This is a genomic window from Arthrobacter sp. zg-Y1219, assembly GCF_030125545.1.
GTDB lineage: Bacteria > Actinomycetota > Actinomycetes > Actinomycetales > Micrococcaceae > Arthrobacter_B.
In genome coordinates this window covers 1-186,241 of the sequence record NZ_JASKLY010000016.1, presented here as the reverse complement: position 1 = coordinate 186,241, position 186,241 = coordinate 1, and the positions used below count along the sequence as shown (strand labels likewise).

Annotated in this window: 162 protein-coding genes, 1 rRNA gene, 3 pseudogenes and 1 riboswitch; of the genes and pseudogenes, 85 read left to right on the top strand and 81 right to left on the bottom strand. The window is 65.7% G+C overall.

Features of this window, described 5'->3' with window-relative positions; all coding sequences use genetic code 11:
- A 5S ribosomal RNA gene (rrf, locus tag QNO00_RS14235) occupies window positions 1–78 on the top strand; the annotation flags it as partial.
- A gap of 144 nt (window positions 79–222) precedes the next feature.
- Here the strand turns inward: rrf and QNO00_RS14230 are convergent.
- From QNO00_RS14230 to QNO00_RS14195, 8 genes are all read right to left on the bottom strand, one after another.
- A complete protein-coding gene (locus QNO00_RS14230) occupies window positions 223–897 on the bottom strand; it encodes a TetR/AcrR family transcriptional regulator (RefSeq protein WP_284024975.1) in 675 nt (224 codons plus the stop codon).
- 1 nt (window position 898) lies between these two features.
- On the bottom strand, window positions 899–1,921 hold the full coding sequence (locus QNO00_RS14225) for a phosphotriesterase family protein (RefSeq protein WP_284024974.1): 1,023 nt from the start codon (window positions 1,919–1,921) through the stop codon (window positions 899–901).
- 5 nt (window positions 1,922–1,926) lie between these two features.
- Complete coding sequence (locus QNO00_RS14220) at window positions 1,927–2,952, bottom strand: DctP family TRAP transporter solute-binding subunit (RefSeq protein ID WP_229964384.1); 1,026 nt, start codon at window positions 2,950–2,952, stop codon at window positions 1,927–1,929.
- 121 nt (window positions 2,953–3,073) lie between these two features.
- Window positions 3,074–4,348, bottom strand: coding sequence for a TRAP transporter large permease (locus tag QNO00_RS14215; protein ID WP_229964385.1), 1,275 nt, complete (start codon window positions 4,346–4,348; stop codon window positions 3,074–3,076).
- Window positions 4,345–4,899, bottom strand: a complete 555-nt coding sequence (locus QNO00_RS14210; RefSeq protein ID WP_229964386.1) for a TRAP transporter small permease — start codon at window positions 4,897–4,899, stop codon at window positions 4,345–4,347. The genes QNO00_RS14215 and QNO00_RS14210 overlap by 4 nt, the downstream gene beginning before the upstream one ends.
- A gap of 124 nt (window positions 4,900–5,023) precedes the next feature.
- Entirely contained in the window at window positions 5,024–6,355 is a 1,332-nt protein-coding gene (locus tag QNO00_RS14205) for an N-acetylglucosamine-6-phosphate deacetylase (RefSeq protein ID WP_284024973.1), read from the bottom strand.
- Complete coding sequence (locus QNO00_RS14200) at window positions 6,352–7,086, bottom strand: glucosamine-6-phosphate deaminase (RefSeq protein WP_284024972.1); 735 nt, start codon at window positions 7,084–7,086, stop codon at window positions 6,352–6,354. The genes QNO00_RS14205 and QNO00_RS14200 overlap by 4 nt, the downstream gene beginning before the upstream one ends.
- A 20-nt stretch (window positions 7,087–7,106) precedes the next feature.
- Complete coding sequence (locus QNO00_RS14195) at window positions 7,107–7,811, bottom strand: FadR/GntR family transcriptional regulator (RefSeq protein ID WP_231712030.1); 705 nt, start codon at window positions 7,809–7,811, stop codon at window positions 7,107–7,109.
- Between the two features lie 284 nt (window positions 7,812–8,095).
- On the opposite strand from QNO00_RS14195, the gene QNO00_RS14190 reads away from it, so the two are divergent.
- The 8 genes from QNO00_RS14190 to tatA all read left to right on the top strand — a co-directional run bounded on the left by QNO00_RS14190 (window position 8,096) and on the right by tatA (window position 16,732).
- The gene (locus QNO00_RS14190; RefSeq protein ID WP_284024971.1) at window positions 8,096–9,700 is read left to right on the top strand and encodes an ABC transporter substrate-binding protein; all 1,605 of its coding nucleotides are present in this window, start codon (window positions 8,096–8,098) and stop codon (window positions 9,698–9,700) included.
- Between the two features lie 88 nt (window positions 9,701–9,788).
- Entirely contained in the window at window positions 9,789–10,748 is a 960-nt protein-coding gene (locus tag QNO00_RS14185; RefSeq protein ID WP_229964391.1) for an ABC transporter permease, read from the top strand.
- 3 nt (window positions 10,749–10,751) lie between these two features.
- Entirely contained in the window at window positions 10,752–12,905 is a 2,154-nt protein-coding gene (locus tag QNO00_RS14180; RefSeq protein WP_284024970.1) for a dipeptide/oligopeptide/nickel ABC transporter permease/ATP-binding protein, read from the top strand.
- Window positions 12,902–13,717, top strand: a complete 816-nt coding sequence (locus tag QNO00_RS14175; RefSeq protein ID WP_229964393.1) for an ATP-binding cassette domain-containing protein — start codon at window positions 12,902–12,904, stop codon at window positions 13,715–13,717. Before QNO00_RS14180 ends, QNO00_RS14175 begins: the two co-directional genes overlap by 4 nt.
- Before the next feature lie 71 nt (window positions 13,718–13,788).
- Window positions 13,789–14,721: a dihydrodipicolinate synthase family protein gene (locus QNO00_RS14170; RefSeq protein WP_229964394.1), complete on the top strand. Its 933-nt coding sequence runs from the start codon at window positions 13,789–13,791 to the stop codon at window positions 14,719–14,721.
- 2 nt (window positions 14,722–14,723) lie between these two features.
- Entirely contained in the window at window positions 14,724–15,773 is a 1,050-nt protein-coding gene (locus QNO00_RS14165) for an ROK family protein (protein WP_284024969.1), read from the top strand.
- Entirely contained in the window at window positions 15,766–16,440 is a 675-nt protein-coding gene (locus QNO00_RS14160) for an N-acetylmannosamine-6-phosphate 2-epimerase (RefSeq protein ID WP_284024968.1), read from the top strand. The genes QNO00_RS14165 and QNO00_RS14160 overlap by 8 nt, the downstream gene beginning before the upstream one ends.
- Window positions 16,441–16,513: 73 nt before the next feature.
- Window positions 16,514–16,732, top strand: a complete 219-nt coding sequence (tatA, locus tag QNO00_RS14155; protein WP_284024967.1) for a Sec-independent protein translocase subunit TatA — start codon at window positions 16,514–16,516, stop codon at window positions 16,730–16,732.
- Between the two features lie 61 nt (window positions 16,733–16,793).
- Here tatA and QNO00_RS14150 read toward each other — a convergent pair whose 3' ends face one another.
- From QNO00_RS14150 to QNO00_RS14130, 5 genes are all read right to left on the bottom strand, one after another.
- Entirely contained in the window at window positions 16,794–17,156 is a 363-nt protein-coding gene (locus QNO00_RS14150; protein ID WP_284024966.1) for a hypothetical protein, read from the bottom strand.
- Window positions 17,157–17,842: 686 nt separating this feature from the next.
- Entirely contained in the window at window positions 17,843–18,262 is a 420-nt protein-coding gene (locus QNO00_RS14145; protein ID WP_229964398.1) for a VOC family protein, read from the bottom strand.
- Window positions 18,263–18,298: 36 nt separating this feature from the next.
- The gene (locus QNO00_RS14140; RefSeq protein WP_229964399.1) at window positions 18,299–18,787 is read right to left on the bottom strand and encodes an SRPBCC family protein; all 489 of its coding nucleotides are present in this window, start codon (window positions 18,785–18,787) and stop codon (window positions 18,299–18,301) included.
- Complete coding sequence (locus QNO00_RS14135) at window positions 18,784–19,293, bottom strand: SRPBCC family protein (protein WP_229964400.1); 510 nt, start codon at window positions 19,291–19,293, stop codon at window positions 18,784–18,786. Before QNO00_RS14135 ends, QNO00_RS14140 begins: the two co-directional genes overlap by 4 nt.
- On the bottom strand, window positions 19,290–19,655 hold the full coding sequence (locus tag QNO00_RS14130) for an ArsR/SmtB family transcription factor (protein WP_229964401.1): 366 nt from the start codon (window positions 19,653–19,655) through the stop codon (window positions 19,290–19,292). The genes QNO00_RS14135 and QNO00_RS14130 overlap by 4 nt, the downstream gene beginning before the upstream one ends.
- A gap of 866 nt (window positions 19,656–20,521) precedes the next feature.
- Between QNO00_RS14130 and QNO00_RS14125 the strand changes: the two genes are divergently transcribed.
- Window positions 20,522–20,815, top strand: a complete 294-nt coding sequence (locus QNO00_RS14125; RefSeq protein ID WP_229964402.1) for a hypothetical protein — start codon at window positions 20,522–20,524, stop codon at window positions 20,813–20,815.
- Window positions 20,816–20,908: 93 nt separating this feature from the next.
- Here the strand turns inward: QNO00_RS14125 and gluQRS are convergent, their stop codons facing one another.
- A complete protein-coding gene (gluQRS, locus tag QNO00_RS14120) occupies window positions 20,909–21,853 on the bottom strand; it encodes a tRNA glutamyl-Q(34) synthetase GluQRS (protein ID WP_284024979.1) in 945 nt (314 codons plus the stop codon).
- 72 nt (window positions 21,854–21,925) lie between these two features.
- Window positions 21,926–22,345, bottom strand: a complete 420-nt coding sequence (locus QNO00_RS14115) for a VOC family protein (protein WP_284024965.1) — start codon at window positions 22,343–22,345, stop codon at window positions 21,926–21,928.
- Between the two features lie 135 nt (window positions 22,346–22,480).
- On the opposite strand from QNO00_RS14115, the gene QNO00_RS14110 reads away from it, so the two are divergent.
- From QNO00_RS14110 to QNO00_RS14095, 4 genes are all read left to right on the top strand, one after another.
- Complete coding sequence (locus QNO00_RS14110) at window positions 22,481–24,133, top strand: 3'-5' exonuclease (protein ID WP_284024964.1); 1,653 nt, start codon at window positions 22,481–22,483, stop codon at window positions 24,131–24,133.
- Window positions 24,134–24,191: 58 nt separating this feature from the next.
- Window positions 24,192–25,052, top strand: coding sequence for an MBL fold metallo-hydrolase (locus QNO00_RS14105; RefSeq protein WP_229964405.1), 861 nt, complete (start codon window positions 24,192–24,194; stop codon window positions 25,050–25,052).
- A 134-nt stretch (window positions 25,053–25,186) separates the two neighbouring features.
- Window positions 25,187–25,555 carry a DUF6507 family protein gene (locus QNO00_RS14100; RefSeq protein WP_229964406.1) on the top strand — a complete coding sequence of 123 codons (369 nt, stop codon included), beginning with the start codon at window positions 25,187–25,189 and terminating at the stop codon, window positions 25,553–25,555.
- Complete coding sequence (locus tag QNO00_RS14095) at window positions 25,552–27,402, top strand: alpha/beta hydrolase (protein ID WP_284024963.1); 1,851 nt, start codon at window positions 25,552–25,554, stop codon at window positions 27,400–27,402. The genes QNO00_RS14100 and QNO00_RS14095 overlap by 4 nt, the downstream gene beginning before the upstream one ends.
- Window positions 27,403–27,442: 40 nt before the next feature.
- Here the strand turns inward: QNO00_RS14095 and QNO00_RS14090 are convergent, their stop codons facing one another.
- The 5 genes from QNO00_RS14090 to QNO00_RS14070 form a co-directional block, all read right to left on the bottom strand.
- Window positions 27,443–28,108, bottom strand: a complete 666-nt coding sequence (locus QNO00_RS14090) for a GntR family transcriptional regulator (protein ID WP_284024962.1) — start codon at window positions 28,106–28,108, stop codon at window positions 27,443–27,445.
- Between the two features lie 73 nt (window positions 28,109–28,181).
- Window positions 28,182–29,921 carry an acetyl/propionyl/methylcrotonyl-CoA carboxylase subunit alpha gene (locus QNO00_RS14085; RefSeq protein WP_284024961.1) on the bottom strand — a complete coding sequence of 580 codons (1,740 nt, stop codon included), beginning with the start codon at window positions 29,919–29,921 and terminating at the stop codon, window positions 28,182–28,184.
- Entirely contained in the window at window positions 29,918–31,588 is a 1,671-nt protein-coding gene (locus tag QNO00_RS14080) for a 5-oxoprolinase subunit B/C family protein (protein WP_284024960.1), read from the bottom strand. The genes QNO00_RS14085 and QNO00_RS14080 overlap by 4 nt, the downstream gene beginning before the upstream one ends.
- The gene (locus tag QNO00_RS14075; protein ID WP_284024959.1) at window positions 31,585–32,343 is read right to left on the bottom strand and encodes a LamB/YcsF family protein; all 759 of its coding nucleotides are present in this window, start codon (window positions 32,341–32,343) and stop codon (window positions 31,585–31,587) included. The genes QNO00_RS14080 and QNO00_RS14075 overlap by 4 nt, the downstream gene beginning before the upstream one ends.
- A gap of 81 nt (window positions 32,344–32,424) precedes the next feature.
- Window positions 32,425–33,096: a TetR/AcrR family transcriptional regulator gene (locus QNO00_RS14070; RefSeq protein WP_284024958.1), complete on the bottom strand. Its 672-nt coding sequence runs from the start codon at window positions 33,094–33,096 to the stop codon at window positions 32,425–32,427.
- Between the two features lie 284 nt (window positions 33,097–33,380).
- Here QNO00_RS14070 and QNO00_RS14065 point away from each other — a divergent pair, with 284 nt between their 5' ends.
- Window positions 33,381–34,340: an NAD(P)-dependent alcohol dehydrogenase gene (locus tag QNO00_RS14065; RefSeq protein ID WP_284024957.1), complete on the top strand. Its 960-nt coding sequence runs from the start codon at window positions 33,381–33,383 to the stop codon at window positions 34,338–34,340.
- A gap of 137 nt (window positions 34,341–34,477) precedes the next feature.
- Here QNO00_RS14065 and QNO00_RS14060 read toward each other — a convergent pair whose 3' ends face one another.
- A complete protein-coding gene (locus QNO00_RS14060; protein WP_284024956.1) occupies window positions 34,478–34,915 on the bottom strand; it encodes a nitroreductase family deazaflavin-dependent oxidoreductase in 438 nt (145 codons plus the stop codon).
- A gap of 155 nt (window positions 34,916–35,070) precedes the next feature.
- On the opposite strand from QNO00_RS14060, the gene QNO00_RS14055 reads away from it, so the two are divergent.
- Window positions 35,071–35,889: a histidine phosphatase family protein gene (locus QNO00_RS14055; RefSeq protein ID WP_284024955.1), complete on the top strand. Its 819-nt coding sequence runs from the start codon at window positions 35,071–35,073 to the stop codon at window positions 35,887–35,889.
- A 42-nt stretch (window positions 35,890–35,931) separates the two neighbouring features.
- Here the strand turns inward: QNO00_RS14055 and QNO00_RS14050 are convergent, their stop codons facing one another.
- Window positions 35,932–37,032, bottom strand: a complete 1,101-nt coding sequence (locus tag QNO00_RS14050; protein WP_284024954.1) for a thermonuclease family protein — start codon at window positions 37,030–37,032, stop codon at window positions 35,932–35,934.
- Window positions 37,033–37,360: 328 nt separating this feature from the next.
- A complete protein-coding gene (locus tag QNO00_RS14045) occupies window positions 37,361–38,098 on the bottom strand; it encodes an SDR family oxidoreductase (protein ID WP_284024953.1) in 738 nt (245 codons plus the stop codon).
- 307 nt (window positions 38,099–38,405) lie between these two features.
- Here QNO00_RS14045 and QNO00_RS14040 point away from each other — a divergent pair, with 307 nt between their 5' ends.
- Both QNO00_RS14040 and QNO00_RS14035 read left to right on the top strand, forming a co-directional pair.
- Entirely contained in the window at window positions 38,406–38,798 is a 393-nt protein-coding gene (locus tag QNO00_RS14040) for a hypothetical protein (RefSeq protein ID WP_284024952.1), read from the top strand.
- Window positions 38,799–39,017: 219 nt separating this feature from the next.
- Entirely contained in the window at window positions 39,018–40,226 is a 1,209-nt protein-coding gene (locus QNO00_RS14035) for a globin domain-containing protein (RefSeq protein WP_284024951.1), read from the top strand.
- Window positions 40,227–40,404: 178 nt separating this feature from the next.
- Here QNO00_RS14035 and QNO00_RS14030 read toward each other — a convergent pair whose 3' ends face one another.
- Window positions 40,405–41,052: a hypothetical protein gene (locus QNO00_RS14030; protein WP_284024950.1), complete on the bottom strand. Its 648-nt coding sequence runs from the start codon at window positions 41,050–41,052 to the stop codon at window positions 40,405–40,407.
- 432 nt (window positions 41,053–41,484) lie between these two features.
- Between QNO00_RS14030 and chvE the strand changes: the two genes are divergently transcribed.
- From chvE to QNO00_RS14010, 4 genes are all read left to right on the top strand, one after another.
- Entirely contained in the window at window positions 41,485–42,603 is a 1,119-nt protein-coding gene (gene chvE / locus QNO00_RS14025) for a multiple monosaccharide ABC transporter substrate-binding protein (protein ID WP_284024949.1), read from the top strand.
- Window positions 42,604–42,704: 101 nt separating this feature from the next.
- Complete coding sequence (gene mmsA, locus QNO00_RS14020; protein ID WP_284024978.1) at window positions 42,705–44,252, top strand: multiple monosaccharide ABC transporter ATP-binding protein; 1,548 nt, start codon at window positions 42,705–42,707, stop codon at window positions 44,250–44,252.
- Window positions 44,249–45,454: a multiple monosaccharide ABC transporter permease gene (gene mmsB, locus QNO00_RS14015; protein WP_502863382.1), complete on the top strand. Its 1,206-nt coding sequence runs from the start codon at window positions 44,249–44,251 to the stop codon at window positions 45,452–45,454. The genes mmsA and mmsB overlap by 4 nt, the downstream gene beginning before the upstream one ends.
- Before the next feature lie 92 nt (window positions 45,455–45,546).
- Window positions 45,547–45,915 (top strand): SdpI family protein, encoded by a 369-nt coding sequence (locus tag QNO00_RS14010; RefSeq protein ID WP_284024948.1) that lies wholly within the window; start codon window positions 45,547–45,549, stop codon window positions 45,913–45,915.
- A gap of 84 nt (window positions 45,916–45,999) precedes the next feature.
- Here the strand turns inward: QNO00_RS14010 and QNO00_RS14005 are convergent, their stop codons facing one another.
- The 5 genes from QNO00_RS14005 to QNO00_RS13985 form a co-directional block, all read right to left on the bottom strand.
- Complete coding sequence (locus QNO00_RS14005) at window positions 46,000–47,313, bottom strand: MFS transporter (protein WP_284024947.1); 1,314 nt, start codon at window positions 47,311–47,313, stop codon at window positions 46,000–46,002.
- 97 nt (window positions 47,314–47,410) lie between these two features.
- Window positions 47,411–48,502 carry a phosphotransferase family protein gene (locus tag QNO00_RS14000; protein ID WP_284024946.1) on the bottom strand — a complete coding sequence of 364 codons (1,092 nt, stop codon included), beginning with the start codon at window positions 48,500–48,502 and terminating at the stop codon, window positions 47,411–47,413.
- Window positions 48,487–49,746 (bottom strand): acyl-CoA dehydrogenase family protein, encoded by a 1,260-nt coding sequence (locus QNO00_RS13995; protein WP_284024945.1) that lies wholly within the window; start codon window positions 49,744–49,746, stop codon window positions 48,487–48,489. The genes QNO00_RS14000 and QNO00_RS13995 overlap by 16 nt, the downstream gene beginning before the upstream one ends.
- Window positions 49,747–49,768: 22 nt before the next feature.
- The gene (locus tag QNO00_RS13990; protein ID WP_284024944.1) at window positions 49,769–50,536 is read right to left on the bottom strand and encodes an SDR family oxidoreductase; all 768 of its coding nucleotides are present in this window, start codon (window positions 50,534–50,536) and stop codon (window positions 49,769–49,771) included.
- Window positions 50,533–52,173: a class I adenylate-forming enzyme family protein gene (locus QNO00_RS13985; RefSeq protein ID WP_284024943.1), complete on the bottom strand. Its 1,641-nt coding sequence runs from the start codon at window positions 52,171–52,173 to the stop codon at window positions 50,533–50,535. The genes QNO00_RS13990 and QNO00_RS13985 overlap by 4 nt, the downstream gene beginning before the upstream one ends.
- A gap of 233 nt (window positions 52,174–52,406) precedes the next feature.
- Here QNO00_RS13985 and QNO00_RS13980 point away from each other — a divergent pair, with 233 nt between their 5' ends.
- Both QNO00_RS13980 and QNO00_RS13975 read left to right on the top strand, forming a co-directional pair.
- Window positions 52,407–53,015: a TetR/AcrR family transcriptional regulator gene (locus QNO00_RS13980; protein WP_502863380.1), complete on the top strand. Its 609-nt coding sequence runs from the start codon at window positions 52,407–52,409 to the stop codon at window positions 53,013–53,015.
- Between the two features lie 117 nt (window positions 53,016–53,132).
- Complete coding sequence (locus QNO00_RS13975; RefSeq protein WP_229964429.1) at window positions 53,133–53,555, top strand: VOC family protein; 423 nt, start codon at window positions 53,133–53,135, stop codon at window positions 53,553–53,555.
- Between the two features lie 80 nt (window positions 53,556–53,635).
- Here QNO00_RS13975 and QNO00_RS13970 read toward each other — a convergent pair whose 3' ends face one another.
- The gene (locus QNO00_RS13970; RefSeq protein ID WP_284024941.1) at window positions 53,636–54,337 is read right to left on the bottom strand and encodes a hypothetical protein; all 702 of its coding nucleotides are present in this window, start codon (window positions 54,335–54,337) and stop codon (window positions 53,636–53,638) included.
- 192 nt (window positions 54,338–54,529) lie between these two features.
- Between QNO00_RS13970 and QNO00_RS13965 the strand changes: the two genes are divergently transcribed.
- On the top strand, window positions 54,530–55,699 hold the full coding sequence (locus QNO00_RS13965) for a GDSL-type esterase/lipase family protein (protein ID WP_284024940.1): 1,170 nt from the start codon (window positions 54,530–54,532) through the stop codon (window positions 55,697–55,699).
- 138 nt (window positions 55,700–55,837) lie between these two features.
- On the opposite strand, the gene QNO00_RS13960 is transcribed toward QNO00_RS13965, so the two are convergent.
- Entirely contained in the window at window positions 55,838–56,101 is a 264-nt protein-coding gene (locus tag QNO00_RS13960; RefSeq protein WP_229964432.1) for a hypothetical protein, read from the bottom strand.
- A 74-nt stretch (window positions 56,102–56,175) separates the two neighbouring features.
- Window positions 56,176–57,327 (bottom strand): TRAFAC clade GTPase domain-containing protein, encoded by a 1,152-nt coding sequence (locus tag QNO00_RS13955; protein ID WP_229964433.1) that lies wholly within the window; start codon window positions 57,325–57,327, stop codon window positions 56,176–56,178.
- Window positions 57,328–57,741: 414 nt separating this feature from the next.
- Between QNO00_RS13955 and QNO00_RS13950 the strand changes: the two genes are divergently transcribed.
- The 4 genes from QNO00_RS13950 (at window position 57,742) to QNO00_RS13935 (ending at window position 65,624) form a co-directional block, all read left to right on the top strand.
- On the top strand, window positions 57,742–59,622 hold the full coding sequence (locus QNO00_RS13950) for a DUF262 domain-containing protein (RefSeq protein ID WP_229964434.1): 1,881 nt from the start codon (window positions 57,742–57,744) through the stop codon (window positions 59,620–59,622).
- A gap of 222 nt (window positions 59,623–59,844) precedes the next feature.
- Window positions 59,845–62,961 (top strand): DEAD/DEAH box helicase, encoded by a 3,117-nt coding sequence (locus tag QNO00_RS13945; protein ID WP_284024939.1) that lies wholly within the window; start codon window positions 59,845–59,847, stop codon window positions 62,959–62,961.
- Between the two features lie 487 nt (window positions 62,962–63,448).
- A complete protein-coding gene (locus QNO00_RS13940; protein ID WP_331461748.1) occupies window positions 63,449–64,708 on the top strand; it encodes an SPFH domain-containing protein in 1,260 nt (419 codons plus the stop codon).
- Window positions 64,709–65,006: 298 nt separating this feature from the next.
- Window positions 65,007–65,624, top strand: coding sequence for a heavy metal-binding domain-containing protein (locus tag QNO00_RS13935; RefSeq protein ID WP_229964435.1), 618 nt, complete (start codon window positions 65,007–65,009; stop codon window positions 65,622–65,624).
- Between the two features lie 87 nt (window positions 65,625–65,711).
- On the opposite strand, the gene QNO00_RS13930 is transcribed toward QNO00_RS13935, so the two are convergent.
- A complete protein-coding gene (locus QNO00_RS13930) occupies window positions 65,712–66,755 on the bottom strand; it encodes a DEAD/DEAH box helicase (RefSeq protein ID WP_284024938.1) in 1,044 nt (347 codons plus the stop codon).
- Between the two features lie 121 nt (window positions 66,756–66,876).
- Between QNO00_RS13930 and QNO00_RS13925 the strand changes: the two genes are divergently transcribed.
- The 6 genes from QNO00_RS13925 to QNO00_RS13900 all read left to right on the top strand — a co-directional run bounded on the left by QNO00_RS13925 (window position 66,877) and on the right by QNO00_RS13900 (window position 76,212).
- A complete protein-coding gene (locus tag QNO00_RS13925) occupies window positions 66,877–67,188 on the top strand; it encodes a hypothetical protein (protein ID WP_284024937.1) in 312 nt (103 codons plus the stop codon).
- Entirely contained in the window at window positions 67,185–67,589 is a 405-nt protein-coding gene (locus tag QNO00_RS13920; protein WP_284024936.1) for a hypothetical protein, read from the top strand. Before QNO00_RS13925 ends, QNO00_RS13920 begins: the two co-directional genes overlap by 4 nt.
- A gap of 633 nt (window positions 67,590–68,222) precedes the next feature.
- Complete coding sequence (locus tag QNO00_RS13915) at window positions 68,223–68,651, top strand: hypothetical protein (protein WP_284024935.1); 429 nt, start codon at window positions 68,223–68,225, stop codon at window positions 68,649–68,651.
- Window positions 68,652–68,681: 30 nt separating this feature from the next.
- Window positions 68,682–69,020, top strand: a complete 339-nt coding sequence (locus QNO00_RS13910; RefSeq protein WP_284024934.1) for a DUF3427 domain-containing protein — start codon at window positions 68,682–68,684, stop codon at window positions 69,018–69,020.
- Window positions 69,021–69,476: 456 nt separating this feature from the next.
- A complete protein-coding gene (locus tag QNO00_RS13905; protein ID WP_349643492.1) occupies window positions 69,477–73,019 on the top strand; it encodes a DEAD/DEAH box helicase in 3,543 nt (1,180 codons plus the stop codon).
- Entirely contained in the window at window positions 73,009–76,212 is a 3,204-nt protein-coding gene (locus tag QNO00_RS13900) for a sacsin N-terminal ATP-binding-like domain-containing protein (protein ID WP_284024932.1), read from the top strand. The genes QNO00_RS13905 and QNO00_RS13900 overlap by 11 nt, the downstream gene beginning before the upstream one ends.
- Before the next feature lie 239 nt (window positions 76,213–76,451).
- On the opposite strand, the gene QNO00_RS13895 is transcribed toward QNO00_RS13900, so the two are convergent.
- The gene (locus tag QNO00_RS13895; protein WP_284024931.1) at window positions 76,452–78,128 is read right to left on the bottom strand and encodes an NERD domain-containing protein; all 1,677 of its coding nucleotides are present in this window, start codon (window positions 78,126–78,128) and stop codon (window positions 76,452–76,454) included.
- A gap of 322 nt (window positions 78,129–78,450) precedes the next feature.
- On the opposite strand from QNO00_RS13895, the gene QNO00_RS17415 reads away from it, so the two are divergent.
- A complete protein-coding gene (locus QNO00_RS17415) occupies window positions 78,451–79,407 on the top strand; it encodes a J domain-containing protein (RefSeq protein ID WP_502863378.1) in 957 nt (318 codons plus the stop codon).
- Window positions 79,408–79,482: 75 nt separating this feature from the next.
- On the opposite strand, the gene QNO00_RS13890 is transcribed toward QNO00_RS17415, so the two are convergent.
- From QNO00_RS13890 to QNO00_RS13875, 4 genes are read right to left on the bottom strand one after another with little or no spacing between them, the layout of a single operon-like run.
- Entirely contained in the window at window positions 79,483–82,563 is a 3,081-nt protein-coding gene (locus tag QNO00_RS13890; protein WP_284024930.1) for a type I restriction endonuclease subunit R, read from the bottom strand.
- Between the two features lie 12 nt (window positions 82,564–82,575).
- Window positions 82,576–83,514, bottom strand: coding sequence for a restriction endonuclease (locus tag QNO00_RS13885; protein WP_284024929.1), 939 nt, complete (start codon window positions 83,512–83,514; stop codon window positions 82,576–82,578).
- Window positions 83,515–83,516: 2 nt separating this feature from the next.
- A complete protein-coding gene (locus QNO00_RS13880) occupies window positions 83,517–84,806 on the bottom strand; it encodes a restriction endonuclease subunit S (RefSeq protein WP_284024928.1) in 1,290 nt (429 codons plus the stop codon).
- Complete coding sequence (locus tag QNO00_RS13875) at window positions 84,803–86,773, bottom strand: type I restriction-modification system subunit M (protein ID WP_284024927.1); 1,971 nt, start codon at window positions 86,771–86,773, stop codon at window positions 84,803–84,805. The genes QNO00_RS13880 and QNO00_RS13875 overlap by 4 nt, the downstream gene beginning before the upstream one ends.
- Before the next feature lie 404 nt (window positions 86,774–87,177).
- Here QNO00_RS13875 and QNO00_RS13870 point away from each other — a divergent pair, with 404 nt between their 5' ends.
- Entirely contained in the window at window positions 87,178–87,807 is a 630-nt protein-coding gene (locus QNO00_RS13870; protein WP_284024926.1) for a hypothetical protein, read from the top strand.
- Window positions 87,808–87,961: 154 nt separating this feature from the next.
- On the opposite strand, the gene QNO00_RS13865 is transcribed toward QNO00_RS13870, so the two are convergent.
- Window positions 87,962–89,005 carry a DUF4236 domain-containing protein gene (locus QNO00_RS13865; RefSeq protein WP_284024925.1) on the bottom strand — a complete coding sequence of 348 codons (1,044 nt, stop codon included), beginning with the start codon at window positions 89,003–89,005 and terminating at the stop codon, window positions 87,962–87,964.
- Window positions 89,006–89,205: 200 nt separating this feature from the next.
- Here QNO00_RS13865 and QNO00_RS13860 point away from each other — a divergent pair, with 200 nt between their 5' ends.
- The 8 genes and pseudogenes from QNO00_RS13860 (at window position 89,206) to QNO00_RS13825 (ending at window position 96,428) form a co-directional block, all read left to right on the top strand.
- A complete protein-coding gene (locus QNO00_RS13860; protein ID WP_284024924.1) occupies window positions 89,206–89,562 on the top strand; it encodes a variant leucine-rich repeat-containing protein in 357 nt (118 codons plus the stop codon).
- A gap of 136 nt (window positions 89,563–89,698) precedes the next feature.
- The gene (locus QNO00_RS13855) at window positions 89,699–90,961 is read left to right on the top strand and encodes an arginine deiminase (protein ID WP_284024923.1); all 1,263 of its coding nucleotides are present in this window, start codon (window positions 89,699–89,701) and stop codon (window positions 90,959–90,961) included.
- 194 nt (window positions 90,962–91,155) lie between these two features.
- On the top strand, window positions 91,156–92,604 hold the full coding sequence (locus QNO00_RS13850; protein ID WP_284024922.1) for a basic amino acid/polyamine antiporter: 1,449 nt from the start codon (window positions 91,156–91,158) through the stop codon (window positions 92,602–92,604).
- 325 nt (window positions 92,605–92,929) lie between these two features.
- Window positions 92,930–93,139: pseudogene (locus QNO00_RS17320) on the top strand (arginine deiminase family protein); the annotation flags it as partial.
- Window positions 93,140–93,709: 570 nt separating this feature from the next.
- Window positions 93,710–94,288 carry a hypothetical protein gene (locus QNO00_RS13840; RefSeq protein ID WP_284024921.1) on the top strand — a complete coding sequence of 193 codons (579 nt, stop codon included), beginning with the start codon at window positions 93,710–93,712 and terminating at the stop codon, window positions 94,286–94,288.
- Window position 94,289: 1 nt separating this feature from the next.
- Window positions 94,290–94,547, top strand: a complete 258-nt coding sequence (locus tag QNO00_RS13835) for a hypothetical protein (RefSeq protein WP_284024920.1) — start codon at window positions 94,290–94,292, stop codon at window positions 94,545–94,547.
- A gap of 310 nt (window positions 94,548–94,857) precedes the next feature.
- Entirely contained in the window at window positions 94,858–95,088 is a 231-nt protein-coding gene (locus QNO00_RS13830; RefSeq protein WP_349643490.1) for a phosphatase PAP2 family protein, read from the top strand.
- Between the two features lie 194 nt (window positions 95,089–95,282).
- Entirely contained in the window at window positions 95,283–96,428 is a 1,146-nt protein-coding gene (locus tag QNO00_RS13825) for a YkvI family membrane protein (protein WP_284024918.1), read from the top strand.
- Window positions 96,429–96,455: 27 nt separating this feature from the next.
- Here QNO00_RS13825 and QNO00_RS13820 read toward each other — a convergent pair whose 3' ends face one another.
- A complete protein-coding gene (locus QNO00_RS13820; RefSeq protein WP_284024917.1) occupies window positions 96,456–97,127 on the bottom strand; it encodes a hypothetical protein in 672 nt (223 codons plus the stop codon).
- Between the two features lie 310 nt (window positions 97,128–97,437).
- Here QNO00_RS13820 and QNO00_RS13815 point away from each other — a divergent pair, with 310 nt between their 5' ends.
- The 8 genes from QNO00_RS13815 (at window position 97,438) to QNO00_RS13780 (ending at window position 105,701) form a co-directional block, all read left to right on the top strand.
- On the top strand, window positions 97,438–98,460 hold the full coding sequence (locus QNO00_RS13815) for an iron-siderophore ABC transporter substrate-binding protein (RefSeq protein ID WP_284024916.1): 1,023 nt from the start codon (window positions 97,438–97,440) through the stop codon (window positions 98,458–98,460).
- A gap of 32 nt (window positions 98,461–98,492) precedes the next feature.
- A complete protein-coding gene (locus QNO00_RS13810; RefSeq protein WP_284024915.1) occupies window positions 98,493–99,584 on the top strand; it encodes a FecCD family ABC transporter permease in 1,092 nt (363 codons plus the stop codon).
- Window positions 99,581–100,678 (top strand): FecCD family ABC transporter permease, encoded by a 1,098-nt coding sequence (locus QNO00_RS13805; RefSeq protein WP_284024914.1) that lies wholly within the window; start codon window positions 99,581–99,583, stop codon window positions 100,676–100,678. Before QNO00_RS13810 ends, QNO00_RS13805 begins: the two co-directional genes overlap by 4 nt.
- Complete coding sequence (locus tag QNO00_RS13800; RefSeq protein WP_284024913.1) at window positions 100,675–101,526, top strand: ABC transporter ATP-binding protein; 852 nt, start codon at window positions 100,675–100,677, stop codon at window positions 101,524–101,526. Before QNO00_RS13805 ends, QNO00_RS13800 begins: the two co-directional genes overlap by 4 nt.
- Before the next feature lie 81 nt (window positions 101,527–101,607).
- Window positions 101,608–102,024: a GlcG/HbpS family heme-binding protein gene (locus tag QNO00_RS13795; protein WP_284024912.1), complete on the top strand. Its 417-nt coding sequence runs from the start codon at window positions 101,608–101,610 to the stop codon at window positions 102,022–102,024.
- A 49-nt stretch (window positions 102,025–102,073) separates the two neighbouring features.
- Window positions 102,074–102,706: a phosphatase PAP2 family protein gene (locus QNO00_RS13790; RefSeq protein WP_284024911.1), complete on the top strand. Its 633-nt coding sequence runs from the start codon at window positions 102,074–102,076 to the stop codon at window positions 102,704–102,706.
- A 17-nt stretch (window positions 102,707–102,723) separates the two neighbouring features.
- On the top strand, window positions 102,724–103,302 hold the full coding sequence (locus tag QNO00_RS13785; protein WP_284024910.1) for a hypothetical protein: 579 nt from the start codon (window positions 102,724–102,726) through the stop codon (window positions 103,300–103,302).
- A 275-nt stretch (window positions 103,303–103,577) separates the two neighbouring features.
- Entirely contained in the window at window positions 103,578–105,701 is a 2,124-nt protein-coding gene (locus QNO00_RS13780; protein WP_284024909.1) for an FAD-dependent oxidoreductase, read from the top strand.
- Window positions 105,702–105,821: 120 nt separating this feature from the next.
- Here QNO00_RS13780 and QNO00_RS13775 read toward each other — a convergent pair whose 3' ends face one another.
- Together QNO00_RS13775 and QNO00_RS13770 are read right to left on the bottom strand one after the other, a co-directional pair.
- Window positions 105,822–106,682: a DUF4190 domain-containing protein gene (locus tag QNO00_RS13775; protein WP_284024908.1), complete on the bottom strand. Its 861-nt coding sequence runs from the start codon at window positions 106,680–106,682 to the stop codon at window positions 105,822–105,824.
- A 238-nt stretch (window positions 106,683–106,920) separates the two neighbouring features.
- Window positions 106,921–107,136 carry a hypothetical protein gene (locus QNO00_RS13770; RefSeq protein WP_284024907.1) on the bottom strand — a complete coding sequence of 72 codons (216 nt, stop codon included), beginning with the start codon at window positions 107,134–107,136 and terminating at the stop codon, window positions 106,921–106,923.
- 444 nt (window positions 107,137–107,580) lie between these two features.
- Between QNO00_RS13770 and QNO00_RS13765 the strand changes: the two genes are divergently transcribed.
- On the top strand, window positions 107,581–108,789 hold the full coding sequence (locus QNO00_RS13765; RefSeq protein WP_284024906.1) for an alpha-hydroxy acid oxidase: 1,209 nt from the start codon (window positions 107,581–107,583) through the stop codon (window positions 108,787–108,789).
- 139 nt (window positions 108,790–108,928) lie between these two features.
- Here the strand turns inward: QNO00_RS13765 and QNO00_RS13760 are convergent, their stop codons facing one another.
- The 7 genes from QNO00_RS13760 to QNO00_RS13730 all read right to left on the bottom strand — a co-directional run bounded on the left by QNO00_RS13760 (window position 108,929) and on the right by QNO00_RS13730 (window position 117,946).
- A complete protein-coding gene (locus tag QNO00_RS13760; protein ID WP_284024905.1) occupies window positions 108,929–110,323 on the bottom strand; it encodes an LLM class flavin-dependent oxidoreductase in 1,395 nt (464 codons plus the stop codon).
- On the bottom strand, window positions 110,323–111,720 hold the full coding sequence (locus tag QNO00_RS13755; RefSeq protein WP_284024904.1) for an acyl-CoA dehydrogenase family protein: 1,398 nt from the start codon (window positions 111,718–111,720) through the stop codon (window positions 110,323–110,325). Before QNO00_RS13755 ends, QNO00_RS13760 begins: the two co-directional genes overlap by 1 nt.
- Complete coding sequence (locus QNO00_RS13750; RefSeq protein ID WP_284024903.1) at window positions 111,717–113,507, bottom strand: dipeptide ABC transporter ATP-binding protein; 1,791 nt, start codon at window positions 113,505–113,507, stop codon at window positions 111,717–111,719. The genes QNO00_RS13755 and QNO00_RS13750 overlap by 4 nt, the downstream gene beginning before the upstream one ends.
- Before the next feature lie 14 nt (window positions 113,508–113,521).
- Window positions 113,522–114,418: an ABC transporter permease gene (locus QNO00_RS13745; RefSeq protein ID WP_284024902.1), complete on the bottom strand. Its 897-nt coding sequence runs from the start codon at window positions 114,416–114,418 to the stop codon at window positions 113,522–113,524.
- A 23-nt stretch (window positions 114,419–114,441) separates the two neighbouring features.
- On the bottom strand, window positions 114,442–115,398 hold the full coding sequence (locus QNO00_RS13740; RefSeq protein WP_284024901.1) for an ABC transporter permease: 957 nt from the start codon (window positions 115,396–115,398) through the stop codon (window positions 114,442–114,444).
- Between the two features lie 3 nt (window positions 115,399–115,401).
- Complete coding sequence (locus QNO00_RS13735) at window positions 115,402–117,087, bottom strand: ABC transporter substrate-binding protein (RefSeq protein WP_284024900.1); 1,686 nt, start codon at window positions 117,085–117,087, stop codon at window positions 115,402–115,404.
- Window positions 117,088–117,184: 97 nt separating this feature from the next.
- Window positions 117,185–117,273: riboswitch (SAM riboswitch) on the bottom strand.
- 175 nt (window positions 117,274–117,448) lie between these two features.
- Entirely contained in the window at window positions 117,449–117,946 is a 498-nt protein-coding gene (locus QNO00_RS13730; protein WP_229964476.1) for a DUF6650 family protein, read from the bottom strand.
- Between the two features lie 241 nt (window positions 117,947–118,187).
- On the opposite strand from QNO00_RS13730, the gene QNO00_RS13725 reads away from it, so the two are divergent.
- Window positions 118,188–118,415 (top strand): hypothetical protein, encoded by a 228-nt coding sequence (locus tag QNO00_RS13725; RefSeq protein ID WP_284024899.1) that lies wholly within the window; start codon window positions 118,188–118,190, stop codon window positions 118,413–118,415.
- A gap of 13 nt (window positions 118,416–118,428) precedes the next feature.
- On the opposite strand, the gene QNO00_RS13720 is transcribed toward QNO00_RS13725, so the two are convergent.
- A complete protein-coding gene (locus QNO00_RS13720; RefSeq protein WP_284024898.1) occupies window positions 118,429–119,043 on the bottom strand; it encodes a hypothetical protein in 615 nt (204 codons plus the stop codon).
- Here QNO00_RS13720 and QNO00_RS13715 point away from each other — a divergent pair.
- The gene (locus QNO00_RS13715) at window positions 119,024–119,389 is read left to right on the top strand and encodes an excalibur calcium-binding domain-containing protein (RefSeq protein ID WP_229964478.1); all 366 of its coding nucleotides are present in this window, start codon (window positions 119,024–119,026) and stop codon (window positions 119,387–119,389) included. The genes QNO00_RS13720 and QNO00_RS13715 overlap by 20 nt on opposite strands.
- A gap of 23 nt (window positions 119,390–119,412) precedes the next feature.
- On the opposite strand, the gene QNO00_RS13710 is transcribed toward QNO00_RS13715, so the two are convergent.
- Window positions 119,413–120,522 (bottom strand): alcohol dehydrogenase catalytic domain-containing protein, encoded by a 1,110-nt coding sequence (locus QNO00_RS13710; protein WP_229964479.1) that lies wholly within the window; start codon window positions 120,520–120,522, stop codon window positions 119,413–119,415.
- A 296-nt stretch (window positions 120,523–120,818) separates the two neighbouring features.
- Between QNO00_RS13710 and QNO00_RS17410 the strand changes: the two are divergent.
- The 6 genes and pseudogenes from QNO00_RS17410 to QNO00_RS13685 all read left to right on the top strand — a co-directional run.
- Window positions 120,819–120,884 (top strand): annotated as a pseudogene (locus tag QNO00_RS17410) (zinc-ribbon domain-containing protein); the annotation flags it as partial.
- Window positions 120,885–120,980: 96 nt separating this feature from the next.
- Window positions 120,981–122,753, top strand: coding sequence for a DUF7937 domain-containing protein (locus tag QNO00_RS13705; RefSeq protein ID WP_284024897.1), 1,773 nt, complete (start codon window positions 120,981–120,983; stop codon window positions 122,751–122,753).
- On the top strand, window positions 122,753–123,835 hold the full coding sequence (locus QNO00_RS13700) for an SGNH/GDSL hydrolase family protein (RefSeq protein ID WP_284024896.1): 1,083 nt from the start codon (window positions 122,753–122,755) through the stop codon (window positions 123,833–123,835). Before QNO00_RS13705 ends, QNO00_RS13700 begins: the two co-directional genes overlap by 1 nt.
- Before the next feature lie 18 nt (window positions 123,836–123,853).
- Entirely contained in the window at window positions 123,854–124,036 is a 183-nt protein-coding gene (locus QNO00_RS13695) for a hypothetical protein (protein ID WP_229964481.1), read from the top strand.
- Window positions 124,033–126,240, top strand: a complete 2,208-nt coding sequence (locus QNO00_RS13690) for a zinc ribbon domain-containing protein (protein WP_284024895.1) — start codon at window positions 124,033–124,035, stop codon at window positions 126,238–126,240. Before QNO00_RS13695 ends, QNO00_RS13690 begins: the two co-directional genes overlap by 4 nt.
- An 81-nt stretch (window positions 126,241–126,321) precedes the next feature.
- Window positions 126,322–127,287 carry a D-2-hydroxyacid dehydrogenase gene (locus QNO00_RS13685; protein ID WP_284024894.1) on the top strand — a complete coding sequence of 322 codons (966 nt, stop codon included), beginning with the start codon at window positions 126,322–126,324 and terminating at the stop codon, window positions 127,285–127,287.
- Window position 127,288: 1 nt separating this feature from the next.
- Here the strand turns inward: QNO00_RS13685 and QNO00_RS13680 are convergent, their stop codons facing one another.
- Window positions 127,289–127,876 (bottom strand): hypothetical protein, encoded by a 588-nt coding sequence (locus QNO00_RS13680; protein WP_284024893.1) that lies wholly within the window; start codon window positions 127,874–127,876, stop codon window positions 127,289–127,291.
- Between the two features lie 211 nt (window positions 127,877–128,087).
- Between QNO00_RS13680 and QNO00_RS13675 the strand changes: the two genes are divergently transcribed.
- Complete coding sequence (locus QNO00_RS13675; RefSeq protein ID WP_349643489.1) at window positions 128,088–129,314, top strand: NAD(P)/FAD-dependent oxidoreductase; 1,227 nt, start codon at window positions 128,088–128,090, stop codon at window positions 129,312–129,314.
- Between the two features lie 21 nt (window positions 129,315–129,335).
- Here QNO00_RS13675 and QNO00_RS13670 read toward each other — a convergent pair whose 3' ends face one another.
- Complete coding sequence (locus tag QNO00_RS13670) at window positions 129,336–130,214, bottom strand: helix-turn-helix domain-containing protein (protein WP_284024892.1); 879 nt, start codon at window positions 130,212–130,214, stop codon at window positions 129,336–129,338.
- A gap of 100 nt (window positions 130,215–130,314) precedes the next feature.
- Here QNO00_RS13670 and QNO00_RS13665 point away from each other — a divergent pair, with 100 nt between their 5' ends.
- Window positions 130,315–130,851: a TIGR03086 family metal-binding protein gene (locus tag QNO00_RS13665; RefSeq protein ID WP_284024891.1), complete on the top strand. Its 537-nt coding sequence runs from the start codon at window positions 130,315–130,317 to the stop codon at window positions 130,849–130,851.
- A gap of 71 nt (window positions 130,852–130,922) precedes the next feature.
- On the opposite strand, the gene QNO00_RS13660 is transcribed toward QNO00_RS13665, so the two are convergent.
- The gene (locus QNO00_RS13660) at window positions 130,923–132,119 is read right to left on the bottom strand and encodes an ROK family protein (protein WP_284024890.1); all 1,197 of its coding nucleotides are present in this window, start codon (window positions 132,117–132,119) and stop codon (window positions 130,923–130,925) included.
- A gap of 205 nt (window positions 132,120–132,324) precedes the next feature.
- Between QNO00_RS13660 and xylA the strand changes: the two genes are divergently transcribed.
- The 6 genes from xylA to QNO00_RS13630 all read left to right on the top strand — a co-directional run bounded on the left by xylA (window position 132,325) and on the right by QNO00_RS13630 (window position 137,759).
- A complete protein-coding gene (gene xylA / locus QNO00_RS13655) occupies window positions 132,325–133,506 on the top strand; it encodes a xylose isomerase (protein WP_502863373.1) in 1,182 nt (393 codons plus the stop codon).
- A gap of 116 nt (window positions 133,507–133,622) precedes the next feature.
- Window positions 133,623–135,026 carry a xylulokinase gene (locus QNO00_RS13650; protein ID WP_284024888.1) on the top strand — a complete coding sequence of 468 codons (1,404 nt, stop codon included), beginning with the start codon at window positions 133,623–133,625 and terminating at the stop codon, window positions 135,024–135,026.
- Window positions 135,027–135,055: 29 nt separating this feature from the next.
- Window positions 135,056–135,412: a cupin domain-containing protein gene (locus QNO00_RS13645; RefSeq protein ID WP_229964490.1), complete on the top strand. Its 357-nt coding sequence runs from the start codon at window positions 135,056–135,058 to the stop codon at window positions 135,410–135,412.
- 160 nt (window positions 135,413–135,572) lie between these two features.
- Window positions 135,573–136,109: an ArsR/SmtB family transcription factor gene (locus tag QNO00_RS13640; RefSeq protein ID WP_284024887.1), complete on the top strand. Its 537-nt coding sequence runs from the start codon at window positions 135,573–135,575 to the stop codon at window positions 136,107–136,109.
- A gap of 1 nt (window position 136,110) precedes the next feature.
- Window positions 136,111–137,205, top strand: coding sequence for a serine hydrolase domain-containing protein (locus tag QNO00_RS13635; RefSeq protein WP_229964492.1), 1,095 nt, complete (start codon window positions 136,111–136,113; stop codon window positions 137,203–137,205).
- Window positions 137,205–137,759: a hypothetical protein gene (locus QNO00_RS13630; RefSeq protein WP_229964493.1), complete on the top strand. Its 555-nt coding sequence runs from the start codon at window positions 137,205–137,207 to the stop codon at window positions 137,757–137,759. Before QNO00_RS13635 ends, QNO00_RS13630 begins: the two co-directional genes overlap by 1 nt.
- 107 nt (window positions 137,760–137,866) lie before the next feature.
- Here the strand turns inward: QNO00_RS13630 and QNO00_RS13625 are convergent, their stop codons facing one another.
- The 5 genes from QNO00_RS13625 to QNO00_RS13605 are packed head-to-tail and all read right to left on the bottom strand — an operon-like array spanning window position 137,867 to window position 144,411.
- Entirely contained in the window at window positions 137,867–138,883 is a 1,017-nt protein-coding gene (locus QNO00_RS13625; RefSeq protein WP_229964494.1) for an acetylxylan esterase, read from the bottom strand.
- A 9-nt stretch (window positions 138,884–138,892) separates the two neighbouring features.
- Window positions 138,893–141,328: a beta-xylosidase/alpha-l-arabinosidase gene (locus tag QNO00_RS13620; protein WP_284024886.1), complete on the bottom strand. Its 2,436-nt coding sequence runs from the start codon at window positions 141,326–141,328 to the stop codon at window positions 138,893–138,895.
- Window positions 141,328–142,146 (bottom strand): carbohydrate ABC transporter permease, encoded by an 819-nt coding sequence (locus tag QNO00_RS13615; RefSeq protein ID WP_229964496.1) that lies wholly within the window; start codon window positions 142,144–142,146, stop codon window positions 141,328–141,330. Before QNO00_RS13615 ends, QNO00_RS13620 begins: the two co-directional genes overlap by 1 nt.
- Window positions 142,147–143,094 (bottom strand): carbohydrate ABC transporter permease, encoded by a 948-nt coding sequence (locus tag QNO00_RS13610; protein WP_229964497.1) that lies wholly within the window; start codon window positions 143,092–143,094, stop codon window positions 142,147–142,149.
- A gap of 9 nt (window positions 143,095–143,103) precedes the next feature.
- Window positions 143,104–144,411 carry an ABC transporter substrate-binding protein gene (locus QNO00_RS13605; RefSeq protein WP_229964498.1) on the bottom strand — a complete coding sequence of 436 codons (1,308 nt, stop codon included), beginning with the start codon at window positions 144,409–144,411 and terminating at the stop codon, window positions 143,104–143,106.
- Between the two features lie 151 nt (window positions 144,412–144,562).
- Between QNO00_RS13605 and QNO00_RS13600 the strand changes: the two genes are divergently transcribed.
- Window positions 144,563–145,609 carry a LacI family DNA-binding transcriptional regulator gene (locus QNO00_RS13600; RefSeq protein ID WP_284024885.1) on the top strand — a complete coding sequence of 349 codons (1,047 nt, stop codon included), beginning with the start codon at window positions 144,563–144,565 and terminating at the stop codon, window positions 145,607–145,609.
- 99 nt (window positions 145,610–145,708) lie between these two features.
- Here the strand turns inward: QNO00_RS13600 and QNO00_RS13595 are convergent, their stop codons facing one another.
- The gene (locus QNO00_RS13595; protein WP_284024884.1) at window positions 145,709–146,989 is read right to left on the bottom strand and encodes a multidrug effflux MFS transporter; all 1,281 of its coding nucleotides are present in this window, start codon (window positions 146,987–146,989) and stop codon (window positions 145,709–145,711) included.
- A gap of 291 nt (window positions 146,990–147,280) precedes the next feature.
- On the opposite strand from QNO00_RS13595, the gene QNO00_RS13590 reads away from it, so the two are divergent.
- Window positions 147,281–148,189 (top strand): DUF5996 family protein, encoded by a 909-nt coding sequence (locus tag QNO00_RS13590; protein ID WP_284024883.1) that lies wholly within the window; start codon window positions 147,281–147,283, stop codon window positions 148,187–148,189.
- A gap of 10 nt (window positions 148,190–148,199) precedes the next feature.
- Here the strand turns inward: QNO00_RS13590 and QNO00_RS13585 are convergent, their stop codons facing one another.
- Window positions 148,200–148,562, bottom strand: a complete 363-nt coding sequence (locus tag QNO00_RS13585; protein WP_284024882.1) for a hypothetical protein — start codon at window positions 148,560–148,562, stop codon at window positions 148,200–148,202.
- A gap of 786 nt (window positions 148,563–149,348) precedes the next feature.
- Between QNO00_RS13585 and QNO00_RS13580 the strand changes: the two genes are divergently transcribed.
- Both QNO00_RS13580 and QNO00_RS13575 read left to right on the top strand, forming a co-directional pair.
- Window positions 149,349–149,804: a DUF3817 domain-containing protein gene (locus tag QNO00_RS13580; RefSeq protein ID WP_229964506.1), complete on the top strand. Its 456-nt coding sequence runs from the start codon at window positions 149,349–149,351 to the stop codon at window positions 149,802–149,804.
- Window positions 149,805–149,983: 179 nt separating this feature from the next.
- On the top strand, window positions 149,984–150,781 hold the full coding sequence (locus QNO00_RS13575; RefSeq protein WP_229964507.1) for a glycerophosphodiester phosphodiesterase: 798 nt from the start codon (window positions 149,984–149,986) through the stop codon (window positions 150,779–150,781).
- Between the two features lie 47 nt (window positions 150,782–150,828).
- On the opposite strand, the gene QNO00_RS13570 is transcribed toward QNO00_RS13575, so the two are convergent.
- The 3 genes from QNO00_RS13570 to QNO00_RS13560 all read right to left on the bottom strand — a co-directional run bounded on the left by QNO00_RS13570 (window position 150,829) and on the right by QNO00_RS13560 (window position 153,362).
- Window positions 150,829–151,686, bottom strand: coding sequence for an SDR family oxidoreductase (locus QNO00_RS13570; protein ID WP_284024881.1), 858 nt, complete (start codon window positions 151,684–151,686; stop codon window positions 150,829–150,831).
- Between the two features lie 9 nt (window positions 151,687–151,695).
- A complete protein-coding gene (locus QNO00_RS13565; RefSeq protein ID WP_284024880.1) occupies window positions 151,696–152,397 on the bottom strand; it encodes a type 1 glutamine amidotransferase domain-containing protein in 702 nt (233 codons plus the stop codon).
- 83 nt (window positions 152,398–152,480) lie between these two features.
- Complete coding sequence (locus QNO00_RS13560) at window positions 152,481–153,362, bottom strand: aldo/keto reductase (RefSeq protein ID WP_229964510.1); 882 nt, start codon at window positions 153,360–153,362, stop codon at window positions 152,481–152,483.
- Between the two features lie 156 nt (window positions 153,363–153,518).
- On the opposite strand from QNO00_RS13560, the gene QNO00_RS13555 reads away from it, so the two are divergent.
- On the top strand, window positions 153,519–153,911 hold the full coding sequence (locus QNO00_RS13555) for a VOC family protein (protein ID WP_284024879.1): 393 nt from the start codon (window positions 153,519–153,521) through the stop codon (window positions 153,909–153,911).
- 64 nt (window positions 153,912–153,975) lie between these two features.
- The gene (locus tag QNO00_RS13550) at window positions 153,976–154,647 is read left to right on the top strand and encodes a FadR/GntR family transcriptional regulator (RefSeq protein WP_284024878.1); all 672 of its coding nucleotides are present in this window, start codon (window positions 153,976–153,978) and stop codon (window positions 154,645–154,647) included.
- 96 nt (window positions 154,648–154,743) lie between these two features.
- Here QNO00_RS13550 and QNO00_RS13545 read toward each other — a convergent pair whose 3' ends face one another.
- The 11 genes from QNO00_RS13545 to QNO00_RS13495 form a co-directional block, all read right to left on the bottom strand.
- A complete protein-coding gene (locus QNO00_RS13545) occupies window positions 154,744–155,502 on the bottom strand; it encodes an SDR family NAD(P)-dependent oxidoreductase (RefSeq protein ID WP_284024877.1) in 759 nt (252 codons plus the stop codon).
- Window positions 155,502–156,356, bottom strand: coding sequence for a fumarylacetoacetate hydrolase family protein (locus tag QNO00_RS13540; protein WP_284024876.1), 855 nt, complete (start codon window positions 156,354–156,356; stop codon window positions 155,502–155,504). The genes QNO00_RS13545 and QNO00_RS13540 overlap by 1 nt, the downstream gene beginning before the upstream one ends.
- Before the next feature lie 60 nt (window positions 156,357–156,416).
- Window positions 156,417–157,382 carry an aldo/keto reductase gene (locus QNO00_RS13535; protein WP_284024875.1) on the bottom strand — a complete coding sequence of 322 codons (966 nt, stop codon included), beginning with the start codon at window positions 157,380–157,382 and terminating at the stop codon, window positions 156,417–156,419.
- Window positions 157,375–158,250: an amidohydrolase family protein gene (locus QNO00_RS13530; protein ID WP_284024874.1), complete on the bottom strand. Its 876-nt coding sequence runs from the start codon at window positions 158,248–158,250 to the stop codon at window positions 157,375–157,377. The genes QNO00_RS13535 and QNO00_RS13530 overlap by 8 nt, the downstream gene beginning before the upstream one ends.
- A gap of 1 nt (window position 158,251) precedes the next feature.
- On the bottom strand, window positions 158,252–158,692 hold the full coding sequence (locus QNO00_RS13525; protein WP_229964517.1) for an RbsD/FucU family protein: 441 nt from the start codon (window positions 158,690–158,692) through the stop codon (window positions 158,252–158,254).
- 42 nt (window positions 158,693–158,734) lie between these two features.
- Window positions 158,735–160,117, bottom strand: a complete 1,383-nt coding sequence (locus QNO00_RS13520) for a sugar porter family MFS transporter (RefSeq protein ID WP_284024873.1) — start codon at window positions 160,115–160,117, stop codon at window positions 158,735–158,737.
- Window positions 160,118–160,212: 95 nt separating this feature from the next.
- On the bottom strand, window positions 160,213–161,508 hold the full coding sequence (locus QNO00_RS13515; protein ID WP_229964519.1) for an enolase C-terminal domain-like protein: 1,296 nt from the start codon (window positions 161,506–161,508) through the stop codon (window positions 160,213–160,215).
- A 252-nt stretch (window positions 161,509–161,760) separates the two neighbouring features.
- The gene (locus QNO00_RS13510) at window positions 161,761–164,580 is read right to left on the bottom strand and encodes an FAD-binding and (Fe-S)-binding domain-containing protein (RefSeq protein WP_284024872.1); all 2,820 of its coding nucleotides are present in this window, start codon (window positions 164,578–164,580) and stop codon (window positions 161,761–161,763) included.
- 145 nt (window positions 164,581–164,725) lie between these two features.
- Window positions 164,726–165,238, bottom strand: coding sequence for a CinA family protein (locus QNO00_RS13505; protein WP_284024871.1), 513 nt, complete (start codon window positions 165,236–165,238; stop codon window positions 164,726–164,728).
- A gap of 135 nt (window positions 165,239–165,373) precedes the next feature.
- Window positions 165,374–166,123 (bottom strand): FadR/GntR family transcriptional regulator, encoded by a 750-nt coding sequence (locus QNO00_RS13500; protein WP_284024870.1) that lies wholly within the window; start codon window positions 166,121–166,123, stop codon window positions 165,374–165,376.
- A 527-nt stretch (window positions 166,124–166,650) separates the two neighbouring features.
- On the bottom strand, window positions 166,651–168,384 hold the full coding sequence (locus QNO00_RS13495; protein WP_284024869.1) for an L-lactate permease: 1,734 nt from the start codon (window positions 168,382–168,384) through the stop codon (window positions 166,651–166,653).
- A 189-nt stretch (window positions 168,385–168,573) separates the two neighbouring features.
- Between QNO00_RS13495 and QNO00_RS13490 the strand changes: the two genes are divergently transcribed.
- The 3 genes from QNO00_RS13490 to QNO00_RS13480 are packed head-to-tail and all read left to right on the top strand — an operon-like array spanning window position 168,574 to window position 171,541.
- Window positions 168,574–169,374: a (Fe-S)-binding protein gene (locus QNO00_RS13490; RefSeq protein WP_229964524.1), complete on the top strand. Its 801-nt coding sequence runs from the start codon at window positions 168,574–168,576 to the stop codon at window positions 169,372–169,374.
- Complete coding sequence (locus QNO00_RS13485; protein WP_229964525.1) at window positions 169,371–170,909, top strand: LutB/LldF family L-lactate oxidation iron-sulfur protein; 1,539 nt, start codon at window positions 169,371–169,373, stop codon at window positions 170,907–170,909. The genes QNO00_RS13490 and QNO00_RS13485 overlap by 4 nt, the downstream gene beginning before the upstream one ends.
- Entirely contained in the window at window positions 170,906–171,541 is a 636-nt protein-coding gene (locus QNO00_RS13480; RefSeq protein WP_229964526.1) for a LutC/YkgG family protein, read from the top strand. Before QNO00_RS13485 ends, QNO00_RS13480 begins: the two co-directional genes overlap by 4 nt.
- Before the next feature lie 131 nt (window positions 171,542–171,672).
- Here QNO00_RS13480 and QNO00_RS13475 read toward each other — a convergent pair.
- Window positions 171,673–172,461 (bottom strand): annotated as a pseudogene (locus QNO00_RS13475) (alpha/beta hydrolase); the annotation flags it as partial.
- Window positions 172,462–172,802: 341 nt separating this feature from the next.
- Between QNO00_RS13475 and QNO00_RS13470 the strand changes: the two are divergent.
- From QNO00_RS13470 to QNO00_RS13450, 5 genes are read left to right on the top strand one after another with little or no spacing between them, the layout of a single operon-like run.
- Window positions 172,803–174,323, top strand: a complete 1,521-nt coding sequence (locus tag QNO00_RS13470) for a sugar ABC transporter ATP-binding protein (RefSeq protein ID WP_284024868.1) — start codon at window positions 172,803–172,805, stop codon at window positions 174,321–174,323.
- On the top strand, window positions 174,320–175,372 hold the full coding sequence (locus tag QNO00_RS13465; protein ID WP_284024867.1) for an ABC transporter permease: 1,053 nt from the start codon (window positions 174,320–174,322) through the stop codon (window positions 175,370–175,372). Before QNO00_RS13470 ends, QNO00_RS13465 begins: the two co-directional genes overlap by 4 nt.
- A complete protein-coding gene (locus QNO00_RS13460) occupies window positions 175,365–176,456 on the top strand; it encodes an ABC transporter permease (protein WP_284024866.1) in 1,092 nt (363 codons plus the stop codon). Before QNO00_RS13465 ends, QNO00_RS13460 begins: the two co-directional genes overlap by 8 nt.
- A 15-nt stretch (window positions 176,457–176,471) precedes the next feature.
- Complete coding sequence (rhaS, locus tag QNO00_RS13455) at window positions 176,472–177,515, top strand: rhamnose ABC transporter substrate-binding protein (RefSeq protein WP_284024865.1); 1,044 nt, start codon at window positions 176,472–176,474, stop codon at window positions 177,513–177,515.
- A 5-nt stretch (window positions 177,516–177,520) separates the two neighbouring features.
- Entirely contained in the window at window positions 177,521–178,966 is a 1,446-nt protein-coding gene (locus QNO00_RS13450) for an L-fucose/L-arabinose isomerase family protein (protein WP_284024864.1), read from the top strand.
- A 32-nt stretch (window positions 178,967–178,998) separates the two neighbouring features.
- Here QNO00_RS13450 and QNO00_RS13445 read toward each other — a convergent pair whose 3' ends face one another.
- The 5 genes from QNO00_RS13445 to QNO00_RS13425 all read right to left on the bottom strand — a co-directional run bounded on the left by QNO00_RS13445 (window position 178,999) and on the right by QNO00_RS13425 (window position 185,014).
- The gene (locus tag QNO00_RS13445) at window positions 178,999–179,988 is read right to left on the bottom strand and encodes an AEC family transporter (protein WP_284024863.1); all 990 of its coding nucleotides are present in this window, start codon (window positions 179,986–179,988) and stop codon (window positions 178,999–179,001) included.
- 87 nt (window positions 179,989–180,075) lie between these two features.
- A complete protein-coding gene (locus QNO00_RS13440) occupies window positions 180,076–181,404 on the bottom strand; it encodes an enolase C-terminal domain-like protein (RefSeq protein WP_284024862.1) in 1,329 nt (442 codons plus the stop codon).
- Window positions 181,401–183,005, bottom strand: coding sequence for an aldehyde dehydrogenase (NADP(+)) (locus QNO00_RS13435; protein WP_284024860.1), 1,605 nt, complete (start codon window positions 183,003–183,005; stop codon window positions 181,401–181,403). Before QNO00_RS13435 ends, QNO00_RS13440 begins: the two co-directional genes overlap by 4 nt.
- Before the next feature lie 24 nt (window positions 183,006–183,029).
- Window positions 183,030–183,980 (bottom strand): 5-dehydro-4-deoxyglucarate dehydratase, encoded by a 951-nt coding sequence (gene kdgD, locus QNO00_RS13430; protein ID WP_284024859.1) that lies wholly within the window; start codon window positions 183,978–183,980, stop codon window positions 183,030–183,032.
- A gap of 149 nt (window positions 183,981–184,129) precedes the next feature.
- Window positions 184,130–185,014: a LysR family transcriptional regulator gene (locus QNO00_RS13425; protein ID WP_284024858.1), complete on the bottom strand. Its 885-nt coding sequence runs from the start codon at window positions 185,012–185,014 to the stop codon at window positions 184,130–184,132.
- A 139-nt stretch (window positions 185,015–185,153) separates the two neighbouring features.
- On the opposite strand from QNO00_RS13425, the gene QNO00_RS13420 reads away from it, so the two are divergent.
- The gene (locus QNO00_RS13420; RefSeq protein ID WP_284024857.1) at window positions 185,154–186,149 is read left to right on the top strand and encodes a tripartite tricarboxylate transporter substrate binding protein; all 996 of its coding nucleotides are present in this window, start codon (window positions 185,154–185,156) and stop codon (window positions 186,147–186,149) included.
- The last annotated feature ends 92 nt before the right edge of the window (window positions 186,150–186,241 follow it).

Genomic DNA, 186,241 nt, shown 5'->3' with positions numbered 1-186,241 from the left:
CCGAACCCGGAAGCTAAGACCCACAGCGCCGATGGTACTGCATCCGGGAGGATGTGGGAGAGTAGGTCACCGCCGGACAATATTTACGGTTGAAAGACACCGGTTGTTCAGAGAGTAAGGCCCCGCCCTTGGCGGGGCCTTACTTGTTTAACACCGCGCCGAGATGGCAGAACACGTCCCGGCCCCGGGAAGAGCACTTACTGCCATCTCGCGAGAGAATCCTCACTCTTTGGCCGCCAGCCAAGCCACCACCACATCTCCAAGCAGAGTTCGGAGATGGTCGCTGAGCGGCGGCGCGTGCAGGTCTCTTCCGAAGAGATGGCCAAAAGTGTATTGGTTCGCGACTTGGAAGACGCAGTAGGCGCTGATGACCAGATGCACGTCAAAGGCGTCCACATCGTGCCGGAAGACTCCCTCCTCACGGCCGCGCTCCAGAATCTCCTCCAGCAGGCCGACGGCCGGCGCAACGAGTCCGCGGATCGAATCTATTTGTCGGATGAACACGCCGCGGTGGATGTTCTCGATCATCACTAGCCGGATGAAATCGCTGTGCCGTACATGGTGGTCATAGGTCAGCTCCGCCAGGCGGCGCACTGCCTCGATGGGGCCCAGCGCCCCGACATGGATGGCACGTTCCGCAGCACGGATGCCGCCGTAGGCACTCTTCAGCACCTCGAGATAGAGCTGTTCCTTGCTGCCGAAGTAGTAGTAGATCATGCGCTTTGTCGTGCGGGTTCTCGCGGCAATCTCATCCACCCGTGCTCCCGAGTAGCCCTGCGCCGCAAACACTTCGGTGGAGACCTTCAGAATTTCGGCCCGCGTGCGTTCCGGATCCCGCTTCCGTTCCGTTGCGGGCGGCCCGGCGGAACCCTCGGCCAGTTCTCTAAGTTCCTCCACCTCAGGTGCCCTCCTCAATCTCAGCCGCTGGATCCGCGGCCACATCATTAGCCAGTAATCGCCGCGGATTCCCGATCATCAGCATCCTCAACACCGGCTCGGCGAAGCCCGCCGCCCGGAGCTGCGGCAACACCCGCCGATGCACCGTTTCCATGTGCCAGTGGGGGACGGTACGTGAACGCCAGGACGGCGGCGTCATCCTGCTGAAGAACGCGGCATCGTGCGACAGCAGGATCCGGTCCGCGTACCCACGGCTGAGCAGCGCGCACAGCGTCCGGAACCGCTGCGCATCGGGAACGACGTGCTCCATGCCGAAGCGGTCGAAACCGAGGAAAGACCCGGCGTCGGCCAGCGACATCAGGTAGTCCAAGTCCTCCGAATCACCCGCATGGCCAATAACCACGCGATCCAGCGGCACCCCGAGGCGGGCGAGCAGCTGCTGCTGCGCCGTCCCGCCGCGGGACTCCGCATGTGAGTGGGTGGTCAGTGGTACTCCCGTCTCGAGATGGGCGTGCGCTGCAGCGGCGAACACCCGTTCGCTGTCAGGCGTGATGCCGCCGGAGTCCGAAAAGACCTTCAGCATGCCGGCACGCACGCGCGTCCCGGCTATCCCTTCCCTGATGTCCCGCAGGAACATCTCGATGAGCGGATCAGGGCCGCCCACCAGCCCGCCCGGGCGATGGGTCCGGAAAAACTGGGGCAGGCCGTCCGCCGTGTAGTAGCCGGTCGCGGCGATCAGCCGCACCGGGGTCCGCTCGGCCACCCGCAGCACCCGCCTGACGTCGCGCCCCAGGCCGGGAACCGTGAGGTCGACGACGGTGCGCACCCCGAGCGCGTGCAGCCGCCCGAAACCAGCCACCGCCCGGTCGAGCGCTTCCTCCTCGTTCCATTCCGGATGCGGCCAGTTCAGGTCCAGTTCCGGATGGCCGACGAAGACATGCTCGTGGACCAGAGTGGTGCCGAGCTGGTCAGCCGGCACCTCGCCGGTGAACGTCGAAACGGTGCCCGCCCTCGGCGAGCCCACCCCGGTCAGTCCGCCGTTGCCCGGATTGATTCGAACACTGCCAGCGAGTCGCCGGAATACTCTCCCTCCAAATACTCAAGCGCCTCAGTCTTGAACGCCTCGGTGTCCACATCCTCGATGATTTCCCAGTCGCCCGCGGCCTTCCACTCCGCCAACGTCTCTTCCTCATCGGCTGCCACGCACTCCGTCACCTCGCTGACGGCTGTCTCGACGGCAGCATTGAGGACGCTTTGCTGCTCCTCCGAGAGCTCGTCCCACACGGGACCGGCAATGACCAGATTGGTGTTGAGCTGGTGATTGGTCATGCTCAGATAGTCCTGCACCTCGGCGAGGTTCTGTGCCTGGATGTTGGTGATCGGGTTCTCCTGGCCGTCAACAGTGCCCTGCTGCAGCGCCAGGTACAGCTCCTCATAGGCCACCTCGGTGGCGGAGGCGCCCAGGGCCTCAGCATTCATCAGGAACTGCGGTGAACCGGGGAACCGGATCCGCAGCCCTTCCAAGTCGGCAGGTTCGGCTATGGGGGCGTTGGCGGTGAACTGCCGCGCACCCGCCGACCACGCGCCGAGGGTTTGGATGCCGGCGGCCTCCGCGAATCCGTCGGTGACCGTCTGCGATTCCTCGCTGGCCATGAAAGCGGCCAGATGATCGGCGTCTTCGAAGACGTAGGCGGCGTCGAGCACGCTGATCGGTTCATACACGGCACCCAGGGCCGAGGCGCCCTGGATGTCGATGTCGATGTCCCCTGACTCGACGGATGAGATGCGGTCCGCATCGCCGCCGAGCTGGCTTGAGGGGAAAATCTCCACCGTCATCCCGGCGTCGGCCGCGGCGACCTCGTCCGCGATAACCTGTGCGCCGCAGCGGTGCTGCGGCTGATCCTCGTTGTAGCTGTGGGCGAGCGTCAGCTCGATTTCTTCCTCGCCGCCGCCGCCTTCCGACTCAGTTTCCCCGCCCGCGCAGCCGACCAGCAGCAGTGCTGGCAGCGCGGCCAGGGCGGTCCAGGCCGTGAGCCTGGTTCGTCGTTCTGTCATCGATTCTTCCTCTCAAAGGGTCCGCCGGGGATAGCCGGACAGGTGGTGGAACCGCGGGGAGGAAGCTCCTCCACCGCGTTTTTTTGCGCCCAGACCGCAAAGCTTCGTGGCGAACATGGCCTCACAGCCCCAGCCATCGCGGCAGCGTCTGCACCGCATCGGGGAAGAAGACGATGAGGATGACGATCACCAGGAACGGAATGATGAACGGCAGCGATCCGCGGAAGACCTCGCCGATCCGGGTCTTCGAGACCGCGGAGGTGACAAAGAGGACCGTTCCCACCGGAGGCGTCAGCAGGCCGATCATCAGGGAGATGATCAGCAGCACGCCGAAGGAGACGGGGTCGACGCCGTATTCAATGGCAATCGGCATCAGGATGGGCACAACGAGCACAAGGATCGCCGTCGCGTCGATCACGCAGCCCAGCACCAGTGCCAGCAGGACGACGAGCGCCAGGAACACCGTGGGATTGTCGGTGAGGCCGAACAGGGCTTCCGTGAGCATCTGGGGCAGCCGCTCGCGCGCCAGGATGTAGCCGAGCAGTGAGGCGCTGGCAACGATGAGCATGATGCCGGAGGTGGTGAGAACGGTTTCCTTGATGGCCGCGATCAGCCCGGTGAGGGTCAGGGAGCGCTGGACTATGCCCAGCAGCAGCATGTACACGACGCCAACGGCAGCAGCCTCGGTGGGCGTGAAGATGCCGCCGAGGATGCCGCCCAGAATGATGATCGGTGCCAGCAGCGGGAGAATGACGCCTTTGAGCGACTGGAGGAACTCGGTCCGGTCAAACCTGCCGCGCACGAGGTTCGGCTGGCGCCGCACCAGGAAAAACACGACGATGCACAGCCCCAGCGTCATCAGCAGCGCGGGAATGACCGACGCCGCGAAGAGGGCGCCGGTTGATACGGCGGCGAGGCCGGAGAAGATCACTGCCGGAATGCTCGGCGGCATGACCGGCGCGATCAGCGACGAGGAGGCCACGACGCCGGTGGCGAAGCGCCTGCTGTAGCCGTTGCGCAGCATGGCCGGGATCTCGACCTTTCCCAGCGCCGCGGCGTCGGCGACGGCCGACCCGCTCATCCAGGAGAACCCCAGGCTTACACCGACGCTCACATAGCCCAGGTTTCCGCGCACCGAGGCGAAGGCCGCCATTGCAAAGCGGAACAACCGGTCGGCGATGCCGGCGTGGTTGGCCAGGGCGCCGAGAAGGATGAACAGTGGAACAGCGAGCAACGGGAAACTGTCGGCGGCGTTGGCGACCTCCCGCAGGGCGCTGCCGGGGGAGCGGCCGTTGAGGCTCATGTAGACCAGAGATGGGCCGAGGAAGGCGATCGCGACGGGTACCCGCAGCACCAGCAGCACCGCGATCGCGATGCCGAGCAGCGTGAGCATCATGAGAGGACCCCCGGTCCGTCGTCGCCGTCGTATTCCGTGAGCATCGGCCCGTTCCGGGCAACGAGGACGGCAGCGACGAGGGCGCGGATGGTCATGCTGGCGACGCCGATGAGCACCGGGATGTAGACAACGGACATGGGGACGCGCAGCACCGGCGACTTGATGATCTGCTGCGAGTCGATCAGGGCAAGGGCCTCCACCGCCAGGCCCACGCCGGTGGCGGCCACGACGAGCAGGGCGAACACCTGCACCCACCGGACGACCATCTGGTTGGGCACCGCGTCCATGATTTCAAGAGCAATGTGGCCGTTTGTGCTCACGAGAACGCCCGCCGCGGCGAACGTCAGCCAGATGAGGGAGAAGCGGGCCAGTTCTCCGGTCCAGGCAAAGCCGTCGCCGGGAAAATACCGCTGCAGCGCCTGCAGGAACACCATGAGCAGGATGGTGATCAGCGACAGCGCACCGATGGTCACCTCGAGGCGGGTGATCCACACTTCGATGCTCCGCCATCGCCCCCGCGATGCCTGCGGTTCCCGCTGGCTGTTCGTCACGTGACTCCCTTGTCGACGATCCGGATCTCGGGAGTAACGTACTGGTTATTACATTGCGGCTCAAATCACAGTATGGTCACAAAATACTTGGGTGCCCGGCTCAGTTTTTGCCCTGCCGGCGGGGCTAAAGCCAGGTTCCGCCGCGCATCACGCCGGTCGGCTGGAGTTCGGCATCCAGCAGCAGCACATCGGCAGCGGCACCGGCGGCGAGGGTGCCGATCTGCCCGGATCGTCCCAGCACCCGGGCAGGAACCTCGGTGGCGGATTGCAGGGCAGCCTCCAGGGGCACCCCGGCAGCTACGGCATTTCGCACCAGATCCAGCATGCTGGCGGTGCCGCCGGCAATCGCGCCGGAGGCCAGCCGGGCCACGCCGTCGTGGACCTGAACCTCGGCCGGACCCAGGCGGTACCGTCCGTCAGCGAGTCCGGCGGCCGCCATCGCATCAGTGACGAGGGCGATGTTTCCAGCGCCCAGCAGTTCAAACATGGCGGCCACCAGAACCGGGTCCAGGTGCGTGTTGTCGGCGATCAGCTCGACGACGGCGTTGCCGGCCCGCGCTGCGCGCAGCGCCGCAGTGACCGCGCCGGGCGAGCGGTGGTGAATGGGATCCATGCCGTTGAACAGGTGCGTCACTGTCGGCACCGGTCCCGGGACGTGTCCCGGCACCAATTCCGCCAAGGATTCCGGCATGGAGTCCGGCAGGGGGGCCGCTCCGGCTCCGCCCGGATATTGCCGGCGGGACGCCAGTCCCGCCGCCGCCCGCGCGAGGGAAGCGCCGGCGTCGTGAGCGGTGGCCGCGGTGTGGCCGAGCGACGGAACCACCGCATGCGCCGTGAGCAGGTCCACGAGCTCATCCGAGCCGGGCAGTTCCGGAGCATAGGTCATGGTGCGCAGGTGCCCGCGGCCGGCGGTTATCAGGTCGGCGGCGAAGGCCTGGTCGGGGGAGCGCAGCCAGCGCGGATCCTGGGCGCCGCAGCGGGCCGCGGCCAGGAACGGACCTTCCAAATGGATGCCGGCCAGGTCGCCGGCCTCCGCCAGCCCGGCGAAGATGTCCAGGCCGGAGAGCAGATCGGCGGGCGCCGCGGTGACCAGGCTGGCCAGCACCGTGGTGGTGCCCGCGGCGTGCATGCGCTGCAGCGCGGAGCGGGCGGCACCGGCATCCGCGGACGGGAAGTCAACGCCGTAGCCGCCGTGGGTGTGCAGGTCTATCAGGCCGGGGACCGCCAGCTGCCCGGGTGGCAGGCGGACTTCGGCGATGCGGCCAGCGCCGGCAACGGCTCCGGCGTCGAGTTCTGCCAGCGCCGCGGGGAGTCCGGACTCGGGCCCGGCGTAGAGGATGCTGCCGCCGGCGACGGCAATCGCGCTGTTCTCCACGATGCGGGATTCCAGCAGGATCCGGCCGCGGATGACCGTCACGGACGGAAGGGCGGGTGAGGGATGTTCCGGCGGGTTCACGCCGGCGTCCCGGTGTCGGTGAGTTTGGCGGCAGCCGCGCGGTCCAGCACCACGGTGACGCGGGGGTGCAGCTGCAGTGCGGAGGCCGGGCAGTCCGGGGTGACCGGTCCCTGCAAGGCGCGCGCAACGATTTCGGCCTTGTCCGCGCCGTGGGCGATGAGCAGCAGGTGGCGGGCGTCGAGAATGGTGCCGAGGCCCTGGGTCAGGCAGCGGGTGGGAACCTCGTCCGGCGAGTCAAAAAAGCGGGCGTTGGCGCGCCGGGTCCGTTCGGCCAGCTCTTCCACGCGGGTGCGGGAATCCAGGGCAGAACCGGGCTCGTTGAAAGCGACGTGGCCGTTGTGGCCAATGCCGAGGATCTGCAGGTCGACGCCGCCGGCGTCGCGGATGGCCTGCTCATACTCCCGCGCCGCAGCGTCCAGATCGGCGGCGGCGGCGTCGGGCACGCGGACTGTACCCTGCGGCAGGCCCAGCCGCTCGACCACTTCACTGTTGATCACCGTCGCGTAGCTGCGGGGGTCGCCGGGCGGCAGCCCCACATACTCGTCCAGGGCAAACCCGCGAACACCGGAAAAGTCTTCACCGGATTCCGCCAGCGCGTTGTACAGCGGCAGCGGAGAGGAGCCGGTGGCAAAGCCGAGCACGGCGTCGGGCTTGTCCTGCACGCAGTCCCGGACGACGGCGGCGGCCGCGGCTCCGGCTGCTGCCGGACTGTCCAGAATTCGAACCGTCATGGTGTTGTCCTTTACCCCGGTCATCGGCTGACCATGTCGTGGATGGCTTCGCGGATGCCGTCGAAATGGTTGTTGATGCGCTCCGAGGCCAGCGTCCTGTCCCCGGCGCTTACGGCTTCGAAGATTTCACGGTGCATCTGCGCGGTGGCGTGCAGGCTGCCTGCCTTCATGCCGGCCTCGGCATGGATCCGGCTGTAGACATCCCAGAATACTGACAGCAGGTGGGTCAGGAGCTCATTGTCCAGCGGCTCAAACAGCTGCCGGTGGAACTCCGAGTCCACTGCGGCCAGTGCCTGCCCCTGATCGGCCAGCGATTCCATTTCCCGCACCGTTTCTTCAATGCGGGCCAGATGAGCAGGGGTCATCAGGCTCATTGCCTGTCCGATCAACCCGGATTCCAAGGTCTGCCGGACATCGACGAGTTCCAGCGCCTCCTTGCCCTGCTGCCGCAGCGAGAGCCGTCCCCGGAAGCTCAGTCCGGCAGTCAGGGCATCGAAGTTGGTCGGAGCGACAAACATGCCGTAGCCGTGGCGGATCTCGACCACGCCGAGGGCCTGCAGGACCTTGAGGGATTCCCTCAGCGTATTGCGGCCCACGCCCAGCGCGGAGCAGAGCTCGGCCTCGGTGGGCAGCGGGCTTCCGGCCTCGAGCTTGCTGTCCAGGATCAGTTCCATGATGTCGTTCTGCAGGGCCGCCAGTCTTGCCTGGGCGCTGAACCGCGGCAGCCGGGCCTGGGCGGGGAGCGCCGCCGCTGAGGTTCTGCCTGCCTCGCTGGACGTAGGCGTTGTGGTGTCGTTCACCAAAATCGGAACTCCTTCGGAAATGGTTCTTCGAGCAATATGCACAGAGCGGGTCCGCCGCGGTCGGGACAGCGCCCCGGCCGGAGTTCTGCGGTTCATAGGTGTGACGTGCTTGACCCACTGTTGTGATTCAGCCTACAGTCTAATCAACCCGCATGGGATGTCCTACGTCCGATATCCGCATCACACCCGAATGGTGAGGCACCTTGATGAGCACAACTTCTGAAAGCACCGGTTTCCTCCGGAACGCTAGCCGGCGCGATTTTCTACGCATTGCCGGTGTCCTGGGCACCGCTTCAGCTTTTGCCGGCTCCCTGGCTGCCTGCAGCCCGGGCGGCGCTCCCGCGGCCACCGGCACCGGCGCCGTTGCCGCAGACTCCATCGAGGCCGGAATCTCCTATTCCCTGTCCACCGGCTTTGACCCGATGGCTGCTACCGGCGCGACGCCGGTGGCAGCGAACCTGCACATCTTCGAAGGCCTGACCGAGCTGCACCCGGCCACCCGGGAGCCTTACCTGGCGCTGGCAGCAGCGGAGCCGGAGAAGCTCAACGAGACCACGTACCGGGTGACGCTCCGCGAAGGAGCGACCTTCCACAACGGCGCTCCCGTCACCGTCGACGACGTCGTTTTCTCCTTTGAACGCGTGCTCGATCCGGCCAACAAGTCCCTGTTTGCCGGCTTCATCCCCTTCATCGCCTCCGTCACCGCCGACGGCGACGCAGTGAAGTTCACGCTGAAGTACCCCTTCGCCGAATTCTCCCCGCGCATCTCCGTGGTCAAGATTGTTCCCAAGGCGCTGGCCTCGGACACGGCCACCTTCGACCTGGCACCGGTAGGCAGCGGCCCGTACAAGTTTGTCTCGGCGGTCAAGGAAGACCGCATTGTCTTCAAGAAGTTCGAGGAATACAACGGCTCCTATCCGGCCAAGGTCACCGACATGACCTGGCTGCTGCTGGCGGATCCGGCGGCCCGCGTGGCCTCGGTCCCGTCCCGGACCCAGGCCATCGAGGACATCCCCTACCTGGACGTGGACCAGCTGAAGGCCAAGCTCGACGTGGAGTCGGTGCAGTCCTTCGGGCTGCTCTTCCTCATGTTCAACTGCGTGTCGGAGAAGTTTGCCGACAAGCGGGTGCGGCAGGCCCTGCACTACGCCACGAACACCGAGGACATCATCAAGAAGGCGCTGCTGGGCAACGCCGCCGCCGCGACCTCCTACTTCCAGAAGGGCCATCCCTCCTACACCGAGGCCGGCACCGTCTACGGCTATGACCCGGAGAAGGCCAAGGCACTGCTGAAGGAAGCCGGCGTCGAAAACCTGACCCTGACGCTGACCTCCACCGACGCCGGCTGGGTCACCCGGGTGACCCCGCTGATCAAGGAAAACTGGGACGCCATCGGCATCACCACCACGCTGGAGCCGCTGCAGTCGGCAGCGGTCTACGCACCGGAAAAGGTGGGCGGATTGAACTTCGACGTTCTGATCGCCCCGGGCGACCCCTCGGTCTTCGGCAACGACGGCGACCTGCTGCTGAGCTGGTTCTTCCGCGGCGACACCTGGGCGAAGAACCGCATGGCCTGGTCCGGCACACCGGAGTTCGCTGACATCACGGCCAAGCTGGACGAAGCGGTGAAGCTGGATCCGGCCGAGGCGAAGAAGCTGCACGCAGCCGTCGTCGACATCGTTGCCGAAGAGGCGCCGCTGTACCCGCTGTTCCACCGGCAGCTTCCCACCGCCTGGGACAGCGGCACCCTCGACGGCTTCCAGCCGCTTCCGACCACCGGTCTTTCCTTCGTAGGCGTAGGCCGGAAGTAAGACCCCGGCCTGACGGAGGAGGGGAAAGCCCCCAAGACCGCACCCTCCTCCGTCAGGCCGGCCCCCGCACCACTTGGAGAAATAAAACATGGCAACACTATTGCGCCTGCTGGGCCGCAGGCTGGCAGCCCTGCCATTCATGCTGCTTGGCGTGACCATCATGGTCTTTATCGTCCTGTCGGTGATCCCGGCAGACCGTGCCACAGCCGTCCTCGGCGAAAACGCCAGTGAAGAGGCCAAGGAGGCGTTCCGCGAGGACCGCGGCCTGAATGACTCCCTGCTGGTGCAGTTCCTGCGCTACCTGGGCGGCGTGGTGCGGCTGGACTTCGGCTTCACCAACCCGCCGGAGGAATCGGTGGCCTCCAAAATTGCCTCCGCGTTCCCGGTCACCCTGCAGCTGACCCTGCTGGGCATCCTGCTGGCCGTGTTCCTGGCCCTGGTCCTCGGCGTCACCAGCGCCCTGTACCGGGACCGCTGGCCGGACCAGGCCATCCGCGTCTTCTCCATCGCCGCGATTGCCACGCCGTCCTTCTGGCTGGCCATCCTGCTCATTCAGTGGTTTGCACTGCCCGCCGGCTCCATCTTCCCCACCGGCGGCCTGGACTGGGCCGAACAATACGGCTTTGTCGGCTGGATGTACTCCATGGCGCTCCCAGCCCTCGCGCTGGGCCTGCCGGTCTCCGCCTCCCTGATCCGCGTGGTGCGCACCTCGATGGTCGAGGAGCTGGACCGCGACTATGTCCGCACCGCCATCGGCAACGGTGTTCCGTACCGGACCGTGGTCGCCCGGAACGTGCTGCGCAACGCCCTGGTGACCCCGGTGACCGTCCTGGGCCTGCGCATCGGCTACCTGCTCGGCGGCGCCGTGGTGATCGAGAAAATCTTCAACCTCAACGGCATGGGTGACCTGATCATCGTCGGGCTGAACACCTCGGACACCAACCTCGTCCAGGGCGCCGTGCTGACCATCGCCGTGGCCTTCGTCGTCGTCAACATCCTGGTGGATGTCCTCTACGTACTCATCAATCCCCGGATCCGGACGGTATAAGACATGCGCAACGGACTCGCTGAACGGCTCGCCACCTCGGGCGCCCGCTTCACCTCCCTGAACCTCAGCTCCAAACTCGCCCTGGGCTTCCTGGTCCTGGTGGCGTTCATCGCCGTAACCGGACCCTGGCTCGCCCCGTTCGGCGAAAACGAATCCTCCGCCCCGGTGCTTCCGCCCGGCGGCGAGCATCTGATGGGCACCGACGGTTCCAGCTACGACGTCTTCTCCCGGCTGCTCTACGGCGCCCGGGTTTCGGCCGCCATCGGCCTGGGCTCGGTGATCGTCGCCGTCGTCCTCGGAGCCATCCTCGGCGCCCTGGCCGCGACCTCCCGCAAATGGGTCAATGAGGGCATCATGCGGGTGCTGGACATCATGATGGCGTTTCCGGGCATCGCCCTGGCCGCCGCCCTGCTCTTCGCGCTCAAGGACCATTCGGTCGCGCTCTTCGGCTCCACCGTTCCGGTGATCATCTTCGCCATCGCGATCGTGTACACCCCGCAGCTGGCCCGGGTGGTCCGCGCCAACGTGCTGGCCCAGTACGGCGAAGACTACGTCCGCGCCGAACGCGTCATCGGCGCCGGCCGGCTGTTCATCCTCACCAAGCACGTGGTCCGCAACACCGCGGCCCCCGTGCTGGTCTTCGCCACCGTCATGGTGGCCGACGCGATCATCCTCGAAGCCTCGCTGTCCTTCCTCGGTGCCGGCGTCCAGCCGCCCTCCGCCTCGTGGGGCAACGTGATGGCCGACGGCCGCAACGTGGTCTTCAGCGGCGCCTGGTGGCCGACGACGTTTGGCGGCATCGCCATCCTGCTCACCGTCCTGGCGCTCAACATCCTGGCCGAAGGCCTCACCGACGCCATGGTCAATCCGCGCCCGCGCCGTGCTGCCCCGGTGAAGGAGGCCCTGGCGAAGGAAAGCACAGTCAAGGTTGCCGTTCCCGCACCGGCCGGCGCCGCCGTCGTTCCCGCCCCGCCGACAGCAGCCGCCGGTACGGTAGTGGACGACACCGTAATGGACGACGACGCCGCTCCCGCCGCCGTCGGCACCCGCATCAACCAGCCCGGTTCGCTGGCTGCCCTGGCCGCGGAGCTGCAGCTGCTGGCCGCCGTGGAGGAGCAGCGCACCGACCGGCTGCCCGCCGTGCCGGCCGAAGCGCCGGTGATCCTGGAGGTCCGCGACCTCTCCATCCGGTTCCCGGGCCGCTACGGCGACACCGCCATTGTGGACCGCGTCAGCTTCACCGTCCGCGAGGGCGAAACCATGGGCCTGGTGGGGGAGTCCGGCTGCGGAAAGTCCATCACCTCGCTGGCCATCATGGGCCTGCTGCCGCCCACGGCGGTGCTGTCCGGTTCCATCACCTTCCAGGGCAAGGAACTGCTGACCAACGACAAGCGCGAACGCGACCAGCGCTACCGCGGACTGCGCGGCGACCAGATTGCCATGGTCTACCAGGACGCGCTGAGCTCGCTCAACCCGTCCATGCTGATCAAGGACCAGCTGCTGCAGCTGACCCGCCGCAACGGGCGCAAGTCTCCGCGCGAGCTGCTGGAAATGGTCAAGCTGGATCCGGACCGCACGCTCAAGAGCTACCCGCACGAGCTCTCCGGCGGACAGCGCCAGCGTGTGCTCGTCGCCATGGCGCTCTCCCGCTCGCCGAAGATCATCGTCGCCGACGAACCCACCACCGCGCTGGACGTCACCGTCCAGAAACAGGTGGTGGACCTGCTCAACGAACTGCGCGAGGAACTCGGCTTTGCCATGGTCTTCGTCAGCCACGACCTGGCCCTGGTGGCCTCCCTGGCGCACCGGATCACCGTCATGTACGCCGGACAGGTGGTGGAATCGGCCGGCGCCTCCGAGCTGATGCGCAATCCGCAGCACGAATACACCCGCGGGCTGCTCGGCGCCGTGCTCTCGATCGAATCCGACGCCAACCGGCTGCACCAGATCCAGGGGACCGTGCCCTCGCCGCGCGAGTTCGCGGCCGGTGACCGCTTTGCCGAGCGGTCCCTGCGCCCGGACGCCGATCCGGACCAGATCCTGTCCTTTGTCCGGGTGGGCGCCGGGGAGCACTACTGGGCCAGCCACCTGACAGAGCGCCAAAACGACGACGGCGCCGCCTTGGCCTCCGTTAGCACCACCGAAGGACAAGCATGAGCACCGAGACGTCCACCGATAACACTCCGGTCCTGGAACTGCGCGGACTGAAGGTCCACCACCGCACCCGCACCGGCTCCATCTTCCGCCCCAACATCGTCAAGGCGGTCGACGGCGTGGACTTCACCGTCCGGCGCGGTGAGACCGTGGGCGTGGTGGGGGAGTCCGGCTGCGGCAAGTCCACCCTGGCCTCGGTCCTGGTGGGGCTGCAGGAACCCACCGCCGGGCAGGTCCTGTTCCACGGGAAACGGATCAGCATCCGCCGCGCCGCGGACCGCAAGCGCTTCGGCCAGGACGTCGCCGTCGTCTTCCAGGATCCGTCCACCGCACTGAACCCGCGGATGACCATCCAGGACATCCTCACCGATCCGCTGCAGGTCCACGGCATCGGCGACGCCCGCTCCCGGGCCGCCAAGGTCAAGGACCTGCTGGCCCTGGTGGGGCTGCCCTACACCGCCGCCGAAGTGACCCCGCACCAGGTCTCCGGCGGCCAGCGCCAGCGCGTGGCCATCGCCCGCGCCCTGGCCCTGGATCCCGCCGTCATCGTGGCCGACGAACCCACGTCGGCCCTCGACGTCTCGGTCCGGGCGCAGGTGCTGAACCTGCTCGCTGACCTGAAGCGGGAACTCAACCTGGGCATGGTCTTCATCTCGCACGACATCCAGACCGTCCGCTACGTCTCCGACCGCATCTGCGTCATGTACTACGGCCGGATCGTCGAAGAAGGACCGGCCGAGCAGATCTTCGCCAACCCGGCCGACGACTACACCCGCAAGCTCCTGGGCGCCGCGCCCAGCCTGCTGCACCCCTGATTTCCACCCGCTTCACCCGTCTCATGATTCGTTCCACCGCACCAACCACCACCAGCACTTTGGAGATATCTGTGGCCTCTCAGCCCATCCGCCAGTTCACCGGCGTCATTCCCCCCGTCGTCACCCCGCGTTCCGCCGACGGCAGCATCGACACCCACTCCCTGACCCGGGTGACCAAGCACCTGCTCGAAGGCGGCGTGCACGGCCTGTTCGTCCTCGGCTCCTCCGCCGAAGTGCCGTACCTGACCAATGACGAGCGCGACCTGGTGGTCACCACCATCGCCGGCGTCAACGCAGGACAGGTGCCGCTGATCGTCGGTGCCTCCGAGCAGACCACCAACCGCGTCATCGAGGAAGGCCGGAAGATGATCGGCCTCGGCGCCGACGCCCTCGTGGTCACCTCGCCGTTCTACGCGCTGACCGACGCGAAGGAAACGGACACCCACTTCCGCAGCATCCACGCCGCCCTGGACGTGCCGCTGTTCGCCTACGACGTGCCGGTCCGCACCAACTACAAGCTGCCGCTGGACCTGCTGATCCAGCTGGGCCGCGACCAGGTGATCGCCGGCGTCAAGGATTCCTCCGGTGACGACGTCTCCTTCCGCCAGCTCGTCCTGGCCGCCCGCGGCATCGACAACTTCTCCATCTTCACCGGCCACGAAGTGGTCGTCGACGGCGCCCTGCTCGGCGGCGCCGACGGCGTTGTCCCCGGACTGGGCAACGTGGATCCGGCCGGCTACCGCCGGCTGTTCGACGCCGCCGCCAGCGGCGACTTTGCCAAGGCTGCCGCCGAACAGGACCGCCTGGCCGACGTTTTCAACATCGTCTACACGCCCACTCCGGGCCGCGTCTCCGGCGGAGCAGCCGGCCTGGGCGCCTTCAAGACGGCGCTCATGCTCATGGGCGTCATCGACACCAACCTCATGTCCGCACCGATGGTGAGCCTGAACGACGCAGAAACAGCCGCCATCCGGACCATCCTTGAGCGCAACGGCCTGATGTAGCCATGCCCCTTGGCAAACCGATGCCTCCGGGCAGACGCTGCGTGATCGGAGTGGACCTGGGCGGCACCAAGACCGCCGCCGGCATTGTCGACGACACCGGCATGCTCCATGCCACCGAGTTCCGGCCCACCCCGGCCACCGCCGGAGCGGCGGCGATCCTGGCCACCGCCGTCGGGCTTGTCAGCTCCCTGCTGGCCGCGGCCCGCGCTGCGGGGCTGGATCCGGTGGCGGTGGGCATCGGTTCGGCCGGCGTCATTGATGCCCGGGACGGATCGGTGGCTTCGGCCACCGATTCACTCACCGGCTGGGCCGGCACGCCGCTGGCGGCCCACTTGAGCGAACAGGCCGGACTGCCCGCGTACGCGGTCAACGATGTGCACGCCCACAACCTGGGCGAGCACTGGAAAGGCGCGTCCGCCGGATCCGCCTCCAGCCTGCTGGTGGCGGTGGGCACCGGCGTCGGCGGCTCCCTGATCCTGGCCGGCGAACCGCACCTGGGTGCGCGGGCAGTGGCCGGCCATGTGGGGCACCTGGCCTCGCCCCGCGCGTACGACGACGGCGGCCGCGCGCTGCCGTGCAGCTGCGGCCGGGCCGGGCACGTGGAAGCGATTGCCTCCGGGCCGTCCATCGCGCTGCTGTACCAGCGGCTGACCGGCGCTGCTGTCTCGGCCGGAACTGTGCCGGCCGGAACCGTCTCGGCCGAAACTGTCTCGGGACGGGACGTGGCCTCCCGGGCCGCCGCCGGTGACGCCGTTGCCATGCGCGCGCTGGCGATCGGCGCCGCAGCGGCCGGGCAGGCGGTGGGCGGGCTCGCCAACGTGCTGGATCCGTCCATCGTGGTGATCGGCGGCGGCGTCACCGCAGCCGGGGACCTGTGGTGGACCCCGTTCCGGGCCGCACTGCGTGCCGAACTGATGGACCCGCTGGCCGGCCTGCCCGTGGTTCCTGCCGCCCTGGACTCCGGCGCCGCCCTGGTGGGCGCCGCCAAACTCGCCTTTGACCGCCTCGCCTCCGCTTCGACCGCACCACCACTGGAGAACTCCCATGCTTGACCTGAACAGCCTGAAGTCCCAGCTTGTCGTTTCCTGCCAGGCCTATCCGGGGGAGCCGCTGCGGGATCCGCGGACCATGGCGCAGATGGCGCAGGCCGCCGTCGCCGGCGGAGCCGTGGCGGTGCGCATCCAGGGCATCGAGGACCTGGAACGGACCCGCGTTGCGGTGGACGTGCCGGTGATCGGACTCTGGAAGGACGGTGCCGACGGCGTGTTCATCACCCCCACGCTGGAGCACGCACTGGCCTGCGCCGCCGCGGGTTCGGACATCGTGGCGATCGACGGCACCCGCCGGCCGCGCCCGGACGGGCGCAGCCTGGCGGAGACCATCGCTGCCCTGCACCAGCAGACCGATGCGCTGGTGATGGCCGACTGCGGCTCGGTCCCGGACGCGCAGGCCGCGGCCGACGCCGGAGCGGACCTGATCGGTACCACGCTGGCCGGCTACACCGGCGAGCGGCCGAAGACCGTGGGCCCGGACCTGGAGCTGATCGCCGAGATCGCCGCCCTAGACCTGGGCCGGCCGCTGATCGCCGAGGGCCGCATCCACTCGCCAGGACAGGCCCGCGCCTGCCTGGAGGCCGGAGCGTTCGCCGTCGTCGTCGGCACCGCCATCACGCATCCCACCACCATCACCGGCTGGTTTGCCGAGGCTCTGCAGTCCTGACTTTTGCAGTCCCGAACCCGATGCTGCCGGACCTATCCGGGATCCTCGCCAACCGTCCCGAAAGGACACCGTCATGAGACTTGAAGGCTGGCACCTGGTCATTTTGGTTCTTCTGGCCGTCTTGCTCTTCGGCGCGCCCAAACTGCCCGGGATGGCGCGGAGCGTGGGCCAATCGCTGCGGATTTTCCGCTCCGAGGTGCGGCAGCTGAAGGAGGAGAACCCGCCGGCGGAGAATCCGGCGGCTGCATCGGACCTTCCTCCGGTGGGTCCGGTAACGGCCGGCCGGCCGTAGCCGGCGGATCGGATCTCAGCGGTGGCCTCCTACGGAATCCGGTCCCCTGCGACGGCTGTCTTTATGGCTGTGAGACGTAGAAGACCGCGCCTCTTTCCCAGCTTCCCGATTCAGGAGTGAACTCGAAGACAAGATCGCCGAGGCCGACGTTGGGGATGGCATAGGCGGTGTTCACCGTTGCAGTGCGGCCGGGCAGGAGGGTGCTGGTGAAATAGCCGCCGGACCATCCATTCTCGTAACTGAACACTTCATCCGCTGTGACGCCCTCCGCACCGTAGGTCATTGTGCCGTCGGCCCCGGCGGGATCCCAGGCCTCGCCGGTGTTGTTCGTGATGGCGAGTTCGAGTACGACAACCTGCCCGCCGCTGCTTTCCGCACCAGAGTCGACGTAGTCGGTGCCGAGGTTGGTCACGTTGACGGTCACGCCGTCGCTGTAATCGAAAGGTTCGCCAAATCCGAGGACGGGAGGACCGTCCGGCCGGGGCGTAAGACTGCTGGTGGAGCTGGGGCTGTTGGTGGGGCGGGGGCTGGGACTGGGGCTGCTGGTGGGCGGTGGCGGTTCTGTGATTGTTGGCCCTGGGCTGGACGTGACGGTGATGGTTTCTGTGACGGTGGGTTGGGCTCCGTCTTGAGAGCCTGAACAACCGGCCAGATAGAAGGCAAGGATTCCGAATCCGGCGATTGTGGCGCTGCGGTTTTTCACGGTTGTTCCTCCGGTCCATCTATACCGGGGGATTCCTTTCCGCCCGGGCTAAAGAGGCGACGGCGCACTGGGCCCAGGTACGGGAGAGAACCACACATCCGGTAAGCGGAACGGCATCTCAGAGGAGTACGCACGGCTGCGGGATTGCGAAACCAACGCCGACGAAACCTGGCAGTTATGCGGGGTGAACTGGATCGGGAGTCCCTGACGGGCTGGTCAAGAAGCGCCCCGGTGCACAGTATCCAAGTCATCGATCTGGTCTTCGCCTTATGGAGCTTGCACTCCGAAAGTACGCTTGCTTCGCTCCCGGGGTCAACGATCGAAAAAAAGAGCCGGACCGGCGGAATGCCGGTCCGGTTCTGTTGTTTTCAGTTCTGCGTATTCGGTTCCGCAGCTCCAGCAGCCGGTCAGGGCGTCGGCGTGCTGTGCGGAATCAGCGGCTGCTCGGCGCGGACCTTCATCTCCTGCACCGCCCAGCTGTTGCCGTCCGGATCAGCGAAGCCGAAGAACGTGCCGCCGTCGCGCGGGTCAATGACGGTGACTTCGCTGGCCTCCACGCCCCGGCCGACCAGTTCCTCCCGGGCCGCCCGGGCATCGGACACCACCAGCTGCATGCCGTGCATCGACCCGGGGGCCATCTGCTGCTGGGACGGCAGGTCCCCGATGACGATGGAGCAGCCCGACCCCGGCGGAGTCAGCTGCGCGAATTCCATCTGCTCAGCGACGGTGTGGTGGTCCAGGGTGAATCCGACCTGGTCGCGGTAAAAGGCGATCGACCGGTTCAAATCGCTGACCGGCAGGACCACGACTTCCAAGGTCCAATCCATGATGCACCTGCTTTCTGCGTTGCGGTTGCTGTGTCGCTAGCCTGTGGACAGGCCCTTGCCGAGCAGCTCGTCGAGCTGGTCATAGCCTTCGGACATGCCGACCTCCATGCCGGCGGAAGCCATGCCATCGCGGGACTCCACGGATGGAAAGACGGACCGGCCCGTCAGCTTGCTCCGGCCGCCGGGGAGGTCCGTGAAGGTGGCATATTCGAGGGTCACCGAGTCCGGATACCCCTCGTACTCGAAGGTCTGGAGCACGAAGTCGTCCTCGCGCACGGTGTGGAACAGGCCGTGGAAGGCATAGTCCACGCCGTCGTCGCCCGATTGCACAAAGCGGTAGGCGCCGCCGGTTCGGGGCTCAAATGTATCGATCCGGGTGGTCATCTCCCGCGGTCCGATCCACTGGGCAAAGAGCTCCGGGTCGACGTGCGCCTGGAAGACCTGGTGCACGGCAAAATCGAACTCGCGCTCATAGTGCACATAGGGCTCGCCCTCTGGCATGTGGACCGTCAACGGATTGCTCATGGCGCACCTTCTCCCTGCAGCGCACCCTCCTGCAGCTGGGCGAGGAGTTCGTCGAGCCGGTCAAAGCCCTCGGACACGCCGCCTTCCATGCCGGACGAGGCCATGCCGTCGCGGGCCTCCATTGACGGATAAACGGCGTGGGCGCTAATCCGGGTCCGGTCGCCGTCGAGCTGCTCCAGCGTCATGAACTCAATGCTCACGACGTCGGGATAACCGGAGAATTCGAAGGTCTGGACGGCGAATTCGTTCTCCCGCACGGTGTGGAAGATGCCGCTGAACGTATACGGCACGCCGTCGGGGCCGGTGTGGATGTAGCGGTAGGAACCGCCGCTGCGGAAATCGTAGTGATCAATGTCCATCTTCATGCCCCGCGGACCGAGCCACTGGACGATGAGGTCCGGATCGGCATAGGCCTTGAAGACCTGGGAAACCGGGAAATCCAGCTCCCGGGAAAAGTTGATGAACGGGACGCCCTCGGGGACGTTGAGTTCCAGTGCGTTGGTCATGATGGATCCTTTGGCTGACGGCCGGCTGCTGCGGCCTGTCTGCGGAGCACGGCCTCAAGGCCGCGGAACTGCTGCTCGCGGATCAACCGGTACTGGTCAATCCAGGCGGTCAGCGCCTCCAACCGTGCGGGGTTCAGGTGGACGGGCCGGCGCTGCGCGTCACGGCTGCGCGTGACCAGTTGTGCCTGCTCGAGGACCTGGATGTGCTTCGAGACGGCCTGCTTGGACATCTCGAAGGGTTCCGCCAGCTCGTTGACCGTGGCCGGGCCCCGGGAAAGCCGGGCAATGATGCGGCGCCGGGCCGGATCGGCCAGAGCCTGGAAGGCCCGGTCGAGCTGTGCCTCATCGCCTGCAGTCTCCATGCCGCGGTCAACTTCTGTAGTTCGAATTCTCACGGTACTGACAACCAACGGAAGCAGACAATCCTTCAACCGTAATCAAGGTTGTGGTTGTTCAACCTGTTGGTTGATTACGAATCTACGCCCCGGTTTTGGGAGGGTCAAGGGTTCTCCGGGAATCTCTTACGGAAACTTTCCGACGACGACGGCGGGGGTGCGGCGGCGGGGGTTGGTGGGCGGGGTTGGGCCCCGCTGGGGGTGCGTTTGGGTGGCTTGGGTGGGTCGGTTGGCTGGCCCGACCAGTGTGCAGGTCTGGTGGGTTTGGCTTCGCGAAAGCGCAGGTCTGGTGGGTTTGGGTTCGCGAAAGTGCAGGTCTGGTGACCTGACGGCGCTGAAACTCGCCATATCTGCGCACTCGACGGGGCAGACCGATACGAACTCGCCAGATCTGCGCACTCGACGGGGCAGGCCGATACGAACTTGCCAGATCTGCGCACTCGACGGAGCCACCCGAAATTCCTCGTGCAGATAAGGGCCTCTAATCGTCCAAATCATCCGGTAGGAGAGCCTTATCTGCACGATAGATCCGCTCCGGGCCCCTTAGAGTTCGTTATCTGCACGAGAGAACTCGGCGCGGACCGTCGGGCCCGGTAGGAGGTGGACGCCGATCGCGGCGGGCCGCCCCCAGCCGGAAGGGCCGCTATTCACAGTCCCGCCCCGCCGCCGGACAATGGGAAGTGCAGGCTGCGGCCCCGGTTCAGGTACCGCAGCAGCCGCGCTCCGGCGGTTGCGCCCTTGCTGGGCTAAGGCTCCGGCGGCCGCAGCGCTTGCTGGGATAACGATCTGCGGGGACAAGGCTCTGGTTGAATAACGATCCGGTTGGGATGACCATGACTAGTTCGGCTTCACCTTCACATGTCCGCGGCGAACCCGCTTTCCACTGGGGCAGTTTCGTCTTTGGGCTCTTGATGCTGCTGCTGGTTATCGCCCAGGGAGTGGCCTCCGGGCTGCCGGGCTACGTGGGGATGGCCGGCTTGATTCTGCTGATCACTGGCCTCTACGCGTTTTTCAGCGGCCGACCTTCCTGGCTCTGGCTGCACCACCGGCGCGATGCCGCCATCGTGGGAGTTCTCGGGCTGGCGGCCTTCCTGCTGGCGCTGGGAATCCGGCTCGGCGGAGGCTGACCGGGCCGGATCTCCGCGGAACGGCCCACAGACGGCCCGGCTTCACCGCCGGACGCCTTTCACCGCCGGACGCCTTCTCCCTCCTACCCGCTTTCACCGCCGGACGAGCGGTGCGGTGAACACCCAGGGTTCGCGCGGCAGCCGTGCCGGGGAGAACTCCTCGAGTGCCTCCTCGAGCGTGCCGGGTGGCAGCCCGAGCGAGGCCAGGATCAGGTCCCGTACCTGCCCGGGGCCGGCTCCCGCGTCTCCCAGCGCACCCAGGGTGATGGCGCCGTCGCGCTTGGCCAGCCGCTGCCCTGCGGAATTCAGCACCAGCGGAACATGCGCGTACTCCACCGGCGGCAGGCCCAGCAGTGAAGCGAGATACGCCTGCCGGGGAGCGGAGCTGAGCAGGTCACCGCCGCGCACCACCTGGTCGATGCCCTGCGCTGCGTCGTCAATCACCACCGCGAGGTTGTAGGGCGGCACGCCGTCGTTGCGCAGCAGCACCAGATCGTCCACCGGTCCGGTGAAGGACCCGTGCAGCAGGTCGGTCACCGTGTACTGCTCCACCTCGCTGCGCAGCCGCAGGGCAGCGGGACGCAGCCGCCGCCGTCGGGCTCGCTGGGCGCTGCTGAGGTTGCGGCAGGTGCCGGGATAGGCGCCGGGCGGAGCATGCGGAGCCCGCGGTGCGTCGGCAATTTCGCTGCGGGTGCAGAAGCACTCGTAGACTTTGCCGGCTTCGTCCAGCCGATCGATGGCCTGCAGATAGAGCTCGGTGCGTTCGGACTGACGGATCGGCGCAGCGTCCCAGGAAAGCCCGACGGCGGTGAGGTCACGCAGCTGCGCGGCCTCGGTCCGGGAGCGCTCGGGATCCAAATCTTCCACCCGCAGCAGGAAACTGCGCCCCGTGAACCTGGCAAACAGCCACGCCAGGATGGCCGTGCGGAAATTGCCGATGTGGAGATCTCCCGTCGGGCTCGGGGCGAAGCGGCCGGCTCCTGCGAAGGGCGCGACGGAGATTAGGGCGGGGGCCGCAGCGGGGGATGCGGGCGGAATTTCGGACACCGCTTCAGCTTACAAACCCGGGGCCTGCCCGGAGGCAAACCCAACGGAAAACCCGCTGCGGGCCTAGTCCAGTTCCTCGAACAGGGTCAGCTGCACGCCTTCGGGGCCGTTGAGCCGGGAGTTCAACGACCGCCAGGGCGTTTCACGGGGCTCGGCCACCAGCTCGGCGCCGCCGTCGACCGCTGCCCGGGTGGCCCGCGCGCCGTCGTCGACCTCAAAGGCCACCCGCAGCTTCAGGCTGGGCTCGCCGCCCGCCTCGACCCGGTCGATGAACCGGACCTGTGCCGGATTCGAGATCTCCAGGGTGGCGCGGCCGGCGTCCAAAATGGTGACTTCGGCGCCGTCGCCGCCCGAGTAGGCCTCCAGCTCCGGAAGTCCCAGGGTGTCGCGGTAAAACGCGAGCGCCGCCGCATAATCCTCGGCAGCGATCACCAGCCGCAGCTGGCGGACGGACGGTGGAGGAGTGGCTGCAGAGGTATCCATACGGACACAACCGCAGCGGCCGCCCGGAGATTCCCGCGGCGCGCTGAGCCGCCGGCCGGTAGAGTGAGGGGCCGCCTGTCGCGGTTTTCGCCTGCCGGCCTTGCGTTCGGTCAGAACTCAAGGACTACACACCACATGACGCTGAACTTCACCGCGATCGACTTTGAAACGGCCAACGGATCGCGGGCTTCGGCCTGTGCCCTGGGCATGGTGAAGGTCCGGAACGGGCAGATTGTCGAGCGCGGCTACTGGCTCCTGCGGCCCACCGACGGCGGAGGCTTCCAGCGGCGCAACATCGACATCCACGGCATCACCGAGGCCATGGTGGCCGGCGCCCAGACCTGGGCGCAGGCCCATCCCGAGATCACGGCGTTCATCGCGGAGGACGCCATCCTCGCCCATAACGCCGCCTTCGATCTGGCCGTGTTCCGCGAAACCAGTGCCAACGCCGGCCTTGCAGGCCAGGCCTTCCGCTACGGGTGTTCCGTGAAAATGGCGCAGGCGCTGCTGGCGCTGGAGAATCACAAACTGCCCACCGTCAACGCCGCGCTGGGCTTCGGCGCGTTCCAGCACCACGACGGACTGGCCGACGCCGAGGCCTGCGCCAACATCACCATCGCCCTGGCCCAGCGGGAGGGGATGGCAGACATCGACGCCGTCCTGAAGTTCTGCGGGCCGAAGGGGGCAACGGGTTTCGCCCGGACCCCGGCCGCAGCGCGGGTGACCGGGCTGGCGCCGTCGCGGGCGCAGTCGCCGGCGCAGGCTGCCGGCCGGGCGCCGTCGACCGCCGCCGGGCGGACCCAGCGATTCACGCCCCGCCCCACCCTCACCCTGACCGAGCCGGTGGCTGCGGTCTCCGCGAAGATGAGCGGGCACATGGTCTCCTTCACCGGGGACTTCACCGTGGAACGCCCGGTCCTGCAGCAGCTGGTGCTGGAACACGGCGGGCAGCTGAACAACCACGCCCCCACCCGCGCCACCTCGCTGCTGGTGGTCGGCGACTGGAACGCCGACCTGCTGCGGGCCGGCGCCGTCGTCAGCCGGTCAGTCCTGAAGGCACAGGCCCTGCGGGCCAAGGGCCAGGCCCTGGACATCATCGGGGAAGCGGCCTTCCGGGAGCTGCTCGACGCCGATCCCGCCAATCCCGCCGGTCCCGCCGATTCCGCAGCCGGTGTTGCCTCCGCGGCCGCGGCGCTGCTGCCTTCCGCAGAGCCGATGTCCCTGGTCGACACTCCACCGGCCCTGCCCAAGCGCCGTGACGTCAAGGGCATGGGCGAAATCCTGGCACGGATGGGCCCGGCAGACCCCGCCGCGGCCACCTTCAAAAGCGAGCACTACGGAGTGTTCCGGGTTGCCGGCACCGCCTTCAAATCCCCGGTGCTCGGGGTACGGATGCTCGGGCACCGCAGCATCGAAAACAACGGCAAGCCCGAGCGCGACATCCATGCCCTGGCCCTCCTGCAGGATGAGGATGCGGCTTTTGTTTCCACTCTGCTCAGCCATGACCCGGACCGCGAATTCCTGGAGGTCCTGCTGGGCAGCGTCCGGCACGGGGACCTGGTGACGGCGGTGTTTGATGCCCTGGGCGGCCCTTTCCTGGTTCAGGGCGTGGCGGTCTACGCCCCGGTTGGCGACATGTTCATGCTCGGATCGATGGTCCTGGCGCACCGCGGCCGCCCCGGCACAAAGCTCAGCTGGCTGCAGGGGGTCATCCCGCGCGCCGAGCATGCCCTGGCGGTGCCCGAGGTTATCAGCGCCTGGGACTTCTACGAAACCTCAGCCGACTAGAAAACTCCGTTGCAGCCCGCCGGGCGGCAGGATATACCTCTCTAGAGGAGGTACGGGAATGGATGCTGGAGTTGGAACACCGAAGTACGCGATGACGGAACCGGCCGCGAACGTCTTTTTCGTGGAAGGCCCGGCGTCGAACTGGATTATCTTGCGCGACGGGGATGCTTTCACCCTGATAGACGGCGGCTATCCGGGGGACTTGCCGCTGGTGGTTGCCTCGATCCGGGACGCCGGCCTGGATCCCGCCGACGCGGCGGCGATCCTCGTCACGCACGCCCATGCTGACCACGCCGGGACCGCCGGCTACTTCGCCGCAGCCTACCGAATCCCGGTCCTGTGCAGCCTTCCCGAACTGCCCTATCTGCAGGGGGAGCAGCGGGAGCAGGTCTCGGTCGCGCACATCCTGAGCCGGGCCTGGAACCCCGCCGTCCTGCACTGGGCCTGGCACGCACTGGCTGCCGGCGGCGCCGGGCGGGTGGCGGTCCTGTCCGCGGCCACCTGGTACGACGACGCCGAGCTGGCCGCCCTGCCCGGCTCGCCGGTGGCAGTGCCCACCCCGGGGCACACACCGGGACACACCGCCTACTACCTGCCTGCCGCGCACGCGGTTGCCACCGGTGACGCCCTGGTGACGGGCCACAACATCAGCCGGATCCGGGGTCCGCAGATGCTCGATCCCATGTTCCACTCAGACGGCGACGGCGCACGGCGCTCGCTGGGACAGCTCAGCATACTGGACGCTTCGCTGTTGCTGCCCGGGCACGGCCCGGCCGCACGGTTGGAAGTGCGGCAGGCTGTCGGAACCGTCCGGTCACGCGTGGCGCCCCGGAAGCGCCGGATCGTGGCGCCCGGCCCCATCGGCGGAGTCGCCGAGCCGACCTACGGAAAGACCGTGCCGGACGGCGCCGAGGGGTAGGGAACTTCCGGCGGATTCCTGCACCTGACGGTTCCGAACTGATTGGTGTCGGGCCGTGTCCACAGGCTCCGGACCAGCGATTCCAGGCTCCGGCCTGCCCCCGTAGCGTTCCTGAAAACCCGAAGGGGGCGCACATGGAAATGGACATTCAGGTGGCGTCGGTGCAGGCTCTGCTGCGCGACGCCCGGTTCGACCTTGACGAGTTGGAAAACGCTCGGAGAGTGCTGGCGGAGCAGGAGCAGGGGCTGCCGGACCTTCTGGGCACGTGTACCCAGATAGCCGAGACGGCCCGCGGGATCTGCGCTGACGTGCTTGGCCGGGACGTCTCGGCCATCATGATCCGCTGCAACAATGCGGTCCAGGGGGTCGCCCAAGCTGTGGCCGAGTACGTCCAAGGTGATGAGCAGATGGTTCGGAATGCCCAGCGCCTCGCGGCGTCCGTTCCGGCCAACTACCGTCCACCCCGTTACGGCGGCAGCCTCAACCTGCGGGCAGTCGAATGACCCGCTACATCCACATCGAGCTGCATGAGCTTCGCATGCTGCCCGACGGCGAACCGATCCAGGCACGGGCTCGGGAAATCCTCGACGGAGCAGCGGTTTTCGCCGATGCCATCGAGTCCCTGCAAAACAAGTGGCAGGGTCTGGGCGGTCTTTACGCCGCTCCGGAACAGGACCTGGTTTTGCGGGCTTTCGATGCGCCGGCGGCCCACACCCGGGAATACACGGAAAGCAGCGCGCTGCTGCGGGCTGCCCTGGACCGGTTCGGCAGTGAACTCATCGCCATTGAAACGCAGCGCCGGATGCTGGAAACCGAAATCGAGGCGGCGTACCAGCGCCTCGACGACGAGCTCCGCGAGATGAAGAAGGACAACGCCTCCCAACGCACCATGGAGGCCGTCCGGGCCGCGGCTACCGAACCGCTCCAGGCCAAAGCGGACCTGCTGGCCGTGCACTTTGAGCAGGCATCCGAGGACTGCCTGGCCGCCTTGGCCGGAATCTCCCGCTCCACGCCGGACGTGGTCTCCAGCTATTCTTCGAGCCGCATGGATCTGTCCTCCGCGCTGCGCCGGGAGATGGACGCGGTATTCCGGAAGGCCGCCGCTCGGGACGCCACTCCGGCAGACATCAGGGCGTTGTATGCGCAGTTGACGCTGCTGGGTCCGGAGCTGCTGAGCGAGCTGGGACGGCGGCCGGAGGCCCGGCTTTTCGTGGCCGGCCTGAGCCCGCACGAAGAGGCCAACTTCTGGGCAAAGCTGAACGGCCCGCAGCAGGCCGCCCTCGCCGCAGCCCTTCCGGGGCTGGTCGGAAACCTGGAGGGCGCCCCGTACAAGGTTCGGGACACGGCCAACCGGCGCGTTCTGGCGGCCGTTCAGCAACGCCTGGGCCGGACACCCGCCGGCACCGCTGCCGGCGGCAGGAAGGCCCGCGGTGCTGCATGGCGGCCGGAAGACCTGCGGCCGATGGAACGCAGCCGGCATCTGGAACGCACCGAAGCGGTGAACGCGCTGACGAAAGCGCTGGGCGGCGCCGGGGAGAAGCGGCAGCTGATTTCCTTCGACCCCGGCACCAACGTGCCACTGGCCGCCATCAGTGTCGGAGAAGACCTCGATTCTGCCAGCAACGTTTCCTTCCTGGTGCCGGGGATGAATACCTCCACGAAGCAGGCGGCGTCGCTGGTGGACAACGCGCAGTCCCTCGGCCGGGAACAGCGCAGGATCGGAGTTCACGGCGGGTCCACCGCGGTGGTGGCGTACATGGGCTACGAACCCCCGACCGAGCTCACCGTGGGCGGTGCGGCCAGCGCGGAGAAGGGCGCACCGGCATTGGCCGCAGCGCTTGACGGCCTGTATCTGGGCCGGACCGCTGGCGGAGCTCCGCCTCCCGAGGTCAATGTGGTGGCCCACTCCTACGGCACCACCATGGCGGCGCTGGCGCTGGACCAGACCCAGTATCGGGTCACGGCAGCGGTGCTGCTGGCATCCGCCGGGGTTCAGTCGGACTCCGCCGACACCCTCAACGTGGATCTCGCCACGGACGGAGCGGTGGACGTCTACGTCACGCTCGCTTCGGCGGACCGCGTCGCGGAAATGGGGACAGCGGCCAGCGAAATCGTGGCCATTGTGACGCTCAATCCCGCTGCCGCGCGTCTGGATCCCCTCACCGAGGCCTGGGGCGGCAGAGTCTTCAGCTCGGACCGGGTCACGGTGGACGGAAAATCCTTTGCGGCTGTCGGCGGCCACGGGCTCGGCGGCTATCTTGGCCAGGACAGCTTCAGCCTGCACTTCACCGCCCTCGTGACCGGCGGCCGGGCGGAGGAGGCGCTGGCCATGGTGGCGGCGCAGAAATGAAGGACGAGCGCGGGACACCGCCGTAATCGCTCGGTTGCAGCTACGCGCCCAAATGCCCCAGCAGTTCAGCCTCGGCGGCATCGAGGTAGCCGCGCAGCGTGTCGGCGGCCTCGGCCCGGCGGCCGGCGCGCAGCAGGTCCACCAGGGCGGCGTTTTCCTCCACATACCGGGTGTGGAACTCCGGCTCGGCGCTCATGGCGTGGAACACCAGCCGCATCTCGGCCAGCACGCGGCCCATCATCTGCTGCAGCTGCAGGCTGCCGGACATGGCGATCAGCGCTTCATGGAAGGCCTGGTTGGCGGCGGCCATGTCCGGGACGGCCCCGCGGCGCTTGGCGTCACGGGCCTCCGCCACCACGGCGTCGAGCCGGTGCAGGTCCAGCTCCGGTCCCCAGAGCACCGCGGCGGGCTCCAGCATGCGGCGGACCCGGTAGATTTCCCGGACGGCGTCGGAGTCGGGCGCGGCCACAAACACGCCGCGGTTCGGAAAGCGGGTCACCACCGACTCGATGCTGAGCATGGTGAACGCCTCGCGCAGGGTGTTGCGGGAAACCTGCATGGACGCGGCGAGCTGCTGCTCGGAAAGCTTGGTGCCCGGCGCCAGCTCGCCGGCGGCAATCCGGCGGCGCAGCACATCGGCCACCCAGACGGTGGTGTTCGCATGGTCGGTGCGGTCCGTGGTGACGTCCGGCAGGTTCACAAGCATTCCCCTAATCTAGTGGGCGAAAGAGGGATCCGAAGCACCGGCCGGAGGGGGAGACGGCCGGTGCTCCGGACGTTTAGGAGCCGATCCGGCCCAGGGAATTCCCGCGTGCGACGGCGGCCCCGGGTTCCAGCTCGGCACGGCTCAGGGTTCCGGCCCGGTGGGCGCGGACGGTGGTTTCCATTTTCATGGCCTCCAGCACGGCGACCGGATCGCCCGCGGCCAGCCGGGCGCCGTCGTCGGCCACCCACTTCACCAGGTTCCCCGCCATCGGCGAGGCCAGTACGCCGCCTCCGCCGTCGGAGCTCCCGCCGTCGCCGGCGGCCGGGGCTCCGCTTCCGCCGGAGCGCAGCGCGTTCAGCAGGGCGGCGGGCACCCCGACGGCGACGGCGCGGCCGTCGACGTCGATGGTGATGGTCTCGCGCTCGGCGCCGGGCAGCGAGGCGGCGATCTCCGGAGACGCGGCCAGCGGTTCGGCGAACTCGGACTCGATCCAGGTGGTGTGCACCCCGAAGGTGTCTCCGCGGGTGAAGGCCTCGGAGCGGACCACGGCGCGGTGGAACGGCAGGACGGTGGGCAGCCCGCGGATTACGATCTCGTCCAGCGCGGCCCGGGCCCGGCGCAGCGCCTGCGGCCGGTCCTCGCCCCAGACAATCAGTTTGGCCATCAGCGAGTCGTACTCGGCGGGCACCACGGAACCGGAGCGGACGCCGGAATCGACCCGGATGCCGGGGCCGGTTGGCGGTTCGAACGCGTCCACTGGGCCGGGGCCGGGCAGAAATCCGCGGGCCGGATCCTCGGCGTTGAGCCGGAATTCGAACGCGTGTCCACGGGGCGCCGGATCCTCGGTAAAGGACAGCGGCAGGCCGTCGGCGATCCGGAACTGCTCGCGGACCAGATCGACGCCGGTGGTTTCCTCGGTCACCGGGTGCTCAACCTGCAGCCGGGTGTTGACCTCCAGGAAGCTGATCAGCCCGTCGGGGGAGACCAGATATTCCACCGTGCCGGCGCCGGTGTAGCCGGCCTCGCGGCAGATCGCCTTCGCCGATTCGTGGATGGTGGCGCGCTGCTCATCGGTCAGGAACGGCGCGGGAGCCTCCTCCACGAGCTTTTGGTTGCGGCGCTGCAGCGAGCAGTCGCGGGTGCCGACAACGACGACGTTGCCGTGCGTATCGGCCAGCACCTGCGCCTCCACATGCCGGGGCCGGTCCAGGAACCGTTCGGCGAAGCACTCGCCGCGGCCGAACGCTGACACGGCCTCGCGGACTGCTGACTCGAACGCATCCTCCACGTCTTCGAGCCTGCGCGCGATCTTCATGCCGCGGCCGCCGCCGCCGAAGGCCGCCTTGATCGCCACCGGCAAACCGTGTTCCTCGGCGAACGCGCGGACCTGTCCGGCGCTTTCGGCCGGCCCCGGGGTGCCGGGCACCAGCGGCGCGCCGGCCCGGACGGCGATGTCACGCGCGGTGACCTTGTTGCCCAGGTCGCGGATCGCCTGCGGTGAGGGGCCGATCCAGGTCAGTCCGGCGTCGAGCACTGCCTGCGCGAAGTCAGCGTTCTCGGACAGGAACCCGTAGCCGGGGTGCACGGCGTCGGCCCCGGCCAGCTGCGCGGCCTCGATCAGCTTGGGAATGTTCAGGTAGGTGTCGGCGCCGGCGGCGCCGTGCAGGGGCAGGGCCTCGTCGGCCTGGCGCACGTGCAGGGCATCGGCGTCGGGGTTCGAATAGACTGCCACCGACCCGATTCCGGCGTCGGCGCAGGCGCGGGCCACGCGCACGGCAATTTCGCCGCGGTTCGCGATCAGGACCTTCTTCATGGGGTTCCTTCCGGAAACAGTGCGGCGGCCGATCCGGGGGAGAGCGGCGCCAGGGTGTCGGGGTGCACGAAAACAAAGCGGACGGGGTGGCCGGGCGGCAGCTGCGCGGCCACCGGCAGGTCCTCGGGCACGACGGCGGCAATCACCGGATATCCGCCGGTCACCGGATGATCGGCCAGGAACAGGACGGGAAGGCCCGACGGCGGGACCTGCAGCGAGCCGGCGACCACGCCTTCACTGGGAAGTTCGCCGTTCCGGACGCGCTGCAACGGCTGCGCCTCCGGGTCTTCGGGGTCGGTTTCGAGCCGGACGCCGATCCGGTTGGACTCGTTGGTGGTGCGCCAGGTGTGCTCCGTCAGCGCGGCGGCGGCATCCGGTCCGAACCAGTCCTGCCGCGGGCCGGCGGTGATGCGCAGCAGGGTTGGGAAGTCGCCGTCGCCGAGGGTTCCCGGCTGGTCGCCGCTGAGCAGGGTGCCGGGCTCGGGGGAGCCGACGGGTGTGGTGCCGGTGATGTTGCCGATGGGCAGCCGGGTTCCGGATTCCAGCGAGGCGGGTCCAATGCGGCTCATTGAATCGGTGCTGCGGCTGCCCAGAACGGGTTCGACGGCGATGCCGCCGCGGACGGCCGCGTAGGCACGGACTCCGCGGAAGGGGGAGCCCAGGGTGAGGATCTCGCCGTCGAGCAGTGCGAACGGAGCGTTCAACGGAACCGGCCGGTCACGCTTGCCGTCGGGGGATACGACGGCGGCGGGCACCTCGGCGCCGGCCAGTGCCAGTACCGTGTCCCCGTGCGCGGTGAGCTCGAGGCCGCCGAAGAGGTTCTCGATCACCGCCGCGTCAGCGGGATTGCCGACGAGCCGGTTGGCCTGCCGGGCGGAGCGGGTGTCGGCGGCTCCCGAGGCGGAAACGCCGAGGTCCGCATAGCCGGGGCGGCCCAAATCCTGAATCAGGGACTGCAGGCCGGCGGCGCGGACTACCAACGAGGGACCGGCCGCTGATTCCTCGATGGCTGCGGGGGAGGGGTCTGTCGTCGTAACCAGCTCACGGACAGCCTGGAAGATGACGGTGTCACCGGGGCGGATGAGGGCGGGATCTTCGCGGTCCAGGTCCCACATGACGGCGCTGGTGCGGCCGATCAGCTGCCAGCCTCCCGGGGATTCGCGCGGATACACCGCCGAATATTCGCCCGCCAGCGCCACTGAACCGGCGGGCACGGCGGTGCGCGGAGTGTCGCGGCGGGGAACTTTCAGGACGGGATCCCCGCCGGTCAGGTATGTGAAACCGGGAGCGAACCCGCCAAACCCGCCCAGCCAGGAACTGCCGGTATGCGCCTTAATCACGGCCTCCTCCGAGAGGCCGGTGAGGCGGGACACCTCGGCGAGGTCGGCGCCGTCGTACACGGTGTCGATGGTGACCGTGCGCGCCTCCGGAGCCTCAGCACGGGTGAGGTCCAGGGCTTGAATCCGGCCAGCGGCGTCGACCGTTTCCCGCCGGCCGATGAAACGGACCAGCACGGTGCCGGCGGCCGCGAGAACATCGACCTGGCCGGGCAGCGGGTGTGCCTTGAGCTGGGTGTGCAGGGCGGTGACGTCGGCCAGCGATGCCAGCTCGACCAGCAGGGCGCGGGTGCCCGCGGGCCGGATGCCGGCGATCGGGGAGGACGTCATACGAAGCTCTGGATGGTGACGCCGGCGTTTTCCAATCCGCGCCGTACGGCCGCGGCCATCGCGACGGCGCCGGGGGTGTCGCCGTGGACGCAGATGGAGGCGGCGTTCATGGGGATGACGGTGCCGTCCACGGCCGTGATGGTGCCTTCGGTGGCGAGGCGGACCATGTTGGCGGTGACCTGCTCTGCATCGTGGATCACCGCATTGGATTCGCGCCGCGACACCAAGGTTCCGTCCGGGCTGTAGTTGCGGTCGGCAAAGGCTTCGGCAACACCGCGCAGGCCGGCGTCGGCGGCTTTGTCCAGGGCGACGGCGCCGGGCAGCAGCAGGACCGGCAGGTCCTTGTCGAAGGTGCGGACGGCGTCGATGACGGCCTGGGCATGGACCTCGTGATGAACGATCGTGTTGTAGAGGGCGCCGTGCGGTTTCACGTATTTGACCTCGCCGCCTGCGGCCCGGGCCATGGCCTGCAGCGCGCCCAGCTGATAGAGGATGTCGTCGTGCAATTCGGTGTAGGAGCAGTCCAGGAACCGGCGGCCGAAGCCGGCCAGGTCCCGGTACGCCACGTGGGCGCCGATGGTGACTCCGGCGGCGACGGCGTCGCGGCAGGTCTGTGCGATGGTGGACGGGTCTCCGGCGTGGAAGCCGCAGGCCACGTTGGCGCTGGAGACGGATTCGAAGACGGCGGCGTCGTCGCCCATCTTCCAGTTGCCGAAGGACTCTCCGACGTCGCTGTTCAAATCAATGACCGGCATGCTGGTCTCCGTACCTCTGGTGGGGGCTGGTGTCCCTACAGTGTGCGCGATCACGTTCGATTGTTCAACAATCCGGGGCGTTTATTGCGTCAGCAGGCCGGTCAGGCCGTCGAGAATGATGCGCAACCCCACCTCAAACTCGGCACCGAAGCTGTAGTCCGGCTGGGTGGCGCGGTCCATTGCCATCTCCGCCAGGTAGGGCAGCTCCCCGGCTGGGATGGAGCGGGCCATGGCCTCCACAATCTGCGGATCCGCATCGGGCACGCCGACCGGCAGCCCGGCCTCCTGCAGGGCGAAGCCGTAGATGTAGCTGTCCAGCAGGGCATAGGCGTGACCGGCGGCGTCCAGCGAGAAGCCCGACCGGCGCAGTACGCCCAGCGTGGAGTCGTGGTGGCGCAGATTGGCGGCGCCCGGCGTCGTGCGCGTTTCCATCAGTCCCACCGCCCACGGGTGGAGGGAGAGCGCCGCCCGCATGCCGTGGGCGCGGGCCTCCATGGCTGCACGCCATCCGCCAGGGGTTTCGGAGGGCACCTGCACCTCGTCAAAGACGAGGTCGACCAACCCGTCCAGGATGTCTTCCTTGTTGGCCACGTGGTGGTAGAGCGACATCGGCTGCACCGACAGATCCGAGGCCAGCGAGCGCATGGTCAGAGAGCCGAGCCCGCCGTCGTCGGCAAGGCGGGCGGCAGCCTGCAGCACGCGTTCGCGGGTCAGCGGCTGACGGAGGTGTGGGGAAGCGTTTGTGGTTGTCATTGCGGGCAGTCTACCGCTGCCTTACTTTGTAAGGTACGGTCGCGCTTACAGAGTAAGGCTGATGTGTTCCAGAAGGAACTTCCGCGAAAGGACCCGCCATGTCCCGCACGTCACGCACTTCCCAAAACGGGCCACCGTCTGCTCCGTCTGCCACCCCATCTGCTCCGACCCAGGCCCGAGCCGATTTGCCGCCAGCAGGTCAGTCGTCGGCCCCATCCGTTTCATCGCCAGCCGCTTCGCCCGCAGTTCCGTCGTCTGCCAGCTTGCCGGCTACAGTCCCCGCCGTGCTGCAGACCGGCTACGGCGGCCCGGAGGTCCTGCGTCTGGCCGAGCATCCGCTTCCTCAGCTGGGAGCCACCGAGGTGCTGGTGCAGGTACGCGCCGCCGGGCTGGCCCGCGCCGCCTGGCACATGATGACGGGTAAACCGTATCTGCTCCGCGCTGCCGTCGGGCTGCGCAGGCCCCGGCAGCCCGTGATGGGGCACAACCTCGCCGGCACCGTGGCCGCCGTCGGTGCCGGCGTCACTCGTTTCCGGATAGGGGATGAGGTGTATGGGATCGGCCGGGGCACCTTTGCTGGATTCTCTGCTGCCCCCGAGGAGAAGCTGGCCTTCAAGCCTGCCGGTCTGGACTTCGAGCAGGCGGCAGTGGTTCCACTGTCAGGACTGACTGCGCTGCAGGCCCTGGATGCCGCCCGGGTGGCCGCGGGGATGAAGGTCCTGGTGCTGGGAGCGGCCGGCGGCGTCGGCAGTTTTGCAGTGCAGATGGCCCGGGCGGCCGGGGCCGAGGTGACCGGGGCGTGCAGTGCCGGCAAGGCGGAGTTTGTCCGGTCGCTTGGTGCCGCGGGGATTATCGACTATGCGCGGGAGGATTTCGCCGCCGCCGGGCCCCGGTTCGACGCGATTATCGACGTCGGCGGCAATCCTTCCCCGGCCCGCCTGCGCCGCGCACTGGTGCCCGGCGGCACGGCGGTGCTTGCCGGCGGGGAGGGAGGCAACCGGCTGACCGGGGCCATCTTCGAGCGGCAGGTCGGCGGTGCGGTCCTGTCGCTTTTCGGCAACCGCCGGCTGAAGGGACTGATGTGCCGGGAGAACGGCAAAGACCTCGAGCGCATCTCCGCCATGACCGAGGCAGGCACGGTCGTGCCGCGCATCGACAGCCGGTATCGGCTGGCCGACGTCGCCGAAGCGATGCGGCGGCTGGAATCCGGCCAGGTGTGCGGCAGCGTCGTCCTGGTTCCGTGACCGTTTTGGGACGTTACTGCCACTGCGCAACGGCAGCAGAACCCCAAAACGGCAGCGAGATCCCACAACGGCAGCAGCACAACGACGACGGCGGAGCCCCAGAGGGTCCGCCGTCGTCGTTTCCGTTTGTTAAGGAGCTAGTCCATCCGCTCCAGCACAAACACGGGGATTTCGCGATCCGTCTTCGCCTGGTAATCGGCGTACGGGGGATAGGCTCCGACGGCGCGCTCCCACCAAGCGGCCTTCTCCTCGCCGGTGACTTCGCGGGCGCGCATGTCCCACTTCTGCGGTCCGTCCTGCAGCTCTACGTGCGGGTTGGGCACGATGTTGTGGTACCAGACGGGGTGCTTGGGTGCGCCGCCCATGGACGCGACGACGGCGTAGTCGCCGTCGCGCTCCACGCGCATCAGCGGCGTCTTGCGCAGCTTTCCCGACTTCGCGCCGACCGTGGTCAGCAGTACGACGGGGCGCCCGCCGAGGGTGGTTCCCTCGGTACCGCCGGAGCTTTCAATGAGCTCCGCCTGCTCGCGGGCGCGCTTGCTGGAACTGGGGGCGTATTCACCGGTAAGAATCATAAAGACAGTCAACCCCTTTTGCGGCGTCGAGGTCCAACTGCCGCCTGGCCGCCGGAGACAGCTATGCGCGCCGGAGACAGGGGAACGGGGCGGGCGTTTTTGCGCACCTAGAATGTAAAAGAACCAACGCAGACGCAAAGGAGGCCTCGATGGTCATGCCCCGGAACCTGTTTCTCGTCCGCCACGGACAGAGCGAAGCGAACGTTATGCAGCGGGCTTCCAAGGCCGGTGACCCGAGCCTCTACACCGAAGAGACAATGACCGTTCCGGACCGTTCCTGGCGCCTGACCGAACTCGGAGTACAGCAGGCAAAGGTCGCGGGCGCTTGGATCGCCGAGCAGAACATCGAGTTCGACCGCGCCATTGTCTCCACCTACACCCGGACCCGCGAGACTGCCGCGAACCTCGGGCTGGATGTGCGCTGGGAAGAGAACCGCGTCATCCGCGAACGGTCGTGGGGTGAGATCGGATCCATGTCGAAGCAGGATTTTGCGCGGAAGTATTCGCAGAACGCGGCGTACCGCGAGAACGATCCGTTGTACTGGGCTCCGCCCGCCGGCGAATCCATTGCCAATGTGGCCGAGAACCGGGTGCGGAACATCCTCAGCACTCTGCACCGCGAGAATGCCCGCGACAACGTTCTCATGGTCACCCACGGGGAATTCATGTGGGCGACGCGCCTCGTTCTGGAGCGGTGGAGTGACGAAGAATTCCTGAGGCGTGACGCCGACAAGGCGCAGATGATTCACAACTGCACCGTCCTGCAGTATTCCAGCACCGACCCGAACACCCGGAACAGCGTCCGCGAAAAACTCAATTGGGTGCGCCGCTGCTGGCCGGTTCAGGTTGACGGGGAATGGACCATGTTCGTCGGCGATTGGGAAGAGTTCAACCGGAAGTACTTCACCGACAACGATCTCCTGGAGCGGGCTGAAGCAAACCGGCACTTCCTGCAGGACTCGTTCGGCAGCTAAGGACGCAGGTGGCCCGCGCCTTTGAGCAGCGCGGGCCTCCGTTTAGCAGGGGCGCCAGGTCTTCCCGCCCGGCGCGTAACAGCGCGGACCGGTATAGCCCGGCGGGTTGCTGCTCGGTGCGGGCGGAACGTATTGCTGGGGCGGAGGGGTATAGGAAGCCTGGCGGTCGGCTTCGGCCTGCGCGGCGGCAATCCGCCGGGCTTCGGCTTCTGCGGCGATGCGGTGGGCCTCTGCCTGTTCTGCGGCAAGGCGGCCCGCTTCGGCCTGTGCCGCTGCGGCAACCTTGCGGGCTTCTTCTTCGGCAGCGATCCGTTCGGCTTCGGCAGCCTTGCGCTTCACCTCGTCTTCGGAGGCCTGCAGCTCCGCCTGCACAGTGACCAATTCATCGTGGCGGTCATGGACCTGGGTTTGCGCGGTGTTTGCCCTGGCCTGGAGGTCGGCCTTTTGGGGCGGGGTGAGTGCCGCCCAAATCAGGGACTCTCCTGCCTTTGCACTGGCTTCGAAAGCGTCGAACCCGGCGTCGACCGTCTTTGCAAGCGCGTAAACAGCGGTGACGGCGGCGCCGGCGGCCACCGCCGTCGTTCCCGTTCCTTCGGAAGCCGCTTGGCTCGCAGTCTCTTCCAGAGCCGCGACCATCGCCGGAACGGTGCATTCAACGTCCTCGGCGAAAAGCCCGGCGTGCTGTTCCTGAGCCTCCTGGTAGGCCTCATCGACGGGCGGCCGGAACTTGGTGTTCTTGCCGACCGTCACCGGGATTCCCAAACCCCGGCGGGCCACCTCGGCATTGATCAGGAGATCGTCGTCGTTATAGACGGCCGCGAGCGTGCGGCCGTAGCGGTCCTCGCGCTCGACGTCGAACGCCAGCGTCACGGTGCTTCCCGCCGGCAGCGCTTCGGTGAGGAAATCGGTTGCTTCCGGGCCCAGGCATTCGACGGGTTTGCCGGGATCCTTGGTCTCCGGGGTATCCACGTTCAGCAGCCGGACGGTCAGCTCCTGGTCATCAAAATCCACCACCAGGGTGTCGCCGTCGATAACCCGAACGACTTTTCCTTCATCGGCGTTTCCGGAGGCAACAATGGCCACCGTGCTTCCGGCGACCACCAGGCCGGCGACTGCAATTAAGGCTTTCGCTCCGCTGATCATGAAAGCTGCTTTCCGCGAGGTTCGCGGAGGTCCGAAACGGATGAATCCGGGCCTGCCGTAAGGTGCGTGGTTTTGGAAGCGGAGCAGTGATGTCCGCTGATGGTGTGCTGCAAAGTTATCCCCAACTATTGAATTGTCTCCCCGAGATTACTCGGTGCCGGTGACAATGGGGAAACGGCACTGTGGCGGGCACGCAATCACCTCGGTCCGAAGCAGGAAGTAAGCGGAAACCCACCTATTCGGGGAAACGTGGACAACAGGTTCGAATCGGCCTATCCGCACAATTCACAACAGCCCGCAGGCCGGGAAGCCGAGAGGCGCACTGCGGCTACGCGGCGCCGCCGTTGGCGTAGAGGACCTGGCCGTTGATCCAGCGGCCCGGACCGGCGAGGAAGGCCACCGCCTCGGCGATATCCTCCGGTGTCCCGAGCCGCTCCATGGGGTTGAGCTTGGCGATGGCGTCGATCTGCTCCTGGGATTTGCCGGTGAAGAATAGGGGAGTGGCCGTCGGCCCCGGAGCCACGGCGTTCACCGTGATGTTCCGTCCACGCAGCTCGCGGGCCAGAATCAGGGTCAGCGCTTCCACGGCGCCCTTGGATGCTGCATAGGCGCCGTAGCCGGGGAGCTGGAGGCGGGTGACGGAGGTGGAGAAATTGATGATCGCACCGCCGTCGCGCAGGTGCCGTGCGGCCAGCTGATCAACGATGAAGGTGCCGCGGAGGTTGGTCCGCTGAATCCGGTCAAAGGTCTTCAGCGACATTTCCGCGACTGGCCCCAGGGGCATGATGCCAGCGGTGTGGACCAGTACGTCAACGCCGCCGAACGCCGCGTCGGCTTCGACAAACATCTCCTGCATCTGTCCTTCCTCCGCCACATCTCCGCCGAAAACCACGGCTGTGCCGCCGGCATTGACGACGCCGTCGGCCGTTTGACGGGCCGCGTCGCGGTTTCCGCTGTAGTGGACAAGAACCTGGGCGCCGTCGCGGGCGAGCCGCAGCGCGGCCGCCCGGCCAATGCCGCCGGAGCCGCCGGTGACGATGACACTGCGCGGAGGCGACGTGGTCATGGGACTCTCCTTAGGGGATGGGCCGGCGGGAGGCCGCCCCGCCTGGGCATATTCTGCCTACCGGATCCCGGCGCGTGTAGGGTGCCCGGCAAAAGCGGCCGCACCGCAGGGCCAAGAGGTCGCGCCCGTCCGCACACGGCGCCCCAGACTCCGGGTCCGGCTCGATCCGGAGCGTGGTCCGTGCCCGAAAGTGCGGTGACCTGCGCCGATGCCGGAACCTGAAAGAATGGAAACATCCGGTTGGTTGGCGTGCCCGCCGGAATCATGTTTCCAGTCCGACTCACGCCCGTGAAATGGAGCTCCACCCATGTCTTCTGATTCCTCCGCCCAGCCGTTCGGCACCACCGCCGGGAACCGCGTCACCGTCTACGGCGCGCAGGGCCGCCCGGAGGTAGCCTCCTTCCTGCCGGAGCAGGCATTCCTGGCCGAGCCGGGCGCACTGATGCCGGCCGACGTCGTCATCCTGGTTGTCGGTTCGGCCGCGGATCTGGCCCATGACCTGGCGGGCGCCGCCGCCGCCGTGGAGGCCGACGGCGTGCTCTGGGTCTGCTATCCCACCGCGGTGGAGGAAGGCGCCAAGGAGCTGGACATCAACCGCGACACCGTCGCCTCGCTGCTGGAAACCAGCAAGTGGCAGCCGCTGGCCGATGTCGCGCTGGGCGAGAAGTGGGCGGCCGTCCGCGGCCGGGCCGGGGAGTAGCAGCGGGCACGCTTCAGTTGCCGCACCGGGCTTTTGCGGCCGGGCCAAACCTCTCATTTCTACAGCGTGTAGAAAAGGAGTATCGTGACGTTTGGAAGTCGATTTATTGCTTAGTCGCTTTCGAGTTGCGGTTGGAGACGCGGAATTTCGGCGCGTGTTTCGAGCCTGTCGGCCTTCGGGATTGCTGAAGGCTGAAAATGCTGAGCGAAGGAGCTCGAAGTGCTTTCTGATACATCCCGTCCCGTCATTGAAGCCACCTTGCCGGTGGTGGGTGGGAACATTGCGGAGATCGCAAAACGCTTTTATGCGCACATGTTCGCGGAAAAGCCCGAGCTGCTTGATGGCCTGTTCAACAGGGGAAACCAGGCAAACGGGCAGCAGCAGCAGGCCCTGGCCGGTTCGGTTGCCGCATTTGCAGGTTTCCTGGTCAACAGGCCCGACGAATTGCCCGACCATTTGCTGGCCCGGATTGCGCACAAGCACGTTTCCCTCGGCCTGCGCCCGGAACAGTACAAAGTGGTCCACGACCATCTGATGTGGGCCATCGTGGATGTCCTCGGTGACGCCGTCACGCCCGACGTTGCGGCCGCCTGGGACGAGGTGTACTGGCTGATGGCCAACGTTCTCATCAACTCCGAACGCGTCATGTATGCGGCGGCGGGTCTGGACCCGGAGAGCGTCTGGCGTCCCTGGCGGGTGACGGAGAAGATTGCCGAAACCGACGACGTCGTGACCTTCGTGGTGGAACGCACCGACGACCGGAACGTGGAGCCGTCCCTGCCCGGGCAGTACATATCGCTGAAGGCACTGATGCCCGACGGCGTGCATCAACCGCGGCAGTACAGCCTGACCCGTGCCGACGACGGGCTGCACCGCCAGTTCTCGGTCAAACGGATCCACGGCCTGCCCTCCCCGGACGGGGAGGTCTCCAACCTGCTGCATGCCAGCGTGAACGTGGGCGATGAACTGGTCCTCTCGGCTCCGTTTGGTGAGGTGGTGCTGAAACCCGCCGACCGGCCGGTTGTTTTCATCAGCGCCGGAATCGGCATTACGCCGATGGCCGGAATGATTTCGCATCTCGCGCAGTCGGCGGCCACGCGCTCCGTGACCCTGCTGCATGCCGACCACTCAGCGGCTTCCTTCGCCCTGCAAAACCAGATGCGTGCGGACCTGGCGCAGCTGCCGGACGCCTCGATGCTCAACTGGTTCATGGAGCCCTCGGCTGATGCCACTCCGTCGGAGACCGAGTTCACCGGTTTCATGGATCTGACGAATGTGGAGCTTCCCGCGGACTCCGACTACTACCTGTGCGGGCCCCTGGCCTTCATGCAGGCGATCCGCAGCTCGCTGATTGTGCGCGGAGTGCCCGCGCAGGACATCCAGTACGAGGTCTTCGGTCCGGACCTCTGGCTGGCTGACGTCCAGTAGGCGGGGCCAAAAGCAAAAAGATCCCGGTTCCTTTGTTGACAAAGGGACCGGGATCTCTCCGCTGATGTCGGCGGAAATCGAACGTATCGGGTGCAGTTCCAAAATCTAGTGATCAGTCGCGGATCAAGGGAATGACATAAATAGATTTGACGGCAGGCCGCCGATACAATGTGCGCTGTTAAGCGGAGGGGTATTTCCAGACCCAGCCGCCGGACCCCGAAGGATCGAAAGCGATTTCACCAGTTGGTGCGGTGACGTCGAGGATGACCAAGCCATTGAGCTTTTCACCCTTCCCGAAAAAATCAGGGAGCAGCTGGGTATTGTCGGCAAGACAGTTTTGTTGGATGGAGGAGTCGACGGTGTTCATACGCGTGCCGTTAGCTGCGTAACCTTTCCAGTCACGCGGACTGAAGCTGACTTGGCCTTCCTGGCCGTTTACGCTAAGGGGACCCTCGAATGTCGCCGTTGTTTCGATTTCCAGAGAAACAGCCAGTGCTGTTCCCTTCGGCGGTGTCGCATAGGGTGCGTCGCATTCGATTGGCTTTATAGATGTCACCTTGAATTTCATGGTAGGCGCATCGTCTTCCTCGTCGGTAAAAAGACCTGCCGTTTCACCAATCTCTTTGATGATTTGACCGCGCTCGTTCTCAGCGGGGGTAACAACCGGTGTAGGTGCGGCGGCCGACGATGAAGCTGCGGGATCAACTGATACGTTCGGCGATGAAGCAGTAGTGCTGGAACATGCTGTCAGCGCCAATGCCAACACTGCTGTTCCGATGGTAATTCGAGCAGAATTCAATTTTTCCCCCATGAACGAAAGTTTCAACTTCGCAATCGTACAGGCGGTTTACAGCCACCACTGACGTCAGCTTCGACGCCGGGATCCCCCGATTTCGAATCCGAGAGGTGTATTTCTCGTATCCCCAGAGGGTTGCCCGGTCGATCGAGTCGGCCGCGGAGCCCCCTGCGGCGCCCAAGTGCCATCCCCCAAACGGCGCCGGCCGGCCAGCCCCGCGCGGCCTACCCGGATGCGGAATTGCGATTGTATAACTGTGTCCATTTCTCTTGTTCAACCGGCCGGGCAGTGGGACTCTTGACCTCGCCTACAGATTGTTGACGGTCGCCGTCGACGGGGCGCTACAGCGTTGTATCCGCTCGATTCAGCCCCACGGCCATCCAGTGGCATTTCGCCGTTTCCGCCGGCGTGATGCCCGGGAGCTGCCCGCCGCGGCCGGATCCTTTTTCAAAGGCAGCAACCATGACCCGAATCAAGCACGCATCAACCCTCTTTCTCACCCTCGGACTGGCAGCCGGCCTGGCGGCCTGCGCTCCGGCGGGATCCAACACCGAGGACGGCGAAGGCGAAGCCGCCGCCTGCAGCGTCGGCATCTCGATGCCCACCCGCAGCCTGGAACGCTGGATCAACGACGGCGAGGGCCTGAAGGAAAAGCTCGAAGCCAGGAACTGCGACGTTGACCTGCAGTACGCCGAAGACGAGACGGACCAGCAGATCAGCCAGATCCAGAACCAGATCGCCGGCGGCGCGAAGATCCTCGTCGTCGCGGCCATCGACGGTGAAACCCTCGGCCCCACGCTGGAAAGCGCAAAGGAGCAGGACATCACCGTCATCGCCTACGACCGGCTGATCAACGGCACCGAGGCCGTGGACTACTACGCGACCTTCGACAACTACCAGGTGGGGCAGCTGCAGGGACAATTCATCGAGGAGGAGCTGGCCCTGGCCGAGGGCGAGGGCCCGTACAACCTGGAACCCTTCGCCGGCAGCCCGGATGACAACAACGCCGCCTTCTTCTTCGCCGGCGCCTGGGACGTGCTGCTTCCGTACGTCGAGAGCGGCCAGCTTGTGGTGCCCTCCGACAAATCCCCGGAAAGCAACGAGGGGTGGACCTCCATCGGCATCCTCGGCTGGAAATCGGCCGACGCGCAGTCCGAGATGGACAACCGCCTGCAGTCCTTCTACACCGGCGGCGAGAAGGTCGACGTCGTGCTTTCGCCCAATGACAGCCTGGCGCTGGGCATCGAATCCTCGCTGGAAGCGGCCGGTTACACCCCGGGCACCGACTGGCCGATCATCACCGGCCAGGACGCCGACGCCGCCAACGTGAAGGCGATGCTCGCCGACCGCCAGTCGATGACCGTCTGGAAGGACACCCGCGAGCTCGGCGCCCAGGTGAACACCATGATCGAGGCGATCGTGGCCGGTGAAGACGTGGAGGTCAACGACACCGAGACCTACAACAACGGCGTCTTCGTGGTGCCCACCTACATCCTGGAGCCGCAGGTTGTGGTCAAGGACGACGTCCAGTCCGTGCTGGTGGACTCCGGGTTCGTCACCGCTGACGACGTCGGGCTGTAACTGCCGCTTCGCCGCCTCCGGGGCGGGACGCGGCCGGTCCGCGCCCGCCCCGGAAGGCACCGTCCGTGGACACCACTTCCCTGCAGCGAAACGAGAACGGCATGAATGACGTCATCCTTTCCATGGACGGCATTGTGAAGGAATTCCACGGCATCAAAGCGCTCGACGGCGTTTCGCTGGACGTGGAGCGCGGCGGCGTGCACGCCATCTGCGGCGAGAACGGCGCCGGCAAATCCACGCTGATGAAGGTGCTCAGCGGCGTGTATCCGCACGGCAGCTTCGAGGGCACGATCACGCTGGAGGGCAGGCCGGTCAGCTACGGGTCGATCAACGACAGCGAGCGGGACGGTATTGTGATCATCCATCAGGAGCTGGCGCTGAGCCCGTACCTGTCCATCGCGGAGAACATTTTCCTGGGCAACGAGGTGCAGCGCGGGGGAGTGATCGACTGGAACCAGACCAACCTGCAGGCCGCGGCACTGCTCGAGCGTGTGGGTCTGGATGAAAACCCGGCCACGAAAATCCTCGAGCTCGGCGTCGGCAAGCAGCAGCTGGTGGAGATCGCCAAGGCGCTCTCCAAGGAAGTGAAGATCCTGATCCTGGACGAGCCCACCGCAGCACTGAACGACGGCGATTCGGCGCACCTGCTCGGGCTGATCGACCAGCTCCGCGGGCAGGGCATCACCTCGATCATCATTTCCCACAAGATCAAGGAGATCCGGGCGATCGCCGACGTCGTCACCGTCATCCGCGACGGCCTCACCATCGAGACGTTCGAGGTGGAGGACACCGACGACATCGAGACCCGCATAATCCGGGACATGGTGGGCCGGCCGCTGGATTCCCAGTTTCCGGAGCGGGAACCGGACATCGGCGCGGAGAAGTTCCGGGTCGAGGACTGGACCGTGCACCATCCGATCGACGTGGACCGCGTCGTCGTCGACCACGCGTCTTTCTTTGTCCGTGCCGGAGAGATTGTGGGCTTCGCCGGGCTGATGGGGGCCGGGCGCACCGAGCTGGCGATGAGCATTTTCGGCCGCTCCTACGGCGCCGGGATCTCCGGCCGGGTGTTCAAGGACGGGGCGGAAATCCGCACCCGGACCGTGGGGGAGGCCATCCGCAACGGCATCGCCTACGTCAGCGAGGACCGCAAGCGCTACGGGCTGAACCTGATCGGCAGCGTCACCGTCAACATCTCCGCCGCTGCGCTGCGCCGGCTCGCGAAGCTGGGCATCATCGACCGCAACCGGGAATACGCCGTCGCCGACGATTACCGGCAGCGGATGAACATCAAAACGCAGTCGGTGTCCTCGCTGGTCGGGAACCTCTCCGGCGGCAATCAGCAGAAAGTCGTGCTCAGCAAGTGGATCTATTCCGGTCCGGATGTGCTGATCCTCGACGAGCCGACGCGCGGAATCGACGTCGGCGCCAAATTTGAGATCTACGGGATCATCAACGAGCTGGCGGCGCAGGGCAAAGCCGTCATCGTGATTTCCAGCGAGCTGCCCGAGCTGATCGGGCTAGCCGACCGCATCTACACCATCGCCGAGGGCCGGCTCACCGCCGAGGTGCAGCACGCCGACGCGACCCAGGAGGAACTGATGCGCCACATGACCGCCGCCCGGACCCAAGGAGCACAAGCCTCGTGACCACCACCACCTCAGAACAGGCGAAGGCCCCGCTTCCGCCGCGCGCGGGCACGACGTCGAAAAAGCGCCGCGGGGTGGACCTGCGGCAGTACGGCATCCTGGCCGCGCTCGTCGTCATCATCGTGCTCTTCCAGATCCTCACCGGTGGCCGGCTGCTCTACCCGGGCAACGTGTCCAACCTGATCCAGCAGAACGCATACGTGCTGATCCTGGCCATCGGCATGGTCATGGTGATCATCGCCGGGCACATCGACCTGTCCGTGGGGTCGGTGGTGGCGGTGGTCGGTGCCGTGGCCGCGCTGTCGATGAACGACTGGGGCCTGCCCTGGTGGGGCGCCGTCGCGCTGGCGCTCGTCGTTGGCGCCGTGATCGGTGCGTGGCAGGGCTTTTGGGTGGCGTTTGTGGGGATCCCGGCGTTCATTGTCACGCTGGCCGGGATGCTGATCTTCCGCGGCCTGGCCCTGGTGCTGCTGTCCGGTGGCACGGTCAGCGGGCTGCCGCGGCCGTACGTGGCGATCAGTTCCGGCACCCTGCCCTCCACCGGCACTCCGGACCTGATCACCCTGGGCATCGGCGCCGTTGCCTCGGTGGCGGTGATTGTGCAGCAGCTGCGCAGCCGCGGCAATCTGGTCCGGCTGGGCCTGCCGCGCGAGCGGGCGCTGTCCTTCTGGTTCAAGATCGGCGTGGCCGTGGTGGCCATCATGTACCTCTGCTATCTGCTGGCGTACAACCGGGGCACGCCGTTCATCCTGATCACGCTGGCCGTGCTGGTGCTGGCATATTCGTTCCTGCTCACCCGCACCGTGTTCGGCCGGCACATCTACGCGATGGGCGGGAACCTGAACGCCGCGATGATGTCCGGCGTGAAGACGCAGTGGGTGAACTTCTTCATCTTCGTGAACATGGGATTCCTCGCCGGGCTGGCCGGCGTGGTCGCCACCTCGCGGGCCGGGGGAGCGGTGGCCGCGGCCGGCGCGGGGTTCGAGCTGGATGCCATTGCCGCGGTGTTCATCGGCGGGGCGTCGGTGCAGGGCGGGGTGGGCACCGTGATTGGCGCGGTGATCGGCGGCCTGGTAATGGGCGTGCTGAACCAGGGGCTGTCCATCCTGTCCGTGGACGCGGCGTGGCAGCAGATCATCAAGGGTTTGGTGCTGCTGCTCGCGGTGGCGTTCGGGTTCAGCCGGCGGCGGGATGCGCGTTAGGGTCTGTTTCTCCGATAGATTCGGGAGCATGACTTTGCGAAAAGACGAGCTATCGGTCCGGCCGGCCTGGGGCACCGGAGGGTCGGCGGGCCATGTCTGAGGAGCTCGGCGGCTTGATCCCGCTGCTGTTCGCCCTGATTTTCCTGCCGGGCCTCTGCGTTGCCATGACGAGGCAGGCCGCCGACGGCCTGATGGGCCCGAACGGTGTCGCCGGGATCCGTACCCGGTACACCAGGGCCTCGGACGAAGCATGGACTGCCGGGCACCGGGCTGCCCTTCCGGTGGTGAAGAAGATGTGGCCCGTGACCGGCGTCGGCGTGCTGGCTGCCCTGGTTGTGCAGTTCACGGCGGGCGGGGCATGGGGTATCGGCGTGGCTTCCCTGATGCTCGTAGTTCAGGTGGCAATCGTCCTCCGTTCCGCGGCAGCTGCGAACGGCGCCGCGCGCGCCGTCGGCGCCTAGATGCGCAGCTGAGGCCGGGCAGGAGCTGCCCGGCCTCAGAACTGCCGGCCCTGGTGTCCGGTCACGGTGTTTGCTGCCCGCCGGTCAGGCGTCCTTGAGATCAATCCCCTTGGTTTCGGGCATCAGCCATACGGCCACCGCGGTGCATGCGCACAGGAACATGATGTAGACGCTCGACAGCCAGCCCACCCCCAACTCGATCAGCAGTGCATTCAGGTAGGGCGCCGTGCCGCCGAAGACCGCCACGGAGATGGAATACGCAAAACCGATGCTCTGGGTGCGCACCTTGGTGGGGAAGTTCTCGGACAGAGTGGCAGCCAGCAGGGCGCCCGGAACGGCGACCACCAGCAGGGCCAGCGAGGCGGCGACCAGCAGGGTCCAGGGCTCGGAGGAGATCATCCCCATCAGCGGCAGCTGGACCAGGATCATGACGGCGGCGAAGCCGATCATCATCGGGCGGCGGCCCACCTTGTCGGACAGGCGGCCCCAGAACGGAAGGGAACAGAGCGCAATCAGCTGGGCAATGACGGAGGACCAGTAGGCGCTCGAGGCTGACATTCCCTGCTGCGTGATGGCGTAGGTGGAGGCGTAGGAGGTCCAGGTGTAGTGGGCGGCGGTGATGCCGGAGGTCATTGCGATCATCAGCAGGACCGACCGGACCACCTGCTTGCGGGCCAGGGGCGTCGGTTGGTCGGCGGCCTGGGCGTTGTTTTCCTCGTGGAAGACGTCGCTCTCGTCCATCCCCTTGCGCAGGTAGAGGGCGGCCAGGGCCAGGAAAGCGCCCAGGATGAAGGGGATCCGCCAGCCCCAAGCAGCCACTTCACTCTCTTCGAGCACTGCCGTGACCGTTCCGCCCACGGTGTAGGCCAGCACCGATCCGGCAAAAATCGCGACGAAAACGATACTGCCCCACATGCCCCGGCGGTTCGCGGGGGCAATCTCGGCCACGTAGGTGTTGGCGGTGGCGGACTCGCCGCCGTGGGCGAAGCCCTGGCCGACGCGGGCCAGGAGCAGAATGATGGAGGCCCAGACGCCGACCGTGGCGTAGGTGGGCATCAGGCCGATGACCAGGGAGCCGCCGGCCATCATCAGCATGGTGGTGATAAGGACAAACTTCCGTCCCTTCTTATCCGCGATCCGGCCAAACACGATGCCGCCCAGCGGACGCATCAGGAAGCCGACGGCAAACACGGCCAGGGTGGACAGCAGCGCCGACACCGGATCATCCGGATTGAACATGGCCGCGGCTATGAAGGGCGCGAAGACGGCGTAGGCGCTCCACTCGTACCACTCGAGGATGTTGCCGACGGTGCTGGCCGCCAGGGAGTGCTTTTTGGATCTGCCGGCCGGGGCTATGGCCGCACCGGACGCTGGGATGGGGGACGATTGTGCTGACATGCTGGGGCTCCTTTGCCGCTCAGACAGTGAGGGGTTCTGCGGATCGGATGGGGTCTTCAGACGGGACGGGCTCTATCGATGGGATGGCGTGGTGGGGCTACAGGTCGTGCATGTGCCGGGCCGCCTGCTGCAGCAGGTGGGGGACTCCGGTTTCCAGCGACGGGCCGAAGACCTCGTCGCCCGGCCGCTCGCCCTGGAGCCAGCGGGTGTAGATTGCTTCGCAGAAAATTGCCGACTTCCACAGGGCCAGCACCTGGTACCAGGGCAGCGCGGCCATATCGAGTCCGGTCTGTTCCGCGTACCGGTCCACCAGCTGGGCCCTGCTCCAGTAGCCGGGCTCACGGGTGACCGGCGTCAGCTCCATGACCGTGGGGGCGCTCGCCGCATCCGAGTAGGTGGCGGTCAGATAGCCCAGGTCCGCCAGCGGATCACCCAGAGTGGCCATCTCCCAGTCCAGGATCCCCAGCACGGCGGCGGGCGCGGAACCGCGGAACAGGAGGTTTCCCATGCGGTAGTCGCCGTGGACCACTGACACGCCCTGGGAATCCGGCCGGTTGGTCTCCAGCCACCGGGCCAGATCCTGTACCTGCGGCAGCTGCCGGGTGGTGTTGGTGTCCCACAGGCCGGAGAAACGCCGAACCTGCCGCTCCAGATAACCCTCCGGCCGGCCCAGTTCGGCCAGTCCCGGCCGGCTCACGTCCACCCGGTGCAGCTGGGCCAGGGTGTCGACGACGGCGCGGCTGGTTGCCTCCCGCTGCACCACCGGGGTCAGGGCCGGCGGGGCCGCATCGGTGATCACCACCCCCTCCACAAAAGACATGACGTAGAAGGGCACCCCCAGCACCGACTCGTCCGAGCAGACGGCCAGGATCCGGGGAACGAGCACACCCTCGGCGTGCAGGAGCTGCTGGATCCGCGCTTCCCGCACCATGTCGTGGGTGGAGGGCGGCAGCGGCGGCCGGGGGCCGCGGCGGAGCACATACGTCTGGTCTCCGCGTTGGATCCGGTAGGTGATGTTCGATTGGCCGTCACCGATCCGTTCCCAGGCCAGCGGTCCGGCGCCCAGGCCCTGTTCGTCGAAGAACGCGGTCACCGCATCCAGGATGAGCAGCGGAGGACTGGGAAGGGCACGGGCCTCCGCCGTCGTCGTTACCACCTCCACGCCGTCGGGCTTCATGCCGGTCTGCATGCTCGGGCCTCCGCCCCGGCCCGAACCGCGGCATCGCCCAAATAGGGCTCGCCCGCTTCCACGGCCTTGCGCCTGCGGGAGGAGGCACGGCGGGCGATGGCCCACTTGTGGGTCTCGTTGGCGCCGTCGTAAATCCGGAAGGGCCGTACCTCGCTGAGGTACTGGGCGAGCGGCAGGCCGTCGGAAACGCCGTCGCCGCCGCAGATCTGGATGCAGCGGTCGACCACCCGGAACACCGCTTCGGAGCAATGCACCTTGGCGATGGAGGACAGGGCGGAGCCGGCCTTCGGATCCGTTGCCAGCAGCTGGGCGGTCCGGGTGATGATCGCGTCGGAGGTTTCGATGTCGATCTCGCACTGGGCGATGAGCTCCTGGGCCAGGCCGAGGTTCTTCAGGGGAGAGCCGAAGAGTTCGCGCCGCTCCGCCCGGTCCAGTGCGATGTCCAGGGAGCGCCGGGCCAGGCCGAGCCAGCGCATGCAGTGCGTGAGCCGGGCGGGTCCCAGCCGCACCTGGGCGTACTTGAACCCGAGGCCCACCCCGCCCAGCACCGCATCCGGGGACACGGCGCAGTCCTCGAAATGCACGTGCGGATGGCCGCCGTCGATGGTGCGGTCAATGGTGTGGATGGGCTCTCCGACCCGCACCCCCGGATGGTCCATGTCCACGAGGAACATGGTTGCCCCGGCAGCGGCGTCGTTGGTTGCCTCGGTGCGGGCCATGACGATGCAGAAGCCGGCGCCAACCGCTCCGCTGATGAAGCGCTTGTGGCCGTTGATCACCCACCGCTCGCCGTCGAACTCCGCGGATGTCAGCAGGGCTGCCGGATCCGATCCGGCTCCGGGGTGCGGTTCGGTCATGCCGAAACAGGAGCGGATTTCTCCGGAGGCCAGCGGCGCCAGGAAGCGGCGCTTTTGCTCCGCGGTGCCGATGAGCTCGAGCAGGTGCATGTTGCCCTCGTCCGGCGCCATGCAGTTGAGCGCGGCGGGCCCGATGGGTGAATAGCCGGCCTCCTGGAAAATGACCGACCACCACTGGATGGGAACGCCCTGGCCGCCGTATTCCTGCGGTACGTGGGGTGCAAACACTCCGGCGTCCTTGGCGGCCTGCTGCAGCCGGTCGCGGGTGGCCTGGTCCATCCGCTCGCCCGGTGCGGGTTCGGCGGGAAGGACGGTTTGCCGGATGAAGTCCCGGGTTCGCCGGCGGAGTGCTTCCACCGTGTCCGGGGTATGGGCTGCTGCGGTCATAACTGTGTCCTTTCGGGGCGGGTCAGGCCGTGCCGCCGGCAACCATCAGGCCGCCGTCCAGCGTGAGGATCTGCCCGGTGGTCCATGCCGATTCTGCGGAGGCGAGGTAGGTGACGGCCGAGGCGATGTCCTCGGGGGTGCCGAGGCGGCCGAGGGGGTAGCCGCTGGCCACTTCGTCCTCCCGGCCCTCGTACAGGGCTTTGGAGAACTGGGTTTTGACGACTGCCGGGGAGACGGCGTTGACGCGGATCTCCGGGCCGAGTTCGACGGCGAGGGAGCGGGTGAGGTGGGACACGGCGGCCTTGCTGATGCCGTAAAGCCCGATTCCGGGGGAGGGGGTGTCGGCGGTGACGGAGGACAGGTTGACCACCACTCCGCGGCGCTCGCGGAAGCTCAGGCCGGGATGGTGAACGGTGTCCTGCACCCAGGCCAGGGTTCCCAGGACGTTGACCTCGAAGACCTTGCGGGCTGCCGCCAGGTCCAGGTCGACGAGCGGCCCGAAGACCGGGTTGATGCCGGCGTTGTTCACCAGGATGTCCAGCCCGCCGAAGGCTTGCGCCACCGTGTCCAGCGCTGCCGCCCGGTGGACGGCGTCGTCGGACTTGCCCGCGACGGCGATGACGGAGCCGGCCGGGAAGCCGGCCGCCGCCTCTTCCAGCGGTCCGGCGCTCCGGGCGGTGATGCAGACCCGGGCACCGTGGGCCACGAGGTCGCGGGCGATGGCCAGCCCGATGCCCCGGCTGGCACCGGTGACCAGCGCGGTTTTTCCGTCGAGTTCGCCGCCGCTCATGCCTGCCCCTCCACGGGAGAGTCGCGGAGCACTTTGCGGCGGATCTTGCCGGTCTGCGTCTTGGGCAGGTCCTCGATGACGTGGACGATCCGGGGGTATTTGTAGGCGGCGAGGCGCTGCTTGGTGAACTCGATGACTTCCTCCTCGGTGAGAGTGTGTCCGGGCTTCAGCGAGACGTAGGCGACCACCGTCTCGCCGCGGTACGGGTCGGGCTGTCCGACGACGGCGGCCTCAAAGACCGCGGGGTGCTCGTAGAGCACGTCCTCGACCTCCCGGGGCCACACCTTGAAGCCGGACACGTTGATCTGGTCCTTGAGCCGGTCCACGATGTAGACCCAGCCGTCCGCATCCACCACGGCCACGTCCCCGGTCCGGAGCCGCCCGCCGGGCATGGTCCGGGCGGAGGCCTCGGGATTGTTCCAGTAGCCCGGAACAATCTGCGGCCCGGCCAGTTCCAGTTCGCCCTGTTCGCCGGCGGGCAGCGGATTCCCGTCCGCGTCGATGATCCGAACGGTGACGTTGGGCAGCGGAAGGCCGATGGACAGGCTGCCGCTGGCCGGATCCACCGGGGCGTCGACGCCGGGCGGCACGGCGATGACGCCGGACGTCGTCTCGGTCATGCCGTAAATGTTGTGGATGTACTTTCCGAACCGCGCCCGGAAGCCCTCGACCGTAGCCGGCGGAATGGGGGCACCGCCGGAATACAGCGTCCGGATCGAGGCAAAGTGCTCGGCGGTTGCGCCGGGGATCTGATAGATGGCGTTGAAGACGGTGATGGAGCCCGTGGTGCAGGTGACCTTGTGCTCGGCTATGGCATCGACGACGACGGCGGGATGGGTGCGGTTGATGAAGACCAGCGTCGTGTCCTGGAGCAGGGGAGCGGCGGCGCCGAGCACGGCACCGGTGATGTGGAACAGCGGAGCAACGGCCAGCACCCGGTCGCCGGGCTGCAGCCCCATCCAGGCGGCCGAGGTGGCCGCCACGTTGAGGACGTTCCGGTGCGTGTTCATGGCACCCTTGGGCGGCCCGGTGGTTCCGGAGGTGTAACTCAGCAGCGCCACGTCGTCGGGCCCCGGCGTCGTCCCGGCGGGCCCCGGTGCCGTGCCGCCGGGGGAGCGGCCTGCAAAGGCACTGATCAGCTCCGCCATGTCGCCGTCCGGCGAGGGTTCCAGTGGCTCTGCTTTGGGGAAGACCCGCGGATCGTTGCGGCTCTGGTACTCCAGTCCCGACGTCGTCACGATCCATTGCACGGAGCTGCCGGCGACGGTGTCGGCAGTGGCTGGGTAGAGCGTGTCTTCGGCGATGATCCCCGTGGCGCGGGAGTCATCGATGAGATGGCGCAGCTCCCGGCCCTTGTACATGGGGTTCAGCAGCACTGCCGCTGCTCCCAGCTTCCACAGGGCAAGGAAGGAGATGGCATATTGGGGGATGTTCTGCAGCTGGATCCCGATGCGGTCACCGTGGCCCACGCCGCGGTTTTGCAGGGCTGCGGCGAACGCATCGGACAATTCGTCCAGCTGCGCAGCGGTCAGGGTCTGGTCGAAGTAGGCAATGGCGGTTCCTTGGGGATTCCCTTGAACCCGTCGCCGCCAGGCCTCCACCACTGACTGGGCGCGGATTTCAAAGGGGGAGGACAAACCGGAAGGATGAAGGCTGGTTGATCTGGGAGTCACACTGGCATCCACTGCGTGCTCGCTTCCATGTCGATCTGGGGGGACCCGGAAGGGGATCGCTTACCGAGCGATCGCTCGGTAGGATTAGTGTGAGCTAGGACACATCGGCTGTCAAGGCCCAAAAACAGGTAGTTCGAAGGGAAGAAATGTCACGCACAGAGCGAAAAGGGGAACCGGTTCCGTCCCCGGGCGCTGCTTTGCCGGCTCGAAACGGAGGGTCGGATTGGCGAACCTACGCACCGGATGACCTGTCGCCGATCTTGGCCAGCGCTCTGGAGTGCTTCATGGAGCACGGCTATCACGGCACAACCATCCGCCAGGTTGCGGCCCGGTGCGGACTGTCCGTCCCCGGGCTGTATCACCACTATCCGTCCAAGCACGCGCTGCTGGTGGCCATTACCTCGCATGCGATGTCCGACCTGTGGCTGCGCAGCGAACAGGCGCTGGCCGAAGCCGGAGAATCCGTCTCGGACCAGTTCGATTCCCTGGTCGAATGCCTGGTGCTCTTTCATGCCCGGCGGACGGAGCTGGCCTTCATCGCGTTCAGCGAGATCCGGAGCCTGGACGGCTCCGCCCGCTCGGAGCACATTGCGGCCCGTGACCGCCAGCAGGGGCTGATGAATGCCGTTGTTGAAGAGGGGGCCAAAACCGGGGTGTTCACCACCCGTTTTCCGCGGGAGGCCAGCATGGCGGTCATTACCATGTGCACCGGTGTTGCCCAGTGGTTCCGGCCTGACGGGGCGCTGACGCCTGAGCAGCTGGTCGAGCGGTACCGGGAAATCAGCAGCATGGCTGTGGGCAGATAAACCGATCGGGCCGTGCCTCTCCGGAGACGGCGGCGATCTCTTCCTCCGCGCCCCTGCCAGCGCTTAATCTGGCGGCGTACGGAAAGACCCATCCCACGGAGTTCTTAGGAGATCGCTATGTCCACCACCCTGAATCCCTACCTCAGCTTCCGGGACAACGCCAAGGAGGCCATGGCGTTCTACCAGAGCGTCTTCGGCGGAACCTTGGAAAGCAGCACATTCGCAGAGATGAACATGGCCGATGACCCTTCCGAGGGCAGCAAGATCATGCACTCCTCGCTGACCACGGACAGCGGCCTGGTCCTGATGGCCTCGGACACGCCCAACAGCATGGAGCTGGATGAGGGCAGCAGTTACTCCATCGCGCTGAGCGGCGACGACGGCGACCGGCTGCGCGGCTACTGGGACAAGCTGCTCGACGGCGGACAGATGACCGTGCCGCTGGAGCGCGCGCCCTGGGGCGATGTGTTCGGCATGCTGACCGACAAGTTCGGCACCAGCTGGATGATCAGCATCGACGGGCCGGGCTCGGAGAGCTGAGCTGAGCCGGGCACAAACCCGGGCAGGACCTGGACGGTGGCAGCTGTCCGTTCCACCGTCCAGGCTATTTGATCGGTGGACTAGTAGCCGCCGAACTTCTGCGCCTGCCGGTACGCCTTCTTCCGGGCGAAGTACTCGCTTGACGGCTTCATGAACAACAGCACCACGGCCGCGAAGGTGGCCAGCATCGCTGCCAGCGTGAGGACGCCGGACATGGTCCCGGCAGTGAACAGCCCGAACAGTCCAATTAGGGAAAGGGCCGCAAAGACCGTGATGGTGATGCGAGCCCAGTTGAAACCGGCCCGCACGAGGAAGGCCAAAGCCACCCTGACGCCCAGGCCGATGATGCCGGAGACCGCGGCGGAGGCCGTGCCGGACGCTACGCTGGCGGCCAGGGTCGTGGAATCAACCTGCAGTCCTGCGTTGCGGAAGGTTTCCTCCATGGTCTCGAGGTATTCGGGCGAATTCACGTAGGCAATGGCGAAGGGCAGTGCAATCAGCCCGAGGACGGCGCTGCCGATCAGCAGCCAGAACGCCAGGTTCACCTGCTGGGGGCGGGCCGGCTCCTCAGCGGGAGGCATCTGGCCGGCGGGGTTTTGCGGATATCCGTAGCCGCCCTGCGGCTGGCCGGCCGGCGCCGGATAGCTGTAGCCGCTGGGGGCGCCCGGAGCGGGATAGCCGCCGGTGCCCTGCTGTCCCGGCTGGCCGCCCTGTCCCGGCTGGCCCTGATTCCACGGCCCGGGATTGGGCCCGGGCTGGTTGGGCTGCGTCGGTTCACTCATCTTGTTCCCCCTGTGGTGAATTCGCCCTGACGGCGATGCGGTTCGGCGCCTGCGGCAGCCGAAATCTAGCGCCAGCCTAGCGCAGCAGGCGGCCCGATTCTCGGCCCCGAGAAGACGTGTCCGGCGGGCTCACCGGATCCGCAGGCATAAAATGTGAGTGCCCATCGCCGGACTTTGAGAGATGCACCCTTCATGATCACCACCGCCATCACGCCCTCCTTCGTAGCCGGAGCGGCGGACTTTGAAACAACGGCCCGGGGACTTCGACCCCATCGGCTGCCGGCCTGGGTCCGCACCCGCTTTCCCGATCCGCAGCTGCTGATGGCCGAAGGCCAGCCCTCCGGCGTTCGGCTGGTCCTGTCCACGACGGCGCAGACCCTCGAGGTCGTCACGCATTCCACCCGGGTGGTGTACCGCGGCGCTGACCGTCCCCGGGGCAGCCTGGACCTAATGGTCGACGCCGAATTCCTCCAGAGCGAGGAACTCACGGGCGGTGATTACGTCGAGGTTGATATGTCGACCGGCGAGAGCACTCCTTTCCAGGGTCCGTCCCATACCAGTGACTTCCGTCTGCCTCCGGGCGGGAAGGTCGTGGAGATCTGGCTGCCGCACAACGAGTCCGTCGAGCTGCTGGAACTGCGCGCGGACGCCCCGGTGGCGCCGTATTCCTCGGGCAAGCCCGTCTGGCTGCACCACGGCAGCTCCATCAGCCACGGTTCAAATGCGGCCACCCCCTCGCAGATTTGGCCTGCGGTTGCTGCCCGACTCGGCGGGGTGGAGCTACACAACCTCGGCCTGGGCGGGAGTGCGCTGGTTGACCCGTTCACCGCGCAGGTGATGCGCGATACCCCGGCCGATTTCATCAGCGTGAAGCTCGGCATCAACGTGGTGAACCTTGATTCCATGCGCCTGCGTGCGTTTGCGCCTGCCGTGCACGGGTTCCTCGACACCATCCGCGAGGGACACCCGGAGACACCGCTGGTGCTCATCTCGCCCATTTTCTGCGGTATCCATGAAGACACTCCCGGCCCCGGCGCCATCGACCCGGCGTCCTTCGGCACGGACCAGATCCGCTTCACCGCGTCCGGCAATCCTGCCGGGGTGGCTGCGGGCCAGCTGACACTTCGGGTGATCCGCGAGGCGCTAGCGTCGCTGGCGGAGCGCCGGGCGGACGATCCGAATCTGTACTTCCTGGACGGCCTGAGTCTCTACGGTGCCGTGGACGCTGAGGTGCACCCGCTGCCCGACGCGCTGCACCCGGACACTGCCACTCACCGGTTGATCGGGGAGCGGTTTGCCGAGTACGCGTTCGCAGGCGAGGGTCCGTTTGGGCAGGTAAACGCGGCTGAGACTGTCTCCTGAGTGGAGCCAGGCACGGACGCCTTGGCCGCCGACTGATGCGCGCTGCTGCTTGAGATTACCTGCCCGACGACGACGGTCGACAGACTCTGTATCCCCTTTGGCGGTCAAGGGTGTGAGGACTCGCGCCCGCACAAGCTATCAGCCGGCGGAGGGCGGTTTGGATAACTCCCAGACCCGGGAAAACTCGTCGGCAACTTGTTGCCAGACCAGTCGACGACCATCCGCAACTGAGCCGATGTCGTTGGCCTCGGCCCCGAAGAGGACAAAATCATGGGGAATGATCCTGCCTGCCCTGTCTTTGCGCTGCAAAGGATCTGGGAAACGCAGTGCCACCATGTCGGCGACGCGGTGAAAGACCTCCGGTTCAGCCCCTGCACCCGCAAAGGCCTCTTCATAGACCACGAGAGGATCCTTGTTTCCGCCATCGCGGAGAAATCGGAAACCCCAACTCCGCCCACGAGTGGCCCAGATCAGGCTCACCTACGGCTCCGGAGGAGGACCTGATCTTCTTCTGCTTTGTCCAAGTCCGCCCGGAACCCGGTTAGCGTTGCTGACAAATAATCCTGTCTTGCCAAAGCCTCGGAGTTGATCCCCCTTAGTTTATCCGCTGCCAACTTGACTGCTTCGTTCACAAGATTTGGTCCAATATGCTGCAGCAGATTTCCTATTGGGCCGGGCGCCTGGCCTTTCCGCCCGATCAGCGCGGCGGCCAAAGGGCCAACGCCAGCCAACAGATTCTGGGCCACTTTTCTTGGGATCTGCTTTGCCTCGGCCCACCTGACATGACGCTCGATTGGGAGCATTGCCGCGAGGGGCAAGATTAGCTTCAGCCCAACGCGCTCAGTGACCTCAATCTTGTCTGAGCCGAACTTGGCTGACGACAGCAGTACGAAGTCCTCGCCGACTGACAACGCGTCACTGGCTTCCACCAGCCCGGCGAGCACTTCCCGTAGCTGGGCCAGGTCATCACCGGCCTTTTCTATGAGGAGATCCCTGAACTTGAACACGTCCATTTCGGGAAGCAGATCGGACTTTGAGAGAGCCATGACCCAGATACGTGGAAACTCGACAAGAGGCTTGCCATCGTCCAAGAGATCGTCTTTGAGCGACAGCAATCCGTTGCGGAAATTGCTCAGCAACGATTTCAGGTACCGTTCCTCCTCGCCTGAGTGGTCAAGCAACCGCTGACTGTCCACCAGCAGTAGAGCTACATCAGAACCCAGCAACGCCTTGAATGTATCAACCTTGCGCTTGGCTTCTTCTTCCCCGCTCACATCCTCCTCGAACCACTCGCCCGGGTAGTCGTGCCAAACGAGGCGGAGGGCATCAGAGGGTCTCGCCTTCACCGCCTTAGCATCGAACGCTTCCTTTGGCTTCACTGAGAAAGAGTAGGAAGTGGCTGAGAATCGGGTGGGTGCGGGCAGGCGCGCTGAATCTCTCATGCCGAGGTAGTTTTGATGCAGTCGATTGCCTTGGCCAGTCTCGTTCGCCACGACGTTGAACAGACTCTTCTTCAGATACTGTGGCTCCTGTGCGGCTCCGTAAAAGGAAGAGATCATGACGGTTTTGCCGCTACCGCTCTCGCCGAAGACCGCGATGTGCTGCTCTAGCGCTCTACTTAGTTGCATTTGAGGAGCTTACACAACTTCTAGAGTTGGTTCGGGTGGAAAACGTCTGTTAGCGCTCTGTGGGTATGGCTGGAATTACTTGCTGTCAGTGAATTCTTCGCTTGGCAGCCGGCATTGTCATCCTATTAAGGGAGGATGGATCGCATCAGAAGGTCAGTGGCGAGATATTTATGGATCTTGTTTCCACGAGGGACGAGATAGATGTCCCAGGAAAAGAGCTGCGCTCACGCTGCCCAGGGTAGGTCCTGAGTCCTCGCGTAGATGCCCCCGTGGCACAGGGCGAGGTAGCTCCCGGGAGGGACTGCAATACTTTGAGATCTTGGGGTCTGTGTTCGTGACTTCAGCACCGGTTGTTCTCCTAGCATTCCCCCTCCGGCTAGACTCAGAGAAGGCTAGAGAAACAGGGGAGCAAGCTTGAAGAAGATTGACGGGATCGCGAAGTCCGTAAATGACATTCTCAAAGGAAACCGCTATTCAATCGATTACTACCAGCGGGAATATCGCTGGGAGTTCAAGCAGCTTCAAGAACTAGTTAACGACCTTACCGGTAGGTTCTCTGATGCCTGGGATTCGGCTCATGAACGTAGCGAAGTTGAAAAGTATCCATACTACTTTCTCGGCTCAATCATCGTTTCTGAAAAAGACTCTGCCTCCTTCATAGTCGACGGACAACAACGCCTCACAAGCCTGACTCTCCTTCTGACCTACCTGCGGCGGCTTCAAGATCAGCGCGCGGTTCAAGTACCCATCGATGACCTGCTGATGGTGGAGAAGTACGGTAAAAAGTCCTTCAACCTCGACGTTGCTGACAGGACTGAATGCATGACTTCCCTCTTTGAAACGGGGCGATTCAGCCCGCCGCCGGAGGCCTCGGAATCAGTACAAACCCTGGTAGCTCGCTATGACGAACTGGATGACACCTTCCCGGAAGAGCTAAGAGGCGACGCGCTGCCCTTCTTCATCGATTGGCTTATCTATAGGGTCCAAATCGTCCAAATCACCGCGTACACCGACGACGATGCCTACACGATCTTCGAGACCATGAATGACCGGGGGCTCAAACTGACTCCAGCCGACATGCTCAAGGGGTACCTGCTCTCCAACATCACCGAAGGGACTGCGCGGGCGACGGCAAATGACTCGTGGCGCAAGCGCATGCTGGAGCTGGGCAGTCTCCACAAGGACGGGGATTCCGACTTCATCAAGACCTGGTTCAGGAGCCAGTACGCCGAGAAGATCCGTGAGCGCAAGAAGGCGGCCAGACCTGAGGACTGGGACCGAATCGGCACAGAATTTCATCGATGGGTCCGGAATGACGCCGTTCGCTTGGGCCTGAGTAGCCAAGGAACCTTCTATGACTTCGTAATGAAGGACATGGATTTCTACAGTCGCCAATATCTCCGCGTAGCCAAAGCCTCGACCGGTGAATCGACCCCGTCCGGGTTGGAACACATCGGTTACAATGCCGATCGAGGCTTCACCTTGCAGCATCAACTACTCCTTGCGCCCTTACAGCCCGAAGACTCGCAGGAGACAGTGGATCAAAAATTGGCGCTGGTTGCACGCTACGTCGACATTCTCCTGGCTTGGAGGATCTGGAATTGGCGCAGCATTGCCTACTCCACAATGTCGTATGCCATGTTCGTAGTGATGAAGGATATTCGAGGACTCAGCGCCGAAGATCTAGCAGTCAGACTCCACTCCTTGCTGCTGAGTGAAACTGAAACGTTTGACAGTAACAATAGGTTCCGAATGCATCAGCAGAACCGTTTTCAAGTACACCGGTTTCTCGCACGCCTTACCGACTACGTGGCTGTGCAGTCCGGAGGAGCAAGCCGGTACAGGGAACTGACAAACGCTGCGAATGTTCGCTACGAAGTGGAGCATATCTGGGCGGACCATCCTGAGCAGTATCTCGATGAGTTCCCTCAGACCCACGACTTTTCAGAACACCGCAACCTCATTGGTGGGCTCCTCCTTCTGCCCAAGTCATTCAACGCCAGCTATAACGATGATGCCTACGAGAGCAAGTTGCAGCACTACCTGACGCAGAATCTTCTCGCTAGGTCTCTTCATTCTCAGTGCTATGAGAAGAACCCCGGCTTCGTGCAGTTCATCAAGAAAGGAAACCTGCCGTTCAAGCCCTATGACAGTTTCACGAAAACAGCCAATCTTGAACGCGGAGAGCTGTACAGAGACCTCGCGAAGCGAATCTGGAATCCCGACGACCTACTGGGTCTGGGAGCGAGTTCCGGCAGCGGAACGACATCCGGAGGAGCATCGACTGATGCGTAGCCCCAGCTGGTTCCTGGAGTGTGAATGTGGCTACAACGAGGAATGCACAATCCAGGTCAGGCCTGTTGGTTGAATACGACTATCCACGCTCGCTGACTCCACGCGTTTCAAATGTATTCAGAGTTGCAGCTACTCTCATCAGACAAGGCACCCTAAAATGGCTGCGCAAGAAACCAAGAAGGCTGGGCATTGCTGAACATCTATCGGGGAGAGCCAGAATCTTTGGCGGAAGGTCTCTACGAGCTACTGCACACGAAGGAACTTGCCGAGCGGATTGAGACGCAGCCGGAACTGCAGGCTGCGTTCGAGACGGTCTCGGATGATCTCTCTCCCGATGTCCTGGCGAGTCACATAGCCAACCAGGCGAGGCAGGCTCTGGCCGCGGCGGCCCCGGCCGATCGGGTGGCGCTGGCCAACAGCATCCTGAGCGACCTGCACGGTGCGGCACTGATTCAGGCTGGACCGCAGCAGCTGACATCGCTGTTTCCGCCCGAGGGGCTGAAGCGTCGCCAGCTCCGTCGGCCCGCAAGCTCCTTCAGCAGAGCCGCCCTGCTCACCAACGGTAAAGATGATCCCAGCTTGTCCTCGGAGCTCAACGCTGAACTGGCGTCTGCTGACCGGGTCGACATGCTGTGCGCGTTCATTCGCTGGACAGGGCTGCGGTTGTTGGGCAAGTCGCTGACCGAGCTCAAAGAGCGCGGGGTTCCCCTTCGGGTCCTCACCACCACCTATATGGGTGCCACCGAACGGCGGGCCATCGATGAACTGGTCCGCATCTACGGTGCGGAGGTGCGCATTAACTATGAAACCCAGGCGACCCGGTTGCATGCCAAGGCCTGGTTGTTCCGCCGGAATTCCGGTTTCGACACCGCATATGTCGGGAGCTCAAACCTCAGCCGCGCGGCGATGCTTGAGGGATTGGAATGGAACGTCAAACTCTCCGCCGTGGGAACCCCGGAACTGCTGCAGAAGTTCGAAGTGACGTTTGACAGTTACTGGGAGCAGCCGGAGTTTCAGCCTTACGACCCAGACCGCGACGGCGACAAACTGGACGCGGCCCTTGCCAGCAACGGCGGGAAGAAAACGTCCCTTCCGCAGGGTTCCACCGGACTGGAAGTGCAGCCGCACCCGTACCAACAGGGCATGCTGGAAGACCTGGAGGCTGCCAGGGACGTCCATGGCCACCATCGCAATTTGTTGGTCGCCGCCACCGGGACCGGAAAGACAGTCATCGCGGCCCTGGACTACAAGCGGCTGTGCGATGCTGCCGGCCGGAGGTTGACACTGCTGTTCGTCGCGCACCGGCAGGAAATCCTGGCCCAGTCCCTGCGCACCTACCGGAACGTGATGCAGGACGGCAGCTTTGGCGAGCTCTTCGTCGGCACACACAAACCCTCTGAAGGAAAGCATCTGTTCGCCAGCGTGCAGTCCCTCGCAGCGCGGGGAGTGGAGACTCTCAGCCCCGAGGAGTTCGACGTCGTCGTCATCGACGAGTTCCACCATGCCGAGGCGCCCACCTACCGCCGCATCATGGAACGTTTGGAACCGGCCGAGCTGCTCGGGCTGACAGCAACTCCGGAACGCGGCGACGGCGTCAACGTGGCCGACGCGTTCTTCGACGGCCGTGTCGCCAGTGAGCTCCGGCTCTGGGATGCGTTGGAAGCCAACCTGCTGGTGCCGTTCCACTACTTCGGGGTGGCCGACGACGTCGACCTCAGCCAGCTGGAATGGAAACGCGGCAACTACGACGCCGCGCAACTGAGCAACGTCTACACCGGCAACGACGCGCGGGCCGCCAAGGTCATCGCGGAAACCCGACGCACGGTCACCAGCGTTGAGGACATGAGAGCACTGGGCTTCTGCGTGTCCGTCCAGCACGCAAAGTACATGGCCGAGGTCTTCAATAACGCGGGAATCCCCTCGGCGACCGTTTCCGGTGAAACACCCGAACCGGACCGGGAAGCGGCGCTGCGCCTGCTGCGGGACGGGGAGCTGAACTGCATCTTCGCGGTGGACGTCTTCAACGAGGGCCTCGACCTGCCCGAGGTCGACACCATCCTGATGCTCCGGCCCACCCAGAGCTCCACCATTTTCCTGCAACAGCTGGGCCGCGGACTCCGCCGGTCCAAGGACAAAGCAGTCCTGACAGTTCTGGACTTTATCGGCCAGCAGCGGCGAGAGTTCCGCTTCGACAACAAGCTGCACGCCATCACCGGACTGCGGCGAAAAGGGCTCAAGAGCGCCATCGAAGAAGGGTTCCCATTCCTCCCATCCGGTTCCCAGATCGTGCTGGACCGTGTTTCGCAGGAGATCATCATCGACAGCCTCCGCGATCAACTGCGGAGCACCCGGCCGCAGTTGGTCGCTGACATCCGCTTCCACGGGGAAACCGGGTTGGCAGACTTCCTGCAAAAGTCCGGGCGCGGGTTGGAAGATGTGTACCGGAAAACCGGGGAATCCTGGACTTCATTAATCCGTTCTGCGGGATTGGCCGAAGCTGCCGCCGGACCAGCACAGCTGCTGAGAGGGGATGAACAGAGGTCGATTGCGGAGGAGACGCTGCTGCTCCGGCGCATGACCACACTGCTCTGCGTTGACGATCCCGAACGGGCTGAGGCCTACACCATGCTAGTGTCCCGGAACGCTCCGCGGTATGAGGAGCTGGGCCCGCGGGAGCAGACGTTCGCCCGCATGCTGTTCTTTGCGCTGTGGCCCGAGGCTGGGAAGTTCACCTCGTACGACGCCGGCCTCGACTTCCTGCACAGCTATCCCACCGTGTGCGACGAGATTCGCCAACTGGCTGCCCTCGGCGTCGACCGGACTCGTTATGCGCCCAAGGGGCTGGGCCGCGGACTGGCGCATGTGCCCTTGTACTCGCACGCGACCTACCGGCGAGAGGAGGTCCTTGCGGCGCTTGGCTACCTGGCCGTGGACGGGCGGAAGGCCCGGCACCGGGAAGGCGTGGCCTGGTGCGAAGACACGCAAACTGATGCGTTCTTCGTGACGGTGGAAAAGGATGCCAAGGACCGGGCTGCCAGCATCATGTACAAGGACTACGCGCTGAGCCCGGACGTGTTCCACTGGGAGTCGCAGAACAGCACGTCTCCGACCAGTCCGGTGGGCCAGCGCTATCTGGACCACAAGGCTGCCGGCACGCAGATCCTGCTGTTCACCCGGGCCCGTGAAAACGACGAGTCAGGCTTGACGATGCCGTACGTCTGCCTTGGCCAGCTGGATTACATGCAGCACACCGGGTCGAAGCCGATCGCGATCACCTGGAAGCTGCAGCGGCCGATGCCGGCCGATGTTTACACGGAGGCCAGTGCCGTGGCGCAGTAATCCCGCTTAACGTGATCTAGGGAGGGACTATCAGAGCACAGTGACATGCTGCGCAAGGAGGATGCCCCCACCGATGCTAAACCGCGTCGGCGATCCGCTTCTCGTCGCCGATAATCGTCAACAGGAACCTGCCTGAAGAGGCCGACATAATGACGCGCGGGCGCCGGGTAAGTTCCTTGAACTCATTCACTAACAGGATGGCCGCCGGTCCAGCGTGGGAACACACCCCGTGAGGCGTTCAGCGGCAGGTGGCTCTTTCTGAAGGCGTACTCCCACATGTCCGCAGTCAACATTATTCAACACTGGGGGCTGGGATAGGAGGGAGTAGGAGCCCGGGTACATCGTCCAGACCTGAACTCCTAGTCCTGCCAGTGGAAGCCCGCCTTTGGCCGGCTACATTAGGGTTTCTGGAGCTATCCTGCTGTCGCAAGGCTTCAGCCGCACCCGTCGACCGCAGACCTGCGAGTGGTGAACATGAACGCCAACGGTGAGCCGCTATGCTTGGCCTGATACATTTTTGAGAGCAGATTGGTTTCTTGGATCTGTAGATGCTTTATCTATTGATAGGAAGAACGGGATGGGGCTCGTTAAGGCCGCTATTGACTCAGTTGGCGGAGCATTTGCAGGCCAATGGAAAGATTTTCTTACGGTTCCCGCGGAACTTTCCCCAACGGCCGCATTGTTCCCTGCTGTTCGGGCAGGTGCAAATGCAAACCGCGGTTCGGGTACCAGAGGGTCGAACGCCATTTTAAGTAACGGCTCCAAGATTGTTGTTCCCGAGGGCTACGGATTGCTCTTGTTTCAGGACGGAGAGCTGACGGCGTTCGCAGGCGACCCCGGCGCCTACATCTGGGCGTCCTCAGATATGAACTCACTTTCAATCTTCGCTGACGATGACCCGTCTGAGTCACTCATTCAGCAGTCGTGGGAGCGCTTTAAGTTTGGGGGGCAGCCCGGTTCACAGCAGCTGGCGCTTTTTGTAAACCTGAAGGAGCTTCCTAACAATAAATTCGGCACTCAATCGGAAATTTATTGGGACGACGCCTACTTCAACGCCCAGGTCGGCGCCCTCACTCACGGCACCTACAGCATCAGCATTACTGATCCCATCCTCTTCGCGAAACGTTTTGTCCCTGCTCGTTACTTGCAGGGCCAGGATATTTTCGATTTCACCGACAGGGGCAACTCGGCTGCGAGCCAGTTGTTCTCAGAAGTAATTAGCTCACTGGCCGCAGCTTTCAGCAGGTATGCAAACCATCCTGACCGAGCTAACCGCATGTCACGAATTCAGCAGGATTCGATAGGATTTGCCGAGTCCTTGTCCAGCGTGGTCGAGGAAGCCTATAAGTGGACATCAACTCGTGGGATTGGAATTTCCAAGGTAAACCTCGTCGGAGTCAAATATGATGAGAATACGAAGGAACTGCTTCGATCTGTTCAACGGGCCGATGCATTGGCGGGCACGCGAGGCAACGCAAACCTGCAGGCTTCCGTCGCAGCTGGTATGCAGTCTGCTGGAGAAGCCCGCGGGGCTGAGGGGCTACTGGGACTGGGTGTTGCGGCTGGATCCGTGAACCTTCCCGCGCTGATGCATCAAACACCAGCACCCGTAACTTCAACGTCCACTGCCGAGAGTGATTCAGATTTAATTACAGTCCTGGGGGGTCTGAAGCGAGCTTTCGAGGCGGGGTTAATTAATCAGGCCGAATTTGATGCGGCGAAAGCAAAGGCACTTGGACTTTCATAGACTCAAGGAATTTCAACTAAGAAGGTTTGATGAATCTCGTTGAATGCTCCCGATGCGGCAGCAAAGAACTTTTCGAAGAAGATGGACAAGTCATATGCGCCTTTTGTCGCTCCCGATTTATGCCAAACACTCCGGAGCATCCGCAAAAGGGGGCTGTGGTTGATATATTGTCAGACATTCAAGTGCTGCTTCAGAAATGCGAACGCGATCCGGTGAATCGGTTCCGATACGCGAGCTTGATTCTTGACATTGACCCGACAAATACAGAAGCAGCAAAGTACCTAAGATAGAGGATGCAATGAAAACGAAAGACATCGCGAAAAATCTCGGGTTGGAGTTGGGCACTTTCGACGCTTGGGTCAAACAGTCCGGATACCCTTACAAGTCGGGGTTGACAGGTATTGCTGTTGCTGACGATGTGAACGTGGACGAGCTGGTGGGTTATTACCGCGAGTACCTATCCCAGGAACAGGCGCGCCTTAGTCGGGAGCATGAACAACTAGCTAAGGATAACGAGAATGCAGCTCGAGCTGCACAGGAGAAGCAGCGGGCGCTGGCCAGCATGCTTATTACTTCCGGATTTAACTTCGATGGCTATTCCATTACGAAGTATTCGGGTTACATCTCCGGTGACGATGCAGTATCGATGAATCGCCCTACCCATGGCTGGCTCGGCGGGGTCAATGGAGAAGTCGGGGCGGACTTGTTGGCAGGGCTGGCGCACATTCGGCGCAACGCCCTTGCTGAACTAAAGGAAGCCGCGTACGCGCTTGGGTGCAACGCTGTAATTGGTGTCGATTTCGACTACCTGACGATGGATCCCGAGACTGCTTCTAGTTCCGGTGGTACGCTTTATCTTCCATTTTTGTTCGCGGTTACAGCGAATGGTAACGCCGTAATGATCGAGAAAAACTAATAAGTTTGGGCTGCTAATACTGGATCCTTAATTAGCGAAATAAGTTGAGGGGGTTGCGCGTGAGGACCCGCGCAACCCTCGGCTAACTTAAAGGCTAGGAACCCACATCCCAGCCCGCCCTAACGCCAGTTCCAAATCCCGACCTCCGGCTCGTGCAATCAGTTCCTGGTCGCCGACCACCATCAGCAGACAACGCGCCCGCGACAAGCCAACGTAGAGCTGCTCGGGAGCCCGGGCGAGGTCCTTGAACCGGTTCACGCACAGGATCACCACTGACCGTTCCAACCCCTTGAAGCCGAGGACGTGCCCGTAGAACTCCTCGTCGTCGTCGTGAAAGGCCTGCCAGTACTCGGGAATGAGTTTGGACTCAAAAGCTACCTGATGCACAGGGTGCCGTTCCTTGGTGGTGAGCAGCGCGATCTGGTTCCGAGCCCAGCCTTCCTCAATCAGTACATCCACGCAGTCACTGGCGACGTCCAGGGCGTCCTCGGTGGCGCAGTCGATCACCCGCACGGGCAGCCCGTCGCCGCCGCGGGGCAGAAAGTGCTCGCCAGAGAACCCCCGGAAGGTGTGGGCGATGCGCTTGGTGTTCCGCAGGTTCTCGTCAATATGCAGCGTCACCAGGTTCGCCGTCGGGTCCATGCTGGTTCCGGCAGTCCCGGCGTCCCACCGGCCGTAGACGTTCTGCCGCTCGTCCATGAAGGCGAACACCCCGCCGTCGTCGGGCTTCTTCAGGCAGGCCAGCAGCCCCTCCCACCACAAGGGGGCAAAGTCCTGGGCCTCGTCGACGACGACGGCATCCAGCTTAATCTCCACGGGCAGGTGTGCCGCGAGTTCCCTCAGCAGCCGCGGCATCTCCTGATCGAAATACTCCTGCCCGGTCCCGTCCGGCACGCCAAGGGACCGCACGTACTCGTGGAACTCGCCGGCGAAGACCGGCTTGGCCTGCCGGCACGTGGAGACCTCGCGGCGCAGGTGCTCGGCCAGTCCCTTGTTGTAGCAGAACAGGCCGACCTGCTGGCCGTCCTTGGCCAGGCGCCGGGCCTTCTCGACGGCCAGCCAGGTCTGGCCGCTGCCGGCGCCGCCGACGAACCGGGCCCGGGGTATGGCGCGCCGGTCTGCACGGCACATCTAAGAAATCAAATGCATTGTCTAGTCGTTGGCCAAGCTGACGTACAGTATAGTCCACTTGATTGATGTGGCTATTGCCATTTAAAGAAAGAGTTGGACCTGAATGAAAAAATGCGCGCTAGTGATCCTTGGTGTCCTTACGTTGTCCCTCGTTGCCTGCTCTCCGGATCGCTTGAGCACCGGTGATACGTGTATCGAACTGGAGGCTGTAGGGGGCGTCGCGACGAGCGTTTCGACTCTAGCTTCATCCGGTAATGCCGAATTTTTCGTCGAACTGTCGGAGCGATCATCTGAAGTTCTCGCTGATGAATTGAAGCTTATAGGTGAAGTCATGGGTGAAAGTAAGGACGAGCAGGACCTTAGGTTTATTATTGATGCACAATATGACGCTTTTAAACTAGCCGCCGAAACGTTGAATGGAGCATGTGGATGAAAGTTGATATTTTCAGGCATCGGGGGGTGCTAGCCATAGCAGGTGCAGTTGCGATGGTCTCCCTTGCTGCCGGTTGTTCGTCCACAGAATCTTCGGAAGATAATTCCACGCAGCAGAAATCGGAGCGTCCCGTCCTCGGTGTCTGTGAAATACTTGGAACGATGCAGGAGTGCGCGAATACACTCACCGATATATATATGGAAGTTGACGAGGCTTACGAACGACTAGATTCCCCGACGGCCAATCAAACCGCTGCATTGGAACGAATGAATAGAGCTAGCGAAATTTATTCGACAAGCTGCCGCGGTCTTGATGTCCGTGCGGGTGCCGAGGTTAATATGGTAAACGGTTGTGATGATGCTCTCGATGACATTGTCACAGCGCTAAGCTCGATGCGTTAAGGATCATCGCGGAAACCCGACGCACGGTCACCAGTGTTGAGGACATGAGAGCACTGGGCTTCTGCGTTTCCGTCCAGCACGCAAGTACATGGCCGAGGCCTTCAACAACGCCGGAATCCCCACGACGACCGTTTCCGGAGAAACGCCCGAACCGGACCGGGAAGCGGCGCTGCGCCTCCTGCAGGACGGTGAGCTGTACTGAATCTTCGCGGTGGACGTCTTCAACGCGCCTCGACCTGCCCGAGGTCGACACCATCCTGATGCTCCGGCCTACCCAGAGCTCCACCATCTTCGTGCAGCAGCTGGGGCGCGGGCTCCGCCGGTCCAAAGACAAAGCAGTCCTAACAGTTCTGGACTTTATCTGGCCAGCAGCGGCGCGAGTTCCGCTTCGACAACAAGCTGCACGCCATCACCGGACTGCGGCGAAAGGGGCTCAAGGCCGCCGTCGAGCCGAGTTCCCCTTTCTCCCGTCCGGTTCCCAGATCGTGCTGGCCCGGGTGTCCCAACAGATCACCGTCGACAGCCTCCGCGACCAGCTGCGGAGCACCCGACCGCCGCTGATCGCCGACATCCGCTTCCATGGGGAACCTGTCCTGGCAAAATTCATGCAGAAGTCCGGCCGGGCGGGAGGACATGTACCGGAAGACCGCGGAATCCTGGACCTTGCTGATACGAGCCGCCGACCTGGTTGAAGCAGCCGACCGCCTGACGCCGCTGCTGCTGGTGGCCACAGGCGCTCCGCGGTATGCAGACCTGGGCCCGCGGGAGCAGACGTTCGCCCGCATGCTGTTCTTTGCGCTGTGGCCCGAGGCTGGGAAGTTCACCTCGTACGACGCCGGCCTCGACTTCCTGCGCAGCTATCCCACCGTGTGCGATGAGATTCGCCAACTGGCTGCCCTCGGCGTCGACCGGACGCGCTATGCACCCAAGGCGTTGGGCCGTGGATTGGGACACGTTCCCTTGTACTCCCACGCGACCTACCGGCGAGAGGAGGTCCTTGCGGCGCTTGGTTACCTGGCCGTGGACGGGCGGAAGGCCCGGCACCGGGAGGGCGTGGCCTAGTGCGAAGACACGCAAACTGATGCGTTCTTCATGACGGCAGAAAAAGATGCCAAGGACCGCTCTGCCAGCATCATGTACAAGGACTACGCGATGAGCCAGGACGTGTTCCATTGGGAATCACAGAACAGCACGTCTCCGACCAGCCCGGTGGGACGGCGCTATCTGAACCACAAGGTCGCCGGAACGCAGATCTTGCTGTTCACCCGTGCCTGTGAGAACGATGAGTCTGGTCTGACGATGCCGTATGTCTGCCTCGGTCAACTGGATTACATGCAGCACACCGGGTCGAAGCCTATCGCGATCACCTGGAAACTGCAGCGGTCGATGCCTGCGGATGTTTTCACGGAGGCCAGTGCGGTAGCTCGCTAGCCCCTACTCCTGTCGCAGATGAGGTAGTGCGGGGAAATGCCCCAAATCAACGCTATCTCGTGACGGGTCTAATGTTCTCGTCCGGAAGCGGAATCGTCCGTTTCCAAATCCCTTCACCAGCAATCCGCTACTGAAGTGATTTCAAGGAATTCGCTGTTGGCCTGCCAGGTGTGACAGCAGCGGGTGTGAGATTCCCGGGACGCCGGCTGCCTTTCCACCAATTGTTCCGTCCCTAGTATTAAGGGCTTTTATAAAGCCTCGCCGTTACCGCGCGCCCAATACAGTTCGCCAACAGAGTCCACTAGGGTAATCAACAGGCAGCCTTGGCAGTGTAGAGTAAACCAACAATTTCAATGTCCAAAAATGCCACAGCAGCTAAGATAATCGGGGGAGTAGTGCAGGTCTTGTACGTTATAAGTTCTGGTCTTCGGCCGTGCCACTCTGGTGGGCATCAGCATGCGGCAGCTTCGGCTAGGGTGTCAGCGCATGCGTGAACACTTGGCCACGCTTGCCGCTCTTCTACGCAGATTTTTGGAGCGTGAGCTCCCCTCCCTTGGGCCAGATTGGTGGGACCAGGGTGTCCTCGCGAAACTGACGTACCAACAACGAGCGTTGGCCGATGAGAACGGCTGGTTAAGCTTGACGGAGCTCGACGCCGCCGCCGTCCTCCGCGTTGCTGACCAGAACTGGGACCTGTTCAGAAGAAAGAACTTGGTCAAGTGGGACGACCGTAACTGGTTGAAGGAAGCCTCCAGCGTCCGAAACCGCTGGGCTCATGACGCCCCCGGACGCGAGCCGAGCCCCCAGCTTGCTTATCGGGACCTCGACACGCTTACCCTCCTCGCCCACGCCCTTGATCCGGAGAGCCCAGAGGCCGTGCAGCTGGCCGGTGCCCTGTCGACCGCATTGGCTGGGCTCGCTCCTGCGTCCCGTCCTATGGCATCAGACTCCACACCTGCTCCCATAACAGCCGCTCCTTCAGGGCTCGTGCCGGGGACCATGGTTCGGGTCAAGGCGCGACCGGAACTGACGGGTGTGATCACGCAGGCCGACGACTCGGGTGCCCAGCTCCGGCTGACCGTGTTCCATGCACAGATGATTCAGACCTACTTCGAATCGCAGATTGAAGTCGTCGAGACAAAGTCGGTTGAGTATCTCGGGGCCGAGGAACTCAAAGCACGGATTACGGCCGCACACGTCCTCCACCCTTCAGTGAACAGGCTCTACTCGCTCAACACGGGCCGGATCGAGTACGAGCCCTACCAATACCGGCCAGTCATGAAGATGATTGCTGCCGATCGTCCGCGCCTTCTAATTGCGGACGACGTCGGCGTCGGTAAGACGATCGAAGCGGGCCTGATCATCAAGGAACTGCAAGCCCGCCAACAGCTCGACTCGATTTTGGTGATCTGCCCCAAGCCGCTGGTTGTGGAGAACAAGTGGCGAAACGAGATGAAGCGGTTCGACGAGGACTTCGCCCACCTTGACAGCTTGATGCTGCATCATTGCATCGGTGAGGTCCGGGCTGAGGGCCGTTGGCCCACACGGTACCGGAAGGCGATACTCCCCTACTCGTTGCTTAACGAAAAGCTCCTCCTCGGCGACGACACGGGGCGCAGGCCCCGGCCAGGCCTGACCTCGCTCCTGCCTCCGGTCAAGTTCGACCTAGTCATCGTTGACGAGGCGCATCACGTTCGGAATAGCGAGACGTGGGGCCACCGCGTCGTCAAACATCTCCTAGATTCCGCAGAAGCGGCCGTGCTCATCTCTGCGACGCCGATCCAGACAGGCAGCGAAGATCTCCGTACCCTCCTGCGCCTACTACGGCCCGACACGTTCGTAGACAACCAGACATTTGACCTGATGCGCGAGCCGAACGCGTACCTCGCCAACGTCGAGAGCGCGGTCAGGTTGGCGGGGAACACTTGGCAGACCACAGCACTGGAAGCCCTCACGGAGGCGCTTCAGACATCTTGGGGTAGCCGCGTCCTGCGCGCAGACCCTCGAACGCAGGAAATCCGAGACCTCCTCGACCAAAACCACGTAACGGACCATGACCGCGTCAAGGCCCTGCGACTAGCGCAGTCACTGAATACGTTTTCCGGTCTCATCAACCGCACGCGCCGCCGAGACATCGGCTCTTTCACGACACGCAAGTCTGAAACCTTTGAGGTCGACTTCACACCGGATCAGGCAGCATTGTACGGGGAACTACTTGACCTTGCCGGCCGCATTGCGACCAGCAAAGGGCATGGCCAGTCCCTCGACTTCGTGCTTTCGACCCTGCAGCGGCAGGCTGCGAGTTGTCTTAATGGATTGGCACCCTTTATCGAGGATCTCCTCCAGCGCAAGCTCACCCCGGAGGAGCTGAGCGAGGCCGATGTCGAGGCGGACGAGTTAGACGCATCCCTTTTGGAGTCATTCGTGGCCGAGATCAGAGAGATTGCCACCAGCGCCGCGGCACTGACTGAGGACCCAAAGCTTGACCGGCTCTTGAGCTACGTTGATGAGAAACAACAGTTGTCCAACAACAAGCTTTTGGTCTTCAGCACGTTCCGCCACACCCTCCGCTATCTCCACTCCCATCTGGTGTCGGCAGGCGCCCGGGTCGGGCTCGTACATGGCGGAATTTCCGACGATGATCGCCGCGATCTTCGGGCTCGATTCGCGAAGGACAAGCGCGAGCCGGACGCCATCGACATCCTGCTGTCATCCGAGGTCGGCACTGAAGGGCTGGACTACCAATTCTGTGACGCGCTCGTGAACTACGATCTTCCGTGGAACCCGATGCGTATTGAGCAGCGGATTGGCCGCATTGATCGCCGGGGGCAGCAGAGCGAGTCCGTCTCAATCAAGAACCTAATCGTCAGTGGCACCGTCGATGCAGCCATCTTCGAGCGATGCCTCATGCGGATTGGTGTCTTCCAGCGGGCCCTCGGTGGCAGCGAAGCGATCCTTGGCGAGCTGACACGGGAAATTCGGAAGATTGGCGAAGACCTCACGCTCACAGAGCCGGAGCGTGAGGCCCGGCTGCAGCAGCTCGCGGACAATAGGATCGGCCGGATTCAGGAGCAGGAGCAGCTTGAGGAGCGAGAGAGCGCCCTCTTCGGCCTCCCGTTGAAGAAGCTCGATGCCGAGGGTGTCGAGCAGGCCGCCAGCCCATGGCTCGCACCCAGCCAGTTGGCCCGCCTGGTACAGCGCTACCTACTTGACCGCGGTTACGAACGAGCAGACTCGTTGTTCGAGCGCCCTGTCGCACTGATCCGCCCAAGCAAGGATGTCCGCTCAACCCTTTACGCTGACGCCCAAGCGACCGCACCCGAAAGCGGTTCGCTGTGGCAGCGATGGTTGAGTCGCGGGACAGACCAATCACGAAGGCTCACCTTCGATCCAGGCTTGGCCGACAGCAACGACGTCGAACTCCTCTCGCCAGTCCACGAGTTGGTACGTGCGGCTGCAAAACACCAAGAGGGTTTTGCGGCCGAAACTAAGGTGGCTTTGCAGGTCCATTCAAAGACCGTTCCTGCAGGTCTCTACCCACTTGCCGTCCACGCCTGGACCTATCTGGGTTCCCGCGACGACTTCGAGGTGGCTGTGGCAACGACCGATTCGGCGCTCTCCGAGGAGATGAGTCGCCTTCTAATCGAGGCGTCTGATTCGTCAGCATCAGTTGAATCACATGCCGCCGGCGAGGTCGATGAGCGGCATTACATGGCGTGGACGGATTCCAGGACCGCGCACATCGATCGGACCCGGGGGCACGTCGAGAACCAACTGGCATCGCTCACTACGACCCACCATGCCCGAGTCCAACTCCTCGAGGACCAGATTGGCAAGGCATCCCACGAGAACATACGTCGCATGCGTGAATCAGAACTACGCTCGCTCGAGGATGATTATGGAACACGCATCAAGAAACTTGAAATGACCATCCAACGCAGCGACGTCACGACCACACTCCTTTGCTCAGGAATTGTTGAGGTCGTTGGTGGCGACTGAAATCACGTTCGATAGCATCGCGGCTTCCGGACGCGCGATAGTGGAGGCGCACAAAGGGAAGAGAGGTTTCGAGGAGGGCATCCGCCGACTGCTGTCGGAGTTGTACCCAGACAACGCGCACTTCATTTACGAACTGCTTCAAAATGCTGAGGATGCTAGGGCAACCGTCGTCGAATTTGAGTTGCACGACAGCGATCTTGAGGTGCGCCACAACGGGGCACGAGTATTCTCGCTCAAAGACATTGACTCGATCACGAATATTGGCGACTCCACGAAGCAGGACGACCCTACGCAAATTGGCAAGTTCGGAGTGGGATTCAAGGCCGTCTACTCTTACACAAGTCGCCCCGAAATTAGGTCGGGGACGCACGCATTCGCCATTGAGGACCTATTTATAAATGAACGTATTGCTGGCGAAGCTCGGATGGGTTGGACCAGTTTCCGGTTTCCGTTCAACCGACAGGAGAAGCCAGCAAATGTTGCCGTCGAGGAAATCAGCCGTGGGCTCGTAGAGCTTGACGAAAAAACCCTACTCTTCCTCAATCACATCAGCACAGTTACGTACACCCTTCCTAATGGAACCCTTGGAATCATCGAACGGCGGGATCTCGACGGCCAAGTCATCACCATAGAGAAGTCTGAAGGTGACGTTATCGTCGAGTCCCACTGGTTGCGCCTTATTGGCCCAGCCAGTGTAGAACACGACGGCTCCCACCCACTCTCCGTTGCAGCGGCATTCCGCCTCAAATTGAGCGAGCAGGTAAAGCCGAAGCGTGGAAAGCAGAAGGACGGAGGGGAGGCTTCCGCCGAACTAACGCGATCCATCGTTCCCCTAGACCAGGGCGACGTGTCAATCTACTTTCCGGCCATAAAGGAGTCCTCCGGTTTAAAGTTCCATGTCCATGCCCCCTTCGCCTCAACTGTGGCCCGGGACAGCGTCCGTGCCGACCCGGGCAACGTTCAGCTCATCGAGGATATAGGAGCGCTGATCGTCGACGCGCTACCCCGGCTGCGTGATGAAGGCCTGCTTGATGACACCTTCCTTGCGACCCTTCCCAACCATGACGACCCCATTGCCTATCCGTACAGCCTCCTCCGGAATGCAACCACGCACGCATTCAATGAACTCGAGATTACTCCGATGCGCGGTGGTGGGTACGCACCTGCAAGATCGATGGTGTCCAGTCCTGGTGAGTTTAGGAACTGGCTGGCGGAGGGTGACCTGCGCTTCCTCTTCGATATGGCTGGGATCGAAGCCGGGAACGCTCCGCATTGGATACGCGATCGTGACGGCCGGCCCGGTCGGTTCCTTGCAGGGCTCGATACGATCGAGTTTGCTTGGCCCGAATTGGGGGCTGCCCTACGCGAATCCCTCGACGTCGGCGATGCTGATAGTTCCCACCTGCAGGGATGGGTCGGCTGGCTAGCGGCTAAAAGCGACAGTGCGATTGTCAACCTCTACCAATTGCTCGGCCGAGGATACTCCACCCAACTGATGCACTTCCACGGCGTCCTGCCGTTGATCCCACTTGTCCGCGTGGCTCGCCGCGGAAAGAACGAGCATGTTAGGGGTCCTGAAACGCACCTCCCTTCCAACCCGAAGGACAAAAACCAGAATCGCGTTCGAGCTGAAGTGGCATATTTCGATGATGATGAGGATCAAACGCGCGCAGCCAACTTGAAGGTGTTCTATCGCGCCGCCGGAGTTCGTCGCTGGGACGAAGCGGCACGGATTGAGGCCCGCCTCAAGCCATACAGGGTACGGAACCGGCCAATGCCGGAAGCGGCTCAGGTTAAGAGGCACCTCGACGACGTCGGAGCCTTCACCCAGTACGCTCTGACCAACCGTGAATCTGCACGGAGCCTCTTTAGGAACGTGCCGTTCCTCGTCTCGCCTCAGCCTGATGGGTCACTGACCTGGATATCCCCGGGCGAGAGCTACCTCGACCTTCCTTACCGAACAACAGGACTCTCGTCCCTATACCCGTCGGTTCTGTCTGACGACGATGGCGACTTCTACGAAGAGCCATACCCGGTGGCAGGTTATTACCTCGAAATCGACGGGTTCGAGGATTTTCTTGGACTTGTGGGTTCGATGGTAGGTATCAAGATCACCCCTAGCAACGTGTTCAGTAACCCGCTACTCAAAAGAGAATGGTGGACAAACTACCGCCATAGCGCGCACACCGAGATGATCGATTGGGACATCGAAAACCTCGATAAAATCATCGCGACAGGCGACCATAATCTGATCCGCACTCTCTGGAATACCGTCGTAGACACGAAAGCCGACAAGGCCACAGCTATCTACCGAGCGAATAAAAGCGCACCCAGCTACAGCTTCTACTCCCAGCTGGTACAAAAGCTCAAGTCCAAAGCCTGGGTTCTTGATGGGAATGGGGACCTACGACTTCCCAACGAGGTGACGATCGATGGGCTTCCTGATGACTGGGAGCGGCCCAGCGCGAGTTCCCTCGTGCACAAGCTCGATTTCGGGGCAGATTTGGCCGAACGCCACCAGAAGGCTGAAGGCGTCAGTGACTTCCTCCGTGAAGAAGGCCTCGACGGCGGTATCGACGTCCTACGCGAAGCCAAAGAAGCAGGTATCCCTTTCTCTGATATCCGTGACTTCATTTCTGAGCGGGCAATAGTTCATCGTTTTCCTGAATCGGCCTCCGGCGACCCGGGCAGGCGCTCGACTGTAGCCGAGCAAGACGCGCTTGGTGCTCCGTTTTACCAGAGCGAACTGCGGCTGCGGAGCGTCATCGATGGACAGGGCCAGGCCGGTGCCGAGTCCAGGGGGTATCTGCAGAGGCAGTACACCAGTGATGTGGGCGAGATGTTCTGCCAAGCCTGCCAGAAACCGCTCCCATTCAAAGTAGGAGGCCGGTGGTACTTCGAATCGGTCCGCTTCGTAAACGGCCGCAAGCAGGCGCATACGGCCAACGCCATGGCCCTGTGTCCACTCTGCGCAGCCCTCTACAAGCACACGCGGGAAACAACCACTGAAGCCCTTCTCGCGGTGTTGTCGAATATTAAGGTCAAGGGAGGCCAGGGTCTCGTGGAGATTCCCCTGATCCTGAACGGCAAGCGCATCAACATCCAATTCACCGGAAAGCACGCGATCGATCTTCAATCGGCGCTACGCGTGGCTGGCGATGAGCGCGGAGCAACCGCCGACGTTAGCCACTAATGGGGAAGTTCAGTTCTGGAGCGGGCTGGTTAATCTTCGTGCCTGTCGTGGTGACCTATCCCGCGTCGGGGGAACTGGAGCAGCGGCCGGAGAGGTCTTGATTCGATCCCTATCGAGCTGCTAATCGATTTCACAGGGCTTCCCGCCAACTGTGGTCCTCAGCGAACGGAACCCTACGATGAAAAGCCGGTCGGGGGCGCTGCTTCATAGTTGCGCCTGAAATCCATCGGCCAGCGGCCTCAAGCGCTAGAAACCCAAATGTCAGCTCGCCCCAAAGCCAGCTCCAGATCCCGACCGCCGGCCTCGGCTATCAGCTTCTGGTCTCCGACCACCATCAACAGGCACCGCGCCCGGGACAGCCCGACATAGAGCTGTTCGGGCGCCCGGGCCATGTTCTTGAACCCGTTCACGCAGAGGATCACCACGGAGCGTTCCAGCCCCTTGAAGCCGAGGACGTGCCCGTAGAACTCGGCGTCGTCGTCGTGAAAGGCCTGCCAATACTCGGAAATGACGTTGGCCTCGAAGGCTTCCTGATGCACGGGATGCCGTTCTTTGGTGGTGAGGAGGGCGATCTGGTTCCGTGCCCAGCCTTCCTCAATCAGTACATCCACGCAGTCACTGGCGACGTCCAGGGCGTCCTCGGTGGCGCAGTCGATCACCCGCACGGGCAGCCCGTCGCCGCCGCGGGGCAGAAAGTGCTCGCCAGAGAACCCCCGGAAGGTATGGGCGATGCGCTTGGTGTTCCGCAGGTTCTCGTCAATATGCAGCGTCACCAGGTTCGCCGTCGGGTCCACACTGGTTCCGGCAGTCCCGGCGTCCCACCTGCCGTAGACATTCTGCCGCTCGTCCATGAAGGCGAACACCCCGCCGTCATCGGCTTTTTTCAGGCAGGCCAGCAGCCCCTCCCACCACAAGGGGGCGAAATCCTGGGCTTCGTCGACGACGACGACATCCAGCTTCGCCTCCACAGGCAGGTGCGCTGCGAGTTGCTTGAGCAGGCGCGGCATCTCCTGGTCGAAGTACTCCTGCCCGGTGCCGTCCGGCACGCCAAGGGACCGCACGTACTCGTGGAACTCGCCGACGAAGACCGGCTTGGCCTGGCGCCACGTGGAGACCTCGCGGCGCAGGTGCTCGGCCAGTCCCTTGTTGTAGCAGAACAGGCCGACCCGCTGGCCGTCCTTGGCCAGGCGGCGGGCCTTCTCGACGGCAAGCCAGGTCTTGCCGCTGCCGGCGCCGCCGACGAACCGGGCCCGCGGAATGGCGCGGGTGGAATTGAGCAAAACCTTCTGCCGCTCCGTGAGTTGGTCCTGCCGGGCTTCGAGCTCGTCGGCGTCGCCGGCAGGGGAGGAATCCGGGTCGAAGTCACCGGAAAGGTGGGGGATGATCCGACCCAGGTACTTGGCGGCTAGCGCGCTGCCGCCCTGGGCCTCCTTTTCGATGGCGTGGCGGATCAGCACGGCACAGTTACTCATCCCGGCCTGGTCGATGATGAGGCCGCGGGGGATGCCCGCCATCTGCCAGTCTGCAGGAACCGTCGTGTAGGGAAGGCAGGCCATGTAGGCGAAGCGGCTGGTCAGCGACGATCCCAGCCGATCCTTGAGCCAGTCCTTGAAGGCATGCTGGGCCCCCTGAGCCTGGGCGATCGGGCTTGGCAGCTTGCGTTTGCCGGTGCGGTCGGACTGGTACCACTGCCCCTTCTCCACCGAAACGAGTCCGCCCTTGACCTCAATGGCGGCGAGCCCGACGCCGGGCCACAGAACGAGGATGTCGATCTCGTGTTCGGCCCGCCCGTGCCGCACCTGCACGGAGTGCGCCAGCACGACGTCGTCGGGCAGCTGGGCACGCAGGGCGTCCCACAGCGCCTTTTCGGCCAGCTGGCCGTCCTGAAAGTCTGGCTCGTCCGGTATGCAGTGCACGATTCCCCCTTATCGTGCCGGCGACGATGCCGGCTCTCCGTAATGTACAGTGTCGTGCGCCACGGACGGCGATTCAGGCTAAGGGAGCTCCGTCTATGTCTGCCAACGAGGAATACGCCACTTTTGTTAGTCACTTCAAAGTAGCGCCCTGTGTCAGGCTGCGAAGTCATGGAATGTGCAAATGTGAGACTATTACTCTTAATTCTAGGGGTCTTTCAAACTGGTCATGCCGAGAAAACATAGGAGTTGAGTTGACCAGAAGTGCCGGATCGGCAGTCAAAGATGGTAATTCTGTTGCCTTCATTTTCGTCGGTGGAAAAGGATGACACCGGACGAGGCACGAGGCGTTCTTGGGTTGTCTCATGGCGCAGGAATGGATGAGGTCCGAGCTGCGTATAAGAAACGATCTCAGTTCATGCACCCGGATAGATTTTCGGGACGCCCGAAAGGCGAGATTCGCTTTGCAACAGGAGAGTTTCAACGCCTCACCACTGCGCGAGACATACTCTGCGATATGCCATCCAACGCGCCGGATTCTCCATCCGGTGACGATTTCGAAGAGCATGACAGTAGCAACGAGCGACAAAGAACCTCAGACGCTCCCGCCACTCAAATCACTATTACTATTCCGCGAAATCAAGCAGTGGCAGGTACCGTGATCCCAATCTGCACCGCGGCTGGAGAGACTGTCCGAGTGCGTCTTCCTAACTCGTTCCGATTGAGCACGACGATCCGGGTTAGGGGGCGGGGTGAGCTGCTACTGTCGCACGGGGCCAGGAACGATCTGCTGGTTACTCTTCAGTTGGCGCCTACGGTGGCCGCCCCGTCTCCGTGGCCGACGGACAGTGACTTACGCGACGCGGCGGAAGATAATGGAATTGGCAAGAGTAACCGGTTTCTTGGCGTCGCATGGGCAGTCGTTTTGTTATTTCTTGTCATCGTCGGAGTCGCAGTAATATTTACCGCTGGAAACGAATCTTCACCCGCAGCTTTAGTTGATGAATCGGATTCCATCGAGTTTGTTCTGGAACCAGACTCGAGTGGGAGGTGCCCCACCGGTATGACAGAGTGTTGGATCTGGAGACTCACGCCTGAAACAAGCTGCAGTCAGGCGACAGTCAACATCGAGCTGGCGAAGTCGGAGACGGCCGAGGGTAGCTCGCACACAAGGGTCCATCAGAAGCTGACCGGAGGAAAGGTGGCGACGGTCATCGCCAGTGCCGATAACTCCACTCTTGAGTACGCGACAATCAGCTCAATAATCTGTCAAACACCATGACACCCTGTTAATAGGTAGTTTCCTGCGTCTGTGCAGAACCCAGAGTTACCCATGAACGCCTAGGTAACTCGGTCCCTACCCCTGCAGCTCCTCATAAATCAGCCCGCTCAACATCGCCAGAAGTGCCTTCATCTTCGTCTTGTCACCCAAGGCTTGGAGGCTGAGGTTGTAGTGGCTCTCCATGGAATTGGTTACTGCGTCATTGACCGCATTTTCGAGATGCGGACTGCTGCTGAAGTGGCTGGGAGAGTTATTCCGGGCCTGGGTCTGAAGGGTCTCGTTCTTGACCAGCTCGCGCCGCACGCCCTCGACGAAATGCGCAACAGCGTCCAGCTCTTCGCCCTCAAACGGCAGGTTGGCCTGCTGGATAATTTCCTCCCACGAGGCAAGCACCGGGTCCTTCGTTTGACCGGTTCCTATATCGGTCGCTGGCTTCAGAAGTGCATCGTCATCATCTGCGAGCTGGAGCTGCGCCTGTCCCTTGTCTTTCAGCGCGTACTTGGCTAGGACAACGCCGGACAGGTCCAAGGCCACCGGAGCATCGTTCACCCGAAGTACCGGAAGCAGGAGCTTGAAGTAGATGGACCGCTTCTCCAAGTCAGGGTCAGCGAAGTTCACGATCTGAGACAGGAAATCGTAGGCACGGACAAACGAGCCCAAATACTTTCGGAACAGGTCCAGTTCGTCCTGAGCGGTTTTGTCCCCGGCCGCGACCGCTGCGTTGTAGCGGGTGTTGAACCGTGACTTAGCAGGAGCAACCCACCCCGAGAGAACATTGTTGCCCTCTTCCCGGATATACGCCTGCACAAGCCCGTCCACTTCCGAATCCAAGTAGATCTGCGCGGCATCCAGCTTGCTCTGCATATCGTGCACAACGTTAGGGTCGGATGTGCCCTCTAGCCGTGCCTCACGGAAGTACGGCTTGAACGACTCTAGGATCTCCTCCGGCTTGTTCACGAAGTCGAGGACAAACGTCTGATCCTTTCCGACGGCGGTGCGGTTCAACCGCGACAGCGTCTGCACCGCGGATACGCCGGAGAGCTTCTTGTCCACGTACATGGCCACAAGCAGCGGCTGGTCGAAACCGGTCTGGAACTTATTGGCAACGAGCATGATCTGGTACTCGTCTGTCTTGAAGGCCTCAGGCAGGGTGCGGCCCTTGAGGCCCGGGTTCATGTTGATCTCAGTGAAGGATTCCGCCCCGGAGACGTCGTCGTTCACTTCACCGGAGAAGGCGACCAGCGTACCCAAGTCTGAGTACCCGGCGTCGGCGATGTACTTGTCGATGGCGAGCTTGTAACGGACGGCTTCTTTCCTCGAGCCGGTGACGACCATGGCCTTGGCCTTGCCATCCAAACGCCAGGCGATGTTGGCGCGGAAGTGCTCCACGATGACCTGAACCTTCTGGCTGATGTTGTACGGGTGTAGCTTCACCCAGTTCATCAGCGACTTCAGGGCCTCGGACTTCTCAACCTTGCTGTCCTCGGAGTCGTAGTCGCGTCCGTTGTGCGCCAGCCGATAGGCCACCTTGTAGCTGGTGTAGTTCTGCAGCACGTCGAGGATGAAGCCCTCTTCGATGGCCTGTTGCATTGAGTAAAGGTGGAACGGCTGGGGAAGTCCATTCGGCCCGGGGCGACCGAACAGTTCCAAGGTCTTGGCCTTCGGGGTGGCCGTGAAGGCGAAGTAGCTGATGTTCTTGGCTTCCGCCCGCTCGGCCATCTCCGCGGCCAGGTATGCCTCGATGTCGATCTCGCCGCCGTCGTTGACGTCGGAGAGTTCCTCAACAGAGAGGGCCTGCTTGACCTTGTTGGCGGTGGACCCGGTCTGGGACGAGTGGGCTTCATCGGCAATGATCGCAAAATTGCGGCCCTGAAGTGCTTTCGACTCAGCAATTGCTTTCACAGCGAAGGGGAAGGTCTGGATGGTGACGACGACAATAGGCGTCCGGGCGATCAGGGCCTCGGCGAGTTCGGCGGATTTGGAACCGCCGGTGCCCTTGATGGGAACAACGACGCCGGACTTATGCTCGATCTGGTAGATCGCATCCTGCAGCTGTGAGTCAAGCACGGTGCGGTCCGTCACGACGATGACCGAGTCGAAGATCTTCTCATTCTTCTCGTCGTGGAGGGAGCTCAGCTGATGCGCGGTCCAGGCGATGGAATTGGTCTTCCCCGAGCCGGCGGAGTGCTGCACCAGATAGCGATGCCCGGGTCCTTCGGAGCGTGCCGTTTCGATGAGCTTGGTGACAACATCCCACTGGTGGTAGCGGGGGAACAGCAGCGACTTGCTGATAACGCGCTCACCGGTGACCGGGTCGGTTTTGTCGCTGACTTGCAGGTGCAGGAACTTGCCGATGATGTTGAGCCAGGCGTCGGGCTGCAGCACCTGTTCCCAGAGGTAGCTGCTGGCGGATCCGGTGGGGTTGACCGGATTCCCTGCGTGGTCGCCGTTCCCGAGGTTGAAGGGCAGGAAGCGGGTCGCCTTGCCCTTCAGCTCAGTGGTCATCTGGATTTCCTCGTTGCTGACAGCGAAGTGCACCAGGGCACGCCGGCCGAAGGCCAGCAAGGGCTCTTCTTTGTTCTTTGCATTCCGCGGCAGGCGGTCGTTGCGGTACTGGGCGACGGCGTCGTTGATGTTCTGGGTGAAATCGGTCTTGAGCTCGATGGTTGCGATGGGCAGCCCGTTCAGGAACAGGACCAGGTCGATGCTCTTCTTGGTGTCGACCGTGGAGTAGTGCACCTGGCGCATGACCCGCAGCCGGACCTTGCCGTAGCGTGCCAGTGTTTCGGGGTTCAGGCCCATGGCGGGTTTGAACTGGCACATGTCGAACTTCGCGGCCACATCCTTGAACCCGGTGCGCAGCACGGAGAGCATCCCGGCTTCCTTGGTGGCGGGTTTGTCCAGTACCTTGCACAAGCGGTTCAGCAGGTTGTGCTCGGCCAGGGTACGTTCGGCTAGGGAATCGCCGGGTTTGAGGACCTTGGCCAGTTCGTGGGGTTGCGTGTCCTGTAGCCAGCCGATGATGTCTTCGGGTACGACGGCGCGTGCGGCGTCGTAAAGGTCGCTCGCCTTGCGCTGCGGCTCGTAGATCCACCCCTGGACCGCGAGTGCCTGGCAGATTTCCTCTTCGAACATCACTTCGTTGTGCTGTGCCATACGTTCTTCCCCCTAGAACTTGTCGAAAAAGTCCTGATCGACCTTCTTGACGACGACGGTGCGGTCCACCTGTACGCCGACTCCGTATTCGAACATCAGTGTCGCCAGGCGCTGTCCGTCGATCAGGATAAGTGTGTAGTGCGCAGTATCCCGGGCAACCGCCCGTGCACCGCTGGTGAAGCTTGATGTGGTGATGAAGATGCCCTTGGTCGCCCGGAACTGGCCCAAGGCACCGCTGAACGCTTGGACCTCGGGCGCGCCGACGTTGTTGCCCTCCGAGTACCGCTTTGCCTGCAGATAGACCCGGTCAAAGCCCAGGGCGTCCTGCCAGACGATGCCGTCTACGCCCTTGTCGCCTGAACGCTGGGTCGGTTTGAGGTTGTCTTCCCTGTCTGTGCCGTAGCCCAGGGCCCGCACCACAAAAGGGATCAGATGCTCGAAAGCATCGGGGGAGAGCTCCAGCAGGTTGCGGTAGATCTCCTCGATCACGACCTGGTTCAGTTGTGCGGCCGACTGTTCCAGTGACTCCGACGGGTCGGAGTCGACGACGACGGCGGCTCCGTCTCCGTCGATGCCTCGCACTGGTACCGCGGAGGCAGCCTTAGGTCGGCGCGAAATCTCCTGATAAGCGCGGTAAGGCTCGTATTCCCGAAGGGTCTCGTGGGTTAGCCGCGCATTTTCACCCGCGCGGCGCAGTCCCTCATCGCTAATTCGATACTGCCCCCGAGCCTGACGAACCAGAAGGCCTGCCTTCATGGAGTCGAAGACGGCCCAATTGATGCGATTGGCCCACCGTGCCTCACCAGAGGACATGACCTCTGCCATGTCTTCGGCTGAAAGCTGCTCACGTTCGGCGACAGCCGTCCGGATCTCTGCATTACGCCGGATCTGTCCATCGGCCATGATCCGAATAACCGGGTCGATGAATCCGTGCCATTGGGGCAGTGCCATGCTTAGGCCGCCTCTCCGCGTACGTCGATCTTGCCGGTTACTGCTGCAGAAATTAGAGCGGAACGACGTTCCTTCAGCAGTGCGACACTTCGAGTACAGCGATCATCCAGTCGGTCGATCTCCGAAAATTGGTACGCGAGTGTCTCTACAATCTGCCGTTGCTCTTCTAGCGGTGGAATGGCAACAGGGAGATCACCCAGGACGCCCATGCCGATGTTCTGTTGAGTCCCAAAGCTCCAGTGGAGGGCGACTGAATCGAAGAATACCCTCGAGCGCAGAAATGAGAGCAGGTACTCTGGCAAGACCGAATTGCCACATCGAATCGCAGCGAGGGGAGACCAAATGTTAAATTTCTTATCTGTCTCGACCAGAGCGGTAACTCCGGTTGTGGCACCCGACTTAACCATGTAGATATCTCCGCGCTGCGGGGAGTACTTTCGAGAGTACTTTTCGTTGTCGGATTCCGAGATGTAACCGCGAATCTTAGAAAAATTTATAATACCGCCAGATACGGCTTCTGCTGAAACGAATGGGACACCTTCATCCAAGAACTCGGGTGTCTCATGCGGTCCGTCTGTAATTGGTATCTGAAGGACGTGCTTAAGCGCAACCACGTCCCAATGCTGAGGAACGTCGCCGATCCAAGAGACCCCGGATGGCTTGGTGGGGGCCGCAAAGTCGAGGCCCTTGGTAACGGCTTGGGTGATAATGGCCTGGCGTTTCTCGGCCAGTAACTCGATGAGCTGCTTCTGCTTCCTGATTAGCATATCGAGGCGAGACGTCTCACGATCTAAAAAGACGGTGACCCTTTGTTGCGTATCCAGATCAGGAAATGGGCATGGCATGTTCCCAATGAAATTCCAACTCGCTCGCGGCATCTTCGAACCGAAGGTCGAGCCGTTAACGGTCTGGATGAACTCGGGGCCCAAAGTTATGTAGTGTAAGAAGCGAGCATATACCCCGCTGTGTGGCCGCAGTACTAAGAAATCTCCTACTGCCTCACCTTGGTTATCGGCCAGCCAGGATTTGGCTAGGTAGGGTCGCAACTTTCCAAAGAGAACGTCCCCCCTCCGAAACTTGATGCCGTCAGCGTCGAAGGTCCCGTCTGTTTGGAGTATTCGGCCGGACCCGGATTCAATATGCTCAAGAGCAACGGGGTTCGTCTTTTCCGCAGCCTTCTCCGTCACGAGACTGACACGGGTCTTTATTCGGGCAATTTCCCAGTCCGACGGAATACGAGGAGCCCATTCTATTCCCGAATCCTTGTATACCGGGTAGGGCCTTGCTATCACTTGTCAGCCTCCGAGAGGAGACTCGTAATCTCGCCGATTAGCTTGCTCAGGTCGGCGTCAATCTCACCTAACGAGCGTGGGGCAAGGTACTTGTAGAAGTGCCGGGTGAAGGGGATCTCGTAGCCAACCTTGGTCTTGGACTCGTCGATCCAGGCATCCGGGACGTGGGGGAGGACCTCACGCTCGAAGTACGTCTGAATGTCTTCATTCAGCGGCACGTTTTCGGTGTCTCGCAGGTCCGGATCGGCCTCCGGCTTGCCCTTGGCGTCGGTGCAGATGTCTGCCGTTTCATCCCGCTCGGCCGACCCGGCAAGCACTGCCTTGAACACCGGGGCGGGCAGCTTCAGGCCGGTGCTATTCAGCATTGGTTTCAGGACCTTCAGGAAGGCTTCGCGGTTCTTGTACAGGTCCGGATGCTCTTCGCCGGCGTTCCGTAGCGTCTTTTCCAGCAGCTCGCGAGCTTCGTCTGAGAGCTTGAGAACAGGCTTCTGTGCCAGAGCAGCGTCGATGCGCTCGGAGGAGAACGCGAAGTTCAGTTTCAGCGGGCGTTCCACGGTGATGGTGGAGTAGCCGAAGTCGCGGTTGTCGAAGATCTTGGAGGTCTCGCCGTCGTCCTCGAATGCCCCGTAGAGCTGAACAATTCGGTCGATGTCCTGCGGGCCGAGTTCCTTGCGCTTGGAGCCGAGGCTCTTGCGCATTTTGCGGTAGAACTCGACACCGTTAATCAGCTGGATCTTGCCCGCGCGGCCGGGAGCTTTCTGCTTCTTGGCGTTGGACAGGATCCAGACGTAGGTGGCGATGCCGGTGTTGTAGAACATGTCCGTCGGCAGGGCGATGATCGCTGAGACGAGGTCGTTCTCGATCAGGTAGCGGCGGATCTCCGATTCGCCGGATCCGGCGCCGCCGGTGAACAGCGGGGATCCGTTGAGGACGATGCCGATACGGGATCCGCCCTCGTGCGCCGGGCGCATTTTCTTCACCAAGTGGAGCAGGAAGAGCATCGATCCGTCGCTGACACGGGGAAGGCCCGGACCGAACCGTCCGTCGAATCCGTTCAGCTCGTGCTCACGCTGGATCTGCGGCTGGATCTTTTTCCACTCGACGCCGAACGGCGGGTTGGAGAGCATGAAGTCGAACTGCTCGCCGATGTTCTGGTCGTTCGCCAGGGTGTCGCCGACGGAGATCTTGGAGATGTCCTGGCCCTTGATCAAAAGGTCGGCCTTGCAGATGGCGTAGGATTCGTCATTGATTTCCTGGCCATAGGCCACCAGTGAGGCGCTTGGATTGTGCTCGTGCAGGTGTTCCTGGGCGACGGTGAGCATGCCGCCGGTTCCGGCCGTGGGATCGTAGATGCTGCGGACGACCCCGGGTTTGGTGAGGACTTCGTCGTCGTAGTTCAGAAGCAGCTTGACCATCAGCTGGATGACCTCACGCGGGGTGAAGTGCTCGCCGGCTGTTTCGTTGGATGCTTCTGCGAAGCGGCGGATGAGCTCTTCGAACATGAGGCCCATCTCGATGTTGCTGATGGTGTTCGGGTGCAGGTCGATTGTGTCGAAGGCTTTGGTTACGTGGTAGAGCAGGTCCGCGGCGTCCAGCTTTTCGAGCGTTTTGTAGAACTCGAAGCGTTCGAATATGTCGCGAGTGTTCTCCGAGAATCCCTGGATGTAGTTCTCGATGTTGGCCTTGATGTTGCTGGGGTCATTCAGCAGGCGGTCAAAATTGAAGGGCGACGTGTTGAAGAAGCTGTATCCGGAGATCTTCTGCAGGAAGGTGTCCAGTGGAATGTTCAGGTCCTTCTTAGCCTCCTGCTCGGCGAGGACCGCTTCCTTGGTCTCCTCTAGGACGCAGTCGAGGCGGCGCAGGATGGTGAAGGGCAGGATCACCGATCCGTATTGTGCGGGTTTGTAGGTGCCCCGCAGAATGTTTGCGATGCTCCACACCAGGTTGGCGTTGTTGTTGCCGGCCACTGCTACCACTTTCTGTGCTGACGGCAGTGGGCTGGTTGCGTGACTGGTCATCGCGGGCCGCCTGCCGTGCAGCAATTATTGATGTCGCACGTACAGGCTAATTGTACGGGCGGGGAAGCTAGGCCATTTTCGACGGCCGAAAGAGGTGGCTATGGATTCTCAGAGCCGCTACCCCCTCCGTTACCACCCTCCTCACCTGCTCTTCACCCCCAACCCGGATCACCACCAACTTCCTCTAATGAGATCTGGACGCTGGCTAACGAAGCCGGGTAAACCGGAGGGCATGGGACAGATCCTCATCCGGCATCCGGACGAGGCCTGGCACGAGCCGGACCTCGCCGGCTACGCCGCTGGAGCCGAACTGCAGCACTTCCTCGCCGAACACCCGGAGTTGACATAGCGGCATGAACTCAACCCTGTCGTACTGTCATCGTGAGCCCAAGGACCGGATAGTCTTTGGAAACGATTTCGTACACTTTGGGGGAATAATGCGAAAGCAGCATGTTTTGGGATTGTTTATTCTTGGTTCAATTGCTCTAGCCGGTTGCTCTTCCGAGGGCGGGCTATCCTCTGAGAATCAACCGAAGCCTTCCACCGCAACTGTAATCAGTCCGCAGGCATCGCCGGCAGCTGTGGAATCGGTTGAAGTGCCGCCCGAACCGGTAGGGGCACTGGTCGTTGCTGAGCGACTTCAGGCTGCTATCCCTTCGGTCTCTTCGGTTACGGAAGTGACCGAAAACAATGACTCAAACAACCTGATCGGGCGTCCCGGGCAGTACCTGACGGCAGCATGGGTTGCAGATGCTTCGGCTGACCCCACGCAGACGGGTATTGACGGAGGAGCTGTGGTCGAGGTTTTTGCAAATGCTGAAGATGCTCAAAGCCGATCGACTTATATTCAGGACACGCTGCGCAGCATGGGGCCGGCCTTCGGGACTGAGTACCACTACTTCGATGGAAGTATCCTTCTCCGAGTCTCGGGAGTAATAGTGCCAAGTCAAGCTGCGCTTTATGAGCAGGCGTTCGTGGGTTAGCTGCAGCTCCCAGAGTCGTCGGGAAAGTGGCTGTTGAGGAAGGGCCTTATGGAGCCCGGCTAGGCTTCCTGAACCCTTAAAGCGCGACACAGGAGAAATCACTTTGTTCCAGCCGTGCTGACTCTAATAGCGCACAAAAAGGTCGCGGTCCTGGTCAATCTTGGAGATCCGCGAGGTGCTCGCGCAGGCCCGGGTACGCGCTGTTCTCAGCGAGCACCTTCTCGAAGTCTTTCCTGGCCATCGAACGCTTCCCTTCGCGGAGATAGGTCAGCCCCCGCTCAATGAGGGTGCGATGCCGCAGATCCGCCGGCCGGGATCGAATCCGCAGTGCTTCTTTGAATGACGCACGGGCAGCCTCGAAATAGCCCTGCTCACGGAACGCGATGCCGCGCTGGGTCAGCAGGAAAGTCACCGCCTCGTCCTCGTTGGTGAGTCCCTCAGTGAGGTCGACGACGTCATTCCACCGTTCCTGCTGCGTGTACAGCTCTGCCAGAGAGACAGCGGTAACGGTGCTCGGTTCGAGTTGTTCGACGACGTCGACGGCGGCCGGGATGTCGCCGGTTTCCTGGTAGAGCTCGGCCAGCAGCAGGCCGATGAGATTCCGGTCCGGGGGCAGCTGGACGGTGATGCCGTCGGCGATGGGCAGGGTGAACGAGGCATCCGGCAGATATTTTCGGATGAAGTCATCCGTGGCCGGATCATACCCGATACCGAATAGCCAGGTCAGCAGCTCGAGACCACGCTGCGTATCGTCAGCGGGAAGCGAAACCAGGGTTGCCTCCAGAAGGGAGGCCAAAGGACGGGCAGGCGGGTGGTCGGCACCGATGCGGGCCAAAGACGCGTAGTCGGGTTTTCCCAGGATGGCCTTATGGAGTTCCTTTTCCCACTTGGGTGCGAAGAGGCCGGGAGTTGGGGCCTTAGGAACCGGAACCGCTTGAGGAGCAGCACCCGGTTTAGGATTCGAACCCCGTTTGGCGGCCGCTCCGGGTTGGCGACGACGTCGAGTGTGGCCGGATGACAGGGTTTCCGTGTGATAAATGCCGGTACCGGGGATGCCCACGGTGCGTGTCACACGGCCTGAAGAGTTTGCTGAGATCCTGGCTCCTTTGACGCCAGCGCTGACGCCGATGCTTTTAGGGGTGACCGTCATCCTGATGCCTGGTGCGATCTTGAACGATTTTCGTGCCCTGAACCCCATCTGAGCTCCCACTATTACGCGTCGTTTTCACCGTGCAGCGCTGCTCATTTTTTAGTATAGGTAGCTGCAGAGACTGCGTCGGTGGCTGATGGTCATTGGCGATACCGAAGCCCGCACTTATCTGGCGCGCTGGCTCTGGATTCGGACCCCGCCCCACCATCTGCAAGGATAGTAGTAAGGCTACTGATAAAGGAGATCCCATGCAGAACGAAATGCAGGAACATCCCGCTGACGAGAACGCCCCGTCGACCGGGCGGACCAGCCCGGTGATGAACATTCCGGCGGCAGACATCGTCGACGCCGGAGCATCCGCAGCCAGGCCTCGGGACGTGGACCCCGCCGAGGTCGCCATCCTGGCCGAGGCCGAAGACCCGGGAACCCCCGGCCTGCGGCTGCAGGAACTGGCCACCGACGAGCCGAAGGCCCGCCCCGCCGTCGCCGCCAATCCGGCCGCCGGACCCGAACTGCTCAAATGGCTCGGCGCGCTCGACGATCCGGCCGTGAACGAGGCGCTCCGCCGCCGCGAACAGGCCCAGCAGGCAGACCGCGGACACTAATTTCTAAACTGGTGGAGGGACGGACAAGCCAGTCCGCCCCTCCACATCTTTGAATGCACGCCCCAATACCGATGAAGTGACGAACGAGATTCCGGCAGCCTGCAAAGAAGCAGCCCGTACATCCAAGGAGAATCCCATGCTTTCCCCAACCTCCGCTCCCACTGCCCTCTCTTACGGGGTGCACTCGGAGGTCGGCAAACTGCGCAAGGTTCTCGTCTGCTCGCCGGGCTTGGCCCACGAACGGCTCACCCCCAGCAACCGGGCAGACCTGCTGTTCGACGACGTGATGTGGGTGGAAAACGCCCAGCGCGACCACGCGGACTTCGTCACCAAGATGCAAAACCACGGCGTGGACGTGGTGGAACTCCACGACCTGCTCGGACAGACGATGGACATGTCCGAGGCGCGGGCCTGGCTGCTGGACCGGAAGATCATCGCCAACCGGGTCGGACTGGGACTGGTCTCCGGCACCCGGGCCTTCCTGGATTCGCTGACCGGCGCGGAACTGGCGCGCTACCTCATCGGCGGGCTGGCGACGTCGGACCTTCCCGCCGACTACCGCACGGATTACATCGCCCTGGCCCGGGAATCATCAGGCCGGCCCGAGTACCTGCTGCCGCCGCTGCCCAACACCCTCTACACCCGGGACACCACCTGCTGGATCGGCGGCGGACTGACGTTGAACCCGCTGTACTGGCCGGCACGCCACGACGAGACCCTGCTGATGCAGGCGATCTACCAGTTCCATCCGGAGTACGCCGGATCCGCCGCTTGGTGGGGCGACGCGGAACAGGACTGGGGCCAGGCCTCCCTGGAGGGCGGCGACGTGATGCCGGTGGGCAACGGCACCGTGCTGATCGGCATGAGTGAGCGCACCTCCCGCCAGGCCATCACCCAGCTCGCGCAGAAGCTGTTCGCCGCGGAAAGCGCCGAGCGGATCGTCGTTGCCGGCATGCCCAAGCTGCGCGCCGCAATGCACCTGGACACCGTGTTCACCTTCGCCGACCGGGACCTGGCCACCATCCACCCGGCCATCGTGGACGGCATCCACGCCTTCACCCTCCACCCCTCGGACAAAAGCCCCGGCCTGGTGGTGCAGGACCATCGCGACCGCCGTTTCGTCGACGTCGTGGCGGACTCCCTGGGCTTCAAACAGCTGCGCGTGGTGGAGACGGCCGGCGACTATTCCGCCTCGGAGCGGCAGCAGTGGGACAGCGCGAACAACGCCGTCGCGCTGGAACCCGGCGTGGTGCTCACCTACGACCGCAACACCCAGACCAACGCCGCGCTGCGCAACGCCGGCGTCGAGGTGATTCCCATTGTGGGCGCCGAACTCGGCCGGGGCCGCGGCGGCGGGCACTGCATGACCTGCCCGATCATCCGGGATGGTATCGACTAACGACGACGGCGTGCCGGATGCGGCGGCTGGCATTTGACCGTCGAGGCGGTGGCCGCTGATTCGGACCCCGCAGTCTCCTTCTGAGAAGATAATGGTGAGCTGCTGACGGAGGATCCCCCGCAGGAAGCGATCCGCCCTCCTGTTGTCTAACCGGTGTTGCCTCAGCGGCCGCCACCCCCGATTGGAAAGAAACTATGTCTAATCCGCCTGCTTCAGGGGAGAAGGCCCTAGCGGCCAAACTCTCCCTGCTGACCCTCACCACTGTGGTGGTCGGGTCCATGGTCGGGGCCGGGGTGTTTTCCCTGCCCCAGCGCTTCGCCGAGGAAACCGGGGTGTGGGGTGCGCTGGTCGCCTGGCTGATTGCGGGTTCGGGCATGCTGATGCTGGCCTTCGTCTTCCAGCGGCTGTCCATGCGCAAGCCGGCGCTTGATGCGGGGATCTTCTCCTACGCCAAGGCCGGCTTCGGAAATTACGTGGGGTTCTTCTCCGCAGCGGGTTACTGGGCCAGCGCCTGCGTGGGAAACGTCACCTACTGGGTGCTCACCATGTCCACGCTGGGAGCCCTGTTTCCGCAGTTGGGCGCAGGGGACACCCTCCTCGCCGTCGTGCTGTCCTCAGCCGGGCTGTGGGGATTCTTCTTCCTGATCAGGCGCGGCATCAAAGAAGCCACGGCCATTAACCGGATAGTCACGATCGCCAAGGTTGTTCCCATCCTGGTCTTCGTGCTGTTTGCTGTCTTCCTGTTCGACCCCGCTGTCTTCGCGGGAAACCTTACCGGGGCGGACTATACGGGGCCGCTGTTCGAGCAGGTCAGCAACACGATGCTGGTGACGGTGTTCGTTTTCCTCGGTGTTGAAGGTGCCAGCGTGTATTCGCGCCATGCCCGACGGCGGGAGGACGTTGGCCGGGCCACTATCCTCGGCTTTCTGAGCGTCTTTGCCATCTTTGCCTCGGTCACGATCGTTTCCTACGGGGTCCTGCCGATGGAACAGCTCGCCGAGCTGCGCCAACCATCCATGGCGGGTGTCCTGGAATCGGGAGTGGGGACCTGGGGGTTGGTGTTCGTCAGCGCAGGCCTGATCATTTCGGTGATGGGTGCCTATCTGGCCTGGAGCCTGATGGCAGCGGAGGTCCTGTACGTGGCGGCTACGGAGAAGGACATGCCGCGGTTCCTGTCCCGGGTCAGCGATGACGATGTCCCGGTCAACGCCCTGCTGCTGAGCACCCTGCTCAGCCAGCTGGTAATGGTCATCACCTACTTCTCCGAGGACGCCTTCGACTTCGCACTGGACATGACCGCAGTCCTGACGTTGTTTTCCCTCCTTTTCGCAGCCCTCTACGCCCTCAAGCTCGGCTGGAGCGGGGAAACGTATGAAGGAGCCCCGAGCCGCATCCGGCGGGGCGACCTGACCATTGCCGCCATTGCCACCATTTATTCAGTGTTCCTGGTCTATGCCGCCGGGCTGCCTCTGGTGCTGCTTTCGATGATCTTCTACGCCCCCGCCACCGTCCTGTTTGTGATCGCGCGCCGTGAACAAGGGCAGCGCGTCTTCCGGGGAGGGGAGCTGTTCCTTTTCCTCATTACATTGGCAGGAGCCGTTGCAGGTGTGCTCGCCCTGACTCGGGGCTGGATAGCGCTCTGAGCAGACGGCATGCCGCGTCCTGCGGTATGCACCCGGAGGTGGGCAAGCTGCGCAAGGTTCTGGTCTGTGCCCCGGGCCTGACCCACGAACGGCTCACGCCGACCAACCGTGAAGACCTGCTGTTCGACGACGTCATGTGGGTGGATCGCCCAGCGCGACCACGCGGACTTCGTCGCCACGATGACCAGCCGCGGCGTCGACGTCGTCGAACTTTACGACCTGCTGGGCCCGACCCGGGTACCTGCTGCCGCCGCTATGAATCTTCTACTGGCCGGCCCGGCACGACGTAATCCTGCTGATGCAGGCCATCCATCTGTTCCATCCGGACTCCGAACGCCAGCAGTGGGACACCGCGAACAACGCCGTCGCGCTGGAGCCCGGCGTGGTGTTCACCTATGACCGCAACACCCAGACCAATGCGGCGCTGCGGAACGCCGGCGTCGAGGTCATCCCGATTGTCGGGGCCGAGCTCGGCCGCGGCCGCGGCGGCGGGCACTGCATGACTTGCCCGATCATCCGGGATGGCATCGAGTGATCTGGCCGTGAAGGTTGCGCTGCCGATGGTCACGTACGATGCTCTGGAATCGCCGGCCATCCTCAGCCTGTGATCCTCCCAACAGAGCCCTTCAGCGACCTGATGATCCGCCCTAGTATGGAATTGTGCGACGCGAAACGGTCGCGCTCGTTATCGGCGCTGTCCTCGTTGCTGGCGGGGTGGGGATTGACGGATGAATCAGAAAGCGCCCCACGTACCGGAATCGACGAGGTTGCGCAAACGCCCGAGCCAACCGCAACAGCGCCCGCTACGGAGACGACGAAACGGAACCCATCCCTGCGGAGGGGGGGCCGCAACGCCCAGCACCCTTGGCCCCGGATCTATCCGGACTCTTACAGGGTTTCGATGCGTTGCCGGCTGCCCGGAGGCGATGAAGAGATAGGAATCTGGGCGCGGTTAGGACCCTCGGTAGAGGGCCGATTATCTCCGTCGACGAACATGCAGGAGCGGTGACTCACTGTCCGGATGGCGAAAAGTCCTCTTACAAGATCAACGCCGTATACCGACGGCGGAGAGGCTTACGTCAGTCCTCGAAAGGGAGTAAGCCAAGTGGCACTAAACAAGAAGAAGGTAATCATCACCATTGCAGCTCTGGCCGTCATTGGCGGCGTTGGCAACGCAATGGACACCACCGAAGAGGCGCCCGCTCCCGTGACGGCGGTACCGTCACCCGCTGCCACCACGGAAGCCCATGCCCCTGCAACTGAATCCTCCGCCCCCGCGGAAGAGGACCCCACGCAGGCCCCCGCCCCCGTGGAGCAGGCCCCCGTCAACGCGGAAGAGGCCCCCGCCCCCGCGGAAGAGGCCGCCGTGCAGGTCGCCGACGATGCGGACCCCGCCGATATCGAAACCATTCTGAGCGGCTTCCCCGACGACGGCGAAGGTTACGTCGTGCTCGACTCTGCAGCCGCTGATCACGCCGAAGGCACCGTCGTTGGCCTGGAAGTCGAATCCCCGTTCGGCACCACCGAACGCGGTGTTTGGATGCTCCTCAGCAACGGCAGCGTACAGGCGGCAAACGAGGACACCACGGAGGATACCTCCGCAGCGTGGCCCGTCCGCAAGGACGCCCGCTACGCCCTGGACGATGAGGTTATCTCCGTCGATATCGCCATCGGAGTGAACTAGAATGCAGACCATCACCACGACCGAATCCCGAGGCCGAGTAACGCTGGCACGGGTCGCCTACTACATTTTCGTAATGTGGTGGCTCGCCATTTACGCCGCCATGATTGACCTGGCCATCGCAGGCGGGAGGCTTCTCTGGGACTGGCTGAATGACCGGCCCGTCGCCGTCACCGGCCCAGTTTTCCGGCTGACGCGTCACCTCGTTATTTCCCCGCGCCGCAGGAAGCAGTACATCAGAACCACGACTACCTACGTCTAGGACATCCCGCGCCTAGGGCCATACCTCCCGAGCTGCCGATTCGTCGTCGGCAAGCCGCGGAAACTGATCCTGCCGTAGGCGCGGGCCCTCCCAGTAGAATCGACGGATGCCCGAAACCCTGCAGCCTCCCGTATCGCGCTGAAGCGGCGGGGCAGGGGGACCGACCATCACGTGGGCGTACGGACTCAGCGCGCTCCGATCCTGGCCGCGTCCGCAGTGTCGTTAGGCATCGGCGCGCTGCTCCTGGTGCTGCTGGACGCCCGGCCGCAATGTTCGGAGAAATCGGCGGCGTCTTCATCGGCATGATGCTGTGCCTCGCGGCGAACCTGGTGTGGAAGCTCTCGGTGCATTCCGCCGTCGCCGCCTATGTGGGTCTGGCCCTGCTGGCGCCGTTCCGGCGGTCGGCGTGGCCCTTGCTCTGCTGCTGGCCTCGGCTACGGGCTGGTCGCGGGTGAAGCTTGGCGACCACACCCCCACACAGGTCCTGGCGGGACACATCGCCGGGTGTCTGACCTTTGCCGCTGCCCTGCTGCTGCCCTGATCCGCAGTCCGGAAAGCGTTTCTTGCAACCATAAGTCATGTTACAAACCCTTAACGATTTCCGCCCCTGCAATTTGCTTTTAATAGGCCGCTCCAATTAACAGAAGTTTGAGCGAAATACAAACCCGCCGAATCCGGATGCCCTGACACCCGAAGCCACGCGGGGCACCGTGACGCTTGTCATAATGTGGACGAATGACTCAGACGACATCCACAAGAGTTCGGGCCGGCACGGTCATCACCATGATGGGGGCAATCCTTGCCTACCTGATCGGCTCCGGTTTCGCCACAGGCCAGGAGGCACTGCAGTACTTCGCGTCCTTCGGTGCGGTCGGTGCAGCCGGTGCCCTGGTGATTAGTTTTTGCCTTTATTCCTACATCACGGCGGTGGTTCTCCGCGATGGCCACAACCTCCGGTTGAAATCCGGAAATGCGATTTTCGAATATTACTGCGGAAAGTACATCGGCAAATTCTTCGGCATTTTTACGCCCTTGTTCTTCTTCTGCCTGTTCGGGGTCATGCTCTCCGGAGCCGGTGCTGCCCTCAACGAGCACTTGGGCTGGAACAGCCAGGTGGGAATCCTTGCAATGGCAGTTGCAGTGCTGCTGACCGTGATGATGGGGCTTGATGGCCTGGTGGGCATTGTGTCCAAACTCGGTCCCGTCATCGTCGTCCTGTGCCTCGTCGTCGGCATCATCGGTATCGTCAGGAGCCCGCAGGGCATCGCGGCATCAGCGGATACCCTCCCCACCATCGACGTTCTGCAGGCGGCCCCGAACTGGGCCGTGTCGGGATTCAACTACCCGGGACTGGGGATCCTGATGCTGGTCCCGTTCCTTGCAAGCCTGAGCGCACGAGTCCGCAATGACAGGGAAGCCGTCACCGCCGGACTGGCCGGCGCCATGACGTTTGTGGCGGCGGTTGCCGTGGTGGCTTTCGGGCTGCTTGCGAACATCGGCGATGTCTATGACAAGCAGATCCCCATGCTGTGGATTGCCAACCAGATTTTTTCCGGCGCGGGCAGCATCTTCTCTGTGGTCCTCTTCGCAGGCATTTACACCACCGCCGTTCCGCTGCTGTGGACGGCGATCAACCGGATCGAGACAAACGACAGGAGCAACCGGGCAAAGCTGTTCGCCCTCATTGCCACGGTGCTTGCGGTGCTGTTGGCGCAGATGCCGTTCGCGGAACTCGTCAACGTCCTGTACCCGGTTGCCGGTTACCTGGCACTGTTTCTGGTGGGGTGCATTGTCATTCGGCAGATCCGAAACATTCGGGCCCGGAAGCAGGGGACTGACGTCTACGCTGTTGGGTTCGAGCAGCTACCTGACTCGGCGTAAGACTAGCGGCCGAGGCGGAAAAAGGCCTTACCGGTTGTTGACCCAGACGCCGCGTCCCTCGGGCTCTTCATAGTCCGGCGCTGTGGGGCTGGGCGTGTAAAGCACTAAGTAATCTCCCGCTTCCGGTGAGTCGTGCGTGAAACACACGTCGCCGCTGGCGGTGCCTCCCGAGGCGATTTTTCCGGTTCGCAGCAAACTGTCGCTGCCGTAATGGCTGCTGTAGTCAATCACTCCCGTGGGCGTCTGGAGATTCCAGTCGAAAGAGTCGAATTCGGCCGTGGCGCCTGAATTATTCTCCATTGTGACGCTTGCACAAAGGGTCGGGTAAGAGCCGGGAGAGGAGTCGCCCTCACTCAGCGCGGTGGCGGTGATTGTCACGCCGTCCAGCTCCAGGGACTCACCGCCCTGCGCCACCACATCGCTGGCTTCCGCGCCGGGATAGGCCGGCGATGCCTGGGGGTCCGGCTTCGACTCTTCCGACGCTTCCTGCCGCGCTGAACTGCCCTCTGCAGGATCGGAAACGGAATCCGCTCCAGCATCACCATTGGTGAGCAGGAAAACGATGGTGAGAACAAGGACCGCCTCAACGATGAGGCGCAGATATTTAAGCCACGCCCGGCCGGCCTTTTTCACCGGTTCACCCCGCTTGTAAGGGTCAAAGTTGGCTTCAGGCGTTTTCATGTGATCCAACGTGGACATCGTGTTCCCGCTTTAGTCTCTGGCCGTAAGTTTTTGGGGCATTTACCCCGCGGGAATATACCGTAGTTTTCGTTGTCTGACGATTTTTCGGCCCACGCACGATGCCGGCAACCCGCGGCTCCGGCGCCAGGCGCGCGTTGGCCGATCCGGGAGCCGCGACACTCCGCGTCACATTTTTCTCAACTGCCCCACGTATGGTTAGGCATCCCTTACTCTTAGGGAGTTAGGCGACCCTAAAACCAGTGCGATGCCCCCGGCGCGCTTCGGTGATCCGCCGGGTTGCTCCCCACTTTGACGAAGGAATACCACCTTGCGCCTTACACGAATCACCGCCGTTTGTGCAGCAGCGTTGCTCACCACCGGCCTGGCAGCCTGCTCCTCCACGGAGGCCAGCGGCGACGAAGCCACTGCCGCCGCCTTTGCACCGATCACCATCGAGCATGCCCTGGGCACCACCACCATCGAAACCAAGCCCGAGCGCGTGGCCACGGTCAACTGGGCCAACCACGAAGTGCCGCTGGCCCTGGGCATCGTCCCGGTGGGCATGGCAGCCGCGAACTTCGGCGACGACGACGGCGACGGCATCCTGCCGTGGGTCGAGGAGAAGCTTGAGGAACTCGGCGGCGAAGCGCCGGTGCTCTTCGACGAGAACGACGGCATCGACTTCGAAGCCGTTGCCGAAACGAAGCCCGACGTCATCCTCGCCGCTTATTCCGGCCTGACCCAGGAGGACTACGACACCCTGAGCGAAATCGCTCCCGTTGTCGCCTATCCGGAAACCGCGTGGGGCACGTCCTGGCGCGAAATGATCGAGATGAACGCCGAAGGCCTCGGCATGGAGCAGGAAGCCAAGGACCTGATCGCCGGCCTCGAAACCGAAATGTCCGACGCCGCCGCCAAGTACCCGGCGCTCGAGGGCAAGAACGCCATGTTCCTGACCCACGTTGACCCCACCGACCTCAGCGAGGTCAGCTTCTACACCACGCACGACACCCGCACCATGTTCTTCGAGGACCTGGGCATGGACGTGGCCGACAGCGTCAAGACCGCCTCCGACGCCACCGACAAGTTCTCCCTGACGCAGAGCGCCGAGCAGGCCGACGCGTTCAGCGACGTCGACATCATCGTCACCTACGGCGGCGAAGAACTCGTCACCGCGCTGGAAGGCGATCCGCTGCTCTCGCAGATGCCTGCCGTCGCCAAAGGCGCCATCGTCAGCCTGCCGGGCGACAAGCCGCTGGGCACCGCCGCGAACCCGACACCGCTGGCCATCTCCTGGGTCCTGGACGACTACCTGTCCCTGATCTCCGACGCAGCCACCAAAGCGAAGTGACACAGCACCACCCAGTGACACCGAATAATCCAGTGACACCGCATCACACCGCAGCCCCGGCACCCGCCGGGGCTTCGGCCGAAGAAGCCCCGGGAACCGCCGCAGTGGACGACACCACTGCAAGGCGGCGCCCGGGGCGTCTTCGTGCGCTCTGGCTCCTGATTTCCCTGGCCGTGCTCGCCGCCCTGATGCTGGCCTCGGTCACCGTCGGAGCGCGCGACGTCGGCTGGAACGACATTCTGGCCGCCCTGGGCGGCTCCGCCGAGGGCTTTGACGAGGCAGCGGTCGCCAAGCGGATTCCGCGCACCCTGCTCGCCGTCGTCGCCGGTGCCGCACTGGGCATCTCCGGCGCCGTGATGCAGGGCGTGACCCGCAATCCGCTGGCCGACCCCGGCATCCTCGGCATCAACATGGGAGCCTCGCTCGCCATCGTCGCGGGCATGGCGTTCTTCGGCCTGGCCGCCGGCTCCAGCTATATCTGGCTTGCCATTGCCGGCGCCGCACTCACCGCCGGCTTCGTCTACACCGTCGGCTCGCTGGGCCGCGGCGCGGCGACCCCGCTGAAGCTCGCGCTGGCCGGCGCCGCCACCTCCGCCGCGCTGGCGTCCTTCGTCAGCGCCATCGTGCTGCCGCGCAACGACCTGGCCGGGGGAGTGCGCTCCTGGCAGATCGGCGGCGTGGGCGGCGGCTCGTACGAAAGCATCGGGCAGATCCTGCCCTTCCTGCTGGTCGGCTTCGGCATCTGCCTGCTCTCCGCCCGCGGCCTGAACTCGCTGGCCCTCGGCGACGAACTCGCCGCCGGACTGGGCGAACGCGTGGCCCTGGCCCGCGGCTCCGCCTCGCTCGGCGCCGTCATCCTCTGCGGCGCGTCCACCGCCGTCACCGGACCCATCGCCTTCGTCGGCCTGGTGGTGCCGCATGCCTGCCGCCTGCTGGTCGGCGTCGACCACCGCTGGCTCCTGCCCTTTTCCGCCGTCGCCGGCGCCGCCCTGGTGACCGCCGCCGATGTCCTCGGCCGGATCATCGCCCGGCCGGCGGAGATCGACGTCGGCATCATCACCGCGCTGATCGGCGCCCCATTCTTCATCTACATCGTCCGCCGACAGAAGGTGCGTGCCCTGTGAGCACTGGACTGTCCTCCACAGCATCCGTTGGAAAGAAGACGACGACGGCGGCCGGCGCCGGCGCCGAAACCACCCGCGCCGCCGTCGCCCGCGTCCGCCATGGCGCCACCCGCCGCTACCGGCTGGTGGTGACCCTGCTGGCCGTGGGCATCGTGGCCGTCTTCGCGCTGAGCCTGATGGCCGGGCGCACCTTCTACGCCCCGGCGGACGTAATCAACGTGATCCTCGGGCACGACGTGCCCGGCGCCTCCTTCGCCGTCGGCCGGCTGCGGCTGCCGCGCGCGGTGCTCGCCGTGCTGACCGGCGCCTGCTTCGGCCTGGCCGGCGTCGCGTTCCAGACCATGCTGCGCAATCCGCTGGCCAGCCCGGACATCATCGGCATCAGCTCCGGCGCCGGCGCGGGCGCTGCGTTCGCCATTGTCGGGCTGGGGCTGGGCGGCGCCGCGGTGTCCACGTTCGCCATCGTCTCCGGGCTGGTGGTGGCGCTGGCCGTCTACGCGCTGTCCTATAAGAGGGGAGTGGCCGACACCCGGCTGATCCTGGTGGGCATCGGCATCGCCGCGATGCTGGACTCGGTCACCGCGTATGTGCTGAACCAGGCGCCGGAATGGGAGCTGCAGGAGGCGATGCGCTGGCTGACCGGCAGCCTCAACGGTGCGTCCTGGAACCAGGTGCTGCCGGTGCTCGCCGCGATGCTGGTGCTGACGCCGGTGCTGCTGGGCCAGTCGAAGAACCTGGCCGTGACCCGGCTGGGCGACGACGCCGCGTCAGCGCTCGGCGTGCGCGTGGGGCTGACCCGGATTGTGGTGATCGTGGCCGCCGTCGGACTCATTTCCTTCGCCACCGCGGCCGCCGGACCGATTGCCTTTGTCGCGTTCCTCTCCGGTCCGATCGCCGCCCGCCTGGTCGGCCCCGGCCCGTCGCTGCTGGTGCCGGCCGGACTGGTGGGCGCGCTGCTGGTGCTCGTCGCCGACTTCTGCGGCCAGTACGCGTTCGGGTCCCGGATGCCGGTGGGTATCATCACCGGCGTGCTCGGCGCCCCGTTCCTCGTTTACCTCATTGTCCGCGTCAACCGCGCAGGAGCCTCGCTGTGACCGCCTCCCATTCCCTGAACATCGAAAACCTCACGCTGGGCTACGGCGACCGCACGGTCATCGACTCCCTGGACCTGGTGGTGCCGGCGGGCAAGGTCACCGCGATCATCGGCGCCAACGCCTGCGGCAAGTCCACGCTGCTGCGCTCGATGTCGCGGCTGCTCGCTCCGCGCGCCGGACACGTGCTGCTCGACGGCAAGGCGGTGCACTCGATTCCCGCCAAGCAGCTGGCCCGCACGCTCGGGCTGCTGCCGCAGTCACCGATCGCGCCCGAAGGCATCACGGTCGCCGACCTGGTGGGCCGCGGCCGGCATCCGCACCAGGGCATCTTCTCGCGCTGGAGCACCGACGACGACGCCGCCGTCGCCGCAGCGCTCGACGCCACCGCCACCGCCGAGCTGGCGGACCGGGCCGTGGACGAACTCTCCGGCGGGCAGCGGCAGCGGGTCTGGATCGCCATGGCACTGGCGCAGCAGACCGACCTGCTGCTGCTGGACGAGCCGACCACCTTCCTGGACGTCAGCCACCAGATCGAGGTGCTGGACCTGCTCACCGACCTGAACCGCTCCCGCGGCACCACCATCGTCATGGTGCTGCACGACCTGAACCTGGCCGCCCGGTACGCGGATTATCTGGTGGCCGTCGCCGACGGGAAGCTGCACGCCGCCGGCCGTCCGGAGGACGTGCTGACCGAGGAGACCGTGCGGACCGTGTTCGGGATGGAGAACATGGTGATCACGGATCCCTCCTCCGGCAAGCCGCTGATGCTGCCGCTGGGCCGGCACCATGTGCTCACCGAATCTGCATCCGCGGAGGCAGCTGCATCCGCGGAGCCTGCGCGCCGCTAGCCTGCATCCGCGGAGCCTGCGCGCCGCTAGGATCGCAGGGACGCCGCAGCCCCAGCCGGCCTCTCGCAAAGGAGCGTACGTATGTCCGTGTCAGGTGTTTCCACCCTTGCCGAATCCAGTGCCCTCGCGGAAGCCGCGCTGAACAGGGCACGGCAGCTCGGCGTCAACATAAGCGTCAGCATTGCCGACTCCTCCGGACATGAGCTCCTGACCGTCCGGGGGGATGGCGCCTCGTGGTTTACGCCCGGAGTGGCCCGCGCCAAGGCCCGGACGGCTGCGGCCATGAAGAAAGACACCGCCGCCCTCGCTGACCTGGATTCACGGTTCCCCGGCCTGATTCCGCTGATTGCCGAACAGCTTTCGTTTCAGCCCACCGTTTTGCCGGGCGGCGTGATCGACCCGGCCGCCGAGCCGCTGTGGGCAGTGGGCGTCAGCGGGGCACTGCCGGAGCAGGACGAGGAATGCGCACAGGCTGCTCTGGCCGCGCTGGTCCGGTAACGGCGGGTAACGGCAGGGGAGCCAGACGGCGGCCCAGTAGAATCGTCTGATGCCGAAAACCACGCAGATCCCTGCACCCAGCACGCCCAGCACGTCCGCCGCGGCCTCCGCGGCGTCGACCCGGCTGGCGCGCATCGTCACCGAAACCTCCGCCCCGGCCGTCCTGGTGGGCATCCTCCTGCTGCTGCAGCCGCTGCTCAGCCCCGGAGTTATCTGGGGGCAGGGCATCGTGGCAGCGCTCTTTACCGTGGGACTGCCCTTTGCCGGAATCCTGTGGCTGAAGCGGCGGGGATCCGTCACCGACCACCATGTGGGGGTGCGGACCCAGCGGGCTCCGATCCTGGCCGCCTCGGCGGTGTCGCTGGGCATAGGTGCACTGATCCTGCTTCTCCTGGACGCACCGGCTGCCCTCTTCGGCGAAATTGGCGGGGTGTTCATTGGCATGATGCTGTGCCTGGCGGCGAATCTGGTCTGGAAGCTGTCGGTGCATTCAGCGGTGGCCGCCTACGTCGGGCTGTCCCTGTTGGCGCCGATACCCGCGTTCGGCGCGGCCCTGGTCCTGCTGCTGGCATCGGTGACGGGATGGTCCCGGGTCAAGCTCGGGGACCACACACCCACCCAGGTCCTGGCCGGGCACGCGGCCGGATGCCTGGCCTTCGCCGCCGCGATGCTGCTGCCGTGATGCGAGTGAAGACCGTGATGCGAGTTAAGACAACGGAGAGCAGGCCTGGCACACGGTTGCCGGCGTCGGGCTGGGTCTCCCGGCTCCTGCCGCCGGCCCTGGTGCTGGCCGCCGTGGTGGTAACCGCCGGGATCACCGCCGGGCTGGGTCCGGCGGGGGTGACCGTCCTGCTGGCGGGCATCGTCGGGGTTCCGGGGCTGGTCTACAAGGGAACCAAGCCGCTGTTCCGGCGCCGCGGCCTTCCCGACAGCCTGCGGGTCAGTATCGTGGCTGTCCTGATGCTTGTCGGCGTCGTTGTCAGTTACCTGCTTCCCGTGGCGCCGCCGGTTCCGGAGACCGTGGCAGCGTTTCTGATCGGCAACGTGGGGCTGGTGTTCTTCCGCCGCTGGCTCGACGTTTCGGCCCATGTGTCGGTGCTGACGTTCGCCGTGCTGTGGGTGGTGGAACTGTTCGGGGGCGCCTGTGGATGGCTGCTGGTCCTGCCGCCGCTGATGATGCTCAGCCGGGTGACCCTTCGCCAACACACCTGGTGGGAGGCCGTGTCCGGCGCAGCACTCGGGCTGGTTACCTTCTGCTGTTTTCTCGGACTTACCTGACACCGGGGACTGCCGGAACGGCAGCGACTATCTAACTGGGGCCCGGTTTGGGACGCATCGCTCTTCCGAGCGGTTTCGCTGCGCACAGGTTCCCACCGTTCGTGAACTTCTGGGGCGGGTGGGACCACAAGAGGCAACACCTGTCACAGAGGGTGGGAACGCGTGCGGCGACGCTCGACGTGCGCGTGCGCCGACGTCGTCGGTCGCGTGCCGCCGGGTCCAAGTAGCGCACCACCGCGCGTTTACAACGTAAACAAAAGCGCTAATATACGAGAGTGAATACCAAAACTTTTCCTCACCTGATGGCCCCGGGACGCATCGGTTCAATGGAAACGCACAACCGGATCGTCCTGCCCGCGATGGACATGAACGTCTCCGCGCACGGCGAGATTGAACAGCCCGAGATCGATCACTATGTGGCCCGCGCCGCCGGCGGCGCCGGGCTGATCATTACCGGTGCCTGCGCCATTGATTTCCCCTACGGCGCGGCGTCGATGAAGGAGCCGGGCCTGTCGGAAGACAAGTTCATTCCGGGCCTCAAGGCGCTCGCCGACGCGGTGCACGCGGCCGGCAGCAAGATCTGCATCCAGTCCACGCACCACGGCAAGGTAGCCCGCGTCGACACCGCCAATGACCGGCCGGTGCTGGCCCCCAACCAGCCGGACTACAAGTACGACATGTCGGCGCTGGCCGACAGCACTCCGGCCGAGCTGCGCAAGATGGGCGCCGCCACCGCCGGCAAGCAGGTTGTCTACCACGACATGACGGCCGCGGACATTTCCGCGCTGATCTCCACCTGGGCCGACGCCGCCGAACGCGTCGCCAAGGCCGACTGCGACGCGATCGAAATCCACGTTGCGCACGGCTACATCCTTGGGGTGTTCCTGAACCAGCGCGACAACAAGCGCACCGACGAGTACGGCGGCCCGCTGACCAACCGCGCCCGGCTGGCGTGCGACGTCATCCGCGCCGTGCGGGAACGCGTCGGCGAGAAGCTGGCCATTCTGGTCCGGATTTCCGGCGAAGAGTACGGGCAGGAAGGCGGCCTCACCCTGGAGGAAGCCATCGAGGCCTCGAAGCTGTTTGAGCAGGCCGGCGCCGACGCCATCCACGTCACCGGATGGGGCCGCAACCCGTTCGACAACTTCACCGACGGCCCGCTGCCCAACAAGGTCGGCGCCTACCTGAAGAACGCCGCCGAGATCAAGAAGCACGTCACGGTGCCGGTCATCGCCGTCGGCCGGATGCTGCCGGAAATCGCCGAAAAGGCGCTGGCCGCGGGAGACATCGACTTCGCCGCCATGGGACGCCAGCTGCTGGCCGACCCGGAGCTGCCGAACAAGATCCGCGACGGCAACTTCGACCAGGTCCGCCCCTGCATCAACTGCTACCTGTGCGTGGCGGAAAATTTCTTCGACGACACCCCCTTCTGCGCGGTCAACCCGGCCCTCGGCAACGAGGCGCTGCTGCCGCTCAAGCCCGCCTCCTCGACCAAGCACGTGGTGGTTGTCGGTGCCGGCCCGGCCGGCCTGGAGAGCGCCCGGGTACTGACCGAACGCGGCCACCGGGTCACCGTGCTGGACAAGTCGGACCGCCTCGGCGGCACCATGTGGTTCTCCACCATGACCACCCCGGACAACGAACGCCTGCTGAAGTGGTTCAAGTCCGAGATCAAGCGCCTGCGCATCGCGGTCAAGCTCAACACTCCGGCCACCGTGGAATCCATCCGCGCACTGAACCCGGACCAGGTAATCGTCGCCACCGGTGCCGTCCGGCCCAAGCCCGACTTCCCCGGCGGCGACCTGCCGAACGTGCAGACCGGCGACACGCTGCGGGCCATGATGCTCGGCACCGCGACCGCCGAGGAGGCCGGCCCGGTGCTGAGCACCCTGGGCAAGCTCGGCCGCCTCTCCGGCGTCACCAAGAGCCCGGAATTCGTCCGCCAGTTCACCAAAGCCTGGCTGCCGATGGGCAAGGATGTGGTGGTGATCGGCGGATCCCTGGTTGGCCTGGAGCTCTCCGAGTTCCTCGCCGAGCGCGGACGCAAGGTGACGCTGCTGCACGAGACGCAGCAGCTCGGCCTGCCGCTGGCTATGCCGCGCCGCTGGACCGCGGTGCGCGACGCCAAGGCGCACGGCGTGCAGATCCACCGCAACGTTTCGGTCACCCGCATCACCGAGAAGACCGTGGAATGGACCGAGGGGGAGGGCGAGAGCCAGCAGAGCTTCTCCGCACCCGCCTCCATGGTGGTCTACGCCGACGGCACGACGGCGGCCGCACCCCTGGCGGACGAGCTGCGGGCCGCGGGCTTCGACGTCGACGTCGTCGGTGACGCCGGTGAGGTCAACTACATCCACGGCGCCATCCACTCCTCGTGGAAGGTGACCACCGAGGTCTAGGCGAGTTCCGCAGACAGAAGGGCTGGGCGCTTTCGTTCTTGTCGAACGAGGCGCCCAGCCTTCTGTCTAACTGGGGATTACCGCTCAATGCCTGCCCGGTTCCGGATTCCCGGGGCGTGCCTACAGATCGTTGATCCACGCACCCCTGTCTGAGAAGAAGGAGAAGATGGGTTCGTAAAGGACAACAAATTGTCCGGTTTGAGCAGCATCATTGTCGAAGCAGACGTCTCCGGTGGCAGTTCCTCCTGGCGCCACCTCGCCGCTGGACAACGAGTTGTCAGTTCCCAGTGCTGTCGAATTCCGAATAGTCCCCGACGGCGACTGCAGCTTCCAATCAAAGATGTTGAAATCGATAGTTTCATCTGAATTGTTCTGAAGAGTTGCCGTTGTGCACAAGGTCGGCCTCAACGTCGAATCGCCGTCAGTCAGCGGTGTAGAGGTGACGGTGACGTCGCCCAGAGCCAGGGCTTCACCTGCCAGCCCGACAGCATCGCTGTCTTCTGCTCCCGGGAAGGCAGGTGCCTCGGACGTCTGTCCCTGACCGGAAGTTGGGGTGGGAGTGGCGGTGGAGGTATCCGCAGGGGCGGGGGTTGGGGAGACCGTGGCGGGAGCGGTGGCCGGGGACAAAGGAGTGTCCACTTCCTCGTCCACTGCGTTGAACAGTGCGCTCCATAAAACAGTGGCAAGTATAGCTGCGACCAGCGCCACTGCGGAGACAACCACGGCAGCAACGGACAGGCCCTGGGCGGAACCCCTTCGGCGGACCATAACCAGCGAAGCGATGGAGAGCCCCAGACCCACCAAGGCCAAGAGCAGCGACAGGAAGTTAATGAGCGGGAGCCAAAACAGCACCAGTGCAATGATTCCCAGGATCAGGCCTGCCAGCGCGAGGCCCTTGCCATCGTTGGATTGCGGTCCTTGCGGCGGAGACGGATATCCCTGCCCATAGTCGTGAAACGGATCATTCGGCTGCGTTCCCATAATTGCCTCGCAGGGGTTCGGGCGCCGCAGGAGCAAACATCAGTCCCTGAACAGCTGTGGGGGCGGTTATCCGGTCGTTCAACAGTAGGAGCGTCCGCGGGCGCGGACAAGGTCTCGTGTTCGTCCGCCGCGTGCTGGCAGCACCTTCGCGGACCCGCACCGACGCAGGCGACCCCCGGATAGACCTGACCACCAGGTGCGTTGCGGAGGTAAAGGGTGCAGGCCGCGGCCATCCGCATCAGCACCCCGATGTTGGCAGAGAGCCGGAACGCAGATACGTGAGGGTTTCCAGGATCCGGTCACGGGCGTCCAGGACCGGGGCACGCAAGCGGGCCTCGCCGTCGGTTCGCTGGTGGGTCTTGAGCTCGCCGAGTTCCTCGCCGAGCGCGGCCGCAACGTGACGCTGCTGCACGAGACGCAGCAGCGTGAAGATCCACCGCAACGTCAAGATCACCCGCATCACGGAGACCGTCGAATGGGCCGAGTGGGAACCGCAATCCAACGACGCTAAGGCCCTCGCTCTGGCAGGCCTGATCCTGGGAATCGTTGCACTGGTGCTGTTTTGGATCCCGCTCGTTAATTACGTGTCGCTGCTCTTGGCCTTGGTCGTGGGGCTCTCCATAGCTTCACCAGCTTCACCAGCTTCGCAGGGACGGAGGCGAGCTGGCAGACGCAGTGACTACCCGTCTCAGCCCGTGCAAGCATCGCAGCGAGCGAAGCTAAACCTCCACTGAGGAAAACCCGCCGGCGGCCCGTATGGCGGGAGGTCACGGACATTGAGGTCACGAGCGGCAGCCCGACGCCGGCCGCGGGCTAGCTGCCGTAACGAACGGTTTCCCGCTGCTGCCCGGCGTCCCGGCCGTCCTAGACTGGCGTCACACCGAGCCAGAAAGCAGCCATGAAACGCCGAATTCCCCAGTACTCCGAGCTCCGCAACCTCGTGCAGTTCAAGCCCTTTGACGTCGACCGCCGGCGGGCGCGGCTGGCGAAGGCCACCAATGTGTGGGAACTGCGGGACATTGCCAAGCGGCGGATTCCCGCTGCGGCCTTCGATTATGTGGACGGCGGGTCGTTCGGCGAGCAGACGCTGCGCCGGAACCGGGCGGCGTTCGACGACGTCGAATTCGTGCCGAACGTGCTGCGCGATGTCACAAGCGTGGACCTGAGCACCAAGATCGCCGGCACCGAAGCGGCGATGCCGGTGGGCATCGCCCCCACGGGCCTGACCCGGCTGATGCACTCCGAGGGCGAGGTGGGGGGAGCGCAGGCAGCGGCAGCGTTCGGCATTCCGTTTTCGCTGTCCACCATGGGCACGGCATCGATCGAGGAACTCACCGAGACCGTGCCCGACGCCGCCAAATGGTTCCAGCTCTACCTCTGGAAGGACCGCGGCCGGTCCCGGGAACTGGTGAGCCGTGCAGCGGCCGCCGGGTACGGCGCGCTGATCGTCACCGTGGACACCCCGGTGGCCGGCGCCCGGCTCCGCGACACCCGCAACGGCATGACCATGCCGCCCACCCTGACGCCGAAGACCGTCCTGGACGCCTCCTACCGGCCGGAGTGGTGGTTCAACTTCCTGACCACCAAACCGCTGGGGTTCGCGAACTTCGAGGGGGAGCGGGTGTCCCTGGCCGAGACCGTGAACACCATGTTTGAACCATCCCTGAACATGGAGGACCTGGGCTGGCTGCGCGAAACCTGGCCGGGCAAACTCATCGTCAAGGGCATCCAGAACCCGGCCGACGCCGTCGAGGTCTTCGCCCGCGGCGCCGACGCGATTGTGGTCTCCAACCACGGCGGCCGGCAGCTGGACCGGGCTCCCGTGCCGCTGCGGATCCTGCCCGCCGTCCGCGTCGCCGTCGGGCCCGATGCCGAGATCATCCTGGATTCGGGCATCATGTCCGGCGGCGACATTGTGGCCGCCATCGCCGCGGGCGCCGACTTCACCCTGATCGGCCGCGCCTATTTGTACGGGCTGATGGCCGGCGGGCGGCAGGGCGCGGAGCGGACTCTGGAGCTGCTGCGCACCGAGATGACGACCGTGATGCAGCTGCTCGGCGTCACCAGCCTTGCGGAGCTGACGCCGGAGCACGTGCGGCGGGTTTAGGCTCAGGCGCTGACCGGTGCCGCCCAAATCCCTCCGGCTTGGTAAAAATCGACCGGTTTGGCAAATCCCTGCCAGTGCAGAGCGGCAGGGATTTCCCAAAGTGGCAGCAGATTCCCAAAGTGGCAGCAGAAGTACCGGCCTAAACCTCCGCCGGCTCCACCGACGAAAACGCACCGCGGTACTTCGCACCCGGATGCCGGGACGGCAGCCGGGCATCGCCGTCGAACAGTTTCTCCCGCAGCGTGCCGGGACGGTACTCCGTCTGGGCCAGGCCGCGGCGGCGCAGCTCCGGCAGCACCCCGTCGATAAAGTCCGTGTAAGAGCCGGGCAGGATCTGGTTGATGATGTTGATGCCGTCCACGCCGGCGTCCTGCCAGTCTTCGAGCCGGTCGACGATCTGCTCCGGAGTGCCGGCGATCTGCTGGTTGTAGGCGCGGTAGCGGGCGACATCGGCGATGGTCGGATTGCCGCCGGGCACCGACGCGAACAGCGCCTCCAGCACGCCGCGCGCCCCGTCGGTCCGCAGATCGCCCAGCGTGGTATCCAGCGGCAGGCCGCCGAGGTCGACGCCGATCCCGCCGCCAATGTGCGCGACAATCGCATCGAGGTCCAGATACTCGTCATACTCCGCCTGCTTTGCCTTCACCTCGGCCTCGGTGGAGCCGACGACGAAGGACAGCCCGGCGAAGAACTTGATGTCCTCGTTGCGCCGGCCCAGGCCGCGGGCCAGCGCCCGGACCGAGTCGGTGGTTTTCTTCGCGTAGGCGGTGTGCGGTGCGAAGATGAACACCGCTTCGGCGTTGGCGGCGGCGAACTGCTGGCCGCGTCCGGAGCTGCCGGCCTGGAACAATACCGGCGTGCTCTGCGGAGAGGGCGCGGACAGGTGCGGTCCGTCCACTGAGTAGCGCGGGCCGCGGTGCAGGATCTTGTGCACCTTCGCCGGATCGGCATGAAGCCCGGAGGTCTTGTCCTGCAGCAGGGCGCCCTCGTCCCAGGAGCCCTCCCAGAGTTTGTAGCAAACCTCCAGGTACTCATCGGCCCAGTCATAGCGGCTGTCATGTTCGGCCAGCCCGTCGCCGCCGAAGTTCCGGTGCGCGTTCTCCAGCACGCTGGTCACGATGTTCCAGGCGACCCTGCCGCCGCTGAGGTGGTCCAGGGTGGACAGCTGCCGGGCGAGCTGGAAGGGATGCGCCTGCACCACGGAGCTGGTCAGCGCCAGGCCGAGGTGTTCGGTCCGCGCCGCCAGTGCCGACTGCAGCACCAGCGGATCATTCGCCGGCACCTGCAGCCCGCGCTCCACATGCGAGGCCCAGCCGCCGTCGTGATTGCCGTAGAGCCCGACGACGTCGGCCAGGAACAGCGCGTCGAACTTTGCCGCTTCCAGCCGGGCCGCCAGATCGGTCCACAGCCCGAGCTCGTTGAAGCGGTGCTGCTGCGCCTCGGGATGACGCCACAGGCCGCCGAGGATGTGGCTGGTGGTGTTCATGGCGAAGGCGCTCAGGAGCAGCCGCGGGCGTTCGGCGAAGGTGGCCATCAGGAAACAGCTCCGGAGGTGGAAGGGGCGGCGGGCGAGGGCGTGGACGGCGCGGCGGCCGACGACGACGGCGCGGCGGCCGACGACGACGGCGCGGCGGTCGGCGACGGGGCGTCGCCGATGCTGTGCAGGCCGGTGGGAATGGTGCCGTTGACCACGTAGTCGCCGACGGACCGGGCCTTGAACGCGCTCGGGTTGTGGGTGGCGACCGTGCGGGCATTGCGCCAGTGCCGATCCAGGGCCTTGCCGCGGCTGACGGCGGAGGCCCCGGTGACGTCGAAGAGGGCGCTCGCCGCGTCCAGCACCAGGCCGGGCACCATGACGTGGGCCTGCTGCACGGCCAGTTCCGCACGCAGGAACGCCTCCTCGGCTGATAGCGCCAACGCAGGATCCGCTGCGGCGTCCAGATCCCGAGCCGCGGCGGTCACGACGGCTTCGGCGGCGTAGACCTTGGCGGCAAGCAGGCCAACGTGTTCCTGAATCAGCGGATCGTTGCGGAACAGCTCACCGGACCCGGTGTTAAAGGTGCGGGTGCGGGCCTGCACCAGGGCGGTCGCATCGCGCAGCGCCGCCCGGCCGATGCCGGCCAGGACCGCCAGCAGGAAGAGCTGGAAAAACGCCGGTTCCAGGGTGCTGGTGACCTGGCGCTGCAGGATGTTTCCGGCGTCCACCGGCACGTCGTCGAACACCGCGGTGCCGGTGCCGGTGAGCGGCTGGCCGAAACCGTCCCAGTCATCGACGATGCACACCTCCGGGGCGTCGGCGGGCACAACGGCGTACTGCCGTCCCTCCACCCCGGCGGTGCTGGCCATCACCACCACCCAGTCAGCGAAGATGCTGCCCGTGGTGTAGTACTTTTCGCCCTTCAACAGCCACTGCCCGTCCTGCTGCCGCAGCGTGGTGGCGGTGGTGCCCAGGACGTTGCCGGAGCGTTCGGTCGCGGCGTTGCCGAAAATCTGCCCGGCGAGAATCCGCGGAAACCACAGGTCCCGGAATGCCGCCGGTTGCAGGGCGGCCGTCTCGCCGAACGCGAAGTGGGAGCGCAGCAGATGCGCCACATTGGAATCCGCCGCGGCCAGTTCGATGAGCAGCCGGAACAGGTGCTCGGCGCTGACCGGGTCTCCGCCGTGTTCGGCCGGGACACGCAGCGCGGTGAAGCCGGAGTCCTGAAGCCACCCGACCTGCTCGAACGGCAGGATCCGGGACTGCTCGCGGTCCAGGGCTCCGGCGGCAATGCGGTCAAAGACCGGACGGAACCGGACGGCCAGGGCCGCGTACCGGGCCTCGCCGTCGGCGGGGAGGCGGTCCGGGGCGGGGCGGTTCTCGGCGGGTTTGTGGTTCGCGGCGGTGCGGTCGGTGGTGCCGTCCTGGGTTGGACTGGCGGTGGGGAGGCTCATGAGGTTCCTTTCGAGCGGGAGGCGGCGAGATCCCGGAGCCGGTGTCCGGGATTGGCGGCAAGAAGCCGCCGGGTGTATTCGCTGGCGGGATCGGCGAAGATCGCGGCGGTGGGTCCGGTTTCGACGAGCCGTCCGCGGTGCATCACCCCGACGTCGTCGGAGACTTGTTCCACCACGTGCAGGTCATGGGAGATGAACAGATAGGACAGTCCGAGGTCATCCTGCAGCGACTTCAGCAGCTCCAGGACCTGCGCCTGGGTCAGCACGTCCAGGGCGCTCAGCGCCTCGTCCAGGACCAGGGTCTTGGCGCCCAGCACCAGGGCGCGGGCGATGGCCACCCGCTGCCGCTGGCCGCCGGACAGTTCCCTCGGCCGGCTCCGGCCCACCCGTTCGGGCAGCCGGACCTGGTCCAGCAGCTCGGCGATCCGCGCCGCCCGCTCGGTCTTGGTGCCCACCCGGTAATTGCGCAGCGGTTCGCCGATGATCTCGGCGACGCTCAGCCGCGGATCCAGGGCGGTATCCGGATTCTGATACACCAGCTGCAGGCCGCGCCACAGCTCGCGCCGCGCCCTGCCGGCCAGGCCGGTGACGTCCCCGCCGGCAACCCGGACGGTGCCGCCGGTCGGGTCCAGCAGCCGCAGGATCAGCCGGGCCGTGGTCGATTTGCCGGAGCCCGATTCACCGACCAGCGCGAAGGTGGTGCCCGGACGGACCGCAAAGGACACCCCGTCCACAGCCCGGCGTTCCTCGCCGGTGCGGGAAAAAACCTTCACCAGGTCGCGGACTTCCAGCGCAGGCACGGCCGCCGGAATGCTCGACGGCGCTTCCGGGGAGGAGGCCGACGACGGCGGCTCGCCCGTCCGGTGTCCGCCGTCGCGCCGCCCGGGGGAGGCCTTCTCGAGCAGCTGCGCGGTGTACGGATCTTCCGGCCGGGTCAGGAGGTCCAGGACGGGGCGGTCCTCCCGGATGCGGCCGCCGTTCATGACGACGACGCGGGCGGCGTAGTCGGTGGCGACGGCCAGATCATGCGTCACGAAGATGACGGCCGTTCCGAAGGTGCGGGCCAGCCGTTCGAAGACCTCCAGCACCCGGCTCTGCACGGTCACGTCCAGGGCCGACGTCGGCTCGTCGGCGATCAGCAGGTCCGGCTGCAGCGCAAAGGCGATCGCGATCAGGACCCGCTGCTTCAGGCCGCCGGACAGCTCGTGCGGATACTGGTGCACGCGGTCCTCCGGGCGGTCGATGCCGACCAGCTCCAGCAGGGTGATGACCTCGCGGCGCAGCTCGGCGCGGGTGCGCAGCCCGGACCCGGTCTGCCCCGCGCCGGGATGCAGCCGGAAGATCTCGGACACCTGGGAGCCAATGGTCTGCACCGGATCCAGTGAGGCTCCGGGGTCCTGCGGAACCAGGCCGATCCGCCGGCCGCGCAGCCGCCGGAAGCCGCGGTCCGAGAGATCGGTGAGGTCCTCGCCGTCGAAGGTGAGGCTGCCGGCGGTTATGCGGCCGGTATCGGGAAGGAGCCCGATGATGGCGTGCGCCAGGGTGGATTTTCCGGACCCGGATTCCCCGACCACCGCGACGATTTCACCGCGCCGCACTTCAAGGTCGACGCCGGAAACGGCAGGCGGGGCCGCGGGGCCGAGCCCGGAAGTGGTGCGGCCGTAGTTAATGGTCAGGCCGCGGATCTGCAGAAGCGGTCCGGCGGCGGGACCGACAACTGATGCGGGACGGACAACTGATTCCGGCGGCGGCGCCACGGTGGCTGTGGAGGAGGTGCTGGTGCTCATGCGGTGTTCCTTTCTCAGAACCGGAGGCGCTGAAGCAGCTGCCGGCCGACGGCGGCCAGCAGGACCACGGTGGCGACGATGACGAGTCCGGGCAGCGAGGTCATCCACCAGGCGGTGCCCAGATACTGGCGGCCCTCGGCGATCAGCAGGCCCCATTCGGGTTCGGGCGGCGGAGCCCCGAAGCCCAGGAAGCCCAGCGAGGACACCACGAGGATGGCCGCGCCCAGATCCACGGCGACGAGCGAGAGCACCGGGCCGGCGGCGTTGGGCAGCAGATGCCGGCGCAGCACGCTCCAGTAGGTGCCGCCGGTGAGGAAGGCCGCCTCGACGAACTCCAGGTTCCGGACCCGGAGCACCTCGGCGCGGACCACCCGGGCGAAGGAAGCGATGGCGGCGATGCCCACGCCGATGCCGAGCGAGACCGGTCCCGGGGAAGAGGCTGTGACGATGATCAGGGCGATCAGAAAGCCGGGCACCGCGAGCAGGACATCGACCAGGCGCATCGTGACGGCATCGGCGGCCCGTCCGGCCGTGGCCGCGAGAACGCCGACCAGGGTTCCGGCGACGAGGCCGATCAGCACGGCCAGCCCGGCGGTCAGAAACGTCTGCGAGGTGCCGTGCACCACGCGGGCGAAAACGTCGCGCCCGAGGTGGTCGGTGCCGAACCAGTGCGCGGCCGACGGCGCGAGGAACTTCTCCCGCGGAATGCCGCTGATCGGATCCTGCCCGCTGAACAGGCCGGGGAAGAACGCCCAGGCGGCGATCAGCAGCACCGGCAGCAGGGTCAGGGCGAGGGCGGAACGGGAACCCGGCCGCCGTCGTCGTCGTGCCGGGGAAGCGGTGGCAGCGTCAGCCGGGCCGGGCGGGAGCGGCGCGCCGGCCGGAGCGGCGGGGAGGGAAATCTGTGTCATCGGGGAGCCTGTCGGAAGCGTGGTCAGGAGGCGAGGGCGGGGGCGGATCCCTGCCGGGCGTTGAGGATGCGCGGATCGAGCAGCGGATGCAGCAGGTCCACGAGGAGGTTGACCGCCACGAACACCGTGGCCGTCAGCAGGACCAGGCCCTGGACCAGCGGCACGTCCTGAGTGGTGACCGCCTGCAGGACCACCGAGCCCAGGCCGGCGCGGGCAAACACGGTTTCCGTGATCACCGACCCGGCGAACAGGGTGCCCACGGTGATGCCCAGGATGGACAGGGCGGGACCGGCGGCGTTTTTCAGCGCGTGCCGGTAAAAAATCCAGGCCGGGGAGGCGCCCTTGGCGCGGAGCACGTTGATGAACGGCTGCCGGTAGACCTGCTCCACGCTCTTGAGCAGCACCTGCGCCATGGGCGCGGACACATGGAGCGCGAGCACGACCACCGGCACGGCGAGGGAGAGGAAGGAACCGTCGGGGAACAGCGACAGCACGCCCAGCCGGATGGAGAGCAGCTCGAGCAGCACCAGTCCCAGCCAGAACACCGGGACGGCGGAGAACAGCGGCGGCAGGTTCGCCAGTGCCCGCCGCAGCACCGGCGACGGGGCCAGGGTGGCGGCGGCGACCACGGCCAGGGCGATGACGACGGCGGTGCCCAGGGCGGAGCCGGCCAGCGCCAGGGTGGAGCCGAGCGCGCCGCCGATGCGCTCGGTGACCGGTTCCCCGGAGGTCAGGGAGAAGCCGACGTCGCCGCGCAGCAGGGCGGCCAGCTGCTGGAGATACTGGACCAGCAGCGGCTGGTCATAGCCGTACTGGCTTTTCATGGTGTCGATTGCCGCCTGGTCGACGGCGGAATCGGAGGTCAGGAAGATGGTGACCGGATCGCTGGGCAGCAGCTGCACGGCGAGGAAAATCAGGGTGTAGGCGAGCCAGACCACCAGCAGCGCCTGCCCGATCCGGTGCGCGAGGTAACGGCCCACGGGTCAGCCGTCCACTTTCCAGGCGCTTTGGAAGATGGGCGCGGTGCCGGAGGTGAACTCGATGTGCGTGCTGCGGTGCGCCCCGTAGACCTGGACTTCGTCCCAGAGGACCAGCGAGAAGGCCTTGTCCACCACGAGGGCCTGCTGCTCGGCGGCCAGGATCTTGTCGCGTTCCGGGCCCGGGGCCGCGGCGCGCTCGGCGGCGAACAGGGCGTTCAGCTCCGGGTCAGAGGTGTGGGTCATGGTGTTGTTGGCCGGTTCGAAGATGGGCCCGAGTCCGCCGTAGATGAATTGGCGGGTGCCGTAGAATTCGACGTTCGGATCGGGCATGGCGGTGGTGAGGAACGTGTTGTCCCCGGCCCGGTTGTTCAGTTTCACGCCGATCTGCCGCCACTGCTGCTCGATCAGTTCAAAGGCCGGTTTGATGACCACCGAGTTGTTGGAGCTGGTGACCGTCACCTCGAGCTTCTCGCCGTCCTTCTCGCGGATGCCGTCGCTGCCGGGCTGCCAACCGGCGTCGTCCAGGAGCTTTTTGGCTTTGTCGGGGTCATAGGCCAGATCGGCGCTCAGGTCGACGAACCCCGGCGCCTGATGGTTCAGGACCGAGCCGGCCAGGGTGTAGCTCTCGGAGAGCACCGTGTCCTTGATGGACTGCCGGTCGATGCCGGCCTGCAGCGCCTGCCGGACCGCGGGATCGGCGAGCTTGCCGCTGCCGATCCGCACGGCCGCCATGTTCACGGTGAGGTCCACGCCGTCGGCCGCCACCACCTGATTGCCGCTGGCCGCCAGCGCCGCCTCATCCACCGGCTGCAGGCCGCGCACCAGATCGACCTGGCCGGACTGGACGGCGCCGGCGCGGTGGGCGACCTCGGGCAGGTACTTGATCACCACCTTGTCCAGGTGCGCCTCACCCGGATTGTCGGCGCCTTCAGGAGCCCAGGCGTAGCCGTCCCGCTTCGCGAGCACGACTTCCTCATCGGGTTTTTCCGACTCGTAAACGAACGGGCCGGAGCCGGAGATGGATGAGATGGCCGACTGTCCGGCGGCATCCTTCTGCAGCGTGGCCGGGGAGACGAGACCGGCGGTGACGGAGGACGTGGCGCGCAGGAAGTTGGAGTTCGGAGCATCCAGGGTGACCTTCACCTGGTCAGTGCCGATCACTTCGCTGGTCTGGTAGCCGGCGAAGTCCACGTTCGGCTGGATCTGCGCGGCGGGAATGCCATGGCCGAAGCTGTCCAGGTTGGCCTTTACCGCGGCCGCGTCGAGCGCCGTTCCATCGCTGAACGTGACGCCGGGGCGGATGGTGAAGGTGAACTCGGTGCTGTCGGCGTTGGCCGAGAACGCCGAGGCAATCCACGGCACCGGCTCGCCCTTCTCAGGGTCAAAGTAGGTCAGCCGGTCCAGCACTGAATTGAGCACGTTGGACTTCTCGTAGAAGCGTGCCGCCTGGGTCTGCCAGTTGTTGATCGGCGTGACTTCGGCGTAGACGAGGGTGCCGCCGTCGACCGGCTCTCCGGCCGGAGAGGCCTGAGCATCCGCGGCGTTGGCGCCGGCACTGCCGCCTTGCGCCCCCGATCCGCAGCCGGTCAGGGTCAGGGCTGCCGCGGCGAACAGCGCCGCGATCCGCAGGGGTGTGCGGGGGCCGTTGGGACGGCCGTTGATGCGGCCGGTTGGAGCAGGGCTGACCATGGGAGGGCCTCTCAGTTCGCACCGAGGAACACGGCATTCGAGCACGCTGGAGCCGTCACTGCGAGCGGTGCTGCAGTTACGGGCCACCGGAGAAGTGAGTCCATCGGTCCTGGCATGAGCACCGTCCCCGAAGGGTGGTTGCTGCGACTTCAACGAGCCAGGTCTCTCAGCCGCTCTGGATGGTAAAGGTGTCCGGATTGGATAGGCGGACAGCACCATGGAAGCGCGGTTTGTCCTCGGCGGGCAACACAATGACGGCCTGTTTCCCTAAGCGCCGGTCGGTGACGTTTTACGTCGCGCCGTGTCATAAACGGCGTCTCCATGAAGGTCCGGGGTCTCCAAGACCTGCCGCCGAGGCGGACTATAGGTACCGTCCGATACTGGGGCGGCGCGACGGCGTTCGGCCGGGTTTCGGCGTCGAGCGTTCGCCGGGGTTCCGGTACCGCACCCGCCGCCGGGCGTCGCTGAGCAGTTTCACGCCGTCGACCATTGTTTCGCGCAGGTCCATGAGTGCGAACTGGTGCCGTTCCGGTGCGCGGGCGGATTCGCGGAGGTAGCGGGTGCAGGCGGAGGCCATCCGCATCAGGACATCGGTGTTGGCGGAATTGCTGCGCAGGTGGGCGAGGGTTTCAATGATGCGGTCGCGTGCGTCCAGGACGGTGGCGCGGCAGCGTTGCGCGTCGTCAGCGCCGTCGACGACGCGCGGTTCGATCGCAGCCAGCGGCCGCTTCAGGTGCAGGTCGGTGATCAAGGCGTTCAGGGCTGCGGTTTCATCCCGGCGGTCGATGCCGGCGCGGACGCTCCAGCCGGCGCTCGCGCCCAGAACCAGGGCGACTGTTGAAGGGATCAAGGCTGCCAACCAGTCCATCCTGACCTCCGGAAGAAGCGTTCTCCGACGGTACCTGCCCGGCTCGAACCCGGGACAGGGGAGGAGTCCGCTGTCGGGGTTCCGAGGGCAACTTTGGGTGTGTGGGTTTGCGGGTGGGGCCGGGCCGAGTTCCGCGAGTTTTTCTTGAGGACCGCTCCTGTCCGCATATCTACTGCCGGATGGCGCCGCGCGCCGCTAGCGTTAAGGCCTACGCGAGGAGAAGCAGATGGCTATGGCTATGGAACTGGCACGCGTGGTGCAACAGGAGCGTCTCATGGAAGCGGAAACCAGGCGACGTCGGCAGGCGGCGAAGCGGATGGCGGCAGAACGGGCGGCAGCAGAGCGTGCGAAGGCCCGGCCCGCAAGCGGAGTGCAGGACGGGCCGAAGGTCGAGTGGCCGGTCTTTTCACTGCGGATTGGCCGCTACCAATTCGTCGGGTTCAAGACCGTTCGACTATAAAAAAGGCTTTCGATTAGCGGCGATCAGGATTTGGCTGCAGAGGCGCACCCAATTGGCGGCGGATAATCTCGACGGCCGCCTCTGTTACTCTGTGCTTGATGCATTTGCATACATTTACAGAGCTTAAATCCTGGGGGAGATCCATGCCTTTCCGACGTACATTGTCCTGCCCAATTTCCACCAAGGGCGGGGAGCCGGAAAGGCACCGGCGTCCCCGGGCTCTGGCAGTGGCCGGCCTGACAGCGGCCGTCCTGGCCGTAGCCGGTTGCGGAGCCGACGAGTCCGAACCCGCCGCGGCCCCGCCGTCGCCCTCGGCAACCAAGAGCGTGACGCCCTCCCCGACGCCATCCCCGACCCCGACTCCCACGTCCACGGTGGTCGCCGGCAAGTCCTGTGTGGCTGCCGGGAAGACCGAAACCGTGAGGACATCGGCCAGCCCCAGCCCCACGCCGACAACCTCGGCGTCACAGCTTGCGTCAAAGTCCGCGTCGGCCTCTCCCTCTCCCTCTCCCACGAGCACGCCTTCGCCGACGCCCACGACGACGTCGTCGGCGAGCACGTCCGTGGTTTTTGTCTGCACGGAGGATGACGACGGAACCCTGATCTGGATGGACAGGGACAGTTCCACCAGGGTTCTGGCCGACCGCCAAGCGGCAGCCGACCAGAAGGTTGCCGACGAGCTGGCGGCCGCGGAAGCCGCTGAGGCACAGAAGATCGCTGACGAGCAGGCGGCAGCCGCCGAGGCGCAGCGCCTGGCCGACGAGCAGGCAGCCCAGACGTACATTCCCCCGGCTCCGGCCCCTGCACCGGCCGCGCCCGCGCCCGCGCCGGTTGTTCCGGAGCCCGCTCCGGCAGCGGCCTACTATCCGAACTGCTCCGCGGCCCGTGCCGCCGGAGCAGCACCGGTCTATGCCGGCGGACCGGGCTACGGAACCCATCTGGACCGCGACGGCGACGGCGTCGCCTGCGAATAGGACCGTTCGGCGGCCCGGAACTGTTATTCCTCGAAAATAATCACCTGGCGAATGGCCTTGCCATCCGCCAGCAGGTCGAGGGACTCGTTGATTTCGCTGAGTTTGATCCGTCCGGAGATGAGCTCATCGACGGGCAGCGTTCCGTCCCGCCACATCTGCGCATAGATGGGGATATCGCGGGACGGAACGGCGGATCCCAAATAGGAGCCAACAATTGTCCGGGCCTCGGCGGTCAGCCCGAGCGGCGTTATCGTTGACCGGGCGTCCGGCGAGGGCAGGCCGACGGTGACGGTGGTGCCGCCGACGCCGGTCGCCGCGACAGCCGTCTCGAAGGCTTTCGGGTGACCCGCGGCCTCAATCACCACGGGTGCCTTGATGCCCTTCTCGGCAATTTCCTGCGGGGTGTAAACCTCGTCGGCTCCCAGTTCGCGCGCCCGGACGAGCTTTTCAGGATTGGCGTCCACACCGATGACCTTGCCCTTGCCCAGTGAGATGGCGGTCAGCAGGGCGGCCATGCCGACGCCGCCGAGTCCCACCACCATGACGGCCTGTCCGTCTTCGGGGCGGCCGGCGTTGATCACCGCACCACCGCCGGTCAGCACGGCGCAGCCGAGGACGGCGGCGATTTCCGGCGGCACGTCGGAACCGATCGGCACCACTGACTGCCGGTTCAGCACCGCGTGGCTGGCAAAGCCGGAAACCCCGAGATGGTGGAAGACATCCGAACCGCCGCGATGCAGGCGAAAGTGCTCGCCGAGCAGATGACCGGCGTTGTTCGCGGCGCTGCCGGGGGTGCAGGGCAGCTTGCCGTTTGTCCGACAGTTCCCGCATTCCCCGCAGCGGGGCAGGAACACGGTGGTGACCTGCTGTCCAATGTCCAGGTCAGTGACGTTGGCGCCGACTTTTTCGACGACGCCGCTGGCCTCGTGTCCGAGGAGCATGGGCGTAGGCCGGGTCCGGTTGCCGTCCACCGTCGAGAGATCGGAGTGGCACAGGCCGGCCGCGCGGATCCGAATCAGGACTTCATCCGGCCCCGGATCGTCCAGATCAAGTTCGACGACGCGCAGCGGCTGCGAGTCGGTGTAGGGGCGGGGGAGTCCGGTTTCTTCGAGAACCGCTCCGATAATCTTCATTGATTACTCCTTGTGGTGGGGAATTCGGCAAGCACGCCCTGATTCTTGCCGATCGAACGGTCAAAGACGAGGCGTTCCTCCGCGTGGTTTTGGGCGTGCGTCTCGCAAACTGAACTGATCCGGTTGCGGCCCGCCGTGTTAGGCTCCATCGACTAACAGTCTTGCTTTACCGGGGAACCGCATTTGCGGTTTGCCGGGCTTTCCGGGGGAAATCTTTTGAATTTCTGCATGCCCTGTGGTGCAACGCCCGGCGCCGCCGAGACCCCGGCGATTAACCATCACACGAGGGAAGTGCAATGAAATTCTGCGTTCAATGCGGACAACAACTGGCTTCGGAAGCTCGCTTCTGCGGCAGTTGCGGTACTCCGGCACCCGAACAGACGACGGCGGCCGGCTCCCGAGGCGTTCCGGCCTCCGGGAACCACGCCCCCGAAGCCCAGCGGCAGCATGAGTTTGCGATGTCCGGCGCCTCCGCACCGGCCAACGTATCCGCGCCGGCCGCCTCCGCACCGGCCGCCTCTGCGCCGGCCAGGACCCGCAGCGCTTTTGCCGGCATTCCGGTGAGCGACTATGTGCGCGACGGCGTGGCCGCCCTGGCCCTGATCATGTCCCTGTTCATGGTGTGGACCTACGGCACCGGAGGAGACTGGGTTCCCTCCAAGGCCGCCACTCGGGTGGACGTCATCCTGATTACGCTGATCAGCCTGCTGTCCCTGGGGCTGACCTATGTGTGGCGCGCGGGGGTCTTCGGACCCAAGGTGGGCTACCGCAAAATCCAGGACCTGAAGCTGCTGGCCAACCTGCCGTATGCCCTGCTGGTCCTGGTTTATGTTGTCCTGCATCTGGTCACCGCGGGCCGCTACGAGGCGGGCAGTGTTGCCACGCTGGGCCCGGCGGTGGCGTTCGGTCTTGGCGGCGCACTCTTGGCAGCTCAGCCGCGGCGCGGAGAAATTGCGCCCGGCAATGTGGACGAGCCACGGAACCGTCGCTGGATTTACATCACCCTGGGTATTGCCGGACTGGCCGCCGTGGTGGCCCTGGTGCAGATCATCCGCTACTGGGTGGCCTTCAGCGACACCAGTGCTGCAGCCTTCGCCGGCTGGGGAACGCTCACCACTCTGATGGCGCTGGCCAGCCCGGCCCTGCTGGTGTTCATCGCCGTACAGGTTCACAAGCGGTCCGACCGCTGGCGCACCGTCGGCGTTGCCCTGGCCATCGGTGCCGGTTTCCTCTCGCTGCTGGCACTGTTTGAGGACCTGACCCTGCTGACCTTGGCCTTGAACGCCCTCAGCCCCGGCTTCTCCCTGCTCTTCTGGATGGCATTTGGCGCCGCCGTTTCCGCGCCGTCGATCGCCCGGCTGACCGGGGACTCCGCGGTTGCACCGACGGATCCCCGCACTGCCCTGCAGCCGTTCCTGACGGTGGCCGCCGGATTGAGCGCTGTCCTCGCCCTGGGCGCGGTCATCAGCGTGATCACGCACGTGGCGGCTGATTACTCCGACGGCTTGGTGCCGCAGGTGATTGCCCTGTTCTTCGGCCTGCTTCTGACCGCGGGAGCCATTGCGGCTAAGCGCCTTACGGCCAAGGACGCACGCCTCGCCTACATTGTCCTCAGCGGCTACGCGGTACTGCTGTTTGTGCTGGGCCTGGTGCTCGTGATCGTCTGGGCGGTGCAGGAGCAGGGCTACTTTGGCCCGATCATCATGCTCCTGACCTTCGTGGTGCCGGCTGCCATCCTGGCTACTCTCTGGTTGCCGGCCGCCTCGCGGGCGCACTTCCGGTCCCTGCCGTCGTCGAACGGCTCCGGAGCCTCCGGCTTCGCCTTTGCCGGTACTCCCGCTACTCCCGGCGCCGTCCAGCCCGTCCAGCCGGTGCAGCCGGTCCAGCCGGTCCAGCCAGCGACGGCGACGGCGAAGGCCGAATCGGCCGAACCCGGAATTGCCGAGCAGGCAGCGGCCCGACACGAAACGGCAGCAGAAACGGCCGCAACGGATGCGGCATCGAACTCAGCTCCGGCAGCTGCCCGGGCGGCCGCCGTCGTTCAGCAGCCTGTGCTTGCCGAAGCAGCCAACCCGGCAACTCCGTTGGCGCGGTTGCAGGAAATCGTTGCCAACCATCCCGAGGCCCGAGCGGTGGTGGCGGCCAATCCGTCGACTTATCCGGCGCTGCTGACGTGGCTCGGGCAGCTGGGCGATCCCGCCGTGGATCAGGCGATTCGCCAGCGCAGCTAATGAGGCGGTTGGCGGCCGGCGTGCTGTCGCTGGCGGTGGCGGGGATACTATTGGCGGGCTGCTCGCCTGCTCCTGCTTCCGACGACAGCCCGCTGTCCGCTGCCTCCCCGGCGCCGTCGCGCTCCACCGTGAGTGCGGGGGATCCGGACTTGCCCGCCATGCCGCCGACCCCGGCGCCGTCCGCCGTCGTGGACGATGCCGCCGCGGACGATGCTGGCGAACGCCTGAGAGCGCTGGTCGGGGACGCCGGCAGGCCCGCGGAGGTGGCCCTGCTCGGAGACTCCTTTGCCGCCGGTGAAGGCGCAGGCTCCTATCAGCCGGTGCGCGGTGTGGCGGACAGCCTCTGCCACCGCAGCGCCGATGCCCTGCTGGCCGACGCGGCCGGGACTCCGCCATCGCCCCCGGGGACCGCAATCCTCCACAACCTTGCCTGCTCCCGGGCGCGGATGTCTTCCGTGACCGCGGCGCAGGCTGTGGAGGGGCACGGGCCGGAGGGCGTGCCCGCGCAGCTGGAGCAGCTGGCCGGAATCCGGCCGGACCTGGTGCTGCTGTCGATCGGTGGAAATGACCTGGGCTTCGCCGGCCTGCTGCAGGCCTGCGTGGTGGACACCGAGCCCTGCGGCCAGGATCCGGCCCTGCGGGAGACCACCCGGCAGCAGCTGCTCCAGCTGCAGGCTCCGCTCACTGACGTGTACCGCACCTTGGGTGCAGCAACGCCGGCTCCGGTGCTGGTCCTGCCGTATCCGCGGCTTTTCGACGCCGGGGCAGAGGACTGCGGAAGGCTTTCGTCCACTGAACTGGCATTCGGCCTGGAGATCACCGACGCATTGAACAGCACCATCGAGCGCTCGGTGCAGGCGGCCAACCTGCCGAACGTGCGGTATGTGAATGCCCTGGAGGACTCGTTCGCCGGGCGGGGAGCCTGCAGCCCGGATCCGCTGGTGAATACTGCCCGGTTCGGTCCGCTTCTGAACGCCGCGACCTCGGTGCCGGCGTCCCAGGAGGTGCTGCATCCAACGCAGGAGGGGTACCGGGTTTTGACCCGTGACCTGCTTCGGTGGCTGGAGGAAAACCCGATGTAAACGGTGAAGGAACACCCGATGAAAAAAGAGGCAGGGGCCAGCGGGGCTGGGGGAATTGCGCCGCCTGAGTTGCCGCGCAGCACTGCCTTTCTTTGCGCTAGGCCCGAATGGGCGATGTTAGAATTCCACAACAATCGAGTTGTCATTTCCGGCATTCTCACGGAGAATGCCGGATCTGACTATGGGGGAACAAAAGAATGACTTACTGCATGTCCTGCGGCACCAAACTAGAACCGGAATGGCAATTCTGTGCCAACTGCCGCCATCCCGTCAGCGAAAGCGGGGATCAGCAGGGCACAACGGACACTGCCACGGCTGCGGGCGCTGCAGGCGCCCCAGCCTCGCCGGCTGCCGCTGACCCGACCGGCAGGGCGACGACGCCGGCTGCCGCTGATGCGACCGGCCCCGCGGCCAGTCCCGCGGCCGGCCCGGAGACCGCCCCGGTTCCCCCCAACGGTGCAACGCCGATTACCGAAACCGGCGGCCGCGGGCCGCAGGATCCGTCAGGCCCCGGTGGATCCGGTGGATCAGGCGGCGACGGGACCGGCGGTCCCGACGGCCCCGCAACACCCCGCAAGAAAACCAACCGCAAGGCCATCATCATCTCGACCATCGCCGTCGTACTGGTGGTGGTGGGCGTGGGAGCCTTCCTCTTCATCCAGAACATGCTGCGCGGCGGCGCGGGCTCACCCGAGAAGGTCGCCGAGAACCTGATCGAATCCATCGAGACCAAGGACGCCATCGGCCTGGTCACCATGGTGGCGCCGGCGGAGCGCGACACCCTGCAGCGGCTGCAGGAAGGCCTCACCGAGAAGGTCGAGGAGTTCGGCATCCTCGAAGCCGCCGACAAGGTTGGAGAAGACACCGGGGAAACCGACACCGAGGTCAACTTCGACGGCATCACCGTGACGTTTGAGAACGTCGAACCGGAAATCGAGGAGGTCGATGACCAGCTGGCCGTGCTGAAGTTCACCTCCGGCACGGTCCGTGTCCAGGTCGATCCCGAGCAGACCACGGGAGCCATCCGGTCCGGCCTGGAGGCGGCGGACGAAATGGAACCGATCGATGAGACCACCGATCTCGCCGACGTCGGATCAGAAGACAAACCGCTGCTGATGGCCGCCGTGAAGGACAACGGGCGCTGGTACCTCAGCCCGCTCTACACCGGCCTGGAAATGGTCACGCAGTACACCGACACCGCCCGCGGCACCCTGCCCGAGGGCACCGACGGCAGCGGTTCGCCGGCGGAAGCCGCGCAGTCCCTGATCGGGGCCGTGCCGGGCATCCTGCAGAGCGGTAAGTTCACTGACCTGGGCAACTACCTCAGCAGCTATGAGGGCAACGCCGTTCATTACTACGGCGGCGCGCTGAACGAACAGATGGACGGCGGCATCAACGTCGACATCGAGATGACCGCCAATTCCTTCCAGGACGCGGAGGAGGACGGCGACCGGGGCCTCGCCACCGTGGAAAACCTGGAAGTGGATGTGGAAGGCGACACCATGCGCCTGACCTCGGACTGCATCGAGCTCGAGGGATCGGACGAAGTCTGCCGCGGCAAGTCCGGCTACGTCATGCACGGCGAAGCCGACGGCGAATCCGTCATGCGTGCGCTCCCGCCGCTGAGCCTGTCCAGCCTCAAGGAGGACGGCAAGTGGAAGGTCAGCCTGATGGACACCAGCACCGACTGGGTCCTGCAGTGGCTGGATACCATCACCCGCGAGCAGGCTCTGGCGATGCTGGATCTGGCCCGCAGCGAAGATGCCGCAGGAACCATGGTGCTCGGCGAGGAAGCGGACGTGAAGTTCAACTCGGCCGGCTATGCGGTCATGAGCCTGGAAATGGACGAAGCGACCCAGCTGGACAGCACTGACGAGTACAGCAGTTTCACTGTCTATTCCGCGGACGGCAAGGAAGAGATCACCAGTTCCGGGGACTACCAGCCGGAGGAAACCCCTGCCGGCGAGTACAAGGTTGTTGTTTTCGCCGGTGACGAATGGGCCGACGAGTTCGCCGGTCAGGGCAACGACGTGGAGTATTCCAGCACAATGACGTTCGACGGCGTCGTTGAGCCGCCGACGATCAACGGTCTTCCCGGCGAAGACTACGGCTACCTCAGCGTTGACGGCTACCCCGGCTCCTCCGAGGAGTTAAGCCTTGAGGTTCCCAAGGGCAACAACGTTGACCTGGTCATCACTGCCATGGGCAGCTACGCGGAATGGGACAAGCCCGGCACCCTCGTGCTGACGCTGGACGGCAAGGACTACACGGTGCCGGTGGGCAACGACGAGGAAGAACTCGTCATCCCCTACCCCGACGGCGCTGAGGAGCTGGTGCTGAAGCTCGAACTGAAGAAGGGCGGAGGCAGCGGCAGCGAAGTCGATTACAAAATCAGCTTCAAGTAACCCGGCTGAATAGACAGCACACCGAAAACCGGCCGGCGCCCCTGGCGCCGGCCGGTTTTTTGCTGCCCGTAGGCTGAGGGCATGAATCCTCAGCCCGTGATTGCCGTCCTTGCCGGAAACCGTCCCCTCGTGGGACTGGAGGAGCTTCAGCGGCAGGCGGAGGTCCGGGTGACCGACAACGCCGGGCTGCCCGAGGCCCTGGCCGGCGCGGACATCCTCTACCTCTGGGACTACTTCGCCGACGGCGTCCGGCAGGCCTGGCCGGCCGCGGACTCCCTGCGCTGGATCCATGTTCCCGCCGCCGGCGTGGACAAGCTGCTGTTCCCCGAGCTGGTGGCCTCCGACGTCGTGCTCACCAATGCCCGCGGTGTCTTTGACCGGCCCATGGCCGAGCACGTGCTGGCAGCCATGTTCCATTTCGCCAAGGACTTCGGCCGCGCCTCCGCCCAGCAGCAGCGGCGCCAATGGCGCCAGTACGCAACCACCGACCTGGCCGGATCCTCCGTGCTGGTGGCGGGGACCGGCAGCATCGGCCGCTGCACGGCGCGGCTGCTGGCCGCCGTCGGACTGCGCGTCGATGGGATGGGCCGCACTGCCCGCAGCGGAGACGCGGACTTCGGCACCATTCACGCCAGCACTGATTTTGCCGCCGTGGCCGGCGCCTACGACTACATCGTGCTCGCGGCACCGCTCACCCCGGAGACCAGGGGCATGCTCGGCCGGGACGTCCTCGCCGCCCTGAAGCCGACGGCGGTGCTCATCAACGTGGGCCGCGGCGCCCTGGCGGACGAGCCGGCGCTGGAGGATGCCCTGCGCAGCGGGAGCCTGGCCGGAGCGGCGTTGGACGTGTTTGAGACCGAGCCGCTGCCGCAGAGCAGCGGGCTTTGGGAACTGGACAACGTGCTGGTTACCCCGCACCTGTCCGGGGATTCCCGGAAGCAGCTGCCGGAGCTGGCACGGCAGTTCGCGGAGAACCTGGCGGCATGGAAGGCCGGGCGGCCGCTCGCGAACGTGGTGGACAAGCAGCTGGGCTTCGTTCCCGCGTGAGTCAGTCGCCGTCGCCGTCGGTGTCTTCGTCGGCGTAGAGATCGTGGCTGTTGCCGTAGCTGGGGTCGAGGGGGGAGCGGAGCATCTGGTGGTCCTCGGGATGCTCGATGCAGGGCGTCGTGGCGAGCATGACGATCGTGTCCGGAACCAGCTCGCCCCGCTCATAGCGGACCGTCACACCGAGGGCGTTCTTCTCGAAGTACAGCTCCCGTGCCATGCCGTTTACTTCCTCGGGGAGGGAACGCTCTGAGGTTAGGGCCCAGCCGTCAGCCTCGAGCGGAATCCGGAGCGCGTCCAGTGCGTTGTTCGCCGTTTGCGGGTTGGCCGGAAAGCCGCTGAGTTCGCCGAACCATCTGGTCCTGGTGTGCTCTTCGTCGCCTTTCGATCCAAGGCAGGAGTCCTCCCGCAGGAGGTCCAGGTCGAGGTCCAGGAACGGTGCCGCTTCCTCCTGCAGGGCCGGGAGCAGGTCCTCGAAGGAGCCCTGCGCGGCGTTGAATTCCTCCGGGGACAGCGCCGGGTTGTCCGACCCCGCGCAGCCTGCCAGCATGGCTGCTGCCAGCACCGCGCCGGCAACCATCCGAAACTTCATTCTTCATCCCCCCGGCAGTGACCGACCTCCGTCGAGTATGGCATGCGGCACTGCATGCACCCGTTGGGCAGGGCTGCCCCTGGGCTGGGCAATGCCGGCTACCCGTTGACCGGGACCCTGCCCCGGCCCAGACTGGGGAACCCGGCCGCCCAGGCGCAGGAGTGCTGCGCAGGGTTCCGCCGGCCAAGTCAACGTGCGAAGGAAGTGCGGCGTGAAGGCTGTCCGTGTGCACCGCCAGGGTGAGGAACCGCAGATCGACGAGGTACCGGCACCTGAAATGGCGGGTCCTGGCGGATCCGGCCGGCACGTGGCAGTGCTGGGCGCCGGAATCCTGGGGGTCTCCGCTGCAGTGCAGCTGCTGCGCGGCGGCGCCCGGGTCACCTTGGTGACGGAGGGGCATCCGGCCAGCGGGGCATCGGGGCGGTCGCTGTCCTGGCTGAACTCCGGCGGCGACTATCCGCCGGACTACCATCAGCTGCGGCTGGCCGGCATCGACCGCTACCGCACCCTGCTGGCCCGGAATCCCGACATCGACTGGCTCCGCTTCGACGGCGGCGTGTACTGGGAGGAGGGCCCGGCGCTCGCCGCCCGGTACGAGGCCCAGCGGGCCAAGGCATACGACGCGCGGCTGGTTTCCGGCGCGGAGATCGCCGGCATGGTTCCGGGCCTGGACCGCGCGGCACTGCCATCCACGGCGCTGTTCAACCCGGGGGAGGGGTGGGTGGACCTTCCGCATTTGATCCGGCAGCTGCTGCGCGAATTCGCGCTCCGCGGCGGAACCTTGGTGACCGCTGCCGGGCCCACCGCGGTGGCAGCCGAGGGAGGGACCGCCGTCGGGCTCCGGACCGGGACGGGGACCCTGTACCCGGCCGACGCCGTCCTGGTCGCCGGCGGTGCCGGCACTCCGGCGATCCTGCGGCCGCTGGGCCTTGACCTGCTGGACGGCTCGGAGCCGGCGCTGCTGGTGGTGACCGAGCCCAAGGCGCACGGACTGCGGGCGGTGCTGAACACGCCGCGGGTTTCCCTCCGGCCCCATCCCGGGTCCCGGCTGGCGCTGGACTCCGCCTGGTGCCTGGATCAGATCACGCAGCACGACGACGGCGGCTGGGCCGTGGATCCGCAGGTGGCCCAGGAGCTCGCGGACGAAGCCTCCGCGCTGCTGGCCGGACATCCCCGGCTGGTGCCGCAGGGCTGGCGGATCGGGCTGAAGCCGGTGCCAGGCGACGGGCTGCCCGCCCTGGGGCCGGTTCCCGGTGTGCCCGGTTGCTTTGTGGCGTTCACGCATTCCGGAGCGACGCTGGGGCTGATCGCCGGGGAACTGCTGGCCGGGGAAATCCTCTCCGGGCGTCCGCATCCGATGCTGGCGCCGTTCCGGCCCGAGCGGCTGATTCGTCCCGCATCCGCGGTGCCGGCAGGGCCCGGTCTGGCCGAAGGATGACCGCTGCGGCACGGTGACGGACTACGGGCCGGTGCTGCTGCTGCGCGGTCGTGCCAGTGCCGCAAACTCACCGGGCGTCCACCCCGTGGCCCGGCGGAAATCGCGGGAGAAATGGGCCTGATCCGCGTAGCCGAGCCGCGAAGCGAGGTCGCCGAGCGACCCGTCGGAGAGGCGCAGCACAGCGCCGGCTTCCTGCAGCCGGCGCTGCCGGATGAGCCAGAGCGGGCTGACACCCAGGAACCGTGCGCACAGCCGCTGCAGCGTCCGCTCACGCAGCCCGAAAACTTCGCAGAGGGACCGCACGGAGGTGATTGCGGCGTCGTGCTCCACGCGTGCGACCAGCCGGTCGATCAAGAGTGCGGCCCCGGCCGGCCGAGGAAGTGCCGCGAAGCGTTCCTCGATGAGCCGGCGTGCCGCGGCGTGTGCTGACGGCAGGGCCGGATCTGGGCTCATCCGGTCCCGGATGAGGGGCACCAGATCCGCCAGCAGAGGGATGGCCTCCAGTTCGGTATGCCGGTTCGTCAGGCCGGCAATGTCTTCCGCCAGTACCGCGCGGCCGGTGCTCGGAGTGAGCATGACGCCGAATGCCCACCCGGTGCCTGACAGTGGCACCCGGGCCGCCGTCGTAGTCGGGCCCACCAGCCGCGCGTATCCGGCGGTGATGCTGAGCAGACACACCGGATAGGTGAGGATCCGCTGTTCGCGGACTTCACCGCGGGGTACGTGCCACACGGGAATCCAGAACGCGCGGAGCCACCGGCCCGACGGCGGCGCGGGAGCGTAGCGGTGGATTGTGAAGGATTTGTCGCTCGGGCTGCTGAGGTGGCCCCTGCCGATTTCGCTCATTGCGTCGTTGTCGAACACCTGCCTGCTTCCGTCCGTGCTGTCGGATTTGTTCAAGACACCGCCGTCCGGACTGGCTTACCGTGAACGCAGAACGCAGACCGCAGGATCCAGCAGAACCGGTACCGATCCGAAACCCACTATCCAAGGAGCGATCATGACAACATCTCTGGACCTCTGGCGCAAGAACGCCGAGCCGTTTGGCTCACTCGTTTCCCGTGCCACGAACTGGGACGCTCCGACGCCCTGCGAGGGGTGGACCGCACGAGACCTCGTGGAGCACGTGGTCTCCACCGAACGGGATTTCCTGAAGCAGCACGGGCTGGCCGGTCCGGTGGTGGACACTGCCAATCCGGAGAGGCAGTGGCTGGAGCATGAACGCTTTGTCGCCGAGCTGCTGGCAGATCCGGCAGTCGCGGGCCGGGAGTTCGCCGGCTATTTCGGTCCCAGCACCATTGGAGAGACATTGGCGGGTTTTTACGGGGGTGACCTGATCGTGCACCGCTGGGATCTGGCCATCTCCCAGGGGGCCGACGCTGAACTCTCGGAGGAGGACTTGGACGCGGTGGACGCTGCGATGGACGGGTTCGGGGAGCAGGCCTACGGGCCCGGTTTGTTTGGGCCTCCCGTGCCGGTGCCCGACGACGCCGGTCACCAGCGCCGGGTGCTCGCCCGGACGGGACGCCGGTCCTGAAGGGGCAGCGGGTTACGGGAGCGAATGCTGCGGTGGGGCGGCCGGTGGCGAAAGCCGGCGGCCACCGCCGCTCAGCGGATCGCTGTCTGCGGCAACGCCCCCACCGACGCCGGATCGGCCAGCAGCCCGGCGAAGGCCAGCTCCGCGGCTCCGACCAGCAGCAGGTCCGAGCCCAGCGCCGCCCGGGAGATGGGAACCTCGCTGCCCAGCCCGCCGATGGCACCCTCGGCCACCGCGGCTTCAAGCCGGCCGGGAGCGAAGGAGTGGAGCACGCCCAGGAATCCGCCCAGCACGATGATGCCCGGATTGAAGATGTTCACGAAATTGGTCAGGGCCACGGCCAGCAGATCCAGCTGCCGGTGGGTTTCGGCAACCAGCGCGGGGGAGGAGTCCTGCGCCATGGCGGCCTCCAGCTGGTCCTGGTCGGCGTGATCGAGGTGCAGCACCGCCAGCAGCCGGCCGAGGCTGACCTCGGTCTCCAGGCAGCCGCGCCGGCCGCAGTGGCACGCGGCGCCGCCGGGGTTCACCACGGTGTGGCCCAGCTCGCCGGCGTAACCGGCGGCGCCGCGCAGAGGAACACCGCCCACCACGGCGCCGCCGCCCACCCCGCTCGCGCTGCCGTTGAGGTAGACGACGTCGGACGCTCCCACCGCAGCGCCGAACAGGCTCTCCGCCAGGGATCCCAGATTGGCGTCATTCGCGGCGCGGGCGGGCAGGCCCAGCCCGACGGACAGCGCGGAGGCCAGCGGTTCCTGGGACCAGGCCAGGTGCGGGGCCAGCAGCACCGAGCCGTCATGGTTGTTGACCAGCCCGGGAACAGCGGCCCCCACGCCGGCGATCCGGGTCATGCCGGCCAGCTCGGCTGACATGCCTTGAATCACTGCCCTGCTGATATTGACGGTATCGGCCACGGTGGGAGGGCTTCCGGCGTCGTACCGGACCCGGCGGTGAACCTTGCCGCCCAAACCCACCAGGCCCACGGTGACGGCATCGACGTCGGGATGTACGGCGATGGCCGCAACGTTCTCGTTCGCGTGCACCAGGGGACTGGGCCGGCCGACCCGTTTGAGCGGCTGCGGGTCCGTTTCATAGGCAAGCCCGAGCTCGCCCAGTTCGGCGGCGAGGGCTCCCACGGTGGAACGGTTGAAGCCGCACAGGCGGGTCAGATCGGCGCGTGAAAGCGGTCCCCGGCGGTGGAGCAGGGTCAGGATCCGGGAAAGGTTCTGCGCGCGGATGCTGTCGGTGCCCGGGGAGGTGCCAGCACTCATGTAACTGCCGTTTCTGCCGAAGTGGACGGTTTTCCAGCGTAACCCGGTCCCGGGAGGATGGCGGAATTTTGTTGTGAGGGATCCAATATCCGCCCGCTGGCTCGCAATTCACCGCGGGAAGTTGCCGAAAACCGTTGACAGGCATTCGCTCCGGCCATATGTTGTGGATTACAACTAATGCCGGATTTTGGAGTGAATTGTGACAATGACGCCATCGCCATCCGACCGTTTTACCTTTGGCCTCTGGACCGTGGGCTGGACCGGAAATGACCCGTTCGGTGTTCCGACCCGCTCCGCGCTGGACCCGGTCGAAGGCCTGCACCGGCTGGCCGAGCTGGGCGCCTACGGGGTGACCTTCCACGACAACGACCTCATTCCGTTTGACGCCACGGCGGCCGAACGCGGACAGATCCTGAAGAACTTCACCACGGCGCTGGCGGAAACCGGCCTGAAGGTGCCCATGGTCACCACCAACCTGTTCAGCCATCCGGTCTTCAAGGACGGCGGCTTCACCTCCAATGACCGCTCCGTCCGCCGCTTCGCCCTACGCAAGGTCCTCACCAACCTGGACCTGGCCGCGGAGATGGGTGCGGAAACATTTGTCATGTGGGGCGGCCGCGAAGGCGCCGAGTACGACGGATCCAAGGACTTCGCCGCGGCGTTTGACCGCATGAAGGAGGGCGTCGACACCGCTGCCGGCTACATCAAGGAACAGGGCTACAACCTGCGCATCGCGCTGGAGCCCAAGCCGAACGAGCCCCGCGGGGACATCTTCCTGCCCACCATCGGGCATGCCCTGGCCTTCATCGGTCAGCTGGAGCACGGCGACATTGTGGGGCTGAACCCCGAAACGGGCCACGAACAGATGGCCGGGCTGAACTTCACGCACGGCATCGCCCAGGCACTGTGGTCCGGCAAGCTCTTCCACATCGACCTCAACGGCCAGAAGTCCATCAAGTACGACCAGGACCTGGTCTTCGGCCACGGCGACCTGACCAGCGCCTTCTTCACCGTGGACCTGCTGGAGAACGGCTTCCCCAACGGCGGCCCCACGTATGACGGCCCGCGGCACTTTGACTACAAGCCCTCCCGCACCGAGGGCTACGACGGCGTCTGGGCTTCCGCGGCCGCCAACATGTCCATGTACCTGCTGCTCAAGGAACGCGCCCGGGCCTTCCGCGCCGATCCCGAGGTCCAGGAAGCCCTGGCCGTCTCCGGCGTCTTTGAACTGGGCCAGTCCACCCTGGACGCCGGGGAAAGCACCGCCGATTTCCTCGCCGACGCCGGGTCCTTCGAGAATTACGACGCCGACAAGGCCGGCGAGCGCGACTTCGGCTTCGTCCGGCTGAACCAGCTGGCGCTGGAACACCTGATGGGCGCCCGCTAAAGCGCACCGTCTTCTCCTGCCGCCGGGTCCGTCTCCACTGGGCCCGGCGGTTCCGGCATTATGGCGCTTCCCCTCTGCCGATCCGAGAATCAGAAAACCCAACGAAAGGTACTTCCATGGCCCTGGTCGCCGGAGTGGACAGCTCCACCCAGTCCTGCAAGGTGGTGATCCGGGATGCCGGCACCGGCGCGCTGATCCGCTCCGGCACTGCACGGCACGAGTCCGGCACCGAAATCGATCCGGACATCTGGTGGTCGGCCCTGCAGGAGGCGCTGGCCGCGGCCGGCGGCCTGGATGATGTGGCAGCAGTGGCGGTTTCCGGACAGCAGCACGGGATGGTCTGCCTGGACGAGGACGGCGCGGTGGTCCGCCCGGCCCTGCTCTGGAACGACACGCGCTCCGCGGCGGCCGCGGACAAGCTCGTCTCCGACGCCGGGCCCGACGGCGCCCGGTACTGGGCGGCGGAAACCGGCACCGTTCCGGTGGCCTCCATTACCGCGGCAAAACTGCGCTGGCTGGCCGAGAACGAGCCGGAGAACGCCGCCCGCACCGCCGCCGTCTGCCTGCCGCACGACTGGCTGAGCTGGCGCCTCGCCGGACACGGCCCGGGCAGCGGCCGCGCCGGACTCGACGCGCTGCGCACCGACCGCTCCGATGCCTCCGGCACCGGCTACTGGTCCCCGCGCACCGGCGAATACCTGCCGGCGGTCCTGGAGCAGACGCTGGGTCACGTGCCGCTGTTGCCCCGGGTCCTGGGCCCCCTCGACGCGGATCAGCGCACGGCCGGTGGCGCCGTCATCGCGCCGGGCACCGGTGACAATGCCGGCGCCGCACTCGGCGTGGGCGCCGGGGTGGGCGATGTCGTCGTTTCCGTGGGGACCTCCGGCACGGTTTTCGCGGTCACTTCCGATCCCACCGCCGATGCCACCGGCCTGGTGGCCGGCTTTGCGGACGCCAGCGGCCACTTCCTGCCGCTGACTGCCACCCTGAACGCCTCCCGCGTCCTGGACGCGACGGCGGACCTGCTGTCCGTGGACCTTCCCGCGCTGACCCGGCTGGCGCTCGAAGCTGCGGAAGGTGCCGGCGGGCTGAGCCTGGTGCCGTACTTCGAGGGCGAGCGCACGCCCAACCTTCCCGACGCCACGGGGTCCCTGCACGGGATAACCCTGGCGAATTACACGCCGGCCAACCTGGCCCGCGCCGCCGTCGAAGGCATCGCCTGCTCGCTGGCGGACGGGTTGGCTGCACTGGCCGATCTGGGCATCGAGGCCCGCCGCATCATCCTGGTGGGCGGCGGTGCCCGGTCCGAGGCGCTGCAGCACGCGGTGTCGGCCGTGTTCGGCATGCCGGTTACCGTGCCGGAACCGGGGGAGTACGTGGCCGACGGCGCCGCGCGGCAGGCAGCCGCGGTCCTCGCCGGGGAATGGCCGCAGTGGACCGCTGCCGCCGCCTCCGTGGTGCAGGCCCCGCCGGCTCCGCACATCCTGGAGCGCTACCGCCGGGTTGCCGGTCTGGCCTAGGAGGGCAGAAGGGGGCTAGCGTTCCGGCCATGACCTCAGACCCAGTGGAGAGCAACCCGGACCACTATCGGGTGATATTCGAGAATGAGCGGGTGCGTGTGTTGGAGTACCGGGATGCTCCCGGGCAGCGCACGTCCGCCCATCATCATCCGGACAGCGTGATGATCACGGCCAGCGCGTTCCGCCGGCGGCTCGAGTCCGAGGGCAGGCAGTTGGATGTGGAGCTGCCGGCGTTAGCCGTCCGCTGGCTGCCAGCCCAGGAGCACTCCGGCGAGAATACCGGTGGGACGGACACCCACGCGTTCTTCGTCGAACTCAAGGAACCGTCCCCCGGGGCTGCCGCGCCGGGACGGCCGGCGCTGGGGCCCGACGCCCCTGAAGCCTAGGAGCCCCCCACCTCCACTCACACCCACCCACCCCCACCCCTCTCACCGAAATGGCAGAAAGTGCTCTTCTCAGCCCTGAGACGAGCACTTTCTGCCATTTCGGTGAAGAGCGTGTTACGAAACCCTTGTAATTTGTTTGGAATTACGTAATTCTCTAGACATGGTTTCGGAACATGAGGGTCGGCAGCGGGCGCTGGAAGCCCGGCTGCAGGCCGTGGAGGCGCGGGTCGCGGCCCTGGAACGGCGGGCGCAGGTCCGGGAACCGCCGTCGGACGCGGGCGAAGAATCCGACATTTTCTGGGCGCTGAACGGCGTGCGGGAGCGCTACCCCGATCCGGGAGCCGTCCTCTTCGCCGGCACCGCCGGCACGGCAGCGGGCGCGCGCTACGAGTACCAGTACGGACTGGAAACCGCGCACCTGCTCGACGTCGACTGGACCCGGTTCGCCGATTCCCTGGCCGCGCTGGGCCATCCCGTCCGGTTGGCGATCCTGCGTGCGGTGCTCGACGGAACCGAGACCGTCTCGGGACTCGTGGAAGAGCTGGGCTCCGGCACTTCCGGGCAGATCTATCACCACGTCCACCAACTGACCGCCGCCGGTTGGCTCGCGCCGCACGCGCGGTCCCGCTATCGCATTCCGCCGGCCCGGGTAATTCCGCTGCTGGCCATTCTGACTGCTGTCACAGGAGGTAACTGACATGCCCAGATCCAAACAGCGACGCACGATCGTGGGGATCCTCGCGGCCTCAGCGGTGCTGGCCTGCGGGCTGATCGCCGCGCCCTGGGCGCCGCGGTTGTCGACCGAGGTCTCCGGGGACGCCGCCCTGGCCGCGGCAGTGCGGCCGCTGCTGAAGAATTCCGCGGACAAGGTCAGCGTGGCCTACCTCGACGGCGGCTCCGTCCGGTTTGTCGGGTTCGGCGCCGATGACCGGACCGAATTCGAGATTGGCTCGGTGTCGAAGACGTTCACCGCTGCCCTGCTGGCGGACGCCGTCGAGCGCGGCGAGGTGACGCTGGAGACCACCGTCGCCGACATCCTCGGGGAGGACCTGATCGATCCCGACGCCGAGATCGGCACGGTCACACTCGCCGAGCTGGCCAGCCACCGCTCCGGGCTGCCCCGCGTCGGAACGGATCCCGCCTCGATCTTCTCCCTCTTTGCCGGATCTCTCCTGCACCGGGATCCCTATGCCGCCTCACCCGCCGAGGTCCTGGAGCGGGCACAGGCTGAATCGGTGGGCGGCCGGGGCAGCGTGAGCTATTCCAACCTGGGATATGCCTTTCTCGGGCAACTGCTGGCGACGGCCGCGGGGACGGACTATGCCGACCTGGTGCAGCAGCGAATCGTGGAGCCGTTGGGACTGCACGACACCTACACTCCGGTCACCGCCGACAACCTGCGCCCCGGTGCTCCGACGGGCAGGGGAGCCGGCGGGCTGGGGCAGGGGGCCTGGACCGGAAACGGCACCGCTCCGGCCGGCGGAATCCGCTCCACCGCCGCGGACATGACCACCTATGTGCAGGGGCTGCTGGCCTCCACGGCTCCGGGCAGCGCGGCGCTGGACCCGGTCTGGGACACCGGCGACGACGGCGAACAGGTGGGCCTGGCATGGTTCACCCAGGTCTCGGAGGCCTCGCCGGCCCGGTCCGCGACGTGGCACAACGGTCAAACCGGCGGGTACGCCGCGATGGTGGCGATGGACCGCGACGCCGGCCGGGCAGTGATCATTCTGTCCAATGTGGCAGCCGGTCAGGAAGAAGCCGCACTGACGCTGCTGAAGGAGGGCATCTGATGGCTCTCACCCTCGTGGCGTGGATGGTCTCCGGCTTCTTGGCCTTCTCCTGCCTTTCCCTGGCCTATTCCGCCTGGAAGCAGGAGGCTTGGCTGTCCGGACGCAGCCGGATGTCCCTGCTGGTCGGATTGTTGGAAGCCGCAACCATCGCGGGCATTGTCCGCCTTGTGACGCAGTGGAGCACGGGGACGGTGGTGGTATGGGTGGTGGCCGTGGCAGCACTGGCGGCAGCCGTTGCCGGACTGATCATTCGCTGGCATGACCTGCCTGTGCGGTCCCGGTCCGCGGAGATCGCCGCTCCGAAGGCATACCCGGAAAGTACCGGGGTGCCAGTGCAGGAGGATGCAGGGGCGCCAGAGCCGAACCCGGAGGCATACCCGGAAAGTGCCGGGGTGCCAACGGAGTCCGGCCGAACCGCGACGGCGACTGTTCTCCGGTCCAAGTCGCGGAAGGCGTCGCGGAAGAAACCGAAGAAGGAACCGGGCAGGGCAACAGTGGCCGGACACGCCTGCCTTCTTGCCGCCGTCGTCGGCTTGTCCTTTGTCATCGGCTAGCTGGCCGCCCCTCCCTCGCCACCCCGCCCCTCGCCGAGATGGCAGAAAGTGCACGTCTCAGGGCTGAGAAGAGCACTTACTGCCATCTCGCGGGGAAGGGGGAGGAGTTAGCCCGCGACTGCGTCGGCCGCCGCGGTCTCGGACGGCGAAGTACGGACCGCGGCGGTCATCTCGCGCAGGAAGCGGACGGCGGCGAGGTCGTCCTCGGCACCGCCGCCCTCGTGCCCGTTAAACGGCCACGCCGTGATCTGCTTCGGCCCGGAATAGGCGTTGTACGCGGCATACACGGTGGACGGGGGAGTGACGGGATCCATGAGCCCGGCCGTGAACAGAGCCGGTATGTTGGCCTGCGCGGCAAAGTTCACGCCGTCGAAGTAGCGCAGGGTCTGCTGTGCCCGCTCGGCCTCGGTGCGGTGGACGGACAGGAAGTCGCGGATCTCCCGGTACGGATAGGCATCGGTGATCTGCAGGGCGCGCGGAAAATCGGCCAGGAACGGCACGCGCGCGACGACGGCGCGCAGGCCCGGACAGAGCGCGGCGGTGGCCAGCGCAACGGCGCCGCCCTGGCTCATGCCGGTGACCGCCACCCGGCCCGGATCCACCGCCGACAGCTCGCGCGCCGCCTGCACGGCCCGCACGGCGTCGGTGAACAGCCGGCGGTAATAGTAGGTCTGCGGATCCAGGATGCCCCGGGTCATCACGCCGGGAACCTGCGGTCCTGCGCTGCCGGCGCCGTCCGCCGTCGCTCCCTTGCTCCAGGACGCGCCCTGCCCGCGGGTGTCCATGTGCAGGTGCGCGAAACCGGACCCCGCCAGGAGCAGGTTCTCGTGCGGCTCGCCGCGCCCGCCGCCGTACCCGACGTATTCCACCACGCACGGCAGCGGCTCGGCGGCGCCGTGCGGCACGCGCAGCCAGGCGTGCACCGGCTCCCCGTTCCAGCCGGCGAAGACGACGTCGTACACGTCCACCGCTTCCAGCACGGTGGGTTCGGCGGTGACGGTCAGGTTCAGGGGATGGGACTGCGCCTCGGCGAGGGTCTCGGTCCAGAACGAGCTGAAGTCGGCCGGACAGGTCTGGGAGCTGGTGTAGGCCGCGAGCTGGTCGGCGGGCATGTCGGAATACATGCAGAAATCCTAGCCGTTGAGGCTGGCCTCACAGACTTCGATGCCGCAGTGCAGCCGCCGGGTGGAATCCACCGTCCGCTGAGCACCGGTCAGCTCCACCTCCTGCCGAAGCCGGATATCAGCGCTCGATGCCCCGAACTGCAGCTCCAGCACACCCGCCTCCACGATCCGGGCGCCGCCGCGTCCGGTGAAGGCGGCGAGGTCCGCCGGCACCGTGAAGCCAACCCGGGCAGCGGCTCCGGCCGCCAGCGGCACCCGGACGTAACCGATCAGCCGCTGCACCGGCCGGACCACCGAGGCCACCGGATCGTGCAGGTACAGCTGGACGATCTCCGCGCTGTCGCGCCCGCCGGTATTGGTGACCGTGAGGCTGACTCGGGTTTCCCCGTCCACCGGGAACTGCTGCGGCCCGTCCAGGACCAGGTCGCTGAACTCAAAGCTGGTGTAGCTCAGGCCGTGCCCAAAGGCGAAGGCGGGGGTGGGGTCGATGTTGGAGACCTCGCTCGCCTGTCCCAGCGGCGCGGTCAGATAGGTTGCCGGCTGCGCGCCCGGGGAGGCCGGAACGCTGACCGGCAGCCGGCCGCTGGGGTTGGTCCGCCCGCTGAGCACGCCGGCCAGCGCAGGCCCGCCCTCTTCGCCCGGGAAAAACGCCTGCACGACGGCGGCGGCACGGCCGGGCGCGCCGCCCAGGGCATACGGACGGCCGGTCAGCAGGGTCAGGACCACCGGGGTTCCGGCCTCCAAGAGCTGATCCAGCAGCTGCTGCTGCACGCCCGGAAGCACCAGGGACTCCACGTCGCAGCCCTCTCCGCTGGTGCCGCGGCCGAAGAGTCCGGCGCGGTCGCCCAGGACGGCAATGACGACGTCGGCTTCCGCGGCTGCGGCCAGCGCCGCACCGAAACCGTCGGTGTCCGGGCCGTCAATGCTGCAGCCGGGCACCACGGTCACCATGCTGCCGGGGAATTCCCGCCGCACGGACTCGGCCACCGTGGGCAGGGCGATGCCGGTGTCGATGTCCGGATGCTGGCTGCCCACATGCGCGGGGAAGGAATAGCAGCCCAGGAAAGCCATCGGGTTGTCAGCATTGGGGCCGATCAGCGCGATCCGCTGCGGAGCCTGCAGCGGCAGGATGCCGTTGTTCGCAGTCAGGATGATGGCTTGTTCAGCCACCTCCGCCGCCAGCCGGCGGTTGGCGTCCGGATCCAGGAAGACGGTGCCGCGCAGCGCGCCGGCGGTGCCGGGGCCAGTGCCGGGGACGCTGCCCGCGCCGTCGGCCGCACTGTTGCCCGCGCCGTCGGCCGCTCCCAGTGAACCCGCCAGTGCCCCCGGAACCGGAGTCCAGTCCGCGTCCAGCAGCCCGAGCTCGATTTTCTGAACCAGCACGCGGCGCAGCGCACGGTCGATGACGGCGGAATCCAGCCGCCCGGACTCCACCTCCTCGATGAGGTGGTCGCCGAACGCGTTGACGGTGGGAAGTTCCACGTCCACGCCGGCGGTGAGGGCAGCGGAGGCGGCCTCGCCCAGGGTCCCGGCGACGCGGTGCAGATCCTTGAGGAAGGCGATCCCGAAGTAGTCAGCCACCACGGTGCCGGTAAAGCCCCAGGTGTCGCGCAGCAGCTTGGTCAGCAGGTCGGCGTCCGCGGCGGACGGGATGCCGTCGGCGTCGGTGTAGGCATGCATGACGGAGCGGACCCCGGAGTCCCGCACCGCCATCTCGAAGGGAGCGAGCACGACGTCGGCGAACTCCCGCGGACCAATGGACACCGGCGCGAGGTTCCGGCCGGCGCGGGAGGCGGAATAGCCGGCAAAGTGCTTCAGGGTGGCCACGATGCCCGCGCCCTCCAGGCCCTGGATGTAGGCGGTGGCAATGGTGCCGATCAGGTACGGATCCTCGCCGATGGTTTCCTCCACCCGGCCCCACCGCGCGTCGCGCACCACGTCAAGAACCGGGGCCAGGCCCTGGTGAATGCCCACCGAACGCATGTCGGCGCCGATCGCGGCGGCCATCCGGCGGATCAGCTCGGGGTTGAAGGTGGCGCCCCAGGACAGCGGCACCGGATAGGCGGTGGCGCCCCAGGCGGCGAACCCCGCCAGGCATTCCTCATGAGCCACGGCCGGGATGCCGAACCGGTTTGCTGCAACGATGCGCTGCTGCGTGCGCATCAGGGACAGGGCGCCGACGGCGGCATCCACCGGTTTGGTGCCGAAGGGCCGGGTCAGCTGGCCCAGCCCGTGCGGCAGCAGCGCCTCCAGGTCCACGGCGGTGTTCTGGTCATGCTGGTGCGGGGCCACTTCGCCGCCCTCGCTGGAGACGCCCACCCAGACCCCGAACAGCTGGGCGGTTTTTTCCCGCAGGGTCATTTCCCCGATCAGGGCTTCAACGCGCTCGGCGGCGGACAGGGAGGAATCGCGCCAGCGGGCGCGTTCAATAGTTGCATCGGTCATTATTTTCCTCCGACCCCCATGAGGCCTTGGACAAGTGCGCGGCGCGCAAAGAGGTACACGAGCAGGACGGGAATCATGGAGACGGTCACGGCGGCCAGGATCCCCGGTACGTTCACGCCGTACTGGGTTTGGAAATTGAACAGCCCGAGGGTGACCACCCGGGAGGATTCGGACTGGGTCAGGATCAGCGGCAGCAGGAATCCGTTCCAGCCCTGCAGGGCGGAGAACACCGCAATGGTGGAGAGTCCGCCCTTGGACAGGGGCAGCACCAGCCGCAGGAAGGTCCGGGTGGGGCTGGCGCCGTCCACGGACATCGCCTCGTAGAGTTCCGGGGTGATGTCGCGCATGGTGCCGGTCAGGATGAGGGTGCAGATGGGCAGGGCAAACGCCGCAGTGGGCAGGATGATGCCCAGCAGGGTGTCATACAGTCCCGCGGTGTTGATCAGATAGAACATCGGCACGATCACGGCCTGGACCGGGATGGCCAGCCCGAGCAGGAAAAAGCGGAACACCAGCGTGGTGGCGCGGCCCTGGCTGCGCACAATGGCGTAGGCCAGCGGCGGCACCACCAGCAGCACAATCGCAACCACGCCGCCGGTGACGATGAAGGTATTCAGGAAATAGCCGCCGAAGCCGCTCCGGAACACCTCCAGATAGTTCTCGAAGGTCAGGTTCGTGGGCAGCGAGAGCGGGCCGTTGGCACTGAAATCCGCGCGGCTCTGCACACTGGCGGCGATCATCACGTACAGCGGCAGCGCCACGATCACCAGCCAGAGCGCGGCGGCGGCACCGGCAATGTAGTTGGGGCGGGTACGCATTCAGAGTCCTTCCATGGTGCTGCGCATTTTGTCGTAGCCGGAGACCTTGACCATGATCAGGGAGATGGCGGTGGCCACCACCACCAGGACCAGGGCCACGGCGGCGCCGACGCCGAAGTCGAAGCGGCGGAAGGCCTGTTCGTACATGTAAAAGGCCGTGATGGTGGTTTCCGTGCCGGGTCCGCCGTTGGTCAGGATGAGCACTGTTTCGAAGGTGGTCAGCCCGCCCACCACCATCAGAATCACCGAGGTGATGATGCTGTTGCGCATCTGCGGCAGGGTGATGCTGAAAAAGGCACGGATCCGGCCGGCGCCGTCCACTTCGGCGGCCTGGTACAGCACCGGCGGCACGGATTTGGCCGCACCCTGGTAGATCAGGGTGTGGAACGGGGTGAACTGCCACATGCCCACAAAGATGATCACTCCGATGGCGCTCGCCTGGTGGCCGAACAGGTTTCCGTCACCGAACAGCCAGCGCAGCTGGGCGGGGATGCCGAAGTTCGGATCCAGCAGCGACCGCCAGAGGACGGAAATCGCGGCCGAGGACAGCAGCAGCGGCACAAAGTAGATGGCGCTGAGCACGGCCCGGTTGCGCTGTTTCCCCGCGGCCCAGACCCCCAGCAGGATGCTGACGGGGGTCTGGGTCAGGACGCCGAGCACAATGAACAGCAGGCTCAGCCACAGGCTTTGGAGCATCACCGAATCGCCGGCCAGCTCCTGCCAGTTCTCCAAACCCACGAACTTGGGTTCGCCGAGGCCGCGCCAGGAGCTGAAGGACAGCAGGACGACGGCGATCAGCGGCACCACGGCGAACAGTGCGAAGAAGAGCGTGGCGGGCAGGGTCCAGAGGAAGCCCGGACGGGTCTTGCGGTCCCGTCCACCCCGGGCCGGACGGGTCGATGCTGAGTCCTTCGGCGGAGCGGACCGGGGTGGATTGAGAGTAGTCATGAGAAGGTCCTAGAGCCCCTGCATGGCGGCGATGAAGCCGTCTTCGTCAATGCGCCCGCTGAAGAAATCGGCAACGGCGCCGTGGATGGTCGGCGTGGCCGACGGCGTGTACTCCTGGTCCCAGGAGAGCTGGAAGTTCGGTGCGTTCTGCACCACCTCGTACTGGAAACGGGCGTAGTCCGGGTTGGTGGCCTCGTCCAAGAACTGCTCGGTGTTGGTGGTGGTGGGCAGGTTGCCGATGGCCACCTGTTCCTGCACGAATTCATCCGAGTACATCAGCTTGAGGAAATCGCGCACGGTGTCCGGATAGCGGGTGTCGGCCAGCACCGAGTAGTAGTTGTTGGTGTTGCCGACCACGTTGGCCGGATCGCCCTTGCCGCCCTCGATCTCCGGGAACTCGCTGTAACCCAGGGAGTTGGCGGCGAACTCCGGTGCCGCGTCGCGGTGGGTTGAATAGGCCCAGGAGCCCATCAGCTCGAAGCCGGCCTGTCCGCTGGACAGCAGGGAGGCCGAACCGCCGTCGGTGAATTTCACTGACTGGTAGTTGCTTCCGAAGGCTCCGCTGTCCACCAGCTCCCTGAGCATGCCCAGGGCCTCGCGGCTTTCCTCGGACTCCCAGACGCTGGTGTCTCCGTTCAGGGCGGCTTCGAAGAGCTCGGGTCCGGCGACGCGGTCATAAACGTAGGAGAACCACATCTGGGTGGGCCATTCGTCAGCGCCGCCCAGGGCGATCGGGGTGACTCCCGCGGCCTTGAGCTGCTCCACGGCCGCCATCAGGTCATCCCAGGTGGCAGGAGGTTCGGTGATGCCGGCGGATGCCAGCACTTCCTCGTTGGAAAAGAGCATCACCGGCTGGGTGCCGCGCATCGGGATGCCGTAGACCTCATCCTCGACCGTTGCCGCCTCCAGCACGGTGGGAAGGAACCCTTCCCGGAGCTGCGGATCCTCCTCCATGAAATCGTTCAGCGGCATCAGCAGGCCTGCGTCCACGAAGTCGGTGATGGACCCGCCGCCCCAGTTGAAGAACACGTCCGGCGCGGAATCGGTGTCGATGACGGTCTGCAGCTTTTGCTGGTATTCGGCTCCGGGAATGGTGTCCAGGACAACCTTGACGTCGGACGTTTCATTGAACTTGTCGACCATGGCCTGCTCAACGGTGTTGCCGGCGTCGCCGTACACCAGGACATGCACCTCATTTTCGGGGCGGTCGGAGGACGCCCCGGTGTCGCCGCCCGAACAGGCTGCGAGGGAAAGGCCCAGAACCAGCGCGCTGGTGGCAGCGGCGGCTGGGCGGAACCAGCTGGTGGTGTTCTTCATTGAACTGCTCCTCGTGAACGGCTGTTCCGAAAGTTTCGTAACAGTTGCCGAAAGTTAGCGGATGCCGATAGCTTAGGTGGGGAAGTTTATGATCTGCAACACTTTTTTGGCAGAACTTCTCCGATTCCTACCGAGCACTCAGGAGAACGGCATGTCCGCATCGACACCCTCCGCCCGCGTAACCCTGGCGGAACTGGCCTCCGAGGCCGGTGTTTCGCTCTCCACGATTTCGAAAGTTCTGAACGGCAGGAGCGACGTTTCCCGGGAAACCCGCACGAAAGTTGAGGGACTGCTGGATGAACACGGCTATCGTCGGCGCGGCTCCCGGACACCGAAATCCCGCCTGTTGGAGCTGGTCTTTCACGAACTCGAGAGCGCCTGGGCGCTGGAGATCATCCGGGGCGTGGAAAACGTGGCCCGCGAAAACGGGCTCAGCGTGGTGCTGACGGAAAGCGGAACACGGCATGCTCCCGGCCCCGAGTGGGTGGAGGGCGTCATTGCCCGCCAGCCCGCCGGCGTCGTACTGGTGTTTGCTGACCTGGCCCAGGATTGCCGGCGGCGGCTGGAAGCGCGCTCGATTCCCTTCGCGATCATCGACCCGGCCGGGGATCCGGCGCCGGATGTGCCGTCGGTGGGATCCGCCAACTGGGCCGGTGGGATGATGGCGACCCGGCACCTGATCGACCTGGGGCACACGCGGATCGCGGCCATTACCGGGCCGGAGGACGTGATGTGTTCACTGGCCCGGATTGACGGTTACCGGACGGCGCTGAACGCGGCAGGGCTGCCCTTTGACCGGCAGCTGATCCGCTACGGGAACTTCCATGTTGACGGCGGCCGCGACCATGCGCTGGAACTGCTGCGCCGACCCAACCGGCCCACGGCCATCTTCGCCGGCAGCGACATTCAGGCGCTGGGCGTGCTGGATGCGGCCCGCCAGCTCGGCATCTCCGTGCCCGGCGAGCTCTCGATCGTGGGATACGACGATCTGCAGGTGGCCCGCTGGTCCAGCCCGGCGCTGACCACGGTGCATCAGCCGCTGATCGAGATGGCCGAGGAAGCCGCGCGCATGGTGCTGATGCTCCGGGAGGGGGAGGTGCCGAACAATCTCCGCCTGGATCTGGCGACGAGCCTGGTGGTGCGGCAGAGCACGGGGCCGGCGCCGGAAGCCGTGCGTCCGCTGGCCGCGGCGGGATAGGCCGGCGCATCGACGCCGGGGCGCCGCGAAACGGCACGACGGCGACACCGGCACCACGGCAACACCGGCCGCCATCGTTCAGCGGCCGGCCGCTTCCGCTCAGGCCGGCTTGGTGGCTTCCGCCTCGGCGGCAGCCCGGCCGCCCTCCAGCGCCGCCATGCCGCCGCGCCGGTAGGCGGGAGTCGCCGCGGCGAGGATCAGCGTCATCAGCGCGCAGCAGCCGATGATCACTGCTGACATTGCCAGGGCCCGGCCGCCGAAGACACCCACCAGCGGGCTGACGACGCCGGCAACTCCCACCTGCAGCGCACCGATCAGGGCCGCGGCGGAACCGGCCATGTGCCCGTAGTTGCCCAGCGCCATGACCGTGGCGTTCGCCGCGATCAGTCCGTGCATGCCCAGCACCAGCCACAGGCCCCCGGCCAGGCCGAAGACCCCGCCGAAGCCGGTGGCGATGATGACCGGCAGCAGCAGGGACAGCCCCAGCAGGATGGGCACGGCGATGCGCAGGATGCTCATCGGCGACGCGCGGTGGACCAGGGCGGCGTTGGCCTGGGCGGAGATGACCATCCCGGCGCCGTTGATCGCAAACACCAGCGCGTACTGCCCGGCGGTGAGGCCGTACTCATCCTGGAACACGAACGGTGAACCCACCACATAGCTCATGATGACTGCCATCCCGAGGCCGGGAATGAAGGCCAGGGCGAGGAAATGCCGGTCCCGCAGCAGCACCCGGTACCCGGTGAAGGCGCTGGGCCCGCCGCTGCCCCGGCGCCGTTCGGCCGGCAGCGTTTCGGGCATGAAGCGCCAGACGATCAGCACCAGGATGAGCCCGATCAGGGCCAGCGCCACAAAGACCGCCCGCCACTGCCAAATGCCGGCCACGGCCTGCCCGAGGGTGGGAGCCAGCAGCGGTGCCAGTCCGATGATCAGCATCAGCCGGGACAGCAGCCGCGCGGCGTCGGAGCCGACAAAGCGGTCCCGGATCACGGCAATTGCCACCACGCCGGCGGCGGCGTTGAAGAATCCCTGCAGGATCCGCAGCGCGATCAGTGAACCGATGCCGGGAGCGACGGCGCACAGCAGCGACACGATGACGTGCAGGCTGATGCCGATCAGCAGCGGCAGCCGCCGCCCAAACCGGTCCGAGAAGGGCCCGATGACCAGCTGCCCGACGGCGGCGCCGATCAGTGTGCCGGACATGGTGAACTGGGCCGCGGCCTGGCTGGTCTGCAGATCCGCCGCCACGGTGGGCAGCGACGGCAGATACATGTCGGTGGTGACCGCAGGCAGCGCCGCCAGGGCGCCGAGCATCAGGATGTACTTGATCCCTGGATGGTAAGAGGGTCGGGTGCCCTGTGCCCTGGCGGGGTTGCTCAAGCGGCGCTCCTTGCGGTGGTGAAAAGGAAGGAAAAGGGGGAGGGAGGCCCAAACGGGCCCCGTTCAGCCTAGGGCCGGACCGCAGGCGGGAACAAGGGTTCCGGGCAGTGGCGTGTGCCACTCCGCTCCGGGGCCGGGACCGGCCTGCGGCGGTCCCCGTGACGCGTTTCTGCTGCGGATCCGGAGGTTGGAAGTTCGGTGCAGCCGGACCCGCCGACATCGTTGACCGGGCCCGAAGCACGCCACACACTGGAATTATCCTGCCGCGCCGCCTTTCGAGAGGTGAACTCCATGGACAAGAGATTCCTGAACTATCCGGAATGGCAGGACACCGCCGACACCCTGCACATGTTTCTGCAGATGGCCGGCAAGGTGAAGCTGGAGCGCAGCTACAAGCGGCCCGGCTGGTCGCATGTGCGGTTGGACCTGACGATTCAGGGCATCGGCACCGGCATCATCCCGGTCGAGGACCGCAATTTCGAAATCTTCTTCAATCTCGCCCAGCATCATGTGAACGTGCAAAACAGCTTGGGGACGCGGGCCCGGATTCCCTTGGGTGACGGGCTGAGCGTCGCGGCGTTCCATCAGCAATTAATGGGAGCGCTGGACGACATCGGCACGCCGACGCCGATCAACACCACGCCGCAGGAGTTCTACGATCCCATCCCCTTCGACGAGGACTACCAGCACCACGCCTACGATCAGGAGGCGGTGGAACTCTTCCTCGCGAACCTGCACTTTGCCCACCGTGCCCTGGCCGGGTTCCTTTCCCCGATGCGAGGGAAAATCGACATGCCGGCGTTCTGGTTCGGCACCATGGACCTGGCCGGCAATGTGTTCAGCGGCCAGCCGGCGCCGTATTCGGGTTCGGACACGATCGGCAGGAACTGCTACGACGAGCGGTTCTGCGAGGTCGGATTCTGGCCCGGCGACACCAAAACCCCGGAACCGTCGTTTTATGTTCTGCCGTATCCGTTCCTGGCGAGCATTGGCAGCTACGGGACGCTGCTGATGCCGGAGCGGGCACAGTTCCTGGCCTCCGAGAACGAGTTCCTTTTCAGCTTGGAGGATGCCTTCGCGGCGCCGGATCCGCAGCAGGCGGTGCTCGACTTCTGCCGGTCCAGCTTTGGTATTCAGCAGCGGCTGGACCGGTGGAAGGACCTGGACTGGATCACCGAGCCGCTGACCTATCCCAAGTAGCGGGGCCGACTTATGACAAAAAGGTGAGGGAAACAAAGACGAAAAGGCACCCGAACACGATGAAGAAAGCGCCGATGAGGCGCATGAAGCCAGGGGTTGGGGAGAACGAAGGGGAAGCCTTGACACCCATCGGCCGGTAGCCTTTGGCAGCTTCGGATGTGGCTTTGGCCGACTGATTGAGATCGGTGGCCAAGCAGATGCCAATCAGCACCACCAAGGCGCCCATAACGGGAAACCAGACCGGCGGACTGCCGGCGCTTTTTCCGGTGGTTATGCCGATGAGCGTCACAATGAATCCAACAGCAAACACGGCGAACGTCAGGATGTACAACGCCTTCAGCGGCTGCGGCAGTGACTTGATGAAAGTGACCACGGATTCCCCCAGAGCTGGAACGGACGGCTAAGCGGCCTGCCGCACCTCGGCAACGCCGGGTGCCACAGCGGGGTTGAGCCTACGCGCTGAACCGGGCGGATGCCCGCCATCCGCAGATTCCGACTGCGTGTCTTCGCCACTCTTGCGACTATGTCCGACGCCGGACGCCTGGCCGCGCACCGGTTCCCACCGTATGTGGCAGGTGTGGCTGGTGTGACCTCAGGAGCCACAGAAGTGATCAAACAGTGGGAACCAGTGCTCGGGTCGGGGTCAAACCGGTGTCAACCGGCGGGCAGGCCCTTCGGTGGGGGTCCAGACGGCGGGGGATCCAAAGTACAGACATCCAAAGTACAGATAAGGGTCCTAAGAGGGCCCGAGCAGCATTCGTAGTACAGCTAACGGGCTCATTTCGCCGGCGAGACCCCATTATCTGTACTACGGATATTCGCTGGCCCCATTATCTGTACTACGGAATCTGCCCTACGGACGGAGCAGGAGAAACCACGGATGAGTGCTGGTGGAGGGTCTGCACGGAATGATTCCCCGGGCATAAGTCATCCTCCGGCGGGCAGGCTCACATGGAGGCGCTGCCGAAGGTCCGCCAGGAAAGGCTGCGGGCCAACGAGCTCATCGTTCCACCGCGATCCATCAAACGGTTGATCTTGCTCGCACGGACCGGTTTCCGTGGGGGAGGGCAGGAGCCGCCGCGATACGATACGAACGAATCCGTTGGCAACCGCCGGTCGCCCCGGCAGCAGCACCCAAGCACCGCGACGAGAGAGCCCGATGACCCCCCGCACTTTGTTCCGCACCCTGGCCTTCGCCGAGGCCGTCACCTGGACCCTGCTTCTGGCCGGCATGTTCGCCAAGTACGTCCTGGGCAACGAGGCCTTCACCCCGATTGCCGGCGGCCTGCACGGCTTCGTGTTCCTGTCCTACGCCGCGAGCACCGTCTTCGTTGGCATCAACCAGAAGTGGTCGCTGGGCACCATCGGCCTGGGCCTGGCCACTGCTGTCATCCCGTATACGACCATTCCCTTCGAACGGACCATGGACCGCCGGGGACGGCTGGCCGGCGGGTGGCGGCTGGCCCCCGGCGGCGAAACCCCGGTGAGCTTCCCCGAGAAAGTCCAGGCCGTGGTGCTCCGCCGTCCGGCCGCCTCGGCGGTGGTGGTGCTGGCCGGCATCGCCGTCGTCTTCGGCGTGCTGCTCCGCCTGGGCCCGCCCGTTTCGCTGAGCTGATCCGTCCGCGAAATGGCAGAAGGTGCGCGTCCCAGCGCTGGGAAGTGCACCTTCTGCCATTTCGGGGGAGTTTGGGGGTCCCGGGGTGTTCCGCCGAGCCCGTCCCGGAGCGTCTGGGGGCCTGCCCAACTACAGTGGAACGAGGATTATTCGCAGTGGCACCGTTGGAGGGTTAGGGCATGACAATCGGAAACCGAGGCGCCCCGCTGGTGGTGGGTCACCGCGGCAACAGCGGGCTGGCGCCGGAGAACACCGCCGTGGCCTTCGCGCAGGCCCGGGCGGCGGGCGCGGCCATGGTGGAAACCGATGTGCGCCTCACCGCTGACGGCGAGCTGTTCCTCTTTCACGACGGCACCGGCCGCCGCACCACCAATGTGGCGGAGGTCTTTCCGGAGCGTGCCGATGCTCCGATCGTTTCCTTCACCGCTGCGGAACTGCGGCGGCTGGACGCCGGGTCCTGGTTCGGTGAACAGTTCACCGGGGAGCCGATCCTGTTCCTCTCCGAGCTGCCGGCCACGGTTGGCTTCGGCATGGGCATCAACCTGGAGATCAAGGCTCCGCAGGACTCACCCGGCGTGGAGACCGCCCTCGCCGCCGCGCTGACCGGACCGGACTGGGTGCGCCTGCTGGAACACCACCCGGTCACCGTCAGCTCCTTTGACCGGGCAGCTGTCCGCACCTTCGCCGCGGCCGCTCCCGGTCTGCCGGTGTGGCAGTTGGCGGGGCGGGTTCCGTCGGCACGGTTGCTGGCCCAGCTCGCCGGCCGCGGTGTGCGGGGAGTGGTGGCCGAGCACCGCTTCCTGACCCAGTCCGGCGCCGCCGCCATCCGGGCGGCGGGCCTGGGCCTGTGGGTCTACACGGTCAATACCGTTCCGGAGATGACCCGGGTCATGAACCTGGGCGTGGAGGCAATCATCACTGATTTCCCCGGCACCCTCGTGGAGCTGCTGGACGGCGCGGGTTCCGTCGCCGGCTAGCGCCCCGACTAGCGCCGCCGGCTAGGTCCGCCGCCGGCTAGGGCAGACTAGGGGTGCCGGACGCCGTCGCCGGCCAGCACCGCCCGGTACCCTTCCCGGAACGTCGGATAGGCGAACTCGAAACCGGTGCCGCGCAGCCGGGCGTTGGACAGTTTCCGGTTTCCGCCGCGGCTGGATTCAGTGCTGGAGTCCGCCGGCGCGTCCGGCAGCTCGGCGGCCAGTTCGGCCGCGAGGAACCGCAGCACCTCGGCCAGGTCCACCGGCTCGTCGTCGACGCCCACATACAGCGGCGCGGGATCCGGTACCGCAGTGGTCAGGTGCACGATGGCCGCCGCGGCGTCGTCCCGGTGGATCCGGTTGGTCGGCTGCGGCCGGTTGGGCACGACGGCGGTGCCCCCGGTGACCGCATCGATCAGCCGGGTGCGGCCCGGCCCGTAAATGCCTGACAGCCGGAGCACGACGGCGTCCGGCCGGCGCGCGTGCAGCAGCTCCTCGGCCTCGAGGATCACGGCACCGGTCACCGTCGCCGGTGCGGCCGGCGTTTCCTCGTCCACCACACCGCCGTCGGCGTCGCCGTACACCGCGGTGGAGGAGACGAACAGGATCCGCCGCGGCCGCACGCCGTCGCGCTCCAGCGCATCCAGGACGTTTGCCGTGCCGTCCACATACGCTGCACGGTAGGCCGCTTCACTGCGGCTGCCGGCGGCCACGGCGATGACGACGACGCCGGTATCGGCAGGAATGCGCGGCAGCTCGCCGCGGGTCAGGTCGGCGGCCTGGCCGGTGAGCGGAGCGGGGATTTTCTCCGGGGAACGGCGCCAGCCGAGCACGGAAAAGCCGGCCGCGGCGAACCGCAGGCCGGCTTCCGTGCCCAGATCGCCGCAGCCGGCAATCAGGACGGTCACAGTGGGCTTCTACTCGGCCAGTGCGGCGAGGACGGCCTTGGCCACGTCTTCGCTGGACTGCGGGTTCTGGCCGGAAATCAGGTTCCGGTCGCGGACCACGAAGCTGGACCAGGCGGGGCCGGTTTCCACTTCGGCGCCCTTGTTGCGCAGCACTTCCTCGACGAACCATGGGGTGTTCTCCCCGGTGCCGCCATTGAGTTCTTCCTCATCGGTGAAGACGGTCATCTTGCGGCCGGCAAAAACGAAGTCGCCGTTCTCCGTCTCGGCGCTCAGCAAGCCTGCCGGGCCGTGACAGAACGGAGCGATGATCTTTCCGTCGGTGTCGGCTGCAATCAGAATCCGGCCCAGGTCCTTGTCGAAGGCCAGGTCCGACATGGGGCCGTGCCCGCCCGGCATGATCACGGCGTCGTACTCCGCCGGATCCGCGTCAGCCAGGGTCAGCGGAGCGGAGAGCTCGGCGTCGATGAAGGAGAGGTAGTTGGTGAAGGCCACGGCCTTTTCCTCGCCGCCGGCGGAGGCCGGGTCCAGGCTGACCTGGTCAACGGTGGGCTTGACGCCGTTCGGGGTGGCGATGCGGACGGTGTGGCCGGCTTCGCGCAGGACGCGGTGGGATTCCACGAGTTCCTCGGCCCAGTAGCCGGTGGGATGCTCGCTGCCGTCCTTCATCGTGAGGGAATCGGCTGCTGAAACGACCATGAGGATGTTAGCCATGAGAAAGTTCTCCTTCTGTGGGGGAAAGGTGGGGGAAAGGTGGTGCCTGTGCCGGGCGGGTGGTGCGCTGCCGCGGCGGGTGCTTACTTGCCGGAAGCGCTCTTGCTGGCGGCGTCGAGCTCGGCGTACGTGGCGTCGTCGAGCACCAGGTCTGCGGCGGCGAGGTTTTCCTCGAGGTGCTTGATGGAGCCGGTGCCCGGGATCGGCATGATCACGGGGGAGCGGCGCAGCAGCCAGGCCAGGGCCACCTGGGAATCGGTGGCGTTCAGGCGCTGCGCGGCTTCGGCCACGGGGCCGCCCGGCTGGGCCAGTTCGCCGGCGGAGATCGGAGCCCACGGAATGAAGCCGATGCCGTTGGCCTCGGCGTATTCCAGCACGTCCTCGGAGGAGCGGTCGGTGAGGTTGTAGCGGTTCTGCACGGTGGAGACGGTGAAGTACTTGTCGGCGGCCTTGAGCTGCTCCACCGAAACCTGGGACAGGCCCAGGGCCTTGATCTTGCCTTCCTGCTGCAGGTCGCGCATCACGGCGAACTGCTCTTCGGCCGGAACCTCGGGGTCGATGCGGTGCAGCTGGAACAGATCCAGGGAATCCACCTTGAGCTTGCGCAGGCTCAGTTCGACCTGCTGGCGCAGGTACTCCGGGCGGCCCAGGGGCACCCAGACGTCAGGTCCGGTGCGGGCAAAGCCGGCCTTGGTGGCGATGCGCACGCCGTCGGGATACGGATACAGCGCCTCGGCGATGATCTCCTCGCTGACGTTGGGGCCGTAGGAATCGGCGGTGTCGATGAAGTCAACACCCAGCTCCACGGCCCGGCGGACGACGTCGACGGCGGTGCCGCGGCTTTCGGGCTCGCCCCAGATGCCGGGGCCCACGATGCGCATGGCGCCGAAGCCAAGACGGCGGACCGTGCCCAGGTCCTTGAGATCAATGGTCAGGGGGACGGGGGTTACGCTCTGCTCTGTCATATAGGCGGCAACACGGGCTGCCGCGGGCTTATTCCTCAGCACACTGAGGTTTCGTTTCCCTCCCTCCCTCCTCGCGGAGGTTTCCGGAGCGGTCGCGGACCGTATCTGACCGCGGCACCGTTCCCCGCCGTCGTCAGCGGTTCTACCGTGGATGCCATGGACTGGAAAATTGAGCTGGTACCCGTGCCGGTCTCCAACGTGGATGCCTCCAAGGCGTTCTACGTGGACCAAGTGGGATTCAACGCTGACTACGACGAACGCATTAGTCCAGAACTGCGGTTTGTGCAGCTGACGCCGCCGGGATCTGCGTGTTCGGTGGTGATCGGTCCGGGCACAACGGACATGGTGCCCGGAACCCAGCGGATCCAGATCGTGGTGCCCAACGCCGCCGAGGCGCGGCAGCACCTGGTGGACCACGGCATTGAGGCCAGCGACATTGCGCCGCTGGACTGGGGCACGTTCGTCTACTTCAGCGATCCGGACGGCAACCAATGGTCGCTGCAGGAGCTTCCGGAAATCGCCCCGACGCTGCCGTCGGACTCCTCCTGACGGGGACTCTTTGCAGTGTTACGGGCAGGGAGGCAGCCCACCCGCCCCCGACTAGGATCGAGGGATGGCCCTTACGGATGACGCGATAACCAAGATCAAGGACATGATCATCGGCGGAGAGCTGTCCCCGGGGGACCGGCTGCCGCCCGAGAAGGAACTCAGCGAGCAATTGGGTCTGTCCCGCAATTCGCTGCGGGAAGCGGTCAAGGCGTTGGAAGCCGTCCGGGTATTGGACGTCCGGCGGGGCGACGGCACGTACGTCACCAGCCTTGAGCCTCGGCTGCTGCAGGAATCCACCGCGTTCATGGTGGACCTGCATTCGGACACCTCGTTGGTGGAGCTCTTCGAAGTCCGGCGCATCCTGGAATCCTCGGCCGCAGGCATGGCGGCCAGACGGATCACCCAAGCGGAGCTGGCCCGATTGGAGGCGGACATCGCAGGCGTGGACGCGGGATCCGTGGATGACCTCATCGAGCATGACCTGCGGTTCCACGAGAGCATTGCCGACGCCGCGGGCAACGGCTACCTCTGCGGGCTGCTTTCAGGCCTGAACAGTCGAACGGTCCGGGCACGGATCTGGCGCGGCCTCACAGAGCAGGGCGCGGTGGAACGCACTCTGGCGGAGCACAGGAGCATCGTCGCGGCCCTGCGGTCGGGGGACGCAGAATTGGCGCGCGCCGCCACCATGCTGCACGTGAGCGGCGTGGAACAGTGGGTCAAGGAGGCGCTCGGCTGACAGACGCCAGCCGCGTAAGTCGGGCTGCTCAAACGGGAAGGTCCGGTGCGCGCACGCGCACCGGACCTTCCCGTTTTTACGTCTTGAGGGGTGAGGCTACTCGCCGACGGGCCTCAGCCGCAGACCGTCCATGCCACCGTCGACCGCCAGGCAAACGCCTGCGGTGGACTTGTTCCGAGGACTGGCCAGGTAACAGATCGCCTCGGCGACCTCTTCGGGCTCCACCATCCGGCCGTGCGGCTGGCGGGCGTTCAGCGCTGTCCGCTCCGCCTCGGGATCAGCGGCTTTGCTCAGCAGCCCCCCGATCCATGGAGTGTTGGCCGTGCCGGGGCTGACGCAGTTCACCCGGATCCCTTCGCGGATGTGGTCGGCGGCCATCGCCAGCGTCATGGAGCGGATGGCACCCTTACTCGCGGAATACAGTACCCGCTCCGGGAGCCCGGCTGCAGCGGCAATCGAGGAGGTGTTCACAATCGCAGCATGCGCTGATTCGCGCAGGTAGGGCAGCGCCTCACGGGATACCCGGGCCACGGACAGCACGTTCACGTTCAGAACGCGGGCCCACTCGTCGTCGTCATTCGCCGCGACGTCGCCCTGGGCGCCAATGCCCGCGTTATTGACGACGACGTCGATGCCTCCCAGCACCCGGGCGGCCTCGGCGACGGCGGAGCGCACGGAATCGGAATCCCCGACGTCGCAGCGGATTCCCACAGCCCCTGCGGGCGCCTGTTCCGGACGCAGGTCCAGGACGGCAACCTTTGCACCCGACTCCAGCAACCGCTGCACCGTTGCTGCCCCGATGCCGGAGGCTCCGCCGGTGACGATCGCTGCCAGTCCCTCAAATTCCGCTGCCATCACTTGCCTGCCTCAATCCGGTGGTACTCCTGGCGCTGTTTGCCCAGCCCCTCGATTTCAATCTCGGTGACGTCCCCGGCCTGCAGGTAAGGGAAGCGTCCGGAGAAGGCAACGCCCTCCGGGGTACCGGTGCAGATGATGTCGCCCGGCTCGAGTTGCATGTACTGGGAGAGGTCGCGGACGATATCCGTCACGGAGAAAATCATGTCCCTGGTGGACGAGTCCTGCCGCGGTTCCCCGTTGACCCAACTGCGCAGACGCAGGTCCGCGGGATCAATGCTGTCGGCTGTGCGGAGCACCGGTCCGGCGGGCAAGAAATCCTTCACGCATTTGCCCTTGCTCCACTGACCGCCGGAGACGTCCATCTGGTAGCTCCGCTCCGAAAGGTCGTTCACCGTCATGTACCCGCCGATGGCGTCAGCGGCCTCGGCATCGGACTGCAGGTAAGCGGCGGGCTTGCCGATGACGATGGCCAGTTCCACTTCCCAATCGGTTTTTTCCGAGGCCGGCGGGATGCCCACGGCGTCGTAGGGCCCGGTCAGCGTGTTCGGCGTCTTGAGGAAGACAATCGGGTGCGTCGGCGGCTGCGCGCCGGATTCCGCGGCGTGCGCGGCGTAGTTCTGACCGATGCAGATGATCGCCGAGGGACGGGCGACCGGAGCGCCGATCCGCTGCCCGGCCGGGTTGACGGCGGTCAGTTCGCCGGCCGCGAGAGCTTGGGCCACCCGCGCCGGGCCCTCGGACCAGAAGTCGGGATCGATGTCCGCGACAATGCCGGCCAGCGAGTAGGAGGTGCCGTTCTCCACGACAACGGGGGTTTCCGAGCCCTTGGGCCCGATGCGCATGAATTCCATAAGGTTCCTGTTCGATCGATGGTGCGTTGGTTCAGCCGGTGGTGTGTAGGCAGGTTTTGGTCAGCGGATGAAACCGAGGGCGGCTGCATCGGCCCAGAATTGTTCGGGGATGGCGGCGCCGCTCAGGGCAACATTTTGTTCCACCTGTTCCGCCGTGCGCATGCCCAGGACGATGGCGGCCACTGCCGGTTCCCGATAAGGGAAGGCGAGGGCAACTGCGGGAAGCGTGGTGTCGTGCTTCTCCGCCAGATCGGCCAGGGCATTGGCACGCTCCAACATCTCCGGCGGTGCGGGGGCGTAGTTGTAAGTGGCGTCGGGGGCCGGCCGGTCCTTGGACAGCAGCCCGGAGTTGAAAACACCCACGTCCACAATGCCCACCCCGCGCTCGCGGCAGGCGCTGATCAGGTTCCCGGCGGCGGCCTGTTCCAGCAGCGTGTAGCGGCCCGCAAGCATGACGACGTCGACGTCGGCCTCCCGGACAAAGCGTTCCAGCATCGCCGACTGGTTCATCCCGGCGCCGTAGGCACCGATCACGCCCTGGTCCCGAAGCTCTGACAGGGCAGGAACGGCGCCGGCCACTGCCTCGTCCCAGTGTTCGTCCGGGTCGTGGATGTACACCACGTCCAAGCGGTCCGTGTTCAGCCGAACCAGGCTCTCCTCAATGGAGCGCAGCACTCCGTCGCGGGTGTAGTCGTAGATCCGGGTGAGGTCATCGGGTACGTCAAAGCCCTCCGTGTCCCTGCCCCCGGGTGCCGGATTGGGGCGAAGCAGCCGCCCCACCTTGCTGGATAGCAGATAGCTGTCCCGGGGTTTTCCGGACAGCACCTGCCCAAGCCGGCGTTCAGCCAGTCCCAGGCCATAGTGGGGTGCGGTGTCGAAGTGCCGGATGCCCTGCTGCCACGCTGTTTCGACGGCGTCCAGAGCCTCGGCGTCTGGTACGGCACGGTAGAGGTTGCCGATGGGGGCTGCGCCGAAGCCCAGCGCGCCGGTGCTCCGGATGCGCTCCACGGTTTGGTTTTCACTCATGCGTTGTTCCTGCTTTCATGTAAATCCGTTCGGCGTTGCCTTCGGCAACAGCTTCGCGGTCCGGTGCGCTGAGCACGCAGAGCGTATCCTCCAGCAGCAAGGTCCACCAGCTCGCATAGGTGTCCCGCGGTGCCCGGGCGGTGGACACCGGCCAGTCACTGCCCAAGAGCAGCCGGCCCGGGTCCGCGATCTCCAAGGCCGCGGCCAGGAACGGTCGTATCTGTGCTTCGAGCGGTCTCTCCGGAGCGGCCTCCGGCGCCAGTCCCGATATTTTGACCGTCACATTGGGGCAGTCCGCCAGCCGCTGCAGGTCCCGCGCCCAGGGTCCGACGACGCCGGATGCCACCGGGGGCTTGCCCAGATGGTCCAGCACAATGGTCAGTTCGGGAACCTGCCGGGCGAAGGCTTCCAGCTCCGGGAGCTGACCTGAGCGAACGGTGGCATCAAAAACCAATCCGGCAGCGGCCACTGCCCTTGCTCCGGCAATCATGGCCGGTGCAACGAGCGCACCGGGTTCCAGCGACTGGAAATTACGCCGGACGCCGCGCACCAGCGGAATCCGGCTCAACCGGTCCAGCTCCGTGGTCAGGCGGGTGTCGTCCTCCAGCGTCACTGCCGCCACGACCGCACCGATCCGGGGATCCCGCCGGGCCTGGTCCTGCAGCCACAGGGTTTCGTCCAGGGCCTGATCGGAACGACAGCCGGCTTCAACGAGCACTATTTTCCGCACCGGCGACATGCCCGCGTCCAGCCCTGGGCACAGATCGGCGGCCAGACGGGGGACGTTCAGGACCGGACGGTCCTCCAGCCATGGGTAGGAAAACCGCCGCGGATCCCAGAAATGGACGTGGGTGTCCGTGATCCGCACGCTAGGCTCCCGGCAGCGAGGAGCCGGTTGTCCGCACGCCGATGGTCAGGAGCAGATTGGCGTACTGTCGCTGGTCCCCGCTGGCGATCACCACGCCGACGTCGGATCCCCGGGCGGCCTCGTAAAACGCGTGCCGCTCGTGGCCGAGCACCGGAACCTCCCGCCCCAGGAGGGCCCGGTAGCCGCCGACGCACGGTGCCCAGGCGCCGTCGTCGTCGGTCATGATCTCCGCTGACTCAATCGGACTGCTGACCGCCAGGACTTCCAGAATCTGGTCCACGGTGAGCAGGCCGGGACGCAAATTCAGGGCGATGCGCCGGGCGGACGCGGGGGCACCGGTGTTGTGGGGATAGTTGCCGTCGGCGATGAGCACTTTGGTGCCGTGGCCGGACGACGCCAGCGCCTGCAGCAGGTCGGGGTGGGTGAGTTCGAAGCTGAGCATGGGTTTTTCCTTTAGCTGGACCGGTGTGGCAGGAGGATCGAATCAGCCGGCGGCGGCCAGTTTCCGGTCTTCTTCCACGCGCCAGTACTCCTCGATCTCCTCCAGGGACTTTCCTGAGGTTTCCGGGACGCGGCGCACCACATAGAAGAAGCCGGCAGCCGAAAGGACCGCGAAGAGCAGGAACACGACCGGACCGAAGCGCTCCATGGCCACCGGGAAAGCCGAAGCAAACACGGCGTTGAAGAGGTATTGCGTGAAGGTGATAACGCCCATGCCGATGGCACGCATCCGCAGCGGGAGTACCTCGGGGATGTACAGCCAGAACACCGGACCGAGACCGAAGCCGAAGGCAAAGGTGTACACGAAGACGGCGGCAATGCTGACAAAGCCCATATCCGGGAAAAGCCAGAGCACCACCATGGCCACAGCCTGGCCGGCCATGCTCACGGCCAGCATCTTGACCCGGCCCAGCCGGTCAATCAGCGGCAGCGAGATGGCGGTGGAGACCACCAGGGCGATGCCGACGCCGTAGTTGGCGATCATGCCGGCGTTTTCGCCCATCGATTCAATGTCAGCGAAGATGATCGGCGTGTAGTAGACCACCGCGTTGATGCCGGTGAAGACCTGGAAGAAGGTAAGGATGAACAGGACCGTCATTGCCGGCCTGGCCGAGCGGAAAAGTTGCCCCACGCCGGCGCCCTGGTTCTGCAGGCTGCCTTCGATCTCGGCGACTTCAGCCGCGGCGAGTTCGCGGGTGGCCCGCAGCTTGGTCAGGACGGTGAGGGCTTCCTCGCGGCGGCCGCGCATGATCAGCCAGCGGGGGCTGGCCGGGCTGAGGTACATGCCGACCAGGAAGATGATGGCAGGAAAAGCGCCGGCTCCGAGGATCCACTGCCAACTGCCGGAGGCCTGCAGCGCGTCGCCTGCGATGTAGGCGCACAGGATGCCGACGTTGACGGAGAGCTGGTACAAAGCGGTCAGCAGTCCCCGAATGCGGGTCGGGGCGAGTTCGGCCAGATAGATCAGGCCGAACATGTTGGCGATGCCCACAGCCAAGCCCAGGAAGAACCGGGCGTACATCAGGACCGTGATGTTCGGAGCCAGGGCGCAGGCAACGGAGCCGACGACGAAGATCACCGCGGCGACCAGCAGCAGATGACGACGGTCGAACCGGCGGGCGGCGAGCGTGGCGCCGATGATCGCGGGCAGCGCTCCCCAGAGCAGCAGCGAGGTAACCAGACCCTGGGTTCCGGCGTCGATTCCGAAGTCGTTGATCAACAGGGGCAGGGCACCGGATATGGCGCCGGAGTCGTAGCCGTACAGCAGGCCTGAAAACCCGGCAAGGACGGCGATGAACACCACCGCTTTGGGGATGGTTTCCTTGCTGTGGTCGCGCTGGTGAAGCTGGTCTGGATCCTGGATCATCAAAGGTCTCTTCTATGAGGCTGAAAAAGGCAGGGAAGAACGAGCGGAACTAACGTGGGGCCGAGGCGGACGCCGGGGCGGGGTCGGCTGGGACCTTAGGACCAGACGGAGCCGGTGGGGTAGAGGTAGCCGGCCACGGAGGACTGGATCATTTCCATTCCGGCACCGGGTGCTGCCGGCGGCCAGTAGCGGCCGGCACGCACGTCGACCGGAACGGTGAAGTGCTCGTGCAGGTGGTCGACGAACTCGATCATCCGGCCGTCCATGGCACCGGAGACTGACACATAGTCGAACATGGAGAGGTGCTGGACTGCTTCGCAAAGCCCCACTCCTCCGGCGTGAGGGCAAACCGGGACTCCGAATTTGGCCGCGAGCAGCAGGATGGCGATGTTCTCGTTAACGCCGGCAACGCGGGATGCATCGATCTGGAGCACCTGCAGGGAACCGGCCTGCAGCATCTGCTTGAAGATCACGCGGTTCTGCACATGTTCTCCGGTGGCAACCGGGATCGGGGCGATGGCCCGGGCGATGGCTGCGTGGCCCAGGACGTCGTCGGGGCTGGTGGGCTCCTCGATCCAGGCCGGATTGAAGGGTGCCAGATGAGCCATCCATTCGATGGCCTGGTCCACGTCCCAGCGCTGGTTGGCGTCCACTGCAATCCGGAAGTCCGGACCGCAGACCTCGCGCGCCACCCGCAGGCGGCGGATGTCGTCGTCGAGGTCGGCGCCGACTTTGAGCTTGATTTGTTCGAAGCCGTCAGCCATTGCTTCCCGGCACAGACGGGTGAGCTTCTCGTCGGAGTAGCCCAGCCAACCGGGCGTGGTGGTGTATGCCTCGTAACCGACCCGCTTGAGGGTGCTGATGCGTTCCTGCCGGCCCGGCTCGGCTCGCCTGAGGATGTCGAGGGCTTCGGCAGGAGTCAGGGCATCGGTGAGGTAGCGGAAGTCCACCAGGCCCACAATTTCCTCCGGGCTCATTTCGGCTAACAGAAGCCACAGGGGCTTGCCTTCGCGCTTGGCCCGCAGATCCCACAGTGCGTTGATGACCGCACCGATTGCCATGTGCATCACGCCCTTTTCCGGTCCGAGCCAGCGCAACTGTGAATCGTGGACAAGTGTCTTCCAGAAACCGCCGAGGTCTGCCAGCGTCTCTTCAACGTTGCGGCCCGTGAGGTAGCCGGCAAGGGCAGTGATTCCGGCGGCCTGGACGTCATTGCCGCGACCGATCGTAAAGACGAATCCGTTTCCGGTCAGGCCGTCATCGGAGTCCGTCCCGATGCTGAGGTAGGCGGCGGAGTAGTCCGGGTCCGGGTTCATTGCATCGGAGCCGTCCAGGTCCTGCGACGTCGGGAATCGGATGTCCTGGATATCCACGCGGGTGATGGTGCTCAAGAACTGTGCCTGCCTAACAAGTCAGCCGGCTCGAAGGTGCCGGAACGTGATCGATATCACGAGCTAAACATCCTATGTTCGTAGTGTCAAACTACGACGTGTAACACTCCCAAGGCGTGGAAAGGGCGTATCGGACCCTAAGCAGGCTGAACTTGGCTGCATGACATCGGGTCAATTGAATCCACCGTGCACTGGCCTTCGTTGCCGGCTCCGTTCAGGCTCAACCCGTGCGCGGAGCAGCAGTCCCCGCACCTACCGCGTCGCCTCCGCCAGATACTCGAGCACGTGCCGGTAGGTGTGGCCGGTGGCCTTGGACATGCCGATCTCGCAGGTCCGGTTCACCGAGGCGTAGGCAGCGAACTCGCGCTCGTTGATTTCCGCCGCCTGCCGGTCGGTGGCCGAGTCCGTCAGCTCCGGATGCAGCAGCCCGCGGTCGCCGGCGAACGCGCAGCAGCCCCAGCTCGGCGGCACGAACACCTCGTCGGCCACTGCTTCGGCCACGGCGTGCAGCGCCTCGTTGGCGCCAAGCTGGGTGGACGAGCAAGTGGGATGCAGCGCCATCGACGGCAGCTTCGCCGTCACGGCCAGCTGCGGCAGCACCGCGTCCCGCACGAACTCGACCGAATCGACGAACTGCAGCCCCGGGTAATCCGGGCTTTCCCCGGCCAGCCGCTTCATGGTGTCCAGACCCTCGGTGCAGGATGCGGCGTCGCAGACCACCGGCAGTGCCCCGCCGCCGGTGGCTTCCCACAGGTTGGCCAGCACGCGTTCGGTCATCACCGAGTAGCCCTTGGCGAAACCCTTGGACTTCCAGGGCGTTCCGCAGCACAGCTCGCCGATGCCGTTCGGGATGCGCACGCCCACCCCGGCGCGGCCGCACAGTTCCAGGAAGGCTGCGGAGACGCCGTCGCCGGTGCCGGCCGGACCAAACATGGTGCCGATGCAGGCAGGGAAATACACGGCCACAGCGGCCGGATCCTCCAGCGGCCGCCGCTTGGAACCGCCGGCCGGCAGCACCGTGGCGTAGGCCGGAACGGTATCGCTGCCGGCGACGGCGCGCGCGACGGCGGTGGCCGCCTTGGGCAGCAGCGGCGGCATCGCCTTGGCCAGGCTGAGGGCCTTGCCGCCGGCCACGGTCACCGTGGACCAGTGCTCGGCAGCGGTCTTCCAGCCGATGTCGGCGACGGGATTGGCGTCCTCCTTGCGCAGCCGGCGGACCAGGTCTCCGGTGTTGATCAGGACCGGGCAGGCGGTGACGCACATGCCGTCGACGGCGCAGGTCTGGACGCCGTCGTAGTCGTAGTCCTTGCGCAGCTCCTTGGCCAGCGCCGCGTCGCCGCGGGCTTCGGCGGCGGCGATCTCGCGGCGCAGGACAATCCGCTGGCGCGGAGTGGTGGTCAGGTCCTTGCTGGGACAGACCGGTTCGCAGTAGCCGCACTCCACGCAGCGGTCCACTTCCGCCTCCACCGTGGGCGCCACCTTGAGGTTCTCGATGTAGGCCAGCGGGTCTTCATTGATGAGCACGCCGGGGTTGAGCAGATTCGGCGGATCGACCAGGGACTTGAGCTCGCACATCACCGCGTACAGTTCATCGCCGTACTGGCGGCGGACAAATGCGGCCATGATCCGGCCGGTGCCGTGCTCGGCCTTGAGCGAGCCGCCGTTGCCCAGCACCAGGTCAACCATTTCCTCGGTGAACGCCTGATAGCGGGCCAGCTCCACCGGATCGTCGAAGCGTTCGTTGAGCATGAAGTGGACGTTGCCGTCCTTGGCGTGGCCGAAGATGACCGAATCGCGGTAGTGGTGTTCGGTGAAGAGCCGGGACAGCTCCCCGCAGGTGGCCGCCAGGGAGGGGACCGGCACCACGATGTCTTCGAGCAGGGCATTGGTTCCGGACGGGCGGGCGCCGGCCACCGTGGTGTACAGGCCCTTGCGCAGGTGCCACATGGCGGCCCGGTCCTTCGCGACCGACGTCATGGCGAACGGGGCGGCCAAGGGAAGGGACTCGTAGAGTGCCCGCGAGTTCTCCCGCTTCTCCGCCAGCTCCTCGGCGGTGCGGGCCTGGTGCTCCACCAGGAGGGCGGCGTGGTCGGAGATCTGCAGCTCGCGCAGCTCCGGGGGAGCGGTCGGGTCGGCGGCGGCCACGCGCAGAGACGTCGAATCCATCAGCTCAATCGTGGCCAGTCCGGAGGCGACCAGTTCCGGCAGGGCGCTGGCGGCGCGGTCCAGCGAGTCAAAAAACATCAGCCCGGTGGCCACCTTGGGCAGCGCCGGAACCGTCCGGAACGTCGCTTCGGCCACGAAACCCAGCGTGCCTTCGCTGCCGACCATCAGATGGGTGAGGATATCCAGCGGGCTCTCGTAGTCCAAGAAGGAGTTGAGCCCGTAGCCCATGGTGTTCTTCATGGAGAACAGCCGCTCGATGGTGGCCACTGAATGCGGGTTGGCAACGATCCGGCCGCGCAGCCGCAGCAGCCCCTCGACGAGCTCTGGTTCCAGGGTGCGCAGCTTGGTTTCGGCGTCGGGCGCTGCCGTGTCGAGGACCGTGCCGGAGGGCAGCACCAGGACCATGGACTCGATGGTCTGGTAGGTGTTGAACTCGGTGCCGCAGGCCATGCCGGAGGAATTGTTGGCGACGACGCCGCCGATGGTGCAGGCGATTTCCGACGCCGGATCGGGCCCGAGCTTGTAGCCGTGCGCGGCCAGCCGGGAGTTCACGGCGCGCACCGTGGCGCCGGGCTGCACGCGGACCCGGGCACCGCCGTCGAGCACCTCGATGCCGCGGAAGTGCTGGCGGGTATCGATCAGGAGGCTGTCGCTCTGGCTTTGGCCGGAGAGGGAGGTGCCGCCGGAGCGGAAGGTGGCAGGGATGCCCAGCTGCCGGCTGCGACTCAGCAGGGCGGCGACTTCCTCCACCGTGCGCGGCGTCGCCACGGCCTCGGGGATCATCAGATAGTGGGAAGCGTCGTGCGCCATTTTGCGCCGGTCGATTTCCCGGGTGCTGATGTGTTCGGTGCCGAGGTCGGCGACGGAGGTCGCTGACGGGACGGGGGCTTCCGTGTGAAGGTTCATTTTTCGATCCAACCGTTCCAGGGAGCTGCGGTGCTCCGCCTCCAAATGTAGGCCTGATCACGCCGCGGCGAAAGTTGGTCAGACCACATGAAGGGGCGATGCAGCCCCTTCAGCCGGATTTGGAGGACTTACCCGAGTAGCGCGGCTACCGGATGCCGCGGTCCGCCAGCAGCTTCTCCAGCCCCTCCTCCAGCAGCTCGAGCGCGGCGGCCACGGTGGAGTGGATGACGGTTTCCGGATCCCCCTCGAAGAACCGTTCAATGACGTCGGGGTGCTCCTGGTTGGCGGCGGTCAGGCCGAAAAAGACGGTGCCGGGCTCCTGGTCGTCCTGCGGTTCGGGGCCGCCGGAGCCGGTGACCGCCAGGACCAGGTCGGCGTCCAGCAGCTTGGCCGTGCCCGCGGCCATCTGGGCCGCCGATTCCTCCGACACCACTGCCTCGGCCGTCACGCCCAGGACCGTGCGCTTAACGGAGGTGGCGTAGGCGGTGAGCCCGCCGAGGAACCAGTCCGACGACGACGGCGCGGCCCCCAAGAACGAGGCCAGCATCCCGCTGGTCAGGGATTCCGAAACCCCGATGGTCACGCCGGTGCCCTGGATGCGCTCGGCAATGCGCTCAGCAGTTTCGGTGGAAACCGTGTCCTGGCTGGAAGTGGACAAGGACTTCTCCTGTTCGTCGGTGCTTTGTGATGACCGAGATTTTATCAGGCTGCTTACCAGTTTTAAGCGCGTTGGAGCCGGGTCGGAGCGGCTGCGCCTGGGTGGGGCCGGCGGCCGGTTTGCAGCGGGTCGGAGCTAGGCGGAGCCGGCGGATTTTTCGTCAGCGGAGTCCTCGTCGGGAATCTGCGCATAGAACCACTCGATGTGCTCGCGCAGCAGGCGGGCGGCGTCGTCGCCCCGGCGGGATGCCACCGCCTCGTGGATGCCGTGGTGCTGGGCCTGCAGCTGGGTCATGACGGCGGGCCAGTTTTCCATGCCGTCGACGGCGTTCTTGACGTAACCGCTGATGGCACCGCTCAGGGACGCCATCATGGTTTCGATGACGGCGTTGCCGGCCAGCGAGCTGAGCTCCACATGGAACTGGGCGTCCAGCAGGTGGAAGGCTTCGCGCTCAATATCCGGGGCATCCATGGCCTCCAGCAGTGCGGCGGCCCGGGCCAATGCGGCGTCCGCGGCCTCCGACGGCGGCCGGGCGGCGGCGGTGGTGGCCGCCCAGGTTTCCAGCAGGACACGGGTCTGCACGATGTCCGCCACCGGCAGCCGGCTGCTGGCCATGTGCAGGCGCAGGGCGGAGGACAACCCAGCCGAAGGTTCGGAGATGATGATGGCGCCGGACTTCGGCCCGGACCCGGAGGAGGACCGCAGTACGCCCATGGCGTCCAGGATGCGGATGCCTTCCCGGACGGAGGCACGGGAAATGCCGTAGGTTTCGGCCAGCGTCCGCTCGCCGGGCAGCTGATCGCCCAGTGCGATGGCGCCGGAGCGGAGGTCGGCTTCGATGTTTTCCAGCAGCAGGTCGTAGCTGCGGCGCGGGTGCTCTGTCACCGCTCCATCCTGCCATGCGCTGATGCGGTGGGGTGCCGGGGTGCCGGGGCCGGGACGCCGATGCGGTGGGGTGCCGATGCGGCAGGGCGTCCGGTGCCTTCCGCTCGCCGGCGAACCTTGCGCCATCATCTCCAGAACCCGGCCCTCGCGCTTGTACTGGATCTCTCGTGCAGATAATGCACTGACCGGGGCTCCGCCGGAGTCTCTCGTGCAGATAATGCATTGAAAAGGAGTCATTTCGGAGAAAGGAGGCCCTGATCTGCACGAGAGATTTCGCCAGACTGCATTATCTGCACGAAGGATGCGCGCCGGCCGCCGCCACCGCCGAGGGACACCGGCCGCCGCCATCGCCGAGGGGCAGCGGCCGCCACCAGAATCGGGCGGGCGCCGTTTTCCGCGGGGATAACCCCGGAAAATCGGCCGCATCGGGGTGAATCGTCCGGTTGGGGAATCTGCCGCCGGTCCGCAGCGGCAGCAGATTCCCAAAACGGCAGCAGATCCCCGGAAAGCGGCGGAGCAGGCAGGACCTACGGCAGCATCCAGCCCAGGACCGGCGTGGACTGCAGGTACACCAGGGTGCACAGCACCAGCAGCAGGCCCACGCTCCAGCCGACGACCTTGCGCAGCAGCACCGATTCCTGGCCGTCCAGCTTCACGGCGGTCACCGCGATGGCGAGGTTCTGCGGGCTGATCAGCTTGCCCACGACGCCGCCGGAGGTGTTGGCAGCCACCAGCAGGTTCGGATCAATTCCGGCTTCGATGCCGGCGGTCTGCTGCAGGCGGGCGAAGAGGGCGTTGGCGGAAGTGTCGGAACCGGTGACGGCGGTGCCGATCCAGCCCAGCACGGGGGAGAGGAACGCGAAGAACGCTCCGGTGCCGGCAAGCCAAGTGCCGATGGCCACCGTCTGTCCGGAAAAGTTCATGACGTAGGCCAGGGACAGCACGGAGAGGATGGTCAGTCCGGCCCAGCGCATGTTCCAGATGGTCCGGAAGATCTCGGCCACACCGTTGCCCACGCTCATGACGTACCGGCCGCCGTCGTCGTACTTGGCGTAGACCGCGCTCACGATCAGGCCGGTGAACAGCAGCAGCGTTCCGGGGCTGGAAAGCCAGTTGAACGTGTAGATGGTGGAGGAGACGGGCTCGCCGGAGGCATCCAGGAGCCGGTCGTGCAGCCAGGGCCACGGAACCTTGATGTCGGTGGAGGCCAGGAGGGCGGGAATGTCCGCGCCCCACTTCCACAGCTTGGCGATGCCGAAAATCAGGATCACCAAGAAGTAGGGGAACAGGGCCAGCAGCGTGCGGGAGCGGGTGAGGGAGTTGCCGTCCCGAACCGCAGCGGCGGCACCGCGTCCGGCGCCGGACTGCGAGCCGGCCGATCCGGTGACCGAGGCGGCGAGGGCGGGCAGGCCCATGCGCTCGCGGGCGGCTTCGCGGCCGCGGGGCTGCCAGAACCGCAGGAAGACAACGGCGGCACCGAGGCCGGCCAGGGCTGCCACGATGTCGGTGAGTTCGTAGGAGAAGAAGGTCGAGCAGAGGACCTGGGCCGTGGCAAACGCGACGCCGGTAATGACGGCGGCGGGCCAGGTGTCCCGCACGCCGCGGCGGCCGTCGAGGATGAAGACCAGGATTAGCGGGACGAAGATGGCCAGCAGCGGTGCCTGGCGGCCCACGATGGTGCCGATGTGGTCGGCGTCCAGGCCGGTCAGCGAGGCTGCGGTGGTGATCGGAATGGCCATGGCGCCAAAGGCCACGGGGGCGGTGTTGGCCACCAGCACGGCGGCGGCTGCCTTGAGCGGCTTGATGCCCAGGGCCACCAGCATGGTGGCGGTAATGGCCACCGGTGCGCCGAATCCGGCCAGGGCTTCCAGCAGGCCGCCGAAGCAGAAGGCGACCAGGATCGCCTGCACGCGCACATCCCCGCCGCCGATCACGTCGAACACCCGGCGCAGGTCCTCGAACCGGCCGCTGAGCACGGTGATCTGGTAGAGCCAGATGGCCATGATGACGATCCACAGCACCGGGAACGCGCCGAAGACGGCACCCTGGGTGGCGGAGAGCGCCGCCAGTCCGGCCGGCATCTGGTAGGCGAAGACGGCGACGGCGAGGGCCACCAGCAGGGCGATTCCGCCCGCGAGGTGGGCCTTGACCTTGACGTAGGCCAGCAGCACAAAGAAGGTCAGCAGTGGCACCAGGGCCACCAACGCCGAAACGGCAACACTATCGAGCACTGGATCGGTGCTGGGGATGAATGACTCCACTGGGTCCTCCGCGTAGTTCTGGACAGGGCATGGTCAGGCCACAGTGGTCAGACCATTGGCGAGTCTAGCGCAGAACTCCGATTTCTGTGATGGTAGTCACCAGCACCGAGGGCCCGGATGTGACAGGCCCAACATGTTCTACTATGGTCAGACCACACGTACGGGGTGTCGCCCCGCTGAAAGGCAGCCATGAGAATCGCTCTATTCGCCACCTGCATCGTGGATGCCATGTATCCGCGCACCGCCCGGGCCACCGTGGACATTCTGGAGCGGCTGGGCCACGAAGTCGTGTTCCCCTCCGGTCAGGCCTGCTGCGGGCAGATGCATGTGAACTCCGGCTACCTGCCCGAAGCCGTGCCGGTGGTCCGCAACCACATCGAGGCCTTCGAGTCCCAGGAGTACGACGTCGCCGTCGCACCTTCGGGCTCCTGTGTCGCCTCCGTCAAGCACCAGCATCCGATGGTCGCCCGGTCCTGCGGCGATGCCAACCTGGCGGCCCGCGCCGAGGCGGTTGGCGCCAAGACCTACGAGCTCTCCGCACTGCTCACCGACGTCCTGGGCGTCACCGATGCCGCCGCGCAGCTGGGGTCCTGGTTTCCGCACAACGTCACCTATCACCCCAGTTGCCACGGCATGCGCCTGCTGCGGTTGGGCGACCGGCAGCTGAACCTGCTGCAGAGCGTGGAGGGCATCACCGTGGCGCCCCTGCCGCAGGCCGACCAGTGCTGCGGCTTCGGCGGCACCTTCTCCATGAAAAACGCCGACGTCTCCACCGCGATGCTCGAGGACAAGGCGGCAAACATCAAGGCCACCGGCGCTGACCTGTGCTCCGGCGGCGACGCCTCCTGCCTGATGCACATCGGCGGCGGGCTGTCCCGGCAGGGCAGCGGCGTCTCCACCCTGCACTTTGCTGAAATCCTTGCCAGCACTCGGGACAATCCGGTGTCCGTCACCGGTGACGTCCTGGTCGGCGGAAAGGCCTCCCGATGAGCACCACGTACCTGGGCATGCCCACCCTCCCGGTCTTCGGGCAGGGCAACCTCAACGCCGTCGAGCCCTTTCCCCGGGCCGCCAAACGCGAACTGGGCAACAGCCAGCTGCGCGCCAACCTGGGCCACGCCACGCACACCATCCGCGACAAGCGGCTGCGCGTGGTCGGAGAGCTGCCGGACTGGGAGGACCTGCGCAACGCCGGCAGCGCCACCAAGGAAGCGGTCATGGCCCAGCTGCCCGAACTGCTGGAGCAGTTCGAGAAGAACTTCACCGCCCGCGGCGGCATCATCCACTGGGCCCGCGACGCAGCCGAGGCCAACGAAATTGTCCGCGACCTCATCCGGGAGCAGGGCGTGGACGAGGTGGTCAAGGTCAAGTCCATGGCCACCCAGGAAATCGGGCTGAACGAATACCTGGAAGAACAGGGGATCGCCGCGTTCGAAACGGACCTCGCCGAACTGATCGTCCAGCTCGACCATGACAAGCCCAGCCACATCCTCGTGCCGGCCATCCACAAGAACCGCACCCAGGTCCGGGACATCTTCCTGCGCGAAATGCCAGGGGTCGATCCGGACCTCACCGACAACCCCGCCAAGCTGGCCGAGGCTGCGCGGGCGCACCTGCGCCGCAAGTTCCTCTCCGCCAAGGTTGCCGTCTCCGGCGCCAATTTCGCGATTGCCGACGCCGGCACCCTCGCCGTCGTCGAATCCGAGGGCAACGGGCGGATGTGCCTGACGCTGCCCGAAACCCTGATCACCGTGATGGGCGTGGAGAAGCTGCTGCCGTCCTGGCAGGACCTTGAGGTGTTCATGCAGCTGCTGCCGCGCTCCTCCACGGGCGAGCGGATGAATCCGTACACCTCCCTGTGGACCGGCGTCACCGAAGGCGACGGACCGCAGAACGTGCACCTGGTGCTGCTGGACAACGGCCGCAGCGCCGCGCTGGCGGATGAAATGGGCCGCTCGGCGCTGCACTGCATCCGCTGCTCGGCCTGCATGAACGTGTGCCCGGTCTACGAGCGCACCGGCGGCCATGCCTACGGCTCCACCTATCCGGGACCGATCGGCGCGATCCTCTCACCGCTGATGACGGGCATCGTCTCCGAGGAGAACAACTCCCTGCCGTACGCGTCCTCGCTCTGCGGCGCCTGCTACGACGCCTGCCCGGTGAAGATCAACATTCCCGAAATCCTGGTGCACCTGCGCGCGGAGGACGTGGACAGCAAGCGCGGCAAGAAGAAGCTGCCCACCCAGATGGACCTGCTGATGAAGGGCGCCTCCTGGGCGTTCTCCTCCGGCAAGCACCTGGGCCTGCTGGAAAAGGGCCTGCCGCTGGGCCGGATCGCCGCCGGCCGGAAGAAGAAGATCACCAAGCTGCCCGGCATCGCCGCCGGCTGGACCCAGAGCCGGGACATTCCGGCCCCGCCGGCCTCGTCCTTCCGTGACTGGTGGGCCAAGGAGCACGAAACATCAGCAGCCGGCGGCGCGGACGCTGCGGCGCAAACCATCACCAAGACTGAGGATCAGGCATGAGTGCACGGGCAGACATCCTGGAGCGGCTGCGGTCGGCGCTGCGCGACAGCCCGGCCGTCCCGGAGATTCCGCGGACCTACCGCGAGGACTCCGGCATGAGCGCCGAGGAACGCATCGAGATGCTGGTGGACCGGCTGGTGGACTACAAGGCCGGCGTCACGGTGGTGGACCGGGCCGGGCTGGCGCCGCGGATTGCCGAACTGCTGAGCGGTGCCGCCAGCTATGTGGTTCCGGCGGGGATCGACGCCGGCTGGCTGGCCGCCGCCGAAGCCGCCGCGCCCGGCCGCCGGCGCACCGACGACGCTGCCGCGCCGCTGAGCGTGGCGCAGTTGGACGCGGTGGACGCCGTCGTCACCGGCAGCGCCGTCTCGGTGGCCGAAACCGGCACGATCATCCTGGACGGCAGTCCCAACCAGGGCCGCCGCGCCATCACCCTGGTGCCCGACCATCACATCTGCGTGGTGGGAGCCGACGACGTCGCCGGCATCCTTCCGGAAGCCCTGCGCCGGCTGGACGGCACGCGGCCGCTGACCTGGATCAGCGGGCCCAGCGCCACCTCCGATATTGAGCTCGAACGCGTGGAGGGCGTGCACGGACCGCGGAACCTGGACGTGGTCATCGTCCGGTCCTGAGGCCGCGCCGCGCCTGCGGTGACGTCCGCCAGGAAAGCGACGGTTTCCTGCAGCGACTCCCTGGCCTCGGGCCGGTGCAGCTGGAACTGGTACTCGTGTCCCAGCGCCGGCCGGTAGCCCTTCGGCCAGAACCGGCGGGTCACCGGCACCCCCACTTCCTCCAGCCGGTCCGCCAGGGGCACTGACTGCGTGCTGGTCAGGTAGTCGCCGTTTCCGCCGGAAATGTAGGTGGGCGGAAAGCGGTGATCCACGTGCTTCGGAATGGACATGTGCCCCGCGGCGGGGGTGGCGGCCCAGTCCTTGGACCCGGTGTAGGCCCAGAGCGCCTTCTTGAGCCCCCAGCCCACGGGGCCGGTTAAGCGGGCCTCGGACGTAAAGTCGTAAACGCCGCAGTGCAGCAGGATTCCGCGCAGTTGCTCCGGGGCGGCGGCGGGAACCACCCCGGTCTCGCCGGCGTACTCCGGGTTGGTGATGGCCAGGGCCAGCTGTGCGGCCAGCTGCGCACCGGCGGAGTCACCGGCCAGGACAATCCGATGGGGATCCAGCCCGTATTTGTCTGCGTGTTCGCGCACAAAGCCCAGGGCGGCGTTCAGCTCTTTCACGGCGGCCGGATAGATGACTTGGGGCGAGATCGAGTATCCGACGCCCACCACGGCGTACCCGTACCCGGCGAGGATCCTCAGATACGGCGCCACATCTTCCTTGGAGCCGGAGATCCATGCCCCGCCGTGTATCCACATCACCACCGGCAGCGGTTTCCGGTCCGGAGCATCCGGCAGGAACAGGTCCAGGGTCGGCTTGGCCCCGGACCCCAAATACGGCAGGCCCCGGTGTCCGGTCACTCGGAGCCCGGGAATATGGGGGTGGATCTTCTTCAGCGGGAAGTTGCCCACGCCGGAGAAGAGTCCGCGGATGAGCATCGCGGAGGGGCGGGGATCCCGCTGCAGCGGGACAGCAGCAGCAATTCCGGCAGCGGCGAGCACTCCGGCCAAGAGCCCCGCAGTGGTGAGCGAGGAGAACTTCATCTTTTTAACGTAGGAGCCGGCACCGGGCGGCCTTTGGTCGCTTCGCCGCCAGGAAGCGGCAGCGGAGGGGCGACTGCGAGGAATCTCATGGCCGCCGGTGTTCGGCGGCACTGCCGGAAGCAGGCCGGCGGGATTTCCTTGACGTGAGCGGGATCACGCCCCTACGATCAGACGAGCCCGTTTGAAACGGTTCATTCGGTTCCTGTCCCGTCGGCCGCAAAGGTGCGCATCACTGAATGTCAGACACGCCAGCCACTTCGGAAACCGCAGTCCTGACCCTGTCCGGGGCCTTGAAAACCTTCGGGCCGGTCATCGCGCTGGCGGACGGCACCATCGAACTTCGGGCCGGAGAAATCCACGCCCTCTGCGGGGAAAACGGTGCGGGCAAGTCGACCCTGGTCAAGATCCTCGCCGGACTCTACGCCCCTGATGAGGGAGCCTTCAGCGTTGCGGGCCGCCCGGTGAACTTCCGCTCCGTCGCCGACAGCAAGGCCGCGGGCATCTCCGTCATTTACCAGGAGCCCACGCTGTTTCCCGACCTGTCAGTGGCGGAGAACATTTTCATCGGACGCCAGCCGCGTAATCGGATCGGACTGATCGACCACGCCCGCATGCGCGACGGCGCCGCGGAACTTTTCGCCAGACTCGGCGTGGACCTTGATCCGGCCCGGACAGCTGAAGGGCTGTCCATCGCCGACCAGCAGATCATTGAGATTGCCAAGGCCATTTCGCTGGACGCGAGCGTCCTGGTCATGGACGAACCGACGGCGGCCCTGAGCGGGGTTGAGGTGGAGAGACTCTTTACCGTGGCCCGCTCGCTGCGCGGAGACGGCGCGGCGATTCTCTTCATCTCGCACCGCTTTGACGAGGTGTTCAGCCTCGCTGACCGGATCACCGTGATGCGCGACGGCCGCTACATCGCCACCCATGCCACGGCATCAACCAGCATCGAGGAAATTGTCCGGGACATGGTGGGGCGGGAGGTCGATTCGCTGTATCCCAAGGGCGAGGCCGAGGTCGGTGAGCCCGTCCTTACCGTTGAAGGGCTGCAGCGCCGGGGCGTGTTCACCGGCATCGGTTTAGAAGTCCGGGCCGGAGAGATCGTGGCTCTCGCGGGTCTGGTGGGCGCCGGGCGAACGGAAGTTGCCCGGGCCATTTTCGGCATCGACCGGTACGACGCCGGGAGCGTGTCCATCAAGGGACGGAAGCTCAAACCCGGCCAGCCGAAGGCCGCCATCGCAGCCGGCGTCGGCTTTGTCCCAGAAGACCGCCGCAAACAGGGACTCGTGATGGGCCTGTCGGTCGGCCGCAACACCACCCTGACCCTCCGGGACCGGTTCCGCACGCTGGGGCTGATCAACGGGCGGGCCGAGCAGGCCGCGGCCCGGGAATGGACGACCAAGCTGCAAGTGAAGGCCTCAACCCTTGAGCAGCCCGTCAGCACGCTGTCCGGCGGAAACCAGCAGAAGGTGGTCCTTGCCAAGTGGCTCGCCACCAAACCGGCGCTCCTGATCATCGACGAACCCACCCGGGGCATCGACGTCGGCACCAAGAGCGAGGTGCATCGGCTGATCTCCGAGCTGGCCGGCCAGGGGCTGGCGATCCTCATGATTTCCTCCGAACTGCCGGAGGTCCTGGGCATGGCGGACCGGGTCCTGGTGATGCACGAGGGCCGGATCTCGGCTGAGCTGGACCGGAGCGAAGCCAGCGCCGAAGCCGTCATGCATGCAGCCACCGGCTCCGGCGGGCACCGATGAGCACGCCAACGGCCCAGACTCCCGCGGCGAAGCAGCCCCGGGCTCTCCCGCTCCGCCGGCAACGGCAGTTTCCCAACGTGTTCCGGCTCCGGGAGTTCCCCGTCACCGCAGCCCTCGCGGTGCTGGTCCTGGCCACCGCCGTCGTCAATCCGCTGTTCCTCTCGCCGCAGGGCTTGAAGGACCTCATGCTCAACGCCACTGTGATGGTCATCCTGGCCGTGGGGCAGACCATGGTGATTGTCACCCGCAACGTGGATCTGTCCGTCGGGTCGATTCTCGGCCTGGTCGCCTTCGGCACCGGTGCGGTCTTTGCCGGTGCGCCGGACATGCCGATTCTGGCGGTGGTCTTGCTGGGCATGGCCTTCGGCTCCGTCCTGGGTCTTTTCAACGGCCTGCTGGTGACGCTCGCCAAGGTCCCCGCACTGGTCATCACGCTGGGCACGCTGTACATCTACCGCGGTGTCAACAATGCCTGGGCCGGCGGAACCCAGTACTTTGCCGGCGACCGGCCGGAGGCCTTCGGAGCCCTGTCGGTGGATACCTTCCTGGGCATTCCGATGATTACGCTCGTGGCCATCGCTGTGGTGATCACCGCCGCCGTCTTCATGTCGGGCACCCGCTCCGGACGGGATTTTTACGCCGTCGGCTCAGACCCCGAGGCAGCCAGGCTCTTCGGCATTCCGGCGTCCAAGCGGATCCTGACGGCCTTCCTGGTCAACGGAGCCCTGGCCGGGCTCGCCGGCGTCCTCTACGCGAGCCGCTTCAACGCGGTGGGCGCGACAACCGGATCCGGGCTGGAACTGGACGTCGTCGCAGCGGCCGTGGTTGGCGGCGTCGCGATCTTCGGCGGAAGCGGCACGGTGGTCGGCGCGGCGATCGGCGCCCTGCTGCTCAACACCATCACCAGTTCGCTCACCGCCATTCGGGTCGACAAGTTCTGGCAGCAGGCCGTGGTGGGCATCCTCATCCTGGCCGCCATCCTGATCGACCGCCTCGCCGGACTGCGCCGCGCACGCAACCTGCGCGAGAAGGAAGGCCGAAATGTCTAGCCCCGCCATGCCGCGAGCCGCGGCGGCCGTGGACACCAGCACACCGCTCAGCGGCGTCGAAAAAGTCCGGGGCCCGCGGTGGTGGGCCGGCCGCGACGCGGTCATGGTGTACCTCCTGGCTGCGTTTGTCCTCTACGCGATCATCACCATTCCGCGCTTCGCGTCACCGGTGACCACCGGCTTCCTGCTCCTGGACGTGATTCCCACGCTGCTGATCGCGATGCCGATGACCCTGATCATCATCACCGGGGAAATCGACCTGTCAGTGGCCAGCGTTGCCGGGGTCTCCAGCGCCGTCCTGGGCGTGCTGTGGGCGGGAGGGACGGGAATCTGGGCGGCGATCGCCGTCGCGCTGGTGTGCGGGCTGGCTGCCGGAGCACTGAACGGTGCCCTGATTGCCTTTCTGCAACTGCCCTCCCTGGCCGTCACCATCGGGACGCTCGCGTTGTTCCGCGGGTTGGCGCTCGTGGTCATCGGCGACAACGCCGTGGCTGATTTTCCGGTGGAACTCACCTCGCTGGCATCGGACAAACTGGGCGGAACCGGCATTCCGGTCCTGATGCTTCCGGCGCTGGCCCTGGTCGTTGCCGCCGGGCTGGTCCTGCACAAGAGCTCTTTCGGCCGCGGCCTGTATGCCATGGGCTACTCCAAGGAAGCCGCGCAGTTTGTCGGGATCAGCGTGGAATGGTCCAAGTTCTGGCTCTACGTTGCCAGCGGCCTCGTATCGGCGGCGGCCGGCATTTTCTGGACCTTCCGCTACACCAGCGCCCGCAGCGACAACGCCTCGGGGCTCGAACTGCTGGTTATTGCGGCGGTGCTGCTGGGCGGAGTCTCAATCTTCGGAGGCAAGGGGAGCATCGTCGGCGTCGTTGCCGGCGTGCTGCTGATCGGCAGCCTGAACTACGCGCTGCGGCTCGACCGGGTCTCCGACGTCGTCCTGGTGACCCTGACCGGGATGCTGCTCATCGCGTCCGCCGTGGCACCGAGCATCGGTGCCGCCATCGGACGCAGGCGCCACGATCGTCGGCTGCGCCGACGCCTGGCCGAAGAACCCATCAAACCCGGCGGACCGTCCGCTGAGTGAAGGAAGGAAACAAAGATGTTCACTCCCCGCTCCACCGCCCGGCGGCGCATCACCGTCATGACGTCCCTCGCGGCCGCCGCGGCCCTCGCGCTCTCCGGTTGCGCCGGCAGTGAAGACGACGGATCCGGCAGCAACGACGACGCCACGGTCACCTTCATTCCCAAGCAGCTGAACAACCCCTACACCGACGTCGTGCTGGGCGGCGGCGAGCAGGGCGCCACCGACGCCGGTTTTGCCGAAAGCAACGTGGTCGGACCGCTGGAGGCCTCAGCCTCCAGCCAGGTCACCTTCATCAACGCCGAAACGCAGGCAGGCACCAACGCCATCGTCCTGGCCGCCAATGACCCGGATGCCGTCTGTTCGGCGCTGGGCGAGGCGCGCGACGCCGGGGCCAAGATTGTTGCCTTCGACTCCGACACCAACCCGGACTGCCGCGACGTGTTCATCAGCCAGGTGGTGGCCAAGGACGTGGCCCTCATCCAGACCGAGCTCATTGCCGAGCAGATCGGCGGCGCGGGCAAGATCGCAATCCTCTCGGCCACCGCCAACGCGACCAACCAGAATGAATGGATCAAGTACATGGAGGAGGAGCTCGCCTCCAACCCCGAGTACTCGGAAATTGAACTGGTGGCCAAGGTCTACGGCGACGACGACGACACCAAGTCGTTCCAGGAAGCGCAGGGCCTGATGCAGGCGCATCCGGACCTCAAGGGCATCATCTCGCCGACAACCGTGGGAATTGCGGCCACGGCACGCTACCTCTCCACGTCGGACTACAAGGGCAAGGTGGCGCTGACCGGGCTGGGGCTGCCGAACGAAATGCGCTCCTTCATCAAGGACGGCACGGTTTCCGAGTTTGCCCTCTGGGACCCGGCGCAGCTGGGAACCGTTGCGGCGTTCGCCGCCAAGGCGCTGGTGGACGGCTCCATCAGCGGTGAACCCGGTGACACCTTCACCGCCGGCGAGCTGGGGGAGCGGACTGTCGAGGACGACGGCGTGGTGATCGTGGGTCCGCCCACGGTGTTCAACGCCGAGAATATTGACGACTACGACTTCTGACAGCCATGAACCTGTCCCCGGGCAGCATGGCAGCGGTTACCGCGCCCATCCGCCACCGCGCGAGGATTGGCCTGGTCTCCGGAGGGTTGGGCGCCTACTGGCCGCAATTCCCTGGGCTGCTGCCACAGCTGAGGGAGTCGGCGGCCTACGTCGGCCAACGTTTCGAGGAGACCGGCAACGACGTCGTTGACGCCGGTTTTGTTTCGGACGCCCAGGACGCGGCCCGGGCCGCGGAACGGCTGCGGCAGGCGGACTGCGACCTGATTGTCCTGTTCGTGGCGACCTATCTGACCTCCTCGATGGTCCTGCCCATTGCGCAGCGTTCGGGCACCCCGGTGCTGGTGGTTGACCTGCAGCCCACTGAAGCGATGGACCATGCCCGCACCGGCACCGGGGAATGGCTCGCCTACTGCGGGCAGTGCCCGGTGCCCGAGCTGGCCAACGTCTTCCGGCGGGCCGGCATCCCCTTCCGGTCGGTTTCGGGCTACCTGCGGCAGGAAGCGGCCTGGGACCGGATCATGAGCTGGGTTCGGGCGGCAGCGGTGCGCGGACGCCTGCGCACCGCACGGCACGGGCTCATGGGGCATCTGTATCCGGGGATGTTGGACGTGTCAACGGACCTGACCACTGTCAGCGCCACCTTCGGCTCGCACGTCGAGGTGCTGGAGTTTGATGACCTGCGCGAACGCGTCAACGCCGTCACGGAGCGGGAAACCGCGGACCGGGTGGCGCTGGTGCGGGAAGTCTTCGAGCTGGACCGCTCGGTTCACCTGCCGGAGCTGGAATGGGGTGCCCGGGTCTCGGTTGGCCTGGACCGCCTGGTGGACGACTTCGCCCTGGATTCGCTGGCCTACTACCACCGCGGACTGGCCGGAGAACTTCACGAACGGCTGGGTGCGGGAATGATCCTGGGAGCCTCGCTGCTGACCGCCCGCGGGGTGCCGATGGCCGGCGAGTATGAACTGCGGACCTCCGTGGCCATGCTCGCCGCCTCGGCCCTGGGCGCCGGAGGGTCGTTCACCGAAATCCAGGCGCTGAATTTCTTCGACAACGTGGTTGAAATGGGCCACGACGGGCCGGCGCATCTGCAGATCTCCGCCCGGCAGCCGCTGCTGCGCGGCTTGGGCGTTTACCACGGCAAGCGGGGCTGGGGCGTGTCGGTGGAATTCGATGTCCGGCCCGGTCCGGTGACCGCTTTCGGAGTCGGCCAGGACCGGGACGGCAGCTACGTCTTCGTCACTTCCGAAGGCACAGTGACCGAGGGTCCGCTGCTGCAAATCGGGAACACGACGTCGCGGGTGGACTTCGGCGGGGATCCCGGGCTGTGGGTGGATCTCTGGGCTGCCACCGGCGTCGGGCATCACTGGGCGCTGTGCCTGGGCCACCGCCGGGCGGAACTGGCCGCCGCAGCGTCGTTGCTTGGCCTCGAACATCGGCATGTTCAGCTCTGACTCCGCCCTGTGCTCAAGCAGGCGCAGGCACGTCAGGCCAACAGGAGTGCAGCGAACAGAATGACGGGGAAGGACAGAAACGAAGTCAGGAAAATGACGTCCCGGGCAATGACCGATTTCATCCCGAACTGGTGGGAAAAGAGGTACACGTTCTGGGCCGTCGGCAGGGCACTCATCACGACCACGCCGAAGAGGTCCACACCGTCCAGCCCGAACACCCAGCGGCCCACCGCGTAGCCCAGCAGGGGCGCGACGAGCAGCTTCACGGCAGCGGCCACCAGGACCTCGGTGCGGACCGCGGCCGTGCCCAGCGGGCGCTGCCCGTGCAGGCTCATGCCGAAAGTCAGCAGCAGCAGCGGAACCGAGGCATGCCCCAGCAGCGACACGGGTTCCCAGAGGACGCCGGGCAGCCGGAACCCGGACAGGGCGGCTGCCAGGCCGGCGAGGGTGGCCAGCGTGACGGGGTTGGCGAAGGGACGTACGACGGCGGTCAGCAGCGCCAGCGGGCGCGCCCGCGGGCGGGGGCCGGCGGCCAGCGCTCCGGGCCCGGATGCGGAGCGCCCGGAGGCTGCGCGGCGCTGCGTGAAACTGAATACGGCCAGGTAGAGCGGTGCCACGACCAGCAGCTGGGCCACCAGCACGGAGACCACGGGGGTGGAGCTGCCCACGGCATACAGCGCGATGGGCAGGCCGATGTTCCCGGCGTTGGCATAGGAGGAGCTCATGGCACCCACCGCGGTATCCGCGGCACTGCGCCGGAAAAACAGGAGGGAAACACCGGCGTAGACGGCACCGCAGACCGCCGCAATGAGCAGCGCGGCAGGCGCGAAGGTCCGCAGCACCTCCTCCACCGGAGCTTCGGCCAGGAGGATGAACATCAGCGCCGGGTTGGTGACGTAGTAGATCACCGAGGTGAGGGCGGCCTGGGGATCCGTTCCCCTGCCGCGGCGAACGGCCGCGAAGACATAGCCCACTGCCGCGATGATGAGGACTATGGCGAAGCCTTCGATGACGCCCAGCACTGTGGAAACGCTCCTTTCCGGAGCACTCCGGATTGCAGGGATACGCCGCGGCGGCCGCCGGCGGACAGGCCCGCCGGCGGCCGGTTCCTAGCGGACCAGGCAGGGACGCTTCGGGTCGAAGGACCAGTCCGGCACCAGGTACTGCATGGCGGCGGCATCGTCCCGGCTGCCCAGCCCGTGCTCGAGGTAGAGCTCGTGGGCTGCGGCCAGCCGGCTGCGGTCCAGCTGCACGCCGAGGCCGGGCTCGGCGGGCACCTGGATTTCGCCGCCCCGGATTACCAGCGGATCCAGGGTCAGCCCCTGGCCGTCCTGCCAGATCCAGTGCGTGTCCAGGGCAGTGATCTCGCCGGGGGCTGCGGCGGCCACCTGGGTGAACATCGCCAGCGAGATGTCGAAATGGTTGTTCGAGTGCGATCCCCAGGTCAGGCCGAACTCCGAGCACAGCTGGGCCACCCGGACGGATCCTGCCATGGTCCAGAAGTGCGGATCGGCCAGCGGAATGTCCACCGCATTGGTCCGCACCGCGTGCGACATTTCCCGCCAGTCGGTGGCGATCATGTTGGTGGCGGTGCGCAAGCCGGTGGCGCGGCGGAACTCGGCCATGACCTCGCGGCCGGAAAAACGTCCCTCCGCCCCGCAGGGGTCCTCGGCATAGGCGACGACGCCTTGCATGCGCCGGCCCAGGCGGATGGCATCCTCCAGCAGCCAGCCGCCGTTGGGATCCAACGTGATCCGGGCATCCGGGAAGCGTTCCTTGAGCGCGATGACCGCGTCAACCTCCGCATCGCCGGCCAGCACCCCACCCTTGAGCTTGAAATCGGTGAAGCCGTACTTCTCCGCGGCGGCCTCTGCCAGCGCCACAATCGCCTTGGGCGTCATGGCCTCTTCGCGCCGCAGCCGCTCCCAGCTGCCGGCCGCGTCCGCTTCCCGCAGGTACGGCAGGTCGGTGGCGTCCGGGTTGCCGATGAAAAAGAGGTAACCCAGCATGGGCACCGCGCTGCGCTGCTGGCCGTCGCCGAGGAGCTCGGCGACGGGAACTCCCAGGAACTGGCCGTGCAGGTCGAGCAGGGCGGACTCGATCCCCGTGACCGCGTGCACCGTGGTGCGCAGGTCAAAGGTCTGCAGCCCGCGGCCGCCGGCGTCGCGGTCCGCAAACGTGGCGGCGATCTGGCGCAGCAGGCTGCGGAACCGGGCCACCGGCTGATTCAGGATCAGGGCGCCGGCCTCCTCGATGGTGCGGCGGATGTTTTCCCCGCCCGGCACCTCTCCCAGCCCGGTCCGGCCGGCGGAGTCGGTGACGATGACAATGTTGCGGGTGAAGTAGGGGCCGTGGGCGCCGGAGAGATTCAACAGCATGGAGTCGTGTCCGGCGACCGGCACCACCTCCACGCCGGCGATGGTGGGCTGAGCGGTCACGCGTTGCCTCCGGCCGGTTCCATGGTGCCGTCCACCAGCCGGTTGAGCTTCCACGGATTTTCCTGCTGCAGGGCGGTCGGCAGGAGAGCATCCGGGATGTTCTGGTACGCCACCGGGCGAAGGAAACGGTCGATGGCCAGCGTGCCCACCGAGGTGGTGCGGCTGTCGGAGGTGGCCGGGAACGGACCGCCGTGCACCATGGCGTGGCCGACCTCCACTCCGGTGGGCCAGCCGTTGACGAGGATCCGGCCGACCCGGCGCTCCAGCACGGGCAGCAGGGTGCGGGCCGCCGAGTAGTCGGCGTCGGCCAGGTGCAGGGTGGCGGTGAGCTGGCCTTCCATGGCCTGCACGGCGCCGACCAGCTCGCTGACGGAGTTGTAGCGGATCACCAGCGAGGCGGCGCCGAAAATTTCGGCCTGGAGCGCCTCGTTGGCGAGGAAGGTCGCCACGTCGGTGGAGAAGATCGACGGTGCCGGCGCGTTCTGGGTGTCTCCAGCGCTGCCGGCCGCCAGCAGCTCGACGCCGGGCTGGCCGGCCAGCGCGGTGACGCCGTCCTGCCAGGACGCGGCGATGCCCTTGGTCAGCATGGTCTGTCCGGCGGCGGCTGTAACGGCCTGCCCGACGGCGGCGGCAAAGCGGTCGCCTGCCTCACCGGTGGGGGCAAACAGCAGGCCCGGTGCGGTGCACAGCTGTCCGGAGGAGCCGGTGACCGAGGTGACATAGGCACTGCCGAGAGCTTCGGCGTCGTTCTCCAGGGCGCCCTCGAAGACAAAGACGGGATTGATGGAGCTCATTTCCGCGTAGACCGGAATCGGTTCGCGGCGGCCGGCAGCGGCGTGAACCAGCGCCATGCCGCCGGACCGGGACCCGGTGAAGCCCACGGCCTTGATGGCGGGATCCGTCACCAGCGCCTGGCCGATCACGGCGCCGGGTCCGTAGACCAGGGAGAACACGCCCGGGTGCAGGCCCAGGTCACGGACGGCGTCGGCGATGGCGCGGCCGGTGATTTCGCCCGTGCCGGGGTGGGCGTTGTGGGCCTTGACGATCACTGGGCACCCGGCCGCCAGCGCCGAAGCGGTGTCTCCGCCGGCGGTGGAGAAGGCCAGCGGGAAGTTGCTGGCACCAAAGACGGCCACCGGTCCGAGGGGGACCTTGCGCTGCCGGATGTCGGCGCGGGGCATCGGAGTTCGTTCTGGCAGGGCGGGATCCACGCGGACTCCGCGGAAATCACCCTGCCGGATGACCGAGGCAAAGAGCCGCAGCTGGCCGGTGGTGCGGCCGCGCTCGCCGGTGAGCCGTGCTTCGGGAAGCCCGGTTTCCGCCATCGCGCGTTCAACCAGGGCGGGTCCTGCCGCCTCGATGTTGTCGGCAATGCGCTCCAGGAACACGGCGTGCGTTTCCGGATCCAGCGTGCTGAAGGAGGCGAAGGCCTCTTCGGCCGCAGCCGTGGCGGCGGTCAGCTGCGCGGTGTCCAGGAGCGAGTATTGCGGTTCGAGCGTCTCGCCGGTGGCGGGATTAACGCCGGCGGCGGTGCCGCCGCGGCCGGTTACTGATTGTCCGGCGATGATGGAATGGCCGGTGAGGATCTGGTCGGCAGGCATGGTGCTCCTAGTCGTCGGTTGTGGTCAGGCCCGGGCGGCGGCTGCGGGAGCCGAGGGGCGGATGCCCGCCCGGGAGATGAGGTCTGTCAGGTCCGCGAGGTCCTGCTCCGAGAGGTCTTGCAGCGGCGGGCGGACGGAGCCGGCGTCCCGGCCCACGGCCTTGAGGCCGCCCTTGACGATGGATACGCCGTAGCCCTTTACCCGGTCACGGATATCAATGTAGGGCAGGACAAAGCGGTTGAGCTTTTCCGTGACGGCGTCCCGGTCCTGGTTGCGGACGTCGCGGTAGAACTCCAGCGCGAACTCGGGGACGAAGTTGTACATGGCTGAGGAATAGGTGCTCATGCCCAGCTGCAGCAGCGGAAGGGCGAAGGTTTCCGCCGTCGGCAGGCCGCCGAGGTAGAAGAGCCGGTCGCCGTTCGCGGCGTAGACCTTGGTGAGGTGCTCGATGTCGCCCACCCCGTCTTTGAAGCCGATGAAGTTGCCGTGGCGCTCGGCCAGTCCGGCCACCGTGCGGGCGTCGTACCGGGCGTTGGCGCGGTTGTAGACAATGACGCCGATGCCGACGGCGCTGGTCACGGCGTCAACATGGGCGGCCAAACCGGACTGGTCGCATTCGGTCAGGTACGGCGGAAGGAGCAGCAGTCCTTCGGCGCCAGCTGCCTCGGCTGCCTTGGCGCCTGCCACGGCGGAAGCGGTGGACCCGCCGACGGAGGCCAGGACCGGAACAACGGATCCGACTTCCTGAACGGCGATGGTGACGGTTCGGTCCAGCTCGGCCGGAGTCAGGCTGAATCCCTCTCCGGTTCCGCCGGCCGCAAAGAGCCCGGCGACTCCGAAGCTCGCCTGCCAGGCCAGGTGCTCGCGGTACCTTGCCTCATCAAGCTGCAGATCGGCGTCGAACGTTGTGACCGGGAAGGAGAGGAGGCCGTCCTTGAGCGTGGTGGCTAGTTCCTGAGGCGTGTACTGCGCCATGGTGCATCGTTCCTTAGCAGAGGTGCCGTTTCGGCGGATACGGGAGTGAGACCCAGCCTAGGAACCGCTTTGATGCCTGTCCAAGCCCTCTTTTATATGAATTGATGCCGTAAAGGTATTAGCTTCGGGTTTGCGCAGGTACGGTGCGGCTAGGCGCCGGGGGCCCGCAGAAGCTCGAGCACCCGGCCAAGCGCCGGATTGGTGGAATCCCGGTTCCAGATGGCGTGCAGCTGCACAACATCCGACGCTACGCCCGCCAGCGGGAGATAGGAGACGCCCGCAAACTGGAGGACCCGGGCGGATTCCGGAACGATGGCGACACCCCGGCCGGCTGCCACCAGCGCCACCATCGTCAGGATCTGGCTGACGGTGTGAATCACGTTGTGGTGCTCGATCGGAATGAGGCGCACGGCCAGATCATAAAAGTATCTGGCCTTGGTGGGGGAGTGCATGATCAGCGGCGTATCGCGGAGATCCGCTGCGGTGATTGCCCGGTCCAGGGTGTCGAGGTGATGGCCGGACGGAACGGCCAGCCGCAGGTCCTCGGAAAACAGCAGGTGGGACTCAAAGCGGTCGGTGTCAAAGGGGGGCCGGGCCAGGCCGAGATCGAGGTCGCCGTGGGACAGCGCCTGGATCTGCTCGCTGGTCACAAGCTCCTGCAGTTCCACGTCCACGCCGGGCAGGGCTTCGGCAATCTCCCGGAGGATCGGTCCCAGCAGGCTGTAGCCGGAGGCGGCCGTAAAACCGATCCGGATGATGCCGGCGCTACCCTGAGCCATCCGCCTGGCGGTGTGCGGGGCGCGGTCGGCCGCCGCGACCAGCTTCCGTGCCTCAATCAGGAAGGCGCGGCCGCCGGCGGTCAGGACCACCTTGCGCTTGTCCCGCTCCAGCAGTTCCACGCGCAGTTCCCGTTCCAGCTTTTGGATCTGCCGGCTGAGCGGAGGCTGGGTCATGTTGAGCCGGACGGCCGCCCTGCCGAAGTGCAGTTCCTCGGCGACGGCGATGAAACTCCGGGCCTGATCCAAAGTAAACATAATGCCTTCCAGGTATTACTCAATGCAGTAATGGGCTTGGACATGCATCATAGTGGTTTTTAGACTCAGTGATCGAGGCCACACTGCTTTACTCTTTTCCCGGCCTGACATTTTTTCATAACCTCACCTGGGAGACCCCATGAAACGCTTGTCTACGCGCACCGTGATCGGCACCGCCGCCGCTTCGATGCTTCTGGCACTGACCGCATGCGGCGGCAATGTCGGCTCCGGAGATTCGGCCGAAGAATTCCCGTCCGGTCCCGTCACGCTTACCGTGGGCCAGGCAGCAGGCGGATCCAGCGACCTGGTGGCCCGTTCGGTCGCAGAAGGCCTCGGCAAGGACCTCGACGTCGCGGTTCCGGTAGTGAACAAGCCCGGCGCCAACGGCGCTCTGGCCACACAGGAAGTGATCGGCAAGCCGGCCGACGGCTATAATCTGGTCCTGCTCAATGCCTCCCTGATCACTGTCACGCCGCTGGCCGTCTCTGCCGACGAAGCAGTGGACATTGCCGACCTGGACGTGCTGATGGGGCTTTCGCAGGACGACTATGTCCTGGTGGCCAGCCCGGAGGCCGGAGTAAAGACCCTGGATGACATCATCAACAGCCCGGTCGACTTCACCTACGGAACCGCCGGGGTGGGCACCGCATCGCAGCTGGCACAGAGCGTGCTGTTGAAGCAGGCCGGAATCACCGGCACCGAGGTTCCGTTCGATTCCGGTTCGCCGGCGCTGACCGCGGTGCTCGGCAACCAGGTGCAGCTCGCCACGATCCAGCTCGGCGAGGCCAAGCCGCAGATCGATGCCGGAAAGGTGGTGCCCGTGGCCGTCTTCTCGTCCGAGCGCAACGCGTTCCTCCCGGATGTTCCCACCGCCCTTGAAGAGGGATACGACGTCCCGGTCGCGCAGTACCGGGCAATCGCAGCGCCCAAGGGCCTGCCCGAAGACGTGAAGGCACGGCTCGTCGAGGGCCTGGAAGCCGCCGTCGAGGAACAGCAGTACAAAGACTTCAACGAGAAGAGCCTGCTGACTCCCAAGGTGATTTCGGGTGAAGAGGTTGTCACCGAGTGGACCGCTCTGGGCGACAAATACCGTGCACTGACCGAAGAACTGGACATCTCCCTTTCCGGGAACTGATCCCTGTACCGCAGCTGCCGTGGGGGGGGGGGGGGGGGGGGGGGGGGCGGCCCCCCCCCGGGGGGGTTATGATGAAGGCTAACGATGAACAA

Bases quoted from the DNA above. Each gene is read 5' to 3' on its own strand.
- QNO00_RS14220 (WP_229964384.1), bottom strand. From the start codon at position 2,952: ATGACAGAACGACGAACCAGGCTCACGGCCTGGACCGCCCTGGCCGCG.
- QNO00_RS14215 (WP_229964385.1), bottom strand. From the start codon at position 4,348: ATGATGCTCACGCTGCTCGGCATCGCGATCGCGGTGCTGCTGGTGCTG.
- QNO00_RS14200 (WP_284024972.1), bottom strand. From the start codon at position 7,086: ATGACGGTTCGAATTCTGGACAGTCCGGCAGCAGCCGGAGCCGCGGCC.
- QNO00_RS14190 (WP_284024971.1), top strand. From the start codon at position 8,096: ATGAGCACAACTTCTGAAAGCACCGGTTTCCTCCGGAACGCTAGCCGG.
- QNO00_RS14185 (WP_229964391.1), top strand. From the start codon at position 9,789: ATGGCAACACTATTGCGCCTGCTGGGCCGCAGGCTGGCAGCCCTGCCA.
- QNO00_RS14180 (WP_284024970.1), top strand. From the start codon at position 10,752: ATGCGCAACGGACTCGCTGAACGGCTCGCCACCTCGGGCGCCCGCTTC.
- QNO00_RS14175 (WP_229964393.1), top strand. From the start codon at position 12,902: ATGAGCACCGAGACGTCCACCGATAACACTCCGGTCCTGGAACTGCGC.
- QNO00_RS14165 (WP_284024969.1), top strand. From the start codon at position 14,724: ATGCCCCTTGGCAAACCGATGCCTCCGGGCAGACGCTGCGTGATCGGA.
- QNO00_RS14160 (WP_284024968.1), top strand. From the start codon at position 15,766: ATGCTTGACCTGAACAGCCTGAAGTCCCAGCTTGTCGTTTCCTGCCAG.
- tatA (WP_284024967.1), top strand. From the start codon at position 16,514: ATGAGACTTGAAGGCTGGCACCTGGTCATTTTGGTTCTTCTGGCCGTC.
- QNO00_RS14145 (WP_229964398.1), bottom strand. From the start codon at position 18,262: ATGGATTGGACCTTGGAAGTCGTGGTCCTGCCGGTCAGCGATTTGAAC.
- QNO00_RS14140 (WP_229964399.1), bottom strand. From the start codon at position 18,787: ATGAGCAATCCGTTGACGGTCCACATGCCAGAGGGCGAGCCCTATGTG.
- QNO00_RS14135 (WP_229964400.1), bottom strand. From the start codon at position 19,293: ATGACCAACGCACTGGAACTCAACGTCCCCGAGGGCGTCCCGTTCATC.
- QNO00_RS14130 (WP_229964401.1), bottom strand. From the start codon at position 19,655: ATGGAGACTGCAGGCGATGAGGCACAGCTCGACCGGGCCTTCCAGGCT.
- QNO00_RS14125 (WP_229964402.1), top strand. From the start codon at position 20,522: ATGACTAGTTCGGCTTCACCTTCACATGTCCGCGGCGAACCCGCTTTC.
- QNO00_RS14115 (WP_284024965.1), bottom strand. From the start codon at position 22,345: ATGGATACCTCTGCAGCCACTCCTCCACCGTCCGTCCGCCAGCTGCGG.
- QNO00_RS14110 (WP_284024964.1), top strand. From the start codon at position 22,481: ATGACGCTGAACTTCACCGCGATCGACTTTGAAACGGCCAACGGATCG.
- QNO00_RS14105 (WP_229964405.1), top strand. From the start codon at position 24,192: ATGGATGCTGGAGTTGGAACACCGAAGTACGCGATGACGGAACCGGCC.
- QNO00_RS14100 (WP_229964406.1), top strand. From the start codon at position 25,187: ATGGAAATGGACATTCAGGTGGCGTCGGTGCAGGCTCTGCTGCGCGAC.
- QNO00_RS14095 (WP_284024963.1), top strand. From the start codon at position 25,552: ATGACCCGCTACATCCACATCGAGCTGCATGAGCTTCGCATGCTGCCC.
- QNO00_RS14090 (WP_284024962.1), bottom strand. From the start codon at position 28,108: ATGCTTGTGAACCTGCCGGACGTCACCACGGACCGCACCGACCATGCG.
- QNO00_RS14085 (WP_284024961.1), bottom strand. From the start codon at position 29,921: ATGAAGAAGGTCCTGATCGCGAACCGCGGCGAAATTGCCGTGCGCGTG.
- QNO00_RS14080 (WP_284024960.1), bottom strand. From the start codon at position 31,588: ATGACGTCCTCCCCGATCGCCGGCATCCGGCCCGCGGGCACCCGCGCC.
- QNO00_RS14075 (WP_284024959.1), bottom strand. From the start codon at position 32,343: ATGCCGGTCATTGATTTGAACAGCGACGTCGGAGAGTCCTTCGGCAAC.
- QNO00_RS14070 (WP_284024958.1), bottom strand. From the start codon at position 33,096: ATGACAACCACAAACGCTTCCCCACACCTCCGTCAGCCGCTGACCCGC.
- QNO00_RS14060 (WP_284024956.1), bottom strand. From the start codon at position 34,915: ATGATTCTTACCGGTGAATACGCCCCCAGTTCCAGCAAGCGCGCCCGC.
- QNO00_RS14055 (WP_284024955.1), top strand. From the start codon at position 35,071: ATGCCCCGGAACCTGTTTCTCGTCCGCCACGGACAGAGCGAAGCGAAC.
- QNO00_RS14050 (WP_284024954.1), bottom strand. From the start codon at position 37,032: ATGATCAGCGGAGCGAAAGCCTTAATTGCAGTCGCCGGCCTGGTGGTC.
- QNO00_RS14045 (WP_284024953.1), bottom strand. From the start codon at position 38,098: ATGACCACGTCGCCTCCGCGCAGTGTCATCGTCACCGGCGGCTCCGGC.
- QNO00_RS14040 (WP_284024952.1), top strand. From the start codon at position 38,406: ATGTCTTCTGATTCCTCCGCCCAGCCGTTCGGCACCACCGCCGGGAAC.
- chvE (WP_284024949.1), top strand. From the start codon at position 41,485: ATGACCCGAATCAAGCACGCATCAACCCTCTTTCTCACCCTCGGACTG.
- mmsA (WP_284024978.1), top strand. From the start codon at position 42,705: ATGAATGACGTCATCCTTTCCATGGACGGCATTGTGAAGGAATTCCAC.
- QNO00_RS14010 (WP_284024948.1), top strand. From the start codon at position 45,547: ATGTCTGAGGAGCTCGGCGGCTTGATCCCGCTGCTGTTCGCCCTGATT.
- QNO00_RS14005 (WP_284024947.1), bottom strand. From the start codon at position 47,313: ATGTCAGCACAATCGTCCCCCATCCCAGCGTCCGGTGCGGCCATAGCC.
- QNO00_RS14000 (WP_284024946.1), bottom strand. From the start codon at position 48,502: ATGCAGACCGGCATGAAGCCCGACGGCGTGGAGGTGGTAACGACGACG.
- QNO00_RS13995 (WP_284024945.1), bottom strand. From the start codon at position 49,746: ATGACCGCAGCAGCCCATACCCCGGACACGGTGGAAGCACTCCGCCGG.
- QNO00_RS13990 (WP_284024944.1), bottom strand. From the start codon at position 50,536: ATGAGCGGCGGCGAACTCGACGGAAAAACCGCGCTGGTCACCGGTGCC.
- QNO00_RS13975 (WP_229964429.1), top strand. From the start codon at position 53,133: ATGTCCACCACCCTGAATCCCTACCTCAGCTTCCGGGACAACGCCAAG.
- QNO00_RS13970 (WP_284024941.1), bottom strand. From the start codon at position 54,337: ATGAGTGAACCGACGCAGCCCAACCAGCCCGGGCCCAATCCCGGGCCG.
- QNO00_RS13965 (WP_284024940.1), top strand. From the start codon at position 54,530: ATGATCACCACCGCCATCACGCCCTCCTTCGTAGCCGGAGCGGCGGAC.
- QNO00_RS13955 (WP_229964433.1), bottom strand. From the start codon at position 57,327: ATGCAACTAAGTAGAGCGCTAGAGCAGCACATCGCGGTCTTCGGCGAG.
- QNO00_RS13935 (WP_229964435.1), top strand. From the start codon at position 65,007: ATGAAAACGAAAGACATCGCGAAAAATCTCGGGTTGGAGTTGGGCACT.
- QNO00_RS13930 (WP_284024938.1), bottom strand. From the start codon at position 66,755: ATGTGCCGTGCAGACCGGCGCGCCATACCCCGGGCCCGGTTCGTCGGC.
- QNO00_RS13920 (WP_284024936.1), top strand. From the start codon at position 67,185: ATGAAAGTTGATATTTTCAGGCATCGGGGGGTGCTAGCCATAGCAGGT.
- QNO00_RS13915 (WP_284024935.1), top strand. From the start codon at position 68,223: ATGTACCGGAAGACCGCGGAATCCTGGACCTTGCTGATACGAGCCGCC.
- QNO00_RS13910 (WP_284024934.1), top strand. From the start codon at position 68,682: ATGACGGCAGAAAAAGATGCCAAGGACCGCTCTGCCAGCATCATGTAC.
- QNO00_RS13905 (WP_349643492.1), top strand. From the start codon at position 69,477: ATGCGGCAGCTTCGGCTAGGGTGTCAGCGCATGCGTGAACACTTGGCC.
- QNO00_RS17415 (WP_502863378.1), top strand. From the start codon at position 78,451: ATGACACCGGACGAGGCACGAGGCGTTCTTGGGTTGTCTCATGGCGCA.
- QNO00_RS13890 (WP_284024930.1), bottom strand. From the start codon at position 82,563: ATGGCACAGCACAACGAAGTGATGTTCGAAGAGGAAATCTGCCAGGCA.
- QNO00_RS13885 (WP_284024929.1), bottom strand. From the start codon at position 83,514: ATGGCACTGCCCCAATGGCACGGATTCATCGACCCGGTTATTCGGATC.
- QNO00_RS13870 (WP_284024926.1), top strand. From the start codon at position 87,178: ATGAACTCAACCCTGTCGTACTGTCATCGTGAGCCCAAGGACCGGATA.
- QNO00_RS13865 (WP_284024925.1), bottom strand. From the start codon at position 89,005: ATGGGGTTCAGGGCACGAAAATCGTTCAAGATCGCACCAGGCATCAGG.
- QNO00_RS13860 (WP_284024924.1), top strand. From the start codon at position 89,206: ATGCAGAACGAAATGCAGGAACATCCCGCTGACGAGAACGCCCCGTCG.
- QNO00_RS13855 (WP_284024923.1), top strand. From the start codon at position 89,699: ATGCTTTCCCCAACCTCCGCTCCCACTGCCCTCTCTTACGGGGTGCAC.
- QNO00_RS13850 (WP_284024922.1), top strand. From the start codon at position 91,156: ATGTCTAATCCGCCTGCTTCAGGGGAGAAGGCCCTAGCGGCCAAACTC.
- QNO00_RS13835 (WP_284024920.1), top strand. From the start codon at position 94,290: ATGCAGACCATCACCACGACCGAATCCCGAGGCCGAGTAACGCTGGCA.
- QNO00_RS13825 (WP_284024918.1), top strand. From the start codon at position 95,283: ATGACTCAGACGACATCCACAAGAGTTCGGGCCGGCACGGTCATCACC.
- QNO00_RS13820 (WP_284024917.1), bottom strand. From the start codon at position 97,127: ATGTCCACGTTGGATCACATGAAAACGCCTGAAGCCAACTTTGACCCT.
- QNO00_RS13795 (WP_284024912.1), top strand. From the start codon at position 101,608: ATGTCCGTGTCAGGTGTTTCCACCCTTGCCGAATCCAGTGCCCTCGCG.
- QNO00_RS13790 (WP_284024911.1), top strand. From the start codon at position 102,074: ATGCCGAAAACCACGCAGATCCCTGCACCCAGCACGCCCAGCACGTCC.
- QNO00_RS13785 (WP_284024910.1), top strand. From the start codon at position 102,724: ATGCGAGTTAAGACAACGGAGAGCAGGCCTGGCACACGGTTGCCGGCG.
- QNO00_RS13775 (WP_284024908.1), bottom strand. From the start codon at position 106,682: ATGGGAACGCAGCCGAATGATCCGTTTCACGACTATGGGCAGGGATAT.
- QNO00_RS13765 (WP_284024906.1), top strand. From the start codon at position 107,581: ATGAAACGCCGAATTCCCCAGTACTCCGAGCTCCGCAACCTCGTGCAG.
- QNO00_RS13760 (WP_284024905.1), bottom strand. From the start codon at position 110,323: ATGGCCACCTTCGCCGAACGCCCGCGGCTGCTCCTGAGCGCCTTCGCC.
- QNO00_RS13755 (WP_284024904.1), bottom strand. From the start codon at position 111,720: ATGAGCCTCCCCACCGCCAGTCCAACCCAGGACGGCACCACCGACCGC.
- QNO00_RS13750 (WP_284024903.1), bottom strand. From the start codon at position 113,507: ATGAGCACCAGCACCTCCTCCACAGCCACCGTGGCGCCGCCGCCGGAA.
- QNO00_RS13745 (WP_284024902.1), bottom strand. From the start codon at position 114,418: ATGACACAGATTTCCCTCCCCGCCGCTCCGGCCGGCGCGCCGCTCCCG.
- QNO00_RS13735 (WP_284024900.1), bottom strand. From the start codon at position 117,087: ATGGTCAGCCCTGCTCCAACCGGCCGCATCAACGGCCGTCCCAACGGC.
- QNO00_RS13725 (WP_284024899.1), top strand. From the start codon at position 118,188: ATGGCTATGGAACTGGCACGCGTGGTGCAACAGGAGCGTCTCATGGAA.
- QNO00_RS13715 (WP_229964478.1), top strand. From the start codon at position 119,024: ATGGACAGGGACAGTTCCACCAGGGTTCTGGCCGACCGCCAAGCGGCA.
- QNO00_RS13710 (WP_229964479.1), bottom strand. From the start codon at position 120,522: ATGAAGATTATCGGAGCGGTTCTCGAAGAAACCGGACTCCCCCGCCCC.
- QNO00_RS13705 (WP_284024897.1), top strand. From the start codon at position 120,981: ATGTCCGGCGCCTCCGCACCGGCCAACGTATCCGCGCCGGCCGCCTCC.
- QNO00_RS13700 (WP_284024896.1), top strand. From the start codon at position 122,753: ATGAGGCGGTTGGCGGCCGGCGTGCTGTCGCTGGCGGTGGCGGGGATA.
- QNO00_RS13695 (WP_229964481.1), top strand. From the start codon at position 123,854: ATGAAAAAAGAGGCAGGGGCCAGCGGGGCTGGGGGAATTGCGCCGCCT.
- QNO00_RS13690 (WP_284024895.1), top strand. From the start codon at position 124,033: ATGACTTACTGCATGTCCTGCGGCACCAAACTAGAACCGGAATGGCAA.
- QNO00_RS13685 (WP_284024894.1), top strand. From the start codon at position 126,322: ATGAATCCTCAGCCCGTGATTGCCGTCCTTGCCGGAAACCGTCCCCTC.
- QNO00_RS13680 (WP_284024893.1), bottom strand. From the start codon at position 127,876: ATGAAGTTTCGGATGGTTGCCGGCGCGGTGCTGGCAGCAGCCATGCTG.
- QNO00_RS13665 (WP_284024891.1), top strand. From the start codon at position 130,315: ATGACAACATCTCTGGACCTCTGGCGCAAGAACGCCGAGCCGTTTGGC.
- QNO00_RS13660 (WP_284024890.1), bottom strand. From the start codon at position 132,119: ATGAGTGCTGGCACCTCCCCGGGCACCGACAGCATCCGCGCGCAGAAC.
- xylA (WP_502863373.1), top strand. From the start codon at position 132,325: ATGACGCCATCGCCATCCGACCGTTTTACCTTTGGCCTCTGGACCGTG.
- QNO00_RS13650 (WP_284024888.1), top strand. From the start codon at position 133,623: ATGGCCCTGGTCGCCGGAGTGGACAGCTCCACCCAGTCCTGCAAGGTG.
- QNO00_RS13645 (WP_229964490.1), top strand. From the start codon at position 135,056: ATGACCTCAGACCCAGTGGAGAGCAACCCGGACCACTATCGGGTGATA.
- QNO00_RS13640 (WP_284024887.1), top strand. From the start codon at position 135,573: ATGGTTTCGGAACATGAGGGTCGGCAGCGGGCGCTGGAAGCCCGGCTG.
- QNO00_RS13635 (WP_229964492.1), top strand. From the start codon at position 136,111: ATGCCCAGATCCAAACAGCGACGCACGATCGTGGGGATCCTCGCGGCC.
- QNO00_RS13630 (WP_229964493.1), top strand. From the start codon at position 137,205: ATGGCTCTCACCCTCGTGGCGTGGATGGTCTCCGGCTTCTTGGCCTTC.
- QNO00_RS13625 (WP_229964494.1), bottom strand. From the start codon at position 138,883: ATGTATTCCGACATGCCCGCCGACCAGCTCGCGGCCTACACCAGCTCC.
- QNO00_RS13620 (WP_284024886.1), bottom strand. From the start codon at position 141,328: ATGACCGATGCAACTATTGAACGCGCCCGCTGGCGCGATTCCTCCCTG.
- QNO00_RS13615 (WP_229964496.1), bottom strand. From the start codon at position 142,146: ATGCGTACCCGCCCCAACTACATTGCCGGTGCCGCCGCCGCGCTCTGG.
- QNO00_RS13610 (WP_229964497.1), bottom strand. From the start codon at position 143,094: ATGACTACTCTCAATCCACCCCGGTCCGCTCCGCCGAAGGACTCAGCA.
- QNO00_RS13605 (WP_229964498.1), bottom strand. From the start codon at position 144,411: ATGAAGAACACCACCAGCTGGTTCCGCCCAGCCGCCGCTGCCACCAGC.
- QNO00_RS13600 (WP_284024885.1), top strand. From the start codon at position 144,563: ATGTCCGCATCGACACCCTCCGCCCGCGTAACCCTGGCGGAACTGGCC.
- QNO00_RS13590 (WP_284024883.1), top strand. From the start codon at position 147,281: ATGGACAAGAGATTCCTGAACTATCCGGAATGGCAGGACACCGCCGAC.
- QNO00_RS13580 (WP_229964506.1), top strand. From the start codon at position 149,349: ATGACCCCCCGCACTTTGTTCCGCACCCTGGCCTTCGCCGAGGCCGTC.
- QNO00_RS13575 (WP_229964507.1), top strand. From the start codon at position 149,984: ATGACAATCGGAAACCGAGGCGCCCCGCTGGTGGTGGGTCACCGCGGC.
- QNO00_RS13565 (WP_284024880.1), bottom strand. From the start codon at position 152,397: ATGGCTAACATCCTCATGGTCGTTTCAGCAGCCGATTCCCTCACGATG.
- QNO00_RS13560 (WP_229964510.1), bottom strand. From the start codon at position 153,362: ATGACAGAGCAGAGCGTAACCCCCGTCCCCCTGACCATTGATCTCAAG.
- QNO00_RS13555 (WP_284024879.1), top strand. From the start codon at position 153,519: ATGGACTGGAAAATTGAGCTGGTACCCGTGCCGGTCTCCAACGTGGAT.
- QNO00_RS13550 (WP_284024878.1), top strand. From the start codon at position 153,976: ATGGCCCTTACGGATGACGCGATAACCAAGATCAAGGACATGATCATC.
- QNO00_RS13545 (WP_284024877.1), bottom strand. From the start codon at position 155,502: ATGGCAGCGGAATTTGAGGGACTGGCAGCGATCGTCACCGGCGGAGCC.
- QNO00_RS13540 (WP_284024876.1), bottom strand. From the start codon at position 156,356: ATGGAATTCATGCGCATCGGGCCCAAGGGCTCGGAAACCCCCGTTGTC.
- QNO00_RS13535 (WP_284024875.1), bottom strand. From the start codon at position 157,382: ATGAGTGAAAACCAAACCGTGGAGCGCATCCGGAGCACCGGCGCGCTG.
- QNO00_RS13525 (WP_229964517.1), bottom strand. From the start codon at position 158,692: ATGCTCAGCTTCGAACTCACCCACCCCGACCTGCTGCAGGCGCTGGCG.
- QNO00_RS13520 (WP_284024873.1), bottom strand. From the start codon at position 160,117: ATGATCCAGGATCCAGACCAGCTTCACCAGCGCGACCACAGCAAGGAA.
- QNO00_RS13510 (WP_284024872.1), bottom strand. From the start codon at position 164,580: ATGAACCTTCACACGGAAGCCCCCGTCCCGTCAGCGACCTCCGTCGCC.
- QNO00_RS13490 (WP_229964524.1), top strand. From the start codon at position 168,574: ATGAGAATCGCTCTATTCGCCACCTGCATCGTGGATGCCATGTATCCG.
- QNO00_RS13485 (WP_229964525.1), top strand. From the start codon at position 169,371: ATGAGCACCACGTACCTGGGCATGCCCACCCTCCCGGTCTTCGGGCAG.
- QNO00_RS13480 (WP_229964526.1), top strand. From the start codon at position 170,906: ATGAGTGCACGGGCAGACATCCTGGAGCGGCTGCGGTCGGCGCTGCGC.
- QNO00_RS13470 (WP_284024868.1), top strand. From the start codon at position 172,803: ATGTCAGACACGCCAGCCACTTCGGAAACCGCAGTCCTGACCCTGTCC.
- QNO00_RS13465 (WP_284024867.1), top strand. From the start codon at position 174,320: ATGAGCACGCCAACGGCCCAGACTCCCGCGGCGAAGCAGCCCCGGGCT.
- QNO00_RS13460 (WP_284024866.1), top strand. From the start codon at position 175,365: ATGTCTAGCCCCGCCATGCCGCGAGCCGCGGCGGCCGTGGACACCAGC.
- rhaS (WP_284024865.1), top strand. From the start codon at position 176,472: ATGTTCACTCCCCGCTCCACCGCCCGGCGGCGCATCACCGTCATGACG.
- QNO00_RS13450 (WP_284024864.1), top strand. From the start codon at position 177,521: ATGAACCTGTCCCCGGGCAGCATGGCAGCGGTTACCGCGCCCATCCGC.
- QNO00_RS13435 (WP_284024860.1), bottom strand. From the start codon at position 183,005: ATGCCTGCCGACCAGATCCTCACCGGCCATTCCATCATCGCCGGACAA.
- kdgD (WP_284024859.1), bottom strand. From the start codon at position 183,980: ATGGCGCAGTACACGCCTCAGGAACTAGCCACCACGCTCAAGGACGGC.
- QNO00_RS13425 (WP_284024858.1), bottom strand. From the start codon at position 185,014: ATGTTTACTTTGGATCAGGCCCGGAGTTTCATCGCCGTCGCCGAGGAA.
- QNO00_RS13420 (WP_284024857.1), top strand. From the start codon at position 185,154: ATGAAACGCTTGTCTACGCGCACCGTGATCGGCACCGCCGCCGCTTCG.